This is a genomic window from Christensenella sp. MSJ-20 (genome assembly GCF_044357945.1).
Lineage (GTDB): Bacteria > Bacillota > Clostridia > Christensenellales > QAND01 > QAND01.
Map to the genome: position 1 here is coordinate 400,577 of NZ_CP076563.1, position 230,009 is coordinate 630,585.

General features: G+C 55.9%; 227 protein-coding genes, 13 tRNA genes, 1 other RNA gene, 2 pseudogenes, 1 riboswitch and 1 other annotated feature (2 of these 245 running past the window's edge). Of the genes and pseudogenes, 43 read left to right on the plus strand and 200 right to left on the minus strand.

Going from position 1 to position 230,009, the window contains the following annotated elements; all coding sequences use genetic code 11:
• From KP626_RS02030 to KP626_RS02075, 10 genes are all read left to right on the plus strand, one after another.
• Window positions 1-96, plus strand: the 3' portion of a protein-coding gene (locus KP626_RS02030; RefSeq protein ID WP_395977863.1) for a stage II sporulation protein M. It extends 510 nt beyond the left edge of the window; only the last 96 of its 606 coding nucleotides appear in the window; its start codon lies off the left edge, out of view; the stop codon is at window positions 94-96.
• Window positions 97-149: 53 nt separating this feature from the next.
• On the plus strand, window positions 150-1,337 hold the full coding sequence (locus KP626_RS02035; protein WP_395977865.1) for a phosphopentomutase: 1,188 nt from the start codon (window positions 150-152) through the stop codon (window positions 1,335-1,337).
• Window positions 1,324-2,160 (plus strand): purine-nucleoside phosphorylase, encoded by an 837-nt coding sequence (locus KP626_RS02040; RefSeq protein WP_395977867.1) that lies wholly within the window; start codon window positions 1,324-1,326, stop codon window positions 2,158-2,160. Before KP626_RS02035 ends, KP626_RS02040 begins: the two co-directional genes overlap by 14 nt.
• 71 nt (window positions 2,161-2,231) lie before the next feature.
• Window positions 2,232-3,398, plus strand: a complete 1,167-nt coding sequence (locus tag KP626_RS02045; RefSeq protein ID WP_395977869.1) for a D-alanyl-D-alanine carboxypeptidase family protein — start codon at window positions 2,232-2,234, stop codon at window positions 3,396-3,398.
• Between the two features lie 108 nt (window positions 3,399-3,506).
• The gene (locus tag KP626_RS02050) at window positions 3,507-4,172 is read left to right on the plus strand and encodes a site-2 protease family protein (RefSeq protein ID WP_395977871.1); all 666 of its coding nucleotides are present in this window, start codon (window positions 3,507-3,509) and stop codon (window positions 4,170-4,172) included.
• Window positions 4,173-4,175: 3 nt separating this feature from the next.
• Entirely contained in the window at window positions 4,176-4,910 is a 735-nt protein-coding gene (locus KP626_RS02055) for a segregation and condensation protein A (RefSeq protein ID WP_395977873.1), read from the plus strand.
• Entirely contained in the window at window positions 4,907-5,482 is a 576-nt protein-coding gene (gene scpB, locus KP626_RS02060; protein WP_395977874.1) for an SMC-Scp complex subunit ScpB, read from the plus strand. Before KP626_RS02055 ends, scpB begins: the two co-directional genes overlap by 4 nt.
• 76 nt (window positions 5,483-5,558) lie before the next feature.
• Window positions 5,559-6,101: a hypothetical protein gene (locus KP626_RS02065; protein ID WP_395977876.1), complete on the plus strand. Its 543-nt coding sequence runs from the start codon at window positions 5,559-5,561 to the stop codon at window positions 6,099-6,101.
• Between the two features lie 36 nt (window positions 6,102-6,137).
• Entirely contained in the window at window positions 6,138-6,581 is a 444-nt protein-coding gene (gene ytfJ / locus KP626_RS02070; protein ID WP_395977878.1) for a GerW family sporulation protein, read from the plus strand.
• 221 nt (window positions 6,582-6,802) lie between these two features.
• The gene (locus tag KP626_RS02075) at window positions 6,803-7,927 is read left to right on the plus strand and encodes a D-alanyl-D-alanine carboxypeptidase family protein (RefSeq protein WP_395977880.1); all 1,125 of its coding nucleotides are present in this window, start codon (window positions 6,803-6,805) and stop codon (window positions 7,925-7,927) included.
• Between the two features lie 95 nt (window positions 7,928-8,022).
• On the opposite strand, the gene KP626_RS02080 is transcribed toward KP626_RS02075, so the two are convergent.
• Both KP626_RS02080 and KP626_RS02085 read right to left on the minus strand, forming a co-directional pair.
• A complete protein-coding gene (locus tag KP626_RS02080) occupies window positions 8,023-8,646 on the minus strand; it encodes a DUF47 domain-containing protein (protein WP_395977882.1) in 624 nt (207 codons plus the stop codon).
• A 15-nt stretch (window positions 8,647-8,661) separates the two neighbouring features.
• On the minus strand, window positions 8,662-9,714 hold the full coding sequence (locus KP626_RS02085) for an anion permease (protein ID WP_395977884.1): 1,053 nt from the start codon (window positions 9,712-9,714) through the stop codon (window positions 8,662-8,664).
• Window positions 9,715-9,861: 147 nt separating this feature from the next.
• On the opposite strand from KP626_RS02085, the gene KP626_RS02090 reads away from it, so the two are divergent.
• From KP626_RS02090 to KP626_RS02140, 11 genes are all read left to right on the plus strand, one after another.
• Window positions 9,862-10,683 carry a hypothetical protein gene (locus KP626_RS02090; protein WP_395977886.1) on the plus strand — a complete coding sequence of 274 codons (822 nt, stop codon included), beginning with the start codon at window positions 9,862-9,864 and terminating at the stop codon, window positions 10,681-10,683.
• A 1-nt stretch (window position 10,684) separates the two neighbouring features.
• Complete coding sequence (locus KP626_RS02095) at window positions 10,685-11,278, plus strand: dipicolinate synthase subunit B (RefSeq protein ID WP_395977888.1); 594 nt, start codon at window positions 10,685-10,687, stop codon at window positions 11,276-11,278.
• Window positions 11,279-11,426: 148 nt separating this feature from the next.
• Window positions 11,427-13,817: a DNA translocase FtsK gene (locus KP626_RS02100; RefSeq protein ID WP_395977890.1), complete on the plus strand. Its 2,391-nt coding sequence runs from the start codon at window positions 11,427-11,429 to the stop codon at window positions 13,815-13,817.
• A gap of 15 nt (window positions 13,818-13,832) precedes the next feature.
• Window positions 13,833-15,149: a 30S ribosomal protein S12 methylthiotransferase RimO gene (gene rimO, locus KP626_RS02105; protein WP_395977892.1), complete on the plus strand. Its 1,317-nt coding sequence runs from the start codon at window positions 13,833-13,835 to the stop codon at window positions 15,147-15,149.
• On the plus strand, window positions 15,146-16,012 hold the full coding sequence (gene pgsA, locus KP626_RS02110) for a CDP-diacylglycerol--glycerol-3-phosphate 3-phosphatidyltransferase (RefSeq protein WP_395977894.1): 867 nt from the start codon (window positions 15,146-15,148) through the stop codon (window positions 16,010-16,012). Before rimO ends, pgsA begins: the two co-directional genes overlap by 4 nt.
• Window positions 16,013-16,030: 18 nt before the next feature.
• Complete coding sequence (locus KP626_RS02115; RefSeq protein WP_395977896.1) at window positions 16,031-17,275, plus strand: competence/damage-inducible protein A; 1,245 nt, start codon at window positions 16,031-16,033, stop codon at window positions 17,273-17,275.
• 15 nt (window positions 17,276-17,290) lie between these two features.
• Complete coding sequence (gene recA, locus KP626_RS02120; protein ID WP_395977898.1) at window positions 17,291-18,331, plus strand: recombinase RecA; 1,041 nt, start codon at window positions 17,291-17,293, stop codon at window positions 18,329-18,331.
• 196 nt (window positions 18,332-18,527) lie between these two features.
• Window positions 18,528-20,069: a ribonuclease Y gene (gene rny / locus KP626_RS02125; RefSeq protein ID WP_395978915.1), complete on the plus strand. Its 1,542-nt coding sequence runs from the start codon at window positions 18,528-18,530 to the stop codon at window positions 20,067-20,069.
• A gap of 131 nt (window positions 20,070-20,200) precedes the next feature.
• Window positions 20,201-21,340, plus strand: coding sequence for a glycosyltransferase family 4 protein (locus KP626_RS02130; protein WP_395977900.1), 1,140 nt, complete (start codon window positions 20,201-20,203; stop codon window positions 21,338-21,340).
• A 99-nt stretch (window positions 21,341-21,439) separates the two neighbouring features.
• A complete protein-coding gene (locus KP626_RS02135) occupies window positions 21,440-22,387 on the plus strand; it encodes a dipeptidase (protein ID WP_395977902.1) in 948 nt (315 codons plus the stop codon).
• Window positions 22,388-22,499: 112 nt separating this feature from the next.
• Window positions 22,500-23,462 carry an MraY family glycosyltransferase gene (locus tag KP626_RS02140; protein ID WP_395977904.1) on the plus strand — a complete coding sequence of 321 codons (963 nt, stop codon included), beginning with the start codon at window positions 22,500-22,502 and terminating at the stop codon, window positions 23,460-23,462.
• Between the two features lie 178 nt (window positions 23,463-23,640).
• Here KP626_RS02140 and KP626_RS02145 read toward each other — a convergent pair.
• A tRNA-Trp gene (locus KP626_RS02145) sits at window positions 23,641-23,715 on the minus strand.
• Window positions 23,716-23,785: 70 nt separating this feature from the next.
• Between KP626_RS02145 and proC the strand changes: the two genes are divergently transcribed.
• The 3 genes from proC to KP626_RS02160 all read left to right on the plus strand — a co-directional run bounded on the left by proC (window position 23,786) and on the right by KP626_RS02160 (window position 26,265).
• Window positions 23,786-24,595 carry a pyrroline-5-carboxylate reductase gene (gene proC / locus KP626_RS02150; RefSeq protein ID WP_395977906.1) on the plus strand — a complete coding sequence of 270 codons (810 nt, stop codon included), beginning with the start codon at window positions 23,786-23,788 and terminating at the stop codon, window positions 24,593-24,595.
• A complete protein-coding gene (rnhA, locus tag KP626_RS02155) occupies window positions 24,592-25,053 on the plus strand; it encodes a ribonuclease HI (protein ID WP_395977908.1) in 462 nt (153 codons plus the stop codon). The genes proC and rnhA overlap by 4 nt, the downstream gene beginning before the upstream one ends.
• Window positions 25,054-25,209: 156 nt before the next feature.
• Window positions 25,210-26,265 (plus strand): tyrosine-type recombinase/integrase, encoded by a 1,056-nt coding sequence (locus tag KP626_RS02160; RefSeq protein WP_395977910.1) that lies wholly within the window; start codon window positions 25,210-25,212, stop codon window positions 26,263-26,265.
• A gap of 114 nt (window positions 26,266-26,379) precedes the next feature.
• Here the strand turns inward: KP626_RS02160 and KP626_RS02165 are convergent, their stop codons facing one another.
• A complete protein-coding gene (locus KP626_RS02165) occupies window positions 26,380-26,541 on the minus strand; it encodes a hypothetical protein (RefSeq protein WP_395977912.1) in 162 nt (53 codons plus the stop codon).
• A 7-nt stretch (window positions 26,542-26,548) separates the two neighbouring features.
• Complete coding sequence (locus tag KP626_RS02170; protein ID WP_395977914.1) at window positions 26,549-26,755, minus strand: hypothetical protein; 207 nt, start codon at window positions 26,753-26,755, stop codon at window positions 26,549-26,551.
• 126 nt (window positions 26,756-26,881) lie between these two features.
• Here KP626_RS02170 and lexA point away from each other — a divergent pair, with 126 nt between their 5' ends.
• Window positions 26,882-27,493: a transcriptional repressor LexA gene (gene lexA / locus KP626_RS02175; protein WP_395977916.1), complete on the plus strand. Its 612-nt coding sequence runs from the start codon at window positions 26,882-26,884 to the stop codon at window positions 27,491-27,493.
• A 285-nt stretch (window positions 27,494-27,778) separates the two neighbouring features.
• Here lexA and KP626_RS02180 read toward each other — a convergent pair whose 3' ends face one another.
• The 15 genes from KP626_RS02180 to KP626_RS02250 form a co-directional block, all read right to left on the minus strand.
• Window positions 27,779-29,062, minus strand: coding sequence for an aminotransferase class I/II-fold pyridoxal phosphate-dependent enzyme (locus KP626_RS02180; RefSeq protein ID WP_395977918.1), 1,284 nt, complete (start codon window positions 29,060-29,062; stop codon window positions 27,779-27,781).
• A 36-nt stretch (window positions 29,063-29,098) separates the two neighbouring features.
• Window positions 29,099-29,335 (minus strand): RNA chaperone Hfq, encoded by a 237-nt coding sequence (hfq, locus tag KP626_RS02185; protein ID WP_395978917.1) that lies wholly within the window; start codon window positions 29,333-29,335, stop codon window positions 29,099-29,101.
• Window positions 29,256-30,287: a tRNA (adenosine(37)-N6)-dimethylallyltransferase MiaA gene (gene miaA, locus KP626_RS02190; RefSeq protein WP_395977920.1), complete on the minus strand. Its 1,032-nt coding sequence runs from the start codon at window positions 30,285-30,287 to the stop codon at window positions 29,256-29,258. Before miaA ends, hfq begins: the two co-directional genes overlap by 80 nt.
• A gap of 1 nt (window position 30,288) precedes the next feature.
• Window positions 30,289-32,211 carry a DNA mismatch repair endonuclease MutL gene (gene mutL / locus KP626_RS02195; protein ID WP_395977922.1) on the minus strand — a complete coding sequence of 641 codons (1,923 nt, stop codon included), beginning with the start codon at window positions 32,209-32,211 and terminating at the stop codon, window positions 30,289-30,291.
• Window positions 32,208-34,796 carry a DNA mismatch repair protein MutS gene (gene mutS / locus KP626_RS02200; protein ID WP_395977924.1) on the minus strand — a complete coding sequence of 863 codons (2,589 nt, stop codon included), beginning with the start codon at window positions 34,794-34,796 and terminating at the stop codon, window positions 32,208-32,210. The genes mutL and mutS overlap by 4 nt, the downstream gene beginning before the upstream one ends.
• A 9-nt stretch (window positions 34,797-34,805) precedes the next feature.
• On the minus strand, window positions 34,806-36,146 hold the full coding sequence (gene miaB, locus KP626_RS02205) for a tRNA (N6-isopentenyl adenosine(37)-C2)-methylthiotransferase MiaB (protein WP_395977926.1): 1,341 nt from the start codon (window positions 36,144-36,146) through the stop codon (window positions 34,806-34,808).
• A 138-nt stretch (window positions 36,147-36,284) separates the two neighbouring features.
• On the minus strand, window positions 36,285-37,571 hold the full coding sequence (locus tag KP626_RS02210) for a LysM peptidoglycan-binding domain-containing protein (RefSeq protein ID WP_395977928.1): 1,287 nt from the start codon (window positions 37,569-37,571) through the stop codon (window positions 36,285-36,287).
• Between the two features lie 375 nt (window positions 37,572-37,946).
• Window positions 37,947-38,033: transfer RNA gene (locus KP626_RS02215), tRNA-Leu, on the minus strand.
• A 4-nt stretch (window positions 38,034-38,037) separates the two neighbouring features.
• A tRNA-Tyr gene (locus KP626_RS02220) sits at window positions 38,038-38,122 on the minus strand.
• Window positions 38,123-38,147: 25 nt separating this feature from the next.
• Window positions 38,148-38,222: transfer RNA gene (locus tag KP626_RS02225), tRNA-Thr, on the minus strand.
• A gap of 13 nt (window positions 38,223-38,235) precedes the next feature.
• A tRNA-Asp gene (locus tag KP626_RS02230) sits at window positions 38,236-38,312 on the minus strand.
• 20 nt (window positions 38,313-38,332) lie between these two features.
• Window positions 38,333-38,409 (minus strand) — tRNA-Ile (locus KP626_RS02235).
• A 21-nt stretch (window positions 38,410-38,430) separates the two neighbouring features.
• Window positions 38,431-38,505, minus strand: a tRNA-Glu gene (locus tag KP626_RS02240).
• Between the two features lie 5 nt (window positions 38,506-38,510).
• A tRNA-Pro gene (locus KP626_RS02245) sits at window positions 38,511-38,587 on the minus strand.
• 224 nt (window positions 38,588-38,811) lie between these two features.
• Complete coding sequence (locus KP626_RS02250) at window positions 38,812-39,489, minus strand: ATP-binding protein (RefSeq protein ID WP_395977930.1); 678 nt, start codon at window positions 39,487-39,489, stop codon at window positions 38,812-38,814.
• 90 nt (window positions 39,490-39,579) lie between these two features.
• Here KP626_RS02250 and KP626_RS02255 point away from each other — a divergent pair, with 90 nt between their 5' ends.
• Complete coding sequence (locus tag KP626_RS02255) at window positions 39,580-40,248, plus strand: Crp/Fnr family transcriptional regulator (RefSeq protein WP_395977932.1); 669 nt, start codon at window positions 39,580-39,582, stop codon at window positions 40,246-40,248.
• A 57-nt stretch (window positions 40,249-40,305) separates the two neighbouring features.
• Here the strand turns inward: KP626_RS02255 and KP626_RS02260 are convergent.
• The 68 genes and pseudogenes from KP626_RS02260 to KP626_RS02595 form a co-directional block, all read right to left on the minus strand.
• Window positions 40,306-40,719, minus strand: a pseudogene (locus tag KP626_RS02260) (cupin domain-containing protein); the annotation flags it as partial.
• A gap of 150 nt (window positions 40,720-40,869) precedes the next feature.
• Window positions 40,870-42,003, minus strand: coding sequence for a M20/M25/M40 family metallo-hydrolase (locus tag KP626_RS02265; RefSeq protein ID WP_395977934.1), 1,134 nt, complete (start codon window positions 42,001-42,003; stop codon window positions 40,870-40,872).
• Window positions 42,004-42,024: 21 nt separating this feature from the next.
• A complete protein-coding gene (locus KP626_RS02270; RefSeq protein WP_395977936.1) occupies window positions 42,025-42,348 on the minus strand; it encodes a cyclic-di-AMP receptor in 324 nt (107 codons plus the stop codon).
• A 134-nt stretch (window positions 42,349-42,482) separates the two neighbouring features.
• Complete coding sequence (locus KP626_RS02275; protein WP_395977938.1) at window positions 42,483-43,841, minus strand: PFL family protein; 1,359 nt, start codon at window positions 43,839-43,841, stop codon at window positions 42,483-42,485.
• Between the two features lie 10 nt (window positions 43,842-43,851).
• Window positions 43,852-44,124 (minus strand): ACT domain-containing protein, encoded by a 273-nt coding sequence (locus KP626_RS02280; RefSeq protein WP_395977940.1) that lies wholly within the window; start codon window positions 44,122-44,124, stop codon window positions 43,852-43,854.
• A 94-nt stretch (window positions 44,125-44,218) separates the two neighbouring features.
• A complete protein-coding gene (locus KP626_RS02285) occupies window positions 44,219-45,493 on the minus strand; it encodes an adenylosuccinate synthase (protein ID WP_395977942.1) in 1,275 nt (424 codons plus the stop codon).
• Between the two features lie 440 nt (window positions 45,494-45,933).
• Window positions 45,934-46,938 carry a L,D-transpeptidase family protein gene (locus KP626_RS02290; RefSeq protein ID WP_395977944.1) on the minus strand — a complete coding sequence of 335 codons (1,005 nt, stop codon included), beginning with the start codon at window positions 46,936-46,938 and terminating at the stop codon, window positions 45,934-45,936.
• A 93-nt stretch (window positions 46,939-47,031) separates the two neighbouring features.
• Window positions 47,032-49,221, minus strand: coding sequence for a bifunctional 4-hydroxy-3-methylbut-2-enyl diphosphate reductase/30S ribosomal protein S1 (locus KP626_RS02295; RefSeq protein ID WP_395977946.1), 2,190 nt, complete (start codon window positions 49,219-49,221; stop codon window positions 47,032-47,034).
• The gene (locus tag KP626_RS02300) at window positions 49,214-49,825 is read right to left on the minus strand and encodes a lysophospholipid acyltransferase family protein (RefSeq protein ID WP_395977948.1); all 612 of its coding nucleotides are present in this window, start codon (window positions 49,823-49,825) and stop codon (window positions 49,214-49,216) included. The genes KP626_RS02295 and KP626_RS02300 overlap by 8 nt, the downstream gene beginning before the upstream one ends.
• Before the next feature lies 1 nt (window position 49,826).
• Complete coding sequence (gene cmk / locus KP626_RS02305) at window positions 49,827-50,498, minus strand: (d)CMP kinase (protein ID WP_395977950.1); 672 nt, start codon at window positions 50,496-50,498, stop codon at window positions 49,827-49,829.
• The gene (locus KP626_RS02310) at window positions 50,495-50,929 is read right to left on the minus strand and encodes a HutP family protein (protein ID WP_395977952.1); all 435 of its coding nucleotides are present in this window, start codon (window positions 50,927-50,929) and stop codon (window positions 50,495-50,497) included. Before KP626_RS02310 ends, cmk begins: the two co-directional genes overlap by 4 nt.
• Entirely contained in the window at window positions 50,926-52,173 is a 1,248-nt protein-coding gene (locus tag KP626_RS02315; RefSeq protein ID WP_395977954.1) for an NAD(P)/FAD-dependent oxidoreductase, read from the minus strand. Before KP626_RS02315 ends, KP626_RS02310 begins: the two co-directional genes overlap by 4 nt.
• A gap of 17 nt (window positions 52,174-52,190) precedes the next feature.
• Window positions 52,191-53,081 carry a MurR/RpiR family transcriptional regulator gene (locus tag KP626_RS02320; protein WP_395978919.1) on the minus strand — a complete coding sequence of 297 codons (891 nt, stop codon included), beginning with the start codon at window positions 53,079-53,081 and terminating at the stop codon, window positions 52,191-52,193.
• A 138-nt stretch (window positions 53,082-53,219) separates the two neighbouring features.
• Window positions 53,220-53,990: a pseudouridine synthase gene (locus KP626_RS02325; RefSeq protein WP_395977956.1), complete on the minus strand. Its 771-nt coding sequence runs from the start codon at window positions 53,988-53,990 to the stop codon at window positions 53,220-53,222.
• Between the two features lie 72 nt (window positions 53,991-54,062).
• Window positions 54,063-54,425, minus strand: a complete 363-nt coding sequence (locus tag KP626_RS02330; RefSeq protein ID WP_395977958.1) for a dUTPase — start codon at window positions 54,423-54,425, stop codon at window positions 54,063-54,065.
• Between the two features lie 37 nt (window positions 54,426-54,462).
• Window positions 54,463-55,719 carry a M16 family metallopeptidase gene (locus tag KP626_RS02335; protein WP_395977960.1) on the minus strand — a complete coding sequence of 419 codons (1,257 nt, stop codon included), beginning with the start codon at window positions 55,717-55,719 and terminating at the stop codon, window positions 54,463-54,465.
• 50 nt (window positions 55,720-55,769) lie between these two features.
• Window positions 55,770-56,468, minus strand: coding sequence for a polysaccharide deacetylase family protein (locus KP626_RS02340; protein ID WP_395977962.1), 699 nt, complete (start codon window positions 56,466-56,468; stop codon window positions 55,770-55,772).
• Between the two features lie 114 nt (window positions 56,469-56,582).
• Window positions 56,583-58,685: a polyribonucleotide nucleotidyltransferase gene (locus tag KP626_RS02345; RefSeq protein WP_395977964.1), complete on the minus strand. Its 2,103-nt coding sequence runs from the start codon at window positions 58,683-58,685 to the stop codon at window positions 56,583-56,585.
• 72 nt (window positions 58,686-58,757) lie between these two features.
• A complete protein-coding gene (gene rpsO, locus KP626_RS02350; protein ID WP_395977966.1) occupies window positions 58,758-59,021 on the minus strand; it encodes a 30S ribosomal protein S15 in 264 nt (87 codons plus the stop codon).
• Between the two features lie 125 nt (window positions 59,022-59,146).
• Window positions 59,147-59,944 (minus strand): hypothetical protein, encoded by a 798-nt coding sequence (locus KP626_RS02355; RefSeq protein ID WP_395977968.1) that lies wholly within the window; start codon window positions 59,942-59,944, stop codon window positions 59,147-59,149.
• Window positions 59,928-60,839: a tRNA pseudouridine(55) synthase TruB gene (truB, locus tag KP626_RS02360; RefSeq protein ID WP_395977970.1), complete on the minus strand. Its 912-nt coding sequence runs from the start codon at window positions 60,837-60,839 to the stop codon at window positions 59,928-59,930. The genes KP626_RS02355 and truB overlap by 17 nt, the downstream gene beginning before the upstream one ends.
• The gene (locus KP626_RS02365; protein WP_395977972.1) at window positions 60,836-61,792 is read right to left on the minus strand and encodes a bifunctional oligoribonuclease/PAP phosphatase NrnA; all 957 of its coding nucleotides are present in this window, start codon (window positions 61,790-61,792) and stop codon (window positions 60,836-60,838) included. The genes truB and KP626_RS02365 overlap by 4 nt, the downstream gene beginning before the upstream one ends.
• Window positions 61,779-62,147: a 30S ribosome-binding factor RbfA gene (rbfA, locus tag KP626_RS02370; protein WP_395977974.1), complete on the minus strand. Its 369-nt coding sequence runs from the start codon at window positions 62,145-62,147 to the stop codon at window positions 61,779-61,781. Before rbfA ends, KP626_RS02365 begins: the two co-directional genes overlap by 14 nt.
• Window positions 62,148-64,979: a translation initiation factor IF-2 gene (gene infB / locus KP626_RS02375; protein ID WP_395977976.1), complete on the minus strand. Its 2,832-nt coding sequence runs from the start codon at window positions 64,977-64,979 to the stop codon at window positions 62,148-62,150. It abuts the gene before it with no gap.
• On the minus strand, window positions 64,976-65,287 hold the full coding sequence (locus tag KP626_RS02380) for a L7Ae/L30e/S12e/Gadd45 family ribosomal protein (RefSeq protein WP_395977978.1): 312 nt from the start codon (window positions 65,285-65,287) through the stop codon (window positions 64,976-64,978). The genes infB and KP626_RS02380 overlap by 4 nt, the downstream gene beginning before the upstream one ends.
• Window positions 65,274-65,528 carry an RNase P modulator RnpM gene (gene rnpM / locus KP626_RS02385; protein WP_395977980.1) on the minus strand — a complete coding sequence of 85 codons (255 nt, stop codon included), beginning with the start codon at window positions 65,526-65,528 and terminating at the stop codon, window positions 65,274-65,276. Before rnpM ends, KP626_RS02380 begins: the two co-directional genes overlap by 14 nt.
• Window positions 65,529-65,561: 33 nt before the next feature.
• Window positions 65,562-66,746 carry a transcription termination factor NusA gene (gene nusA / locus KP626_RS02390; RefSeq protein WP_395977982.1) on the minus strand — a complete coding sequence of 395 codons (1,185 nt, stop codon included), beginning with the start codon at window positions 66,744-66,746 and terminating at the stop codon, window positions 65,562-65,564.
• Window positions 66,747-66,760: 14 nt separating this feature from the next.
• On the minus strand, window positions 66,761-67,225 hold the full coding sequence (gene rimP, locus KP626_RS02395; RefSeq protein ID WP_395977984.1) for a ribosome maturation factor RimP: 465 nt from the start codon (window positions 67,223-67,225) through the stop codon (window positions 66,761-66,763).
• A gap of 90 nt (window positions 67,226-67,315) precedes the next feature.
• Entirely contained in the window at window positions 67,316-68,908 is a 1,593-nt protein-coding gene (gene cimA, locus KP626_RS02400) for a citramalate synthase (protein ID WP_395977986.1), read from the minus strand.
• Between the two features lie 11 nt (window positions 68,909-68,919).
• A complete protein-coding gene (locus tag KP626_RS02405; RefSeq protein ID WP_395977988.1) occupies window positions 68,920-73,158 on the minus strand; it encodes a PolC-type DNA polymerase III in 4,239 nt (1,412 codons plus the stop codon).
• Between the two features lie 35 nt (window positions 73,159-73,193).
• Window positions 73,194-74,252: a flavodoxin-dependent (E)-4-hydroxy-3-methylbut-2-enyl-diphosphate synthase gene (ispG, locus tag KP626_RS02410; RefSeq protein ID WP_395977990.1), complete on the minus strand. Its 1,059-nt coding sequence runs from the start codon at window positions 74,250-74,252 to the stop codon at window positions 73,194-73,196.
• A gap of 6 nt (window positions 74,253-74,258) precedes the next feature.
• Window positions 74,259-75,269: an RIP metalloprotease RseP gene (gene rseP, locus KP626_RS02415; RefSeq protein ID WP_395978921.1), complete on the minus strand. Its 1,011-nt coding sequence runs from the start codon at window positions 75,267-75,269 to the stop codon at window positions 74,259-74,261.
• Window positions 75,270-75,290: 21 nt separating this feature from the next.
• The gene (gene dxr, locus KP626_RS02420; RefSeq protein ID WP_395977992.1) at window positions 75,291-76,436 is read right to left on the minus strand and encodes a 1-deoxy-D-xylulose-5-phosphate reductoisomerase; all 1,146 of its coding nucleotides are present in this window, start codon (window positions 76,434-76,436) and stop codon (window positions 75,291-75,293) included.
• Between the two features lie 9 nt (window positions 76,437-76,445).
• Window positions 76,446-77,243, minus strand: a complete 798-nt coding sequence (locus KP626_RS02425) for a phosphatidate cytidylyltransferase (protein WP_395977994.1) — start codon at window positions 77,241-77,243, stop codon at window positions 76,446-76,448.
• A 16-nt stretch (window positions 77,244-77,259) separates the two neighbouring features.
• The gene (locus KP626_RS02430) at window positions 77,260-77,988 is read right to left on the minus strand and encodes an isoprenyl transferase (RefSeq protein ID WP_395978923.1); all 729 of its coding nucleotides are present in this window, start codon (window positions 77,986-77,988) and stop codon (window positions 77,260-77,262) included.
• Between the two features lie 80 nt (window positions 77,989-78,068).
• Window positions 78,069-78,269: a hypothetical protein gene (locus tag KP626_RS02435; RefSeq protein ID WP_395977996.1), complete on the minus strand. Its 201-nt coding sequence runs from the start codon at window positions 78,267-78,269 to the stop codon at window positions 78,069-78,071.
• Window positions 78,266-78,823 carry a ribosome recycling factor gene (gene frr / locus KP626_RS02440; RefSeq protein WP_395977998.1) on the minus strand — a complete coding sequence of 186 codons (558 nt, stop codon included), beginning with the start codon at window positions 78,821-78,823 and terminating at the stop codon, window positions 78,266-78,268. Before frr ends, KP626_RS02435 begins: the two co-directional genes overlap by 4 nt.
• Before the next feature lie 111 nt (window positions 78,824-78,934).
• Window positions 78,935-79,642 carry a UMP kinase gene (pyrH, locus tag KP626_RS02445; protein ID WP_395978000.1) on the minus strand — a complete coding sequence of 236 codons (708 nt, stop codon included), beginning with the start codon at window positions 79,640-79,642 and terminating at the stop codon, window positions 78,935-78,937.
• 54 nt (window positions 79,643-79,696) lie between these two features.
• A complete protein-coding gene (gene tsf, locus KP626_RS02450; RefSeq protein ID WP_395978002.1) occupies window positions 79,697-80,347 on the minus strand; it encodes a translation elongation factor Ts in 651 nt (216 codons plus the stop codon).
• Window positions 80,348-80,365: 18 nt separating this feature from the next.
• Window positions 80,366-81,172 (minus strand): 30S ribosomal protein S2, encoded by an 807-nt coding sequence (gene rpsB / locus KP626_RS02455; protein WP_395978004.1) that lies wholly within the window; start codon window positions 81,170-81,172, stop codon window positions 80,366-80,368.
• Window positions 81,173-81,299: 127 nt separating this feature from the next.
• Entirely contained in the window at window positions 81,300-81,575 is a 276-nt protein-coding gene (locus KP626_RS02460) for a hypothetical protein (RefSeq protein ID WP_395978006.1), read from the minus strand.
• A 4-nt stretch (window positions 81,576-81,579) separates the two neighbouring features.
• Window positions 81,580-81,993, minus strand: a complete 414-nt coding sequence (ruvX, locus tag KP626_RS02465) for a Holliday junction resolvase RuvX (protein ID WP_395978008.1) — start codon at window positions 81,991-81,993, stop codon at window positions 81,580-81,582.
• A gap of 4 nt (window positions 81,994-81,997) precedes the next feature.
• Window positions 81,998-82,993 (minus strand): aldo/keto reductase, encoded by a 996-nt coding sequence (locus tag KP626_RS02470; RefSeq protein ID WP_395978010.1) that lies wholly within the window; start codon window positions 82,991-82,993, stop codon window positions 81,998-82,000.
• A complete protein-coding gene (locus KP626_RS02475; protein WP_395978012.1) occupies window positions 82,941-83,192 on the minus strand; it encodes an IreB family regulatory phosphoprotein in 252 nt (83 codons plus the stop codon). Before KP626_RS02475 ends, KP626_RS02470 begins: the two co-directional genes overlap by 53 nt.
• A gap of 192 nt (window positions 83,193-83,384) precedes the next feature.
• Complete coding sequence (locus KP626_RS02480; RefSeq protein ID WP_395978014.1) at window positions 83,385-83,537, minus strand: hypothetical protein; 153 nt, start codon at window positions 83,535-83,537, stop codon at window positions 83,385-83,387.
• Between the two features lie 104 nt (window positions 83,538-83,641).
• Window positions 83,642-84,004, minus strand: a pseudogene (gene nifU, locus KP626_RS02485) (Fe-S cluster assembly scaffold protein NifU); the annotation flags it as partial.
• A complete protein-coding gene (gene nifS / locus KP626_RS02490; RefSeq protein WP_395978016.1) occupies window positions 83,997-85,181 on the minus strand; it encodes a cysteine desulfurase NifS in 1,185 nt (394 codons plus the stop codon). The gene nifS and the pseudogene nifU, both read right to left, overlap by 8 nt.
• 2 nt (window positions 85,182-85,183) lie before the next feature.
• On the minus strand, window positions 85,184-85,618 hold the full coding sequence (locus KP626_RS02495) for an RrF2 family transcriptional regulator (protein ID WP_395978018.1): 435 nt from the start codon (window positions 85,616-85,618) through the stop codon (window positions 85,184-85,186).
• A gap of 128 nt (window positions 85,619-85,746) precedes the next feature.
• Window positions 85,747-86,265: a GNAT family N-acetyltransferase gene (locus tag KP626_RS02500; RefSeq protein ID WP_395978020.1), complete on the minus strand. Its 519-nt coding sequence runs from the start codon at window positions 86,263-86,265 to the stop codon at window positions 85,747-85,749.
• Window positions 86,266-86,276: 11 nt separating this feature from the next.
• Window positions 86,277-87,515 carry a serine hydroxymethyltransferase gene (gene glyA / locus KP626_RS02505; RefSeq protein WP_395978925.1) on the minus strand — a complete coding sequence of 413 codons (1,239 nt, stop codon included), beginning with the start codon at window positions 87,513-87,515 and terminating at the stop codon, window positions 86,277-86,279.
• Between the two features lie 87 nt (window positions 87,516-87,602).
• Window positions 87,603-88,115 (minus strand): GNAT family N-acetyltransferase, encoded by a 513-nt coding sequence (locus tag KP626_RS02510; RefSeq protein WP_395978022.1) that lies wholly within the window; start codon window positions 88,113-88,115, stop codon window positions 87,603-87,605.
• 85 nt (window positions 88,116-88,200) lie between these two features.
• Complete coding sequence (gene trxA, locus KP626_RS02515) at window positions 88,201-88,530, minus strand: thioredoxin (RefSeq protein WP_395978024.1); 330 nt, start codon at window positions 88,528-88,530, stop codon at window positions 88,201-88,203.
• Window positions 88,531-88,544: 14 nt separating this feature from the next.
• Complete coding sequence (locus KP626_RS02520) at window positions 88,545-88,961, minus strand: SoxR reducing system RseC family protein (RefSeq protein ID WP_395978927.1); 417 nt, start codon at window positions 88,959-88,961, stop codon at window positions 88,545-88,547.
• A gap of 5 nt (window positions 88,962-88,966) precedes the next feature.
• Window positions 88,967-89,671: a ThiF family adenylyltransferase gene (locus KP626_RS02525; RefSeq protein ID WP_395978026.1), complete on the minus strand. Its 705-nt coding sequence runs from the start codon at window positions 89,669-89,671 to the stop codon at window positions 88,967-88,969.
• On the minus strand, window positions 89,661-91,463 hold the full coding sequence (gene aspS, locus KP626_RS02530; protein ID WP_395978028.1) for an aspartate--tRNA ligase: 1,803 nt from the start codon (window positions 91,461-91,463) through the stop codon (window positions 89,661-89,663). The genes KP626_RS02525 and aspS overlap by 11 nt, the downstream gene beginning before the upstream one ends.
• On the minus strand, window positions 91,456-92,733 hold the full coding sequence (gene hisS, locus KP626_RS02535) for a histidine--tRNA ligase (RefSeq protein ID WP_395978030.1): 1,278 nt from the start codon (window positions 92,731-92,733) through the stop codon (window positions 91,456-91,458). Before hisS ends, aspS begins: the two co-directional genes overlap by 8 nt.
• A gap of 252 nt (window positions 92,734-92,985) precedes the next feature.
• A complete protein-coding gene (gene hemZ, locus KP626_RS02540) occupies window positions 92,986-94,377 on the minus strand; it encodes a coproporphyrinogen dehydrogenase HemZ (protein WP_395978032.1) in 1,392 nt (463 codons plus the stop codon).
• Window positions 94,378-95,010: an MBL fold metallo-hydrolase gene (locus KP626_RS02545; protein ID WP_395978034.1), complete on the minus strand. Its 633-nt coding sequence runs from the start codon at window positions 95,008-95,010 to the stop codon at window positions 94,378-94,380. It abuts the gene before it with no gap.
• A 3-nt stretch (window positions 95,011-95,013) separates the two neighbouring features.
• On the minus strand, window positions 95,014-95,463 hold the full coding sequence (gene dtd, locus KP626_RS02550) for a D-aminoacyl-tRNA deacylase (RefSeq protein ID WP_395978036.1): 450 nt from the start codon (window positions 95,461-95,463) through the stop codon (window positions 95,014-95,016).
• A 15-nt stretch (window positions 95,464-95,478) separates the two neighbouring features.
• Window positions 95,479-97,650: a RelA/SpoT family protein gene (locus KP626_RS02555; RefSeq protein WP_395978038.1), complete on the minus strand. Its 2,172-nt coding sequence runs from the start codon at window positions 97,648-97,650 to the stop codon at window positions 95,479-95,481.
• A gap of 4 nt (window positions 97,651-97,654) precedes the next feature.
• A complete protein-coding gene (recJ, locus tag KP626_RS02560) occupies window positions 97,655-100,042 on the minus strand; it encodes a single-stranded-DNA-specific exonuclease RecJ (protein WP_395978040.1) in 2,388 nt (795 codons plus the stop codon).
• A gap of 66 nt (window positions 100,043-100,108) precedes the next feature.
• On the minus strand, window positions 100,109-101,002 hold the full coding sequence (gene secF / locus KP626_RS02565; RefSeq protein WP_395978042.1) for a protein translocase subunit SecF: 894 nt from the start codon (window positions 101,000-101,002) through the stop codon (window positions 100,109-100,111).
• An 11-nt stretch (window positions 101,003-101,013) separates the two neighbouring features.
• Window positions 101,014-102,261 carry a protein translocase subunit SecD gene (secD, locus tag KP626_RS02570; RefSeq protein WP_395978044.1) on the minus strand — a complete coding sequence of 416 codons (1,248 nt, stop codon included), beginning with the start codon at window positions 102,259-102,261 and terminating at the stop codon, window positions 101,014-101,016.
• Window positions 102,262-102,462: 201 nt separating this feature from the next.
• Complete coding sequence (locus tag KP626_RS02575) at window positions 102,463-102,891, minus strand: TIGR04086 family membrane protein (RefSeq protein WP_395978046.1); 429 nt, start codon at window positions 102,889-102,891, stop codon at window positions 102,463-102,465.
• 137 nt (window positions 102,892-103,028) lie between these two features.
• A complete protein-coding gene (gene yajC, locus KP626_RS02580) occupies window positions 103,029-103,373 on the minus strand; it encodes a preprotein translocase subunit YajC (protein WP_395978048.1) in 345 nt (114 codons plus the stop codon).
• 63 nt (window positions 103,374-103,436) lie between these two features.
• Window positions 103,437-104,549 (minus strand): tRNA guanosine(34) transglycosylase Tgt, encoded by a 1,113-nt coding sequence (gene tgt, locus KP626_RS02585; RefSeq protein ID WP_395978050.1) that lies wholly within the window; start codon window positions 104,547-104,549, stop codon window positions 103,437-103,439.
• An 87-nt stretch (window positions 104,550-104,636) separates the two neighbouring features.
• Window positions 104,637-107,036 (minus strand): diguanylate cyclase, encoded by a 2,400-nt coding sequence (locus KP626_RS02590; RefSeq protein ID WP_395978052.1) that lies wholly within the window; start codon window positions 107,034-107,036, stop codon window positions 104,637-104,639.
• A 2-nt stretch (window positions 107,037-107,038) separates the two neighbouring features.
• Window positions 107,039-109,234 (minus strand): EAL domain-containing protein, encoded by a 2,196-nt coding sequence (locus tag KP626_RS02595; RefSeq protein ID WP_395978054.1) that lies wholly within the window; start codon window positions 109,232-109,234, stop codon window positions 107,039-107,041.
• Window positions 109,235-109,504: 270 nt separating this feature from the next.
• On the opposite strand from KP626_RS02595, the gene KP626_RS02600 reads away from it, so the two are divergent.
• Window positions 109,505-110,077: a recombinase family protein gene (locus tag KP626_RS02600; protein WP_395978056.1), complete on the plus strand. Its 573-nt coding sequence runs from the start codon at window positions 109,505-109,507 to the stop codon at window positions 110,075-110,077.
• A 121-nt stretch (window positions 110,078-110,198) separates the two neighbouring features.
• On the opposite strand, the gene queA is transcribed toward KP626_RS02600, so the two are convergent.
• The 26 genes from queA to mraZ all read right to left on the minus strand — a co-directional run bounded on the left by queA (window position 110,199) and on the right by mraZ (window position 135,927).
• Window positions 110,199-111,233, minus strand: coding sequence for a tRNA preQ1(34) S-adenosylmethionine ribosyltransferase-isomerase QueA (queA, locus tag KP626_RS02605; protein ID WP_395978058.1), 1,035 nt, complete (start codon window positions 111,231-111,233; stop codon window positions 110,199-110,201).
• Between the two features lie 5 nt (window positions 111,234-111,238).
• Entirely contained in the window at window positions 111,239-112,282 is a 1,044-nt protein-coding gene (gene ruvB, locus KP626_RS02610; RefSeq protein WP_395978060.1) for a Holliday junction branch migration DNA helicase RuvB, read from the minus strand.
• Window positions 112,283-112,297: 15 nt separating this feature from the next.
• Window positions 112,298-112,888: a Holliday junction branch migration protein RuvA gene (gene ruvA, locus KP626_RS02615; protein ID WP_395978062.1), complete on the minus strand. Its 591-nt coding sequence runs from the start codon at window positions 112,886-112,888 to the stop codon at window positions 112,298-112,300.
• An 8-nt stretch (window positions 112,889-112,896) separates the two neighbouring features.
• The gene (gene ruvC / locus KP626_RS02620) at window positions 112,897-113,391 is read right to left on the minus strand and encodes a crossover junction endodeoxyribonuclease RuvC (RefSeq protein ID WP_395978064.1); all 495 of its coding nucleotides are present in this window, start codon (window positions 113,389-113,391) and stop codon (window positions 112,897-112,899) included.
• 11 nt (window positions 113,392-113,402) lie between these two features.
• A complete protein-coding gene (locus KP626_RS02625) occupies window positions 113,403-114,644 on the minus strand; it encodes a glutamate-5-semialdehyde dehydrogenase (protein ID WP_395978066.1) in 1,242 nt (413 codons plus the stop codon).
• Between the two features lie 328 nt (window positions 114,645-114,972).
• On the minus strand, window positions 114,973-115,557 hold the full coding sequence (gene plsY, locus KP626_RS02630; protein ID WP_395978068.1) for a glycerol-3-phosphate 1-O-acyltransferase PlsY: 585 nt from the start codon (window positions 115,555-115,557) through the stop codon (window positions 114,973-114,975).
• A gap of 34 nt (window positions 115,558-115,591) precedes the next feature.
• Window positions 115,592-116,914, minus strand: coding sequence for a ribosome biogenesis GTPase Der (gene der / locus KP626_RS02635; protein ID WP_395978070.1), 1,323 nt, complete (start codon window positions 116,912-116,914; stop codon window positions 115,592-115,594).
• Window positions 116,911-118,209, minus strand: coding sequence for a DUF512 domain-containing protein (locus tag KP626_RS02640; RefSeq protein WP_395978072.1), 1,299 nt, complete (start codon window positions 118,207-118,209; stop codon window positions 116,911-116,913). The genes der and KP626_RS02640 overlap by 4 nt, the downstream gene beginning before the upstream one ends.
• 88 nt (window positions 118,210-118,297) lie before the next feature.
• Entirely contained in the window at window positions 118,298-118,912 is a 615-nt protein-coding gene (locus KP626_RS02645) for a hypothetical protein (protein ID WP_395978074.1), read from the minus strand.
• 86 nt (window positions 118,913-118,998) lie between these two features.
• Window positions 118,999-119,868, minus strand: coding sequence for a peptidoglycan editing factor PgeF (pgeF, locus tag KP626_RS02650; protein WP_395978076.1), 870 nt, complete (start codon window positions 119,866-119,868; stop codon window positions 118,999-119,001).
• 19 nt (window positions 119,869-119,887) lie between these two features.
• Window positions 119,888-120,349 (minus strand): transcriptional regulator NrdR, encoded by a 462-nt coding sequence (gene nrdR, locus KP626_RS02655; protein WP_395978078.1) that lies wholly within the window; start codon window positions 120,347-120,349, stop codon window positions 119,888-119,890.
• 117 nt (window positions 120,350-120,466) lie between these two features.
• Entirely contained in the window at window positions 120,467-120,721 is a 255-nt protein-coding gene (locus KP626_RS02660) for a YlmC/YmxH family sporulation protein (RefSeq protein ID WP_395978080.1), read from the minus strand.
• Window positions 120,722-120,949: 228 nt separating this feature from the next.
• A complete protein-coding gene (gene sigG / locus KP626_RS02665; RefSeq protein WP_395978082.1) occupies window positions 120,950-121,726 on the minus strand; it encodes an RNA polymerase sporulation sigma factor SigG in 777 nt (258 codons plus the stop codon).
• Between the two features lie 79 nt (window positions 121,727-121,805).
• On the minus strand, window positions 121,806-122,498 hold the full coding sequence (gene sigE / locus KP626_RS02670) for an RNA polymerase sporulation sigma factor SigE (RefSeq protein ID WP_395978929.1): 693 nt from the start codon (window positions 122,496-122,498) through the stop codon (window positions 121,806-121,808).
• A 27-nt stretch (window positions 122,499-122,525) separates the two neighbouring features.
• A complete protein-coding gene (locus KP626_RS02675) occupies window positions 122,526-123,323 on the minus strand; it encodes a sigma-E processing peptidase SpoIIGA (protein WP_395978084.1) in 798 nt (265 codons plus the stop codon).
• 330 nt (window positions 123,324-123,653) lie between these two features.
• A complete protein-coding gene (gene ftsZ, locus KP626_RS02680) occupies window positions 123,654-124,889 on the minus strand; it encodes a cell division protein FtsZ (RefSeq protein ID WP_395978086.1) in 1,236 nt (411 codons plus the stop codon).
• Between the two features lie 12 nt (window positions 124,890-124,901).
• Entirely contained in the window at window positions 124,902-125,987 is a 1,086-nt protein-coding gene (locus KP626_RS02685) for a hypothetical protein (RefSeq protein ID WP_395978088.1), read from the minus strand.
• A gap of 32 nt (window positions 125,988-126,019) precedes the next feature.
• Window positions 126,020-126,736, minus strand: coding sequence for a cell division protein FtsQ/DivIB (locus KP626_RS02690; RefSeq protein ID WP_395978090.1), 717 nt, complete (start codon window positions 126,734-126,736; stop codon window positions 126,020-126,022).
• Window positions 126,737-126,870: 134 nt separating this feature from the next.
• Window positions 126,871-127,971 (minus strand): putative lipid II flippase FtsW, encoded by a 1,101-nt coding sequence (gene ftsW / locus KP626_RS02695; protein WP_395978092.1) that lies wholly within the window; start codon window positions 127,969-127,971, stop codon window positions 126,871-126,873.
• 1 nt (window position 127,972) lies between these two features.
• Window positions 127,973-129,331 carry a UDP-N-acetylmuramoyl-L-alanine--D-glutamate ligase gene (gene murD / locus KP626_RS02700; RefSeq protein ID WP_395978094.1) on the minus strand — a complete coding sequence of 453 codons (1,359 nt, stop codon included), beginning with the start codon at window positions 129,329-129,331 and terminating at the stop codon, window positions 127,973-127,975.
• Between the two features lie 10 nt (window positions 129,332-129,341).
• Window positions 129,342-130,340: a phospho-N-acetylmuramoyl-pentapeptide-transferase gene (gene mraY / locus KP626_RS02705; RefSeq protein WP_395978096.1), complete on the minus strand. Its 999-nt coding sequence runs from the start codon at window positions 130,338-130,340 to the stop codon at window positions 129,342-129,344.
• A gap of 14 nt (window positions 130,341-130,354) precedes the next feature.
• Window positions 130,355-131,797 carry a UDP-N-acetylmuramoyl-L-alanyl-D-glutamate--2,6-diaminopimelate ligase gene (locus tag KP626_RS02710; protein ID WP_395978098.1) on the minus strand — a complete coding sequence of 481 codons (1,443 nt, stop codon included), beginning with the start codon at window positions 131,795-131,797 and terminating at the stop codon, window positions 130,355-130,357.
• A gap of 31 nt (window positions 131,798-131,828) precedes the next feature.
• Window positions 131,829-133,976 carry a penicillin-binding transpeptidase domain-containing protein gene (locus KP626_RS02715; RefSeq protein ID WP_395978931.1) on the minus strand — a complete coding sequence of 716 codons (2,148 nt, stop codon included), beginning with the start codon at window positions 133,974-133,976 and terminating at the stop codon, window positions 131,829-131,831.
• A gap of 19 nt (window positions 133,977-133,995) precedes the next feature.
• Window positions 133,996-134,529 (minus strand): hypothetical protein, encoded by a 534-nt coding sequence (locus KP626_RS02720; RefSeq protein ID WP_395978100.1) that lies wholly within the window; start codon window positions 134,527-134,529, stop codon window positions 133,996-133,998.
• Window positions 134,530-134,551: 22 nt separating this feature from the next.
• Entirely contained in the window at window positions 134,552-135,484 is a 933-nt protein-coding gene (gene rsmH, locus KP626_RS02725; protein WP_395978102.1) for a 16S rRNA (cytosine(1402)-N(4))-methyltransferase RsmH, read from the minus strand.
• On the minus strand, window positions 135,484-135,927 hold the full coding sequence (gene mraZ / locus KP626_RS02730) for a division/cell wall cluster transcriptional repressor MraZ (RefSeq protein ID WP_395978104.1): 444 nt from the start codon (window positions 135,925-135,927) through the stop codon (window positions 135,484-135,486). Before mraZ ends, rsmH begins: the two co-directional genes overlap by 1 nt.
• A 419-nt stretch (window positions 135,928-136,346) precedes the next feature.
• Here mraZ and KP626_RS02735 point away from each other — a divergent pair, with 419 nt between their 5' ends.
• Complete coding sequence (locus KP626_RS02735; protein ID WP_395978106.1) at window positions 136,347-136,958, plus strand: hypothetical protein; 612 nt, start codon at window positions 136,347-136,349, stop codon at window positions 136,956-136,958.
• 65 nt (window positions 136,959-137,023) lie between these two features.
• On the opposite strand, the gene KP626_RS02740 is transcribed toward KP626_RS02735, so the two are convergent.
• The gene (locus tag KP626_RS02740) at window positions 137,024-137,749 is read right to left on the minus strand and encodes a YebC/PmpR family DNA-binding transcriptional regulator (protein ID WP_395978108.1); all 726 of its coding nucleotides are present in this window, start codon (window positions 137,747-137,749) and stop codon (window positions 137,024-137,026) included.
• Window positions 137,750-137,822: 73 nt separating this feature from the next.
• Window positions 137,823-138,479 carry a sporulation protein YunB gene (gene yunB, locus KP626_RS02745; RefSeq protein WP_395978110.1) on the minus strand — a complete coding sequence of 219 codons (657 nt, stop codon included), beginning with the start codon at window positions 138,477-138,479 and terminating at the stop codon, window positions 137,823-137,825.
• Window positions 138,480-138,592: 113 nt separating this feature from the next.
• On the opposite strand from yunB, the gene KP626_RS02750 reads away from it, so the two are divergent.
• Window positions 138,593-141,418 carry a transglycosylase domain-containing protein gene (locus tag KP626_RS02750; protein WP_395978112.1) on the plus strand — a complete coding sequence of 942 codons (2,826 nt, stop codon included), beginning with the start codon at window positions 138,593-138,595 and terminating at the stop codon, window positions 141,416-141,418.
• 74 nt (window positions 141,419-141,492) lie between these two features.
• Here KP626_RS02750 and KP626_RS02755 read toward each other — a convergent pair whose 3' ends face one another.
• The 7 genes from KP626_RS02755 to KP626_RS02785 form a co-directional block, all read right to left on the minus strand.
• A complete protein-coding gene (locus tag KP626_RS02755) occupies window positions 141,493-141,861 on the minus strand; it encodes a SpoVA/SpoVAEb family sporulation membrane protein (RefSeq protein WP_395978114.1) in 369 nt (122 codons plus the stop codon).
• A gap of 2 nt (window positions 141,862-141,863) precedes the next feature.
• Window positions 141,864-142,874, minus strand: a complete 1,011-nt coding sequence (spoVAD, locus tag KP626_RS02760; protein ID WP_395978116.1) for a stage V sporulation protein AD — start codon at window positions 142,872-142,874, stop codon at window positions 141,864-141,866.
• Window positions 142,875-142,885: 11 nt separating this feature from the next.
• Complete coding sequence (gene spoVAC, locus KP626_RS02765) at window positions 142,886-143,368, minus strand: stage V sporulation protein AC (RefSeq protein WP_395978118.1); 483 nt, start codon at window positions 143,366-143,368, stop codon at window positions 142,886-142,888.
• A 3-nt stretch (window positions 143,369-143,371) separates the two neighbouring features.
• Window positions 143,372-143,635, minus strand: coding sequence for a hypothetical protein (locus KP626_RS02770; protein WP_395978120.1), 264 nt, complete (start codon window positions 143,633-143,635; stop codon window positions 143,372-143,374).
• Window positions 143,636-143,758: 123 nt separating this feature from the next.
• Complete coding sequence (locus KP626_RS02775) at window positions 143,759-144,550, minus strand: SigB/SigF/SigG family RNA polymerase sigma factor (protein WP_395978122.1); 792 nt, start codon at window positions 144,548-144,550, stop codon at window positions 143,759-143,761.
• A complete protein-coding gene (gene spoIIAB / locus KP626_RS02780; protein ID WP_395978124.1) occupies window positions 144,537-145,013 on the minus strand; it encodes an anti-sigma F factor in 477 nt (158 codons plus the stop codon). The genes KP626_RS02775 and spoIIAB overlap by 14 nt, the downstream gene beginning before the upstream one ends.
• A gap of 21 nt (window positions 145,014-145,034) precedes the next feature.
• Entirely contained in the window at window positions 145,035-145,343 is a 309-nt protein-coding gene (locus KP626_RS02785) for an anti-sigma factor antagonist (protein WP_395978126.1), read from the minus strand.
• Window positions 145,344-145,573: 230 nt separating this feature from the next.
• Between KP626_RS02785 and KP626_RS02790 the strand changes: the two genes are divergently transcribed.
• Window positions 145,574-147,964 (plus strand): transglycosylase domain-containing protein, encoded by a 2,391-nt coding sequence (locus tag KP626_RS02790; protein ID WP_395978128.1) that lies wholly within the window; start codon window positions 145,574-145,576, stop codon window positions 147,962-147,964.
• A gap of 90 nt (window positions 147,965-148,054) precedes the next feature.
• Here KP626_RS02790 and thiI read toward each other — a convergent pair whose 3' ends face one another.
• Entirely contained in the window at window positions 148,055-149,227 is a 1,173-nt protein-coding gene (gene thiI, locus KP626_RS02795) for a tRNA uracil 4-sulfurtransferase ThiI (RefSeq protein ID WP_395978130.1), read from the minus strand.
• 1 nt (window position 149,228) lies between these two features.
• Complete coding sequence (locus KP626_RS02800) at window positions 149,229-150,377, minus strand: cysteine desulfurase family protein (protein ID WP_395978132.1); 1,149 nt, start codon at window positions 150,375-150,377, stop codon at window positions 149,229-149,231.
• A 190-nt stretch (window positions 150,378-150,567) separates the two neighbouring features.
• Between KP626_RS02800 and KP626_RS02805 the strand changes: the two genes are divergently transcribed.
• Together KP626_RS02805 and KP626_RS02810 are read left to right on the plus strand one after the other, a co-directional pair.
• Window positions 150,568-152,400: a zinc ribbon domain-containing protein gene (locus tag KP626_RS02805; protein WP_395978134.1), complete on the plus strand. Its 1,833-nt coding sequence runs from the start codon at window positions 150,568-150,570 to the stop codon at window positions 152,398-152,400.
• 105 nt (window positions 152,401-152,505) lie between these two features.
• Window positions 152,506-153,234 carry a GNAT family N-acetyltransferase gene (locus KP626_RS02810; protein WP_395978136.1) on the plus strand — a complete coding sequence of 243 codons (729 nt, stop codon included), beginning with the start codon at window positions 152,506-152,508 and terminating at the stop codon, window positions 153,232-153,234.
• Between the two features lie 24 nt (window positions 153,235-153,258).
• Here KP626_RS02810 and KP626_RS02815 read toward each other — a convergent pair whose 3' ends face one another.
• From KP626_RS02815 to ytxC, 12 genes are all read right to left on the minus strand, one after another.
• Window positions 153,259-153,909 (minus strand): pentapeptide repeat-containing protein, encoded by a 651-nt coding sequence (locus KP626_RS02815; RefSeq protein WP_395978138.1) that lies wholly within the window; start codon window positions 153,907-153,909, stop codon window positions 153,259-153,261.
• Entirely contained in the window at window positions 153,906-154,613 is a 708-nt protein-coding gene (locus KP626_RS02820; RefSeq protein WP_395978140.1) for a DUF5714 domain-containing protein, read from the minus strand. The genes KP626_RS02815 and KP626_RS02820 overlap by 4 nt, the downstream gene beginning before the upstream one ends.
• 9 nt (window positions 154,614-154,622) lie before the next feature.
• Entirely contained in the window at window positions 154,623-156,974 is a 2,352-nt protein-coding gene (locus KP626_RS02825) for an endonuclease MutS2 (RefSeq protein ID WP_395978142.1), read from the minus strand.
• 138 nt (window positions 156,975-157,112) lie between these two features.
• Entirely contained in the window at window positions 157,113-157,856 is a 744-nt protein-coding gene (locus KP626_RS02830; RefSeq protein WP_395978144.1) for an SDR family NAD(P)-dependent oxidoreductase, read from the minus strand.
• A gap of 168 nt (window positions 157,857-158,024) precedes the next feature.
• A complete protein-coding gene (gene pheT, locus KP626_RS02835; protein WP_395978146.1) occupies window positions 158,025-160,406 on the minus strand; it encodes a phenylalanine--tRNA ligase subunit beta in 2,382 nt (793 codons plus the stop codon).
• 12 nt (window positions 160,407-160,418) lie between these two features.
• Complete coding sequence (gene pheS / locus KP626_RS02840; protein ID WP_395978148.1) at window positions 160,419-161,438, minus strand: phenylalanine--tRNA ligase subunit alpha; 1,020 nt, start codon at window positions 161,436-161,438, stop codon at window positions 160,419-160,421.
• 326 nt (window positions 161,439-161,764) lie between these two features.
• Complete coding sequence (locus KP626_RS02845) at window positions 161,765-162,529, minus strand: TrmH family RNA methyltransferase (RefSeq protein ID WP_395978150.1); 765 nt, start codon at window positions 162,527-162,529, stop codon at window positions 161,765-161,767.
• A gap of 50 nt (window positions 162,530-162,579) precedes the next feature.
• On the minus strand, window positions 162,580-162,939 hold the full coding sequence (gene rplT / locus KP626_RS02850; protein WP_395978152.1) for a 50S ribosomal protein L20: 360 nt from the start codon (window positions 162,937-162,939) through the stop codon (window positions 162,580-162,582).
• Between the two features lie 22 nt (window positions 162,940-162,961).
• Window positions 162,962-163,159, minus strand: coding sequence for a 50S ribosomal protein L35 (gene rpmI / locus KP626_RS02855; protein ID WP_395978154.1), 198 nt, complete (start codon window positions 163,157-163,159; stop codon window positions 162,962-162,964).
• 15 nt (window positions 163,160-163,174) lie between these two features.
• Window positions 163,175-163,669: a translation initiation factor IF-3 gene (gene infC / locus KP626_RS02860; protein WP_395978933.1), complete on the minus strand. Its 495-nt coding sequence runs from the start codon at window positions 163,667-163,669 to the stop codon at window positions 163,175-163,177.
• Window positions 163,670-163,699: 30 nt separating this feature from the next.
• Window positions 163,700-163,814 (minus strand) — a sequence feature (ribosomal protein L20 leader region).
• A 57-nt stretch (window positions 163,815-163,871) separates the two neighbouring features.
• Complete coding sequence (gene thrS, locus KP626_RS02865) at window positions 163,872-165,788, minus strand: threonine--tRNA ligase (RefSeq protein ID WP_395978156.1); 1,917 nt, start codon at window positions 165,786-165,788, stop codon at window positions 163,872-163,874.
• Between the two features lie 281 nt (window positions 165,789-166,069).
• The gene (ytxC, locus tag KP626_RS02870; protein ID WP_395978158.1) at window positions 166,070-166,873 is read right to left on the minus strand and encodes a sporulation protein YtxC; all 804 of its coding nucleotides are present in this window, start codon (window positions 166,871-166,873) and stop codon (window positions 166,070-166,072) included.
• 813 nt (window positions 166,874-167,686) lie between these two features.
• On the opposite strand from ytxC, the gene KP626_RS02875 reads away from it, so the two are divergent.
• The 6 genes from KP626_RS02875 to KP626_RS02900 all read left to right on the plus strand — a co-directional run bounded on the left by KP626_RS02875 (window position 167,687) and on the right by KP626_RS02900 (window position 169,559).
• A complete protein-coding gene (locus KP626_RS02875) occupies window positions 167,687-168,097 on the plus strand; it encodes a hypothetical protein (RefSeq protein WP_395978160.1) in 411 nt (136 codons plus the stop codon).
• 103 nt (window positions 168,098-168,200) lie between these two features.
• Window positions 168,201-168,623 (plus strand): hypothetical protein, encoded by a 423-nt coding sequence (locus tag KP626_RS02880; protein WP_395978162.1) that lies wholly within the window; start codon window positions 168,201-168,203, stop codon window positions 168,621-168,623.
• Between the two features lie 40 nt (window positions 168,624-168,663).
• Window positions 168,664-168,840, plus strand: a complete 177-nt coding sequence (locus KP626_RS02885; protein WP_395978164.1) for a hypothetical protein — start codon at window positions 168,664-168,666, stop codon at window positions 168,838-168,840.
• 18 nt (window positions 168,841-168,858) lie between these two features.
• Window positions 168,859-169,008, plus strand: a complete 150-nt coding sequence (locus KP626_RS02890; RefSeq protein ID WP_395978166.1) for a hypothetical protein — start codon at window positions 168,859-168,861, stop codon at window positions 169,006-169,008.
• Between the two features lie 22 nt (window positions 169,009-169,030).
• Window positions 169,031-169,207: a hypothetical protein gene (locus KP626_RS02895; RefSeq protein WP_395978168.1), complete on the plus strand. Its 177-nt coding sequence runs from the start codon at window positions 169,031-169,033 to the stop codon at window positions 169,205-169,207.
• Between the two features lie 97 nt (window positions 169,208-169,304).
• A complete protein-coding gene (locus KP626_RS02900; protein ID WP_395978170.1) occupies window positions 169,305-169,559 on the plus strand; it encodes a hypothetical protein in 255 nt (84 codons plus the stop codon).
• Here the strand turns inward: KP626_RS02900 and KP626_RS02905 are convergent.
• The 19 genes from KP626_RS02905 to KP626_RS02995 all read right to left on the minus strand — a co-directional run bounded on the left by KP626_RS02905 (window position 169,541) and on the right by KP626_RS02995 (window position 182,147).
• The gene (locus KP626_RS02905) at window positions 169,541-170,011 is read right to left on the minus strand and encodes a GNAT family N-acetyltransferase (RefSeq protein WP_395978172.1); all 471 of its coding nucleotides are present in this window, start codon (window positions 170,009-170,011) and stop codon (window positions 169,541-169,543) included. The two genes, KP626_RS02900 and KP626_RS02905, sit on opposite strands and share 19 nt — an antisense overlap.
• Before the next feature lie 115 nt (window positions 170,012-170,126).
• Complete coding sequence (locus tag KP626_RS02910) at window positions 170,127-170,906, minus strand: SDR family NAD(P)-dependent oxidoreductase (RefSeq protein WP_395978174.1); 780 nt, start codon at window positions 170,904-170,906, stop codon at window positions 170,127-170,129.
• A gap of 604 nt (window positions 170,907-171,510) precedes the next feature.
• Window positions 171,511-171,584: transfer RNA gene (locus tag KP626_RS02915), tRNA-Cys, on the minus strand.
• Between the two features lie 2 nt (window positions 171,585-171,586).
• Window positions 171,587-171,661: transfer RNA gene (locus KP626_RS02920), tRNA-Gly, on the minus strand.
• Between the two features lie 3 nt (window positions 171,662-171,664).
• A tRNA-Phe gene (locus tag KP626_RS02925) sits at window positions 171,665-171,740 on the minus strand.
• A gap of 4 nt (window positions 171,741-171,744) precedes the next feature.
• Window positions 171,745-171,821: transfer RNA gene (locus tag KP626_RS02930), tRNA-Asp, on the minus strand.
• Window positions 171,822-171,824: 3 nt separating this feature from the next.
• Window positions 171,825-171,900, minus strand: a tRNA-Val gene (locus tag KP626_RS02935).
• A gap of 57 nt (window positions 171,901-171,957) precedes the next feature.
• Window positions 171,958-172,578 carry a bifunctional phosphoribosyl-AMP cyclohydrolase/phosphoribosyl-ATP diphosphatase HisIE gene (gene hisIE, locus KP626_RS02940; RefSeq protein ID WP_395978175.1) on the minus strand — a complete coding sequence of 207 codons (621 nt, stop codon included), beginning with the start codon at window positions 172,576-172,578 and terminating at the stop codon, window positions 171,958-171,960.
• On the minus strand, window positions 172,578-173,312 hold the full coding sequence (gene hisA / locus KP626_RS02945) for a 1-(5-phosphoribosyl)-5-[(5-phosphoribosylamino)methylideneamino]imidazole-4-carboxamide isomerase (protein ID WP_395978177.1): 735 nt from the start codon (window positions 173,310-173,312) through the stop codon (window positions 172,578-172,580). The genes hisIE and hisA overlap by 1 nt, the downstream gene beginning before the upstream one ends.
• Window positions 173,309-173,896, minus strand: coding sequence for an imidazoleglycerol-phosphate dehydratase HisB (gene hisB, locus KP626_RS02950; protein ID WP_395978179.1), 588 nt, complete (start codon window positions 173,894-173,896; stop codon window positions 173,309-173,311). Before hisB ends, hisA begins: the two co-directional genes overlap by 4 nt.
• A gap of 2 nt (window positions 173,897-173,898) precedes the next feature.
• The gene (gene hisD / locus KP626_RS02955) at window positions 173,899-175,188 is read right to left on the minus strand and encodes a histidinol dehydrogenase (protein ID WP_395978935.1); all 1,290 of its coding nucleotides are present in this window, start codon (window positions 175,186-175,188) and stop codon (window positions 173,899-173,901) included.
• Entirely contained in the window at window positions 175,179-175,805 is a 627-nt protein-coding gene (gene hisG / locus KP626_RS02960) for an ATP phosphoribosyltransferase (protein WP_395978181.1), read from the minus strand. Before hisG ends, hisD begins: the two co-directional genes overlap by 10 nt.
• Before the next feature lie 3 nt (window positions 175,806-175,808).
• Window positions 175,809-177,005, minus strand: coding sequence for an ATP phosphoribosyltransferase regulatory subunit (gene hisZ / locus KP626_RS02965; RefSeq protein ID WP_395978183.1), 1,197 nt, complete (start codon window positions 177,003-177,005; stop codon window positions 175,809-175,811).
• A gap of 97 nt (window positions 177,006-177,102) precedes the next feature.
• Entirely contained in the window at window positions 177,103-177,282 is a 180-nt protein-coding gene (locus KP626_RS02970; RefSeq protein WP_395978185.1) for a DUF6774 domain-containing protein, read from the minus strand.
• Between the two features lie 104 nt (window positions 177,283-177,386).
• Window positions 177,387-177,587 (minus strand): alpha/beta-type small acid-soluble spore protein, encoded by a 201-nt coding sequence (locus KP626_RS02975; RefSeq protein ID WP_395978187.1) that lies wholly within the window; start codon window positions 177,585-177,587, stop codon window positions 177,387-177,389.
• A gap of 39 nt (window positions 177,588-177,626) precedes the next feature.
• Window positions 177,627-177,770: an alpha/beta-type small acid-soluble spore protein gene (locus tag KP626_RS02980; RefSeq protein WP_395978937.1), complete on the minus strand. Its 144-nt coding sequence runs from the start codon at window positions 177,768-177,770 to the stop codon at window positions 177,627-177,629.
• 263 nt (window positions 177,771-178,033) lie between these two features.
• Complete coding sequence (gene recG, locus KP626_RS02985; protein ID WP_395978189.1) at window positions 178,034-180,082, minus strand: ATP-dependent DNA helicase RecG; 2,049 nt, start codon at window positions 180,080-180,082, stop codon at window positions 178,034-178,036.
• Between the two features lie 57 nt (window positions 180,083-180,139).
• Window positions 180,140-181,774: a DAK2 domain-containing protein gene (locus KP626_RS02990; protein WP_395978191.1), complete on the minus strand. Its 1,635-nt coding sequence runs from the start codon at window positions 181,772-181,774 to the stop codon at window positions 180,140-180,142.
• Between the two features lie 28 nt (window positions 181,775-181,802).
• On the minus strand, window positions 181,803-182,147 hold the full coding sequence (locus KP626_RS02995; RefSeq protein WP_395978193.1) for an Asp23/Gls24 family envelope stress response protein: 345 nt from the start codon (window positions 182,145-182,147) through the stop codon (window positions 181,803-181,805).
• Between the two features lie 163 nt (window positions 182,148-182,310).
• Here KP626_RS02995 and rpmB point away from each other — a divergent pair, with 163 nt between their 5' ends.
• On the plus strand, window positions 182,311-182,502 hold the full coding sequence (rpmB, locus tag KP626_RS03000) for a 50S ribosomal protein L28 (RefSeq protein WP_395978195.1): 192 nt from the start codon (window positions 182,311-182,313) through the stop codon (window positions 182,500-182,502).
• 39 nt (window positions 182,503-182,541) lie between these two features.
• Here rpmB and KP626_RS03005 read toward each other — a convergent pair whose 3' ends face one another.
• The 21 genes from KP626_RS03005 to KP626_RS03105 all read right to left on the minus strand — a co-directional run bounded on the left by KP626_RS03005 (window position 182,542) and on the right by KP626_RS03105 (window position 203,028).
• Window positions 182,542-182,703, minus strand: coding sequence for a hypothetical protein (locus KP626_RS03005; RefSeq protein WP_395978197.1), 162 nt, complete (start codon window positions 182,701-182,703; stop codon window positions 182,542-182,544).
• A gap of 51 nt (window positions 182,704-182,754) precedes the next feature.
• Window positions 182,755-183,414 carry a thiamine diphosphokinase gene (locus KP626_RS03010; RefSeq protein ID WP_395978199.1) on the minus strand — a complete coding sequence of 220 codons (660 nt, stop codon included), beginning with the start codon at window positions 183,412-183,414 and terminating at the stop codon, window positions 182,755-182,757.
• A complete protein-coding gene (rpe, locus tag KP626_RS03015) occupies window positions 183,407-184,057 on the minus strand; it encodes a ribulose-phosphate 3-epimerase (protein ID WP_395978201.1) in 651 nt (216 codons plus the stop codon). Before rpe ends, KP626_RS03010 begins: the two co-directional genes overlap by 8 nt.
• On the minus strand, window positions 184,050-184,955 hold the full coding sequence (rsgA, locus tag KP626_RS03020; RefSeq protein ID WP_395978203.1) for a ribosome small subunit-dependent GTPase A: 906 nt from the start codon (window positions 184,953-184,955) through the stop codon (window positions 184,050-184,052). The genes rpe and rsgA overlap by 8 nt, the downstream gene beginning before the upstream one ends.
• A complete protein-coding gene (locus KP626_RS03025; protein WP_395978205.1) occupies window positions 184,945-186,780 on the minus strand; it encodes a protein kinase in 1,836 nt (611 codons plus the stop codon). The genes rsgA and KP626_RS03025 overlap by 11 nt, the downstream gene beginning before the upstream one ends.
• Window positions 186,773-187,534, minus strand: a complete 762-nt coding sequence (locus tag KP626_RS03030; RefSeq protein ID WP_395978207.1) for a PP2C family protein-serine/threonine phosphatase — start codon at window positions 187,532-187,534, stop codon at window positions 186,773-186,775. The genes KP626_RS03025 and KP626_RS03030 overlap by 8 nt, the downstream gene beginning before the upstream one ends.
• Window positions 187,535-187,539: 5 nt before the next feature.
• Window positions 187,540-188,559, minus strand: coding sequence for a 23S rRNA (adenine(2503)-C(2))-methyltransferase RlmN (rlmN, locus tag KP626_RS03035; protein WP_395978209.1), 1,020 nt, complete (start codon window positions 188,557-188,559; stop codon window positions 187,540-187,542).
• Window positions 188,556-189,863, minus strand: a complete 1,308-nt coding sequence (locus KP626_RS03040; protein WP_395978211.1) for a transcription antitermination factor NusB — start codon at window positions 189,861-189,863, stop codon at window positions 188,556-188,558. The genes rlmN and KP626_RS03040 overlap by 4 nt, the downstream gene beginning before the upstream one ends.
• Window positions 189,860-190,777: a methionyl-tRNA formyltransferase gene (gene fmt, locus KP626_RS03045; RefSeq protein WP_395978939.1), complete on the minus strand. Its 918-nt coding sequence runs from the start codon at window positions 190,775-190,777 to the stop codon at window positions 189,860-189,862. The genes KP626_RS03040 and fmt overlap by 4 nt, the downstream gene beginning before the upstream one ends.
• Window positions 190,778-190,786: 9 nt before the next feature.
• Complete coding sequence (def, locus tag KP626_RS03050; protein WP_395978213.1) at window positions 190,787-191,251, minus strand: peptide deformylase; 465 nt, start codon at window positions 191,249-191,251, stop codon at window positions 190,787-190,789.
• A gap of 90 nt (window positions 191,252-191,341) precedes the next feature.
• Complete coding sequence (priA, locus tag KP626_RS03055; RefSeq protein WP_395978215.1) at window positions 191,342-193,585, minus strand: primosomal protein N'; 2,244 nt, start codon at window positions 193,583-193,585, stop codon at window positions 191,342-191,344.
• 55 nt (window positions 193,586-193,640) lie between these two features.
• A complete protein-coding gene (gene coaBC / locus KP626_RS03060) occupies window positions 193,641-194,831 on the minus strand; it encodes a bifunctional phosphopantothenoylcysteine decarboxylase/phosphopantothenate--cysteine ligase CoaBC (protein ID WP_395978217.1) in 1,191 nt (396 codons plus the stop codon).
• A gap of 3 nt (window positions 194,832-194,834) precedes the next feature.
• Window positions 194,835-195,041, minus strand: coding sequence for a DNA-directed RNA polymerase subunit omega (rpoZ, locus tag KP626_RS03065; RefSeq protein WP_395978219.1), 207 nt, complete (start codon window positions 195,039-195,041; stop codon window positions 194,835-194,837).
• Entirely contained in the window at window positions 195,038-195,616 is a 579-nt protein-coding gene (gmk, locus tag KP626_RS03070) for a guanylate kinase (protein ID WP_395978221.1), read from the minus strand. Before gmk ends, rpoZ begins: the two co-directional genes overlap by 4 nt.
• A gap of 2 nt (window positions 195,617-195,618) precedes the next feature.
• Window positions 195,619-195,882 carry an extracellular matrix/biofilm regulator RemA gene (gene remA, locus KP626_RS03075; RefSeq protein ID WP_395978223.1) on the minus strand — a complete coding sequence of 88 codons (264 nt, stop codon included), beginning with the start codon at window positions 195,880-195,882 and terminating at the stop codon, window positions 195,619-195,621.
• A gap of 27 nt (window positions 195,883-195,909) precedes the next feature.
• A complete protein-coding gene (locus tag KP626_RS03080) occupies window positions 195,910-196,776 on the minus strand; it encodes a YicC/YloC family endoribonuclease (protein ID WP_395978941.1) in 867 nt (288 codons plus the stop codon).
• Between the two features lie 76 nt (window positions 196,777-196,852).
• Complete coding sequence (locus tag KP626_RS03085) at window positions 196,853-197,842, minus strand: AIR synthase family protein (RefSeq protein ID WP_395978225.1); 990 nt, start codon at window positions 197,840-197,842, stop codon at window positions 196,853-196,855.
• Window positions 197,839-199,794, minus strand: coding sequence for an NAD-dependent DNA ligase LigA (gene ligA, locus KP626_RS03090; RefSeq protein ID WP_395978227.1), 1,956 nt, complete (start codon window positions 199,792-199,794; stop codon window positions 197,839-197,841). The genes KP626_RS03085 and ligA overlap by 4 nt, the downstream gene beginning before the upstream one ends.
• A 1-nt stretch (window position 199,795) precedes the next feature.
• Window positions 199,796-201,967 carry an ATP-dependent helicase gene (locus tag KP626_RS03095; protein WP_395978229.1) on the minus strand — a complete coding sequence of 724 codons (2,172 nt, stop codon included), beginning with the start codon at window positions 201,965-201,967 and terminating at the stop codon, window positions 199,796-199,798.
• A gap of 71 nt (window positions 201,968-202,038) precedes the next feature.
• Window positions 202,039-202,338 carry a YerC/YecD family TrpR-related protein gene (locus KP626_RS03100; protein ID WP_395978231.1) on the minus strand — a complete coding sequence of 100 codons (300 nt, stop codon included), beginning with the start codon at window positions 202,336-202,338 and terminating at the stop codon, window positions 202,039-202,041.
• Window positions 202,339-202,398: 60 nt separating this feature from the next.
• Window positions 202,399-203,028, minus strand: a complete 630-nt coding sequence (locus tag KP626_RS03105) for a single-stranded DNA-binding protein (protein ID WP_395978233.1) — start codon at window positions 203,026-203,028, stop codon at window positions 202,399-202,401.
• A gap of 209 nt (window positions 203,029-203,237) precedes the next feature.
• Between KP626_RS03105 and KP626_RS03110 the strand changes: the two genes are divergently transcribed.
• Window positions 203,238-203,609 carry a lipocalin family protein gene (locus tag KP626_RS03110; protein WP_395978235.1) on the plus strand — a complete coding sequence of 124 codons (372 nt, stop codon included), beginning with the start codon at window positions 203,238-203,240 and terminating at the stop codon, window positions 203,607-203,609.
• Between the two features lie 186 nt (window positions 203,610-203,795).
• Complete coding sequence (locus KP626_RS03115) at window positions 203,796-204,164, plus strand: hypothetical protein (protein ID WP_395978237.1); 369 nt, start codon at window positions 203,796-203,798, stop codon at window positions 204,162-204,164.
• Between the two features lie 45 nt (window positions 204,165-204,209).
• On the opposite strand, the gene KP626_RS03120 is transcribed toward KP626_RS03115, so the two are convergent.
• Complete coding sequence (locus tag KP626_RS03120) at window positions 204,210-204,914, minus strand: YjjG family noncanonical pyrimidine nucleotidase (protein WP_395978239.1); 705 nt, start codon at window positions 204,912-204,914, stop codon at window positions 204,210-204,212.
• Between the two features lie 97 nt (window positions 204,915-205,011).
• Between KP626_RS03120 and KP626_RS03125 the strand changes: the two genes are divergently transcribed.
• Complete coding sequence (locus KP626_RS03125; protein ID WP_395978241.1) at window positions 205,012-205,680, plus strand: RsiV family protein; 669 nt, start codon at window positions 205,012-205,014, stop codon at window positions 205,678-205,680.
• 14 nt (window positions 205,681-205,694) lie between these two features.
• On the opposite strand, the gene KP626_RS03130 is transcribed toward KP626_RS03125, so the two are convergent.
• From KP626_RS03130 to KP626_RS03200, 15 genes are all read right to left on the minus strand, one after another.
• Complete coding sequence (locus KP626_RS03130; protein WP_395978243.1) at window positions 205,695-206,909, minus strand: MFS transporter; 1,215 nt, start codon at window positions 206,907-206,909, stop codon at window positions 205,695-205,697.
• 152 nt (window positions 206,910-207,061) lie between these two features.
• Window positions 207,062-208,261 (minus strand): MFS transporter, encoded by a 1,200-nt coding sequence (locus KP626_RS03135; protein ID WP_395978245.1) that lies wholly within the window; start codon window positions 208,259-208,261, stop codon window positions 207,062-207,064.
• Between the two features lie 236 nt (window positions 208,262-208,497).
• Window positions 208,498-209,253: a class I SAM-dependent methyltransferase gene (locus tag KP626_RS03140; RefSeq protein WP_395978247.1), complete on the minus strand. Its 756-nt coding sequence runs from the start codon at window positions 209,251-209,253 to the stop codon at window positions 208,498-208,500.
• A gap of 155 nt (window positions 209,254-209,408) precedes the next feature.
• Window positions 209,409-210,599: an MFS transporter gene (locus KP626_RS03145; protein ID WP_395978249.1), complete on the minus strand. Its 1,191-nt coding sequence runs from the start codon at window positions 210,597-210,599 to the stop codon at window positions 209,409-209,411.
• 199 nt (window positions 210,600-210,798) lie between these two features.
• Window positions 210,799-211,413 (minus strand): carbohydrate-binding family 9-like protein, encoded by a 615-nt coding sequence (locus tag KP626_RS03150; protein WP_395978251.1) that lies wholly within the window; start codon window positions 211,411-211,413, stop codon window positions 210,799-210,801.
• 50 nt (window positions 211,414-211,463) lie between these two features.
• On the minus strand, window positions 211,464-212,342 hold the full coding sequence (locus tag KP626_RS03155) for a mechanosensitive ion channel family protein (protein ID WP_395978253.1): 879 nt from the start codon (window positions 212,340-212,342) through the stop codon (window positions 211,464-211,466).
• A 213-nt stretch (window positions 212,343-212,555) separates the two neighbouring features.
• Window positions 212,556-212,675, minus strand: a riboswitch (molybdenum cofactor riboswitch).
• 682 nt (window positions 212,676-213,357) lie between these two features.
• Window positions 213,358-213,692: RNase P RNA component class A (rnpB, locus tag KP626_RS03160), an RNA gene on the minus strand.
• An 8-nt stretch (window positions 213,693-213,700) separates the two neighbouring features.
• A complete protein-coding gene (locus tag KP626_RS03165; RefSeq protein WP_395978255.1) occupies window positions 213,701-214,420 on the minus strand; it encodes a zinc ribbon domain-containing protein in 720 nt (239 codons plus the stop codon).
• A 44-nt stretch (window positions 214,421-214,464) separates the two neighbouring features.
• The gene (locus KP626_RS03170; RefSeq protein ID WP_395978257.1) at window positions 214,465-215,244 is read right to left on the minus strand and encodes a Nif3-like dinuclear metal center hexameric protein; all 780 of its coding nucleotides are present in this window, start codon (window positions 215,242-215,244) and stop codon (window positions 214,465-214,467) included.
• Window positions 215,231-215,896: a tRNA (adenine(22)-N(1))-methyltransferase gene (locus KP626_RS03175; RefSeq protein WP_395978259.1), complete on the minus strand. Its 666-nt coding sequence runs from the start codon at window positions 215,894-215,896 to the stop codon at window positions 215,231-215,233. Before KP626_RS03175 ends, KP626_RS03170 begins: the two co-directional genes overlap by 14 nt.
• An 89-nt stretch (window positions 215,897-215,985) precedes the next feature.
• A complete protein-coding gene (locus KP626_RS03180; RefSeq protein WP_395978261.1) occupies window positions 215,986-216,363 on the minus strand; it encodes a hypothetical protein in 378 nt (125 codons plus the stop codon).
• A gap of 39 nt (window positions 216,364-216,402) precedes the next feature.
• Window positions 216,403-217,464, minus strand: coding sequence for an RNA polymerase sigma factor RpoD (rpoD, locus tag KP626_RS03185; RefSeq protein WP_395978943.1), 1,062 nt, complete (start codon window positions 217,462-217,464; stop codon window positions 216,403-216,405).
• 28 nt (window positions 217,465-217,492) lie between these two features.
• The gene (gene dnaG, locus KP626_RS03190; protein ID WP_395978263.1) at window positions 217,493-219,286 is read right to left on the minus strand and encodes a DNA primase; all 1,794 of its coding nucleotides are present in this window, start codon (window positions 219,284-219,286) and stop codon (window positions 217,493-217,495) included.
• 69 nt (window positions 219,287-219,355) lie between these two features.
• The gene (locus KP626_RS03195) at window positions 219,356-220,333 is read right to left on the minus strand and encodes a deoxyguanosinetriphosphate triphosphohydrolase (RefSeq protein ID WP_395978265.1); all 978 of its coding nucleotides are present in this window, start codon (window positions 220,331-220,333) and stop codon (window positions 219,356-219,358) included.
• Between the two features lie 155 nt (window positions 220,334-220,488).
• Entirely contained in the window at window positions 220,489-220,878 is a 390-nt protein-coding gene (locus KP626_RS03200) for a hypothetical protein (protein ID WP_395978267.1), read from the minus strand.
• Between the two features lie 262 nt (window positions 220,879-221,140).
• Here KP626_RS03200 and KP626_RS03205 point away from each other — a divergent pair, with 262 nt between their 5' ends.
• Complete coding sequence (locus tag KP626_RS03205) at window positions 221,141-222,028, plus strand: MurR/RpiR family transcriptional regulator (protein WP_395978269.1); 888 nt, start codon at window positions 221,141-221,143, stop codon at window positions 222,026-222,028.
• Between the two features lie 55 nt (window positions 222,029-222,083).
• Here the strand turns inward: KP626_RS03205 and KP626_RS03210 are convergent, their stop codons facing one another.
• The 7 genes from KP626_RS03210 to KP626_RS03240 form a co-directional block, all read right to left on the minus strand.
• Entirely contained in the window at window positions 222,084-222,887 is an 804-nt protein-coding gene (locus tag KP626_RS03210) for a hypothetical protein (RefSeq protein WP_395978271.1), read from the minus strand.
• A 5-nt stretch (window positions 222,888-222,892) separates the two neighbouring features.
• Window positions 222,893-223,438 (minus strand): hypothetical protein, encoded by a 546-nt coding sequence (locus KP626_RS03215; protein ID WP_395978273.1) that lies wholly within the window; start codon window positions 223,436-223,438, stop codon window positions 222,893-222,895.
• An 80-nt stretch (window positions 223,439-223,518) separates the two neighbouring features.
• Window positions 223,519-226,152 carry a pyruvate, phosphate dikinase gene (gene ppdK, locus KP626_RS03220; RefSeq protein WP_395978275.1) on the minus strand — a complete coding sequence of 878 codons (2,634 nt, stop codon included), beginning with the start codon at window positions 226,150-226,152 and terminating at the stop codon, window positions 223,519-223,521.
• Window positions 226,153-226,196: 44 nt separating this feature from the next.
• Entirely contained in the window at window positions 226,197-226,955 is a 759-nt protein-coding gene (gene recO / locus KP626_RS03225) for a DNA repair protein RecO (RefSeq protein ID WP_395978277.1), read from the minus strand.
• A 213-nt stretch (window positions 226,956-227,168) separates the two neighbouring features.
• Window positions 227,169-228,041 (minus strand): GTPase Era, encoded by an 873-nt coding sequence (gene era / locus KP626_RS03230; protein ID WP_395978279.1) that lies wholly within the window; start codon window positions 228,039-228,041, stop codon window positions 227,169-227,171.
• 150 nt (window positions 228,042-228,191) lie between these two features.
• Complete coding sequence (gene ybeY, locus KP626_RS03235; RefSeq protein ID WP_395978281.1) at window positions 228,192-228,692, minus strand: rRNA maturation RNase YbeY; 501 nt, start codon at window positions 228,690-228,692, stop codon at window positions 228,192-228,194.
• Window positions 228,689-230,009, minus strand: the 3' portion of a protein-coding gene (locus KP626_RS03240; protein WP_395978283.1) for an HD family phosphohydrolase. 785 nt of this gene lie beyond the right edge of the window; the window shows 1,321 of its 2,106 coding nt (coding positions 786-2,106); its start codon lies off the right edge, out of view; the stop codon is at window positions 228,689-228,691. The genes ybeY and KP626_RS03240 overlap by 4 nt, the downstream gene beginning before the upstream one ends.

Below are 230,009 nucleotides of genomic sequence, written 5' to 3' on the forward strand. Positions count from 1 at the left end.
GAAATTCTTCCATGTCTTTGTGCGATTTTTGTCGGAATTATGGTAGAATGCTTCATATCGCCCCATCTGCTCAAGCTGCTGACTCCCCTTATGTAGAACGGATGGCGCGGCCCTTTGAGGGAATCCTAATAAAAAAGGGGTGGTACTGTATGGGTAAATTCGTCATACTGGTGATGGACAGCGTGGGCATCGGAGCGCTGCCCGACGCGGATCGGTTTGGGGACATGGGCTCCGACACCATGTGCAATCTTTACCGGGCAATGGGAGGCCTCACCATTCCCAATCTGCTGTCCCTGGGCCTCGGCAATATCGACGGTATCCAGCTTCCGGTAAAGTCGGACAACCCCAGAGGAGCCTACGGTCGCGCCATGGAACGGTTTTCCGGCAAGGATACCACCGGAGGACACTGGGAAATTGCCGGTCTGGTCTTGGACCGTCCCTTCGACACCTTCCCCAACGGATTTCCCCGGAATATTTTGGATCCCTTTGAAGCCGCCATCGGCGCCAAAACGCTGGGCAACAAAGCGGCCTCCGGCACCGAGATTATAGAGGAGCTGGGGGAGGAGCATCTCAAAACGGGATATCCCATCGTCTATACCTCAGCAGATAGTGTGTTTCAAATCGCCTGTCATGAGGAGGTTGTTCCCCGGGAACAGCTCTATGAGATGTGCCGCATCGCCCGGGAAATCCTTACCGATCCCTATTATGTCGGGCGGGTCATCGCCCGGCCCTTTATTGGGAAACCGGGGAGCTTTATCCGAACCCCAGGTCGAAGGGATTTTTCCCTGCTTCCGCCGGGGGATACCATCCTAGACGCCATCAGTCAAAAGGGATATGAAGTGGCGGCAGTGGGGAAGATCGAGGACATCTTCGCCAACCGGGGCATCACAAAAAGCAACCATACCACCGATAATATGGCCGGGGTAGACGCCACCATCCAGTACCTAAAGGAGGATTTCTCCGGTTTAATCTTTACCAATCTTGTGGACTTCGATTCCCTGTACGGCCACCGAAACAACGCGGCGGGCTATGCCAAGGCGCTGGAGGAGTTGGACGCCAGAATCCCCGAACTGCTCTCCGCTCTGCGCCCCGGCGACATCCTCCTCATCACGGCGGATCACGGCTGCGATCCTACCACCCTTGATAGCACCGACCACAGCAGGGAGTACATTCCCATCCTGGCAACCGGGCAGGGAATAGCCCCCGTGAATTTGGGGACCCGGGACACCTTCTCGGATATTGGCGCCACAGCGGCGGACTACTTTGGCATCAAATGGCCTACGGGCATGAGCTTTTATCATCAACTGAAGCGAGGTACAAAAGATGAGCTATTATGAGATCGCGCGGCGCGCAGCAGACGTCATTCTTGAGCGGGCTCCTGAGCCCCCCTACGCGGTTTTGGTCCTGGGAAGCGGCCTGGGGGATTACGCTCGGCGGATGGAAACCCCCATCGTCATCCCCTACGAAGAGATTCCCGGTTTTATGGTTTCCACCGTTCACGGTCACGCTGGCCGGCTGGTGATGGGACGCCTTTTTGGCCTTCCGGTGGCCATCATGCAGGGCCGGTTTCACTACTACGAGGGCTATACCCAGCAGGAAATCACCCTTCCCATCCGGGCGCTTCGGCTGTGTGGCGCCCAGGTGGTTCTCTTTACCAACGCCGCCGGAGGCATCAATCTGGATTTTTCTCCCGGGGACCTGATGCTCATCGACGACCACATCAACTTCTCTGGATCCAGCCCCCTGATCGGGCCCAATGAGGAGGGCTTCGGCACCCGGTTCCCCGATATGAGCCAAGCCTACGATAGAGAACTCAAGGAACTGCTTCTCTCCGCCGCCCGGCAGGCGGGCGTGTCCCTTCGCCGCGGGGTGTATATGATGTTCAACGGCCCCCAGTTCGAGACGGGGGCGGAAATCCGCTTTGCCCGAGTCATCGGCGCGGATGCCGCAGGCATGAGCACGGTGCCCGAGGTCATCGCAGCCCGCCACGCCGGGATGCGGATCGCCGGGGTAAGCTGTATCACCAACATGGCGGCGGGAATTCTAGACCAACCCCTTTCTCATCAGGAGGTTAATGAAACCGCTGACCGGGTCCAGGATCAATTCGCCGCCCTGGTGGATGCATTCCTCCGGCAATTAAAAAAGGATTGTGACGCCTAGGCGCATAAACCGTCATTTTTAAAGGCATCCAAGCATATCCCTCCTAGTAGTGATACTAGGGGGGATCGTTTATGAGGAGAGTTCTATCCGTATTTCTGGGATTGCTGCTGTTGGTCTATCCCTTTTGCTTCATCCGGGCTGAGGAGGGGGAGGAACAGGCCGCCGGCATAGCACTGCAATCGCCCATGGCGGTGCTGATGGATACCAGTACCGGCCAGGTGCTGGTGGAAAAAGCCGGGGATCAAAAAGCCCCCGCCGCCAGTGCCATCAAGGTCATGACCCTCCTCCTGCTCTACGATGGCATCGAGGAAGGACGCCTTCGGATGGAAGACACCGTGCAGGTGTCCGATAACGCCGCAAAAACAGGGGGAACCCGGGCCTTTTTGGATCGGGGCGCCAGCTATAAAGCAGAGGACCTCATCAAGGCCATCTCGGTGTGCAGCGCCAACGACGCCTCTGTGGCCATGGCCGAGGCCATGTACGGCAGCACCGACGCGTTTGTGGCCCAGATGAATGCCCGGGCTAAGGAGCTAGGCGCAAACAACAGCCTGTTTACCACCTGCACCGGGCTGGACGATGAAAACAGCTATACCACCGCGCGTGATCTTGCTATCATCGCCAGCGCCCTAAGCCGCCACCGAAATGCCAGCCAGTATACCGCCATCTATATGGATCAGATCAACCACGCCGAAGGCCGGGTCACAGAACTGACCAACCCCAACCGCTTGGTACGGTTCTATACCGGCTGCGACGGCTACGCCACCGGATCCTCCAATCTTGCAAAATACTGTGGCGTCATCACCGCAAAGAAAGGGGAGACCCGGCTGGTAGCCGTAATCCTAGGGGCCAACGATTCCAACATGCGGTTTGATGACGCGCGCACCCTTTTGGAGTACGGCTTTGCCAACTACACACAGCGAATGCTAGCCAAGAAAGGCGAGATTCTTCGAAAGAACGTGGAGATTCCCGGGGGAACCCCCAAATATGTAAACCTGGTGGCCAAGGACGACATCCGGGTGGTTCTAAAGCGGGGCGAGGAAAACCAGATCAAAAAGGAGATTGAGCTCTTGCCCGACGTCCAGGCTCCCGTAGAGATGGGGCAGAAGCTGGGCACCCTTAACGTCTATATTGGGGATACCCTCATCGGGCAGAGCGATGCCATCGCCGAAGCCCAGGTAAAGCGGGCAACTCTGTGGGAAGCGGTCAACACCATCCTGCGCTATTGGATCATGGGCTAAGGGGCCGCATTGACACCCCCAATCGGCCCGTGATAGAATATCCCGACAGCAATAAGCGTACAGGCAACCTGTCTGTACGCTGATTTCTATATCAAAAGGAGATTTCCCTTGAGTAGACTATCCCAGCTATTCACCGACCCCATGGGGTTCATCATGTCCCTTCTGCTGGTTTTACCCGGCGTTTTAATCGGACTATCCTTCCATGAATTCGCCCACGCTCTGGCTGCCACAAAGATGGGGGACGACACCCCCCGGCTTATGGGCCGGCTAACGTTAGACCCTTTTGCACATTTTGACCCCATCGGTCTTGGCATGCTACTCCTGTTGGGCTTTGGCTATGGCAAACCCGTTGTGGTCAACCCTGCCCGGTTTAAAAACCGGTTCTGGGGGGAGCTATTGGTGGCCATCAGCGGCGTTCTGATGAACTTTATCCTGGCTTTCCTGTTCACCTTCCTCTATCTGGCCCTGGTGTTCAAGTTTAACGTCACCAACTACTATGTCACCACCATCGTGCTCAATATCATCTCCATTAACATCGTCTTGATGGTGTTCAACCTGCTGCCGCTGCCCCCTCTGGATGGGTATCGGGTGGTCAAGCGCCTGTTCATCGGCAACGTCAATCCCCAGTTCTTCTGGAAGCTGGAGCAGTACGGCTTCTTCATCGTGCTGATTCTGCTGGCTACCGATCTGTTAACCCCCTTTCTCAGCTGGGCGGTAAATGGGGTTTACGGCTTTATGATTGACGTTTCCGGCGGGCTTCTGGGGATCTTCTAATCCATGTACCGGGTACAGACTTCCGCCTTTGAAGGCCCTCTGGATCTGCTCCTGCAGCTCATCAGCAAGGCCAAGATCGACATCAAAGACATCTTCATCTCCGAGATCACCGAACAATACCTGGCGGTGGTTTCCGCTATGGATCAGGTGGACCTGGACGCCGCGTCGGAGTTTCTCTCCATGGCGGCCACCCTCCTATACATCAAATCCCGCTCCCTCCTGCCCAAACAGGTGGTGGAGCCAGATGTTGAGGAGGAAAAGCAACGTCTGATCCAAAACCTATACGAGTACCGGCGGCTGAAGGAAGCGGCCGAGACCATGGCCGCCCTGGAAACCGGTGCCCTGGAACACTATTATAAGCTGCCGGATGAATACATGTACACCGAGAACGAGGTGGTCCTGGAGGGCCTGCGGGTGGAGGATCTCTACGCTGGTTTTCTGGAGATTCTAAGGGAACGGGAGCTGCGCACAGCAGCGCCTCAGCCCGTAGCGATGGTCCGTCACCGCGCTATGCCGGTGGTGCAGAAGGTAGGGGAGATTCGTCGCCGCCTCCGCAGGGAGGGAAATCTGCTCTTTACGGAGCTCTTTCCTCCTGAGGCGGAAAAGGATGAAATCATCGCCTCCTTCCTCGCCCTGTTGGAGCTCATCTCTGCAGGGGAGATTCGGGCCGTTCAAGAGGGTAGCTTTGGGCAAATCGTCATCGGTCTAAACAACAGGAAAAAGGGGAAATCTGCATGAACCGAGAGGAGCAGGCTGCCGCCATCGAAGCCATTTTGTTCGTAGCGGGAACCGGGGTAGAGCTGGAGGTCCTGGCCCAGGCCCTTGGAATCACCCAGCTGGAGATCAGCGCTCTTGCGGACGAGCTCATTCAGAAAAAGGACGATGCAAGGGGCCTGGAGTTCTCCCGCACCGATGATCTTTTGCAACTGCGCACCAAGAAAAAATACGCTGGCTATGTCCGGGATGCCCTGAAACCGGTGGCCAGGAAGACCCTCTCCCGGTCGGTGCTGGAAACCCTCAGCATCATCGCCTATAAGCAGCCCATCACCCGGGGAGAGATTGAAGCCATCAAGGGGGTCTCTGCCGATTATTCCCTTCAGACCCTGCTGCAGCGCAAACTGATTCAATCGGCGGGCCGGAAGCAAGCCCTGGGCCGTCCAACCCTGTACCGCACCACCGACGAGTTCCTCCGCCACTTCGGCCTATCCGATCTCTCCCAGCTTCCTCCGCTGCCGGAAGATGTGGACCTCTCTGACGTCCTCTCCGAGGAGGAAAGCAGCACTGGGAAAACACCTCCTCTCCAGCCATAAAACAGCCTGTGCTTCGGCCGTCTTTCGACGGCCTTTTTCAATTTTTGGGCATACTAGCAAAGAAAGGAGGGATTGGATGCTCTACTGGATATTGGCAGCACTGGCCAGTCTATCTCTTTTATTCCTGTTTGCTGATGTAAGCTTGGAATACCGGATCTTCTACCGCCATGAGCGGACAGAGCATTGGGTTTTCATCCGATTTCTCCTCTTCGGCCGGCGGATCGACCTTTTGGGCCGGGATCGGTTCTTCCATAAAAAATCCAAAAGCCGTACCTTTCAACGAAATCGGCCTCCGTTGGATTTCGGCAAATTCCTATACCAATTACTTCAAAAGGCAAAAATCCAGCAATCCTCCCTTCAGCTGAAGCTGGGCTGGGACGACGCCTTCTCTGTCGCCATGGCGGTCGGCGCCCTGGAGAGCCTTTTATATGCCGCCATTGCCATCGCTCCCTTCCGTCAGCGAGACATCCTGATAAAGGGTGTCTCCATCCAGCCTCAATTCAACAGGAAATGCCTGGAATGCTCCATTCATTGCATAGTAAAAATCACCTTGGCAGATATTATATCTGCGGCAAACTATGCCTTGACCAAGAAACAGTGCAACAAAAGGAGTGAGTGATCGTTGCATCCCATTGAAAACATGATGAAAACGGCCATGGAACAGATCAAAGAGATGGTGGATGTCAACACCATCGTGGGGGACGCGGTATTCTCCCAGGACGGCACCATAATATTGCCGGTGTCCAAGGTATGCTTTGGATTTGTGGCCGGCGGCGGGGAGTACGCCCCGGAAAACCGGGTCCGCTACGGCAAGGATGAGGAATCCCGCTCCGGCTATCCCTTTGCTGGAGGCGCCAGCGCGGGGATCTCCTTAAAACCCATGGGATTCATCGTGGTAACGGACGGCACCGTACGGCTGTTGCCCATGGAAAACCTTTGCGGAATGGACCGGCTGCTGGAGATCGTGCCCCAAGCCGTAACCCTCATCAAGGAACTGGCGGAAAAATGGATGGAACGGCAGGAAGCCCAGAGCGTCCAGGAGGAGGAAGACTGGGGCGGGGAGACCCCCTATACGGATTATTCCTCTTATACCGAATAACCCCAGATTTTTACGCATAAAAAAGAGAGTGAAACCACCATGCTTTGGAGCCAATTTCATGGGATCATGATTGGACGGACGAAAACCGGGAAAATCCGACACCGCCTTTCTCTCCAGTCCGACAATCTTTTCATCCCACGGCTGGTATAAGGTAGATAGAGAACTCTGCCAATCCAAAGGGCGGCCTGGGCCACTCTCTTTTTTTGTTAGGAGGAATCGCTTTGAGACGAAGCTATCGTAGGCTGATCTGTGGAATCCTAATCCTTTGCACACTATTGTTGTCCGGTACTGCTTTCGCGGGGGAAGTCGCCCCCTCCGCCAAGGGCGCCAGCCTAGTGGAGATCACGACCGGCCGAATCCTATATAGCAAAAATGGGGACGCCCCCATGCCCATGGCCAGTACCACCAAGGTGATGACCGCCCTTCTTGCGGTGGAAAGCGGCAAGCTCAACGAGGTGGTCACCGTACCCAAGGAGGCCGTTGGGGTAGAGGGCTCCTCTCTTTACTTGGAGGAAGGGGAGCAGTTTACCCTTTTAGACCTAACCTACGGCCTGATGATGCAGTCTGGAAACGACGCCGCCACCGTCATCGCCATCTATCTGGGCGGCAGCGTGGAGGGGTTTGCCGCCATGATGAATGAGAAGGCCCGGGAACTTGGGGCAAAGAACACCAACTTCGTCAATCCTCATGGTCTTCCGGCAAAAAACCACTATACGTCCGCCAACGATCTCGGGATCATCTCGGCCGCCGCCATGCGCAACCAGGACTTTTCCACCATCGTTTCCACCAAATACTATGAGATGATGCCCAAGGGAAGCGGAACCAAGCGCACCATCAAAAACAAAAATAAGCTTTTGTGGAACTACGAATCCGCTACCGGTGTAAAAACGGGCTATACCATCGAGGCGGGAAAGTGTCTGGTGGCCAGCTCCGCCCGGGACCGGCTGGAGGTGGTTTCGGTGGTGCTTTCCTGTCCCAACATGTGGGATGACGCCACCTCTCTCCTTGACTACGGCCACGAAAACTTCTGGCTAACCCAGATCGCTCAGGAAGGGGAGGAAATAGCCACGCTTCCGGTGGAAAACGGAGAACTGGATACCACCCCCGTATTGGTTGAGAAAAACGCCTATTACCCCCTAAGGGTAGATGACAGCGAGACGGTAAAAAAATCCATCGATCTTCCCAGCAGCGTCCCCGCTCCTGTGGAAGAGAACCAGGTTCTAGGCACCATCACCTATTCCCTGGGAGACACGGAAATCGCCAAGATCAACCTTCTGGCGGGTACCGCTGTCAACAAGCAAAGCTTTTTCTTCAAGATAAAGCGTTTCTTCCAAAACCTGTTCTAACCCCGCCAGTGGCCCCCTTTTTGACCATCGATCACCGGGATTCTGTCAACCTTCCAAAAACAAAAAACAGCGCTCTAGGCGCTGTTTTTTGTTTATTAGGAATTTTTCATAATGATGATCTGCATCAATTCTCCCACCTGCTCTGCGGCGTCACAGCAGTTTTCCATGCTCTCAAAGATCTGGGTCCAGCGAAGGACTTCCACGGGATTATCGCAATCTCCGTACAGCTGCCGGATGGCATCCCTGTGAAGGATATCTCCAGTTTCCTCCAACTCATTGAGTTTCACCATGTGCTCCTTCAAAGAAACAGAGCGCCGGAAATCCTTAAACTCCATAAGCGCCAGCTTCAGCACCTCACAGCACTGGCAGATCAGCCCCGCCAGCTGGGACGCTTCTGGACGCACGCTTCGGATCCGGTACATATATAGCTCCCGGGAAATCTCCTCAATATAGTCGGTCAAATCGTCGATCTTATCCAGCAGCGCCAGGATATCCTCCGATTCAATGGGTGGGAGGAACTCCCGGATCAGCTTTTCCACCACGGCATGGCGTTCCAGATCAGCGGCATGCTCGATCTCATGCATAGCCTCCATCTGTTCCTCCAAGGCGGCGGGAGTAAAATCCTCCACCATGCCCCGTAGATACCGAGCCGCCTCGCAGGCACGCTCCGCCAAGTTCACAAAGCAATCAAAATAATAACCGTTTTGTTTTTTTGCCATTTTCGTCGGCTCCTTTTAAAAGATCAAGTCGAATAGCTCCACCATCAAATACCCAATCACCCCACAGCAGGGGAAGGTAAGCACCCAGGCCAGGACCATTTCCCGGACCACCCCCCAGTTGACGGAGGAGAACCGCTTGGCGGCTCCCACCCCCATGATGGCGGTGGTCTTGGTATGGGTGGTGCTTACCGGAATTCCAAGCACCGAAGACAGCAGAAGGCACCCTGACGCCGCCACATCGGCAGAAAAGCCCTGATATTTATTGAGCTTCACCATATCCATGCCCACGGCCTTAATGATGCGCAGCCCTCCGATGGAGGTTCCCAGCGCCATCACGGCAGAGCAAAGGATCATCAGCCAGAGGGGGATCACAAAGGAGGTGACGCCGCTTTGCCCTCCCGCTAGGAACATCCCCAGCATGAAGACCCCCATGAACTTCTGCCCGTCCTGCGCTCCGTGCATGAAAGCCATAGTGGCTCCGCCGCCAATCTGCGCATACCGAAAAAAACGGTTTGCCTTCCGGCGGTCCACGTTCCTGCAGGCGAACTGGGTCGTCTTAGCAGAGAGAAAACCGGCGAAAAAGCCCAACAGGGTGGAGAGGCCCAAACCATATACCACCTTCAGCCACTCGGCGCCGTTAATGCCGGACAGCCCTCCGTGAAGCGCGATAGCCGCTCCCGAAAGCCCTGCGATGAGCGCATGGCTTTCGCTGGTGGGAATGCCAAAACGCCAGGCGGCGGTAGCCCATACTACAATGGCGAACATAGCCGCACAGAGGGCTTGGCTGGCCTCCTGGGCATTTCCGCCAAAGTCCACCATATTATAGATGGTTTGGGCAACGGTAGCGTTCAAAAGTGTCATCACCAGAACGCCAAGAAAGTTGAAAAAGGCAGCCATCAAAATAGCTGCGCGGGGGCTCATGGAGCGGGTGGAAACACAAGTGGCGATGGCATTGGGAGCATCCGTCCAGCCATTGACCAAGATCACACCCAAGGTGAGGATCACCGTTACCACAAGACCGGGGTTGGAAAGCATCTGGGACACAAAGTCCGGCAGCGATACCGTCATGGCTTGTTCTTCCTTCTCTAAATATGAAATTTTTGTATTTTATTTATTATATCCCAGACTGAGGCTCCCTGCAATCCATTTCTTTTCTTCCCACCGGCACCAAACTCCATGGCCTTCATAATATGGATAGTAAGGGAGGGAACGCCAATGGAAAAACGAGCCGTCATTCTTGGCTCCGATAGCCGAAACCGCTATATCAAGGAAATACTGCTGTCCCAGGATTGGGACGCCCATTGGATCCAGGGTCAGTTGGATCCCACGGCAATCGATGTCCTTTCCTCCTGCACCGCCGCCATTCTCCCCGCAAACTATCTGGGCGGTAGCCAAATTGAGGGAATCGCCGACCCCGCAGACGAGGTTCTGGCCAGCGTCAATCCCGGGGCCGCCGTCTTCGCAGGGCGGTTTTCCCCCCGGCAAAAAGCCTGGATGGTGGATGCCAAAACCGAGTATTTTGAGCTGTTAGAAGATCCCTGCTTTACCCTTGCCAACGCCCACTATACCGCCGAGGCGGCGGTAGCGCTGGCGATCACCACCATGAGCCGAAGCCTTATCGGCGCCACGGTGGTGGTAATCGGCTCAGGGCGAATCGCCAAGGCCCTTGTAGCCTACCTGGAGCCCTTTACCAAGATCGTTCGGGTGGTAGCGCGCCGGCCAGAGGAGCTGGAGCGGGCCAACCTATTGGGATACAGCCCCTATGAAATGGATGAGATGGGGTGGGCCCTATATGGAGCGGACTGTGTCTTCAACACGGTGCCCAGCCGGGTGATTTTAAAGCGCCATACCCACGAGGTGTCTAAGGGCTGCCTGTACCTGGAGCTGGCCTCAGCGCCCTATGGAAGCCAGCCGGAGGACTGGCCGGAGCATGTGGTTTACCTGCTGGCGGGCGGACTGCCGGGAAAAATCTCCCCCCGGTCTGCGGGCGGCGCTGCGGCGGAATACATCCTGGGAAAAATGGAGGAGATGGAATAACATGAAGGAAAAACGGATTGGATTCGGTCTCACCGGATCCTTTTGCACCATACCCATGATCTTTGGCGAAGTGGAGCGGCTGGTGGAGATGGGCGCTCAGGTAACGCCCATCCTATCCCATAATGTGGCCGCCATGGACACCCGCTTTGGAACGGCGGCAGAAACCCGTGAAAAGCTGTTTCAACTTACGGGACACCGCCCTCTTGCCACCATAGACGGGGTGGAACCCATCGGACCCCAGCGTCTGCTGGATCTGATGATCGTAGCTCCCTGTACCGGCAATACCATGGCAAAACTGGCAAACGGCATCGCTGACACGCCGGTCACCATGGCGGTAAAGTCCCATCTTCGAAACGGACGGCCGGTGCTGCTGGCCATTGCCAGCAACGATTCTCTGGGGGCCAACGCCCGGAACATAGGCACGCTGATGGCCCGGGAGCACATCTATTTTGTACCCTTTGGCCAGGACGGCGTGGAAGGAAAGCCCAATTCCATGCAATCCCGGTTCTCCCTAATACCCGAGGCTGCCCAATTGGCGCTTACAGGGAAACAGATGCAGCCCGTACTGTTGGGAGCCGGGGAATGCCTTAAATAAAGCGAGCCTATTTTTTCCTTGGGAAATCCAAGGTTTCCCAAGCCATAGAAAAAAAGAGGAGGTGCCTTCCTCCTCTTTTTTTGTTTGTGATTGTATACGGATTCGTGTATAATAAATAAGCGAACAAACATTTGTTGAAGGGGATCTTATGGCAAGAAAGCGCAGGAAAAAGAGCGCGAATATGGAGATCGCCGGCGTGATTCTCATGGCCTTTGGAGCCATTCTGGCGTTCGGCATCTACTTTGGCAGCGCCGGCATGCTGGGCGTTGCCTTTCAAAACGTCTGTTTGGGGCTGTTCGGCACCCTCAGCTATGCGTTGCCCCCGGCGATCATCGCCCTGGGGGTTTATGTCGCGTTCTACATGCGCCGGCCCAAGAAATCCGGGCCCTACGTCTGCGCTGGAGTCATCGCTCTTTGCGTCATCTGTCTTTGGCATCTGATCTTCACCGGGCGGCCCACCGAGCCCGGTTATTTTGCCAGCGTCGCCGCCGCCTATGGAGCGGGGGTAGCTGGGGCCTGGGGAGGCGGCGCCTTTGCCCAGGTGTTTGTCCATCCCCTGGTGGTGCTTTTGGGGGTAGCGGGTACCGCCGTCCTGCTGGTTACGGCAGGCCTCATCGCCGCCATGGTCCTTACCCGTATTTCCATCCGGTCCATCCGGGAACAGATGCGGGAGAATATCCATCTGCCAGAGCGTCCCCACCGGCAAAAGCGCCAGGGGAGGATTGATCCGCACCATCTGGAGGTGGACAACGATTCCATCCCCCCGATGGAGGAGGATGCCCCCGAGGAAAAGCCCCGGAAAAAGGGGCTGTTTAAATTCTTCTCAGTGGAAGAGGACGAGGCCCCCGAAGAGCCCCCCGTCCATCGGCTGGGGGAGTCCGACCGGGACATCGAATACCTGCCCTATGATTTGCAGAATAGGGGAGAGGACCCCAGCATCCATCGGATCGCTCCCGAAGAGGACGAGCATCTGGTCTTCCAACGGCCCGCCCCCCGGAAGGCGGGCCGTCCGCCGGAGCCAGACGACGTGCCAGTAGAAGCGCCAGAGGCCCCTGCGTATTCCTCCACCGCTCCGCAGGAGCAAAAAAGGGCTTACCGGAAACCGCCCATTTCCATGTTGGCCAAGCTGTCGCCCCTTAAGACCGCTCGCGCGGCCAAGAACGATATGAAAAACAACGCCAACCTTCTAGAACGCACCTTTGAGAACTTCCGCATCCAGGCCAAGGTGGTCAACGTGGTGGTGGGGCCCGCCGTTACCCGGTATGAGGTCCAGCCTGCCCCTGGGGTGAAGATCAGCCGTATCGTCAATTTGGCGGACGACATCGCCCTGTCCCTGGCGGCGGCTTCCGTCCGTATCGAGGCTCCCATCCCCGGAAAGAACGCCATCGGCATCGAGGTGCCCAACCGGGATCGAACCCCCGTCATGCTGCGGGATATTTTGGAAAGCCCCGAGTTTACCAAAAGCGCTTCCAAGCTGACGGTACCCATCGGCAAAAATTTAACGGGAGAGAGCATCGTTTTGGATCTGGCCGCCATGCCTCACCTGTTGGTAGCGGGCACCACTGGAAGCGGCAAGAGCGTATGCCTGCAAACCATGATCATGGGCCTTCTTTTCAACACCGTTCCGGATGACGTGCGGCTCATCATCGTGGATCCAAAAAAGGTGGATTTTGCCCGGTTCAACGGCCTGCCCAATATGATGATCCCCGTGGTTACCGAGCCTAAAAAGGCGGCAGGGGCACTTAACTGGGCCGCCACCGAGATGGATAAGCGTTATGATGATTTCGCCTCCCGGGGTGCACGGGACATTGAAAAGTACAACGAGATCATGACCATGACGGAGAATCCCCGGATTCCCTATATCGTCTTCATCATCGATGAGCTGGCCGATCTCATGATGACTGCCCCCAAGGATATCGAGGCCCTTCTGTGCCGGATCGCCCAGAAAGGCCGGGCTGCGGGTATCCACCTGGTGGTGGCCACTCAGAGCCCTCGGGTGGACGTCATCACCGGTCTCATCAAGGCCAACTTCCCATCCCGGATCGCCCTTACCGTCCAGTCTCAAACCGATTCCCGAATCATCCTGGACATGAACGGCGCCGAAAAGCTGTTGGGCCGGGGAGATATGCTCCTTATGACCAGCAGCATGCCCAAACCCATGCGGGTTCAGGGAGCCTATATTCCAGACCAGGAGATGGAAGCGGTGACGGAGTTCATCAAAAGCGCCGATGCCGCCCCCCAGTACGACACTGAGATCATCGACCAGATCGACAAAGCCTCCTTGAACGAGGGGGGAGGAAGCGGCTCCGCCGGCGGCGGGGATGACGATATGGACGAACTCATCCGGGACGCCGCCGATCTGTTCCTGGACGCCGGCCAGGCGTCCACCAGCATGCTCCAGCGCCGATTCCGGGTTGGGTACGCCCGCGCTGCCCGGATCATGGATCAGATGGAACGGATGGGCATCATCAGCCCGCCGGACGGCAGCAAACCCCGGAACGTCCTGATCAGCCGGGCGGAATTTGAAGAGATGTTTTAAGGAGAACCTGTTATCGTGAGAGAAGCCATTGGGATGATCTCCCTTGGATGCAATAAAAACCAGGTGGATACCGAGCAGATGCTCTATCCCCTGGTCCATAACGGATATACCATGGTGGAGGAGGCGGAGGATGCCGACCTCCTCATCATCAATACCTGCGGATTCATCGATGCCGCCAAGGAGGAATCCATCCAGGCCATTCTGGAGGCGGCGGAACTGAAGCAGCAGGGGAAGGTGCGGCGCGTTTTGGTGACGGGATGTCTTTCCCAGCGTTATGGGGAGGAACTGGCAAAGGAGCTGCCCGAGGTGGACGGTTTCATCGGCGTAAACCAATACGGCGACATCGCCCGGATTGTGGAGCGGGTGCTTTCAGGAGAGCGGGTTCAGGAGTTTTCCGCCTGCAGCCGGCCAAACGGCCGCCGGGTGCTGATCTCTCCCCGGCACAGCGTCTATATCCGCATCGCCGAGGGCTGCAGCACCGGCTGCAGCTACTGTGCCATTCCCCGAATCCGAGGAGGCTATGTGAGCCGGACCATGGAGGACATTCTGGCCGAGTGCCAGGAGTACGTCCAAAATGGCGCCCAGGAGCTGATCCTCATCGCCCAGGATACCTCCTATTATGGCAAAGACCTCTACGGCGAGTACCGCCTTTATGATCTGCTAACGGCCATTTCCCGGCTGGATGCCCCCTGGATCCGAGTCCTGTACACCTATCCCGAGCGCATCGATAGCCGCCTTCTGGCATTGATGGCCAATACCCCGAATATCGTAAACTATCTGGATATGCCCATCCAGCATATCGATGACGGCGTCCTATCCGCCATGGGGCGCCACGCCACCGAAGCGGGCATCCGGTCCCTCCTGGAGGAGATTGCCTCCTACGGCTGTTTCACCGTCCGCACCTCGCTGATCTGCGGATTCCCCGGAGAAACCGAATCCCAGCACCAAAAGCTCCTAAATTTTGTCCGAGAGGGGCACATTCATCGCCTGGGTGCTTTTGCTTATTCCCAGGAAGAGGGAACCCGGGCTGCTGCTTTTCCCTGCCAGCTTCCCGAGGAGGTCAAGGCCCGGCGCGCTGAGGAAGTGCTTCTAGCCCAGCAGCAGGTTTCCCTCCGCCGCAACCAACGCCGGGTAGGAACCATCGAACAGGTGCTGGTGGACGAATACGATGATACCCTTTGCCTCTACATCGGCCGGTCCCAATCCGAGGCCCCCGGCGTGGACGGCGAAATCTATCTCAGCTCGGAACGCCCTCTTGCCATCGGCCAGTTTGTGGACGCCCGGGTAATCCAGGCTGAGGAATATGATGTAATGAGTGAGGTCCTACCATGAATCTTCCCAATAAGCTAACGTTACTGCGCATCATCCTGGTTCCGGTGTTTATTGCCGTAGCCGCCATTGGGTTCCCCGGATGGAACTATGTGGCGGCGGTGGTGTTCTTTGCCGCCTCTTTGACCGACAGTCTGGACGGCAAAATCGCCCGAAAACGGAACATCGTCACCGATTTCGGCAAACTGGTGGATCCCATCGCCGATAAAATGCTGACCAGCGCCGCCATGGTGGTGCTGGTTACCTGGGGCAAGTTGCCGGCCTATATGGCCATCATCCTCATCGGCCGGGATCTTATGATCAACCCCCTCCGGAACCTGGCCGCTAAGGATGGCGTGGCCATCTCCGCCAAATGGAGCGGCAAGATCAAAACCCTTTTGCAGATCATCGCCTACATTGCCCTGCTCCTAAAGGTAGACCTCATTGGCAACATCGTGCTTTGGCTGGCCCTTGCCGTCACCCTATACAGCGTGTATGAATACCTGGTTCCCAACCTGTCCATCGTCAAACGGTACGGCTGGGTCAAATACCTGGCTCTGTTCCTGGACAAATTCCTAATCTATACGGCGCTGTTCATCCTGTGCCAGCTTCATATGGTGCCCATGGTGGTGGCCTTCTTGATCATCGCCAAGGACAACATCCTGTCGGGCTTCCGTACTATGGCAGAGCTATATTATGTAACGGTCCGGATCCGTCTGGTAGACGCCATCGCCCAGCTCCTAGTGGTGCTGGCCCTGGTGTTCGCCATCTTCTGGCCGGCAAATAGCGGGCTTCTCCTATGGATCGCCGGCTTGTTCTGCTGCCTTTCCATCGCCGATTACAGCGTACGCCACTGGGATACGCTGAAAAAGATATTCAACGCTTAAACAACTGGGGGTAATCGTATGATCGCAGAACTGATCTCGGTGGGAACCGAGCTTTTAATGGGCCAAATCGTGGATACCAATTCCCAATGGCTAAGCCAGCAGCTTTCCGCCATGGGCATCGACGTCTACTATAAGGAGACGGTGGGGGACAACCCCAAAAGAATGCGGGATACCATCGAGATGGCCATTCGCCGGAGCGATATCGTCATCACCACCGGCGGCCTGGGCCCCACCGAGGACGACATCACCAAGGAAACCGTAGCCGAGCTCATGGGAGAACCCCTAGCTCTGCACCAGGAGAGTCTGGATGCGCTGGAGCGTTATTTCGCGGGAAGGGGACGGCCAATGGCGGACATCAACCGTAAACAGGCCATGATGCCGGTAAACGGCATCACCTTGCCCAACCACCGGGGGACCGCTCCCGGCTGTATCATCGAGAAGGATGGCAAGCGGGCGGTGGTGCTGCCCGGCCCCCCCTCCGAGATGAAACACATGTTTACCACCAGCGTAGTGCCCTATCTGGAGAGCATCTCCGACAGCGTCCTCCGCTCCGCCTACGTCCGGGTGGCGGAGATCGGGGAAAGCACCGTGGCGGAAATGCTGGGAGAACTGATCCATAATCAAACCAACCCCACCCTGGCCACATACGCCTCCACTGGGGATGTAACGGTGCGGATCACCGCCAAATGCAAAAAGGGGGAGAATGCCTCCGCTATTCTAGACCCCATGGTGCAAAGGGTTCAGGAGATCCTGGGGGATAACGTCTATACCGTCAAGGGAGAGCCCCTTCCTACGGTCATCGCCCAGCTGCTAACCGAGCATCAGAAAACCCTGGCCTTGGCTGAAAGCTGCACCGGCGGCATGGTAACCTCCATGCTGGTGGATGTTCCTGGCTGTTCCGCGTTCTTAAAGGAGGGCCTGGTTACATACAGCAACGAGGCAAAAGCCCGGCTTCTGGGCGTTCCCATGGCCCTGATCGAGGAAAAAGGCGCCGTCAGCCAAGAGGTGGCTCAGGAGATGGCCAGCCGGGTACGGGAGAACGCCGGCGCTGACTTTGGCCTTGCTATCACCGGCATCGCGGGACCGGAGGGGGAAACCCCGGAAAAACCCGTTGGACTGGTGTACATCGGGGTCAGCAGCCCAAGCGGCACCCAGGTCTTTCAGGTAAATTTCTCCCGAAACAACCGTGCCAGCAACCGGCTGGGCGCCGCCCAGCGGGCCCTAAACCTGCTGCGCAAGAAGATTCTCGCGGACCTTACATAAGAAAGGATAACGGAAATGGAAAAACAAAAAGCCCTGGATATCGCCCTATTGAACATCGAAAAGAAGTTCGGCAAGGGGGCCGTCATGAAGCTGGGGGAATCCCCCGTAGCCGACATCTCCTATATTCCAACTGGATGTTTGGACCTGGACCTGGCTCTAGGGGTTGGCGGGCTTCCCCGCGGCCGTATCATTGAGATCTACGGACCGGAGTCCTCGGGCAAAACCACCGTGGCCCTCCACTGTGTGGCCCAGGCCCAGAAGATGGGCGGCATGGCCGCCTTTATCGATGCGGAGCATGCTCTGGATCCGGTCTATGCCCAGAAGCTGGGGGTAAATATCGATGAACTCTATGTCTCTCAGCCCGATACCGGGGAACAGGCTCTGGAGATCTGCGAGGCCCTGGTCCGCAGTGGTGCCATCGATATCGTGGTGGTGGACAGCGTGGCGGCTCTGGTGCCCCGCGCAGAAATCGAGGGGGATATGGGGGACTCCCATGTGGGTCTTCAGGCTAGGCTCATGTCCCAGGCCCTTCGAAAACTGGCGGGAGCCATCAGCAAATCCAACTCCGTGGTCATCTTCATCAACCAGCTTCGGGAGAAGGTAGGGGTTATGTTCGGCAACCCCGAAACCACCAGCGGTGGCCGCGCCCTCAAGTTCTACGCCAGCGTCCGGCTGGACATCCGCCGTGGCGAGCAGCTAAAGCAGGGGAGCGAGGCCATCGGCAACCGCACCCGTGCCAAGGTGGTCAAAAACAAGGTTGCTCCGCCCTTTAAAACGGCGGAATTCGATATGATCTACGGCGAGGGGATCTCCCGGGAAGGCAGCATTATAGATGTCGGCCTCAGCAAGGATATCCTCCAGCGTAGCGGCTCCTGGTTCTCCTATGAGGGCAACCGGATCGCCCAGGGACGGGAAAACGTCCGACAGTATCTGAAGGAAAATCCCCAGGTGGCCGATGAAATCGAAGCCAAGATCCGGGCCCTCCTGGCAGCGGAAAAGAAGCCCAATCAACCCGATGCGGATGAGCAGCCCGAGGATGCTCCCCAGGCGCCGTAACCAGCGAAAATCAAGGAAAGAAAGTGGCGCCCCCTCATGGGGGCGTCTTGCTTGACAAATGTTTTATCACTGACTAATATTGAATTATTGGCCTTTGTATCCCGGTATGTTGGGGTTATATATCCACCATGATTCCACCGGCCGGTATACGCGGGTTTCAGATAGATGGAGGTGGAATTGTAATTTGTTAGGACCAATGGAGATCGTCCTCATCGTTGTGGGCGTGCTTCTGGCCCTGGGCGTCGGCCTGTTCTGCGGGTATCTGTACCGCAAGCGGGTAGCGGAACGCAAAGTCGCCCAGGCAGAGGATGCCGTACACAGGATGATCGAGGAAGCGCAGAAGCGCGCCGAGGCCATCAAGAAGGAAAACCTTTTTGAAGCCAAGGAGGAAATTCTCCGTTTGCGGGACGAGCTGGATAAAGAGACCAGGGACCGGCGGAACGAGCTGCAGCGTTCGGAACGCCGCCTCTTCCAGAAGGAAGAGACCATGGACCGCAAGCTGGAAAGCATTGAGCAAAAGGAACAAAATCTCACCAATCGTCAAAAGGAGCTGCAGAAAAAATTTGACGACCTGGATGCCCTCATCCAGAAGCAGGTGGATGATCTGGAGCGCATCTCGGGGATGACCCGGGACGAAGCCAAGGATCTTCTGCTGAAGAACATCGAACGAACCGCCCGCCACGACGCGGCCCTTCTGATCCGGGAAATCGAGCAGGAGGCCAAGGACGAGGCCGAGAAAAGGGCAAACAACATCATCGGGCTGGCCATTCAGCGGTGCGCCGCGGATCACGTGGCCGAAACCACCGTGTCGGTGGTACAGTTGCCCAACGATGAAATGAAAGGCCGGATCATCGGCAGGGAAGGGCGCAATATCCGCGCCCTGGAGCAGGCTACTGGAATAGATTTAATCATTGATGATACTCCCGAAGCCGTGATCCTATCCGGGTTTGATCCCGTCCGTCGGGAGGTAGCCCGCATCGTGCTGGAGCGCCTCATCGCGGATGGCCGGATCCATCCCGCCCGCATCGAAGAGATGGTGGGCAAAGCACAGAAAGAAGTAGCCCAGATCATCCGGGAAGCCGGCGAACAAGCCGTGTTTGAAACCGGTATCCACGGGCTGCATCCCGAGCTGGTTCGCCTCTTGGGTCGGCTCCGTTACCGTACCAGCTACGGCCAGAACGTTTTAAAGCACAGCATCGAAGTTTCCCATGTTGCCGGCCTAATGGCGGCTGAAATGGGCTGCGACGTAGCGCTGTGCAAACGCGCCGGCCTGCTTCACGACATCGGCAAAGCGGTGGACCACGAGGTGGAGGGTCCCCACGTGCAGATTGGCGTGGATCTAGCCAAGAAATACCGGGAAAACGCCGATGTAATCCACTGCATCGCCGCCCACCACGGGGACATCGAGCCCACCACGGTGGAGGCCATGCTGGTTCAGGCAGCGGATGCCGTTTCGGCGGCTCGGCCCGGCGCTCGGCGGGAAAGCTTGGAACACTACATCAAACGTCTCACCATGCTGGAGGACATCGCCAACTCCTTTGATGGTGTGGAAAAATCCTTCGCCATCCAAGCCGGGCGGGAGATTCGCATCATGGTCAAGCCCGAGGACGTGTCGGATGACGGCGCTGTTCTCATTGCCAGGGACATCGTCAAGCGCATCGAGGATGAGCTGGACTATCCCGGCCAGATCAAGGTCAACGTCATTCGTGAAACCCGGATCGTGGACTACGCAAAGTAACCTCCAAACCGACTCCAAAACCCATCCGCATCAGCGGATGGGTTTTTCTTTTGCGCTTGCTCCACCAACAACTAGCTGATAGAATAAAATAATTAAGTATATAATGAAGAAATTAAGGTGTGAAAGATATCTTGAAGAACATCAGAATTATTGCATTGCATCTAGCATTTGGTGGTGTTGAAAAGGCAATTGTTAATATGGCTAACCTATTTATTGAGTTGGGTTATCCAGTGGAAATAATCTGTGTTTACCGCATGCCTAATAGTCCGGCTTTTCCGCTGAACGCGCAAGTACAGGTTACTTATTTATTAAAGAATACTCCCAATCGCCAGCAGTGGAAGGAATGCTTGAAAAAAAAGAGGCTTTTTCAATTAATAAAAGAAAGCATAAAAGCAATTCGCATTTTACTTCATAAAAAGTATTCTGTGTATCGAGCCATTCGAAATATCCAAGATGGAATTATTATTACTACCCGCCACGAGGATACGCTTGTCTTATCAAAATATGGCCGTTCCAACGTTTTTAAAATTGCCCAGCTCCATCACGACCATCAATTCAATCAAAAGCTGCTGAAAGCCTGTTCCTCTGGCTATACAAATATCGATGTATTTACACTTTTAACCCCTCAATTAGCAGATGAAATGCGGGAAATAATGAAAAAAAACCAGAATACTAGAGTAATATGTATTCCCAATTTTTTAGAACAGCTACCGGAAAAAGTTGCTTTTGCAAATCGAAAAAAAATAATAATAGCAGTGGGGCGCTTGAATCGCGTGAAAGGATTTTCTCGGTTAATAGAGATTTTTTCTCAAATTCATTCAGCAGTACCTGATTGGAAACTTCTAATCGTGGGTGAGGGAGAGGAACGCTCAAGTTTAGAAACGTTAATTCAATCATTTTCTCTGGAGAATCAGGTTATGCTCACAGGGCAGAAAAGCTCCACTGAAATAGAAGAACTCATGAATGACGCTTCTATTTACGCAATGACTTCCCATAGCGAAGGTCTTCCTTTTGTCTTATTGGAAGCCCTTAGTTGTGGTCTTCCTATCATTGCCTATGACGTGCGAGTTGGCCCCCGAGCTATTGTAGAAGATCGAGTAAATGGGTTCTTGATACCGGAGCATGATCAGCAGAAATTTATCATAGCGTTGTTAGATTTAATTCAAAATGATAATCTTCGTCAAACCATGTCAAATCATGCGTATGCCCGCGCAAAAGATTTCTCAAAAGATCGTATTAAAAATCAATGGAATAATATCCTTAAGAATTGAATTCTACGCCCCCTTCTTTTCACAATCCATTCCCCATAACAACGGCTTTTTTGATATAATCAAGTCATATGAGTTAGAACAGAAAGGGAGTTTTGCGTAGTGAACGTCTATCCCATTGCCGATGCCCATACCGACTATCTTTATAGCCTTTTTAATGGTATCTCCCCACTGATGGGCGGAATACCGGATCAAATTCATGTCAGCAGGGAATCCTTACAAAAGGGGAACGTGCGCCTGCAGTTCTTTGCCGCTTTTGTGGATTCCAAAGAACACCCCGATTCCGTTACCCGCTGCCTGGAGCTGATCGACCAATACCGCCTTATGCTGGACGCCTGGGGAGACGATATCGTGGAACTCACCCGGGATAACCTGGACGATGTGCTGGCAAACGGCCCCATTGGGGCGGTACTAGCCATAGAAGGCGGGGACGCTATCAACGGCAGCCTGGGCGTGCTGAGGACCATGTACCGCCTGGGGGTCCGTGCCATGACCCTGGTATGGAACCGGGAAAATGCCATTGCCACACCGGCCATTCTCAACGCCGAGGAAGGACTGAAGCCCTTCGGCTTCGAATGCGTCCGGGAGATGAACCGTCTGGGCATGGCCATCGACGTATCCCATCTGAATACCCGGGGCTTCTGGGACGTGATAGAAACCTCCACCCAGCCCATCTTGGCCACCCATAGCAACGCCAAGGCCATAACAGGCCATTTTCGTAATCTGGACGACGAGCAAATCAAGGCGGTCATCGCCCAGAAGGGATTTATCGGCATCAACTTCTGCGCCCCCTTCCTCAACGAAGACGAGGACGCCTGCTGTCTTGACGATATGATCCGCCATATCGACCATATTCTCAGCCTGGGTGGGGAAGAGGTGCTGGGCCTGGGCTCCGATTGGGATGGCATCGGCCGCTGTCCCCGGGAGCTCCACGGCGCGCAGGACTTCCAGCTAATCCTCAGCCGCCTCCGTGACGCGGGCTGCTCCGAAACGCTGATTGAGGGCATCGCCTACAAGAATCTAGCTCGGTATATGAGAGCGTTTTTATAGGAAAAAGTCCCGCAAAACCGGCGTTTTATTGACATTTAACCGACCGGTTGGTATAGTAATAAATCAGTGGTATATGGTTATTTAGGACATTCTTAGGATTGAAGGTACCGTCATGACATACGTTCTCGCCTTTGCGCTGGCCTTTGTAATCGTGGTGGCGCTGATGCCCGCGTTTATCAAACTGGCGCATAAGCTGGATTTTGTAGACCGCCCCAATCAGAGGAAGATGCATAAAACCCCCGTACCCCAACTGGGAAGCCTTCCCGTGTACGCTGGGTTTATTGTGACGTTCACCCTCTTTGGCGGCTATCAGCAGCCACGGCTGTTCATCGGCTACCTAGTAGGCAGCTTGATGATCCTCTCCATCGGCCTGGTGGATGACTACTATAAGACCCGGGGAAAGGATTTTCCTGCGTTCCCCAAGTTCGCGGTGCAGCTCTTAGCCGCGGTGGTGATGTTCCTTTCGGGCGCCGTGTTCCGCGGGTTTGGCAACCCCTTTAATGGCGAATACATCCTATTGCCATCCTATCTTCAGTTTATTCTGACGGTGGTTTGGATCTACGGCGTCACTACCGTTATCAACTTCATAGACGGCCTGGACGCCCTGTCTGGCAGCATCACCATCATCTCAGCCGTCACCCTTTTTGTGGTCTCCCTGAGTACCCCTTATAGCCTTGCCAGCATAATGGCCATCACCTTGGTAGGGGTCAGCTTGGGATACCTCATGTACAATAAGCCTCCGGCCAAAGTGTACTATGGCGATTCCGGCGCCTCCTTCCTGGGGTTTACCCTGTCCGTCATCGCACTGTTCGGAACCTTCAAACAGGCCACGCTGCTGTCCCTGTTCGTACCCATTCTGGCTCTAGGGGTTCCCATCTTCGACAATATCCTGGTGGTTTACCGCCGCATCAAAAACGGCAAGCCCCCTTATAAGGCCGATAAGACCCACCTCCACCACCGTCTGGTGGCCATGGGCATGAGTCCCAAACAGACGGTCGTGGTGATCTGTCTCATCAACGCCTGTTTCTCCCTGGTGGCCATTCTCCTGTTCTTCATCAATTCCAACGTCTGGTAGAGGGCAGGGGAGTCCCCGCAATACCTGAAACCGCCGCACGCGTCGCTGTGCGGCCTATATTTATCTTGGGTAAAAGAAATGAAAAAGCGTACGGCCATGGGCACTCAAAAAGGCCGTTATTGGGGAAAAGCGCTTTATAAAAAACGCCGCAAGCCATAACATACAGCTTGCGGCAACATGGCAGGGGAGACGCGACTCGAACACGCAACCAACGGTTTTGGAGACCGTGACTCTACCATTGAGCTACTCCCCTATCAATAGGACTTTGTCATTATAGCGAAATTTGCCACAATAGTCAACCAAAGAAAGGACGGGATCAATAGATGAAAATCGGTTTTATCGGAATGGGGAATATGGCCCAAGCCATTCTGGGCGGCATCATCGAAAAGGAGGTTTTCCCGCCGGAGGATCTGTTGGCTTTCGACCTGGACAGCGAAAAACTCAAGGATGCCAGCCTCAAATTTGGTTTTATGCTGGGGGATAGCAACGCAGAGCTGGTCAAAGCGTGCGATCTCATCTTCCTAGCCGTTAAACCGCAGTATTTTGCCGGCGTGGCAAAGGAGATCCGCGACCTGGTCACTCCCGAAAAAGCCTTTATCTCCATTATGGCTGGCCTTTCCAACGACAACATCAAAGCCCATCTGGGGGAGCATGCCCGTATCCTCCGGGTGATGCCAAATCTTCCTCTAACGGTGGGAGAGGGGATGACCTGCCTCTGTGCTGAACACGATCTCACCCTTACGGAATATGCCCTGGCGGTTTCCACCTTCTCCGCCGTCGGCAGGGTGGAGATTCTAAGTGAAAAGGACATCAGCGCTTTTGCGGCCATCGCCGGCTCCAGCCCGGCCTATGTGTTCCTATTTCTGGAGGCCATGGCCGACGCCGCCTGTATGGCCGGCATTCCCCGGAGCGTGGCCTATCCCGTTTGCGCCCAAGCGGTATTGGGAAGCGCCAAGCTAGCCCTTAGCTCACAACACCATGTGGCCGAGCTAAAGGATATGGTCTGTTCTCCCGGAGGCACCACCATAGAAGGGGTTTACGCCCTGGAACAGGGCGGATTCCGCAAAACGGTGATGGACAGCGTTTTAAAAGCCGTAGAGAAATTTGATCGCATGCAGGGGAGCGGCAAGTGAAGGCGGTCTCCATCTATTCTGACGGCGCCTGCAGCGGCAATCCAGGGCCGGGAGGATGGGGAACCATCCTCATCTATGGGAGCCAGGAAAAGGAGCTGTCCGGCCACGACCCGGACACCACCAACAACCGCATGGAGCTTCTGGGGGCCATCCGGGGATTGGAAGCCCTTAACCAACCCTGTCAGGTGACCCTTTATTCCGACAGCGCCTATCTCTGCAATGCCATCAATCAGGGATGGCTCGTCAACTGGCAGCGGAATGGCTTCCTCAAAAAGGACAAAAAACCGGTGGAAAACGTGGATCTGTGGAAAAGCCTCTTGATCCAGATGGAAAAGCATCGGATCTCCTTCGTCAAGGTAAAGGGCCATGCCGACAACGCCTATAACAACCGCTGTGATGCACTGGCCCGCGGCGCCATTGCCGCTTATCGCAAAGGTCTAGCGGAAAGCCGCTCATAAAATACGAGCCAGCGGGTAGCTTACACCGAATATGCATGGGGGACGTGTCCACACAACTATGCGCAAAACACAAGTTTTACGAAGAGTATTGACGGATTTTCCGGGGAATGGTATGCTGTACCCGGAAAATCCTTTTTTCTTGGGATGTGAAAACCAATGGCGGATCTGTCCTATCATACGGAAATACAGCGGGAGCGCACCCTCCGGCTGCGGGAACTGCAGCGAGAGCTACCATCCTATTGCGGCGAGTTCTTCCGAGGAATCGAGCCCACCACAACGGCATTGACCCGGCTTAACTACGCTTATGACCTGCGGCTGTTTTTCAGCTATCTTACGGAAGAAGTCCCCGGCTTTCAGGGGCGCGCCATTCCCGAGATCACCCTTGCCGATCTAGAAACCATTACGCCCACCATATTGGAGCGGTATCTGGAATACCTGGGCTATTATGTTAGCCAGGATGACCGGGAGCTGGAAAACCACAATCCCGGCAAAGCCCGAAAGCTCTCCACCCTCAAGTCCTTTTTCAAATACCTTTATAAACGGGAGCTGTTGTCCCAAAATGTGGCGGCCAAGGTGGATATGCCTAAGATCCCGGAAAAGCCCATCATCCGCCTGGAGCCCGATGAAGTGGCCAAGATGCTGGATGCTGTGGACTCTGGCGATGCCCTTACAGCCGCTCAGAAGCGCTATCACAAGTATACTCGCAGCCGAGACATTGCAATGTTCAGCGTACTGTTGGGCACCGGAATCCGCATCTCAGAGCTTGTGGGGCTAAACGTCGGCCATATCGACTTCTCCACGGACAGCTTTCTCATCACCCGGAAGGGCGGCGCCCAGGTGGTGCTGTATTTTGGCGAGGAGGTAGAGCGAGCCCTTACGGCCTATTTGGAGGACCGAAAGCGCCTACTCCCGCCAGACAGTGATGAAGAGGCTCTGTTCATTTCCCTGCAAAAGAGGCGTATGAGCCAGCGGGCTATCCAGCAGCTTGTCAAAAAGTACGCGGCCATCGTCACGCCGCTGAAGAAGATCTCTCCACACAAATTCCGAAGCACCTTCGGCACCATGCTAAACCATGAAACCGGCGACATCTACCTGGTGGCCGATGTCCTGGGCAATAAGGATGTCAACACCACACGCAAGCATTATGCGGCCATCGCCGACGACCGGCGCCGTCTGGCTGCCGGAGTGGTCAAACTCCGGGATGATGATTGATTCCCAAAGGGGAGCTTTCGCGCTTGGCGTAGGCCTAGGTCCTGCTTTCCCGCGGCATGGTGTTCCCCTTCCCTATCATCTTATTGTTTTCCATAATTTAGTATATTCGATAAATCAATGGTCATAGCCTGACCTAGACTTCACTTTCTCATGGCCAAAAAGGGCCAAGTCCGGCTCGCTGTGGCCAATTTCGGCCAAGGATTCCCGGCTATGAAAAAGGAGCCCCAGTATGGGGGGCTCCTTTTCAATGGCAAACCAAACGCATCTCATCTGCATTTTTGCCCTACTTCCCCTCCGGTTTCCTTTCAGAAGCCCCCTCCGGGGCAGGTTCGGTATTGGGATAGATGGCATCTATGAGAATCTCGTTATAATCGGTGGAGAAATCTAGACAGGAAAAGCAATTATCACAAAGCTTGTGTTCATATTCGCACATATCGCACTCCCCGCACATGGTGCAAAGACGATCGGGGTGAATCAAGCATCGTTCCATCAAAAAACGCTCCCTTCTGCCATTCATTATACATCAAATTCAAAAGAAATGTACATTTCCCCTTTACCGAATAGATGTTCGCATGTTATAATTCATTCAATAATATGCAATAGGGATGGGTGGAGCATGGCCAACATCAGTGCAAAACAACAGAAGGTCCTGGATTTTCTCCGGCAGTATACCAAGGAAAACGGGTACTCCCCTTCCGTGCGGGACATTTGCGAGGGCTTGGGGTTCAGCTCCACTTCCACAGTACACGGCTATCTTTGCCGCTTGGAGGAACGGGGGCTGATCCGCCGTTACTCCTTCCGGCCCCGCACCATTGAGATCGTGGACGACGCCAACATCCTGCGGGAAACGGTCTCTCTGCCCGTCATCGGCAGGGTTGCAGCCGGCCAGCCCATCTTTGCGGAGGAAAACATCGAGGATGTCTATCACCTTCCCTCTTGGTTTGTCCGGGCCCAGGAAGGGGATGCCTTTATCCTCAACGTAGTGGGAGAAAGCATGGTCGGCGCCGGTATTCTAAATGGCGACCAAATCGTGGTTCAGCGCGCCAACACCGCCGAAAATGGCGAAATTGTGGTAGCCATGATCGAAAACGAGGCCACCGTCAAGCGATTTTTTGCCGAAGACGGCTACTTCCGCCTTCACCCTGAGAACGATTTTATGGAGGATATCATCGCCAAAGACGTTACCGTTCTTGGCCGGGTCATCGGCCTCATGCGCCAATACCGTTAATCTCCTCTTATTATCCCTGTTTTTATAAAAAGCGCCCAAATCGTTTTGATGGGCGCTTTTTAATTCTTTTAAGATACATATCATTATTGTAGCCCTTCATGAAAGAACGAAGGATCCCTGTGAATCATGTCGAACAGAACAATGAATAGATGATGAATCCAATGGGTCTCTATAAAGGTCCTGTAGAGAATGCTGCACGGTACGGACGTCAAGAACCAGCGCATCCAAAGTGCAATATAATGGTTTTATCATATAGCTTACTTCGATAAATTCTCGCCAGAGTAGTTATAATGATTCCATTCGAAGAATGTCGTTTACAGCCGCGATACAAGCTATTTTTCCATGCTCAAACGTGATTGCGCCTTGAAAATAGCCGGTATAGGGTTCCCGCATGGGACCATCCGCCGACAACTCAATAGAGGCGCCGGAAACAAAGGTTCCAGCTGCCATAATCACTTGATCCTCATAGCCCGGCATTTCCCAGGGAGTGGGCGCCGCCATGGAATCGATGGGAGAACATCGCTGTATGGACTGGCAGAATGCGATCAATTTTTCCGGCGATTGAAACTGAATGGACTGAATAATATCCTCCCGAATATCATCGGGCTGAGGCGTAACTGCATAGCCCAGTTTTGCAAACACACGAGAAAAAAGGATAGCGGTCTTGAGCGCGTTTGCCGTTACGGAGGGCGCCAAAAACAGACCTTGATAATACGGCCGGTAGCTCGCCTCATAGGAGCCCACTTCCCTCCCAAGGCCTGGAACCGTCAATGAACCCTCAATGCGGGAGATTGCCGCTCGGGTTCCCACCACATAGCCACCGGTAGGAGCCAAGCCTCCTCCGGGGTTTTTGATCAGAGAGCCTGCCATCACATCGGCTCCAAAATCAGTAGGTTCTTGTATGGCGGTAAATTCTCCATAACAGTTGTCCACAAAGACCATCACATCCGGCCGGATCGCATGGATGTGCTCGATGGCCTTTTTCATATCATCCAGGGAGATAGGCCGCCGAAAGCTATAGCCCGAAGACCTCTGGATCGCAGCTACCCGGATACTCGTATCCTCCTCCAGGGTCTTCTGGATCCCCTCAAGATCCAAGATATCTCCCGCTAGCAGCGGCTGTTCCCGATAGCGAATGCCCTGCTCCATCAGCGATCCCGGCGTTTCCACCACCCCGATAGCAGCTTGAATGGTATCGTAAGGCGTGCCGCTGATTGCGTACAGGGTCTCACCCGGTCGAAGCAGGCCTCGAAGAGAAAGATAAATGGCATGGGTGCCGGACACGATCTGCGGACGCACCAGCGCATCCTCCCCTCCCATCGCCCTTGCAAACAGCTTTTCCAGGGTATCCCGTGCAACATCACCATAGCCATAGCCGGTGCTCCCAAATAGATGGCTAGCCATGACTCCGCAGGATGCAAAGGCGGACAACACCTTACCCTCGTTGTAGAGCGCGGTGTTGTCCACCCGTAAAAAAGCCTCTCGAGAGGCGTCAAACGCCTCCTGAACCATGACCACGGCTTCTGGCAGAAAGCCATACCCCATGGCGTTAAGTGTTTTGTAGTCCATTGCTTTCCCTCACAAATCAAACAATAAATTCATGCACTAAGCACGTTTTTCGAAGATTCCTCCACCCTGATGCACCACCGAGGCAATGGCATGCTTATAGATCATCTGGGAAGCGCCGCCATCGTCATCCAGGATAACGGTGAAGCTATCAAAGCCGCGAACGGTGCCCTTTAACTGCGCGCCGTCCAGCATTTTAACGCTGACGGGAATCCGCTCCCGGCGTGCCTGGTTCAAAAAAACATCCTGCAGTACGATGGGCCGATTGTTGGTAATCACACAAATCCCTCCATATAACTGATTTCTCCTTTATTATGGACAGGATTTGTTGGATTAAATCACCAGTTCTGGAAAAATCATCTACATTCAGCCAATGAATGCGTCGATCCCGCCGGAACCAAGTCATCTGGCGTTTGGCATAACGCCGGGTTTCCCGCTTCACCCGTTCTACCATCTCATCATATCCGTATTCTCCCATCAGATAGGGAAATACCTGACGATATCCAATACCCATCATGGAAGGATGATTCAGGGGGATTCCGCTGATAAGAAGAACCCGGCACTCCGCCACCAGCCCCTCTTGCAGCATTGCGTCCACACGCGCGTTGATCCGCCGATAGAGAAGTTCCCGCTCCATGGTAAGACCCAGAATGAGAAAATCATAGTTTTCCTGCTCCATGCGGGTAAACTCCTCTTCCCGCTCCGACATTGGAATCCCTGTAGCCTCATATACCTCCAAGGCCCGAAGTACCCGTTTTACATCGTTTGGATGAAGCCGAGCTCCCGTGGAGGGATCCACAATACACAGCCGCTGGTGAAGGGCTTCCGCTCCATTGGCTTCCAGCTCCTCCAGAAGGCGCATTCGCAACGCTGGATCTCCCTGAACACGGCCAAAATCCATGCGATAGGTCATGGCGTTGAGGTACAAACCTGTTCCGCCGCATAGGATGGGCAACTTCCCCCTTGCTTCAATCTCGGCCATGGTCTCCATGGCCGTGGATTTATACTCCGCGACGGAGAAATCCTTTCCCATAGGCACCATTCCGTAGAGGTGATGGGGCACGCCTTTCATCTCTTCATGGGTAGGCCGCGCTGATCCGATGCGCATACCGTCATAAATCTGCATGGAGTCCATGTTGATGATCTCACCATCCAGAGCCTGTGCGATCTCCACCGCCACCTTCGACTTGCCACAGGCAGTAGGCCCTACCAAGAATACAGCGCCCATACTACTGAATCCTCTTAAAGTTTTTTTCCAGATCCCCTTTGGCAATGATCATCACGATGGGACGGCCGTGGGGACAGGTGAGCTTTGGAGTGGTTTTCAGCATCTGCAAAATCTGGGCGATCTCCTCATGGCCCAGGGGCTGGCCCGCTTTGATGGACATCCGGCAGCAGGCCCGCACAATGCGGTCCCGAACCACCGCAAGCGGGCTCGCCTTCCCCAGAGAACGGAATTGCTCCACCATATCGAGGAATGCCGCGTGCAGGTCCAGTCCGCTGAATACACTGGGTACCGCACGGATGGCTATGGCGCCAAGGCCAAAGGTATCGAGATCGAAGCCCATGGAGAGAAAAATATCCTTATGATCCAATACCAGCTGTACCTCTTCTACCGCCATGGTAACCACGCAAGGCGCCAATAGCGGCTGGCTGATCACCTGCTGCCGCTCCATCTGAGCCAGATAGCGGTCATAATTCAGACGTTCATGAGCGGCATGCTGGTCAATGATCATCAGTGATTCCCCGGACTGAACCAGCAGATAAGTGGCAAAGGCCTGTCCGATGATCCGCAGATCTACCGGCAGCGAACCTGCCGCCCGGGGATGGTCGACGGGAAGAGATAGTTGGTCCGCGACCATTGGCACGCCTTGGGAGAAAGCGGGCTTTGCTTGGGACTCTTTGGGCTGCTCAACAGGCTCTTTCTCCATCCTTTCCTTTAAAGGTTGAGAAGGCATTTGGATGGGGGAGAAATCCAAGGAAGCGTCAGGCGCGTCCTTTACCCGGAAACCGCCCTTTTTCGGAAAGGCCGGCATGGCGATCTCCCCGGCAAAATCATCGGCCATACGCTTGTATTCCTCGGGGATTTCGGTTTTCTCAGAAACTGAGGCCAGCGAGTCCTGCTCCTTTGGCGTTTTCTGCGGGAGCGTCAGGCGCCGCAAATCCGATTTTGGGGACAGAGCAGACTCCACAGCCGAAACCAGCTCCGCTAAAATGGCATCCTCATCCAAAAGCTTGATCTCGGTTTTTTGGGGATGGACATTGGCATCCATCCGTTCCTGTTTAACCGTAAGGCTTAGCACATAAAAGGGGAATTTCCCGATCATCATGCGTTCAGAAAAGGCGGTAGAGACGGCATTGGAGATTTTTGCACTCCGCACCACACGCCCATTTACGATGGTGGTTTGAAAGCTCCGATTCCGGCGGGATATCGTGCCGTTGCCGATATATCCCGTTACCCGCAATCCCTTGCCGTCGTATTGAACGGGAATTAGGTTATCATAGATTTCCTTGCCGTACACCGCCAAAATAGCGTCGGCTAGACAGGTTCCCGGACTATGATAAAGAGGACTGCCATTGTTGCTATATCGAATGGAAATCTCCGGATAGGCTAGAATCAACCGCCCCACGCCATCGGCGCAGCTTGCGGACTCCGCTCCAATGCTTTTAATATACTTCAGCCGGGCCGGTGTATTATAAAAAAGGTCGTTGACGTAGATTCCCGTTCCCTCGGGGCATCCGATGGGATACTGACGAACCACCTCTCCCCCTTCCAACTCGATGCCCTGGCCGGTCTCCGCCCCCCGCATCCGGGATACCATCTTCACCCGGCTTACGGCGGCGATGGAGGAGAGCGCCTCTCCCCGGAAACCCAAGGAGGATAGGCCAAACATTTCGTCTCCCGGCCGAGTTTTCCCGGTAGCATGACGGCGAAAAGCCAGTGCCATATCGTCGGGGTGGATCCCCCCGCCGTTATCCGACACATAGATTTCCTTCATCCCTCCGTTTTTGATCTCCACGTAGATGGAAGTGGCGCCGGCATCGATGGCGTTTTCCACCAGCTCCTTGATGACGGAAGATGGACGGGTTACCACCTCCCCCGCCGCTATTTTATTGGCCGTTGCCTGATCCAGCAGCTGTATTCGGTTCAACTCATCGCCTCCGCTCGTTTTTTCAAGTCATATAGCGTATTGAGCGCCTGAATGGGAGTGAGGGTATCCACCTCCAGGGTACGGAGAAGTTCCGCCAGCTCTCCACCTCCGTCCGACGGCTTTTCCTCCAGCACGGGCTCCTCTCCGCGATCAATTCCCAGGATGTGCCCGTCCACATCCAGCTTGCGGAGCTCCTCCAAAATCACCTTGGAGCGCTCTATCACCGGGGTGGGAATTCCCGCCAACCGGGCCACTTGAATACCAAAGCTTTTATCGGTTCCACCGCGGATGATCCGGTGCAGGAATACGATATCCTCACCCAGCTCCCGTGCGGCGATACAGTAGTTCTTTACACCTGGAATCAAACCCTCCATCTCGCTCAGCTCGTGATAGTGGGTGGCAAACATGGCTTTACTGCCCATCTTCGTGATATGCTCCGCCACCGCCCAAGCGATGGAAAGGCCATCAAAGGTGCTGGTACCCCGGCCGATCTCATCCAAGATGATAAGGCTGTCCCGGGTCGCGTTGTTGAGAATATTGGCGGTCTCCACCATCTCCACCATGAAGGTGGATTTCCCCGATGCCAGATCATCGGAAGCGCCCACCCGGGTAAAGATGCGGTCAACAAGGCAGACGCTTCCTTCCTTGGCCGGGATAAAAGAGCCAATATGGGCCATGAGCACAATGATGGCCACCTGGCGCATGTAGGTTGATTTTCCCGACATATTGGGCCCGGTGATAATCAGAAAACGGTTATCCTCCCCATCCAGGGCGCAATCGTTTGGAACAAAGCCCCGAATGGATTTTTCCACCACGGGATGACGGCTCTCGGTCAGGCGGATCACCCCATCCTCGTTGATCTGGGGACGGACGTAGTTGTTATCATAGGCTACTTGTGCAAGGGATGCAATGGCATCCACTATGGCAAGGATCCGGGAATTCTCCTGCAAAACCGGCAATACGTCCCCAATCCGCTCTCGAATCTCACAGAACAGCTGGTATTCTAACCGCATACATCGCTCCTCTGCGCCCAGGATAGTATCCTCAATCTGCTTCAGTTCCTCGGTGATATATCGTTCCGCGTTGACCAGGGTCTGTTTGCGGGTATAGTGGTAGGGCACCATGCCGGTCTGGGATTTGCTCACCTCGATGAAATACCCAAATACCTTGTTGAACCCAATCTTCAGGTTTTTTATGCCGGTCTTTTCCTTTTCCCGGGCCTCCAGCTCTGAAAGCCAGGTTTTTCCGTTGACCGACGCTTCCCGCAACTGATCCACCTCGGGATGATATCCCGGCTTCAGTACCCCGCCCTCCTTGCTGGACAGGGGCGGCTCGTCGGCAATGGCAGATTGAATGAGCTCCGCAATCTCACAAAGCTCATCCAAGCCCTCGTATGCCTCTTGCAACAGGGGCGCCTCGCACAGGCTTAAAAGAGACTTTACCTCTGGTATCAACGCCAACGTATCCCCGATGGCCTTAACATCCCTTGGATTGATGGTACCATAGGATACCTTGGCGCAGAGCCGCTCCAGGTCATAGATATGATTCAGGCAATCGGCAAGGTTTACCCGGGCGATGTAGTTCCCGGTCAGCTCTTCCACCCCATCCAGACGGCGGGCAATACGGTCCCTATTGAGTAGGGGCTGCTCAATCCATCGCCGCAGCAGGCGGGCCCCCTGGGGGGATTTGGTCTTGTCTAACACCCAGAGAAGAGACCCCCGTTTCCCACCGCCCATGATGGTCTGGGTCAATTCCAAATTGCGTTTGGTACCGGCATCCAGCTGCATATAATCGCCCCCCATAGCGGGCTGGATGCGGTTGATATGGCTCAGGGGCACCTTCTGCGTTTCCAACAGGTATTGGAGCAGGCCGCCGGCGGCGGATACGCAGGGAGCGTGGTCCTGGATGCCGAATCCCGAGAGGGTTCCAACACTAAAGTGCTCTTTTAGCTGTTTTAACGCGGTGTCCGGATCAAAGAAACGGCTTTCCCTCTGGGTGATGAGGCATTTACAGGAGGCCAAAAACTCCTCCCCAAGATGCTTTTGTACCGTCTCCGTGATGATAAGCTCGCTGGGGGATACGGCGTATAGGAGGTTTTGAACCTCCCCCGGTTCCAAGGTAAAAAAATCCGCAGCGAAGAACTCGCCGGAGCTGACATCAGCATAGGCGTACCCGCCTTTCCCCCGTTGCATGGATAACGCAAGAATGTAGTTGTTCCGGTCCCGCTCCACCATGTTATCCTCGATGACGGTGCCAGGGGTCACGATGCGCACCACATCCCGCTCCACCAAGCCCTTGCCGGGCTCGGTAAGCTGCTCGCAGATGGCCACCTTATAGCCTTTATCGATGAGCTTTTTCACATAGTTGTCCACGGCGTGGTAGGGTACACCGCACATGGGCGCTCGCTCCTCCAGGCCACACTGTTTGCCAGTTAAGACGATTTCTAGCTCTCGGGAGGCGGTAAGCGCATCCTCAAAGAACATCTCGTAAAAGTCCCCCAAGCGAAAAAACAGGATGCAGTCCGGATACTGCTCCTTTAAATCCATATACTGCTGCATGGCAGGTGATAGATTGACGATTGCCATAGAACCCTCCTAACGCTCCTGACCGAACAGGGTATTGGCCTTGGCGTGGGTAATGGTGACGGGAACAAAATCCCCTACCACCCCATGTCCTTTGGGGAAATTGACGGTAATACCCCGATCGATTCGGCCGGTATAGCAGCTGCTATCCCGGCTGGATTCTCCTTCGATGAGAACCGTTTGCTCCGTTCCAACCAGGCCTTGATAGGTTTTTGTGGAGATGGATTTGATGGTATCGATGAGGGTGGTAATGCGCTGAGTCATGACTTCCTTGGCGACCTCCCCCTCCATATCAAAAGCGGCAGTTCCCTTCCGCTTGCTGAAATTAAAGGTAAAGGCGGCATCGAACCGTACTGTTTCACAAAGGGAAAGGGTGTCGGCAAAGTCCGTCTCGCTTTCCCCAGGGAAACCCACGATCAGATCCGTGGTGATGCCCACTTGGGGCATGGCAGCACGGAGCTTTTCCACAAGACAGAGATAATCCCCGCGGGTATATTTACGGTTCATTCGCCGTAGAACCCTGCTGCTACCGCTTTGAACCGGCAGATGGATCTGCTTTGCGACATGGGAGCATTCCGCCATAGCGGCAATCACCTCATCGCTCAGGTCCTTGGGATGGGAGGTCATAAATCGGATCCGCGGTACTCCTATGGCATCCAGCTCGCGAAGCAGCTTGGCAAATTGAGGCTTCCCCCAATCGTTGCCGTAGCTGTTGACATTCTGCCCCAGTAGAGTGATCTCGGAAAAGCCCTGATCCATCAGGGTGCGGGCCTCCTCTAAGATCAGCTCCATGGGCTTGCTGGTTTCCCTGCCGCGCACATAGGGCACGATGCAATAGGAACAGAAGTTGTTACAGCCATGGATGATGTTGGTATAGGCAAGGGGTGGCCTTCCATAGGCCGCAGGCAGATCAAAATCCAAAGCGGGGTTTCCCTCCTCTAAAAGAGTCGTCCTCCCCTTTTCCTGAGCGGCATGAATGAATTCCGGCAGCCGATGCAATTGATGGGTTCCAAAAGCGAAATCGATAAAGGGCATCCTGCGCATAAGCTCCTGGGCCGCGCCTGTCTGTTGGGTCATGCAGCCGAACACCCCCACCATGCCGCCGTTCTTTGCTTTGATCTCCCGGGCCATGCCAATGGCAGCATAGGCCTTTCGTTCCGCCAGATCCCGGATACAGCAGGTGTTATAAAGCAGCACCTTTGCCTCTTTGGGATCGGCAGCGGGAAGATATCCCATGGACTCCAGGATGCCCGCCGCAGTCTGGGTATCCCGTACATTCATCTGGCAACCAAAGGTGGTAATATAATAGGTATCGGTTCCAGGCCGTTCCGCCCGGTACTGATTCTTTCCCATAATGCCTCCAAAGTAATTCTTGATAGAATATTTTATCATATTTTGGTCGAGAAAACAGCGTTTTAAAAAGCAATCCACCCAAAGAAAAGACCTACAGGATGATCTCCTGCAGGTCCGATGCCTCTTCTCCATAGGTACTCATTTCTTTCCAATACGGAACCGGTCCCCCAGCAATAGCCAATTTTGAGGGAAATCCAATCCTAGCTTCCAATAGCTGATTCCCCGGAGATCGAGCTCTTTTAATAGATCAAATTTAGCGTTGATGGAGCGGGCGTCCTCAAACCAAACCACATGCTGCTTGGAGGACGCATCCCAGTAGTAGAAAAACGGCGCCTGTGCGTTGCTATCGTACTCTATTCTCGCATGGTATTGTCGTGCCAAATCGATAGCGGTTTGGGGACTGATCGCCCGGGCATAAGCGCCCCCTCTAATAAAGGGCAGCGTCCAGTCATAACCGTACAGGTTTTGCCCCATCATAATCTTCGTTGCTGGAATCTCCGTTTTCGCATATTCCAAGACTTGCCGCACCGGGCCAATGGGTGATACGGCCATGGGTGGTCCGGCGCTGTACCCCCATTCGTATGTCATGATCACCACGAAATCCGCCACCTCTCCATGTACCCGATAATCATGGGCTGTATACCATCTTCCAGACTGCGCGGCGCTTGTCTTGGGAGCAAGGGCGGTGGACATCAAAAGGCCGGCCCCGTGCAGCCGTTTAGATGCCTTGCGTAGAAAGGCGTTATATGGTTCCCGATCCTCCGGCCGCAGGTATTCAAAATCAAAGTGGATGTCCCGAAAACCATATCTTTGGGCTTCCAGTAAAATATTGGACAATAACCGATCCTGCACATCGGAATTATTTAGAATGCGCGCGCCCAGCGAGTCGCTAAAAGCTCCATTTTCAAGATTTGTAACCGCCATCATCAATGCCGACCCTCCGGAAGCGGCGGCAGTCCGAATGGGGGAAACATCGATCGTTTTAAGACTGCCGTCTGCCTGTGCCTCAAAACTGAAGGGCGCAACATAGGTAAGCTGCAGCGCGTGTTCATCCACAGAGGCGATCACTCGATCCGCAAATCTACCATTGTATGCTTCCGCATAGGCGTTTGATTCAATCGCCGTTTTGGGCATGGGCGGAATGTAGAGCCGAAGGCCTACCGGTAGCGTTGCCTCTGGATTAAACGCGTTGATTTGTGCCAGCGTAAGGTAAGGGACACCAAACCTTCTGCCAATTTTATAGAGGGAATCCCCCGGCTGTACAAAATAATATCTTCCTGTAATGGGAATCACCAAAGCCTGCCCAATTACAAGGGTTTTGGTGGGATCAATTTGATTTGCTTCTGCAATATCGGCGACGGTGGTCCCATAGATTTTTGCAATCCCATAAAGACTCTGGCCGGATTGAACGACATGAATTTGCATGGACTTCACACCTCCTTTTGCAGTATATTCAGGAGGCTAAAACAGAAAGTCCTTTTAGCGAAAAGAAAAAACAAAATAAAATGAAGCAAGCGATGCTTTGTTTTAGATTTGCGCCACAAAAAAGGTATCTGCTACAAATGAGAACAAAAAGCAAAATAAAAAAACTGAGCTGGTGTATTTAGGCAACAAAATGGATTCCGCAAATGACCGTAGCACCACCCCGCAAAAAATTGGCAGCAAGCCGAAGCGCTATGAGCTGTTTACAAGCGAACAGCGCAGGCACAGCGTGAGTTTTTGCGGAAAAGGAGGAACGGTGGAGTGGGTGAATGATTTTTATGAAATAAAAAATCGGAACGAGCGTAACTCGTTCCGACATGGTGCGAGAAACAGGACTTGAACCTGCATGAAATTGCTTTCACACGGACCTGAACCGTGCGCGTCTGCCAATTCCGCCATTCTCGCATATTGGTGGATGGGGATGGATTCGAACCATCGAAGTCTGTGACGGCAGATTTACAGTCTGCTCCCTTTGGCCGCTCGGGAACCCATCCATTTTATGATGGCCAGTGCATCCGGTGGAGCTGGTGATGGGAATCGAACCCGCAACCTTCTGATTACAAATCAGGCGCTCTACCGTTGAGCTACACCAGCATATCATGCATAGTGGCGACCCGGAAGGGGCTCGAACCCTCGACCTCCAGCGTGACAGGCTGGCATTCTAACCAACTGAACTACCGGGCCATGACCGTTTTGCATTAAAGTGGTGGGCCCTCAGGGACTCGAACCCCGGACCAATCGGTTATGAGCCGACCGCTCTGACCAACTGAGCTAAGGGCCCACAACAGCAGGGTGGGTAAGGTGGTGACCCCTAGGGGAATCGAACCCCTGTTACCGCCGTGAAAGGGCGATGTCTTAACCGCTTGACCAAGGGGCCATGCCTGGTCGGGGTGGAGGGATTCGAACCCGCGGCTTCATGCTCCCAAAGCATGCGCGCTACCAAACTGCGCCACACCCCGTGATGAATGCATCCTCCTTGGACGACGCAATTTAATATACCCTATTTGGGCTCGCTTGTCAACATGGCATTTAAAGTTTTTCCGGAAGAAATCCTCTCTTTTTCCGACAAAAAATTTATGGTGATCCTATGCAAAAAAGGGGGCAGCCCAAGGCAGCCCCCTTTTTTAGCTTTCAATGCTTTAATAAGAAAAGAGGTGCATTTCTCCAGGCATAATCGTGCGTCCTATTCCAGGATCCTGCCATCCGTTGTAACGGTTACAACCTGCCAAGGGAGAAACTTTCCGCTGGCCATCAGAGCCTGCTTTACGGCACGCTCGATTCCACCGCAGCAGGGCACCTCCATACGTATCGCCGTCACGCTTTTAATCTCGTTGCTGCGGATGATCTCCGTTAACTTTTCCGTATAGTCCCCTTCATCCAGCTTGGGGCAGCCAATCAGGGTTACGCGGTTGCGGATAAAATCCCGATGAAAATTTCCGTAGGCATAGGCGGTGCAGTCCGCCGCAATCAGAAGGTTGGCGTTTTCAAAATAAGGAGCATGCACCGGCACCAGCTTGATCTGCACCGGCCATTGATTAAGGGCGCTGGCAATACGAGCCGTTGCCATTAAATCATCCGGAGCCTCTCGCTCAATCCGCTTGGATTGGCTGCCAGGGCAGCCCCCCGGCGCCTGGTTGGCCTTAACTGCCGCCTCGTCAAAAGCTGCCGCTTCCCGCTCCGTAAAGCTGATCGCTCCAGTGGGACATACGGGAAGACAGTTGCCTAAGCCATCGCAATAATCATCCCGCAACAGCTTCGCCTTTCCATCCACCATACCAATGGCTCCCTCTTGGCAGGCCATAGCGCAAGCACCGCAGCCATTGCATTTTTCTTCATCGATATGAATGATCTTCCGAACCATCAGAAGTCCCTTCCTTTCTTGACTTTGTATTCAGATTATACTAGAGTGATGACAAATCTTCTGTTGTTTTTACAACAAAAGGAGCACGAAATGGAACAATATTTGGAATCCTTGCGCCGTTGTGCTCTATTTTACGGCATCCACGATGAAGAACTGCTCTCCATGCTACGCTGCCTCGAGGCTTCGGCTCACAGCTATGGGAAAAACCAATACATCCTCCAGAGCGGTCAACCCGTTACAGCCATTGGAGTCCTGGTGTCTGGGAGCGCTTACATCATTCAGGAGGATTTCTGGGGGAACCGAAATATCCTCGCGCAGGTGTCTCCGGGGCAGATGTTTGCTGAAACCTTTGCCTGCGTTCCCAATTCGGTTTGCGGGGTTGACGTCATAGCGGACTCCCCCGCCACGGTGCTTTTTCTTGATATTCAACAGGTGCTTACCACCTGCTCCTCCACCTGCATCTTTCATCAGCGTGCTGTCCGCAACCTGCTGTCCGATCTTGCCATGAAAAATCTGCGATTCCACGAAAAACTAACCCACCTGAGCCAGCGTTCCACCCGGGATAAACTGCTCTCTTATCTTTCGGCCGAATCCATCCGCCAGGGAAGCTCTCGCTTTGAGATCCCCTATAACCGCCAGCAGCTTGCCGACTATCTTTCGGTAGACCGCAGCGCCATGTCCAGTGAGCTTGGACGGCTGCGGGATGAGGGAATCCTAACCTTTTCCCGCAATCGCTTTACCCTTCTGATGGAGCAATAATCTTTAGCCGTATCAAAAAACGCCTTGTGCGTGGCGCACAAGGCGTTTTTTGGTCATTTAGACACAGGGCGTTGGATGTTCCCCCTCTTCCGCCATTTCCCGGGTTATATGAACCGTTCCCCTAGGATGCTGAGGCGGCGCATAGATGGAATAAAGCTTAAGAGGCTTTTTCCCTGAGTTGATTACATTGTGCCAGGTGCCAGCCGGAATCAGAATCGCGCAGTTTTCCCGCAGACAACTTCTACACGCCAGCCTCCGTTGATTGTTTCCCATGGCGACATAACCGCCGCCTTCCTGTACACAGAGAAATTGATCCACATCCGGATGCATTTCTAAACCGATCTCCTCCCCTGCCCCAATACACATTAAGGTTAGCTGAAGGTGATCGCCCGTCCAGAGCGCAGTGCGAAAGTTGGTATTCGCCCTGGTGATGGCGTTGATATTCACTACAAACGGTTCCGCTCCGCGATCCACATGACCAGGGAATCCCCTGGTACCGGCATTTTTTCCCATACCTTATCCCCCTTTTCGGGTTTTACGCCATCCTATGTCCGCAGTGGAAGAAAGGTGCAAAGCAAAAACAAAAGGCCCCGCCGTAAAACGGCAAAGGCCCCCTTTTCTTTAAAACCACTCCAGAATATAGCTCAGCATGGCCTTCATGCCTGGTAAAAGGGACTCCACCTCAATATACTCCTCCCGGGTATGGGCTCCATGGCCGCGGTAGCCTCCAAAGCAGATGGAAGGCACCCCCATGGACAGCGGAATATTGCAGTCGGTGGATCCAGAATGACCCATAGGAACGACGCCGGTATACTGGGAAACCGCATCCCGAACCCGCTGGCGCAACTGTTCCTCCGCCTTCTCCGGCACATCGCCCATGCAGGGCCGGTCCCCTACCAGCTCTGCCGTCACACCGATCCCCATAGCCTCATAGGCTTGAAGGGTCCGATGAAAAAAAGCATCCATGGCATTGAGACTGGCCCCCACGTCGGAACGGTACTCAAAGAGCATTTCACACCTTTGCGCAATGGTGTTGACGGAGGTCCCTCCTTGAATCACCCCCACGTTATAGGTGCTTTTCCCGCCCTGGGGCACCTTCAGGGTATAGAGGGTCTCGATGAGGGACGCCATGTGCTGGATCGCGTTCCGGTTGCCAAAGCTCCCATAGGAGTGGCCTCCCTCGGTGGTTACAACCACCCGGTACCGCTTGCTGCCCACCGCGTAGTCCACATAGCTTTCCAGCCCGCCGTCAAAGGAGGTAAGACAGGCAACCCGCCCCTTGTAATCCTCCATGATTTTGCGGCAGCCCTTGAGGTTTCCCAATCCCTCCTCGCAGGAGTTGGCCACAAACAGGGCCCCCTTAGGCGGCGTCCGGCCTTCCTCCAACAGCCGGCAGATGATCAGCAGCATCAGCGCCAGATTGGCGGTATCGTCCCCCACCCCTGGACAATGGATCTTCCCCTCCGCCATCACCGGCTCCATCGGCGTAAGATCGGGAAAAACGGTATCGGTATGGGCCATAAACACCGCAATCCGATCCTTCCCCTCGCAATTCATGGGGAACACCACGTTTTTCGCTTCATCAAGATAAACTCCCTTTGCGCCGGCATTCTCAAGCCAATCCCGCACAAAGGCTGCCCGCGCATCCTCCCGATGGGATGGCGCTGGAATTCTGCAAAGGGTTAGAATGAGGTCCACCAGTTCTTCCTGGTGGACCTTTGCATATCGTTCCTGTTCCTCTGTCAGCCGGATCATTTCACGGCCTCCTTTTTATGATTAGAAACGCTTGAACTGCTCCACATCCAGAACAAATACCGTAGCGCCGCCCACCGTCACCTCTACGGGCAGGGGGAAACCTACGTTCTCCGGGCCGGAACCAGGCAGGGCCACAAACTGCTTGCGGCTTTCGCAAACATCCTCGATGATGGCCATAGCACCCTCCAGCTTTTCCTCCTCCACGCCGATCATCAGGGTGCTGTTACCCACCCGCAAAAAGCCGCCGGTGGTGGAGAGCTTGGTTACCCGGTAGCCTGCATCCATCAGCTTAGAAATAACGCGTTTGGAGTCCTCGTCCTGCACAATGGCAATGATCATCTTCATAGCGTGCAAACCTCCTTCTTTGACGGTCTCGCCGTCACTTTTGTACAAACTTCTATTTTATTTCATGATACGGCAATTCCACTGGGAATGCAAATCATGATTTTATTAAGAACTGCGATGAAAAATGAATTTTCCTAATTCCGGAGGCTATGGATCGGCGCCGGGATGCGGCCCTTTCTGGCGATAAACGCTCCGCAATCATACCGGTTTACCGCCATCACCGGCGCGCGTCCAAACAGGCCGCCAAACTCCACGGTATCCCCCACCGTCTTGCCGATGGCCGGGATAATCCGCACTGCCGTAGTTTTTTGGTTGATCATCCCAATGGCCGCCTCGTCGGCGATGATGCCGGAGATGGTAGCCGCCGGGGTATCCCCCGGGATGGCGATCATGTCCAATCCCACCGAGCAGACACAGGTCATGGCCTCCAGCTTCTCCAAGGTTAGAGCCCCCTGAGCCGCCGCCTCGATCATCCCCGCGTCCTCGCTAACCGGTATAAAGGCGCCGGAAAGGCCTCCCACATGGCTGGATGCCATCACGCCCCCCTTTTTCACCGCATCGTTTAAGAGGGCAAGGGCTGCCGTAGTGCCCGGAGCTCCCGCCATCTCCAGTCCCATCTCGGTGAGGATATGGGCCACGGAATCCCCAATGGCCGGCGTAGGCGCCAAGGAGAGATCCACAATACCAAAGGGAACACCCAAGCGTGTACTGGCCTCTCGGGCCACCAGCTGCCCCATCCGAGTAATGCGGAATGCCGTCCTCTTGATGGTCTCTGCCACCACATCAAAGGATTCCCCTTGAACCTTTTCCAGAGCGGATTTCACAACCCCGGGGCCGGAGACCCCCACGTTGATGACGCATTCGGGTTCCCCCACCCCGTGGAAAGCTCCCGCCATGAAAGGGTTATCCTCCACAGCGTTGCAGAACACCACCAGTTTGGCAGCTCCCATGCCATCCCCCGACGCGGAAAGCTCCGCGCAGGACCGTACCACGCGGCCCATCTGCTCCACCGCATCCATGTTAATTCCCGCCTTGGTGGTGCCTACGTTAACGGAAGCGCACACCCGCTGTGTGGAGGAAAGGGCCTTTGGAATGCTGTTGATCAGCACCCGGTCCCCATCGCTGTACCCCTTATGGACCAGGGCGGAAAAGCCTCCGATGTAGTTGACTCCAACCGCCTGGGCGGCGGCGTCCATGGCCTTAGCCACCGGCACATAGCTATCCGCCCCAGTCCCCGCGGCAATCAGGGAAACGGGGGTCACGCTAATCCGTTTGTTGACGATAGGAATCCCAAATTCATCCTCAATATCCTGGCCCACCTGAACCAGGTTTCGAGCGCACCGGGTGATTTTCTCATAGACCTTTTCGCACAGCCGGTCCATATCCGCATCCACACAGTCCAACAGGCTAATACCCATGGTGATGGTACGAATATCCAGATTGTCGTTCTCGATCATGCGGATGGTCTCAAAGATTTCATATTGGTTGATCACAGCGGCCACCTCACAGCTGGTGCATGGACCGGAAGATGTCCTCATGCTGGATGCGGATGGAAAGGGCTAATTTCTCCCCCAGATCGGAGAGCGCTTCTTTGACGTCCGGGAAAGGAATGGACATCTGGCCCACATCCACCAGCATTACCATGGTAAAGTAGTCCTGCAGCAGGGTTTGACTGATATCCAGGATGTTGATGCCATAGCCCGCCAGCAGCACGCTGATCTCAGCGATGATCCCCACCCGGTCCTTTCCGATTACCGTCACAATTGCTTTGGTCATAACAGCCTCCAAGGATCGAATTCTTGTTTCATTTAGAATATAGGAAAAAACCTCCCATAGCAAGAGGGAGGTTTTTTGATTCAGATTCCGTATGTCATGTGCGGCGGATATAGGCTTCCCGCTCTGCCCCCACCGATACATAGCCCATAGGAACGGCCAAGCTTTCCTCTAAAAAGCGGACATACTCCCGAGCAGCACGGGGCAGTTCTTCCATGGTGCGGCATGAGCTGATATCGCATCCCCATCCCTCCAGGGACCGCAGAACCGGCTTTGCGCGATTCAAACGCTCCCCCATGGGAAATTCCTCCAGCCGCTCTCCATCGATCTCGTAGGCTGTACAGACTGGAATCTCATCCAGATAGGATAGAACGTCCAATTTGGTTAAAGCCAGCTCATGGGCGCCCTGGATTCGGGCGCCATACCGGGAGGCCACCACGTCAAAGGGGCCAACTCTGCGGGGGCGTCCAGTGGCGGCGCCATATTCCCCGCCCGCCTCCCGCAGACGGTCGGCGGCTTCATGAAATAGTTCCACTGTAAAGGGGCCTTCCCCCACACAGGTGGAATACGCCTTTGTGATACCGATGACATAATCCACATGGTGCTGGGGGATCCCCGCGCCAATGGGCCCATATGCGGCAATGGTAGAGGAAGAGGATGTATAGGGATAGATACCGAAATCGATGTCCCGCAAGGCGCCCAGCTGGGCCTCAAACATGATTCGTTTGCCTTCTCCCACAGCCGTATCCAGATACGTGCCGGTATCACAGATATAGGGCTTAATGGGATCACCATAGGTATGAAGCCATTCCAGCATGGCATCCAGGGAAATGGCCTTGGCTCCATAGCCGCCTTGGATGGTTAAATTCTTCCATTCCAGCACTTGGCGCAGATGTTCATCCAAATACTCCTCAGAGAACAGATCCCCCATACGGAGGGCTTTCTTCATATATTTGTCTCCATAGACCGGTCCAATTCCACGACGGGTGGATCCAAATTTCGCATCCCCTAGACGATCCTCTTCCAAGCCGTCCAAGAGCACATGATAGGGCATGCAGATTACCGCCCGGTCACTGATCTTCAGATGCTCCGGGGAAACCTCTATTCCTCCTTGGCGAAGCCGCTCCATCTCCTTGCAGAGATGCTCCAGGTCCACCACCATGCCATTCCCCATCACATTCACCACATCCCGGCGCAGAATGCCGGAGGGTAACAGGTTAAGAATAAATTTTCCCTGAGGATTGACAACGGTATGTCCGGCGTTGTTTCCTCCCTGGTACCGCACCACGATATCCTGATCCTGGGACAAAAGGTCCACCATCCGGCCCTTGCCTTCATCACCCCAGTTGACACCCACTACCGCTGTCAGCATTTCATCTTCCTCCTCATTGAAATTGGATCCTTCCCCTTTTTGCCTGGGACGGAATCGCTCCCTCCCCACAAAAAAAGCGTTCACCCAGAAGCCAAGGGTCTCGACAGGAGGCCTTGGATCCATGGTGAACGCCTTTGTTCCCATACAACAAGATCAGTATATGCAATTTTCCTCCATCCGTCAACTCGATTTTGCATCGTATTGTCCCCACTCCTGCAAATAAAATTACATTTGTTCCATTTGACCGTAATTTCTCCCCACAGATAGCGCTTAATTCAGAATTGGTGAAGCTCAGCATTTTTCTTCCTTCATGCCAATGCACTGCATTTAAAAAAAACGCCCCGCAATCATGCGGGGCAACTTTAAAGGGGGTTTAATTTGTGAGGTCAGTATCATTATGTCCCGGCTTTACCGTTTTATACATCCCAGCAAAAATTTTTTTATTCCGGCAGGGGGTGCGTTGGGATAGGCGTACTTGTTTCCTCGGGTGTAGCGGTGGGCGTCGAGGTGGGCACAGCAGTGGGCGTCGGAATAGCGGTGGGTTCTAGCGTAGTGCTGGGGGATGGAACAACCGTTTCTGTCGGCGTAGGAGCCGGGGTGGAGACCGGCGTTGGTGATAGGGTGGGTTCTGGCGTAACAGCACCGCCGCGATGGGGATTTCGAGGGTCAGGATCGGTAGGATCCCACCCCGTCTCTCCGATCTTTCCTACGCCTACTCCGCTAGACGCCCCAGGGTAGCTCCCGCCATTGACGATCTCCACCTGCGTTCCCACAGCACAGTTATCATAAATCCATTTGGCATCGATGCACCGAAGACGAATACAACCATCGGAAGCCGGAGAGCCTAATTTATTGTATTCCTGCCATTTCAAGCTGTCGGGAGATTGTCGAAGATAGGGTACTGAGTGAAAGAGGATGCTTCCCACCACCCGGCAGGCATACTGGCCATATACGCCGCCATTGAGGGACCGCCATCTATATTTCGCCGAAATTCGGAAAGTGCCTGTAGGCGTATAAGCGCTGCTTCGCCCAGTAGAACAGGCCATATTTCGTATCGCAACGGTATAATTCCCCTGGTCATCCTGGCCATAAACCGTTACCACCTGGGTTCCCTTATTCACTAGAATACGATATGGGTTGCCCTGCTTCCCGGGCCGGTTAGGCGTGGGCATCGCCTTTCCCGGATTCGCGGAGGGTGCGGGACTCGCGCCTCCTTGAGCGGGCGCAACCGTTGGCACCGCTTGGAAAGCCGTCTCCTCCGGCTGGACTTCGAGCATCTCCTCCGGTTCCTGGCCGATGAGCGGCGTAGGGGACTCTATGGCCTGGGACGGATCCTCTTTTGCCGTTCCCATAGCCATCATCACGTTCCCGCTTAAAAATCCTCCAACGGCAATAACCAGAATTAAAGATACGCTGATGATCAATTCCAAACGATTTAACTTCACAGGCGTCCTTCCCCACTTACTATTCTGCGTTTATTCTAGCATATTTTCGATAAAAAAGGCCCGTGCATCTGCACGGGCCTCCGAGAAAGCGGCTTATTTATCATCCTCGTCGTCGAACTTAGGGAAGAGATCGCCGATGGTAAAGGTGGTCTCCTCAACGGGAGGAATTACATAACGGCTGTTGTCATACCCCTGATCCTCATCGCGATGATAGGCGGGCTGCTGAGCAGCGCGGGCCTCCTGCAGCACGGCGCGGCGGGAAAGGCTGATCCGCTTGGTGTCGGGGTTAATATCCAACACCTTCACGGTGATGGTATCCCCAACCCGGAGCTCATCCTCCACTTTTTCGATACGGCGGGTAGCAACCTGGGAAATATGCACCAGGCCAAACAGACCGGGCTCAATCTCCACAAAAGCGCCAAAGGGAGCGATGCGATCCACGCGGCCCTCGATGATATCTCCAGCCATGTACTTCTCCATGGCGGTATCCCAGGGTTTGGGCTGTAGCTGCTTATAGCCAAGAGCAATGCGCTCGGTTTCGGGGTTTACGGAGAGGATCTCCACCTCAACCTCGTCGCCCACCTTGACGATGTCCTCGGGATGGCGCACCCGGCCCCAGGAGAGGTCGGTCACATGGATCAGGCCATCCACGCCGCCGATATCGGTAAACGCGCCGAAATCGGTAAGCCGCCGTACAATGCCCTTTACCCGCTGGCCGGGCTCAAAGGCCGCATATTTTTCCTTCCGCTTGGCGATGGCCTCCTCCTTAAGGATTTCCTTACGGCTGGCCACAATGCGGCGGCGGTTCTTATCCACTTCCAATGCCTTAACGGTCATCTTCTTGCCCACAAATTCCTCGATATTCTCCACATAGCGCTCAGCCACATGGGAAGCGGGGATAAAGACCCGGGCGTTCAAATACTCGGCAAGCAAGCCACCCTTGACAGCCTGCTTGATGGTTACTTCAAAGGGAGTCCCGTCCTCCAAAGCGGCAATGGCTTCCTTCTCCTTAGCGCGAATATCCACCTTCCGCTTGGAGAGAAGCACGTTGCCTTCGCCGTCGTTGACCTTCAAGATCTCAACGGAAACTTCATCACCTACCTGGAACAGCTCAGAAGCAACGGCTTTGGGATCCAAGGAAAGCTCGGCCTGGGGGATTATACCATCGGCTTTATAGCCTATATTGACATAAACATCGTCGCCAACGATCGACACCACGGTTCCCTTTTTCACCTGACCGGGACGGATGCGGATCATGGTCTTTTCCAGATCCCGCTCAAAGCTCTCCTGCTCGGACAGCTCAGGCTCGGCGGCTTCCTCGCTGGCGGCAGCGGGGGCTTCCTCTACGGCAGGGGCAGCGGTCTCCTCTTCAACCGCAACGACAACCTCTTCTGCCACAGGGGCTTCCACCGGGGCGGCGGTCTCTTCGATGTTCTGGGTGTTGTTCAAAGTCTCGTTCATTCTGGTAATAACCTCCCTAATTGACCGTTGGGGCGTTGATGCGCCCGCAACAATGCCTATTATACCATTTATCGGCAATTTTTCAACAGCGATCTCTTCCTTGGATTCCACGATTTGTACATTTTTGCATCCACTTTTGCAGATGGAAAATAATTTATTGGTGTTGCTGCTGTTTTTCCCTCCAATGACCACCATAGCGTCGCAGGTTTTGGCCAGCTCAGCCGCTTCTTTCTGCCGGTTTTCCGTGGAACTACAGATGGTATCCTCCACGATGAGTTCCCCGCACCGGGAAGCCAACGCTTGGGCAATTGCCTGAAAATCCGCTTTGATAAACGTGGTTTGAGAAAGGAGATAGCATCGCTCCATCCAGGGCAGCCTTTGTGCCTCCTCCCAATTGGATACGATCCGCGCTCGACCTCCGCAGTGGCCGGCGATGCCTACCACCTCAGGATGGTCCGCTTTCCCCGCCACTACTACGGTATAGCCCTTTTTCTGCATATCGGCTGCGAGGCGCTGCACCCGGGCGACAAAAGGACAGGTCATATCGATGACCCGCAGTTCCAGCTCTCGGCACTGTTCATAGACCTGAGGCGGCACGCCATGGCTTCGGATGATCACGGTATCCCCCGGTTTGAGTTGGGACAAATCCTCCACCGCAATGGCTCCCAGCCCCTCCAACTCCTCCACCACCGTTCGGTTGTGTATGATGGGACCATAGGTATAAACGCGGCCCAACTCCCGCGCTTTCCTCTCAACGGCATTTACCGCCGACTGTACCCCAGAACAGAATCCGTTATGGGTACCTTCCACAAACTTAACCATGCAGCATCCGCTCCGCTTTTTCCATCTCCCCCATCACCTTTTCCCGCAGTTCCTGGGTGAATCGTTCCGTCTGCTCCTGGGAGAGCCTTCTATCGTCACAGTCTATATAATAGGGCTCCCCAATCGATACACAGATCTTTCCCCATAGCCCTACCTTTTTTGTACGGCCAAAGGGTACGATGGGCACCTTCTGACGGTGGGCCAGGGTGACCGGCCCGTTATGAAAAGGCAACAACTCCTGGCTTTTAGAGCGGGTTCCCTCGGGGAAAATTCCCAAAACGTGACCATCCTTTAAAACCTTTAAAGCCGTTTTCACCGACTGAACATCGTTCCCCTCCCGGTCCACCGGAAAAAAGTAAGCAAACTCATAAAACCATCTTCCCGGGAAGATGGAGAACAGCTCTTTTTTGCACATGAGCCGTACAAGACGTTTTTTGGGCAGTAACAAAATAATAGCTCCGTCAAACCAGCTTAAATGATTTCCACAGAGAAGATACGCCCCTTGGCCCTGGGCGTGCTCCAACCCCTGTATCTTCACCCGGACAAAGAGCTTGCTGCCCCAGCGGACCAGCCATTTTGCGATACGATAAAGAAACGCGTGCATACTACACCTGCTTCATATGGACCAGCATCCGCTCTACCACCTGTTCCACGGTATCCTGGGTGGAATCAATGACGATGGCGTCGGGAGCTTGAATCAAAGGAGCAATCTCCCGGCCGGCATCCTGCCGGTCCCGGGCAATGATCTCGGACTCGATCTCGGATAGATCCGCTTCCTTTCCCATTTCACGGAGCTGGCGCATCCGCCGGAGCGCCCGTTCCTGGGGAGTAGCGGTCAAAAAGAACTTATAATCCGCCTCCGGTAGCATCACCGAACCGATATCCCGGCCATCCACAATTAAAGAGGTGCCCCGGGCGATTTCTCGTACCCGCCGGGTAACAAACTCCCGGACACAGCGAAGGGTCCCTACGTCGGAGGCTCCCTGCCCCACCTCTTGCGCACGAATCTCCGTGCTTACATCCACACCGTCCAAATAGGTGTGCTGCTGTCCCTCTTGGACGCGAATATCCAATTGGCATTTCTGAAGCAGCGCTGCAAGCCCTGTCTCGTCTTTGGTATCCACCCCCGCTTGAATGGCCTTAAGCGCCACCGCACGGAACAGCGCTCCGGAATCCAGATGGTGGATACCTAGTTGTTTGGCAATCCGCCCTGCAATGGTGCTTTTCCCCGCCCCTGCGGGTCCATCCAACGCTATGGTAATGCTTTTTCTGCTCATATCGCTCGATGCCCCAATCCAATGGCCACCTCGTTGAGGTGTACCAGGCCAACCCCAAAGTACACGCAAACCGACAGATGCGTGCCGTACCGGGCAATGCCGATCTTTCCTCCCACAGACAGTCCCATAGCCTTGGTGGACACCTGCTGAAGAGCCTCTCTGGTGGCGCCCGCTACGCCTCCCACCTCATTGTGCTGTTCAAGAATCACATTCTCTCTTTTGGCAGCCACAATGGCTCGCTCAATGATACGGATGGTGGAGGAAAGAAAATCCCCACCGAAATCCACACCGCAGGCACGAATACCCATCTCCGCCAAAAGGCGGCTCTTTTCCGCCCGTTCCTCCTCCATATTGGCGCTGATAGCCAATCGGATGGCTGCCCGGGCCACATCCGAACTCCCCACTTCCCGATGCTTCCGTTCCACCGTCATACCTCCTTCGATTGTAGGGATAAGCCGCAGGCGGTTCCGGCGGCAAAGCCCGTAGAAAACGCGATCTGTAGATTAAACCCGCCGGTATATCCGTCCAGGTCTAAAATCTCCCCGGCAAAATACAGGCCGGGTACCAATTTGCTCTCCATGGTTTTGGGATTGACCTGCCGAAGCTCCACGCCGCCCCGCGTAACGATGGCAGCCTCCCGGGGCCCGATGGACTTCACCGTCAGGGGCAATTCCTTTAACAGCCGGCAGAGCTCCCTCCGCTGGGGCTTGGTCACCTGGTTCACCACCTGATCGCCAATCCCCCATAGCGTTACCACCGGCTCGATTAAGGACCGCGGCAGCAAATCCCCCAGGGCGTTTTTTGCCGCCCGGCTGGAATACTTCTCAAAATCCCGCAAGATCCGCGCGTCCAATTGCTCCGGCGTTAAGGCGGGTTTTAGGTCGATCATTAGGTGGCAATCCATTTCCGATTTCAAATGACAGGAGGCCGATAATACCAGGGGACCGGATACCCCCGTATGGGTAAACAGCATCTCCCCCTGCTCATAGAACACCCGTTTGCCTCCTGCATATGCGCTAAGCCCTACGTTGCGAAGAGAAAGGCCGGCCGCTTCTCTGGGCCAAGTTTCCACCGTGTCCACAGGGGCAAGGGAGGGGTATCTTTGGGTGATCCCATGTCCCAACGCCCTGGCAAGAGTATAGCCGCTTCCATCGGAACCAGTACCGGGATAGCTCTCCCCACCGCAGGCAAGAACCACTCTAACGGGATGAACTACATGGCCGGAATCCAGTTCCAGAGTAAAGGATTCCCCATTCCAGTAGAGCTTTTTTGCCTTGGAGCGGAGCACCGCCCTGACACCAGCATGGCCAAGGGCGTCCACCAAGGCCTGGGCAACATCTCCTGCCCGGTCGCTAACTGGGAAGACCCTTCCCCCTCTCTCTACCTTCAAGGGAACGCCCAACCCCTCCACAAAGTTCATCAAAGCTTCATTGTCAAACCGGGTAAAAGCACTTCGAAAAAAGCGCTGGCCCCGGAGGACATTGCTCAGAAACTCTTCCCGATCACAGGCATTGGTCAGATTACAGCGGCCTTTTCCACTGATCCGCAGCTTATTGAGCAACCGCGGCGTTCCTTCATATAGCGTTACCTCTGCGCCCTGTTCTGCAGCCTGAATGGCCGCCATGATTCCGGCAGGACCCCCGCCGATGACGGCCACTCCGCCCTTAAAATTCATTTTTTGCTCCATAGATGTTATAGTTTTTTCTCCCCTCCGCCCATGGGGCCATCCCCATCCTTGACAGAATAAACATTGCTGTCCTCCCACATCCGCTCCAGCTCCTCAAAATAGGATGCCACTGATTCCTTTCGGTTGAGGCCACAGGCCACGATGATGGCGTTGATGAGGCTTAAGGGCGCCACCAAGGAATCCACAAAGGAAGCCATGTCGCTCCGGGCCATCAGGGCGTAATCGGCAGGCGGCGCAATGGGCGACAGCGTGCTGTCGGTAATCGCAATGACCTTCGCTCCCTTGGCTTTGGCCACCTGAACCGCCTCCACCGTCCGGGTGGAGTACCGGGGAAAGGTGATGGCAATGAGTACATCGTTCTCTCCGATGCGCATCAGCTGATCGATGGCGTCCAGCACGCCACCCCCTACCAGCTTCACATTGGGCAGCACGAAGTTCAGATAATATCCCAGGAACTGGGCCAGCATTTGAGCGCTGCGCAGTCCTACGATATAGACGTCTTTGGAGCCCAAAATACACTGGATAGCGTTTTTAAACACCTTGCTGTCTGTGTTCTCAATGGTGCTTCTCAGATTGGCCATATCGCTCTTCAGCACGCTGACTAGGGCGGACTCCTCCGTCAGGTTGCTGGCCAGATTGATCCGTTGCACATTGGTCAGCCGGTTGCGAATGATCTCCTGCAGGGATTTTTGCAAGCCTGGGTATCCATCATATCCCAGCGCCATGGCAAACCGCACCACGGTGGATTCGCTTACCTGAACCGTTTCTCCCAAAGCTGAGGCCGTCATAAAAGCGGCAGAATCATAATTGGTTACAATGTAATCGGCAATCCGCTTCTGGCCTTTGCTCATGCTGGCCCGGGTGGAAGCGATGCGCTGCATAACGTCCTTTTCCATGAATAACCGCTCTCCTTCTATTCCAGTGGTACCGCAGGGCGGCAGAATCATTTTCTCGGTCTTATGATAGGGCGCAGCGTCATCGATGTCAACAAAAAATGCAGGAATCACTGCATTTTTCCTGCATTTTCTTTCCCACTATTTTGAATGCTTCCGGCGGGATGCCCCTTGCGCTCCTTTTTCGGGCTGTGCCCCACGAAACGGCAATAGGGCACGTTCCACCTCTCCCGCAGATAGCCTGCGGTAAGTACCCGGCTTCATGTCCCCCATGCTGAGACCGCCGATGCATTCCCGCCGGAGCCGCAGGACCCGATATCCCTGAGCCTCCAGCATCCGGCGTATTTGGCGGTTTCTCCCCTCCAAAAGGACGATGGTAAGGAGTGCCCGGCCATCCTCTCGGTTCTGGAAAGTAACGTCCGCGGCTTTGGCGGGTGTCGGATCTCCGATATCCACTCCGTCCAGCATCTCACGGGCTTTTTCCTGGTTATAACCCCCATCGATGGTACAGCGATAGGTCTTTCCTACGCGGTATCGGGGATGAGTCGCGCGGAGAGCAAAATCCCCGTCGTCGGTAAGGATCATCAATCCTTCACTGTCATAATCCAACCGTCCCACCGGAAAGAGCCGGCGGTCCACGTTTTTAAAGTAATCCAGTACCGTTTTACGGTCTCGATCATCCTGACAGGTGGAGGCAACGCTCCGGGGCTTATAAAAAGCATAATAGCCATGGCTCTGAGGAGGGCGAATACGCTTTCCATCCACCGATACCACATCCCGGTCCGGATTCACCTGGACGCCCATCTCAGTCACCGTTCGGCCATTAACCTTAACACGTCCCTCTTTGATATAGGTTTCGCTGGCCCGGCGGCTGGCAACGCCACAATCGGCCATATATTTTTGCAGTCTCATGGTTCACCTCTTCCCCATTATACCGGGCAAAGACCAACTGTCAAACAAAAAAGGCCGGTTTCCCGGCCTTTCCTAATCCTCCAATGCATATCCTGGCTTCTGACTTCGGCCGTGCTGACGGTCAAAATTCTCCTTGTTTTTCTCCAAATACCTGCGGTGAAGTTCATCGGCGTCCATGCCGGTTTTCAGGCACATGCTGACGAAGAAATGGAGCACATCCACCATTTCCTCCTTCACAGCCTCCATGTCCACCTCTTTGGGATTTTTCCACCACTTATAGTTGACCTCACCCAGCATCTCCATAAGTTCGGCGATGAGTGCAATGGTCTCCTTCTGCATCCATTCCTCCATGGAGATACCGTTCAAATGCCGCCGTTCTACCAACTCGGTATCGAACGCTTGCTGCATCATAAAGATTTCACTTAGCTTGTCCATCCTTCTCCTCCCAAATCAACCCAGTCTATCTTGTCCCTTATTTTATGACCGATTCCAGCTCCTGGGGATTGATATTCCCCACGGCGCTGATGGCCATGGCACGCCGGTCCAGGATGCGATCCAGCACCCGGTGAACGTCGTCATAGGTCACGGCTTCGATTCCCCGAAGGGATTCCTCTGATGTCTTGACCCGTCCCTGGAGGGTAATGCTCTTACCTATGGCGTTCATCCGAGAAGTGGTGGATTCCAGCCCCAGAATGTAGTTGCCTCGAAGCTGGTTTTTCCCCCGACTAAACTCCTCCCGGGCGATGCCCTTTTTCCGCGCGAGATCAATCTGCTCCAAAATGGCGGCCAGAGCGTCCTTGGCTCTTTTGGGGTTCACACCGGTATAGATGTTATAGGCGCCGCAGAGGTAATAGCTGCTGGGATGGGCATACACATCGTAGGCCAGTCCCAGCTCCTCACGAATCACCTGGAACAGCCGGCTGGACATGCTGCCTCCAAACACGTTATTGAACACCGATACGGCGTAGATCTCATCCCGTTCCATGGAATATCCCGGCATAGCGATCGCAATATGCGCCTGTTCGATGGGCTTCTCCTTATAGACAAAGCCCGGGGTACCGAAATCAAAGGGGGAAAGGTCGTCCCCCGCGCCAGTTCCCGGTCGGCAATCAACGGTGTACTTGGCACAAAGATCGCAAAGCCGTTCAAAGTCAAAGCCTCCTGCCGCCGCAATGAAGATGCGGTCGCTGTCATATCGGCGATCCATATAGCGCAAAAGATCCTCTCGGGCAAAAGAGGATACCGTCTGAGCGGTGCCCAGGATAGGCTGTGCCAGGGTGTGTCCCTGGAAGTAGGCTGCGCTTAAAAGCTCGTGGACCAGATCCTCCGGGGAGTCCTCCACCATATTGATCTCCTCCAGCACCACGCCCTTTTCCTTTTCCAGTTCCACGGGATCCAGGGTGCTGTGAAACACCAGGTCGGAAAGCAGCTCAACCGCCTGTTCCAGATCATCCCCCACCACTTTGGCATGATAGCATGTACACTCCTTGGAGGTAAAGGCATTGAGGATGCCCCCCACGTCGTCCATCTCCGCGGCGATCTGCTGAGCCGAGCGCTTTTGGGTTCCCTTAAAGAGCATGTGCTCGATGAAGTGGGTAATCCCATTTTCCCCTCGCCCCTCGTTGACAGAGCCTGTCCGTACCCAAATTCCTACGGATACCGAGGGGAAAGCGGGGATGTACTGTCCCACCACCCGGATTCCGTTGTCTAGCTTGCGATCATAATACATAAGCTCTCCCGATTCATCTGTCTTTTTCAATGATTATACCGATCCTTTCCTCAATTGGCAATCCGAATCAAGCTGCTGGCCGGCAAGGTCTCCAGTTGCCGGGCTTTTAAATATTGGGCAATCTGTTCCGCAGAAGCCTCAAAGCGCAGATCCTGGGGAATCAAGATCAGTTCTCCGCTCTGGGACCGCTCCGCAATCTCCTGGGCGTATTCCTCATGGATGGCTTCGCTATCCCGCACGTCCATGCTCCAGAGGACAGGAACCATCCCCATTCTTTGCGCAGCAGCCATGGCGCCGCGGCTATATTCTCCCCGAAGCGGCAGAAACAAAACCGGTTCCCGCCCGGTAGCTTGCGCCACGTTATGCTTTCCTTGCTCAAGATAGGCCTCCATCTCCTCATAGGAAAGATTCCCGTTACCATATAGCTCCACGCTGTGGCCTTGGTTTCCCACGGTATATAGCGCTTCCTGGTTTCGTTCTGCAAATCCTGCGGAAACAAAGAAGGTAATGGTTAGCCCCCCTTCCTTGCAAGCGCTTCCGAAGGAAAGCAGCTCGTCAGCCTCCCCCTCAAACTGGCACATGAGGCCGACGCCAGGCAGGGGAACATCCCCTCGGAAGGTAGGAGAGGTGGAAATGCGAGCGATGATGCTCTGGGCGGAGGGATCGGTGGTGATGAAATAGATGGAAAGTATGATAAACGCCAGTGCCAAGTTTACGGCACACTGGCGCAAAAATGATTTTTTTCGCAAATGGCCCACCTCCTCCTGTGTTCTAGAATATGCATCTTCAGTAAAAATAATCATCCCCAGCCAAAACAAAAACAAGGCCGGGGAATTTCCCCAGCCCTGCAGCCAAAATGTTTTTTACTTCTCGTCCTTCTTCTCCTCAGGCAGTAGATCCTTCCGGGTCAAATTCACCCGGCCCTTGTCATCGATCTCGATGACCTTTACCAGGATCTCATCCCCGATGTTCACCACATCCTCCACTTTATTGACCCGTTCCCGGGCCAGCTTGCTGATGTGAACCATCCCGTCCTTGCCGGGAAGCAGTTCTACAAAGGCGCCGAAGGGCATGATGCGCACCACGGTTCCCAGGTATACCTCTCCTACCTCGATATCCTTCGCGATGGCCTCAATCATGGACTTGGCCTTCTGTGCCGCTTCTTCATCGGGCGTGGCGATATAAACCCGGCCATCGTCCTCGATATCCACCTTCACGCCGGTATCGGCGATGATCTTGTTGATCATCTTGCCCCGAGGACCGACTACCTCGCCAATCTTCTCAGGCTTGATGGAGAAGGTGATGATCTTGGGCGCATACTTGGACAGATGCTCCCGGGGAGCCGCAATGGTATCCAGCATTTTTCCGAGGATGAACATCCGGCCCTCTCTGGCCTGGGCCAGGGCCCGCTCCAGGATCTCACGGTCAATCCCCTTGATCTTAATATCCATCTGGATGGCGGTAATTCCCTTCTCGGTACCCGCCACCTTAAAGTCCATATCCCCCAGGAAATCCTCAAGACCCTGGATATCGGTCAAGACGGAAATATCGCCCTTTTCCACATCCTTAATGAGCCCCATGGCCACACCGGCTACAGGCGCCTTAATGGGCACACCGCCATCCATAAGGGCCATGGTGGAAGCACAGACGCTGGCCATGGAGGTGGAGCCGTTGCTACTGATGACCTCGGACACCAAGCGCATGGCGTAGGGGAATTCCTCCTCGGAGGGGATCATAGGCTCCAACGCGCGGCTGGCAAGAGCGCCATGGCCGATCTCCCGCCGCCCGGGGCCACGCATCATCCGCGCTTCGCCCACGGAATAGGGAGGCATATTGTATTGGTGCATATACCGCTTGCTGTCCTCCTCGGATAGGCCGTCCAGAATCTGCGCCTCTCCGATGGGACCAAGGGTCAGCACCGTCATCACCTGGGTCTGCCCCCGGGTAAACACAGCGCTGCCATGGGGATGGGCCAGGATGCCGGTCTCGCACCAGATGGGGCGCACCTCATTGAGCTTGCGGCCATCGGGCCGGACACCATCCTCCGTAATCTTCCGACGCACCACCTTTTTGGTCATGTCGTAGATAATGCCGTCGATCTCCTTGGCGCTGTCGGGATATTCCTCGCTAAAATGCGCGATAACATCGGCCTTAACCTGATCCTGACGGGCTTCCCGTTCATACCGGTCGAAGGTATCCAGGGACCACTCCACCCGATCCTGGGCATAGGCTTGAACCTTTTCCACCAGCTCCTCATTCACCTGGAGCTCTTCCACCGGGCGCTTGGGCTTGCCCACCTTTGCGGCAATATCCTCGATAAAGGCCACGATCCGCTTGATCTCCTCATGGCCAAACAGGATGGCGCCCAGCATCTCCTCCTCGGTGATCTCGTTGGCGCCTGCCTCCACCATCATAACGGCGTCCTTGGTGCCAGCTACCGTCAGATGCAGCAGGGATTTTGCCCGCTGCTCGGAGTCCGGATTGATGACGTACTCCCCGTCCACATAGCCCACGATGACCGCACCGATGGGGCCGGCAAAGGGCAGATCGCTGATGGACAGAGCTACAGAAGCGCCGATCATCCCATACACATCCGGGGGAATCTCGGTATCCACCGACAGCACAGTGGCCACTACCTGAACATCGTTCCGATAGGTTTTGGGGAACAGCGGCCGGATGGGCCGATCAATCAGGCGGGAGGTCAGGATGGCTTTTTCGGTAGGACGGCCTTCCCTCTTGATAAAACCGCCGGGAATCTTGCCCACAGAATAGAGCTTCTCCTCGAAATCGCAGCTCAGGGGAAAGAAATCGATCCCCTCACGGGGTTTGTCGTTGCCGGTGGCACAGACCAGCACGGCGGTATCCCCGCAGCGTACCAAGCAGGATCCGCTGGCCTGCTGCGCATATTTGCCGGTTTCTACCGTAAGCGTACGGCCTGCCAGCTCCATGGTAAATACTTGTTCCATTGTTTTTCTATCTCCTTTTTCTAACTCCGTCCACACACACTAAAGAAATAGAGCGGCAAGGCCGCTCTATGCCTATCTCCGAAGGTTCAGGGCACTGATAACCTGCCGATACCGTTCGATGTCCTTTTTCATCAAATAGTCCAGAAGTCCACGCCGCTTACCGACCATCTTCAAAAGGCCGCGCCGGCTGTGATGATCCCCCTTGTGGACCTTCAAATGCTCGTTGAGGTGATTGATGCGGTAGGTCAAAAGGGCAATCTGCACCTCAGGAGAGCCGGTATCGCCCTCGTGAGTCTTAAACTGTTCGATAATCTGCTTTTTGGTCTCGTTGTCCATGATCGTTCCTCCATATTGAGATTGTCGCCAGGAACAGCGCTGCCGCCGGAGGAGCGTACAGCCCAGTCCCAGGTCGCATACTTAATAAGAATAGCACAGGCAAAACTGCCTGTAAAGGGATTTTCCTATAACAGCTCCTCAAATTCCACGTAGTAGCGCTTTTTCTCATAGGGGATGGCATGCTCCGGATCCAAGATGGTGACGTTACGCCCATAAACCCCGGCTTCCAGCTCCAGCCGCTGGCCATCCAGATAAAGCGCGATGGCGTAATCCCCCGCTTTGGGAGCCACCTTATTTTCCATTAACCCATAGATGGTAGTGGATTGCCCGCTCTGCTCCCGGCCAAAATCCTTGACCGTCCCGCCATACCGGCGGCCCAGCAGAGCCTCTGCCCGATCCAGCTCCCCCTTGCGGATCGCTTCCCGGATCATGGTGCTGGAGATCACCTCTTCCCCTTCCAGCATGGCCGGCTGAACGTTGACCTCATAACCCAGCTCGTCCGCTAAAGACTCCAGGTAAGAAGCATCTCCCCGGCCCTCATGACCAAATCGGTAATCAAAGCCGCAGAACAGCATTCGTTTCCCGCCGGCTGCAGTCAGTCCCTCCAAAAACGCCCGGGGTTCCAATGTCGCATAGGTTTCGTCGAAGGGAACGGCGACCGCGTAATCAAAGCCCATCTCCTGAAACAGGTCCAGCTTTTCCCGTAGGGTGGTAATCACCTCTTCGGGATCATCAGGGCAAAACACCTCGGAGGGATGGTTTGCAAAGGTATAGACCAGGGATTTCCACCCCCGCTTCTTCGCTTCCGCAACGCAGGCGTCCAGAATGGCTCGATGGGCCACATGCACTCCATCAAAGGTTCCAAGCGCAATGCAGAAATCCAAAGGCTCCCGCAAAACCGATCCATCATTGTATACTTCCATGGCTTTCCTCCCAAATCAACTTATGAATCTTCACCTGTCCCTGGGTTAGATACCCCAGGCCAGCAAAATGCTCCTCCAAATAGATGCGAACCAAAGCGCCTTCTTCTGCGGCATCTCCTCCGCATAAACGGCTAGCCGGCACTCCGGCTCCATTTTTCACCTGGCCCCAGCATGTTCCGGGCAATACCAGGCGAGGCAGGTGGGAAACCGCGGCATCTGCAGGTCGAATCGCTTCAGAAAGCCGGTTTTCCTCCTTCCATCGCCGCAGCTCATCCAAGGTACAGCCCGTCTCCAGGCCAAAGATCCCTACCCGTGTTCTCAGCAAGAGGGATAGATGGGCCGGACAGCCTACCGCCTGTCCCACATCCTGACATAGAGTACGGATGTAGGTTCCCTTCCCGCATCGGACCCGAAACAGGAAGCGATTCTCCACCATCCTGCGAAGCACCTGGGTTTCGTAGACTACCGCCCGGCGGAGAGGGGTTTCCACCTCTTTGCCAGAATAAGCGATACGGTACAGCTTTTGTCCTCCCACCTTTACAGCGGAGTACATGGGAGCCCGTTGAAAAATCTCCCCGCGAAAGCGGCAGAAGGCATCCTCTACCTCACGGTGCGTTACCCGTTTGCTTCCATATTCCAGAGGATTCCCATAGGAATCCTGAGTATCGGTGGATACACCAAAGGAGATCTCCCCCAGGTATTCCTTATCCCCCTGTATGCTATAATCACACAGCCGGGTGGCCCGGCCAAGAAACACCGGCAATACACCGGCGGCGCCGGGATCCAGAGTCCCTCCATGGCCGATGCGCCGTTCCCCCAGCAGCCCCCGAAGATAGCTGACCACATCCTGGCTGGTCATGTTGGGAGGCTTAATTACATTGATGATGCCGTTCATAGCAGGGATTCCATCAAAAGAGCTACCGTCCGCTTGGCCTGGGATAGCGGCTGTGCCAGGCTAAAACCCGCTGCTCCCCGGTGTCCGCCTCCATGAAACCGGCCGGCCGCCTGGCTGGCGTCCACCCCACCATTGGAGCGAAGGCTCACCTTGCAGGTGCCGTCGGACAGCTCCTTGATGAGAGCGCAAAGCTCTACTCCTTCCATATCCCGAAGGAAGTCGATCAACCCTTCGGTCTCAAATCCAGCGGCTCCTGTCTCACGAAGATCCGCCTGGGATACCTCCATATAGGCGCCACGGCCCTGGCACACCGTTTCCATCCTGGATAGGCACCTGCCAATCAGCCGTGTGTTTCCTGGGCTCCGAAGGCGGTACAGTTGGCGGCAAAGCTCCGCGATATCCAGGTCGTATTCCATCAACTCCGCAGCCGCGCAGAAGGTCTCCTTGGTGGTGTTTGAAAAGGCAAAGTGCCCGGTATCCGTAGAAATGGCACAGAATAAACACTGGGCGATCTTATGATCCAGGGGGACATCCAGTCCCAGGATGAGATCCAGCATCAGCTGACCCACAGCGGCGGCAGTAGGCGCGCAGTAGGTTACGGCGGCATAGCCGGTATTGGAAATATGGTGGTCAATACACAAGCTATTGTCCAACATCAGCTCTCGGCTTTTGCGGAAAAGGCCCGTATCAGCGCAGTCCACAAAAATAACAGCATGATACTCCCGCCGGATCTCTCCAGGAAACCGAACCTTCTCCCACCCTGGCAAAACCCGGTATTTATCGGGAACCGGATCTCCACAGGCAATTTGGGCATCCTTCCCCAGCTTTTTTAACGCAAAAAAAAGCCCCAGTGCCGATCCCAAGGTGTCCCCATCGGGATTGTCATGGCAGATCAAGAGAAAACCGTGGTTCTCCCTCAAAAAAGCTAGGGCTTCTTCTTTATTCCTCTTCATGTTGGTCATCCTGTATCACATCGTCAATGAGCTTACTCATATGGATGGCGTACTCAATGGAGTCGTCCATCACGAAGATCAGAGCGGGCACCCGGCGCAAGGACAGCCGTTTTGCAAGCTCGCTTCTGATATACCCCCGGGCGGCGACCAACGCCTCCAGGGTATCCTTCCGAGCGGCCTCATCCCCGTAGACGGAGACATAAACCTTGGCAAAGGAAAGATCCCTTGTAACCTCGGCCCGGAGTACGCTGGTCATCTGGGAGATCCGGGGGTCCTTCATCCCATTCTTGACGATGTCGGATACCTCCCGCATGATCTCCTCATTGAGCCGGCCGCTTCTTAATGTTTTGGGCATCTATCGTTCCACCTCTTGTACCGTGTAGGCTTCCAATACGTCGTCCACCTTGATGTCATTGAAATTGTTCAAGCTTAGACCGCACTCAAACCCACTGAGTACCTCACGAACATCGTCCTTAAACCGCTTCAGGGAATCCAATTTTCCTTCATAGATCACAATGGAGTCCCGAATCAACCGCACGCTGCAGTTCCGGGTAAGTTTACCATCCTGGACATAGCAGCCGGCAATGGTGCCGATGGCCGACACCTTGAACGTCTCCCGCACCTGTGCATGGCCCAGAACCACTTCCTCATAGATGGGCTCCAGCATGCCCTTCATGGCCTTTTCCACGTCCTCGATGGCGTTATAGATAACCCGATACAAGCGGATATCCACCTTTTCCTGATCTGCCATAGAGCGGGCAGTGGCATCCGGCCGCACATTAAACCCGATGATGATGGCCGAAGACGCCGTAGCCAGCATCACGTCGGCCTGGGTAATACCGCCCACACCACCATGGATACACCGAACCCGCACTTCATCGTTGCTGAGCTTCTCCAAGGAGGCCTTGACCGCCTCCACGGATCCCTGAACATCGGCTTTCACGATGATGTTCAGATCCTTAATCTGGCCCTGGGAAATCTGGCTAAACAGATCATCCAAGGAGACCTTAGACATATTCTTAAGCTGCTCGTTCTTGATGCGGTTCTTCCGCTCCTCCACCACCTGACGGGAGAGCTTATCGGCCTCAACAGCGTACATGGTATCCCCGGCATCCGGCACGTCGCCAAAGCCCAGAACCTCCACCGGCTGGGAGGGCAACGCCTCCTCCACCTTTTCGCCCTTATCGTTGATCATCGCGCGAACCCGACCGAAACAGGTACCCGCAACGATGGTCTGCCCCACTTTCAAAGTACCGTTCTGTACCAGAACAGTGGCTACGGGGCCACGGCCCTTATCCAAACGGGCTTCCACGATGGTCCCCTTGGCCAGGCGGTTGGGATTGGCCTTCAGCTCCAGCACATCGGAAACCAGGATAACCATCTCAAGAAGGGTATCCAATCCCTGGTGTGTTACAGCGGATACCGGCACAATGACGGTATCTCCGCCCCACTCCTCCCAAACCAAGCCATGCTCGGTCAGTTCCTGCATAACACGGTCGGGATTGGCGTTGGGCCGGTCAATCTTATTGATGGCAACGATGATGGGCACACCAGCAGCTTTGCTATGGTTGATGGCCTCAATGGTCTGCGGCATGATACCGTCATCAGCCGCTACCACCAGGATAACCACATCGGTCACCTGAGCGCCCCGTGCCCGCATAGCGGTAAAGGCCTCATGGCCGGGAGTATCCAGGAAGGTGATGAGCTCGCCGTTCACTTCCACCTGATAAGCGCCAATATGCTGGGTGATGCCGCCCGCTTCGCCTTCCGTCACCCGGGTGCTCCGGATGGCGTCCAATAAGGAGGTTTTGCCGTGGTCCACGTGGCCCATGATGGTGACCACAGGAGGCCGCTTGGTAAGCTCGCTCTCGTCATCCTCGCGATCCTCGGCAATAAGAACATCCTCAGCGGTTTGATCCAGCTTCTGTTCCAGCTCGATATCGTAATCCGCCGCGATCAAAGCAGCGGTATCAAAATCGATTTCATTGTTGATGGTAGCAAGAACGCCCATATTGAGGAGCTTCTTAATGATCTCCGCTGCGGGTTTGCCGATCTTTTCGGCCAGGGTCTTGACCATCACCATTTCCGTGGTAATCACCGCATGATCGATGACGATGGCCTCAGGCCGTTTCTGCTCCACATTCTGCTTGCGGCGGTTCTTCCGGGTACGCACCACATCATCGTCGGTGATCATCATCTGAGCACGGCGCTCTTTATCCAGGGCTTTCTTATTTTTGCCCCGCTTATCGTTATCAAATACCCGAATATAGTTGGAACGGTTGGGGTCATAATTGCTGACCCTCCCCTTCTCGGGAGCCGCAGGCATGGGGGCACGGCCGCCGCCAAATCCACCGGAGCGCTGCTGACCGCCAAACCCGCCAGGGCGATTTCCGCCCTGAGGACGGCCTCCTTCCCGGTTAAATCCACCGGGACGATTTCCGCTCTGGGGACGGCCTCCTTCCCGATTGTATCCGCCGGGACGCTGATCTCGGTTATATCCGCCAGCTTGGCGCGGTCCACCTTGCCCCTGGGGACGGCCTCCAAAGGAGGAACGCTGCTGCTGACTGGGTACGCCAATCCGGGTACCGTTCCGCGCGGCCGCGTCATCTCGAATGGGCTTATTGAGCAAATCGGTTCGAGGCGCGCGGCGCGGCGGCACCTGGGCAGCAGGCTTAGGGCCTTCCGCTTTAGGCACCTGAGCAGCATCTCCTCCAGCGGCTTTAGGCGTCTGGACAGCAGCCTGCTGGGGCTGTTGCGGCCGAGGCGCTTCCACCTTAGGCTTCTCAGCCTTGGGCACCTCTTGCTTTTGCTCCGTTTGCGGAGCCTTGACCTCAGGGGCCTTCTCCTGAACCTCTATCTGTTTGGGCACGGGCGCCGCCTCTGCCGCCACTTCCACGGGAGCGGGCTTCGCTTCCGCCTGAGAGACCTTGGGGGGCGCCTCCTTCTCCACCTGAGGAGTGTTTTCCGACTGTACCGCAGCGGTTTGAGCCTCCGCTGCCTGGCTCTGGGCAAGCTCTTCCCGTTCCCGGGCTTTGCGAACCAATTCGGATTCCAGCTTTCTCGCGGTTTCCATCCGGGCAGCAATGCTGCTCTGGGCCTGGCGAATGGCCTCCATGCCCTCCTTGGTGGATCCGGCCAGTTGTTTGGCCATCTCGTTGATTTTTGCCCTTCCGGTCTTTTCCGTCATTCTTTACCCCCTAAATCTCCTGCAGCTTCTAGAATTGCTCTGGCCAGCTCCTCATCGGTAATGGCCAGGCACATGTTGTTATGCTTTCCGGCGGCTTCGCCGGGATGATCGATGTATAGAACCGGAATGCCGCTTTGCGCGCACATCCTGTCCAGTTTTTCACGGGTGTTTTCCCCCAGGCCCGTATCCCCCAGAACCAGCTTGGCTTTACGGGACCGGACGGCCCCCTCTACGCCTTGAAATCCTCCGAGGCATTTTCGGGCTCGAGCCGCAAATCCAATGTATGCATACACCTTAGGATTGGCCACCCATGATCTCCTCTCTCAGTTCTTCCACCAGCTGGGCGGGCAAACGCACCGCTTTCTGCTTGGCCGCCTTTTCCAGGCAATCCAGGTTCCGGCACACATAGGCGCCGCGGCCATGGGCCTTACCGGTGGGATCCGCGCTTAGCTCCCCTTCCTTAGGCAGCACAATGCGGATCAAATCCTTCTTTGGGAGCATCTGCCTGCATCCCAGACACATCCGCATGGGTACCTTTTTTGCTTTCATGGCAGCCCGCTCCTTTCAAATGGATTGGTCTTGTTACTCCTGTTCCTCCAAAGAGGTCTCTTCAGAGGGGATCTCCTCCCCTTCCGCGTCATACTGTTCTTCGTAATCCTGGGCTTCCTGGGCGGCCAAGGCCTCCTCTTCCTGCTGCTTTGCGAGCTCTTCAAAGATTTCCTGGGCCTGGGATTGATTCTTTATGTCGATCTTCCAACCAGTCAGACGGGCCGCTAGTTTAGCGTTGATGCCCCGCACGCCGATGGCAAGAGATAGCTGGTTGTCCGGTACAATAACCTTGGCGATCTTCTCCGCCTCGTTGACCTGGACCATAATCACCTTTGCCGCTGACAGGCTGTTGGCGATAAACTCAATGGGATCCGTGGAATAAGGGATGATATCGATCTTTTCCCCCTGTAGTTCCGAAACGATGCGTTCCACCCGGCTTCCCTTTTGGCCCACGCAGCTCCCCACGGGGTCCACCTGAGGATCGGTGGAAAACACTGCCACCTTGCTCCGCACGCCGGGCTCCCGGGACACAGCCTTAATCTGCACCACACCGTCCATAATCTCGGGTACCTCCAGCTCAAAAAGCCGCTTGATGATCTCCCGGTTCTTACGGCTGACAATGACGCTGGTATCCCGGTTTCGCGCATCCCGATCCACCTTTAGAACGTAGACCTTCAGCCGGTCTCCAGGCGTATAAACCTCGCCGGGCACCTGCTCGGATACCGGCAACAGGCATTCGCTGCGGCCCAGCTCCAGAAATACGTTGCCGTTTTCCACCCGGCGCACCACGCCGGTCACGACCTCCTGTAATTTCCCGGAAAATTCATCATACAGTATCTGCCGCTCCGCGTCTTTTATTCTCTGCAACACCACCTGTTTGGCGGTCTGCGCAGCAATCCGTCCAAAGCTCTTGGGGGTAGCGAGGGTTTCCACCTCGTCTCCCAGCTCCCCGGGATGGCCCAGGGCCCGGGCGTCCTTCTGATAAATGTGCAGCAGCGGATCATATTCCTCGAAATCATCGGGAACCACTTCCCGCACGGAATAGACGTTAAAAACGCCCGTCTCCTTGTCGATTTCAGCCCGGACATTGCCCTCCGTGCTGTAATGGTTCCGGTAAGCTTTCTTCAAGGCCTCCTCGATGGCCTCAAACAAGATCTCCCGGTCGATTCCCCGTTCCCGCTCGATGGCTATAATCGCTTCGATAAGCCCTTCGTTCATGCTGTTCCTCCCACTTAAAACCGAATATACGGCCGAATCCTGGCGATATCCTTTTGTTGCAACAATAGGGTCCCGCCCTCCTCCAGCATGAGGGTGACGGTCCCCGCCTCTTCATCATAGGCAGCCAGCGTACCAATCACGTGTTTGGTTCCCTCCACAGCCCGGTAAAGGCTGGCCTCCACCTCGGTATCCATAGCCCGCCGGAAATCCGCCGGCGTCTTCAGAGGGCGATCCGCCCCAGGGGAGGAAACACAGAGAAAATAGGCGTCAGAAATGGGGTCCAGTTCTTCAATAATGGGGTCGATCTCCTGGGATACCCGCTCACAGTCGGCGATAAACACGCCGCCCTCCTTGTAGATATAAACGTAAAGGGTCTGGCTGGGCCCCTCCCGTTTGATTTCTACGTCCACCAGTTCAAACCCCAGGCCCTCAATGGCTGGCTGAACCGCCTGCCGGATCAAATCCGTCTTCTTGGACAATCTCATTCCGCCTTTCAATCAGAAAGAGCGGGCACGCCCACTCTTTTCTTTGCTCAGTTTAGCACATCCTGGAAAGCATTGCAATAGCCTTTATAAAGCCGTTTGCGGAAGGTTCCCGCACCCTTCCCGCTCGTCCTTGAGAAGCTTGTACTCGATGGAATCCATCAAGGCGATCCAACTGGCGTTGATCACATCGGCAGAAACACCCACGGTACTCCACGCGGAGGTCCCGTCCCGGGTCTCAATCACCACCCGGACTTCGGAAGCGGTGGCGTTTTGAGAATCCAACACCCGCACCTTAAAGTCGGTAAGATACATCTCCCTCAGCCGAGGGTAAAACCGCTCCAAAGCCTTCCGGGCAGCATTATCTAGAGCGTTAACAGGGCCATTCCCTTGGGCTGCGGTGATCTCCACCTCCCCCTTTACCCCAATTTCCATGGTGGCCAGGCATACGCCCTTATGCAGATTTGGTTCCTCCACCAACACTTTAAAGGCGATCAAGTCAAAGTGCGGGCAGAACAACCCCAGGTTCCGGCGGATCAGCAGCTCCAACGAGGCGTCCGCCCCTTCGAACTGATATCCGTCCAACTCCATCTCCTTGATGCGCCCCAGCACCTGGGCCACAGCCGGATCTTCCCTCTGGATACCTGGCACCGCCCGTCGCATCCGCTCCCACATGGCTTTACTTCCGGCGATATCGCTGATGGCGGTCTCCCGATGAGCTCCAACCAGCTCCGGATTGATGTGTTCCATGGCCTCAGGAGCCTTTAAGATGGCATCCACATGCATCCCTGCCTTGTGATAAAAGGCATGCTTGCCCACATAGGGAACTGTAGGCAGCTCTTTAAGATTTGCGGTTTCAAAAAAAACGGCATTAGCCCGGTATAGATCCCCGATCCGCTCCTTTGGGATGGTATCGTACCCAAGCTTAAGGGTTAGATCGGCGATCATGGTAAATAGATTGGCATTGCCACACCTTTCCCCACTGCCTCCGATGGTCGCCTGAAACCCCATGGCGCCCGCCCGGATGGCGGAAATAGTATTGGCATCCGCCATACCGGTATCATTGTGGGTGTGTATACCGATGGGAGACCGGCATACCAGTGCGGCCTCCACCATCTCCTGAATCTCATGGGGAAAACAGCCTCCATTGGTATCGCAAAGATACACGGCGTCCGCTCCGCTGCCGGCGGCCGCATGAATGCAGGCCATGGCATACTCGGGGTTATGCTTATATCCGTCAAAGAAATGCTCTCCATCGAAGACCACCTCTTTACCCATCCCCTTTAAGTATCCCACCGTATCGGCAATAAGTCCCAGGTTTTCCAAGAGATCCGCTCCCAGAATGCGTTCCACATGATAATCCCAACACTTGCCAAAAACGCAGACCACAGGGGTATCGGCAGCCAAAAGCGCTTTGATGTTCTCGTCCTCATAAGGAGGCACTCCTTTGCGGCAGGTGGAGCCAAACGCAGCCAGCTTTGCGTGATGAAGCTCCAATCCACGGGCCCGCTGAAAAAACATCGCGTCCTTTTGATTGGCGGCAGGATTGCCCGCCTCAATATAATGGACTCCCAGCCGATCCAGCAGCCGGACGATTTTCAGCTTGTCCTCCACCGTCAGCCAAAGGCCGCTGCTCTGGATTCCTTCCCGCAGAGTCGTGTCGTATACCGTAATAGCCATGGTATTCCTCCTTATAGGTCAAACAAAGAAATCTGATCGGATTGAGGCATCCCCACAAGTGTGCCCAATTCCGCCAATTTTTCCAGCAGCGTGCCGTTGAGCCGGGTTCGCTCGGTCAGGTCATCGATGGTACGGAAGGGAGCTTCCTTCCGGGCCTCCACGATGCTTTCCGCGGCGGATAGTCCCAGCCCCGCAACACTGGTAAATGGCAAGCGCAAATTATCGCCCTCGGGAAGGAATTTTGTGGCGTCTGATTTATAGAGATCGGGCGCCAGGAAGCCATATCCCCGGAGTACCATTTCATAGGCCACCTCCAGGTGGGTGTACTCCTTTTCAAACCGGGTGGTCACGTCCGGCCGCTGGGACAGCTCTTTCATCTTATTGACGATGCCTTCCTCCCCTTTTACCAGAGGAGCGGCATCCAACTCCTCCGCGCGAACGGAGAAGTGAGCGGCGTAATAAGCAAGGGGATAATAAACCTTAAAATAGCCGATCCGGAGAGCAGCCGTCACGTAAGCGGCGGCGTGAGCCTTGGGGAACATATATTTGATCTTCTTACAGCTATCGATGAACCACTGCGGCACCTGGTTCTGAACCATGGCCGCCTCCATCTCTGGGCTGAGCCCCTTCCCCTTCCGCACCCGTTCCATAATGGTAAATGACATCAGCGGCTCCACCCCCATTCCAATGAGAGCGATCATAATATCGTCCCGGCAGCAGATACATTCCCGCAGCGTGGCAACATCATTGCGAATGAGATCCTGGGCGTTGTTGATCCAAACGTCGGTGCCATGGGACAATCCGCTGATACGAATCAGCTCGCTGACGGTGGTGGGCTGGGTTTCCTCCAGCATACTCCGAACAAAGCTGGTGCCGAATTCCGGTAGGCCAATGGCTCCGGTCTTGCTCTTGTATTTCTCCGGATCCACCCCCAAAGCCGTGTTTTCGCGAAAAACGGACAAGACCTTTTCATCGTTAAGCGGCACGGTGATGGGATCCACCCCCGTAAATTCATACAGCCGCTTGATAATAGTCGGGTTATCATGGCCCAGAATATCCAATTTCAACAGCCGGTCATGAAGGGAGCTGAACGCAAAGTGAGTGGTTACGATTCCTCCCTCGGTCTTATCTGCGGGATGCTGGATAGGGGTAAACAGGTGTACGTCGATATCTTTTGGCACAATGACCATCCCCCCCGGATGGCAACCAGTGGTCTTCTTTACCCCAGTGATACCCCGGGCAAGGCGCTCCACCTCAGCGCGGCTGGCCTGGATTCCGTGTTTCTCCATATAGTTGAGGACATACCCATAGGCTGTTTTGTCCTTGATTCCAATGATGGTCCCCGCGCGAAACACGTTTTCAGAACCGAATAGCTCCTCCACCTTGGCAAAGGCAGCAGCCTGATTCTCCCCCGAGAAGTTCAAATCGATATCGGGAACCTTATCCCCTTCGAACCCCAGAAATACCTCAAAGGGGATCTCAAAGCCATCCCGTACAAGGGGTTTCCCACACACGGGGCATTCCCTTTCCGGTAGATCCACACCGCAATCGCAGCCGAACCGAGCGGTATCGAAATCGCTGTACTGACAGGAAGGGCACCGGTAATGGCTGGGCAGCGGATTCACCTCGCTGATGCCCATGCAAAAGGCCACAAAGGAACTCCCAACGCTGCCTCGGCTCCCCACGGTATAGCCGGCGTCATTACTGGCTTTCACCAGATGGTAAGCGCTGGTATAAAGGGTGGAAAAACGGTGTTTGGTAATGGAATGAAGCTCTCGGTCCAGGCGGGCCTGGACCACCTCCGGCAGGGTTTCCCCATAAACCCGGTGGGCCCCCTCATAGGACACCCGCTCCATGAGCTCGTCAGCCCCCTCCTCCACCGGAAACATTTCCTCATTCGGGAAAGGGCGGAACGTATCCTCTATTTCAGCTGCAATGCGGTGCGGATTCTCCACCACCACCGCCCGCCTGGTCTCCTCGTCCAGATACCAGAACTCGTCCAGCATTTCCTGGGTGGTATGCAGATAGAGGGGAGGCTGGACGTCGGCGTCGGAAAACCCCTGGATATCCATTAGAATCCGGCGATAGTATTCATCCTCTGGCTCAATGAAATGGCAGTCGCTGGTGGCCACACAGGGAAGCTCCAACTCCTCAGCCAAACGGATGATGGCCTGGTTGATGGCAATCAGATCCTCCTCGCCGTTCACCCAGGTGGATTCCCGGCGGTTCCCCACCAAAAAGCGGTTGTTCCCCAGAGGCTGTACCTCCAGATAGTCGTAAAAGGAGGCGATATGCCGCGTATAGGCGTCGTCATACCGCTCCAGAATGCAGCGGAATACCTCTCCCTGCTCACAGGCAGAACCAATGAGCAATCCTTCCCGGTGTGCCTGTATAAAGCTCTTTTTAATCAGCGGCCGTCGATGGAATCCCTTCAGATGGGATTCCGTCACCACCCGGTATAGGTTCATCAGGCCAGTTGGATTCTGGGCCAGTAGGATCACATGATGGCTTGGCATTCCATTGGCGCCGTCCAAACCATTGAGGGCAAAACGGGTTTTTGCGCCGTATTCCTCTTGGGCAATGTTCAAAAGCCGGTCCAGTACCCGCGCAGTGGCCATGGCGTCATGTACGGCCCGGTGCGCCTGCTCCAAGCGGATATCGAAGTGCTTGCACAGGGCTGATAGATTATATCGGCCCTGTCCTGGAACCAGCATACGGGCCAAAGCCAGAGTATCCAGCATACCAGTGTCAAAGGTAAGGCCGTATTCCTTCCCAAGATTCCGTAAAAAAGACACATCGAAGGTGGCGTTATGCGCGCACAACGGCCGCCCCTTGATGAATCCATCCAGCATCCGGAGGGCCTCCCGCGTATCGGGCGCATCCTTCACCATATCATCGGTGATCCCGGTGATCTCTACCGAACTCCGGGAGATGGGCCGTCCAGGGTTGACAAAGGTATTGAACTCCTCCACGATTTCCCCATTCCGAAGAACGCAGGCGCCGATTTCAATGAGCCGATCCTCCCGCTTGTCCAACCCCGTTGTCTCCACATCAAAGACCACAAACTCCGATAGGGGACCATCCTCCCCCACATAGCAGAAATCATTGACCATATAGGCCTCAAGACCATAGATCAGCTTGGTATTGCTGCCGTATTTTTTGTTGGCGCTATCCAGCGCCTCATAGGCATCGGGGTAGGCCTGTACCACTCCATGGTCGGTAATGGCGATGGCCTCATGGCCAAAACTTGCCGCTCGGGTCACCAGCATAGCCGCGTCGGCCAAACCATCCTGGCTGCTCATCTTGGTATGAGCATGCAGCTCTACCCGTTTGATGGGCGCGTCATCCACCCGTCCCGGATCCTCCTCCAAGAGGATATCCCGGGCCATGAGACAGATTTCCTTGCTGCGGGAATCGTAATCAATGCTCCCGCGGACAAGGGCCTTCCCCTCTCCCGATAGCAGCCGGTTGCACTTGTTCTGAAGTTTGCCATCCACGAATGCCTTGACCACCACCGTCCCCTTGTTATCGGTCACATTGGCAAGCAGCAGCATTCTGCCGGAATTAAAGGTCTTAATCTCCCCTCCGATCACCTTTCCCTGGATGGTCACCGAGCCGGATTCCAAGCTTAGGCTGTCGATGGAAGCAATCTGCTTGGGCACAAAGGATTTGCCCAAGATCACACGTCCCTTCTCCTCCTTCTTTGCCCTGCTCTTCGTGGAAGGCTTTTTATCCACTTTGATACCCGCCGCCGACTGGGGCTTCGAGACTGGCGCCGCAAGCCGGTAACGCGCCGCGTCGATGGAAAAAAGCGGCAGGTCCCCCTCTTCGGCCACCAGCATCAGCTCCCGGCCCACCGCCGCCGCAAGATGCTGTAGCAGCATAAGGTTGGTCTTGGATTGCAGCACCGGATTATCCTCCCGGTTTAGCAATAGAATATGGGAATCCGATACCCCCATCTTCCCCTGCTCCAGTCCCAGAATTAGACCGCCATTTTCCATGGAAACCAGGGTGCAGAACAGATCCAATACCGTATCGTAGCTGTACGCGGACACGTCAAAATGGACCTGGAGCCCCGGGTCCCGGTCCAATTTGTCCTCCACCATCCGCTTAACCGCCGCAATATGGGCGGGCAAAACGGGGCACAGAAGCTCAACGGTTACCGTCAAAATTCCTTGAGACCGGCTATACCGCATCTCAACGATTCTTGCTCTAGCCTCTCCAGCCTCGATGTGCAATTCCTGGTTCACGCCCTCTCCCCTATTCCCAAAACGATCACAACACCCTACCGTTCTTCGGCCAGCTTTTCAATTTCCTCCGCCAAAAGATCCACCGCCCGCTCCGCCGGCAGGCGCTGGGGTTTCTCCTCTCCCTTGCGGAACAGCAAAATATCTCCAGCAGCTCCCGCGATGCCGATATCCGCATCCCGTGCCTCTCCAGGGCCGTTAACGATGCACCCCATCACGGCCGCTCGGATGGGCGCGGACACGTGGGCAACCCGCTCCTCCAAAGCCAAGGCCATAGCTTCTACATCGATGGAACATCTGCCGCAGGTGGGGCAGGATACGATCTCCACTCCGGTATCCAGGAGCCCGCAGGATCGAAGGATATCCTTGCACGCCACGATCTCCCGGGCTGGATCCCCCGACAGGGAAACCCGGATGGTATCCCCGATGCCATCTAGCAAAAGGGACCCGATGCCCACAGCGGATTTTACCGTGCCCATCCGCACCGTTCCCGCTTCGGTTACTCCCAGATGCAGCGGGTAATCGGTTCGCTCCGCCAGCATCCGATAGGCTCGAACCATGGTGGGAACATTGCTGCTCTTAACGGCAATAGCAATATCATAAAACGCGCAATCCTCCAGGATGCGCACATGCCCCAAAGCGCTTTCCACTAGCGCCTCAGCGGTGGGACCACCGTATTTTCTCAATAGATCGGGCTCCAGGGAGCCCCCGTTGACCCCGATACGGATGGGAACCCCATGCTCCTTGGCGCATGCCACCAGGCTCCGAACCCGGTCAGCGCCGCCGATGTTCCCGGGGTTGATCCGCAGCTTCTGAATGCCGTTTTCTACGCTCTGAATGGCTAACCGATGGTCAAAATGGATGTCCGCTACCAAAGGGATGGGACTCCTGTCCACCAACTCTCGTACTGCCTGGGCGCAACGGGTATCGTAGACGGATACCCGGGCAAGCTGGCAGCCCGCCTCATATAGACGCCGGATCTGCGCCGAGGTAGCCTCCACATCCCGGGTATCGGTATTGGTCATGCTTTGAATTACCACCGGGGCCCCGCCACCGATGATCAAATCCCCCACTCGGATAGACCGTTTGGATGCCATAGGGCATCAACCTCCTAACGAACCAGTAAATAGACCGACGATATCCTGATAGGTCAAAAATACGATGAGCACCATTAGTGCCGCCATCCCAATGAGGTGCACCATCCCCTCTTTTTCAGGAGGCACGGGTTTGCCGCGGATGGCCTCTATTAAAACAAACACAAGACGGCCGCCGTCCAAGGCGGGCAGGGGCAACAGGTTCACTACGCCCAAATTGATGCTCAGCATGGATACCAGACTGACAAGGGATCGGAATCCCACTTGGGCCACGCTGCCGATGACGCTGATGGTTCCTACCGGTCCCACAACGCCTCCGGCCACCCCACGGCCGGTGATAAGGCCAACGAAGAAAAGGAAGATTTCAACCACCAGGGCCCAGCACCATGCCACCGCCCGGCCAATGCTTTCAAAAAAACCAAATCGGTGTACGGTATAGGAGGATTGAACCCCGATCAGCTTCACCCCATCCTGGACAATAGGTTCGACCTCCATCCCGACCTTCTGCCCGTTCCGGAGCACCACCACATCCACGGTTCCATCCTGGTTCTCCTGAACGTATTTGTTCAAGTCTCCCGGCAGCAACAGGGTATGCCCATCGATGGAATAGACAATGTCCCCCTCCTGTATTCCCGCGGCGGCGCTGTTGGAGTCAGGAAGAAGTCCCGCTACCGTAGGCACATTGTCCCCCAGGCCGAACATCAGAAAAAAGGCCAGCAAAAAAGCAAGGATGATGTTGAAAAACGCCCCGGCAAAGATGGTCATAAACCGTTTCCCCAGAGGCGCGGCGGTTAGGGACCTGGGATCGGAGTTGTTTTCATCCTCCCCCAAAAAGCGGCAAAACCCACCTAGGGGAATTAACCGGATGGAATACTGGGTCTCTCCCCGTTGCCAGGAGACTACCTTTGGGCCCATACCCACGGCGAATTCCAACACCGCAATACCAGATTTTTTTCCTACGATATAATGGCCAAACTCATGGGCTAGGATCAACAGCCCCAGCACCAAAATGGCGATCACAATATACAATCAACCGTCTCCTTAGGATAAACTCTTTCTAATGTATTCCCGAACCGCTTCATCCATACGGGAAATCTCCGCGAGCGCTGGTTCTGGCCCGCCATGAAAACGGGATAGCGTCCGCTCCACCAAATCAGAAATGCCATAGAATCCAATTCGGCCGGCCAGATACGCTTCCACGGCCAAATCATTGGCAGCATTAAAGGCAATGGGCGAAGCTCCTCCCTGACGGCCAGCTTCCATGGCCAGTCCGAGACAAGGAAATCGCTCCATATCCGGCCGGAAAAACTCCAGGCTTCCCATGGAAAACAGATCCAGCGGTTCTAGGATTCCCGCCTCCCGCCGGGGATATGTAAGGGCAAATTGGATGGCCAGTCGCATATCAGTAGGCCCTAGCTGTGCTAGAATAGACCGATCCTCATATTCCACCATGCTGTGGACAATGCTCTGGGGATGAACCACCACCTGGATCTGGTCCAACTCCACCGCAAACAGCCATTTTGCTTCCAATACCTCCAGCCCTTTGTTGGCAAGGGTGGCGGAATCGATGGAGATCTTACGCCCCATATTCCATTTAGGATGCTTTAACGCCTGTTCCCAGGTAGCGGTTGTCATCTCCCGCCGGCTCCACCGCAAAAACGGTCCACCAGAACAGGTCAGATGGATTTTCGCGATGTTCTTATCCCGGTTTCCCATAAGGCACTGGTAGATGGCGTTGTGCTCGCTGTCCACCGGTAAAATCTCCACTCCATGGATCTGGGCCAGCTCTCGAATGGCTGCCCCTCCACAGACGATGCTCTCCTTGTTGGCTACACAGGTCTGCTTATGAAGGCGGATGGAAGCCGCAAGGGGCGCCAGTCCGGCAAACCCCACCACCGAAATAAGCGTAATATGAGCATCGCTCTCCTCCACACAACCGCTATGGGCTTCCGAGCCGCCAAGCAACTTTACCCGCTCTCCCAGATATGCCTTTGCCTCCCGATAGGCGGCTTCATCGGAAATCCCCACCACATGGGGATGGAACTCCTCAATCTGCTGATAGAGCAAGGGAAGATTTCCATGGCAGGACAAAGCCGCCACCTGGAATTCCTTCCTTCGATGGCGGATTACATCCAACGCCTGGGTCCCAATAGACCCGGTAGAGCCGATAACGGCAACCGTCTTCAATCCTTCACCTCACGCAATTAGGAAAAAGTACAGACAGATAACGGGCGCTACAAACAATACGCTGTCCAACCGGTCCATCAGTCCGCCATGATCCATAAAGATGCGGCTGTAATCCTTGATATCGATGGTGCGTTTCACCAAGGACGCCGCAAGATCCCCTATCATTCCGGCAATGGCGCAGATGCCGCCCAGCAGCACAAAGTCCAACAACGGAATGGCCATACCAAAGATGTTCTGGATAAAATACAGCGCCACCCCGGTAACCAGTCCGCCCAAAACACCGCCCAGGGCGCCCTCCCAGGATTTTTTTGGGCTGATAACAGGCGCCATCTTATGCTTTCCAAAGGCCATTCCGGTGAAATACGCAAACATATCGGGCATAGAGGCCATAAAAATAGCCATTAAGACTCCCATTCGGCAGATGGGGTCGGGCATCAGCGCCAGGCTATATAGCAATGAAGCAAATAGGCCAGGGTATAGCAACACAAAGACGGAAAAGAGGATCCCCTCAAAATCCAGCTTTCCTTCCAGAATCTTCTGTGCAAAGACCACCATCACCGCCACCAAAAAGGCGGCTACCACTCCAAGAATGCCCCAGAATCTAGCACCAACCGAGGAGATTATCACATAAAAAACCATGGGCCAGAGCTGAATGGTAGGCGCCAAACGCTTTACCGCCCGGTACATCTCATACATGGTTCCTGCCATGCATAAGAGGGCTGCAGCCATCAAGACCACTCCGCCCAGGGCCACCACCAGGCCCACCACGGCAGCTAGGATGATTCCAACTATAATTCTATTTATCATGGATGCACTCATGCGTTTAACCCAATCCGCCAAACCGGCGGTCCCGCCCGGCATACTGCCGAATGGCGTCAAAGTATACATCCACCGAAAAATCCGGCCAATGCTGCTCCACAAAGACCAGCTCGGTATAGGCTAGCTGGTACAATAGAAAGTTGCTGATCCGCTGTTCCCCGCTGGTGCGAATCAAAAGATCTGGGTCGGGCTGTCCAGCGGTATACAGGTGTTCTCCAACAAGGCCCTCATCGATGTCCTCCACCCGAAGCATCCCGCCAGCAACCTCTTCAGCCATGCGGCGCACTGCAGAAGTAATTTCCTGCCGGCTACCATAATTAAAGGCAATGTTTAAAGTCAGGTTTGGGTTATTCCGGGTTAGATCCTCCGCCCGCCGCAGCACCCGCAGGATATTGTCTGGAACATTGGTATCCACACCTAAAATCCTGATCCGCACCCCATTTTTATGGAGCTCGTCAATCTCCCGGTGGAAGTACTCCACCAGCAGGGAAAACAGCGCTTGAATCTCCGGTCGGGGCCGCCTCCAGTTCTCGCTGGAAAAGGCAAATAGCGTTAAATGCTCCACTCCCACGTCCTGGCTGGCCTGAACGATATCATGGATGCGTTCCATCCCTGCCCGGTGTCCATCGGCACGGCTTTTGCCCCTGGCTTTTGCCCAGCGGCCATTGCCGTCCATGATGATAGCAATATGCCGTGGCACCCGTTCCCGCTTAATACCCAGACGCCCTAGCATCTGAGGCTTTAATACAGTATCATTCAAAGGTTCTACCCCTTAATATGACCATTTCCCAAGACGGAATGCCTTGGGAAAAGTCAGAGTTCTGTTCTGAAGTCACAGTAGGTTAAAATCACCCTGCCCCAATCCAACTGTGCCCGCACCACGCGGGCATCATCCCCTGGAGCATTGCCCCTGGGATCCCGATAGGAAAGGGAGCAAGCCTCCACCCCTTGGCGGCAGAGCAAATCGGCAGCGGTTTGGAGCCGAAGTCCCAAATACTCTGGAAGCAAAATCAAACGGACATGATCTCCTTTTCCTTAACGGTAAGGATGCCGTCGATCTCCCGGATGGTATCGTCGGTAAGCTTTTGGACGTCCTTCTCATAAAGCCGACGATCATCCTCGGTCATGAGGTTGTTCTTTTCCTCTTTGGCCATGGCGTCATTGGCATCCCGGCGAATGGAGCGAACGGCCACCTTGGCCTCCTCGCCCAGCTTTTTCACCTGCTTCACCAGATCCCGGCGCCGCTCTTCGGTCAGCTCAGGAAATTGCAAACGGATGATCTTTCCATCGTTGCTGGGGGTGATGCCCAAATCACTCTTCATAATTGCCTTTTCTACGTCCTTCAGCGTGGAAGGATCCCATAAGGTGATGGCCAGCAGCCGGGGCTCCGGCGTGGACACATTGGCCATTTGGGGGATGGGCGTGGGCGTTCCATAGTAATCCACCATAATGCGGTCTAAAATCTGGGGATTAGCCCGGCCGGCCTTCATGCCGGAGAGCTCCCGCTTCAAAGCCTCGATGGTCTTATTCATACGTTCCCTGGAACGATCCAAAATATCAACGTCCATACCATAACCTCCTTTTTCTACATTTTACTGAAAAACCAGGATAAGATCAAGTAAACCGGATGATTTCCCGGTGAAGGACATGGGAAAATCATCCGGCCTCGTTAAAACGGCTTATCCGTGTACCAACGTCCCAATCTCCTCCCCGCGCGCCGCGCGTACAATAGAGCCTTCCTCCTTCAACGGGAACACCACGATGGGGATGTTGTTCTCCATGCAAAGGGCCACTGCAGGAGAATCCATCACCGTCAGCCCCTGGGCCAGAATATCCTTGTAGCTAATATCGCTGAATTTCTTGGCATCCGGGTTGGTCTTGGGATCACTGTCATATACCCCATCCACGTTCTTAGCCAAAAGGATCACATCGGCTCCCATCTCCGCTGCCCGCAGCGCGGCGGTGGTATCGGTGGAGAAAAACGGGTTCCCGGTCCCGCAGGCAAAGATCACAACCCGTCCCTTTTCCAGGTGCCTCGTTGCCCGGCGCCGGATATAGGGTTCAGCGATCTGCCGCATCTCAATGGCGGTCTGTACCCGGACATCCGCTCCCTTCTGCTCGATGGCATCCTGAAGGGCCAAGGAATTGATGGTAGTAGCAAGCATGCCCATATAGTCGGCGGTGCTTCGATCCATTCCCACACCGCTGCGGCCCCGCCAGATGTTTCCCGCTCCCACCACGATGCATACCTCGCAGCCCAGCCCGGCCAACTCGATGATCTGATCCCCGATGCCATTGAGAATCTCAAAATCGATGCCAAACCCCTGGGGACCGGCAAGAGCCTCCCCACTGATCTTGAGGATCACCCGTTTGTACGCAATTGCCATTATGATACACCTCCTGAGCATAAAAAAAGGGGGCCGAAACCGGCCCCCTCAGGGTTACTTACCAGCCTGCTTCATCACTTCATCCACGAAGTTGTCTTCCCGTTTCTCTAGGCCTTCGCCCATCTCATAACGGACAAAGCGGCGAACGGAAATATTCTCCCCAATAGAAGCGATGGCCTCCATAATCATGCCCTTCACGGTCTTATCGCTATCCTTTACAAAGGGCTGCTCCAGGAGACAGACCTCCTTGTAGTACTTCTCAATGCGGCCCTCTACCATGCGATCCACAATCTTCTCGGGTTTGCCCTCGTTGAGCGCCTGGGCCCGAAGGATCTCCTTCTCCTTCTCAATGACGTCGGCGGGAACCTCTTCCTTGCTGACGTACTGCGGATTGGTCGCGGCAATCTGCATAGCCACATCGTGAACCAGATCCTTGAAGTTATCGGTCTTGGCTACGAAATCGGTTTCGCAGTTGACCTCCACCAGGACGCCAATGCGGCCGCCCATGTGGATATAGCTGGCCACCAAGCCCTCAGCGGCAATGCGGCCAGACTTCTTGGCAGCGGCAGCCAAACCCTTTTCCCGCAGGATTTCGATGGCTTTGTCCATATTTCCATCGGCTTCGGTCAGGGCCCGCTTGCAGTCCATCATACCGGCGCCAGTGCGCTCTCTCAGTTCTTTTACGTCATTGGCGGTAATAGCCATACTCCATCTCCTCCTCAATTATTCAGCAGGGGCCGCTTCGGCCTCAGCAGGCGCAACCTCGGCACTGTCAATTTCCGCAATAGCCGTTTCCTCAGCCTGTTCCTCAGTCAACTCGGCAGGAGCGGGCTCCTCCTCCATCTGCTCGCCCTGGCGGCCTTCGATAACAGCATCAGCCATCTTGCCGGCGATGAGCTTTACCGCACGGATGGCGTCGTCATTGCCAGGAATGGGATAATCGATCTCGTCGGGATCACAGTTGGTATCCACGATAGCGATGATCGGGATCCCCAGGTTCCGGGCCTCAGCCACGGCAATACGCTCCTTCTTGGGATCCACCACAAAAAGAGCGGAAGGCAGGTTGCGCATCTCCTTGATGCCGCCCAGGTTCTTCTCCAACTTTTCCCGCTCCAGATTCAGCTTGATGACTTCCTTCTTGGTCATGAGGTCAAAGTCGCCGTTTTTCTCCATGGCATTGATGCGGTTCAAACGGTTGATGCTGCCCCGGATGGTCTTAAAGTTGGTAAGCATGCCGCCCAGCCAGCGGTTGTTTACATAGAACATGCCGCAGCGCTTGGCTTCCATTTCCACGCTTTCACGAGCCTGCTTCTTGGTGCCCACAAACAGGATGGAGCCGCCCTTTTCCGCCACATCACGGGCAAAGAGATAGGCTTCCTCCACCTTCTTGACGGTCTTCTGGAGATCAATGATATAGATCCCATTCCGCTCGGCAAAGATATAGCGTGCCATTTTGGGGTTCCAACGACGGGTCTGGTGCCCAAAATGCACGCCAGCTTCTAACAGTTGTTTCATGGAAATAACAGACATAACAAAACTCCTCCTTGTTTTTCCTCCCCGTGGACGCTCATACCAATGGCACAAGGATTTTATCCATGGGTGTGTTTTTCCGAATATGGATTATACCATAGGATGCCTTTCCACGCAAGGGAAAATCCTACTGGATCAAACCATAGCTCAAGCCCAGTCCCTGAAGAATCAGTTCCTGTAACTTAGGCGTGGTCTGAGCCAGGGAAAACATGCGCTGGCCTTGCGCGTCCTCCTGGCTTTCCAGCACCAGCACCTCTTCGCCAATACCAGGCTCCGAGGAACGCAGCACTAGATATTCCACCCCCTCCAGGGCAAACGCGGCATAGGGGAAGTATTCCGTTCGGTTTCCCTCTCCATCGATGATGGTAGCCATCAGTTCGTTTCTATCGTTGATCCCAAACATAGCGTCAACACCTCGCGTCGATATAGGCCTGTAGGATCAGTTGGGCAGCCAGCATATCCACCACATTTTTTCGTTTTTTCCGGGATACATCTGCCGAAATCAAAACCCGGTTGGCCTGGGCGCTGGTGAGGCGCTCATCGAAGTAGTCCTGTTCCACAGGGCACCGAATGGATAACGCTTCCCCAAATGCCCGAACCTTCTCGCAGGCGGGTCCCTGGGTGCCGTTCATATTGATGGGAAGCCCCAGAACCACCCGCTCCGCCGAGAGTTCTCTCACCCGGTCCGCGATATATGCGCAATCCTGGTCCAAGTCTCCGGTCCGGCGGTATGTCTCCACCCCCGAAGCGATGATCTCCCGCTCATCGCAAACCGCAATTCCGATGCGCACATCTCCAATATCCAATCCAACCATTCTCATATCGTCAATACACCTTTATGCAAAATTCCGGACATTCTTTGGCGCAGTAGCCGCAAAGAACACAACGTTCCTGATCCACCTTGGCCCGTCCATCCTCCACCCGGATAGCCCTCTGCTTACACCGGGCAGCACAGGCCCCGCATCCCACACACCAATCGGCGATGTGAAGCCTTCGCGCCTGTCCATGGGTTTTAATGAACAGATCCTCCTGGGGGTTTCCGTTAAAATAAGCCAGGTTGCAGTCCACCTCCAGAGCATTCTGCATTCCAAGAGGGATGCAATCCACATCCTCCAGTCCCGCCACATAGTCAAGCGCTTCTCGGGCACCGCCCGAGAGGTGCCCGCCCCCCAGAGGCTTCATGGCGGTAATCCCCTTTCCCGCCTGCTTCGCCTCCCGGATCACGGAAAGCATGTCCAGCAAAGACCCATCCATAATGCCGTATCCCTTCCAATTCAGGGGAACGCTGAGCACATCCACCTGGGGCATCTTTGCAACAGCGGCGGCACAGCCCACAAAATGGGTGGAAACTCCTACCGCCTTGATAACGCCCTTTTCCTTCAGAGCCAGATAATAGTCCAGCGCCTCCCGATGTCCCCGCAGCGTATGAACGCTTTCCTGCTCATGAAGCATCATCACATCGATTTGATTTCTGCCCAATGCATTCATGGCTCGGCCAACGCTTTCAGCCGCCCAAGCCCGGTCGTAGGCATAGGACTTGGTCATCACCACAACGTCGGGAAAAAAGCGAATCCCCTCCCGGATATGGCCATAATTCTCGTAATACTCCGCGGTATCCAAGCAAGTTACCCCGCCCGAAAAAGCCTGTGCCATGAGCCTTCCCCCCTGGAGATAGGAAAGGCCCTTTTGCAAAGGGCCTACGGTAAGCGTACCAAAACATAGACGGGATACTAAAATACCGCTCTTTCCCAGCTTCCGGTATTCCATCTTACATATGTTTGTTCTGAATATAGTAGGTAATGATTTCCTCCAAAAGCTCATCCCGCTCCAAGCGGCAGATGAGGGAACGCGCGTCCCCATAGCTGGTGATATAGGTGGGATCGCCCGAGATGATATAACCCACCAGTTGGTTGATGGGATCATAGCCCTTGGCCTGAAGGGCGCTATACACCCGCGCAATGATGGAAGCGGGCGTATCCGTCTGTTCCTTAATGGGAGAGAAAGCCACGGTTTTATCCATATCGGTCACCTCTTGCACATATTATACCTTACACACGGGGGTTTGACAAACGCATTTCCCATAAGAATCCGTGATGTATTTCTTAAGAAAAAGAAAAGCGCACCGTCCCTAGAAAACTATATGGTTTTCACCGCCCATCCATGCCAAAAGGAAAAGGACGGAAGTGAAACGTCCACCCCCGTCCTTTGGCCTTTAGAGATCGATCCCCATGCGATGCGCCTGGCGTTTCATCTTGCGGCCCATACGCTTCATGTTTCGCGAGGAAAGATCGCCGTGCATGGCCATGGTTGCCACAGCACCGATGACGCTGCCGGCGGCAACGCCAATCAACATCGAAGTCTTCATATGTACATTCGCCCCTTTCGACACAGATTCGTTATTATTCTGTCCCGATTCCGCGGTTTCATGGGGATGGAAGCCTGGAAACCCTGGAGCGATTTTCCAATTTATCGGGATTTATAATCCTCAATAGCGGCTTTGATGGCCTCTTCAGCCAGGACGCTGCAGTGTACCTTGGCGGGGGGCAAGCCGCCCAGCGCATCCATAACTGCGGCATTGCTCAGGGAAAGCGCCTCCTCCACCGTGCGGCCTTTTACCAGCTCCGTGGCCATGCTGCTGGTAGCGATAGCCGCGCCGCAGCCGTAGGTCATAAATTTAGCGTCCTCCACCACCTCATCGTCATTGATCTTCAGATAGATGCGCATGATATCACCGCATTTGGCGTTGCCCACCTCCCCTACGCCGCTGGCGTCTGGGATTTCCCCTACGTTCCTGGGATTCATAAAATGGTCCATTACTTTTTCGCTATACATGACGCAATCCGTCCTTTCTTTGATTGAATAGAGGAGACATCATCCGAAGCCGCTCCACAATGGGCGGAAGAACCTCCAAAACGGTGTCGATCTCTTGCTGGGTTGTATCGGTGCCCAAAGTCAGCCGCAGGGAGCCATGGGCGATCTCATGGGATAGTCCCAGCGCCAGCAGCACGTGGGATGGATCCAGGGATCCCGATGTGCAGGCACTGCCGCTGGCGCCTGCAATTCCCTTCATATCCAGCATCAGAAGGAGGCCCTCTCCCTCCACGAACTCAAAGCAAAAACTGGCGTTGTTGGGCAGCCGGTTCTCCCGAGGACCGTTGAGCCGGGTAAAGGGAATCCGCTCCAGCACTCCATCGATGAGCCGATCCCGGAGCGCTGAAATCCGCGCGGCATTTTCCTCCATATGGGCCACCGCCAATTCCGCGGCGGCGCCCAATCCCACAGCTCCCGGGATGTTCTCGGTGCCAGGGCGCCGGTTTCTCTCCTGTGCGCCCCCAAAGAGGATGGGCGCAAGGCGAACACCCTTTCGTATATACATGGCACCGATGCCTTTAGGTCCATAGAGCTTGTGCCCCGATAGGGAAAGAAGATCAATGCCCATCTCCGCAACATCTATGGGCACACTACCAAAGGCCTGTACCGCATCGGTATGGAACAGCACCCCATGGTCGCGGCATACCCGCGCGATCTCTGAAACGGGCTCAATGGTGCCAATCTCATTGTTGGCAAACATAACGGACACCAAGCTGGTATCCGGGCGGATGGCCGCTTCCACCTGCTGGGGAGTAACAAATCCCTCACTGTCCACCGGAAGATAGGTCACCTGATAGCCCTCTTTCTCCAGAGCTTCCATGGTATGGAGCACCGCATGATGCTCAATGGCGGTGGTGATCAAGTGTTTCCCTTTATCCCGATAGGCCTTTGCCGCCCCCCGAATCAGCAGGTTATCGCTCTCGCTTCCGCCGCCGGTAAAGTATATCTCATCCCGCTGTGCATGCAACGCCCTTGCAAGCTGCTCTCTGGCTTCATCCAGCGCCGCCTTGGCCTCCCGGGAGTAACTGTGTACCCCTCCTGGATTGCCGAATTTCTCAGTAAAATAGGGCAGCATGGCCTCCAATACCGCGGGCTTTACATAGGTGGTTGCCGCATGGTCTAAATAGATTCTATTCATAATTACTGCCTCCCAAGCTCCTCTTGGATTCTCCTTTGTTCCATCAGCATGGACGATAGGGTCAGGTTGTCCACCACCCGGTCGATTCCTTCCCGAATTTGGCGGTAGACGTAGTTTTCCACGCACTGCCTGGCATATGCGCAGGATACCTCCGTCTCGGCACAGGATACCGGGGCCACGGTGCCCTCCAAAGCACGCAGAATCTCTCCTATGGTGATCTCCTCCGGCGGCCTGGCAAGAGCATAGCCGCCCTGGGCGCCTCGAATGGATTGCACCACCCCGGCTTTGCGCAGCTTTTTAAAAAGCTGTTCCAAATAATGCTCTGAAATCCCCTGGGCCTCGGCAATGGCGCGGATGGATACCGGCGTTTCTCCATAGCGACAGGCCAGCTCAAACATGGCTTTCAAACCATATCGTCCTTTGGTGGAAATCTTCACCCGGGATCCCCCCATTTCCTAGTATTTTACTCTGAAATCATTTTATTATATCCGATTATTTTTGTCAACAATAAATCCAAAAAAATGATCCCTCTCAACCATTCCAGGAGAGGGATCATTTTTTAATCTCAGACGTATTCCTCTGCGAGGATTCCATATACATAGGTATCCTGCCAGATCGGTTGGCCTTGGTCATCGCGAGAGAAGTAGATACTCTTAACCAGGTGTCCCTCTCTACGCATCCCCAAGCGTTCCATTAAGCGCCACGATGCGCTGTTCATCGGATTACAGCTGGCCGTTACGAGATGGGCTTTCTTCTCCTCAAAAGCGTATCGAAGCAAAGCGGAGGCCGCTTCAGTAGCATACCCTTTCCCCCAGAAATCCAGATGAAAAACATAGCCCAGCTCCCAAGCGGCATAGTCCTGTTCTTCCAGATACAGATTTCCTATCAGATGGCCATTCTTCTTTAGGCATACCGCCCAAAAACGATCGTCCTTGGAACGGCGAAGGGCCTCCTGCTTACTCTTCTCCCTAGAAAAGACACCATATGGTTCATATTTTACAACCTCTTCCAGGGAAAGATAGGCATGCAAAGGCTCCCAATCCTGGGGCCGAAAATGACGAAGGCATAACCGGGCGGTCTCCATCCCCCTTTTCCTTATCCTCGATACAGGGGAAACCGCTCACAGAGCGCGATGACCTGTTCCTTCACCTGGGGCACGGCGCTCTCCCCTTCCTGAACCAGACGGGCGATAAAACCAGCGATCAAATCCATCTCGGCTTCCTTCATTCCCCGAGTGGTCATAGCCGGAGAACCAATCCGTAGCCCGCTGGTAACGGTGGGTTTTTCGGGGTCAAAGGGCACTGCATTCTTGTTGGTGGTAATGTTGGCGCTATGGAGCAGGGTCTCCATTTCATTGCCCTTCCGTCCGCTTCCCCGCAGATCAATGAGCATCAGATGGTTATCGGTGCCGCCGGATACCAGATTCACACCCCGATCCATGAGGCCTTTGGCAAGTGCCTTGGCGTTCTTCACCACCTGGGCCATGTATTCGTTGTATTCGGAGGTCAGCGCTTCCTTGAAACAGATGGCCTTTCCAGCGATCACATGCATCAGAGGCCCTCCCTGGATCCCCGGAAAGATGGCCTTATCGATCTTCTTAGCGTACTCCTTTTTGCAGAGAATCATGCCGCCGCGGGGACCCCGCAGGGTCTTGTGGGTGGTGGTGGTCACAAAATCCGCATAGGGTACCGGGCTGGGATGAAGCCCCGCGGCAACCATCCCCGCGAAATGCGCCATGTCCACCATGAGAAGCGCTCCCACCTCATCGGCAATCTCCCGGAACCGCTTGAAATCCAGCTCCCTGGGATAGGCGGAATATCCGGCGATGATCAGCTTGGGCCGGCATTCCAAGGCGATCTCCCGCACCTTATCGTAGTCCACCATGCCGGTCTCAGGATCCACGCCATAGGAATGAAACTCATAGGTCTTGCCGGAATAGTTCACAGGGCTTCCGTGGGTCAGATGCCCTCCTTGGTCCAAGCTCATGCCCAGCACGCGGTCTCCCGGCTTCAGCATGGCGAAAAATACAGCGGTATTGGCCTGGCTGCCGGAATGGGGCTGAACGTTGGCGTGCTCCGCCTGGAACAGCTGGCAGGCCCGCTCCCGTGCCAGGTTCTCCACCACATCCACATACTCGCAGCCGCCATAGTAGCGATGGCCGGGATAGCCCTCTGCATACTTGTTGGTCAGATGGGAGCCGCAGGCTTCCAGCACCGCTTTCGATACAAAATTTTCACTGGCGATGAGCTCAATGTGCTCCTGCTGACGCTTCAGCTCCAAATCAAAGGCTTCCGCAACGGCCGGGTCCTCCCGGCGAACCGCGTCGTATTCGATCATCCCGATCCCTCCGCTTTATTACGTTAATATGTCGTTTATTATAGAGGAGCCCTCCCCAGAATGCAAGGCCGGAAGCAGAAAATTTCATGAGCGATGGATTCCGAATAAATAGTGGAGCATATCCCCCGCAAAATACCGGATAATAAACTCCTTTTCCTTGGTCATACCAATGGCCTCCGCCACCCGAATTGAGGCCCGATTGTCCGCCTTGATGATGGCGCACACCCAAGGGGCATCCAACGGCCCAAAAGCGTAGTCCCTGCATCCGGCCGCAGCTTCTCTGGCATATCCCCGATGCCAAAACCGCTTCTTTAGCTGATAGCCAATCTCCAACACCTCCTGGCCCTCGCAATCCTGGATGGTAAGGCCAGCCTCCCCCACCATCCTATCGGATCCCTTCTCCACAAGGGCCCATAAACCAAACCCGTCCTTTTGATACCGGTTCAATTGCCGGTCCAGCCAGATCTGTACGTCCTCATCGGTAAAATCGTGCTCGTAGGCATACATCACTTCCGGATCCTTCAGGATCTCAGCCAAATCCATAAAGTCCCCCTGACTCAACTGTCTCAGATAGAGTCGATCCGTTTCCAAAACCACTTCAATCCATCCCCCAAAGCGAAAAGAAAGGAATGGGCAATCCTTGCCCATTCCCAGCTTTTCCGTCTATCGTTTCTTGCCAGTCCTAAAAGGCCCCGCCCAGCATGGCCGAAAAGTCCTCCTTGGACTTGGCGCCGATGGACTTGTCCACAATCTCCCCGTTTTTGAATACACAAACGGTAGGAATGGTCATAACACGAAATTGTGCCGCCAGATCCTGTTCCTCGTCCACGTTAATCTTGCAAACCTTGGCTTTTCCGGCAAAATCCGCGGCCAATTCCTCCATAATGGGGCCAACCATGCGGCAGGGGCCGCACCAGGGGGCCCAAAAATCCACCATCACGGGAATCTCACTTTTGAGCACCTCATGATCAAAGGTGTCCTTGGTCACATTGATGATCTGATCAGAAGCCATATCCATCACTCCTTTCATAGCTCGTCTCTTATTATATCACGAATCTCGGGGGAAAATCTTCCTTTCCGGGAAAAGACCGGATTCAGCAGACGCAGGATTCCGTACCCCATCGCCGCACTGCCAATGGCGATGAGGGCTGTATAAATTTCCGATATCCCATAACGGCCCCGAAGCCATTCCCCCAAGACTGCCCCCAGAATCAGCATCAAAAGGGGAATCCCGTAGGCGATGGCGGTGGCCGATAGCATGGTGCCCCCCCGCAGTTCCACCGTTACCCGGTCTCCTACCCTGGCACCCGGCGTATTTTTCAGTACCACCGACATCTTTTTCTCCCCCTCCAGGGGGGTGCAGGCCCGACAGGAACCGCAGGCCTCGTGGCGGTTAAACACCACGGTAGCCATACCGTTTTCCACTAATTCTACTGTTCCCACTTCTCTCAAAACAATTCCTCCCAAGAGACCAGTCCGGCGGCAGAAAGCGCTACCGCATTGGCCAACAAGAGTCCCATGGCGTTTGGCACAAAAGCCATGGAGGCAACGACCCCTTTCTCCGCCTGGCGCGGCGGTTCCAGGCTTACCACCACAGGATGGCGCTCCACTGTTCCCCGCAGCTCCCGTCGCAGAACGCGGCAGACCGGGTCCTGCGCGGTAGCGAATAGATCAGCGTAGCAAAGCCGATCCGCCCAAAGCCGGTTTCCCGCCCCTGTAGCCGAAATGATCCGAATCCCTCGAGCATGGCAGTTTTTGATCAAAGCCACCTTATCCCTCAGGCTGTCGATGGCGTCGACAACATACCCCACATCCGCGGGAATCAGCTCCTCCAGATTTTCCTCCCGGAGAAATCTCCCGTGGATGGTGGTTCGTACTTCCGGCGCAACGGACGCGATCTCCTCCGCCATGGCGTCGGCCTTGTTCCGGCCCATATTTTCCGCCCTGGCTACTCGTTGCCGATTCAAATTACTGGGTACGACTTGATCCCCATCGATGAGAATCAGCTCCCCCAATCCGCTTCTTGCCAGGGAAACGGCTGCAGCGCCGCCCACTCCTCCCAGGCCTACCACAGCGGCGCGTGTCTCTCGGAGCCGATCCAACCCATCCTGGCCGATAAGCGCCCGTGTCCGGGCGTAGAGGTTATCTTCCATCTTCCGCAACACGAATGGCAATGGAAAGTTCGTCCAGCTGCTTTTGTTCCACATAATCCGGCGCCCCAGTCATCAGGCAGCTGCTGGTCTGAACCTTGGGGAACGCAATCACATCTCGGATGCTGCTGCTCTTTGTCAGGATCATGCATAGCCGGTCAAAGCCAAAGGCAAGCCCTCCATGGGGAGGTACCCCATAACGGAAGGCGTTCAAAAGGAATCCAAACCGCTCCTGGGCCTCCTCACGGCTATGGCCCAAGAGTGCAAACATCCGCTCCTGTACCTCTTGGCTATGGATGCGGATGCTTCCGCCACCGGCCTCCATGCCGTTGATTACCAGATCATAAGCTTTGGCCCGAACCCGGCCGGGATCGCTCTCCAGATAGGGCAAATCCTCATCCATGGGGCTGGTAAAGGGATGGTGCATAGCGGTCCACCGCCCTTCCTCCTCGTCATACTCCAAAAGGGGGAACTCCGTCACCCATAGGATGCCCAGCTTGGTTTCATCGATGAGCCCCCGCTCCCGGCCGATCTTCAGCCTCAGCTGGCCCAGCACATCAAACACGACGCGGTTCCTCTCATCGGCGATGAACAACATCATATCCCCGGCCTTAGCGGCCATCCGCTCTGCAATGGCTTCAACAACGCCATCCTTTAAAAATTTCGCGATAGGTGCCTTTAAACTTCCGTCCGGCACCAGGCCAATATAGGCCATACCCTTTGCGCCAAACTCCTTGCAGAATGCGGTAAGGGCATCCAGCTGCTTCCGGCTAAAGGCCTCCGCGCCTCCCGGCACGCAGATGCCCCGGACGCTGCCCCCCGCCGCCACCGGTCCCTCAAAGGCGGCAAAACCGCAGTCCCGCACGATATCGCTTACATCAGAAAACTCCAGGCCAAAGCGTACGTCCGGCTTATCGCTGCCAAACCGTTCCATGGCTTCCCGATAGGTCAGGCGCGGAAAAGGCGGTGTAAGCTTCACTCCCCAAGCCACATCGAACAATTTGGCAATGAGCCCCTCGTTGACGGACATCACGTCCTCAGGCTCCACAAAGGACATCTCCAGATCGATCTGGGTAAACTCAGGCTGGCGATCCGCCCGTAGATCCTCATCCCGAAAACATTTGGCAATCTGAAAATATCTATCAAATCCCGCCACCATGCATAGCTGCTTGAACATCTGAGGGGACTGGGGCAGGGCAAAGAACTTCCCCGGTTGTACCCGGCTGGGCACCAGATAGTCCCGGGCGCCCTCGGGGGTGCTCTTATTTAGGATAGGGGTTTCGATCTCCAAAAACCCCGCTCCGCAGAGATACTCTCGGGTGGCCTGGGCCAGCTTGTGACGCAGCAAAAACCGTTCCTGCATCTCGGGACGCCGCAAATCCAGATAGCGGTATTGGAGCCGTAGCTCCTCCCGGGTGTTGATGCCGTCCTGGATATAAAAGGGCGGGGTCTCAGCTTCCGAAAGAATCTTCACATCCTCCGCCTTGACCTCGATCTCCCCGGTCTTCATATTGGGGTTTATATTCCGCTCTTCTCGCAGGGCCACCGTGCCGGTCAAGGCCAGCACATATTCTCCCCGGATGGATTCCACCTTCCGGTAATCCCCCTTAAAATCGCTCTCATCAAAGACGCATTGGACGATCCCCGTCCGGTCCCGGAGGGTAATGAACACCAATGCTCCCAGATCCCGGCGGCTATGAACCCATCCCATGAGGGTCACCTTTTCTCCCGTCAGCCTCTTATCCACCTCACCGCACATAACGGTGCGGTGCATGGTCCCCATCAATTCAGCCATTTGTTTCTCCCCCTTTGAGCATTTCCAGGACTCGATCTACAAGCCCGGCCCGGCCAACCTCCGTCTGTTCCCGGGTGGACATGTTGCGAACTATCACCACGCCCTTTTGGCGTTCCTCATCCCCCTGGATTACCACCAGCCGGGCTCCCAGCTTTTCAGCATAGCGCATCTGCGCCTTCATACTGCGGACCAGGGGATCAAAATCCGCCCGGATGCCAGCCCTCCGAAGATCATCAGCCAGCTGGAGGGACTCTTTTCCGTCCCCCATGGCAATGCAGAAAGCGTCACAGCGGCCGGTCTCCTGCGGCAGCTTCCCATAGGACTCCAGCAAAATCATGAGACGCTCCATGCCCATGCCAAATCCAATTCCCGGCATGCTGGGCCCACCAACGGTCTCCACCAGCCGGTCATACCGTCCGCCGCCGCATACAGTTCCCTGGGCGCCGATGCGGTTGCTGATGATCTCAAACACCGTCTTGGTATAATAATCCAGACCCCGAACGATACCGCTGTCAATGGCATAGGGGATGTTCAGGGCGGCGAGGCTCTCCTGCAATGCGGAAAAATGCTCGCTGCACTCAGGACAGAGATGATCGATCATCCGGGGCGCGTCCTTGGCGATTGCATGACAACGCTCCTCTTTGCAATCCAGAAGGCGGAGCGGATTCCGCTCATAGCGATCCCTGCACAGGGCGCACATCTCCTGAAGATGGGGCGCAAAATAGTCCTTCAGCGTCTGATTATAGGCCGGACGGCATTTCTCACAGCCGATGCTGTTGATATTTACGCTCAGATCGTCGATGCCCACCTCCCGCAAAACCGTCAGAGCTAGGCTAATGGCCTCGGCATCGGTATAGGCGCTGGGAGATCCAAAGATCTCCACTCCAAACTGATGGTGCTCCCGAAGCCGGCCCGCCTGGGGCCGCTCATAGCGAAACACTGGGCAGTAGAGATAATACATTTTAATGGGGAGGGGTTCGTTAAAAAGGGCATGCTCCGTAAACGCCCGAACAGCGCCGCCGGTCCCCTCGGGTTTAAGGGTGATACTGCGTCCGCCCTTATCAAGAAACGTGTACATCTCTTTCTGAACGATATCGGTGGTATCCCCAACCCCCCGCAAAAAGAGCTCGGTCTGCTCGATCACCGGGGTGCGGATCTCTCGGAAGCCATACCTTGCAGTAACGGCCCGCATGGTATCCTCCAGGTGATGCCACAAATGGGCTTCGCCGGGCAAAACGTCTTTGGTTCCCTTCAGCGCGCGGTACGCCATCGTGTTTTCCTCCATTTCAACGGCAATATAAGAAAAAGAGCCTCTCCCAAGGGGACGGAAAGCCTCCGCGGTGCCACCCCTTTTGAGCAAAGCTCCACTCTTTTTGATCCATGGCTCCCGGGTGTCTTCCCCCTATTCCCCATCCGCCAACGCTTTCAGTCACGGCGTTCGGCTCCCTTGGGCGGGAATACGGCTACTCCTCCCGTTCATAGCCCATATTGTGATTAGATTATAGCATAGGCTCGTCCCTTGTCAACGCAGAATCTCCCGGTATTTCCCCCGGATGGCGTCGATGCGCTCCAGATACAGCTTCACGTCCTTGGGATTGGGGTAACGCTGAATACGGCTCCCGGTGAGAATCTTTGTAATGGCCCCAGCTCCTAGGGCCAGCACCGAGGATAGATCGTCCATCATGCATACGTTATAAAGACACTCCTTATGTGGAAGGGCATAGCCCACATTTTCCAGGTTGCCCGCCATATACTTCTGACGGTAGAGATAGTAAGGGCGATACCCTCGATCCATGAGGGTTTCCCGCCCGTAATCCACCATACGGGCAACTTCCTCCTCCCGCTGATGCTGATAGCCCGCATCCGCCAGTTTGCTGCCCCGCTTTAACGCCAGGGTATGGATGGTAATGGATTCCGGCGCCAGCTTTAGCACCTCGGAAACGGTATAGCAAAACGCCTCGTATCCCTCCCCCGTAAGCCCTGCAATGAGATCGGCGTTGATGTGGTCAAATCCAAGCTCCCGGGCCAGGGCATAGGCAGCCACAATATCCTCCGGCTGGTGGCTGCGGGTAATGGTAGCCAGGGTAGCCCCATTCATGGTCTGGGGATTGATGCAAAGCCGTGTAACCCCATGGGTTCGGGCGGAAAGCAGCTTTTCGCGGGTGATGGTGTCTGGCCGCCCCGCCTCCATGGTAAACTCCACCCTGGAAAACAGCTCGGACGCACGGGATAACAGCCGTTCCAGCAAAGCGGGATTCAGGCTAGTGGGGGTTCCGCCCCCGATATATAGGGAGTTGACCGCCAGCCCCCGCTCTTGAATGGCCTCCGCAGCCGCCTCCATTTCCAGGATCATGGCGTCCACATAGGCTTCATGGACCGACTCCTTGGCAATTACCCCGGGAAAGCTGCAATAGTTGCAGCGGCTTACACAGAAGGGGATGCCAAGATACACTCCGATAGAGTGTTCCGGCACAGCCATATCCTCCTGAACCGCTAAAATCATCCGGCTCAGGGCCGCCCGGCATTGGGATACCCCAAAGGTCTCCTGCAGTACCCGTTCTCCCGGAAGCCCCATCTCCATGAGCTGGGCCAGCATCTTCACGGGACGAACCCCAGTGAGGCTTCCCCAGGGCTGCTCCCGGCCAGTTTTTTTAACAAGGGCCCAATACAGACCGAGCTTGGCGGTATACTTCACCAAGCGTTTTCCCGTAATTTCCCCAATGGGTGTCTCCGGATACTCCACCAAAAGGGCATCATCCATCCAAATCCGATGGTATTGCCCCTCCCGGAGATGACGGACCACATGATCCGTCTCCACCCTCTCCTCATAGACCACCTGGTCGTGGTAAAAAAGCCGGATGATCTCTCCCAGCTCGTTCTCAATTCCTGTTACATTGGTGATAACCGCTATCATCTATCGCTCCCGCAAATAACCGTTGTGCGCCGCCTCCATCTCCACGGTGGTATGTTCCCCGTGGCCGGGCAGCAAAAGGGTCTCCCCTGGCAATGTCAACAACCGCTGCCGGATGGAGGCGATCTCCTGTACCGTATCCCCAAAGAAATGATCGGTCCTGCCAATGGTCCCCCGGAATAGGGTATCCCCCGAGAACACCCGCTCCCCATCATAAAAACAACTGCTGCCCAGGCTATGTCCGGGCGTGTGAATCACCCGGAAACCCACCTGATCAAAACAAAGCTCCTCCCCGTCAAAGTAAGGGGTCGCCGGCACGTCATATCCCTCCCGCACCTGAAACAAGGTGGATAAATTCAAATCAGGATGCCGCAAGAAGTTTCGTTCACTATAGTGGACGTAGACCGGCAGCCCCTCTGTCCGAGAGAGAAGCTCCGGTAGCCCGCAGATATGATCGTAGTGAGAGTGGGTCAAAAGAACGGCATGGATCCGAATCCCCCGCCTTCCCGCTTCTTCCCACAGTTCATGGCAACCCAAGCCAGCATCGATGAGAACCCCGTCTCGGCCCTTGGCATATAGATAGGCCATGGACGCCGCCTTAGCGGTGTGCATGGCCAGGATGCTCACATCCTCCATGGATTAAAACCCCTTTCTGCTATCCAATAAAATGGTTACCGGCCCATCGTTTATAAGGGATACCTTCATGTCGGCCATAAAGATGCCGCCCTTTACCGGCACTCCCTCCTCCCGGATAGCCTCCATGGCCTGCTCGTAGTATTCCCGAGCCACGTCGGGATGGGCCGCCGTAATGTAGCTGGGCCGGCGCCCCTTGCGTGCGTCCCCCAGAAGGGTAAATTGGGACACCATCAAGACCTCCCCGCCCACGTCCAGAACCGAGCGATTCATTTTCCCATCATCATCTTCAAAAATGCGCAGAGTGGGAATTTTTTTCACCACATAGTCTAAATCGGGCTGGCCGTCCCCTTCCTCTACGCCCAAAAGAACCAGAAGCCCTGGTCCAATGGAGGAGACCAGCTTCCCCTCCACCGTAACGCTGGCTTCCAGCACCCGCTGTATCACACAACGCATGGCAATACGTCCTCCTTAAGTAGTGCTGCGGTACACCTCAACCACGTCTGGAATGCTCCGGAACACCCGGATGATCTCCTCCAGCTGTCCGATATCCTTGATCTGTACCGTGAAGTCAATCATAAAGGTATCGTTCTTGCCGGTCTTGGCGTTGACCCCAAGGATGGATACCCCCATATTGGACAGGATCCGGGACAGCTCCGCAAAAATGCCCATCTTGTTGACGGTAATGATCCGGATATCAGCGCTGTATCCCTGCTTTTCCGCCACAGCCCAGTCCACGTCGATCAGCCGCTCCCGGTCCAGCTCCGGTAGATTCAGGATGTTCAAGCAATCCCGGCGGTGGACGCTAACCCCCCGTCCCCGGGTGATAAATCCGATGATATCATCCCCCGGCACCGGGTTACAGCAGTGGGCCACCCGAACCAGCATATCATCATAGCCCTTTACCACGATTCCGCTCTCGGATTTCTTCTCCTGGGATTTCTTCTCCTCCGGCCGGGGGGAGGGCTCGTGAACGATTTCCTCCTTGTGCTCCCGCTTATACTCCTCGATGAGCCGGGCCAAAATCTGGTTGGTGGTAACCCCGCCATAGCCCACGGCGGAATACATATCTTCCTCATTGCCAAAGGTGTATTTGCGGTAGATCTTCTCCAGCCACTCGGGCTTTAATAGCTGGGTATAGAAGTCATATCCCAGGCGCTTTGCGGCCTTTTCCAGCATATCCCGTCCTTTAGCGATGTTCTCCTCCCGAAGGGCTCGCTTGAACCACTGCCGGATACGGCTTTTAGCCTGAGAGGTCTTTGCCACGTTGAGCCAATCCCGGCTAGGCCCCTTGGATCCGCTGGTAAGGATCTCCACCACATCCCCGGTTTGAAGCTGATAATCAAGGGGCGCGATACGGCCATTGGCTTTGCAGCCCACGCAGCTATCCCCCACCTTACTGTGGATACGATAGGCAAAGTCGATGGGCGTTGCTCCCCGCACCAGGGTAATAACCTCTCCCTTTGGGGTAAAGACAAATACATCGTCCGAGAACATATCCCCCCGGACGGTATCCAAAAACTCATGGGGATCCACGGTATCGGCCTGGAGCTCCTGCAGCTCCCGAATCAGGGAAAACTTCTTGTCAAAGTCGTCATCCTGCTTTCTGCCCTCTTTATACTTCCAGTGGGCAGCCACGCCGTATTCGGCGGTACGATGCATCTCAAAGGTACGGATCTGCACCTCGAACACCCCGCCGTCCCGGGAGATCAGGCTGGTATGAAGGCTCTGATACATGTTGCTTTTGGGAACGGCAATATAGTCCTTAAACCGGCCGGGAATGGGTTTATACATGGTATGGACGATGCCCAAAGCAGCATAGCAGTCGTTGACGCTGTCCACCAGAATGCGAAGCGCCATGATGTCGTACATTTCCCCTGGCTTTCGTCCCTGGCGCTGCATCTTTCGATAGATGCTATATGGCTGTTTCTCCCGCCCGGTGATCTCATGATGGATCTGTACCTCGTCCAGCCGATCGCTGATCTCCTGGATTCGCCGCTTTAAGAATCCGCGTTTTCCCTCTTTGAGGTGTTCCACCTCATCCAGGATATACTGGTATTGTTCCGGTTCCAAATACTTTAAAGAAAGGGTTTCCAGTTCACTCTTGATGGCGAAAATACCTAAGCGCGCAGCGATAGGTGCATAGATTTCGATGGTCTCCTGCGCATTTTTGATCTGTGCTTCGGGAGAAAGGGACTGGAGCGTTCGCATGTTATGAAGCCGGTCGCAGAGCTTAATTAGGATCACCCGTACATCCTTGGCCATCGCGACCAGCATCTTCCGCATGCTTTCAACCTGCGCTTCGGACTTGCTGAAAAAATTGAGGCGGTCCAGCTTGGTAACGCTGTCCACCAGCATGGCCACCTCCTCCCCAAAGTCCTCGCGGATGCTGTCCAGGGAAACGGAGGTATCCTCCACCACATCGTGGAGCAGGGCGGCACAGACGGTCTCGCTGTCCATACCCATATCGGCCACCAGCTGAGCCACTGCGATGGGATGGATCAAATAGGGCTCTCCGGACTTCCTTTTCTGTCCAGCATGGGCCAGACGGGCGGTGGACAACGCCTGCCTTATGAGGGCTTGCTCTTTCTCGTCCATGTACTGGGCTATGGTTCGCAGAAGCTTCCGTTCCATCTCTTCCATTCCATCACCTCCCCGCCAGTTTTGTGAGATGCCGGTATAGCTCGGTAGCGGTAATGTCCAGCTTTCCCTTCTGAGGGACAGCCTGCAGCCGGACGCCTTTCCCAGACCGGATTAGCCGGAAAAATCCAAGCTGCAGGAACTGGTATACCGCAAAGCTTACTGTTATTATATTTTCCCCCTGGATTTTTGCAAGAGCGCCGCAGAGCTGGTTCAGATCCCTGTGGGTGCGCTGCCCCGTCCCCATCGCCTCTCGGTAGATGGCGGCAAAGCGCTCCCGGGTCAAGAGCATCTCCCGGGCAAACCGTTGGACAAACTGTCCGCCGCCGCAATCGTAGACCTCCTGCTCACTATCGATCTCCGGCCGGATCCAGATCCCATCCAAATACACGATCCGCCCAAACCGCTCCATTCCGGATACAGGCTGCTGCGGCGCCAGCAAAAGGGTGTTCCGGCTATGCTGGCCATTGGAAAGGGCTCCAATGGCAATCTCCGGCATCAGATCCTCTCCCCCCTCCTGGCTTGTAAGCCAGGCGCAGAAATCCATAGCCGCCATAGGAGTCGCCGATCGTATCAATGTTCCAAATGGATTCTCCTCCAAAAGGAAGCCGATGTCCTCATAGGTCACCTCTTCCCCTTCGATCTCCTCCATGGGAAGGGCGGTTCCCGTCAAAAACGCCTTGACGCAATCATATCCCCGTTCCCGAAAACGGGACGTCAGATCCCGCTCATAGGGCTCGGCAGATTTAATGATAAAATTGGCGGATACATTTCCTCGAAAGTGCTCCAGTTCCAGGTTCCCCAGCATCCGATACCGCTGGCCTCCGTAAATTGGCCCTTTGCTCTCCGCCTTAAAGAGAATGCCTTCGGCGCTGTGTCCATTTTGGCACAGCCCCATTTTTAGATGGATGGCGGTCTTGCCAAACTCCCGGATATTCTCCACTTGGGCACCCTCCAACAAGAAGACCGGCACAGGGTTTCCACAGCCAAAGGGCTCCAATAGGGCCAAATCCCCGGAAAGGGCCAGCCCAATATCCTCCACCCCAATGGAGGCGTCATAGTCCTCCTGCACCATAAAATCCTCTCGCCCATAGTCGGAAAACAGAACATCCTCAAACCGCTGGATAAACGCGGGAATGTTCTCCTCATCCATGGTAAAGCCGCCCGCTTGGGCATGGCCGCCATAGCGGGAAAAGAGATCGCTGCACGCGGTCAGCACATGGTGGATATCCACCCCGCCAACGCTTCTTAAGGACGCGGTACACTTACCCTCCGCGTCGATACTGCCTACTACAGCGGGCATCCCAAACCGCTCGGTAAGGCGGGAAGCCACGATGCCTACCACGCCCTGGTGCCAGCCTCGGCCAAAGGCATATACTCCCCGGCGATCCCGGGGGGGATGCTCCGCCAGCTGGCGAAGCGCCTCCTTAAGTATTTCCTCCTCCATAGCCTGGCGTTTCGTGTTATAGCCGCAGAGGGTTCTGGCATATTCCTGTGCCTTGGAAGGCGTTTTCTCCAATAGAAGCCGATAGGCCAACATAGCGTCGTCCATGCGTCCGGCAGCGTTGATCCGGGGCACCAGCATAAACGCCACCTGGGTCGCCGTGATGGTCTCGTAATGAAGGCGAGCCTCCTCCAAAAGGGCGGATACGAACACAGGAGGATGCTGATTCATCAGCCGTAGGCCCCGTTTAACGATACTGCGGTTTTCCCCGGTGAGGGGGACGATGTCTCCGATGGTAGCGATGGCCGCCGTAGGCAGATAGGCGTCCGGATCGGCCCCCAGGGCCCTAGCAAGCTGGAAGGCCATACCGCATCCGCACAGCTCCCCAGCCCCTGCCGGACTCTGTACCTTGGGATTCAGCACCACGTTGGCGGGAGGCAACACCTCTCCAGGGGTATGGTGGTCGGTCAACACCACATCCACTCCCCGGTCCCGCAGGTATTGGATCTCCTCCATGGACCCGATTCCACAATCCACGGTAACAACAAGGCCAGTTCCCTCGCAAATCTGCTCCATGGCGGTAAGGTTTAAGCCGTATCCCTCCTGTGCCCGGCTGGGGATATAAGGTTCTACCCGGGCACCCATGGAGAAAAGACAGTCCACCAAGATGGCGCAGGCACTGATGCCGTCGCAATCGTAGTCCCCATACACCACGATGCGTTTTCCTTCCTCCACTGCACAGCGGATCAGCGCAACCGCCTCCTCCATGCCATGAAAGCCAAAGGGGTCGCAGAGATCCTCATAGTACAAAAATGTTCTGGCGGCCTCAGGGGTATCTATCCCCCGCGAGCAAAGGATGGAGGCGGCCATGGGACCGATTGACAGCTCCCGCTCAATGATAGCAGCCCGGGCCGGGTCTTCTTGGCCTGCGCCTCGTTTTCTCACTCTCATGGTTCCACCTCCCAGTCAACTTTTCGGTTAACAAAAAGCCCTTCATATGAAAGGCTTTCCGCAGATTTAGCTGGCCTTTTTGGCCTTGGGTTTCCGTTTGCCCAGAAGGAGGGTCCACATGGGGCCCGCGATTACCAGGCTGGAGTAGGTGCCGGCCAACAGGCCGACAATAATGGGCATAGCAAAGTTCTTGATGGAATCCGCCCCTAGGACGTAGAGCAGAACAATGGTCACCAGGGTGGTCAAGGAGGTATACATGCTCCGCGTAAAGGTCTGTTTGATGCTTTCATTGACCAACTGGGCCATGTCCTCCTTATACCCGGCCCGCTGGTTATCCCGGATGCGGTCAAATACCACGATGGTGTTGTTGATGCTGTATCCCACGATGGTCAGCACCCCGGCGATGAAAGTGCTGTTGACCTCCATCCGGGTGATGGCCACAAAGGCCAGCATGATAAATACATCGTGAAGCAGGCATAGGATGGCGGAAATCGCCGAATAGAATTCAAATCGGATGGAGATGTAGATCAAAATCAACACCCCAGCGATCCCCAAGGCCAACAGCGCATCCTTGACCAAAGCCATCACCGCTTCCGAACCCACCCGGTCCACCGTCTCCACGGAGGCGTCGGGATAGATGGCCTGAATCTCGGCCAACAGGGTATCCCGCAGAGCCACGTCGGCCTCCTCGCTTTCCAAAGGCTTGATGCGCACCACGGCAAAATTCTTTACTTCTCCTGCTCCGCTCTGCTGAACAGGCGCGTCAAAGACCCCGTTGTCCGATAAGATCCGTTCCAGGTCAGATACCTGATATTCCCCGCCCATATCATAGGTAATGATGGAGCCGCCGGAAAAATCGATGCCAAGGTTCAGTCCCATGGTCACAATGACGATGATGCCCACCAGAATGATGGCGGCAGAGATGCCCATAAACAACTTGGATTTTTCAACAATTTTCATCTCTCCACCCCCTATTTGGCGTAAAAACGCTTATCGGTAATGCCGATCTTCACCACCTGCTTCATCAAAAAGCGGGTGATGACCACGGCGGTAAGCATGGATACGCAGATGCCGATTGCCAGAGTATAGCCAAATCCCTTGATGGATCCAGTGCCGAAGATAATCAGCGTGCCGGCGGCGATCAGAGTGGTAACATTGCTGTCCAAAATGGCTCGGAAGGCCTTCTGGAACCCATTCTCCACGCTGGTACGGAGGCTTTTTCCACTCCGCATCTCCTCCCGAATACGCTCAAAGATGATCACGTTGGCATCCACCGCCATACCGATGGAGAGGATCACGCCCGCCACACCGGGCAGGGTCAGCTGTACTCCCGGCAGGGTCAAGATACAGAAGAAGGTAATGAGGATATAGAACATCAAAGCGATGCTGGCGATAAGCCCTGGCAGCCGATAGATGCACAGCATAAACAGGACGATCAGACCCACGCCAATGGCGCCGGCCAACACCCCCTTGCTGAGGGCATCCGCTCCCAAGGTCGCGCTCACGCTACGCACCTCGGATTCCGAAATCTCCAACGGCAGCGCGCCGCTTTCGATCTGCATTGCCAAAGTGGTGGCGGATTCCTGGGTAAATCCCCCCTGGATGATCCCCTCTCCGCTGGCGATGGTGTTGCTTACCGTAGCAGTAGAGATGACGCTGCCGTCCAGCTCGATGGTAATGGTCTTACTGGTTCCAGCATACTCGGCGGTAAGGGAGGCAAATGTCTTCTTTCCCTCGTCGTCCAGTTTGAAGGACACCACGTACTGGCCATCGCTGTATCCCGCCTGAGCGGATACGACATTGGCCCCTTCCATGATGACATTGCCGTCGTTGTCCTTCCACTCCAATTTGGCCGGGGTGGACAGAAACTGGCTTAGGGCCTGGGGATCGGTCTCGGTGGAGGGAATCTCCACCCGAATCTTATCGCTGCCCTGGCGCTGGACGGTGGCCTCGGTCATGCCCTTGGCGTCCAAGCGGTTGCGGTATACCAATACCGCCCCGTCCATCTTGGCTTCAAAATCCTCGATGGTAGGATCGACTGCCTGGTATACGGCATAAAAACCGCCCGTTAGATCCAGGCCCAGCTTCTGTTCTTTGATCAAAGTTGCCATGGGGCGTATCTCCCGGAGGCCAAAGGACACTCCAAACAGGGCGAGATACAATAGCACGGCAAGCAAGATAATTGTCACCGAAAGGGTGACAATGCCTTGCTTCTTCATAGGCGTAACCCTCCAACTCCTTCGCACCATGGGAATACAATGCGCATATTAACAATTATTATATGCCTTGCGCCCCCCTCCGTCAATCGCCCGGCACAACTTGTCCAGTAGCCATTCAGCCAAAAAATACCCTTCGTTTTTTAATATGCTTGAAGCCTATACAAAAGAAAAAGCCGGGCAAAGCCCGGCTTCCTTAAAACGCTATTTCTTTCCTTTGGGGCGTAATAATCCCAGCAGCAGTGCGTAGATCGCTCCCGCTACGCCACCCATAGCGATATCGGAGAGCAGCACGGGAATCATGCCCATCTCGCCGCCAATCAGGGACATCAGAAGGAAACCAAACGCCACATAGGCAATCCCGGCCACAATGCCCTTGATGATGCCTGGTTTTTTGTCCTTTTTGGTGGCCACCCAAACGGCTATAAATACCCCAACCATCTTTACCACCTGGTTTACCACGGGAATGGGCCCGCTCTCCATGGAAAAGGCCTTGATGGCAAATGCAAACGCCAGGATCGCAAAAATCGTAAACACGCCGGCAAAAACAACGCCTTTTACGATATCCCCGGCAGTGGTTCTTAGGATGGACCGGTCCTTCTTTTTATTCTTCTGGTTTTTATTCCGTTTCATAATTCGCCACCTCACCCTTCGCAACATAAGCATATGCGGGAAAAGGACGGCTTATGATAGAAAAAGAATCCGTCCCCTGTATAGGGGCACGGATCCCTTTCCCTCCGATCAAAAAGGAGCCCAAAAGGGCTCCCTATTTATTTCTTGGACTCTTTTAGGGCCGCATTGGTATCGGATTCCGCAATGGCGTCCGCCTCCACCTCGGCATCGCCCACGGTAGCGATCGCTCCTTTGGCAAAGGTGATCTGGCTCTTTACGGTGCCGCCGGTCTCCACCACAACGATATTATCCTTCACGGAAACCACCCGGCCGTGAATGCCTCCGATGGTTTTGACGTAATCCCCCTTCTTAAGGGCATCCATCATGGCCTTCAGTTCCTTCTGCTTTTTCCGGTTGGGGATGACGGTCATACAGATCATCACCACCAGGAGAATCAGAATCGGCCCCATGGAAGCCAACATATTCCCAAAATCCGCTGGCATGCTACAATTCCTCCTAAGTTACAAACTACCTGTTATTATATCAGAAACCCCCGGCCCGTCAACTCATTTTACAAGGCCGTCCAGATAGGCCCCGGCAAACTCCGGAAACCGATCCATGAGGATGGCCTCCCGAGCCCGCTGCATCAGCCGGATGGAATATCGCAGATTATGGGCGGTCACCAAGCGGGCGCCCAGGATCTCCTTGGCCACAAACAGATGGCGGATATAAGCCTTGGTAAATCCATTCTTGCAGGCATAGCAATCGCAGTTTTCATCGATGACGGTAAAGTCCCGCTTATACTTCTCGTTACGCAGGTTGATGCGCCCCTCATCCGTCAACGCGGCAGCGGTACGGCCCATGCGGGTCTGCATCACGCAGTCAAACATATCCACCCCTCGAAGCACGCCTTCCATAAGGCAGTCAGGGCTCCCCACCCCCATGAGATACCGGGGCTTGTTGGAATTCAGCAGGGGAATCGTAGCCTCCAGCATCCGATACATCACCGGCTTGGGCTCGCCCACCGATAGCCCGCCGATGGCGTTTCCGATGAACTCCATGGAGTCAATTTCCCTGGCGCTCCAGATCCGCAGATTTTCATGGATGCCCCCCTGGCAGATACCAAACAGAGCTTGACGGGGATTCTTGTGATGCTCCTGACACCGGGTAGCCCAGCGATGGGTTCGCTCCGTAGACCTGCGGGCGTATTCCTCTCCCGCTTCAGGAGGAATGCATTCATCAAACGCCATGATGATATCGGATCCTAGGTTGTTCTGAATATCGATGGACCGTTCAGGGGAGAAAAACTGAGGGCTTCCATCGATATGACTGCGGAAATGAACCCCCTCCTCCTCGATGCGCCGGGCATCCGAAAGGCTGAAAACCTGAAACCCACCGCTATCGGTGAGGATGGGCTTGGGCCAACGCATAAACTCATGCAGTCCTCCCGCCTCCCGGATCAGTTCACTGCCGGGGCGCAGGTTCAAATGATAGGTATTGGAGAGAATGATCTCCGCCCCCATGTCCAGAACCTCATGGGGAGACATGGCCTTAACGGTGGCCTGCGTGCCTACCGGCATATAGATGGGGGTATGAATCTCTCCATGGGGAGTATGTAAAATGCCGGCCCGAGCGCCGGACCGCTGGCAGCGATGAACAACTTCAAAAGAAAATTCCATGGTTCCTCCCAAATCCGTTTTATATTTCCCAGGCGTAACGACGGCATTAATCCGGACAAAACCGCCGCCCGTGCTACTTACTTGGCCTTATTTGATCGCGCAGCATAGCTCCATGCGGCTCTGTGCCCGATCCTTTAGCAAGAAGACGCTGAGCAAGCTCGCCAAAAAGGATAGGGTCTCCATCTGATCCTGGGTCCAATACCGGTTGTTTCTGCATTCGTCAAACCCGATAAACCCCCGGTTTTTCCCTCTGTCCCGGATGGCGCATTGGAGTACCGACTTCATCCTCTGGTCCTCCAAGATCCGCTTTAGCTTTTGGTCGTTCAAACGGGCCACGTTCTGACAACAGAATATCCCGCGCTCATCAAAGTTTTGGTAATAATCCCCCAATTCCTCGTATAAAACCCGCTGTAAGCTCTCCTTCTGCGGCACAATGCCGGCAGCGCACCATTCAAAGGTATTATCACAGGATAGTCCATCGGGTGAATCCTCAAAAATATAGACCCTGCTCACGTCAAATCTCCGGCCAATGATCTCCAGAAGCCGAGGAATGGCCACCTCGATATCGGTGGCATGGTAGAGGGAATTGAACACATAATCTGCCAGGGGCCTGCCAAAGGCGCCGGTCGCCCGGTCGGAATCAATGGCAGCCTGGGGCGGCGATGCGGCCAAATCCAGATTTGGACCGCCAAAGGTATAAAGGTCGGAAGAATAAAAGGCCATCTTATTCTTGCCCATAATCTTTGCCCGGTAAAGAGCCAGGTCGGCGTTATGGTACAGGGCCTGAAACGTCTCTCCGTCCTGGGGCGCCAGAGCGATGCCAACGCTGCAAGAGAGCCGTTTCCCTTCCCCAACGCCTCCGGGTAGCAATCGGCCAAAGGCGTTCAAAATATCCTGGGCTTTTTGCTGAGCAGCGTATGGATCGGCGGACCCCGTCATCAGGATGGCAAACTCGTCCCCGCCAATCCTGCCCACAATGTCCTCCTGGCGGAACAGTCCCTGGAGCATAGAAGCAATCTCCGAGAGTATGGCGTCCCCGCTCAGATGTCCAAACCGGTCGTTGACCAGCTTAAAATTATCCACATCCACCATTAGAAACGTACATCCACTGGCTTTCTCTATCTGCGTCAGCCGCTGTTCCATCAGGGACTCCGTGGTTCCTTTGTTGTAAAGCCCGGTCAGGGTATCCCGCTCTGCCTTGGCCAAAAGACGCTGGGTTTGGCGCTTTTCCTGGTCGATATCGATGACCACCCCGACCACCTTATAGGGCCTTCCCTGTCCATCGGTCAAAAGGGTAGCCCGAATCCGGTTCCAAAGATACCGGCCAGCCTGGTTGACAATGCGGAACTCCGCCTCCCCATAGGCCTCTCCGCTGGCCATGCGATGCATGATGTCCAAAAATACGTCCAAGTCATCGGGATGGATATGCTGGGAGTGGGGGATGCCCTCTTGAATCCCCTGGCTAACCGGCAGATAGCCAAAACGCTTCTCCCAGTTACTGGAATAGACCAGGGTATCGGCGGCAATATCCCACTCAAAGATCACATCGGTCGCCTGGTCCATGATGATCTGATACTGCTCCAGCCGCAGGCGCAGCTCCTCCCTCGCCTTCTTGGATCGATCGATATCCAACAGAATACAGCTTAAATACCGCTGGCCATCGGTTTTATGAACCAGCGTCCCACGGTCTAAAACCCATAGCGGGCGCCCATCCTTGCGAATGATTCTGTATTCCAGCTCCTGCCGGTCCTCTCGGGCAAGCTGGGCTTGCGCCGTCTTCCAACTGGTCTCCCGATCCTCTGGATGAACCATCTCCATGAACCGTCCCTGAAACAGCTCCTCCACCTCCTGGGCGGTATACCCAAACAGATCCAAAAAGCCCTGGCTGTATTGGATCAGCTGCAACTCCGGAGTAACCGAGCAGCTCATCACACCGCCAGGAAGGCTATCGGTGATGCTGCTCAACTGCCGGTCCCGTTCCTCCAACTGGCTGGCCCGCTCGTTCAGCAAACGACGCAGGGACTCCACATTTTCAGCGGATAGGCCCCGAGGAAAAAAGTCCCCGTCCAGCTGGTCGCTGCTGGGAGTAGACATATGGATCTGCCGCAGAAGGATCGCTCCCCCCTTCCGGACGCACAGCAGGGAAACCCGTACCATCAGGTTCAAGCTCTGATCGTTTTCCCGTTCTTGAAGGGCGATAGAACCCTGTACCAAACACAGGTCGGGCGCAAGCTCTTGGACGTCATATTTATAGCCCAGCACATCAAACGTGCCCTGATACCCCTGTGCCTCCGCGGAAAGCAGACGGATGGCGTCCTCCCGTCCCCGGCAGATCTCCTTCTCACCCGTGCCGATCCAGCAGATTTCCGGATCCATTAGCTGGAGAACGCCCAATAGATCCCGCTTGTTAAAATAGAGCCCCTGAACTTTCAGAATAAACTCCATACATTCCCGTTCCAAACGGGTCATTTCCCTCTTTTCCCCCATGGTTAGTCCTCCCAACCAAAATAACGCCGTTCAAATTCCTCAAGGGAGATGGGCTTTGAAAAAACGTACCCTTGAACCAAATCGCAGCCCGCCTCGCGCAAAAACGCCATCTGTTCCATACGCTCTACACCTTCGGCCACCGTTCGCATCTTCAGGTTTCTGGCCAGACCGATGATGCCCTCTACCACACGCCGGCTCCGCGCATCCTGTTCTCCCACAAAAAACTCCCGATCCAATTTCAGCACATCCGCCGATACATCCTTTAACACATTCAAAGAGGAATAACCGCTCCCAAAATCGTCCATAGCAAAGCGAAATCCCATATCGTGGATCTGCCCAACCACCTTTTTCAATGCTTCCAAGTTCTCAAATACCAGGGTTTCCGTTAATTCCAGTTCAATCAAATCCCCCGGCACTCCGTACCGTCTTTGAATCTCCTGGTACTTTTTTAAAAACTCCGAATCGCGCAGATGCGCTCTGGATAGATTCACCGATACGGGTATCCCCTCAATTCCCCGCTCCAACCAGCGCCTCAATATCCCGCAAACCTGCTCAAACACATATAGATCCATCCGTACGATAAAGCCATTCCGCTCCATCACCGGTATAAAATCGTTTGGCGGCACCAGCCCTCTTTCTGGATCTCGCCAGCGTACCAGGGCCTCAGCTCCCGCTACACGTTCCTCCTTTAACGCAACCTTAGGCTGGAGATAAACCTCGAACTCCCCCTCCGCAAGCGCCGTCTCCATCCGGTTTGCAATTTCCTTTTCCCGCAACAGCCGCTCCTGCTCCACTCCCGAATAAAAAGCGCACCGGCACAGCCCTTGCTCCTGCTCCTCCGCCTTCCGCTTTCGGGCCACGTTGGCGCGATCCTGGATCGCGATCATACTCAGCTTCGGCTCATCGATCACATATACGCCCACCGATATCGGCAAAAAATACTTTTGCTTTTGTTCCCTGTTAAACGCGTTAAAGGCCTCCGCCATCTCCGTCAAACGGCTTCGCAGTTCCGTCAGGTTCCCGCCTTTCAGCAGCAGATAAAAGGTATCTGCCGCAATCCGGGATACCAGTTCTCCCTGTTTTAGGCGCGTGCGTATCACATCATGGAGGTGCCGTAGCACCCGATCCCCCGCCTGACTGCCAAAGAGATCATTCATCAGCTTAAACTGACGGATATCCAAGGACGCAAGCGCATAGGTTCCTGGCGTAGCGTTCCGGATCAGAGCCTCGGCCTTCCCGTTGAACCAGGCCTGGCTCATTCCGCCCGTCACCGGATCCACATAGGCGATTTCCCATAAGCGCCTCTGGTTCCTGCGCTGGATGGACATCAGCGCTAAAATCAGCGCAAGGAACGCCAGCACAACGCATATCGTAATAAAAATTGCTTGCTGGATGATCTTCTGCTCGCTGACTCCCGCGGCATTGATGGGTACCACCGAAAGCAAATACCATTGGTTCATCTCAAGGGGAACATAGGCCATGGCCTTATGGATGCCGTCCTCCAAGGAAAAATACAGGATTCCCGTAAGGCCCGCGGCAATATCCTCCTTGACGGCCGGAATGGAATAGCCGGAGTCCAAAACCCCCTGTTGCTCCAACACAGCAAAATAATTATCGCCCCCAATGGGTTCAACGATCGGATTGGGAGAGCGTACCACAAAATCCCCATTGATGTCGATGATATGGCAAAAGCCCGCGCCGCCAAAGCTCTCCACATTAAGGGTGTTGCGCAGAGTCTCGGTGGTGTTGCTGGCGGCAACTACCCCCGCAAGTTCTCCATCCAGATACAGTGGAACCGCAAAGATGATGACCTCTTGTCCATCGTCGGTGGAAATCATGGGGCCGGAGGCGCCCCTTCCCTTTTCCAGCGCAGCTTTCAAAAACGGCTGACCGCCAAGATCTAAACGGGTCCCGCGCAGAGTCTCTCCCCGGCCGGTTTCATCTAAAACCAACAGCCGCAAAAAGCCGTAATCCTTTTCCATCTCCCGGAAATATTCAGGCCGTTTTTCCTCCGAAAGCCGAGGATAGGTATCTGCAATGGCTTCCAATGCAGTAAAGGTCGATTCAATTCGGTCGTTTACCATGGAGCTGACATGATGCGCAATTTCCTGCAGATATCGGTTGGTTTCCTCTTTCATAGAGTCGCGAAGCGTATCGATATAATAGGCTCCAATGGAGACAAGAAGAAGTCCAACCAAAGCAAACACACATAAAACGGCGCGAAAACTTCGTTTTGGGCCCGGGGTATTCTGCGTGATGTTCACCTCTTCTCCCTTTGGCGCCTGTCAATTAGATTAACGTACAGCTGTTTCATTTTACAGGAATACCGGGGCGTTTACAAGTTGGCAAAAGTTTTGCAATCATTTCTACATATTGTCAAATTTGGAAAAAATTAACCTTCTTTCCAAATGGAGGAGCTGCGTTACAATAGAATAGTGGCAAGCGCCCCTAGTTCGGAGGTAACGTATATGGAATATGGATATGTGCGGGTTAGCGCAAAGGACCAAAATGAGAGCCGGCAGCTTGTGGCAATGGAAGAGCTGTCCATCCCCAAACGCCGGATCTACGCGGACAAGCAAAGCGGAAAGGACTTTAACCGACCCGCCTATCAGCGACTGATGAAAAAGCTACGGCCGGGGGATGTACTCTATATCCACAGCATCGACCGTCTCGGCCGCAATTATGACGAGATCATAGACCAGTGGCGGTATATCACCAAGGAAAGGCGGGCGGATATCGTAATCCTGGATATGCCTCTTTTGGATACCCGAAAAAAGGATCAGGACCTGACTGGCGCTTTTATTGCCGACCTCGTCCTCCAGATTCTGTCTTATGTGGCTCAAACCGAGCGGGAAAACATCCGCAAGCGCCAAGCCGAGGGTATCGCCGCCGCAAAACAGAAGGGCGTCCGGTTTGGCCGACCGGAAAAAATCCCCCCCGAACATTTTGATGAGGTTTGCAGCGCCTGGCGAAAGGGGGAAATCAGCGGGAGAATAGCCGCCCAGAGGTTGTCGGTATCCCCTCGAACCTTCTACAAATGAGCGGACGCTCTGATCTCCAACCCCAAGCGAAAAAAAGCCGCCCAGCAAAAGCAGGCATCTGCGCAGTCCAAAGTTTCGTTGCAATAATCAAAAAGGAAAGCATCCGCTTTCCTTTTCTTAATTAATCCTTCAAACAGAGGGTGGCGTCCCCGTAGGAGAAAAACCGGTATCTCTCCTTTACCGCTTCCCGATAGGCAAAAAGAGTCCGTTCCCTGCCTAAAAACGCGCTGACCAGCATGATAAGAGTGGATTGCGGCAGATGGAAATTGGTTACCATACCATCCACCACCTTCCAGCGATAGCCGGGATAAATAAAAATCCCCGTGTCCCCCTCCATGCCCCGGAGTGTTCCATTCTCCTCCGCCGCGCTCTCCAGCACCCGGATGGAGGTGGTGCCCACAGCGATCACACGACCGCCCTTCGCCCGAGCAGCGTTGATCCGCTCCGCCGTATCTGCGGGCAGGATAAAATGTTCCGTATGCATATGATGCTCTCGGATATCCTCTGCCGACACCGGCCGAAAGGTGCCCAGCCCCACGTGAAGGGTCACCAGTTCCACCAATATTCCCTTCTCTCCAATGCGCTCCAGTAGCTCTGGGGTAAAATGAAGCCCCGCCGTGGGAGCGGCAGCACTTCCCGGATCCTTGGCATACACCGTCTGGTACCGCTTCGGATCGTTGTCCTGCTTCTTGATATAGGGGGGCAAGGGCATTCTTCCCACCCGGTCCAACACCTCGTAGATGTTTCCCTCATGGATCAGCCGGAGGATCCGTCCGCCCGATTCGGTCTTGTCCAAAACCTCCGCCCGCAGCTCCGGGCCAAAGGACAGTACATGACCCGGCCGGATCTTATTCCCCGGACGCACCAGCGCTTCCCAGCAAGCGCCGTCCAAAGGGCGAAGCAGAAGCGCCTCACACTTGGCGCCAGTACCCTCCTTCTCCCCCAGGAGGCGGGCGGGGATCACCTTGCTCTGATTGAGTACCAGTACATCCCCGGGATTAAGATAATCGACCACATCGGAAAACATCCTATGCTCGATCTCCCCTTCCCGGTGGATTACCATAAGCCGGCTATGGTCTCGCTGCTCCGCCGGGGACTGGGCAATCAGCTCCTCTGGAAGCTCGTAATCATAACTTTCCGTTTTATATCGATCCATTATCACTACTCCAATAGGCTAAGCTGATCCGGCGTGCCGTTTTGGTCCCCCTTATGATAGGGCAAGCCCAAATGTCGATAGGCGAGGGGGGTAGCCACCCGTCCCCGTGGAGTCCGCATTAAAAATCCAAGCTGTAAAAGAAAGGGCTCGTACACATCCTCAATGGTAACGGCTTCCTCGCCGGTGGCGGCGGCCAGGGTATCCAGTCCCACCGGACCGCCTCCAAATTTATGGATCATGGAAAGCAGAATATCCCGGTCGGTGCGGTCCAGGCCCAAATCGTCCACCTCCAGCATGGAAAGGGCGCTTTGGGCTACCGATAGAGTGACAATGCCATCATGAATAATCTGGGCATAGTCCCGAACCCGGCGTAAAAGCCGGTTGGCGATGCGCGGCGTCCCCCGGCTGCGGCGGGCGATTTCCTGGGCTCCCGCCTCCTCGATATCAATCTGGAGGATCCTGGCGGACCGGGTGACGATCTGCGTTAATTGATCCACCGTATACATCTCCAGCCGGTTTAAGATACCAAACCGATCCCGCATGGGAGAGGTCAGCATTCCAGCTCTGGTGGTGGCTCCCACCAGGGTAAAGGGATTTAGGGTCAGCCGCATGGTCTTGGCGCTAGGGCCCTTGCCAATGACGATATCCAGGGCGAAATCCTCCATAGCGGTGTAGAGCTTCTCCTCCACGTTGTGATTCAGGCGATGGATTTCATCGATGAACAGCACGTCATGGGGCTGAAGGTTGGATAGGATCGCCGCCAAATCCCCATGGTGCTCAATGGCGGGGCCGGTGGTCACGCGAAGACTCACCCCCATCTCGTTGGCGATGATGTTGGCAAGGGTGGTCTTACCCAGGCCGGGAGGGCCATACAGCAAAACGTGGTCCAGAGCCTCTCCCCTTTGTTTTGCAGCCTGGATGTAGATGCTCATGCTCTCCTTCACCTTGTCCTGTCCAATATATTCCGACAGGGACATGGGCCGGAGGCTCTGTTCAATATCGGTATCCTCCATCCGCATGGAGGAGGTGATCAGCCTATCGTCGTCCATATTCTATGCTCCTCCCTATTTGCGGTCCAGGGCACGGAGGGCCCGCATCGCCATTTGCTCGCTGGTCCCCCCATCGGCTTTGACCAAGGCCACAGCGGAAGCCGCGTCCGGAGTGGCGAATCCCATAGCCTCCAGGATGGCCACCGCCTCGGCAATGGCGCCGCCGTCTGCGGCTCCAGCAGGAGCGGCGTCCGCTCCCAATGCCGCCGGATCCACCTTGCCCTTCAGTTCCAGAATAATCCTCTGCGCCGTCTTTTTCCCAATACCGGATACCCGAGAAAAGGCGGAATCATCCCCGGTGGCGATGGCAAGAGTAGCCTCGGCGGGGCTTAGCACACTTAAAACCCCCAGGCCCATTCGGGGTCCTACCCCGGACACCGAGATCAGCCGCCGAAACATGGCCTTCTCCTCCTGGGAAAGGAACCCAAAGAGGCTCATCTCATCCTCCTTTACCACCAAATGGGTATATAGAACCGCTTCCTTTCCCTCGGAAAGGCGGCTTAGGGTGCCGGTGGGAGCAAAAATTTCATATCCCACTCCGCCCACATCCAGGGCAAGGCTATCGTCAAAAAGCTGGGCGACGGTTCCCTTCATAAACGCGTACATAGGGCCTCCTATATCTTAAAGGACTCAGGCATATCGCTGGTATTGGCATGACAAATGGCTACCGCCAAAGCGTCGGCGGCATCGTCTGGCTTGGGAATCTCCCGCAGGTTTAAAATGGTTTTCACCATGGTCTGCACCTGGTGCTTGTCCGCCCGGCCATAGCCAACCACCGCCTGCTTTACCTGAAGGGGAGTATACTCGTACAGCTCCTCGGTGTTGAGAGCGGCGGATACCAAGGCCGTTCCCCTGGCCTGGCCCACCAGCAGGGCGGTTTTCACATTTTTGTTAAAAAACAGCTCCTCCATGGCGATGGCATCGGGGCAAAACCGTTTGTAAAGGGCCTGAACTCCGTCATAGATGCGCAACAGCCTCTGGGGCAAGCGCAGGTCAGCTTCGGTAAAAATGCAGCCATAATCGATGGGTTTCATGGCGCCGCCGCGCTGATATTCTATAACCCCATAGCCCATGATCGCAAGGCCAGGGTCGATTCCCATGATGATCATCATTCCACTCCCTAGCGGATCTGTCCTTGGCCGTAGATCACATATTTATAGGTGGTCAGCTCCTTAAGACCCATAGGCCCCCGGGCATGGAGCTTTTGGGTACTGATACCGATCTCCGCCCCCAGGCCAAACTCTCCACCATCGGTAAACCGAGTGCTGGCATTCACGTAGACCGCAGCGGCATCCACAGCCGCCAAAAAGGTCTGGGCGCTGTCATAATCCCGCGTCACAATGGCCTCGCTGTGCCGGGTACCGTGGGCGTTGATATGCTCCACCGCCTCCGGCAAACCATCTACAACTTTGACGTTGAGAATCAAATCATTGTACTCGGTATCGTAGTTTTCCGGGATCGCGGCCACGCCTTTTTGAGCATACGGGAGGGACCGGGCGCAGCAGCGCAGTTCCACATTACGCTCCTCCAGCATGGGGAATACCATGGGCAGGAAGACATCGGCAACATCCCGATGCACCAAGAGGGTCTCCATGGAGTTGCATACAGAAGGCCGGGACACCTTGGCGTTGACGGCGATCTCTGCTGCCATCGGAAGGTCCGCGCTGGCGTCTACAAAGGTATGGCAAACCCCAACGCCAGTTTCAATGACGGGAACGGTGGCGTTCTGCACCACACTTTGGATGAGGCCTGCGCCGCCCCGAGGGATCAGCACATCGATATAACCGTTCATCCGCATCATCTCTTGAGCCGCTTCCCGGCTGGTATCGGAAAGAATTTGAATCCCTCCCTCGGGATACCCCGCAGCCTGGGCCGCCCGGTCCATAACGCCAGCGATGGCGAGATTGCTGTGGATGGCCTCCTTGCCTCCCCGCAGAATACAGGCATTGCCGCTTTTCACGCATAATCCAATGGCGTCGGCAGTCACGTTAGGCCGGGCTTCAAAGATGATGCCGATGACCCCCAGCGGTACCCGCCGCTTGCCGATGTTAAGGCCATTGGGCCGCTCCACCATGTAATCGGTCTCGCTGGTAGGATCAGGAAGGGCAATCACGTCCCGCAGTCCCTGGGCCATAGCTGCCACCCGCGCTTCGTCCAGCCGAAGCCGATCCAGCATCACGGGGGGAACACCGTTTTCCCCGGCTGCCTCCATATCCAGGGCGTTGGCGGCCAAAATCTCCTCCATATGGTCCATCAGCGCCTGGGCCATAGCCGAAAGCACCCGGTCCTTCGCCTGGGTTCCAAGGGTATTCAAGCGCAGGGCCGCCGCCTTAGCGGCCTTTCCCATGGCGGTCAATTCCATATCCATCACTCCCCATTTTGTTTATTATAGGGGAATCCCTTCCCACAATCAAGGGAGCAGAACAAGGAATCCAAACGATTGTTCTCCTTCCTATTTCCCCTCGCCCATCCTTCAATCCTTCTTCATGAGCGCCCTCTTTCCATCAACTAGAATTCCTAGAGAACCATCGTCTTTCAATCGAGTCGTTGCCCCTGACCGATTGTCCGCCATTGGCCCAGTTTGTCCCTACTTGGCCAAAAATGGCCCGATTGCGCCTATAAGAGTACGGAAAAAAACAAAAAACTCCAGCAGCGCAAAAAGCTGCCGGAGTTTTTGAATTTTCAGCGCGCTATAGGTTGATCTTGTTTTCCGTCCCGTTAGCCAGCCGCTTGATGTTGGGCCAATGACGCCAAATGCTCATCCAAACCAAGAAGGTGGTAGTAAGGAAAAGCGGCACATCCCCGAACCTGGTAACGATGACCACCACCCAGAAGAGCAGCAGCGCCACAATGGAGGCCAAGGAAAAGTACCGTGTGAGCAGCGCCACCAAAATGAACACCACAAAACATCCCGAAGCCAGCCAGGGCATGATGGCCAGCATCACTCCGAAGGAGGTGGCCACCCCCTTCCCTCCCTTGAACTTCAGGAAGATGGGCCAGTTATGGCCCAGGACGGCGGCAATGGCGCAGTAGTACATGCCGGGCTCCCCGCACAGCCACAGGCCGATGAGGGTACCCAGAAGGCCCTTGCCAGCGTCTCCAATGAGGGTAAGAGCGCCGGACTTTAGGCCAAAGGTTCGGGTCATATTGCTGGCGCCGGGATTCCCGCTGCCATGACGCCGGATATCGTCCTTATGAATCAGTTTGCTCACAAGAACCGAAACGGGAATGCTTCCCAGCAGATAAGCGATGAGAATCGCCAGCACCTTAATCATAATCGCGTAATCTCCATTCCTGTCATGCTTTCGCTTATTTATCGTCCCGTTTTCTTATTATAAACCGAATGGGCGTTCCTTCAAAGCCAAAAGTTTTGCGGAAGTAGTTTTCCAAATAGCGCTGATAGGAAAAATGCATCAGGCTGGGTTCGTTGACGAACAGCACAAAGGTAGGGGGCTGGATGGCAACCTGGGTCCCATAGAGGATCTTCAGCCGCCGGCCCTTGTCGCTGGGGGGCTCCACCGCGGCGATGGCCTCGTTTAAGACCTCGTTGAGCATGCCGGTGGAGATCCGCATGACGCTCTGGCCATATACATGGGTGATGAGGTCGAAAATGCGGTTTACCCGAAGGCCGGTCTTGGCGGAGATGAACACCATGGGCACATAGGACATGAAGGCCAGATCCGTATAGATGGCTTTACGGAAGGCATCCATGGTGTAGGTGTCCTTTTCCACCAGATCCCATTTATTGATTACCAAAACGCAGGCCTTTCCCTCCTCATGAGCCAGCGCCGCCACTTTTACATCCTGCTCGGTCAGCCCCGCGGCGCCGTCGATGACGATAAGGGTCACGTCGCTGCGCTTTACTGCGGCGATGGCGCGAATCACGGCGAACCGCTCCACGCTGCCTTCCTCCACGCTGCGCTTCCTGCGCATGCCGGCGGTGTCGATGATGGTGTACTCCTGGCCGTCCCGAGTGAAATCGGTATCGATCGCATCCCGGGTGGTGCCCGGCACATCGCTGACGATGGTGCGGTACTGCCCTAAAATGGCGTTGGTGAGGCTACTCTTTCCAGCGTTGGGCTTGCCCACTACGGCGATGGCAAGACGATGCTCCTTTTCCTCCGCCTGCTGGGGCTCGGGCAGCCGTTGGGTGATCTCATCCAGAAGATCCCCGATGCCCAGGCCAAGGGTGGCGCTCACCGGCATGACGCATTCCAGGCCCAGCTCATAAAACTCGTAGATCATATCCTCCCGCTGGGGGTTGTCCACCTTATTGACGCAGAGGATCACCGGTTTTTTGCTGCGCCGGAGAAGGTCGGCCACCATATGGTCATCCACGGTAACGCCCGTCTTTCCATCGGTCATCATCACCACAACATCGGCCATGGAGATGGCGAGTTGGGCCTGCTCCCGCATATACGCCATCATAGCGTTATCGGTATCCGGCTCGATTCCCCCGGTATCCACCAGGGAAAACACGTGGCGGTTCCACTCCCCATCGGCAATGATTCGGTCCCGGGTTACTCCCGGCGTATCCTCCACGATGGAGATGCGCTTTCCCACGATTCGGTTAAATAGGGTGGATTTTCCCACATTGGGCCGCCCCACAATGGCCACCATCGGCTGACTCATCTTTCGTTCCTCCAACTGCCGCACAAAATCCGTTCCACAAACTTGGCTCCATGGTCCTCGATGGGCACCACGGGAAGGCCCAGCCTAGCTTCCAGTTCCGCAAGGGTCATATCGTCCAAAAAGACGTGGTCCTCCCGCAATGCCGTTCCCGGGATAAAGAGGCATTCTCCCACATCCCGGTCCGAAACGGCGGTAAGAATATCCCCGCCCGTTAAGAGGCCGCTGACGGTGATCCGCCCTCCAAAAAAGCGGTTTTCTCCCGGGATCACGGTCAGTTCCATGCCGTATTCCCGAAAAAAGCGCCGGCTAAGCTCCGCCATATAGCCATAGACCGCCTTTCCCGTAACCAGGGTTGCCCGGTAGGGACGGCAGGCCACAGGCTCCCGGAGCCGTTCCTCCACCTCATCCAAAAACATCCGCACCATGCCCACGCCGTCCTCGATCTGGAGAAAGTCCCCGTAATAGGAAGCAGCGGGCATCTCCTGCCCAGCGGTGATAAAAAACTCGTCGGCGCAGAAGGCGAAGGGACATCCCGCCTTGGCGTTGATCTCCTCCACAATGGCGATGGTCTCCCGGGCGGTAGCCCCGTCGATGGGCTCCAAAGCATAGAGCCCATCCCGATGATCGCTGAGACCCACCGGCACGATGGCTACGCTTTGAGCTGCCGGCCGGTAACCAAGAAGGGTGGTAAGGGTATCCCGCAAAACCGCGCCGTCGTTGATGCCTTTCATCATGACGACCTGACAGTGAAACTCCACTCGATGGGCGCGGAGGTCATCCAGCCGTTCCCGGATCCGCGCGGCGTCTGGGTTTCCCATGATCCGCCGGCGCAGCTCGCCGTCGGTGGTATGGACGCTGATGTACATGGGCGAGATCCGCTGGGTTAGGATGCGGTTCCATTCCCCTTCGGAGACGTTGGTCAGGGTGATATAGTTCCCCATCAAAAAGGACAAGCGGAAATCGTCATCCTTAAACCGGAGGGACGGCCGGGCATTGGGGGGCAGCTGATCCACAAAGCAGAAAATGCACTTGTTCCGGCAGAAGCGCTTCTGGTCCATAAGCTCATTTTCAAAGGCAAGGCCCAGGTCCTCGTCCTCCGCCCGCTCCACCTCAAAAAGGATCTCCTCATCCCCGTTTTTCATAAGCAGCTCAAAATAGGGCCGGGTGGTCTTCTCCCGGTAATCCAGCACATCTTCCACGGGGGCGCCGTCCACCGAAAGCAGAACATCCCCCGGCCGAATGCCGAGTTCTTCCCCAATGCTGTTTTTCATCACGCTGCTGACCCGGTGCTCCATACCCTTCGTCCTTTCAAATGATCCTTTACATGATAGCCCATTCGACCCGAAAAGAAAACCCCCTGTCCTTGGGAGCAGGGGGCGGCGTTTAGGCATTTGCCCGGGCTTTTCTCCGGCGGAGAGCCGCCAGCGCCTTGGGCCACAGGATCAAAATCCCCAGTACCAAATAGGCCCCGGCTATCAGCACCGTATGGTTTACATCCACCCCCAATGAAGCGTAGGCGGTTTCCATAAACAGCGCCTGGTCGGCGTAGCCTATGAGCCCCGACAGGGAAAAGCCCAGCACATAAGCGCACAGGCCCTGCATGGGAACGCGGCAAAAGGCCAGGGCGTAGACGGCCATCACCATGCCCCGCAGCACTTCACTGCTGTAAAGATAGGTATCCGCCCAGCCCGACAGAGCGGACTCCGCCATGTGCGCTCCCAGCCCGCCCAGCAGAGCACACCAGAGACAGACCTTACGTTCCTCTTTGGGCATGAAAAACAGCAGGCAGCCGAAGTAGGCCACCGGCAGAAGAAAGCCGCCGTAATTGAGGTACAGGGTGGAAAAGAGCTGGATCTGCTCATGAAACCCGAACAGGGCCATCATGGGCAGAAGCAGCATAAGGTGCCACCGTTTGGCGCCGAAAACCAGGTACTGATTCAGCCCGCCGGGGGCCAGAAAAAAGAATCCGCAAAACAGAAGATTAAACCAGATGGGCATCGCCGCGTCACCGCCTTTTGATCTTGGTGGCACTAGTATGCCCAACTTTTCAAAAAAAGCGGCGGGCCATAATAGCCGCCGTTTTTTCATTGGATCAGCTGTAAAAAGGAGTTCATCGCCCCACGATTGGGGCCGCCCCGCCGATAGGAATAGAAGAGATCTTCCCGGCAGCAGGTGCAGAGATCCGCGATGGTGATGTTTTCCCGCCGGACCCTTTTTTGATAGAGGTCGTAGGCGGTCAGTTTCAAAAGATCGGCATGGTATTTGCCCGCTATCCCTGCGTCCGGGGTGTAGAATTGGATGTGGCGGGGATATGCCGCCTGGATGGCGTCCACCACATCCTGGCTTACCTGGAAGCAGCATTTTCCGATGTTGGGCCCTACCGCCACGATAAGATCCTCCGGACGGGTGCCGTAGGCTTGTTCCATGGCGGCAATGGTGTTGCGGGCCATCCCTCTGACGGTTCCCCGCCAGCCGGAATGGCAGAGGCCAATGGCTCTTTTTACCGGATCCAGCAGAAACACTGGCGTGCAGTCGGCATGGACGGTATTGAGGCAGACCGCGGGATCGTTGGTCACAAGCCCGTCAAAGGTGGGCTGCCCGCTGCCCTGATACAGATAGTGGTAGCCCCAGCCCCGGTCGGCAGCGTTTACCACGTGGACGTTCACCCCATGTACCCCGTTGACCACCACCAGGTCGTCGGGGTCGATCTCCATGGCCTCACAGGCAATGGCCACGTTCCGCCGGGTTTCCTCCACGCTGTTGGTCCGGTTCCATGATAGATTCAAGCCTTCGTAAGGCGCCTGGGAGATGCCTCCAATCCGACTGGTAAAGCCATGCCGGACCATTCCGGTATCCGCCAGCTGCGCCGCCTGAACATAGATCACCCCATTTTGCGCTTCCACCTGGCGGAATCCCCGCCGGATGGCTTCAAAATAATCCTCAAAATTCCTCATTTTAATCCTTTCCCAGGGCTCATGAGCTTCTCTCTTTTACCAGATCCCGAAGCTCGTCCATGAATTCATCGATGTCCTTGAACTGTTTATACACCGACGCAAACCGCACATAGGCTACGTCGTCCTTCCCCCGAAGCTTTTCCATTACCAGATCTCCGATCCGGGCGCTGGAGATCTCCTTGATGAGGGAATTGTAGACCTCCCGCTCGATGTCCGAAACCATGGCGTCGATCTCATCCATGCTGACGGGCCGCTTCTCGCAGGCCTTGATGATCCCCCCACGGATCTTCTCGCTGTCAAAGGACTCCCTACGGCCGTCCCGCTTTACCACCAGAATGGCCACATGCTCCACCTTCTCATAGGTGGTAAACCGGCGGCCGCAGCCCTCGCATTCCCGACGGCGGCGGATCACCGTACCCTCATCGGTGGGGCGGGTATCGATGACCTTGCTCTCCATACAATCGCAATACATGCACTTCATAGGAATCCCTCCATGGAATTTATTGTATCACAAAAGGGCCGGCAAGAAAACACCGGCCCCCTGTACTTAGTACCCGCTCGTCCATTTCCGGCTCCTGTGCCACAGGATAGGCGGGCCCTATCGGATGGACCGGCCGCCCTCCATCTCCACCAGGATGACGTCCTCCCCGATCTTCACGATCTTGTTCCAGGGGATAATGATATCGTCTCCGCCGCCGAAAAAACAGCTCCTCAGCTTGGAACACCCCGGTACGATGATCGCACAGATGGTTCCACACCGGCAATCGATGACCAGATCGAACACATGGCCGATGCATCGTCCATCGAAGATGTTCACCACCTCTTTTTGTTTGATGTCACAAAACCGCTCCATGGAGTTCCCCCCTCGTTCCTTTACTATATGCCAAGAAACGCCCAGGCTTTCCTCTACCGTTCTCTGCGGCTTCATCTTACGGTACCGCTTAAAAGATCGTTCAAATCCTCACATGCTCAAACCCTCGATGGCAGATGATATTGATTTCCCGGGTCATGCACAGTTGACCCACCGGCATCCCCATATTGACCACAAATAAAAAAGGCCGCGTAAGCGGCCGTATCCGTGTCAAAAATGTTTTCGCATATTGCCCAGGGCAGTCTTTTCGATCCGGCTTACCTGAGCCTGGGAAATGCCAATCTCCTCCGCCACTTCCATCTGGGTCCGGCCCCGAAAAAAACGCAGATACAGGATGTTCTTTTCCCGGTCGCTGAGGCGTTCCATCGCCTCTCCCAGAGCGATGTTCTCCAGCCAATTACCGTCGTCGATACGGGTATCGCTGATCTGATCCATGACGTAGATCATGGTATCTCCTCCGGTGTTGTATACCGGCTCAAACAGGGAGATGGGATCCTGAATGGATTCCAGGGCAAAGACCACATCCTGGACCGGAAGCTCCATCCGGGCGGCAATCTCCTCCACCGTGGGCTCCTTGCCGTTTTGCTCAATGAGCTGGGTTCGGGCGGTCAGCGCCTTATAGGCCAGATCCCGCTGGGATCGGGAGATGCGGATGGGGTTGTTATCCCGAAGATACCGCCGGATTTCCCCGATGATCATGGGCACCGCGTAGGTGGAAAATTTAACGTTTTGATTCAGGTCAAAGTTGTCGATGGCCTTGATGAGTCCGATACACCCCACCTGGAACAGGTCGTCCACGTTTTCCTTCCGGTTGGAAAATCGCTGGATCACGCTGAGCACCAGCCGCAGGTTCCCCTTGATGAAGGTTTCTCGGGCCGGCTCGTCCCCAGATTGAATCCTGAGCAGCAGGGACTTCATTTCCTCATTGCTCAGGACCTTCAGGGTGGATGTATTGACTCCGCAAATCTCGACTTTATTCAAAACCATGGGCGACCTCCGGCTCATTCACTTTTCATGAATATGTTTGCCTTGGGTCGCCCGGATTATTCCCGATTTGCCACTCCCATTAAATGGTTTTTAGCATATCCTTTTGCAGGCGTTTGATGATGCGCTTTTCCAGCCTGGAAATATAGCTCTGGGAAATGCCCATCATATCGGCCACCTCTTTTTGGGTTTTTTCCTCCAAACCAAATAGGCCGTAGCGCAGTTCCACGATGCGCTTTTCCCGTTCGGTGAGCTTGGTGATGGCCGACAGAAGCTGCTTGCGGTCCCCGGCGTCCTCCATGGTTCGGGTGATCAGATCGGGCTCGGTACCCAGGATATCGGAGAGCAGCAGCTCGTTGCCGTCCCAGTCGATGTTCAGCGGTTCATCGATGCTCACCTCGTACCGGATTTTAGAGTTTTTCCGCAGGTGCATGAGAATTTCATTTTCGATACAGCGGGAAGCGTAGGTGGCCAGCTTGATCTTCTTTTCCCCGTCAAAGGTATTCACCGCCTTGATGAGGCCGATAGTACCGGTGGAGATCAGGTCCTCGATGCCGATGCCGGTGTTCTCAAACTTCCGAGCGATGTACACCACCAGCCGCAGGTTCCGCTCGATGAGCTGCCCCTTTGCTTCCTGATCCCCCTGGGCCAGCCGGGCCAGCAGCGCCGCTTCCTCCTCTCGAGACAGGGGCGGCGGCAGGCTTTCACTGCCTCCAACATAATAGACGCTCCGCCGGGGAAACAGCCGGTAGAGCAGCCTTACCAACCAATCAATCAACCGCACGCCTTTTCACCCCACAATTTATAATAACGAAACCGGTACCAGCGCCCGGATATCCCGGGCCAGCTCCTGGCTGACGGCTACGGCGGCCGTCACCTCCTTGGTATCTTTCCCACACAACTGGATCCCATCGGGCCGAAAAGCCTGAAGGCTTTGCTCCCCTCCGATGGAATGGACGGGCAGCTCCAGCATCCGGGACTGGAGCTGGGGCCATAGGGCCATGAGTTCCGGTTCCCTGCCGCAGACGATCACGGGTACTCCCGTCCCTGGCATGGTCAAAAGGTTGCCGCTATCCACCATCCCGGGAAGGGAGATCTCCGTATCACCGATTCGGATACGCACCGTCAGCACCGCGTCTTCACGGGAGATGGCATCCTTGATCCGCCGCACCAGGGTTTCGCAGCCTTTGACCGACAGGAGGGACACTGGGATCAACAGCCACAGGGGAATACCGGTGACAATGTATCCTCTTCCCGCCGCCGTAGGACTGCCGAAGAGAAATCCTCCCGCTATGACCAGCCCGCCCAAAAGGGCGCCCAAACCAAAAAAGGCCAGCGCCCGTTTGCCGTAGGTCCGCCAATCCCCAAACCCGAAAGCCGCAAACACCAGAAGCAGCCCTACTCCCATTTTGATGGCCGGATGGGCCAGAAAGCGGAATTGGCGCAGGGGGGTCAATACCGCGTACAGGGTTCCCAAGCCCGCAGCAAGACACCTCCGACCCAGAGAGGCCCGGGGCGGCAAAAGGGCGGACAGGGCCGAGAGCAGCAATAGGTCGATAAAAAAATTATCCAGTATCACAACCTCTAGATAGACGCGCACAAAGACCCCACCTTTTGGTGCTATTATAGGATAGTCTAGAGCGGAAAATTGTAGAACGGCGCCGGCGTCTTTTTCCTTCCTTTCCCCATTCTTCCCCATGATTTTTCCTGCCCGCCGCGTATTCCCCAATTTTCACGGAAAAAGGGGATGCCGTTGGTTTTGCCCAGCCGACTTTTTTCACACATCCTGGGGGCGTAAAAAAGATTTTTCCTTTGCGGGGATTATCCTAAGATTCGGCGTATTCAGACGGATTTTTGCCGTCGATCCCCCTACAAATGGGCAGCAAAAAAGCCCCGGCCATCGCCGGGGCTTTGAATGATCTTGCTTTGGTTAGCGGTTCCGCCGCAGCCAGGTGGGGATCTCCAGATCATCGTCGTCATCGTTGCGGGAGAAGGGCTGGCGGTCGCGAGGACGGGGACGGGGCTCCGGCCGCGCTTGGGTGAACCCAATATCCTCTTCCTCCACCACGACCTCGTCATGGTATTCCTGGGCTTCCTCCACACGCTCTTCCCGGCGGCCCAGGACATTGGGGCGCTGGCCAAAGAGGGTGGGCTGCGCATCGGACTGAGCCTGGCGGCTCACGGAAGGCTGGCGGGGATTCTGCTGCTCGGGAGCTCCTACGAACCCGGTGGCAATCACGGTAATCCGCATGGTCTCTCCCAGGGTTTCATCGATGCCGGCGCCGAAGATGATGTTGGCATCGGGGTCGGCGCTGGTCTGTACCAATTCAGCGGCCTCGGTCACCTCAATGATACCCATGGAGGGACCGCCGGTGATGTTCAAAAGCACGCCGCGGGCGCCATCGATGGAGGTCTCAAGGAGGGGACTCTGGATGGCCATTTTAGCGGCGGTCACAGCCCGGTCCTCCCCGGTACCGATGCCGATGCCCATATGGGCGATCCCGCTGTTTTCCATAATGGCCTTTACATCCGCGAAGTCCAGGTTGATGAGGCTGGGCACCGCGATGAGATCACTGATGCCCTGGATGCCTTGGCGCAGCACATCGTCCGCCACCTTAAAGGCGTCCACAATGCTTGTCCCCTTGCCCACCACCAGAAGCAGCCGGTCGTTGGGGATGATGACCAGGGTGTCCACGTTTTGCCGCAAGGCCTCGATGCCCTTTTCGGCGTTGAGCGCCCGCTTTTTCCCCTCAAAGGAGAAGGGACGGGTGACCACGCCCACGGTAAGGATCCCCAGCTCTTTTGCGATATTGGCGATGACAGGAGCGGCGCCCGTGCCGGTACCGCCGCCCATGCCTGCGGTGATGAACACCATATCGGAATCTTTGATGACGTTGGCAATCTCATCCCGGCTCTCCTCGGCGGCCTGCTGGCCTACCTCGGGGTTGGCGCCGGCGCCCAGGCCCTTGGTCAGCTTTTCACCGATCTGCACCCGCTGGGTGGCCTGGGACATATAGAGGGCTTGGCGGTCGGTATTCACCGCGATGAACTCCACGCCTTGAAGGCCATGCTGCACCATGCGGTTGACCGCGTTGTTGCCGGCGCCGCCAACGCCGATGACCTTTATGGAAGCGAACTGCCCAACATCTACATCAAATTCAAGCATGAGATATCCTCCTTACTTTTTCCGGAAAATCCCCAGAATGCGCTGGAGCCCATCGGCCCCGGTTTCCTGGGTCAGGTTTGTCATTGCATAGTCCAGCGCCGCCATGGCGGAGATGGAGTAGCGGGAGCTGCCGTCCACCATAAACAGGGGAAGGTTCTCAAACCGCAATCCCACCTTGGCGCCGATATACTCCTTGGCGCCCCGCATATCCGATACGCCCGAACCCACGAAATAGGCCTTGCTGGAGTCGTAGGTGATTTCCGCAACGTCCTCCATGGCCTGCCGCATCAGGGAGATGATCTCATCCAGCCGGGAGACGATGACCTCGTCCACCAGGCCGTGCTCGAACCCCCACAGGCGGCCGTCTGCCATCCGGATATAATCGATGGCCTCCGGGTCGTACTCGATGCCAAACACAAACTGACGCTTTAGCTGCTCCGCATATTCGAGGTCGATCTCCAAAACCATGGAGAGATCCCGAACCAAATGCAGACCGCCCACCATAAGCGTCCCTTGATACACCTGCGCGTCCCCTACGAACACGCAAGTATCGGTATAATAATACCCTAGATTGATCATTATGGCAACATTATCTCGCTCAATCTCGGGAATGATAAACATTCCTTCCGCATAGTTTTGAGAAATATATGAAGTAACGCCGATGTTCAGGCCGGCAAGGGCGCGATCCACCTCATCCACGAAGTCCAGATCCGCCCAAATACGGCTGACGCCGCGGCTATTGTCCACTACGCTCTGATACTCCATCTTATGGAGCAGCAGGTTTTCATTGCTCTTCTGGCTCTCGTCCTCCATGAGCCCCGCGTCCTCACCATAGGGGGTCTCCCGGGCCTCTACATAGGTATACTTTCCCGGCACGCCCACGTAAACCTCCCGGAGGCGCCGAATGGAAGCGCCGCAGGCCGAGGTAACCGCTTCCTCCACCGCCCGGCCCAGGCCGCTCTGGGAGAGGGATTCTCCCCGCAAAAACCCGTTAAATGGGCTGGAAGCCTCGGCTACCGTGGTATAGGTGCCGTCCTTCTTGGGCTCCGCGGTAACGCAAACCACCTTATTTTTATCCACTACAATCGCTGCAACCATGGCTTATCTGACCTCCCGCCGTTCCATCAAATTTAATCCGGAATATAGCTGGCACCGTATTTGCTGCTGGCGTCCAGGGTGCCAAACCGCTTGCCCTCCTCCACCAGACGGGGATAGAGGGTATCGATCCACGCCAGCTTCTGCTCCATATTGTCTACATCCCCAATCCGAATCTTCAGTCCGTTTTTTACGCCCATGGTGATCATGGTGGGGATGCTGATATCGATATAGCTGAGCTCCTCGCCGATGACCGATTCCTCAAAGGTGGCAAGGATGGTATCGATGAGGTAGACGTCGTAGTCGTCAAGGCCCTGGATCCGGCTGCCAATGGCCGCCGCCTCCACGGTAACGCCCCGCAGTTCGATGAGGCCCTGGGCCGATGGCGCCATCTCCACCGCCGTACCCGCTTCATCGGTGAGCACGAAGGTATCGCCGTATTTTACCGCAAGCTTCAACGTCCGTTCCCGAAGCCGGATCAACAGTTTACTGGGGTATACCCGCTTGACCTCCAGCACCTCGATGTATGGAATGGTGCCAAGCTCACGGCGGATGGCGTCCAGATCGATGGTAAAGATGTTCTGGCCCATCTCCACATCCACATAGGCGAGGATCTGCTCGTTGCTGAAGCTCTCGTTTCCCTGGATTTCAATATCGGTCAGCTGAAACAGGTAGTAGCCCAGAAACCCGGCTGCCGCTAGGGTAAACAGGGTAAATAGGGTTACCAGGGCGCGCTTCACACCCGTTCTCATGGGTCGGCGCCGCTTTGGCTTCTTTTGTTTTTTTCCGTTGGCCTTGTCCAATTCGTCTCTTGTCCTTTTGGGAACGAACCGCCGTTCCCTATGATGATACCCAGTCCTAATAGGATCCAGACGGCGCACCGTCCTCAGGTCTTAACACAGTTTTTTGAGACGTTCATCAGCACCCCGATGGAGGCCATGAACATCAAAAGGGAGCTGCTTCCCGCACTGATAAAGGGCAGGGTCTGGCCAGTGGGGGGAATGCTCCCCGTGACCACCGCCACATTGATGGCCACCTGTACCGCAATGAGAGCCGTAACGCCGGTAGCCATAAGGCTGCCCAGTTTATCCCGGCAGGTCATGGCGATGCGGACGCCCCGGTAGATCAGGAACAGGTAGACGCTCAGAAGCACCAATACCCCGAAGAATCCAAATTCCTCGGCAAACACCGAGAAGATAAAATCGCTCTCCCCATAGGGCAGAAACAGAAGCTTCTGCTGGCTCATGCCCAGGCCCTTGCCGAAAAATCCACCGCTTGCTAAAGCATAGAAGGATTGGATCAGCTGATAGCCCGAGTCGCTGGGATCGGACCAAGGATCCAAGAAGGCGGTGAACCGCTCCATCCGATAGGGTTCCAGCACAATGAGGGCTCCTACCGCCACCACGCCCAACAGGCACATGCCGATGAGGTGCCATTTGTTGGCGCCCCCCACAAACAGCATGACAAAGGTGATGATGGCAATGCACATGACCATGGAAAAGTTGGGCTGTGCCAGGATAAGACCGCAGACCGCGCCCACCACCAAGAACAGAGGGATCAAACCATTTTTCCATTTAGTGATATCGTTTCGCTTGTCGGATAGGAATACGGCAAGGTAGACCACCACGCTGAATTTTGCCACCTCGGAGGGCTGAATGGTAATGAAGCCCAGGTTCAGCCAGCGGGAGCTTCCGTTGAGGGTAACGGCAAGGGCCGGTACAAAGCGTACCAAAAGCAGCATCACCACAGGTACCCCCAGGATGATCCACTTTAGCTTGGGGTACAGGTGATAGTCGAAGCGGGAAAGGAACCACATACAGACGGCTCCCCCCACCGCGCCGATGATCTGCTTTTTAAAATAATAGTAAGGATCCCCGATCTTGATGGTGGCCATATACGAACTGGCGCTGAAGACCACAACAATGCCCGTCAGCACCAGCATCAGCGTTACCACCAGAACGGAGAAGTCCATCTCCCGCTTCGGCAAATTATTTCAGCTCCATCACAAGTTCTTTGAAACGCCGGCCCCGTTCCTCGTAATCCGAGAACATATCCCAGCTGGCACAGGCCGGGGACAGCAGCACGTTCATCCCAGGGGACGCCAGCGCCCGGCACTTTTGAACCGCGTCCGCCAGGGAATCCGCCAGAGTGATGTTTTGATATCCTACCTGCTTTGCCGTATCCACAATCTGTTCCTGGGTTTGGCCTAATACGACTATATGCGCGATGTATTGGTTAAATTCACGGAACATGGGCAGGAAGTCCCCATGCTTATCGTATCCGCCCAGGATCAAAACCGTAGGCCGATCCATGGCCCGGATGGCCATGATGGTGGCGTCTGGGTTGGTTCCCTTGCTGTCGTTGATATAGGTGACCCCATCCACCGTAGCCACCGTCTCGATGCGATGCTCCACCCCTGCAAAGGTGCGGAGGGTTTTTGCGATCACGGAATCCGCAACCCCCATGAGGGAAGTCATCAGCGCCGCCGCCAGGGCGTTCTCCAGGTTGTGGTTGCCGGGAATGCGCACGTCTTTTATGGGCATCAAGGTTCGGGTATTGCCATCCACCGAAAGAACGATCTGCCCATCCTTTACATAGGCGCCCTCGGGCAGGATATGGCTGACGGAAAAGAACAGCACCCGGGCTTTGGGTTCATCGCGAAGCCCCCGGGTGATCTCGTTGTCGTAATTGAGTACGCAGTAATCCGCCGGGGTCTGGTTCTGGAACACGATGCATTTGCCCCGGATGTAGTTTTCCATGGTCTGGAACCAATCCAGGTGGTCCTCGGTGATGTTGAGGATGGCGCTGACCCTGGGATGGAATTTCAAGGTGCTGACCAGCTGGAAGGGTGCCACCTCGGCTACCGCCACATCCCCTTCCTGCAGCTCATAGGCGTAGGTGCAGGCCGGATCCCCGATGTTGCCCACGGGATGGCTCACCTTCCCCGCTGCGCGGAAGATCTCGGAAACGAGGGTGGTGGTGGTGGTCTTGCCGTTGGTGCCGGTGATGGCCACAAAATCGGCTTTGGTCACCCAATAGGCCAGCTCCAGCTCGTTGACGCAGGGAATTCCCGCCGCGCGGGCGTTTTTGATCCACTCCCGCCAAAAGGGCACGCCGCTGCTGAACACGATGAGGTCCACCCCATGGATGAGGGAATCGGGCTCCATGCCAAGGCGGTCCGTCATGCCCAGTGCCAAGAGGTCGTCCAATTTGCCGGAAAACGCCTCCCGATCCCGCATATCGTTGAGGATGATCTCCTTGGTTCCCAATTTGTAAAGCAGCTGGGCGGCGGCGATACCGCTGCGGGCCATGCCCACCACCAGGACGCGCATTTTGGAATAATCCATAGCCTACCTCCTAAAGGACCAGGGCCAGCGTCAGAGCGCATAGCCCTACGCTGATCATGATATAGGACGCCACAATTTTGGTTTCGTTGACGCCGCACAGTTCAAAGTGATGGTGCAAAGGCGCCATCTTTAGAATCCGTTTATGGAAAAACTTATAGCTGATCACCTGGGCGATGCTGGAGATGGTGCTGGCCATAAACATGCCGGCGCAGATGGGCAATAACAGCACCATCCGGGACAGGATGGCCAGAATCACCACGACCCCACCCAGGGCCAGGGAGCCGGTATCCCCCATGAACACCTTGGCCGGAAAGCTGTTAAACCGCAGGAAGGCCAGACAGCCGCCCGCCATGGCGCTGGCAAATACCGCCAGGTTTTTGTAGTTGATGGCGCGAAGGGTTTCCCCCGCCCCCTCGGCCTCAAGGGCCAGAGAATAGGCAATGATGGCAAAGGTGGCGCAGACGATGACGCTGACCCCTGAGGCCAGGCCGTCCAAGCCGTCGGTCAGGTTGACGCTATTGACCACCCCCACCACCACAAAGACGGTAAAGGGATAGTAGAACCAGCCCAGATCCCAGTAGAAGTTCGCAAAAGGCACATATATCTTCGTGCCCACCTCGGGACTGGAGGCCGCAAACATGGCGATCACCACGGCCAAGCCAAGCTGTCCGATCATTTTCTGATAGGGTTTTAGGCCTAAGGAGCGATGCTTATGTACCTTGATAAAATCATCAAGAAAGCCTACTGCGCCATAGCCCAGGGTGGTGAGCACACAGAAGATCACCCATTTTAGATTGCCTCTTGCGAAGAGAACGGTGGCGACAATTCCTCCCAGGATGAAGATAATGCCCCCCATGCTGGGGGTACCCGCCTTGGCCAGATGGGACGCAGGGCCGTCGTCCCGGACGTTCTGTCCCAGCTTCAGCTTACGAAGCAGCGTGAGGATCATGGGGCCCAGTGCCACCGACGCCGCAAAGGCCGCCACCAGGGGCCAGATCAACTGTTCCATATCGTGTCCTCCCGTTAGGAGCGGAGCTCCGCCAAAAGCTCCGCTACCACGATCTTTTCATCGAATGGATGGCGCACATGCCCGATCTCCTGATAGGGCTCGTGGCCTTTTCCCGCCAATAGTATCACATCATCCTGCTTCGCGCAAATCATGGCGTGCCGGATGGCTTCCCTTCGGTTTTCGACCACGGCATGGGGGCATCCGGTCTCCTCCACTCCCGGTAAAATGGCCCGGATGATGGCCATGGGGTCCTCGGTCCTGGGGTTATCGCTGGTGACCACGCAGTAATCGGACAGTTCTCCCGCCACCCGTCCCATCATGGGCCGTTTCTGGGGATCCCGGTCTCCGCCGCAGCCGAACACCGTAATGATCCGGCCGCGGGTAAACTCCCGGGCCGTTTCCAGGATGTTCTTTAAACTGTCGGGGGTGTGAGAATAGTCCAGAAGGACGGTATAGCCCGTGCCGGGGGTGGGAACCACCTCGGCCCGACCCGGCACCCCTTGGATGGCGCTAGCCCCCTCCGCCACCTCGTCCAACCCCAGGCCATGGCACAAGCAAGCTCCGATGGCCGCAAGGGAATTGTACACCGTAAACCGGCCGGGGATCCCCACCCGGATATGGCGGGTCTTCTCCCCCACATGAAGGGTGTATTCCACTCCATCGGCATGGGTGATCACATCGGTAGCGTAGACATCACAGGGCTCCCCGATGCCATAATAGGTCACCGGGACGTCAAGGCCCTTTGCCATATAGGCGCCGTAGGGATCGTCTCGGTTGATCACCGCATGACGGCACTGGCGGAAAAGCTTTTTCTTTTCAGAAGCATAGGTTTCCATATCCCCGTGGTAATCCAGGTGATCCTGGGTCAGGTTGCTGAATACGGCGACGTCGAACTCCACCCCGTAGACCCGCCCCTGGCTGAGGGCGTGGGAGGATACCTCCATGACGATGTTCTCACACCGGCGATCGGCCATCCGCCGAAACAACCCTTGCAGCTCCTTGGGCTCGGGGGTGGTCATAGAAGCGCCCAGGTTCTCCTCTCCCGCAAGATGGGCCACCGTACCGATCAGCCCCGTCTTTTGGTTCTCCCGGGTGAGGATCGCCTTAATCATATAGGTGGTGGTGGTTTTGCCGTTGGTGCCGGTCACCCCGATCATGGAAATCCCATCGGCCGGGTCCCCGTAGTAGTGCTCCGCCATCACCGACATGGCCTTTCGGGTATCGGCCACCACAGCCTGAGGCAGATGGGACTCCACCGGATGCTCCACAATCAGCGCCGCAGCGCCCGCCTGTTCCGCCTGGCGAATATACCGGTGTCCGTCGGTAGCGGTTCCCACCAGACAGATAAATCCTTCCCCCGGTTGAATCCTCCGGGAATCGTATTGAAAATCACTGAGGTCCACATCGGGCCCTGTGAGAGTATACTCCAAACCCGCCAGCAGCGCGGATAGCTTCATGGCCGTCGCCTCCCGTCCTATCTCTTCTGTGCTATTCTTTTAATTCTACCCGTATCTGACTTCCCTTTTCAACCTCGGTATCGGCCTTGGGGAATTGCCAGGTCACCTTTCCCGAAGCGCCCTGGGCACCGATGGTCAATCCCTTTTCCTCCAGGGCCGCGGTGGCCTCGCTTAGGGTCATGCCGATGAGATAGGGTACCTGAACCATTTCCTTGGACGCAATCTGTTCCTCGGTACGAAGGTATACCATGACCTCGGTATTTTTGGGCACTACGGTGCCCATGGCGGGCATCTGATCCACCACAATGCCCTCCCCGCTGAATTCACCCGTAAGGCCAGCGGAACGCAGTTTCTTCTGGGCCTCCTCCTGGGTCAAATCCTTCAAATCAGGCACGGTGGCCTTCTGGCCCAGAGACTGCTGCTCCTCCTCGTTATATTGGGGTTCCACCTTCATATACTGCATGGCCTGCTCGATGACATCCTTCACATAGGGGCCGGCGATGACGCTGCCGAAATCCACATAGGCATCGGGCTCATCCACGATGAACAGCACTACGATCTTGGGGTCGTTTGCAGGCGCAAACCCCATGAAGGAGGAAATGTGCTTGTTTTCCATAATCTTGCCGTTTTCATCGTACTTCTGGGCGGTACCGGACTTGGTCCCCACCCGGTAGCCCGGCACATAGGCCACCTTGGTACCGGATTTCCCCACGCCTTCCAGTAAATCCCGCAAGGTGGCGCTGGTCTCCTCGCTGATGATTTGGGCCTTGGGCTCGGACGCAAAATCCTTCACCACCTCGCCATCTTTGGTCAGGATGCGGTTGGCGATGCGCGGGGTATAGAGGTAGCCGCCGTTGATCATGGCGGAGACGCTGGTGATCATCTGAATGGGGGTCACGGACACGCTCTGTCCAAACCCCTCGCGGGCAAGGTCGGCGTCACGGACCCGGTCCTGGCTCATCAGGATACCCCCTGCCTCGCCGGCGATGTCCACGCCGGTGATCTTGCCGAAGCCGAATTTATCCAGGTAGGAATAGAATTTATCCACTCCGAGCTCAAGGGCCAAATCCATAAAGCAGGGGTTACAGCTTTTTTCCAGGGCGTTTAGCAGGGTCAAGGTTCCGGTGTGGGCCTGGCTCCAACATTTGATCCGTTCCCCGTTGATGGTTCTGCCACCGCCGCAAACGAAGGTTCTGGAAGGGGTGGCGATCCCCTCCTCCAGGGACATGGCGGTGGTAAAGATTTTGAAGACCGATCCGGGCTCATAGTTGTCGGCCACGATGCGGTTCCGGCTCATGGATGTTAAGGCGTCGGCATCATCCCGGGGAACGTTGTTAAGATCATAGCTGGGTTTTACCGTCAGCCCCAGAATCTCCCCGGTGTTGGGATCCATCGCCACAGCCTGGACCGACTTGGCGTTGTAGCGCTCCGCAGCGTCCATTGCGGACTTCTCCAAAAAGCTCTGGATGGAATAGTCGATGGTCAATTCCACCGTATAGCCATCCACCGCGGGAATATAGTATTCGCTGCCAAAGGCGATGGAGTTTCCGCGGGAGTCGGACTCGGTGGAGATCTTTCCTTGCTCTCCGGTCAGGTATTTGTCATAGTAGGCTTCCACGCCCTCCAGGCCCGTGCCGTCCACCGAGGTGAACCCCAGCACCTGGGTCAGAAAATCTCCCTTGGGATAGTAGCGCTTGGCGTCCACGGTAAACGCTACGCCGGGCAGATTATAGGTATCGATGGCCTCGCGGATTTGGTTGGATACGTCCTTATCGATCTGGCGAGCCAGCCAGATCTCCGATTTGCTGGTATCGGTAGCCTTTTGGTAGATATTCTCCCGGTCCATGCCCAAAATGGAAGCGAGCTTGTCTGCGACAAGCTCGGCTGCATAGTTGGGGTTCTCCTCCGTATTGAGTTTGGAGGATGCAATCTGCTTGGGCCGCAACAAAACCGTATCCGCGGTGCCGCTTTGGGCTAGAATCTCCCCGTTTCGATCGGTGATGGAGCCCCGAAGGGCCGCCACCGGTTTATTGGTTACCCACTGGGAAGAGGCTTTGTTCTGAAGCTCTGCCGCCTGGATCACCTGAAGGGTGAAAACCCGGACGGCCAACAGCATAAACACCAGGACAACGCCGCCCAGCATATAGAGGATTCGTTTCCGCCGCTGCGGTTCCGGCATGCTCAATGGTCCATTCCTCCTATTGCCCCTTAACCGAGGCGTAGATATCTTTTACTCCAAAATCCGACTGACCGCCGTTAAGGGCGGTGACCGCATCGGGACTGGCGCTTACCGCCACGGTCTGATAGTCCTTGGGAAAGCCCATGCCCAGGGCAGCGGCCTTCTCTTGGATGCTGCTGATGTCGGTGGCCACGGCCACGTCGATCTCCAGGTCCACGATCTGGGCTTCTAGATTCTGAAGCTCCTTAGCGCCGCTATTATACGCCACCTTGGCGGCGGCCACCATGGAATATCCTGCCACCGTCATAGCCAGCATCCCAAATGCCAGCACTACGAAAGAAACCAACTTCAACCGTTGCAGCATCCGCTTGCGAGCCAGGCGCTTTTGCCGGATCAGAGCGTTGCGCTTCTGCTGTTCCCGCTTTTCCTGCTCCATCAGCCGGGCGGCCTTGCTGGCAACCCTGCGGCGGCGTTCCTCCTCGGAAACCCGGCGCCGGGGCTGGGGATTGGGCTGTGCGTATTGCTGATATTGATACTTCTGTGCTGCTACCAAGGGTATTCATCCTTTCAACCGGTTAGAACCGGATGCGCCGCAATGCTCTTACCTTGGCGCTTCGGGACCGGGGGTTTTCTTCTAGCTCGTCCGCATGTGGGACAAGGGGTTTTTTTGTCAAAATTTCAAACCGCTGGATGCGGTCGCAGGTACATCGAATGGCCTCGGGAGGACAGGTGCAGGCCCGGGCCAGGGACTGAAATCCCTGCTTTACGATCCGATCCTCCAGGGAATGGAAGGTGATGACGCAGAGTACGCCGCCTTCTCCTAAGCGCTGGGCACCGTCCCGGATGGCGTCCGGCAGGCCGGAAAGCTCGCCGTTGACCTCGATACGAATGGCTTGAAACGTGCGTTTGGCGGGATGAGGGCCGTCCCGGCGGGCTCCTTTCGGAATGGCCGCTTTGATGGCCTCCACCAGTTGAAAACTGGTGTCGATGGGACGCCGTTCCACGATGAACTGGGCAATCCGGCGGCTCCACCGCTCCTCTCCATAGGTGTGGATGACGCGGTCCAGCTCCTTTTCGCTGTAGCCGTTGACCACATCCCAGGCGCTGATCTTTTGGGTGGAATCCATCCGCATATCCAGGGGGCCGTCCGCCATATAGGAGAAGCCCCGTGTGGGATCATCCAGCTGGTAGGAGCTGACGCCCAGGTCCAAAAGGATTCCATCCACATGATCCACCCCAAGGGAGTCCAGCACCCGCGGGATGTGAAAGAAGCTCTCGTGAACCAGGGTAATCCGGTCATCCTTGGGCAGCCGTTCCCCCGCCATGGCGATGGCGTTTAAATCCTGGTCGATGCCGATAAGCCGTCCATCCTCAGGCAACCGGGACAGGATCATGCCGCTGTGGCCGCCCAGCCCCAGGGTGCCGTCCACCATGGTTTTTCCGGGGCCCTGGAAGAGAAGGTCCATACACTCCCGGGCCATCACGGGGATGTGGGTAAAGGCGCCCATCAGATGCCAAACTGCTGGAGGCTGCGGAGCATCTCAACGTATTGCTCGCTAGCAGCATCCCGGTACTCGGACTTGTAGCGGTCCCAAGCCTCGGCGCTCCAGATCTCCACACGGGTGATAAGGCCGGTGATGACGGCGTCTTTGATGAGGCCGGCGTACTCGCGGAGGTTGGGAGGCAGAAGAAACCTTCCCTGCTTGTCCACCTCGCACTCAGAAGCGCCCGCCACGAACAGGCGGACAAAGGCCTGGGCGCCGGGGTCGCTCATGGGGAGGCTCCGAAGCTTGTTGGCAAAGTTTGTCCACTCCTCAAAGGAAAAAACAAAAAGCTGGCCGTCTATGCCCTGGGTCGCGATGAACTTGTCTCCAAGATCCTCCCGCAGTTTCGCCGGCATGAACAGCCTGCCTTTGGCGTCCATTGCGTGCCGGTATTCGCCCATGAGCATAGTCCTCACCACCTTTTGCCGTTATTATAGAGGTTATTTCCCCCACTTTCAACCACTTTACCCCACTTTTTATGGTTTTTTGGGGCTTTTTTTATGAAACCTTTGTGATTTGGCCTCTAGCTCCCATTTTCTCTGTTTTTTTACAAACATATGTTCGCAAGAACAAATGTTTGTATTGTACTTCTTTTGGTACATTGCGAAACTGTAAATCCGTTTGATGGGCGAAAAAAAGCACACCAAAGGCGTGTTTTTCATCGGGGCTTCTTCGCTTTTAGGTGGAAATGCCATCACCCCCCTTTGCTCTGTCATCGTTCACTCGCTGGGCGGTTCCCCGCGGCGGGCGCGTCTGGCTCCCGTATAAATTCCCATGAATAGGAAACAATGATCCCAAGGAACCAATCAGAACCGGAGGGATCATTTTGTTTCTAGAAAACGATAACCGGAGAAGAACGGGCGCATGGATTTACATCATCGTAGGCGTTCTCCTGATCGTTGGGGCGGGCGTACTCGCCTTCTCCATGACCCAGGATCGAGAGGGTGGCGAGGCCAAGAGCACGCCGGCCCCCACAGCCCCGCCGGCGGTGGGACCCACCATCCAACTGCCCGAGGACGACCCCGCAAGCCTGGTGGTGCCCTCCGAGGTGCTGGAGGAAGGCGCCCAGGTGGTGATCCGCTATCACCATACCGCCTGCAACCATATCTATGAGGAAAAGCTGGATCCTGCCGAAACCCGGGGCATGAGCAAATCGGATCTGATCATCCGGTACTCCAACATGGAGCTTCAGGAGTTCAGCACCAGTGGAGCAGTCCTCACCTGCACCCTCTCCTCCTACTGCCCAGAGCACTATCTTGTAAAGCTCAACGGTACCAAGCTGTGCATCTACCGCACCCGGGTGGGAACGGAGGAACAGATACTGGTAAAGGAGCTGAACGTCGATACCTCCGGCATGGACACCACCGATTTTCAGGAAGGCGTGCTGTTTGACAGCATGGAGGACATCGAATCCTTCCTGGAAAACCTGGAGAGCTAGCCGCAGCAACAAAAAAAGCATCCCGATGGGATGCTTTTTCTATACCTATTTAATAGGAGAGGGATTTACGCCTCTTCGCCGTTATGGTAGACGTTCTGCACGTCGTCCAGATCCTCCAGGTTTTCGATGAGCTTATCCAGGGCTTCCTGGGTCTCGGGATCCATGGCCACGGTGTTCTGCGGCAGGTACTCCAGCTCGCTGCTGACAAAGGTATAGCCCTGACCTTCCAGAGCCTCCCGAACCGCTCCCAGATCGGCGGGTGCGGTGAGAATCTCGTAGTTTTCCTCGTAGGCGGTGAAATCCTCCGCCCCGGCCTCAATGGCCGCCATCATCACATCGTCTTCGCTGCGCTCTTGGGTGCGCTCCAGGATCAGCACGCCCTTTCGATCGAACATCCAGGCCACACAGCCGGTGGCGCCCAGGGAGTTGCCAAATTTGTCGAACAGGTGCCGCACATCGCTGGCGGTGCGGTTGCGGTTATCGGTCAAGGTTTCCACAAACACGGCCACGCCGCCCTTGCCGTAGCCCTCATAGGTGATCTCCTCATAGGAAACGCCGCTGCCCTCGCCGCTGGCTTTCTTGATGCTGCGCTGGATGTTGTCGTTGGGCATGTTATTGGCTTTTGCTTTGGCGATGACGTCCCGCAGGCGGGAGTTGTTGTTGGGATCCGCTCCGCCCTCACGGACGGCGATGGCGATTTCCCTGCCGATCTTGGTGAAAATCTTTCCCCGAACGGCGTCGGACTTTTCCTTTTTATGTTTGATATTGCTCCATTTGCTATGGCCGGACATGCGAAAACTCCCTCATTTCTTGACTTCTTTCGGTGTTTTATCATAGCAAAATCCAGGCCGTCTGTAAAGGGAACTAGGGCACCAGGTTTAGGATGTCGTCCTCGTGGATGCCGGAGATGTAGGTATCCGGCACCTGACCCACGATGATGCCTTCGTAGACCATGACCATGGTTTCCACCTCGATGACCTTGCTGCCGGAGGGAAACATCACCCGGATCCACATATTCATCCTGGCGTAAATGCGGTGACGGGTCTGGTTGATGCCCGCGGCGTCAAAGCTGCTCTCAAACTGGGTGGTGACGCTGCTTACCGGCTTGCTGTGGATGGTTACCTTGGGGCCGGTACTGCCGAAGATCTGGCCGCCGAACAGGGCCCCCAGGGGCACACCGATGCCCAACTCCCCCGACTCCTGCACCCGCTGCTGCGCCCGGTTGGCGATGAGGGCGGAGAAGATGTTCATCAAGGCGGGATTGGTGGTCACCATGGTGATCTCCCCCGCTTCGTCTTTGTGTATCTGTACAATATCCGAAAAATCCGCGCTCTGGCATTCCTGGATGGCCGCCTCGTTGAGGCACCGTACGGCAATGCTGCGCATGTAGGCCTCTGCCATGTTGCCCAGGATAGGACGAATGCCAAGCTCTAGCGCTGCCAGCCCCAGAACCGCCAAAGCCGTCAGAAGGATCAAAATACGCACCCATTTGGGCCGCCGTTTGCGCGAAAATCCCTCCACCATGCCACCTCCCTCATCTGACAATTATATGAATGGGAGGGCAAAATGGTTACAAAACCATGGCCTTATGGTATAATTGCAACGAATCTTTTGGATTGAGGTGTACGCTACTCATGAGTATTCGGGATAAATTCGTGAAAAAGGACGGGAACGGCAGGGATGGACACACCCGCAAGATCAAGGCCGTTACCCGGGGAGGAGGCGGTGGCGGAAGCTGGAGCAGACAGTTTTTGCGCCGGTTCTTAAACCGCTACCGGGGCGCGTTTACCCGGCGGACCAAGCCCCCCCACATGGCCCTGGGCATTGCGACCACCAGCTTTAAGATCGCCCTGAGCTTCATCGTGATCCTGGGCTTTGTGGCCGGCGGTTCCCTGCTTGGCATCGCCAACGCCTACATCAATACCGCGCCTGACTTGGACATCGCCCGGCTGACGGATACCAACCTCTCCTCCTATATCTACGATGGGGATGGAGAGCTTATTACCATGTACAGCGGCATTGAAAACCGTTCCTGGGCCTCCATCGACGAGATCCCCGAGATGCTGCAAAACGCCTTTATCGCAACCGAGGACGCCCGCTTCTATTCCCACCCCGGCGTGGACATCAAGCGCATCGTGGGCGCCTTTGTGGGCAACTTCACCAGCGGCGGCAGCCAAGGCGCATCCACCATCACCCAGCAGCTCATCAAGAACAGGATGCTGACCCCGGAGCGCTCTTACAAGCGGAAGATACAGGAGGCCTACCTGGCCCTTGTTCTAGAAAAGAATTACGAGAAGCCCCTGATCCTGGAGGCCTATCTCAACGACATCAACTTGGCTCAGTCCAACTACGGCGTAAAATCCGCTGCCAAGGATTACTTTGGCAAGGAGCTATCCGAGCTCACCATCCGGGAATGCGCCATGCTGGCCGGCATCACCCAGAATCCCAGCAAGTATGATCCCCGGCGGAATTTCTACGTCCGCAATACCCCCGAGGTTACCAACAACCGTACCGACACGGTGCTGAGCCGGATGCGGGACAACGGATACATCTCAAACGAGGAATACGAGGCCGCTCTGGCGGAGCCCCTCAACATCCGGGAAAACGCCACCGGCTCCGGCATGTATGAGATGCCCTATTTTGTGGAATACGGCGTGTATGATGTGGTGACCAAGATGCTCCAGTCCAGAAATCTGGAGGACACCACCGCCAACCGGGCCAAGATGGACGAGGAGCTGCGGACCGGCGGATATCACATCTACCTTACGGTGGATCGGGAAGTCCAGAAAGCCATGGAGGAAACCATCTACAACTGGAACCGGTATCCCGCCATGATGAACAGCGCCGACAAGGTCATCAAGACCATGAACGCCGACGGCTCCTATACCGAGCTGGTTCAGCCCCAGATCTCCGCCACCACCCTGGACTGGCGCACCGGTGAGCTTCGGGGGATCGTGGGAGGACGCCAGGAGCCTACCGGCAAAAAGCAGCTAAACCGGGCCTATATGTCCAGCCAGCCCATCGGCTCCTCCATGAAGCCCCTTGCGGTGTACGGCCCCGCCATTGACGTGATGAATTACGGCGCGGGTTCCATCGTATGGAACATGCAGGGCCCCGTGGACGGCTGGATCAGCGATAAGGGCTATCCCGCCAGCGATCCGCCCTACGCTCCTGTTACCTTCCGGCGATCCATTCAGAACTCCCTCAACATCTCCTCCGCGCGAACCCTGATGGAGCTGTCCGGCCCCGACGCCATCAATAACTCCATCAGTTACCTGGAGAAGATGGGCGTCAGCCTTGATAATCTGAATCCCACCGGTGCCGGCCTTGCCCTGGGCACCTCCGGCATGACCACCATCGAGATGGCGGTGGCCTTCGGTTCCATCGCCAACAAGGGAACTTACATCACCCCCATCGCTTTCACCCAGGTGAAGGACAGCGACGGCAACGTGGTGCTGGACGCAAAGGCCATGCAGGAGACCCGCCAGGTCTTTAAGCCCGGTACCGCCTGGCTTCTCATCGATATGATGAAAAACGTCATCAACTCCGGCACCGGTACTTCCGGCCGGATCCCGGGTTATACCATCGCCGGCAAAACCGGTACCAACGACAACTACCGGGGTGTTACCTTCTGCGGTATCAACGCCTACTATACCTCGGCCATCTGGGTGGGACACGATAACTACAAGCCCCTGCGGTATGCCTACGGCGGCTCCACCTGCGCTCCCATCTACAAGGAGTACATGACCAACATCTTGAATACCAAGGAGCTTCCCAACGCGGATATCATCACCGATTCCCCGGAATCCCTGGGGCTGAAGAAGATCACCGTATGCGGGGTTTCCGGAAAGCTCCCCACCGACGCCTGTTCCCATGACGCCAGCGGCATCGGCACGGTAACCGACTGGTTCCCCGTGGAGTTCAACCCCGGCACCTGCGATATGCACCAGGACATCACCGTCTGTAAAGAGAGCGGAAAGGTTGCGGGCCAATACTGCCCCGAGACCGAAACCCGATCCTATGTGGTCATCGACCCCGATTCCTCCTACGCCAAGATCACCAACCTTGGGTCGGTCTTTAAGGTGTACTCCATCGGCAACAGCGGCATCGCTACCCAGGCCTGCGATGTCCATACCTCCGATTGGAACAATCAGAACCTCAATCGCCAGGCGGCGGTGAACAACGCTAACAGCACCATCAGCTGGTGCCAAAGCCAGATGAACAGCCTGGGCAATCGGCTGACAGCTGCCCAACGGAGCGAGCTGAACAACCTGATCGCCAGCCTGCAGGCGCTGATCAACGACAGCGGTTCCACAGCGGACGCCATCAACGCTTCCAATACCGCTCTAAGGAACCGGGCCACCTCCATCTTCAACAATGCGCCGCAGCCCACGCCTACGCCATCCGCCACGCCTATGCCAACGCCTACTCCCTCCCCATCCCCCGATCCGGAGGATTGATCAAATCACAAAAAGCGCCGCGTTTGCGGCGCTTTTTCTATGGGGAAATGCCTGTCCAGAACGGACGTTTTCTTTTATTTCTTGGTCTTGGGATTGAAGATCAAGGCATTGAGATAGCCAAAGAAGATGGCCGCAGCGATCCCCGCAGCTGTGGCTACCGTACCACCGGACAGAGCGCCCAAGAGGCCGTACTGTCCCACCGCCCGTTCCACACCCTTGGCCAGGGAGTAGCCAAATCCGGTGAGGGGGACCGTAGCGCCCGCCTCGGCGAATTCCACCAGGGGTTCATAGAGTCCTACCGCCGTCAGCACCACCCCGGCCACCACAAAGATCGCCAGGATACGGCCGGTGGTCAGCATGGTCTTGGCCAGCAGCAGCTGGCCTACCACGCAGAATAAGCCGCCCACCACGAACACCTTGACAAAGGTCAAAAATATCTCCATTGTTAATCCTCCATTTCGATGCATACGGCGTGGGCCACGCTGGGGATGCTCTCCCCCTGAAGGGTGGATACCGGGGACAACAGCGCCCCTGTGGCTACGAACAAAATGCGGCGCAGTTCTCGTGCACGCAGCTTCTTCAGCAAAAACCCGTTGAGCACCGTGGCGCCGCAGGCACAGCCGCTGCCTCCCATATGGGGATCCTGATCCTGACTGAAAATCTCGATGCCGCAGTCCCGGGCAACGCCCCGCAGATCGTACCCCTTTTCCGCCAGCATCTCCTTCATGAGGTTGGTTCCGTAGATGCCCAGATCCCCGGTAACAATAGCGTCAAAGGAATCGGGGGCCACATCGAAATCCGTCAAGTAGTTGTATATGGTATCCGCCGCCGCGGGGGCCATGGCCGCTCCCATGTTGTTGGCATCCTTCACGCCGTAGTCGATGACCTTGCCAATGGTACAGGACTTGATCCGGGGGCCGATTCCCTCCCCCGCCAAAACGCTGGCCCCGGCGCCCGTCACCGTACGCTGAGCGGTGGGGGTTCGCTGGGTTCCCAGCTCCAAAGGCGTCCGGTACTGGCGCTCCGCCGTACTAAAATGACTGGTGACACAGCAGGCTACCCGCTGGGCAAATCCCGCGTCAATGGCCATGGAACCCACAATGAGGCTTTCAGCCATGGTACTGCACGCGCCGTACAGCCCCAGAAAGGGAAAATCCATCTGCCGGGCGGCAAACCCCGCAGCGATGAGCTGATTGAGAAGATCTCCTCCCATCATCAGCTGGATATCCTCCGCCATAAGGCCGCTGTTCTTCACCGCCATGCGGGTGGCTTCGTAGAACATCTTGGTCTCCGCTTTCTCCCAGCTATCCTCATTCCAAAGGTCGTCCTCCAGGGCGTAATCAAAATACTCTCCCAAAGGGCCTTCCTTCTCCAGCTTCCCTACGATGGCGGCGCCGCCCACCATATTGATCTGCTTTTCCAACTGTACGCTGTACTTTCCTACTCTCTTTGCCATTGTTCTTCACCTCACAGCAATTTGATGATGTACAGGATCACGCCATAGACCACCGACGCCGAAATGCCGTTGACCAGCACCGGGCCGGCGATCTTAAACAGGTTGGCCCCCACCCCCAGGATGAGGCCCTCCCGCTTATGCTCCATGGCCGGGGACACGATGCTGTTGGCGAATCCGGTGATGGGTATGATGGAGCCGCCGCCGGCCCACTTGCCGATGTCGTCGTATACCCCAATGCCAGTGAGGGTGGCGCCCAGAAACACCAGCACCACCGAGGTGAACATGGAGGCGCTCTCCTTGTCCATCTGAAGGGTACCCAGAGCAAACAAGCTGATGGCCTGGCCGACGCAGCAGATCAGCCCTCCCACCAAAAAGGCCCTGATACAGCCGATACCCGTCTTGCTTTTGGGCATGGTTTCCTTGATGTGTTCCTGGTATTCCTGATTTCGGTTCTGAATCTCTTTTCTGGATTTTCTTGCGTCAAAGGGTTCCATGGGCTAGCGTCCCTCCTTCTCCACAAAGGGCCGCATACGCTGTTCCTTTTCCTCCAGGTTGCGGCAATCCACCGGGTTCATCTCGGGGATTTTGTGAACCTTTATCCTCTGCTGTTCCATCCTTGTTTCCACCTTTCTTGCCATGATGTGAACTGCGCCTTCCATGGTATCATTCCCCAAACGCTGCAATAAAAATACCGTCAGAAACGCCAGGGTGATGATCACAAATATGGTAATGACGTGTTTCCGGCTGGAATTGGTCTCCATACTCTCCCATCCTTTCCTTCTTTGTGGATAGTGTGCGCAGTTGCAAGAAAATTATCGCCAGCAAAAGAAAAGCGCCGGAGCGTTCCGGCGCAATGGAGTTTCTGTTTGATTTCGATTACGGTGCTATCCATGCTGTGTCAGTCGCTTGGACGGGGGCGGCTCCTCCTGGCCCGCGGCCAGCCGCATTTTTTTGATGATACGGGATTCCATCCGGGAAACCTGCACCTGGCTGATGCCCATCATCTTTGCCACCTCGCTCTGGGTCTTTTCCATGAGATAGCGCATGACGATGATCTGGCGTTCGCTTGCCGGCAATCCTGACAGCATCTCCCGGAGCACCACCTTGTTGACCACTCCGGCGGTGTTGTCCCCGGTGGTGATGCTATCCCCCACCGTTAATTCCTTCCCCCCTTCCCCCGCCACCGGCGTGCTGATGCTGATGGGCATACGCGCCGCGTCCATGGCAAAAGCGATTTCCTCCGGGGTAACGGATAGCTCCGCCGCCAGCTCGCCAAGGGTGGGCTCTCGACCCAGGGTATAGTACATGGACTGAGAAAGGTTCATGCATTTGGCGTACAGATCCTTGACCGGCCGCGCCACTCGGATCATTCCATCATCCCGGAGAAACCGGCGAATCTCCCCCATAATGAGGGGCACCGCATAGGTGGAAAAACGCACCCCATAGGTCTCATCGTAGTTGTTGATGGCCTTGACCAGGCCGATGCATCCCAGCTGGTATAGATCATCGTAATCATAGCCATGCCCAAGATACCGCTTAACGATGCTCCGCACCAGCGCCACGTTGCATAAAAAGATCCGCTCCTTGGCTTCCTCATCCCCTGCTTTTGCCCGGCGCAAAAGGGGCAGAATCTCCTCATGGCTTAGGATTGCATGGGTTTCCTTATCCTGCTGCATTTTCCCTCTCATCGGCAGCTTCGTCCGCTGCCGGGGCCGCCGCGGACGCCACCTTCTTTACCATGGACACCGTTGTGCCCCGGCCTAATTGGCTCTTTACTGTGAGTCCATCCATAAAGGACTGCATCACCGTAAAGCCCATCCCGGAACGCTCCTCTCCCGGCTGGCTGGTATAGAAAGGCCGCATGGCCTTCTCCACATCGGCGATGCCTACGCCATAGTCAACGATCCTGATCTCCATGGTGTCCCCATCCATGGCGCATTCAATGCGGATCACGCCGCCCTGCTCTCCATAGGCATGGACGATACAGTTGGTCACAGCCTCGCTGACGGCGGTTTTCACATCGGCCAGCTCCTCCAGGGTTGGATTGAGCTGCACAAAAAACGAGCCCACCGCCACCCGGGCAAAGCTTTCGTTCTGCGACAGAGCAGAAAACTCCAAACTCATCTGATTCTTTTCCATAGCAATTTGACCTCCCAAATTTTAGCCGACCCGTTTGATCACCGTGGATAGGCCGCTCATCTCAAAGATCCTGCCCACGGTACGGTTCATATTCTTTACCGTGAGCTTCCCTTTTTTCCCGGCCAGTTTCTTGTACCGGCCCAGCAGCGCGCCAATCCCGCTGCTATCCATAAAGGTCAGGCCCTTGAAGTCCAACTGCAGCTCCCTCACCGTCTCGTCGGAAAGCTGCTTGTCCATCTCCTTTACAAACTGTTTGGCGGAATGATGGTCCAACTCTCCCGTAACCTTGGCGATCAAAACCGGGCCCTTTCTCTGGGTTTTTATCTGCATCGGTCATACCTCCTTTTCCATGGCGCTCCGCCGGCCCAGGCCGGACGCCATAAAAACGCCTATATAGTATTCCATATCGGGAAAAGCTTGTCCTTTGAGGGATATGGTCTATTCCTTGGATATTATGTCCAATTTTGTTTCATCCATACGATGACAGCTAAAAATCCACGGCCCGAAATAAATTTGCCCAAAATGGGAATATTGAAAGGGACGGAAAGGAGGACAATTCTATGGAACTCACCACCACCCGCAAGGTGCTGCGCATCGTGGCGCTGATCCTCCTTCTTCTGGTGCTTTGCGCCATCACCTTTACCACGGTATTTTTTTTGAATATTCAGGATTTCGCCCAGTTGGACATGAACAAGATCCTGGGCGCGGACCAGAGCACCCTCATCTACGACTATAAGGGCGAGGTGATTCGGACGGTATACAGCGGAGAAAATCGGGTTTGGGTGGATATCGAGGAAATCCCCCGGGAGGTGCAGCTTGCCTTTGTCGCCGCCGAGGACGCCCGGTTTTACCAACACAGCGGAGTAGACGTCCGCCGCATCTTTGGCGCGCTGTGGGCCGATATCAAGGCAGGCAAGCTGGTCCAGGGCGCATCCACCATCACCCAGCAGCTCATCAAAAACAGCCATCTTACTCGCACCAAGACCTTTGTACGGAAAATCGAGGAAGCCCTGATGGCCATCAAGCTGGAGCAAGCCTACGACAAGGACGAAATTCTGGAGATGTACCTCAACTACATCTACTTTGGCGGCGGAGCCTACGGCATTCAGGCGGCCGCCCAGCGCTATTTCAGCAAGGACGCCCGGGATCTAACGGTGGAGGAGGGTGCCTCTCTTGCCGCTGCCATCAAATCCCCCAGCAACTACGCTCCCCACATCGAGCCGGAAAACAACAAGGGGCGTCGGGACGTGATCCTGGGACTGATGGAGGAGTACGGGTTCCTTGACGCCCAAGCGGCGGCCGACGCCAAGGCCAAACCCCTGGTACTGCAGGAAAACGAAAAAACCGGTCAATTTGGGTGGTATGTGGACGCTGCCCTTATGGAGGCTGCCTCCACCCTAGGCATGTCCTTTGAATCCCTTTTAACCGGGGGGTACCGTATCTATACCGAAATGGACCCTGTAGTACAAAGCGCAGCGGAGGAAGCCTACAAAAATCCCGAGCTGTTTCCCGAAAACGCCGCCGACGGAACCAAGGTGGAAAGCGCCATGGTGGTGATGGACCCCGCCAGCGGAGGCGTCCGGGCCATGATCGGCGGACGGGACTATTCCGTACAGTTGGGCCTTAACCGGGCCACCAGCGTCCGGCGTTCCCCCGGTTCCTCCATCAAACCCATTCTGGTGTATCTGCCCGCCCTTATGAGCGGCCGGTATACCGGTGCCTCCCTGTTCCTGGATGAGCCCACGGATTTCAACGGCTATTCCCCCAGGAATTTTGGAGACAAATACGAGGGAACGATCACCCTGCGTCATGCGATGGAGCAATCCTCCAACGTGCCGGCGGTAACCGCCATGGACGCTCTGGGGGTGGAATACTGCAAGGCCTTTGCGCAGGAGGCGGGCATCCCCTTCACCAGCCAGGATACCGGACTTTCCCTGGCGCTAGGGGGCTTTTCCACCGGCGTATCCCCACTGGAGCTGTGCGGCGCTTACGCCATGATGGCCAACGACGGTGTCTATACCCAGCCCAAGGTGGTGACCCGCATCGAAGATCGAGAGGGTAATGTGCTGTACGCTGCCGGTTTCACCAGCAAACGGTTGATCAAATCCAGCGTCAACTTCATGATGACGGATATCCTCCGATCCACGGTGGAAGAGGGCAACTGCGGCCGTCTGGCCCTTTCTAACGTCCCCTTGGCGGGAAAATCCGGCACCCACGGCCACACCGTGGGCAACCGGGATATCTGGATGGCTTCCTATAATAAGGAGTATGCCATGGTAACCTGGATGGGTTTTGACGTTACCGATGAGGATCACCATCTGCCGGGCAATGTCACCGGCGGCACCTACCCCGCCCAGCTCAGCCGGGCGGTCTATCAGGGCATCTACGGGGAAAAAGCCGGTCCGGAATTTTCCGTGCCAGAGGGCGTAACCCGGGTATCCCTGGATGCGGCTTCCCTCATGGACGGCATCTTAAAGCTGGCCACCGATACCGGGGAAAACGCGGTATCGGAGTATTTTGAGACCGCCTCCCTAGCCACACTGCTCTCCAACCAAGGCGGGCCTGGGGAAAGCGGCGCGGTGTCCGGGTTCGATGTAACCACGGATGACGCCACAAAAAAGCCCATCATCAGCTTTTCCACCAACGAGGCGGCCCTGCGTTACCAGTTGATGCGGCGGGCGGAAGGGGCCTCCTCCTATGAGGTGGTCAAGGAATTTTCCCATAGCGGCAGCCCCATCGTCTATGTGGACAGCTCCGCTCAGGATGGGATAGGCTACACCTATTACCTGGCCGCCGTGGACTCAGCCGCTCCCCAGGAACCGGTCTATGAAACCAGCAAAATCTTCTTTTTGCCGGCAGCCGCGCCCAGTTGGACCCCTCCCGATTGGGAAGCCACTCCAAGCCCATCTCTGGAACCCAGCCCCACGCCGGCAGAAAGTCCGGCGGCATAAAAAAACGAGGTGTGTACACACCTCGTTTTCATTTCATCTCGTCGGTTTGAAAAAAGTATCGTGCTCCTGCGGCCAAGATCGCTTTTCGCATCAGGTGGGCAACAGGGTGATAACCTCGGTCTTTTGAAGGGCCGCGGCAATCAGTTCCTCCACCTGAAGCCGCTCCTCCTCCCGGACAGCCCGCTTAAGATTGGGCTTGGTGGCGGGATGCTTTGGCACAAACACCGTACAGCAATCCTCCCCCGGCAGGGTGGAGATATCAAAGGTGCCGATGGCCCGGGCAATGTCGATGATCTCCACCTTATCCATGCCGATGAGGGGGCGGAGGATGGTCATCTCCACGCTGCTGTCCGTCACGTGGAGGGCGCCGATGGTCTGGCTGGCCACCTGGCCCAGGCTCTCTCCAGTGATGAGGGCCTGTCCCCCCTCCTTGTTGGCGATAGCCTCGCTGATCTTACACATCAGCCGGCGCATCAGCACGGTAAGATAGGACTCCTCGCACCGTTCATAAAGCTGTTCCTGAATCTCGGTGAAATGGACCAGGTGCAGCTTGATGGGGCCGCAGTACTCCGTCAACCGCCGGGCCAGGGCAATCACCTTCTCCTTGGCTGGTTCCCCCGTATAAGGCGGGCTTAGAAAGTGTACCGCTTCCACCTCTAGACCCCGCTTTGCCATCATATAGGCGGCTACCGGGCTGTCGATGCCGCCGGAAAGCATCACCACGCCCCGGCCGCTGACCCCTACCGGCAGACCTCCCACGCCCTTTTCCTCATGGGAATAGACATAAGCGCGATCCCGCACCTCGATCTCCACGGTATACTGCGGTTTTTTTACATCCACTTTGGCGGTGGGCATCCGATCCAGGATATATCCGCCGGCATCGGCACAGATTTCAAAGCTGTTTTGGGGATAGGACTTGTCCTGCCGGCGGGCCTTCACCTTAAAGGTGAAGTCTCCCTGCCCGGATCCCGCCCGCTCCAGCATGGAGAGCGCCGCCGCGTACATGGCCTCCGGCTCCTTTTCCACCGCCAAGGCCGGGCACACCCCTACGATGCCAAAGGTATGCTTGGCCCGCTCCAGCACCCGATCCTCGTCCAAGGGGTCATAGCCGGTGACGTAGATTCGCCCGTCCTGTTCATGGACATAGCACCCAAGGGGCTTCAGCCCCTGGATCAGCCGGTTTTTCAAAGCCCGCTTGAAGAAGGGGCGGTTCTGCCCCTTTAAGTGAATCTCTCCATACTTGATGAGCAATAGCCGTTCCATATTACCTCCGTCTGAACCGCCGCAGCCGCATGAGGATCTCGCCCATGGCCGCCGCTACGGTATCCGCTTCCTCCAATGTATTGTTGTAGCAAAAGCTAAAGCGCAGGGTTCCCGGTAGATACTGAGCAGGCACCCCCATGGCCGTAAGGGTGCGGTTTTTCCCCACCGCACGGGAGGAGCAGGCGCTGCCCGTTCCGCAGTAAATGCCCCGCTCGGCCAGGGCGTTTACCAGGGTTTCGGCGTTGGCTCCCGCAAACCCCATGGATAGGATCTGCGGGGCTCCCTGGCTCAGCTCTGGGCCATTGAGGCGCACCCCGGGGATCCGGGAAAGATTGCCGTAAAGCCGGTGTTTTACCGCCCACATGCTATCCAGATACTCCTGATGGTGACCCAGGTACCGGTCAAGGGCTGCCCCCATGCCCAAAATGGCGGGACCGTTCTCGGTGCCGGGCCGCATGTGGCCCTCCTGAGAACCGCCGTAGAGGATCTGCTGGACAAAGGCTCCCTTTTTTAAATAGCAAACGCCGGAACCCCTGGGGCCATGGAACTTATGGCCGCTGATGCAATAGGCGTCGATCTCCCGGAAACTGGGGACCGGCACCTTCAAAAAAGCCTGTACACCGTCGCTGTGAAACATGCATCCGGGGTTGATCCGTTTGGCCAAAGCCGCCAAAGTCTCCACATCGTTGACCGCGCCCGATTCATTGTTGACATGCATCACGCTGACAAGGGCGGTATCCGGCCGCATATGCCGTTCTAGAATCTCCGGGGTAACGCGCCCAGATGCGTCGTTCTCAAGGAACTCCACCTGATGCCCCCGACGGTTCAGCTCCAAGAACACCTCATGGACGCTGCTATGCTCCGATGGATTCACCAGCATATGGGCCTTTCCCCTCAGGTGGTGGGCGTACCCTAACAGGGCAAGGTTATTGGACTCCGTCCCACCCGACGTAAAGTAGATCTCCTCTGGGCGTACCCGCAGCGCAGAGGCGAACGCCTCCCTTACCCGGGCGATCTCCCGGCTGGCCTCCACCGCCGGCCCGTATAGGGCGGATGGATTATAATAGCCCTCCTCCATGGCGTGCTCCATGGCCCGGATGGTTTCGGGAAAGGGCTGTGTTGTAGCACTGTTATCAAAATAGATGGACATATCTTCATCTCCAATAATCCGGAATCATTCTACCATGGCCCAGCCGCCGTCGCAAGATAAGGCTGCCTGGTTTCCCCAGGGCACCGCCGGGAAGGAGGGGCGGTTGCATACCAGCCCTTCCGCCCATGGTTTGAAAATACCAAGGTATCTGGTATAATATATGTCAAATTTGAAGGTGGTGTTAGATCATATGATATGTCCCAACTGCGGTGCCTCCCTGGAGGAGGGCCAGAAGGTCTGTCCCGATTGCGGCCAGACCATAGTAGAAGGGGATAATTGGAGAAAGGATTACCTTTCCTCTACCATAGAATACACGCCCGGGGAGCCCCTTTCCCGCAGACGGGGAAAATCCGCTTCCCAGCCGGTGGCGGAAGTCCCCAGAAAGCGTCGGGGCCGCAAGGGCCGCGGTGCGGCGGAAGCTTCCATGGTGGAATTCGCCGCGGAGGAAGCGCCTGGGACGGAGCAGCCGGCCGAAGAAGTCTCGATTCCCCAGGAAAGCGCCCCTAAAAAACCTCAGGAGGAAACGTCTGTGGACAAGCCCCAGCCGGCCGCTCCACAGGCTGCTCAGCCGGAGGAGCCTGCCCCCGTCGTGGACGATCCAGCGGAGCCGGAACGGCAGGAGCAGGATGCGGAACCGGCCCACAGCTCCGAAGAAGCAGTTCAGGAGCCCCGTGAGGCCGCTCCGGAGAATCCCCCTTCCCGCCGGCAAAAGAGCGAAAACCAGCTGGTGGAGGACGAGCATATCGACCTTTCCTCCACTCTGAAAAAGCCCAAGCGGGAAAAGGAGGATCGCGGGCCCTTCCGTACCTTTGTAAAATGGCTCTGCATCTTCGTAACCCTGGCGGTACTGGGCGTAGGCGCCCATCTTCTGGTTACCCACTACTTCGTTACCTGGCCCCGGTTCTTCAACACCGTGTTTGGCAAGGAGGTGGAGCCTCCCTTCGTGCCCGCTGCCGTGGTGGAGATCACCGAGGAGGACGGCAAGTATATCCGCACCTTCTCAGTCCATGGGGAGGATACCTACACCCTGATCGTGGATTCCCTGGGCGGCAAGGAGATCAAGTTCCAGGACGGCGTCGCCAAAATCTCCATCGAGGACTCCGTTTGGATCTCCGAAGTGCCAGACCCCAATTTGGAATATCTGGAAGTCAACCTTAAGATGCGGGTTATGGATGAGCTGGGCTACACCTCCGACGTGGAGGTGGACCCCTTCCTGGTCTATGTTCCTCAGACCCCGGTGGAATTTGAGTTCCCCAACGCCGATCTGAGCCGGGTCTATGAGGACACCGCCACCTTGGTCTTTACGCCTCCCTCCGGCAGCACCGTTACCATCAACGGGGAGAATGTAACCAATAAGACCGATGAGTCCGGCACGGTGCGATACAGCATCCCCGTGCAGATGGGCGACAACACCGTATCCTTTGAGGCTACCATGCCCTTTGCCCGGCCGCTGACCAAGGAATTCATCCTCAAGCGGACCCTCCACGATGTGGTCATTTCCCTCAGCCAAGAGGTTCCCTCCCGCACCGAGGCCGAAACCTATGACATCAGCGGTACGGTGGAAACCGGCGCCAGCCTGACCACCGATTTCCCAGGCGGCGGCATCCAACTGGATTCTGCTACCGGAAGCTTTACCTTCCAGGCCAACCTGGGAAGCTATGGGCTCCATCAGATCGTCTTCCACGCCACTAAGGAGGGCAAGGAGCCCACGGACCTTACGGTGACCATCGAGCGGATTCCCAATCCCAGGACCTTTGCTTCCTCGGCGGTTTCCCCTGCGGTGGGCGATTTCATCGCTTCCCCAGGCAACTACAAGGATCAAGCGCTGTATTTCAACGGCATGGTGCAAACCACCGATCAAGAAAACCAGTATGATCTGGATATCGGCGGCCAGCTCATCGGCTTTACCTATAACGGCAGCACCAAGCTTCATTCCGGAGACGAGGTCCGCATCTACGGCAGCTATGACTCCGTGGATGGGGACGGTAAACCCTATCTGATGGTTTGGTTCATCACAAAGTAGATGGAAAACAAAACGCCCGGAGCTTTCCGGGCGTTTTTATTTTCAATCCCCACGAGGGATGCTATAATGGCTCCGTCAAAAGATTGCTTGAATGAGGTAGATCACATGGATGTCAAAACCGCAGAGCGCACCCTTGTTTTGGATGCGCCACAAAATGTTGCGCTGTTACAGATGCTGCGCCAGAAGAGCTATGAGGCCATCTATACCGTCAAGAGCGCGGTGGGGCTTCGCGTTGCAAATGGAGAAACCATGGTTTCCGCCGCCAACGCCGAGGACCTGGACGCCCTCATCACCCTGATGGGCCCGGACACGTTAAAGAACACCATTTATCTGGCCCGCTACTCTCTGTATCCCGTACTGGAACGCCGCCTTGGAACGCTGAAGCCCCACTGCTTTCTGCAATATTTCGCCCAGCAGGACGCCCTTACTCCTATGACCTGCAGTCTGGATATTCGCCCCGTAACCTTGGCGGACGCGCCCTTTGTCCAGGCTCATTACGGCCATGGGCACGGAGCCCGTCTGGAATACGTTGAGGAGCGCATTCAAAAGGGGCCGGGCTATCTTGCCCTGGCAGAGAATGGCTCCATTGCCGGGTTCATCCTCACCCATACCGAGGGATCCATGGGCATGCTGGAGGTCCTGCCCCCGTACCGGGGCATGGGCATTGGCCCCGCCCTGGAATATCGGCTGGCTCAAGAGCTGGATCGCCGGGGTCTTTATATCTATTCCAACGTGCTGCCCGACAACACAAACTCCATTCGCATCCACGCCAAACTGGGGTTCACGAGATGCCCGGATCTGGTATCCTGGCTGGATCCCATGGCCCAAGAATAAAAAAAGCCGCTTATGCGGCTTTTTTTATTGGTTCTTGACGAGGACTCCCAATAGCTTAGCCAGTTCCGCCGCCTGGAATAGATCCACCACAGCGCCCTTCAGCTCCGGCCCTTCCAGAAGGATCCCCTCTATCCGGCAGGTGGACAGATCCAGCCCCTTTAAAGGCGTATGAAAGAAATTAGCCCTTTTCAGATCCACACCTGTAAAGGCGCTCTTTACCAGCTTGCAGAGGGAAAAGTCCGCTTGGGCGAAGGTTCCGTCCAAGAAGGCGGTATTTTGGAAGGCAGCGGAGTCAAAATTGGCGTATCCCAGATTGCAGTCGGAAAACAGCATATCCCGAAAGGTGCTGCTGCGCAGATCCGCTCCCACCCCTTTGCAGGAGGTCATGGCACACCGGTTCCAATAGCTCCGCAACAGCTTGCTGCCAGAAAAATCACAGGAGGTAAAGGCAACATCCCGGAAATCCGCCTCCTCTAAATCGCAGTTCAAAAAACGACAGCCCTCTAAAACGCATCCCCGGAGCCCCAGGGTGGAAAGATCCAAATCCACAAAGACGCCGTTTTTGATGCGGACGCCCCTTAGGAGCTCTCCGGAAAAAAGGGCTTCCTGAAAGCAATCCGGTTCGCCAGAGGTCTCCCGAAGGAGCTCCGGCAAATTGGGGGGTAGGCGCTTCATCGCAGTTCCTCCTTTGAATAGAATGGGCAGCCGGCCTGAATGCACTCCGCATTTTGGGAAAAGTATCCGCATTGCACCCTTTGGGGCACCGCCATAGCGACGCCAAGGTGCTCCTTGGTAAAGATCACGGCGGTCTGGATGGCTAAAAAGCTGTCCCGTTTGCAGCACCTGGGGCCGCCCACCCCGCCGATTTCCTCTAAACAGGCGGCTACCAGGCGGTTGGCCAGTCCCCAGTTCTTTTGATCCAAGGGGGTGGTATCCGTCGCGATGCTCCAATAGATGCCCGCGCTGATGGCCGCTCCACAACAACCCCAGAACCCACAGGCGCCGCCCGGAACCTCCCTTCCCCTTCGTGCCATTTCCTCCAGAGCGGCGGTCTTATCCAACCTCCCTCCGGCGTTATGATACGCCGTTAGGAGAGCGCTGCCCACCAGCACATGGTGTTCCGGCCCATGCAGGTGCACGGCGGGAAGCGCCATCATGCGCTGTGCCAAACGGATGGGATCCATCTCGGTTTCCCTTTGGCACAGGTCCCGGATGGCCTGGATTCCCAGTTCGCCATGGCAAACATCGCAGATAAAGTGTCCGTTCTCACAGCTCGCGTTGCTGATAAATCGCTTATGGCAGGATGCGCACTCCATCTCCGCTCCCTGCTCCAAATAGAAAAGGGGGGCGCCGCAAATTAGGCATGCTTCCGTGGCCATATCTTCCTCCTATTTTAGGGTAAGGACGGTCACCCCATCCTCGCCCTCTCCATAACCGCCGGGGCGTTGGGACTTTACATGGGGGTGATGGAGCAAATACTGCCGCAACCCCTGGCGCAGGGCGCCCGTTCCCTTCCCGTGGATGATGTTCACCTCATGAAGCCCGGACAAAACGGCGTTATCGATGTACTGATCCACCTCCAGCATGGCCTCCTCCACCGTCCTACCCCGGACATCCAGCTCCATTTTAACGGCGGCTACACCCCTTTGCACCCGGCTGCCTCCCTTTTTTGGCTTCTTCTTGGGCTGAACCGGAATATCCATCCGCAGGTCCGATAGATTGGCGCCGATCTTCATGATCCCCGCCTGCAGGGTCAGATCTCCCCTGGCGTCCGGAAGGGTCAGCACCACGGCGCTGATGCCGGTGGATTTCAGCCGCACCTGCTGTCCCACCTGGACGGTTTTAGGATCCAAGGGCCTATCGGGATCGGCCTGTTCCACAATGGCCTCCCGGGTCTCCTGTATCTCCCGGACGGCGGAGCGGGCATGGTGAAGGGCCTGTTCCCGCTCGCGGCTCCGCTCCGCTCGAGCGGCGGTCTGGGCGGCCTCAATGGCTTCTCGGGCCACCTGCCGGGCCTGCTCCAGCTCCGAAAGCGCCTTGTCCAGCATCCCTTTTGCCCGCTTCAATTCCTCGTCGGCCTGCCGCTGAATCTTCTCCCGTTCCCGCTTGGCCTCCTGGCGGGTACGCTCGCCGTCAATGAGCGCCTGGTCCCGTTCTCGTTCCGCTTCCACCCACAGCTCCTCCGCCTTTCGGATGGCGTTCTCAAAAGCCATGGCCTCCTTGGCCACATGGCTTCGGGCCAAATCGATGACCGACTGCTCCATCCCCAGCCGCTGGGAGATCTCAAAGGCGTTGCTGCTTCCCACATGGCCCACGATAAGCCGGTAAGTGGGGCGCAGGGAGGCCAAATCAAACTCCATGCCGGCATTGAGGAATCCCGGATGGGTCATGGCAAAGGATTTTACCTCGCTGTAATGGGTGGTACAGATGCACAGCCCGCCCCGGGCCACCAGGGTTTCCATCACAGCGATGGCCAGGGCCGCTCCCTCCACAGGGTCGGTACCAGCGCCCAATTCGTCCAAAAGGGTTAGGGTACCGGGGCCGGCCTGCTCCAGAATCCCAATGATATTCACCATATGGGAGGAGAAGGTGGAAAGGGACTGCTCGATACTCTGCTCGTCCCCAATGTCCGCGAAGATGTTGGAAAACACCGGCAGTTTGGCGGCGGTACAGGGCAGAAACATGCCGGACTGGGCCATCATGGCAAACAGGCCGGTGGTCTTTAGGGATACCGTTTTTCCGCCGGTATTGGGGCCGGTGATCACCATACAGGGATTGCTCCCTCCAAACCGGACATGGATGGGAACCACCGCCTTGGGATCGATAAGGGGATGGCGGGCCGCTTGAATCTCCACCTCATCGGATTCGGAGCGAAGGGGCCGTACCCCGTCGGTCACCTGGGCGTAGCGGGCCCGGGCAAAGATGGCATCCAGCCGCGTTAAAATATCCAGGTTTCCCTGGATCTCCCCCTGGCTATTGGATACCAGCCCTCCCAGGTAGAACAGCACCCGTTCCATCTCGTTCTTTTCCATGAGCTGCAGCTCCCGCAGCTCGTTGTTGGCCTCCAGGATGGCCACCGGCTCCACAAAGGCCGTAGCCCCTGTGTTGCTGCGGTCATGGACAAACCCTCGTACCGACGCCATATGCTCCACCCGGACGGGTACCACATAGCGCCCGTTCCGCATGGTGACGATGGCGTCCTGCAGATAGGTTTTATTGTTGGCGATCATATCGGTGAGACGGGAACGGATGCGTTCGTTAGCGCTGCGGATACGCCGGCGAATGGAGGCCAGCTCTGCGCTGGCGGTATCCGCCATCTCCTCCTCGCTGAGGATACACCGGCCGATCTCCTCCTCCAGATGGCGTAGCGGCCGAATGGACAGGCTCAGATTCCGCACCGTGCCCTGGGGATCCGCCGCGCCGATTCTCCCCTGGCTGATGCGAGCGCTCTCCAGAAGACGGCGGATGGCAAGCAGATCGGCAAAAGAGGGCAATCCCCCTGAGGCGCATAGAAATAGGGAGTCTGTTGCATCCTGAAATCCCTCAAGGGGATTGCCTCCATGGTTAACGCACACATCGTAGGCCTCCTGGGTCTCGGACAGCAGCTGTTCCACCCCATAGGGCTCGCTGAGGGGCCGGGTAGACAGCACCGCCTCACGACCCGGACCGCTCACGGTATGGGCCGCCAACCGGGTTAAAATCTTATCGTATTCCAGGGTTTGCAGCACGCGTTGTTCCAACCCATCCTCCTTCTTCCAAGGGAATTTCCCCGGGATCGTTCTTACAGCCCTTCTATTTTCCTACATCAGCGATAAAAACGCAATGGGCAAAGAAAAAACCGCCCTTGGGCGGCTTTTTCCGGCGCAAATTGGCCAAAATCAGGTCATGGCAGCCCCGTCCACCGAAAGGACGGCGCCCGTCACATAGGACGCCATATCGCTTGCCAGATACAGGAAGGCGTTGGCGACATCCTCCGGTTCCCCTACCCTGCCCAGAGGTATTGTAGCGATCAGGGGCTTGATCATCTCCTCGGGAAGCGCGGCTACCATATCGGTGCGGGTTATGCCGGGCGCTACGGCATTGACCCGGATATTGTCCCGTCCCAACTCCCGAGCCAGGGATTTGGTCAATCCGTTCACCGCGAACTTGGAGGCGGGATAGGCGCTGCCGGCGGCCTGGCCATAGATGCTGACCATGGAGCTGGTGTTTAGAATCACACCGCCGCCCTGTTTCTTCATGATCTGAGCAGCCTTTTTCGAGGAGATGAACACGGCGTTAACATTGAGATCTATGGTGCGCTGGAAGTTCTCTACGCTATAATTATAGATGGAGTCCCGGGCGGAAACCCCAGCGTTGTTCACAAGAATATCCAAGCGGCCCCATTTGGCTACCACCTCGTCTATCGCCTTGTCCACTTCCTGTTCGATCAGAAGATCGGGATAATACCCCTCCACCTCAAAGGCGGTGTTCTCCGCTCTAAGGCTTGCAATGGCCCGATCCACGGTCTCCTTCTTGGATCCGAAGATGGCGACTTTAGCGCCATTCTCCAGATACTTCTTAGCGGTAGCATATCCGATTCCCCGGGTTCCTCCCGTGATAACGGCAACTTTTCCATTCAGCATTGCTTTGCTCCTCCTTAATGAGAATAAATATCATTATCAATATTTTATTTCATTTCTGCGGGTTGTCAAGACAAGTCCCCCACATAGCTTGATTCAAAAATAGAAAAATAATCCGGCCCATAAGAAAAAACCGCAGGATATCATCCCGCGGTTTTTTCTATCGTTCTTTTATCCCCGCAACATCGCTTGGTATTTCTCTTTCAAGCAGGCCAGGATACTCTCCATCAAGCTTTGCACCTCGTCCCCCGTCAGGGTACGGTCAGGCGCCTGGAAGGACAGGGAGAAGGCCACGCTCTTTTTGCCGGCTTCCACCTGGTCCCCCTCATAGATGTCAAAGATGGATAGGCCGGAGAGCAATGCTCCCGCCTGCTCCTGGATGGATTCCATCATGGCGCCCACAGGAGCGCCGCGATCCACCATCACCGCCAAATCCCGCTCCACCACCGGGAACCGGTTCAGAGGCTGATACCGCTTATCGGCAATGGCATTCTCATAGATGGCATCCATAGCGATTTCCGCCACCACTGCCCGCCGATCCATGGCAAAGTTCTCCAACACCTGGGGATGGAGTTCTCCTATCTCTCCAACTCGGCTGCCGTGGAGGAAAATTTCCGCCTTGCGGCCAGGATGCAGATAGTCGCCGCCGCCCGCGGCAAAATGGAGGTCGGATATACCAAAGATGCGGAACAGCTCCTCCAGATATCCCTTGACTTCATAAAAGCTCTCCCCAATGGCGCCCAGGCACAGCATAGGCTTTTCCACCGGCAGGGAGCCGTCTGCAGTCTCCAAATGCACGTTGCTCATCTCAAACAGCGGCCTGTTATAGATCTTATTCCGCATATTGACCCCCAGGGACTGGATCATACCGGGGATCAGGCTGCGGCGCATGATGGAGTATTCTTCGCTGAGGGGGTTCTGCAGACGAACGCAGCCCGTCGCATCCATTCCCACCTGCTCCAGCACCTTGTTGCCCAGGAAGGAAAGACTCATGGTTTCATAGAGGCCCATGGCGGCCAGACCGCTTCGGGTTCGCTCCCGCATGGATTGAACGGGGGTTAGGCCGCCCTGAGCGAATCCCTCCAAAAGCCGGGTGGGGATGGATTCATACCCTGCCACCCGCGCCACCTCTTCAATGAGGTCTTCCTCAATGGCAAGATCCATCCGATGGGACGGAATGGTGCAGATAAGAGCCCCTTCCTCATCCATCTCCTGGATGGCGATGCCTTCCCGGGTAAGGCATTCCATAATGATCTCTTCGGGGAAATCGGTGCCCAGCACATGGTTGACCCGGTCGGGCCGAACCCGGACGGTGCGGAGGGCAGGAGCCTCCTTTTGGGTATCCACCCGGCCCCGCAGCACCTTACCGCAGCCAATCTCGACCATCAGCTGAGCGGCCCGGTCAGAGGCCATCTGAATGCCCTGGTCGTCCAGGCCCTTGGTAAACCGAGAGGCCGCCTCGGATAGAATTCCCAGGCCCCGGCTGGTCTTGCGGTTGTTGAACCCGTCGAACTTGGCGCTCTCCAGCAGCACCATGGTGGTCTCGGGGGTGATCTCACTGTTCTCTCCCCCCATAACCCCGGCAAGGCCGATGGCCCGCTCCCGGTCGGCGATGACCAAGACGCTATCGTCCAGGGTATATTCCTTACCATCCAGGGTGGTAAGCCGCTCGCCGTTTTGAGCGGTACGCACCACAATGTGGCCATCCTTTACACAGGAGTAATCAAAGGCGTGCATGGGATAGCCCAGTTCCAGCATCACATAGTTGGTGATATCCACCATGTTGGAAATGGGCCGGACCCCGGCTCCCATCAGCCGCCGCTGCATCCACAGGGGGGATTCCCCCACGTGGATGTCGGTCAGTACCCGGGCGATATACCGGGGGCATAAATCAGGCGCTTGAATCTCCACGGTAGCGTATTTGGCAGCGGGCTCGTCGATCTCCTCCACGTGAATTTCAGGCTCTCGCAGGGGTACACCCAGCGCTGCGGAAACCTCCCGGGCGATGCCCAGAACGCTCATACAGTCCCCCCGATTGGCACTGATCTCAAACTCCACCACCGGGGAATCCAGGCCGATAGCGGTAAAAAAGGGCATACCAATTTTGTCCTCGTAGGCTTTCCCCATATCCAAAATGCCGTCCACCGAAGCGTTTTTAATGTCGGACTCCTCCACCCGGAGTTCGCCGCCGCTGCACAGCATACCGTAGGAGGTCAATCCCCGCATCTCCCCCGCGGTGATGTGTTTCCCCGTGGGAAGGGTCGCCCCATCCAGAGCCACAGGACAGACCATTCCCTCATAGACATTGGGCGCGGCGGTAAGGATGGTCACCGGCTCCTTTTCCCCCGCCAAAACGGTGCAAACCTGAAGTTTATCGGCGTTGGGGTGTTTTTCAATCTTGGTGATCTTCCCCACCACCACCCGCTGGGAATCGGCAAAGATGGAGGAGACCCCCTCGACCCCCAGGCCGTGCATGATCATGGCGCTAACGAACTCCTCCATGGGAAGGGTTACATCTACATATTCATTCAGCCAACTCATTGGCACTTTCATCGCGATACCTCCTTAGAACTGGGACAGGAACCGGGTATCCCCCTCGAAAAGCAGGCGGATATCGGTAATGCCATATTTGATGGTGGTGAGCCGATCCAGGCCAAGGCCAAAGGCAAAACCGGTATAGACCTCCGGATCGATGCCACAGCCCTCCAGGATGCTGGGATGAACCATGCCGCAGCCCAGGATCTCGATCCAGCCGGTGCCCTTACACACGCCGCAGCCCTTTCCGTGGCAGATGGCGCAGGTGGCGTCCACCTCGGCGCTGGGCTCCGTAAAGGGGAAGTAGCCGGGCCGAAACCTGGTTTTGGTGCTGCTCCCATAGAATTTCTTGATAAACTCATCCAGCACGCCTTTTAGGTCAGAGAAGCAGATGCCCCTATCCACCACCAGACCCTCCACCTGATGGAACATGGGGGAATGGGTGGCGTCCACGTCATCGCTGCGATATACCCGGCCAGGGCAGATCATTCGGATGGGCAGGCTTTCGCTGAGCATGGTCCGGACCTGTACCGGGGAGGTATGGGTTCGGAGTACGATGCCGTCCCGCACATAGAAGGTGTCCTGCATATCTCGGGCAGGATGGTTTTCGGGGATGTTCAGCATCTCAAAGTTATACCGCTCATACTCCACCTCGGGGCCTTCCTTTACATCAAACCCCATACCGATGAAAATATCCCGGATCTCCCCTTGGACAATGCTGAGGGGATGGAGCCGGCCTCGCTTTACCGCTTGGCCGGGGAGGGATACGTCCAAGGCTTCGGCGGCAAACCGAGCCTCCTGCTCCAATTTGGCCATGGCGGCTTCCCGGGTCTCCAGGGCGGCGGTCAGATGTTCCCGCACCTGGTTGACCTTCTGGCCCATGACGGGACGCTGGTCCTTATCCAGCTTGCCCAGCTCCCGCAGGATGGCGGTCAGTTCTCCCTTCCGTCCCAATACCCGTACCCGGATCTGGTTTAGCTCTTCACTTCCTCCGGCCGATTCAATGGCCTGAAGGGTGGTGGTCAAAATCTCCTGTAACGTTTGTTCCATGGTCGACACCCTTTCTAGCGATGGATCGCAAATAAAAAAGCCCCGCCCCCAAGGGGCGAAGCCATGCTCCGCGGTACCACCCGAATTTACAGAGAAGCCGTCCTTTAGCTCCCCTGCCTCCTATGGGATTAACGCTCCCAAACGCGCACGCCTAGGCGGTAATGACCGCTTCAGCGGCGAGCTCCAAAGTGAATTCCCGGATGGTCCCCGTGGCGGGCTTTCAGCCTCTGGCGCCGCCATCTCTTATCCGTTCCCATGCCTCCGGTACTGGTCTTCTTCTCAGCCTTTCAGATTACGATGGATTATAGCAGAAAGACCTTGGATTTTCAAGTATGAAAGACGCGGTCCATCATAATGCCTGCTGCCACCGCCGCATTGAGGCTCTCAGCAGCCCCCTCCATGGGGATTCGGTACAGATGCGTACAGGCGGCGGCAGTCTCCTCCGACATGCCCCTAGCCTCGCTTCCGATGACCACGCATCGGAGGCCGTTTAGGGGAAGGTTTCCACTCTTCCCCTTTAGATGGGCGCCGATCACCTGATACCCCTGTGCCTTGACCTCCTCCAGCAGCGGTCCGAGGGAACCGCAGGAGACCAACTGCAAAACAAAATGAGCGCCCATTCCGGAGCGAACCACCTTTGGAGCATAAACATCGGCGCATCCCTCTCCCAAGTACACCCGGGATACCCCAAAGGCCCAGGCCGTCCGCAGGATGGTACCCAGATTCCCGGGATCTGAGATGCCGTCCAACGCCAAAAGGTTTCCCCTGGGCTCATCCTCTACCCGTCCCGGCAGGTGGATGGCGCAAACCACCCCCTGACTGTTTTGGCTATCCGTGGCCTTCTTCATACAATGGGGCGTACAGCAACGCAGGGGCACTCCCGCCAAACGGGCGGCCTCCACCACGGGATGCTCCTCTAATTCCTGGGTATACAGCAGCATTGAAATCCTCTTTGGGATTCGTGCTACGCACTCCCCTACCAATCGGGTTCCCTCTGCCGAAAACAGGCCGTGGATCCGGCGACCCTTTTTTTCTAAAAGGCTGTGAAACAGCGCAATGGTATCGTTTTTTACCGAGGTGATGGGCTCCATAGCTCTCCTTCTCAAATAAAAAAGGCGGCTTAAGCCGCCTTTTTTATGGTTTATGCGCCGATCTTGCTCTTGGCCAGCTCAGCCAGATTGCTGAACGCAGCGGCGTCGTTGACGGCCAGCTCGGCCAGCATCTTCCGGTTGATCTCCACGCCGGCCTTCTTGAGGCCGTCCATCATCCTGGAGTAGCTGAGGCCATTGAGCCGCGCAGCAGCGTTGATGCGGGTAATCCACAGGCGGCGGAAATCCCGCTTCCGGAGGCGGCGTCCCTTATAGCTGTAGGACAGGGACTTCATTACGGCCTCCCGGGCCACGCGGTAGTTGGTGCTCTTCTGGCCAAAGTAGCCCTTGGCCAGCTTCAGAATTTTTCTACGCTTTTTAATGGCGGAAACGCCTCTTTTTACACGAGCCATATCTATCTACACTCCTTTGACCTTACTTATAGGGAATCAGCTTTTTGATCTTCTTCTCCTCCACCGCGGCAATGAGGGTGGATTTGCGAAGATTGCGCTTCCGCTTGGGGCTCTTCTTGTTCAGAATATGGCTCTTATAAGCCTTACCCCGCTTGATCTTCCCGCTTTTGGTCAGGGAAAAACGTTTGGCTGCACCCCTATGGGTTTTCATCTTGGGCATAACGGTATCCTCCTATTAATTGTTGGCAGGGGCCAGAATCATCACCATATTCCGGCCTTCCATCAAGGGTTTTCGCTCCACGGTGGCATGATCCTTCACCATCTCGTAAAAACCGTTCATGATCTCAACGCCGCGGTTTGTAAAGCTAAGCTGACGCCCCCGGAAACGGATGGTCACCTTTACCTTATCGCCGTTCTGGAGGAAACGGGTACAGGCCTTGGCCTTAACCTCCACATCATGGGTATCGATGGTGGGGGAAAGGCGAACCTCCTTTAGCTGGGTGGTCTTTTGATTCTTCCTGGCTTCCTTTTCCTTCTTCTGGGAATCAAAACGGAATTTACTGTAGTCCATCAACTTACAGACAGGGGGCTTAGCCGTGGGGGCGATCTTCACCAGATCCAGCTGGCGGTCGTCCGCCAAACTCTGTGCCTGGGCGGCAGACATGATGCCAAGCTGCTCGCCGTTTTCATCCACTAGACGTACTTCCCGGTCCCGGATGTCCTCGTTGATTTGATAATCGATGCTAATCCTTGCACACCTCCAAATAAAAATGAGCGGGCGAAAACCGCCCGCTCAAAAAGAACGTTTCAAATCCTTTGCAACCGCGCCTGGGAAATCCCGGCGGGTGAGAAGCGGGCAGCTCCTGCTTTTTGCCTATTCAATATAGCAGAAGCCAGGCCCAATGTCAAAGGTTTTCTCTCGCTCCCTGGGGTCAATCCATGGTTTTATCGGCGATCTCCTGGGTCAGCCGAGCGATGACATCCTCCACCGACAGCACCCCAAGGTTCCCCTTTTCTCCCCGTTTACGGAGGGATACGGTTCCCTCCTCCGCCTCCCGGTCTCCCAGCACCAGCATATAGGGAATCTTCTCCATCTGGGCCTGGCGGATCTTGTAGTTGATCTTCTCGTTGCGTTCATCCAGCTCCACCCGGATACCAGCGTCCAGCAGACGGTCACGAACCGCCTTGGCAGCGGGGATGCTGCGGTCGGTGATGGTCATAACCCGCGCCTGGACAGGCGCCAGCCACAGTGGAAAGGCCCCCGCGAAATGCTCCGTCAAAATGCCGATGAACCGCTCAATGCTGCCCAGCACCACACGATGGATCATGATGGGCCGATGCTCCTTGCCGTCGCTGCCGTCGTAGGTGAGCTCAAACCGCTCGGGCATCTGGAAATCCAGCTGCACGGTACCGCACTGCCAGGTCCGGCCCAGGCAATCCTCCAGGTGAATGTCGATCTTGGGGCCATAGAAGGCGCCGTCGCCCTCGTTGATCTTATACTCCCAGCCCTTGGCGGCGAGGGCCTCCTTTAAGGCCTCGGTCGCCCGCTCCCAGTCCTCATCGCTGCCCATGCTGTTTTCAGGACGGGTGGAAAGCTCCACAAAGTATTTGAACCCAAAGACGCTATAAAAATATTCCGTCAGATCCAGAACTCCCAAAATCTCGTCCTTGATCTGCTCCGGAGTCATAAAGATATGGGCGTCGTCCTGGGTAAACTTCCGCACGCGCATAAGGCCGTGAAGGGCCCCGGACAGCTCATGGCGGTGTACCACCCCCAGTTCCGCCATGCGAATGGGCAGATCTCGGTAGCTAACGGGTTTCCGCTTGTACATGAGGATACCGCCGGGACAGTTCATGGGCTTGATGGCGTAATCTTCATCGTCGATCTTGAGGAAGTACATATTCTCCTCATAGTGATCATAATGGCCGCTCCGCTTCCACAGCTCGGTGGACAGGATAATAGGAGTGCTGACCTCCTCGTAGCCCCGGCGGGTATGCTCCCGTCGCCAGAACTCCAATAGGCTGTTCATGATCACCATTCCCTTGGGATGGAAGAAGGGAAAGCCGGGGCCCTCCTCCTGGATGCTAAACAGATCCAGCTCCCGGCCCAGCCGCCGGTGATCACGCTTCGCCGCCTCCTCCAGACGGTGAAGATGCTCCGCCAATGCCTCCTTGCTGGCAAAAGCGGTGGCATAGATGCGCTGCATCATGGGGTTATGCTCGTCTCCCCGCCAGTAGGCACCAGCTACGTTCATGAGCTGAAAAAACTTGAGCTTACCGGTGCTGGGCAGATGGGGGCCGGCGCATAGGTCGGTAAAATCCCCCTGGGTATAGAAGGAGATCTCCTCCCCTTCTGGAATGGCCTCCACCAGCTCCTCCTTATAGGGATCCTTCTTTTCCCGGGCCCAGCGGAGGGCCTCTTCCCGGGTCTTCACCGAGCGGACAATGGGCAGATCCTCCTTGATGATCCGTTCCATTTCCGCCGTAATGGCAGGAAAGTCGTCGGCAGAGATGGAGCGGTTTAGATCAAAATCATAGTAGAAGCCGTTCTGATAGGCAGGGCCGATGCCCAGCTTTACATCGGCATCGGGAAACAGGTGCATAACCGCCTGGGCCATGATATGGGAGGCAGTATGGCGGAGCACCCGGAGCCCATCCTCTTCCTGGCCGGTGACGATCTCAACGGCAGCGCCGTCATAGAGAGGATCGCTCAAAGAGCGAAGCTCCCCGTCCACGCGAATGGCCACGGCGGCCTTGGCCAGCCCCCGGCCAATGGCCTGGGCGGCATCCAGTCCTAAAGCTCCGTTTTCCAGTTCCAGTTGTTTTCCATCGGGCAGTGTTACACGCATCTATGCTCATCCTTTCCATGGTACAAATCCAGAGAAACAAAAAAGCAACCATCCAAAGGGACGGGCGCATTGCCCGCGGTTCCACCCTTTTTGCAGTTGCCGCTCCATTATACCCATAACGCCAGGCCGCGCCGTATTCCCCAGGTGGTACGTAGGTACCGGACCCGGCGCACTTTCAGCCATGATGCGCCTCTCTTTGAGCCCTACCGTACCCCGCCTGTCCTCGATCCACATACGGTTATTTTCTCTTTTTGGACATTATAGCACAGAACGGAATGCTGTCAACTCTTGGGAGCGCACTCCTTGATCCGCTCCTCGAAAAGCGCGCAGATAGTGGAATAGAATCCGGAGGAAATGGCGTTGGGATAATTGAGCAGATGAACCTCTCTGGGGTTCAATGCCATAAGACAGCACAGAGCGATATCCTCATCGGACAGTCCATAGGAGCGGGCCTTCTGCTCCTCTCCCTCTTCCATTACGATCTTTCGCCCCTCCCCATCCAACATCAACACCCCGCCGTCAGCCTGAAACTGGAGGAAGACGGGAAATCCCAGTTCCCGCTTCTCTCCCAACAGCTCCTTCAGATTGCCGATGTATATCTCGGATTCATACTGGCGCACCATATGATCCACCGCGTCGCCCAGGCACTGGCTGATGTTCTCCAAATAATCCTGCATGCGAAACCGTACAAATCCGTCGATGTTCAGCACCTCTCCCATCTCCAAGCATTCCAATATCCGGGCCTGAAGTTCCTCCTGATATTGCTGTGGATCCCCCTGGGAAAACTCTAAAAGGTAGTTTTTTACCACCTGGCTTAGATAGGCCGTCTCTTCCTTTTTGAGATAGGGCATCTCCTTTCGGATCAGCTCCTCAGAGATGGCAAACAGGCCTCGATCCACCAGCATAGCCGCAACCCGACCGGCAAATTCCTCCTTCTGTTCCAAACTGCCCCCCATATAGCAGGCGCCTCCCAGGGAAACATAACACCGAGCCTTTCCCCACTTTCCACGGTTGTATTGATCTACCTCTATCTTGAATAGCCGGGCCAGTTCACTGGGACCGGCATACACGCGATTTTTTTCCATCATTCCGCTCTCCAAACGTCAGTTCTAATCGGTCCGTTTCCGTCACGTCAGGGCAAAGCACGCCTTGCTCTGACTTAGTTTCTCCTGCGGGATAAAAGCAAGTCGTTCTCCCGCTCCCTTACCTCGCCCATCCCGCAATAGTGTCCGTTTGTCGCAGCCATCTGTGAAATCCCGCTCACAGCGCTTTTTATGCGCAACGAGCATCCAAATTCATTTGCTGAACCGCAAAATCATCTCTTGTCATATGGGGTGGGTATTTTCCGTGGTAGTTTGCCCTAAAAACGAAAAAAATGCCGGCAGCTTTTGGAAAACCACGTCGACAATACGGAGGAATTATGAGAGCGCCGCCGGTGCTGGTCTTACGAGTATTGCCCATCCTTCCTCCACATGACCACTCCAGATAGCGTCCCGTTTCATTGGCGCTCCCCTTCAATCACAGAATTTTCTCCTGTCCATATACTGTAATTGGGGAGCTTCCCCAATCAGAATAAAGGATGATGTCCGATGCATACGAACAATCCATTTGCGCCTGGGATGAGATGTTCCTGCCGCTGTACGTGCGGCCGGACAATCTGCTGCTGTCCTGGACCACCAGGACCTCCCGGGCCTCCCGGTGAAACCGGCGAACAGGGACCCCCTGGGCCCCCCGGCGAAACCGGCGAACAGGGGCCTCCCGGACCTCCCGGCGAAACCGGTGAACAGGGACCTCCCGGGCCTGCGGGAGACGCGGCGCAATGTGCCTGCGTTGCCCAGATGCGCAATCTATTGTTGCAAATCATTGCTCTCTATCCAACCGACAATATTATCGTGAGCATGGAGAGTGGAAATACCGCCAGCGGGCGACCCGGCGCTCTTTTTCCGGGTCCCGCCACCAATCCCAATTCCGGATTGCTTCAGTTGGTCAATACCCAAGGCGTTCCCCAGGAGGCAGTCTCCCTCTGCCGCATTGCGGCAGTGCGAATTACCAGCGCCACCTATAATAACGCCATCACCTACCTGCCCGTTCCTACGCCCGCTCCAACCGGCTGCGGTACGGACTGCGAAAGCGCCATCCGCTCCTATCTGCCCGTTGGCACCACGGGTGCGGCCATCAAGGCCGGTGGCCAAACCGTGGCCCAGGGATCGGTCATTAAAAATGAATTCGGCGTCTTGGTGCTGGTGGGGCCCAACAACAGCGACCCTATCTTTGTGTCCTCCTGCAAGGCGGAAATCCTAACCAAATAGCAAAAAAAAACCATCAAAGCGGCGGACCATCTGGCTTCGCCGCTTTTTGATTCAATACATAGAATACGCCTTCTTACTGCATCCTAAACCAGAGGTGAAAACTATGGATCATGACGCAGAACTACTGACCTTCATCCATCAGAACGCCCGCATGGGCGTGGAAACCACCGCTCATCTGGCGGAGCTGGTAGCGGATGGGCCCTTTCGGGATACCCTTTTGGAGCAACATCGTTCCTACCGGGATATCGCCGGCCGGGCGGAATCCCTTTCCCCCAAGCCTTTGAAAGACGTCCCCCTGCCTGGGAAGGCTATGTCCAGCCTGATGATCGATCTCAAAACTCTGGGGGACAAAAGCTCCAGCCACATCGCACAGATGATGGTAAAGGGCAGCGCCAACGGTATTATTGAGATCACAAAGCGCATTCGCCAATATGAGGGCACCGTCCAGGAAGCGGAGCAGCTGGCCCAAGAGTTGCTTGCTTTGGAAGAAAAACACGTGGAAGACCTGAAAGGATTCATCTGTTAAGGCAATACTAACCATAGCAAATCCCAAGGAGGTGAATTGGATGGGTCAGAAATACGCCAGCCTGGACACCCTTTTAGCGGAGGACAGCCAGGCAAAGAGCTTCTACTCCTCCCTGCCAGACTATGTCAGGGAAAGCATCAGCCAGCGGGGCGGAAACGTCAATTCCTTTGAGAGCCTCAAGGACTATGCCGAAAATCTGCTGCGCGGAGACAACTAACCTAAGGAGGAAAGCAATATGAGCAAATTTAACGAATCCCTGCCCAATAACCAGTATTTTATGTCCCTACCCCTTAATATCCAGGAGACCATCATGCAGTCCAGCGTGGAGTTTGCTTCCGAGGAGGAGCTGCGGGTTTGCGCTGAAAATCTAATGAAGGGCAACTGACCTTTTAGTAGGCACACCTTTTATGATAACCTTTGGCGATCGGGAAAGCCGGACTTACTTTGAAGCGCTTCCCGTATGTTTGCAGGAGGAGCTGAAAAAAAGCCCTCTTCCCTTTGACAATCGGGAAACCATGGAGCGCTATCTATCCGCCTATTTTGAGGAACGGCTCGCCGCGTGCTGCTCCATGGAAGAGGAATAACGAACGGCCTGGACGAGCCCAGGCCGTTTTCTTTTCCTCACTGGAATGCTATAATGGGACAAATCCCGCCCAACAGCGCTGAAAGGAGATTCGCGGTATGATCACGGTGTTTAACCGCAGGGAGCTTATCAGCACCTGCTCTATGGCCGATCGTGTTGAGATCGTGCATGACCTCAACGCCGCCGGCATCGATTACCGGCTGCTGGTGGAAAACCGCTATACCCGGGCCCGTATCTTTACCGGCGGACGCCAAAACTCCGACTCCGCTTACCAATACACCATCTTTGTCCATAAGGATGACTTGGACCGGGCGCGGGGCTGCCTTTCCCAGGATTATCGCTCCATCCCCTGATCCTCCTCCATCCTTAGGGGACGCTTCAGATAGATCATATCCACGCACCGCATGCCATTGTCCCAGATGGGCTCTGGGTAATGCTCCACAAAAAAATCCTTGACCACATGGGATACCACAAACCCCAACCGCTGGTAGTAGGCCACTCCTGCGTCCGCTGTGCCCACATACATGGTGTGGTAATCCGGCGCAAACAGCGCGAAAAGCGCCTCCATCAGCCTGGTTCCATATCCTCGCCGTTGGCAATCCTCTCGAACCGCCAGGTTTTTTACCTCACATGCACCCTTCCCCAGATCCGTAACCACCGCCTCGGCAACGGCTTCTCCGTGATCCTCCAGAAGGAACATTCGTCCGCTATCCAGATACCGCCGTACCATGCCAATATCCGGATCCGCCAGCAAAAGCAGATCCCAGTGGCGTTCCTTGTCCGCCGTGATTTCGCGAATCACCATGGCTTCCCTCCTTTTATTGCCAGAATAGCATGGCGAAGGAATTGTTGTCATCCTGAAAAAAGGAAAGGCTTCCGGCAACCTTGCCGAAAACCTTTCCTCAAAGACAACATGCTGCTTAAGGACGCTGGCCCATGCCGCCCTCTAAGGTAAGGGTCTCGCCGGACATGTATTTGAAATCCGGGGAGCCCAACAGGACGCATACCCGGCCGATGTCCTTTTCCGGATCGCCAAACCGGCCCATGGGAACCGCTTTCAAGTTTTTCTCGTAGGCTTCGGGATAGGCCTCCTTGAAATTTTCCAGCTGGGAGGTCATAGCAAGCGGGCATACGATGTTTACATTGATGTTATCCTTCCCCCACTCGGTAGCCGCAACCCGAGAAAGACCGCGGATCCCCTCCTTCGCCGCGGCATAGGAACACTGGCCCACGTTTCCAAACAGGCCGGCGCCGGAGGCAAAGTTGATCACCGAGCCCTGGGTCTCCTTCAGATAGGGATAGCACTCCCGCATATAATAGAAGGTGGCGTATAATCCGGAGTAGATGCCAAGGTCAAAATGATCCTTGGTCTGAATGGCAAGGGGAACCCCGGAAGCGGACGCCTGGGCATTGTTGATCAGCACGTCAATTCGCCCAAAGGTCTCAATGGTTTTTGCCACTACGTTCTTCACGATGTCCTCCGCATCGTCATCGGGCGTTACATCGGCCTGCATAGGCAGAACCCGAATGCCATACAGCTGCTCCAGCTCCTCCTTAGCATCCAAAAGCTTCTGCATGTTCCTGCCGGTTAGAACCAAGTTGGCTCCTTCCTTGGCATAGGCAACGGCGATCCCGTAGCCGATGGATTTGGCTTTCCCGCCGCCGGTGATGATGGCGACCTTTCCGTCAAAGATATCCATTTTACACATCTCCCTTATGTTGTTTGTTGCATTGAAACAGAAATCGTTTGTTGTAACACAGAGCATTGTAGTCCCTCCATAAATTGCCGTCAATTAAATGGTTCTGTGTTTTTCTTATTTTTTCCTCGATTCCCTTTGTTATCCTCCCGAAGTCTCTTGATCCCAGAAAAAAACTGATATCCTAGGGGAATTGGAAAGATCTTTTACAGCCATAAAAACAATCTTGCATTTATAAAAAGCCCGCAAACCACATGATCAGTTTGCGAACTTGGGCGCGGCAGCTTGCCGCTGGCGGTGTCCTGCGATATGGATATTTGCTTGCGGGTACAAAAATACCGCAAACCACCAAAGTGAATTGCGATATCGGGTACGGCAACTTGCCGTTGTGAGGGTCACGCAAAAAAATTTGGCGGCGTTTGCAGATGGATTTGAACTCTCGTGCATCCCGCAAAAAGTTGATGGTGCAGCTGAGGTGTCATGCCCGCGCTTACAAGGGCATAGCCGCAGCAAGCGTGACTTTTTGCGGAAAAGGAGCATCAGCGGCATAAAACAATGACCCCATCGCTTTTGCGATGAGGTCATGTCAATGCCGCTTAATGCGACGTGGAGGCGCCACCCAGACTCGAACTGGGGATAAAGGTTTTGCAGACCTCTGCCTTACCACTTGGCTATGGCGCCATTGGAGCGGTAGACGAGATTCGAACTCGCGACATCCACCTTGGCAAGGTGGCACTCTACCACTGAGCTACTACCGCAAATGGTGCCTTGGGGCGGAATCGAACCACCGACACGTAGATTTTCAGTCTACTGCTCTACCGACTGAGCTACCAAGGCATGCTGGCGACCCGGAAGGGGCTCGAACCCTCGACCTCCAGCGTGACAGGCTGGCATTCTAACCAACTGAACTACCGGGCCACGTGGTGGGAACAACTGGGCTCGAACCAGTGACCCCTTGCTTGTAAGGCAAGTGCTCTCCCAACTGAGCTATGCTCCCAGCTCCTTATGACGACTTGGATATTTTACCCTACCCGCCACTGTGGTGTCAAGCAGATTATCGCCTTTTTTGCAATTGTGTGAAAATATCCGAAAGAGGCACGCCCCGATCCACCAACATCACGATGAGATGGTAAAACAAATCGGCGGTTTCATAGGAGATTTCCTCCCGGCTGGCGTTCTTGGCGGCGATGATGGTTTCAGCGGATTCCTCTCCCACCTTCTTGAGGATCTTATCGATGCCCTCCCGGAATAGATAGCAGGTATAGCTCCCCTCCTGAGGATTGGCCTTGCGGTCGGCGACCACCCGCTCCAGCTCATAGAGGATCTCGGCGTTGGCGGACTCCTCCCGCCGGTCGATCTCCCGGAAATAGCAGCTATATGCTCCTGTATGGCAGGCTCCCCCGGTTTGAATCACGCGGGCCAAGAGACTATCCCCATCACAGTCCAAAGCCAAGGACACCAGCTTTTGGGTGTTGCCGCTGGTGGCTCCCTTCTCCCAAAGTTCCTGGCGGGAACGGCTCCAGTACACCATAACGCCTTTTTCCAGCGTCAGGGCCAGGGATTCCCGGCTCATATAGGCCTGCATCAACACGGAACCCGTCAGGGCATCCTGGGTTACCACCGGCACCAGGCCGCGCTCATCGTATTTAACCTCCATCAGCAATTCCTGCTTCATCATGCTATGCTCCCATTCTGAAAGCGCCCCACGGAGAGCGCCTGTTTTAGATCGATTTCTCCATCATAGAGGGCTTTCCCCAAAATGATGCCGTACAGTCCTTGGCTCTGTGCTTCCTCAACGTCCCGGATGGAGGAAACCCCGCCGGATACCACCACCTGAAGGCCGGATGCATCCATCAGCGCGCGGCTTTTCTCTACGTTGGGTCCCGTCTTCATGCCATCCCGGGAGATGTCGGTATGGATTACCGTATCCACACCAACCTCCGCCATCCTTTTTGCCAGGTCCGCAACCCGTACCTGAGAAGTGGTTTCCCAGCCCCGCGTAGCCACCAGCCCATCCCGTTCGTCGATGCCCACGGCAATTCGTCCAGGATACCGCTTTGCCGCCTCCTCTACCATCTGAGGATGCTCCACAGCAGCAGTGCCAATGATGCACCGGGATACGCCCAACTCCATACGGCGGATTACGTCGTCAATGGTACGAATGCCGCCACCGGTCTGGATAAAAACGCCCAGCTTGGCGATGGCGCCAATCATCTCGAGGTTTTTTCCCTGGCCGTCCCGGGCCCCGTCCAGGTCCACCACATGAATATGGCTGGCGCCCTTTGATAGAAACCCCCTGGCCGTATCCACAGGGTCATGCCCGTAGACCGTCTCCTGGCCGTAATCCCCTCGAAGAAGCCGGACACACTTTCCGCCCCGGATATCGATAGCGGGAAACACCGTAATCATGCCAGGGTCCCCTTTGTACTGGGGATCTCCATGGTGCGGCCATCCATCCGGGTGGCTGCGTCCAAAGCGCGGGCAAACGCCTTGAAAACCCCCTCAATTTTATGGTGGTCATTCTTTCCATAGGGCACCTGGATATGAAGGGTAACCCCCGCGGCAAAGGCCAGGCCCCGAAAAAATTCCTCGGTAAGCTGCACGTCGAATTCTCCGCAGGCCGGGCCGGTGTAATCGCACTGGAACACCAAATAGGGCCGGCCTGAAAGGTCCAAATGCACCACCGCCAGACTCTCATCCATAGGAACGGTAAAGGATCCATAGCGGCAGATGCCGGCCTTGTTTCCCAGAGCCTCTCCAATGGCAGTGCCAAGGACAATCCCTGCATCCTCCACAGTGTGGTGGCCATCCACATCCAAGTCCCCTTTGCAGGCTATTTCAAGATCAAAATATCCATGTTTAGCAAATAGGGTCAACATATGATTGAAAAAACCAATGCCGGTATCGGCATGGCATTTACCAGTACCGTCCAAATTGATGGATACGGCAATATTCGTCTCCCCGGTCTTTCTCTGATAAACGCTTTGACGCATCGTTATTCCTCCTCAAACCGAACGGCTACCGCCCGGCCGTGGGCCTGGAGCCCTTCCGCTTGCGCAAATGCAAGGATATCGTCCTTTACCTCCCGCAGCCGCTCTTTATTATAGCACAAAACGCTGCTGCGCTTGACAAAATCATACACCCCTAATGGCGAGGAAAACCGGCTGGTGCCGCAGGTGGGCAGCACATGGTTGGTTCCCGCCAGATAGTCTCCTAAGGGCTCTGGGGTATATCCTCCCAAGAAAATTCCCCCAGCATTCTCGATCATTTCCAAGGCCTCCTGGGGATTGTCCAGTACCAGTTCCAAATGCTCGGGACCCATCCGGTTGCAGAATTCACAGCATTCCAGAAGGGAGTTTAACACCACCACTCCGCCATACTCCGCCAGAGAGGCCGCGGCCATCTCCTGGCGCTCCAGTTCCCCCGCCTGGCGCTCCAGCTCCCGATGAACACGCTCAGCCAAGCCATCGTCCCAGGTAAGGCAAACGGCGGCAGCCAGCCGATCATGTTCCGCCTGGCTGTAAAGGTCGGCGGCCACGTGTCGGGGATTGGCCGACCCATCGGCAATCACCATGATCTCACTGGGCCCAGCGATGGAATCAATGCCAACGGCGCCAAATACCAGCCGCTTCGCCATGGCCACATAGGCGTTGCCCGGTCCTGTGATCTTGTCCACCCGTGGTACCGACGCCGTCCCGTACGCAAAGGCCGCGATGGCCTGGGCGCCACCCATCCGAAAGATCCCGTTTACTCCCGCTTCCTGTGCTGCCACAAGGGTAAGCGGGTTCATCCGTCCCCCTTTTGCAGGGGTCGCCATATAGAGCTCTTTTACCCCGGCAATTTTAGCGGGAATTGCGTTCATCAATACGCTGCTGGGATAGCTTGCGGTGCCGCCCGGCACATAGATGCCCACCCGGCGGATGGGCAGTACCCGCTGAGCCAAAAGGACGCCGTCCTTTTCCACTCGGTATCCCGTCTCCCGCTGGTTGATATGGTACTCCTTCAGGTTAACAATGGCTTTGCGGATGGCGGCAAGCTGCTCCGGCGTCACCGCCTCGTAAGCCCGCTCAAGCTCCTCCTCCCCCACGCGAATGGGGAAGCGCTCATAGTCGGTGCCGTCAAACTCCAGGGTATATTGGGATAGAGCCTCATCCCCCTGGATCCGCACCCGGTTCACCATCTCCCGGACGGCCTCGTAGACGGCGCCCTCCTCCATCACCGCCCGCTGTTCCAACCGGCGGAAAAGGGCCTCCGCCTCGGCCACGCCCCGATAGATCATCTCGATTCCTCCAAATTCCGGCGAATCCCCTGAATGGCCGGCGCAATGATGTCCGATTTGGTCTTCAAGGACACCCGGTTGACGCAAAGGCGGCTGCTGACGGGACAAATGTCCTCCAACACCACCAACCCGTTTTCATCCAGGGTGCGGCCGCTCTCCACGATGTCCAAAATCACATCGCTGAGCTTCAAAATGGGACCCAGCTCCACGGATCCCGAAAGCTTGATGATCTCCGCGCTGCATCCTCGGTCCCGATACAGCTTCCGGGCAAAGGCGGGATATTTCGTGGCCACTCGGATGCCGCTCCGGAAGGGATCGGTATCCGCATACCCTGCGATGGACAGCCTGCATTTCCCAAACCCCAGATCCAACATCTCCAGGATATTGGCCCCGCTCTCTAGGAGGGTATCTTTTCCGCAGATACCCATATCCGCCACGCCGTGCTCCACATATACCGGTACGTCCACCGGCTTTACGATGAGAAAGTCAGCGATTTCCCCAGGAATCACCAGCAGCCGGCTATTCTCCTCTAGATCGGGAGCGGTGATGCCCACCTTCCGAAACACATCCATGGACTTTTGAAACAGGCGCCCCTTCGCCAGGGCGATGGTAATCCGGCCCATCTATCACACCTCCCACCGGGCGGTCAACTTGCCGTCCCGGTAATACAAGCCGCAAGCGGGTTGTAACCGCCGGGCTTCCTCCAAAAAGGCCTCCTGGGTTTTTGCGTAACTGAGAGCAACGGTCTTTCCCTCCTGCTGCAGCTGGGAAGCCTGCAAAAAGAGTTCCTCTCCTCCCTCCTGACAGCCTATAAGGCAATCCAGCCTAGGCCGCTTGGGAAGGACTTCCATACGCTCCAGCACATAGAGAGCGTTGCCCACCCCCATGGCAAAACCCACTGCCGCCATGGGACGCGCAAACTGTGCCATCAGGGTATCATAGCGACCGCCAGATAAAAGGCTAAAGCCCAGCAGAGGACTCATCCCCCGAAAGACCATTCCGGTATAGTAATCCAAATTGGGAGCCATGCCCAGATCCACCGACACCGTAAAGGGAAGTTCCATGGCCTTTACAATGGCGCAGACCCGCTCCAAATACTCCACGATTGCAGTGCATCCAGGAATAGGAAAACGCTTCCGCGCCCGATCCAGCACCGACTCATCCCCAAACAGGTAGACCAACTCCGTAAAATGTCCAATAGCAGCCTCATCCAGCCCTTGAACCTCCAAATAGGCCGCAAGCTCCGTTTCGTTTTTTTCATCCAACAAGGCGCCCACGATCGCCGTTTGCTCGGGACTTAAGCCCACATCTTGGCAAACCGCTTGGAGAAAACCGACATGTCCCAGATCCAGGACGAAATCCTGGATTCCTAAGGATAGCAGCGCCTGCGCCGCGGTTAAGAGGATCTCCGCGTCGGCCTCCGGGCCTTCTGCGCCCAGCAGTTCACAGCCGGCCTGGGTAAACTCCCGGCGTTTCATGCCGTATTCCTGCTCCATGCCATAGGCATTGCCGATATAACAATAGCGCTGTACTCCCGTCCGTCCCGGGCGAACGGCTGCCATCCGGGCCACAGGCATGGTAAGATCCGGCCGCAGGGCCAACATCCGACCGTCTTGATCAAAAAACCGCACGGTGGATTCCTCTCGAATTCCCCCCATCTCTCCTTTAAAGGTGTCAAAATATTCTAAAGACGGGGTTTCCACCTCCTCGAATCCTCTCTTGAGAAAACATCCTCTTAGGGTATCCTCAATCCTCCGTTTGCCGTACGCCGTATCGCCATAAAAATCCGAAACCCCTTGGGGAATCTGCAACCGATTTTCCATTTTACGCCTCGCATTCGTATAGCATCGTAGTAAATCGTAAAACTAATTTGATGGTAGTATACCCTGGGCTACCGGTCCTGTCAAGGGAGGATTTCCCCTAGTCATCCCAAAGGTTCGGCGGTGCTTGACAGAGGGCCTGCTGCGCGGCGATGGTGGCAAGCGTGTCCCCCAGCTGCGCAAAAATGGAGGCCAAAAGCGCTATTTCGTCCGCATCCCGTCCCTCGGCAAGGGTCGCGGCCAGAGCGGTGATGGATAGTATCAACTCATTGCAATGCATGGAATCACCTCTCTGTACAATATGCCGGTTTCACCGTAGGGGCCAGGCCAAAACTAAAAGAAGCCCAGAATCGTTCCTGGGCCTCTTTCTATTTCATAGCTGCCTTACCGGCCGCTCATCTGGCTTTCCATTTCCTCGATAACCCGACGGGTGATGTTGCCACCGATCCGGCCGGCCTCACGGGAAGTGATATCGCCGTTGTAGCCCTGCTTCAGGGTGATGCCCAGCTCGCTGGCCACCTCGTTCTTCAGCTGACTGAGGGCCTGCTTGTTGGCTTTGGAACTGCTGGAAGAATTCTGCATCATGTGTCACTCCTTTCCCAAGTATTTTCTATCTTTCGTTGCTTATTTGCCGTGCTTGGCATAATACTCATCGAACATCCGCTTTACCATATATCCACCGACGGAACCGTTCTCCTTAGCGGTGTTATCGCCGTTATAACCGTCCTTCAGGGTCACACCAATCTCGTTGGCCACTTCGTACTTCATCTTATCCAAAGCGCCCTGAGCCTGTCCTTTGCTCTTGCTAGTCAACGTGAGTCACCTCCTTTTTTCTTTGCCTGCACTCTGTTTACGTGCAGTATTAATTTGTCCATTTTCTTGCGCAATACCCATGTAACTAATTCCAGTTTTCTCGCATTGTTCCATCGTTTTTTTCAGCTGTTTCCGCAAAAAAAATGAGCGTCGATCCATAGGATCGACGCTAGTTTCTGCCGCTTATCCCGCCCTTATTCCGTTAAAATTTACCGGTTTTAATTTAGTATCACTTGATCCAATAGGCTTTGATATTTTTCCTTTGCTCGGGCCAACAGCCTATAGGCAAAGGCATCGCCGTATTGCCGGGATACAAAGACTTCCTCATAGGCGGACATAACCCGGTCCAGTATCCGGCCATCGATGGCAAAGTTCATGAAGAACAGATCGCTGCGTCCATGCTGCCATTGCCCCAATAGGGCGCCGGGGCCTCGGTTTTCCAAATCCATTCGGGCGATCTCAAATCCATCGTTGGTGGAACAAAAATCCACCAGCCGCTGGTTTTCCTCCCGTCCGCGGTTTAAAAGAAAGCAATAGGACTGCCGGTCTCCCCGGCCCACCCGTCCGCGGAGCTGATGGAGCTGCGCCAGGCCAAACCGATCCGCCCCGTCGATGACCATACAGGTGGCCTCTTTTACGTCCACTCCCACCTCGATGACGGTGGTGGATACCAACACGTCCAGCCGCCCTTGGGCAAAATCATCCATGGCGCTTTCCTTTTCCTTCTGCCGCATCCGGCCATGGAGATAGCCGATCCGCAGATCGGGCAGCTGATGGGAAAGCCGCTCATAGGCCTCCTTCACGGAGGTGGCCTCGCTCTCCCCTTCCCCCTCCTCGATGAGGGGACATACATAATAGGTGCGGTTGCCCGCGGCAGCCTCCTTGCGAATGAACTCCAAAAGTCCTTTTTCCTTGTGAGGCGGCACCAGATGAGTACGGACCGGCCGTCTGCCGCCCGGCAGCTCATCCATGACGATAACATCCAGATCCCCATAGATAATCAACGCCAGTGTTCGGGGAATGGGTGTGGCACTCATCACGATAAAATGGGGCGATACCCCTTTCTGCTGCAGAACCGCCCGTTGGCGTACCCCAAACCGGTGCTGCTCATCCGCCACCGCCAAAGCCAGCTCGGAGAACTCCACATCCTTTTGAATCATGGCATGGGTACCGATAAGAATCTGGATTTCTCCAGAGCGGACCTCCTTCAGCAGCTGGTCTCGCTCCGCCTTTTTCATTCCGCTGGTGAGCAGCCCCACACGAATACCCAGCGGAGAGAAAAAAGCCTTGGCGTTCTCATAATGCTGACGGCACAGGATTTCCGTTGGAGCCAGCAGAGCTCCTTGAACCCCGCTCAAAGCGGCGGCATAGAGGGCATAAAAGGCCACCACCGTTTTTCCGCTTCCCACATCTCCCTGTAAAAGCGCCTGGTAGCTGGCCTCTCCTGCGATTCCCCGCCGGATGTCCGCCATGGCCCGGGATTGAGCGCCGGTGGGCACAAAGGAAAGATTGTCCAAAAATCGTCGTTCCGCCTCCTCCCCCATCCGAAGGGGAATGGATCTTTCCCTTTGGCTTTCCTTATTCCGCGTCATAAAGGCTTTGAGCAGAAGAATTTCATAGAAGGAGATGGTGGAGACGCTGCGATCCCTTTCCTCCTGATCCGCCGGGAAATGAGCGGAATAATAAGCCTGTTCCAGGGGCATCAGCTGGTATTTCTGCACAAAATCCTCTGGCGCCATAAGCCGCAGCTGGTCCCCATATTTTTTGAATGTGGATTTCAGCAGCTTTCGCAATACCCCCTGGGATAGTCCTTTGGTGCTGCGGTATACCGGCAGAAGCCGGGCACCCTCTCCTTCAGACAGCTTTTCCACCATGGGAGTATTGATGCGAATCTCTCCCCGGTAGTATTCCGGCTTTCCATAGATATAATAGCTTTCCCCCTCCTGGATGTTTCCGGCCATATAGGGCTGGTTGTACCAGCAGAGGTAGATGCTGCCGGTATGATCCCCAGCTTTAACCCGAATCATGGAGAAATTCCGGCGAATGTATTGAACCTTGGGAGCGGTTATGATGGTAAGTACGCCAAACCAGGGCACGGATACCTCCATGCCCTCCACGGTGCGCAAGTCGGTCAGGTCCCGGTAGGTTCGGGGCATGTAGCACAACAGTTCCTCCACTGTGGTGATGCCCAGCTTACTTAGCTGTTCCCGCCTGGCCGCTCCGATGCCTTTGATGCTCTCAATGCCGTCCGTCAGCAAACCACTCACCCTTTGCTCCATAAGGAAAAAGAGGGGCAACGCCCCCCTTTTTCCATCCATATTTGTTTACTCCACACTAAAAATATAGTAGTAGACCGGCTGCCCGCCAAAGTAGACCTGGACCTCGCAGTCCGGAAACCGCTCCTCAAGGGCCTCGCAAAGGGCATTGGCGTCCTCCTCCTGGACCCCTTCTCCATAGAAGATGCTGATAACCTCTCGGTCCTCGTTCATCATCTGCTCCAAAAGCTGCAGAGAAACCTCCTGGGTTTCCTGGCCTTTGACCACCATATCCCCATTGAACAGGCCGATGATGTCCCCTTCCTCCACAGTCAAGCCGTTCATGGAGGAGTTGCGCACCGCAAAGGTGATCTGGCCGCAATCCACATCGAGAATGGCGCTGTTCATGGCCGCCACATTCTCCTCGAAGGACATCTCGGGATTAAAAGCCAGCGCGCCGCTGATGCCCTGAGGCAGAGAACGGGTGGCGATAACGGCCACATTTTTCTCGGAAGCCTCCGCGGCCTGCTGGGCCGCCATGATGATATTTTTATTGTTGGGGAAAACAAAGATGTTTTCCGAGGGCGCTTCCTCAATGGCGGTGAGAATATCCTCAATGCTGGGGTTCATGCTCTGACCCCCGGTAACCACCCGATCCACCCCCAAGTCGGCAAACACAGTACTAAAGCCCTCCCCCGCCGATACCGAGATCATAGCAAAGGGCTTGGGCGGCTCGGCCGGTTCCTCCTCCCAGGAAGGGGTCTCGGACAAATTGGCGTTCTGCTCCCGCATATTGTCGATCTTGATGGCGGACAAATACCCTAGGGACAGGCCGTGCTGAAGGGCCTTTCCGGGATCATTGGTATGGACATGAACCTTAAGAAGATCGCCGCCGCCTACAACCAATACGCAGTCGCCCAGCTTCTCCAGCGCTTTCCGGAGCTGTTCCACCTGGGCCTCCCCCAGATTCCCCTTGGGCTGCTTGACAAAGAACTCGGTGCAGTAACCGAATTCAATGTCGGTATTGAGCTCCTCTGCCACCAGGCTGGGCCCGGTGATCTGAACCTCCTCTTCGGGCACGGGCTCCCCCATGAGGGCCATCTTAAACCCCCGGATGATCACCAGCAGGCCCATGCCACCGGCGTCCACCACGCCCGCCTCCTTTAAAACAGGAAGCATCTCGGGGGTCTTCTTCAGGGTTTCCTCCCCCATCTCAATCATGGCGTCGATGACGTACATCACATCGTTGTTCCGGGCAGAAGCGGCCTCCGCGGCCTCAGCCATGGAGCGGACCACCGTCAAAACGGTGCCCTCCTTGGGTTTCATCACCGCTTTATAGGCAGCCTCCACGCCGCCCCGCATGGCTTTTGCCAAAAGGACGCCGTCCATTTCGCCGGAAGCGCCGTCCACGCCTCTGGCAAAACCTCGAAAAATCTGGCTGAGAATCACGCCGCTGTTGCCTCGGGCTCCCTTGAGAGAACCCATGCTCATGGCGTTGGCCACATCTCCGATGGAATCGCTGGCACAGGCCCGCGCCTCCCGGGACGCGGTAGCAAGGGTAAGCGACATATTGACGCCGGTATCACCGTCCGGCACGGGGAAAACATTGAGGGCATCGATGGCCTTCTTGTTTTTTTCCAGATATGCGGAGGCCACGCCCAGCATATCCTTGAGCTGATGGCCTCCAATCGTATTCACAGACACCTTAAAATCCTCCTAAACCGTGATACCGTTAAACCCGGATACCGCGGATGATAACATTGATATCGGCTACCGTTAGGCCCGTCATGTTTTCCACATGATAGCGGATATTGTTGATCACGGTTTCGGCCACCGCTTTGATGGATACTCCGTACTGGACCACGAGGCTGATCTCAATCCGAACCTTTGCGTCCTCCATCGCTTGGACCCGGACCCCTTTGTCCACAGAATCCTTTTTCAGAAGATCGCTCCATCCGTCGGAGGCGGCCAAACCAAGCACGCCAAAGCACTCGGTGGCGTTTACCCCGGCAATCTTCGCGATGACGCCCTCGGAAATATCTATGGTTCCCAGCTGACTGGGCAATCTAGCTGCCATGGTTTCTCCTCCTTTTCCATTGGATGCACTCCATTGGTCTCATTATTTTACCCCAAATATGCAATGTTTGCAATTTTATATTTTTATTGTGGAAAATTCCTTGCAAATTATAGGGCGAAATGCTAAAATTAGCAACAGTCATGCGTATAGGGAGGTGTTTTGCATGCCGAGAGTTTGTGCAGTTTGCGGTAAAGGTACCGTAGCAGGAAATAGGATCAGCCATTCCCACCGGAAGACCCGCCGCACTTGGTCTCCCAACCTTCAGCGGGCCCGCGTGATGATCAACGGCAGCCCCAAGACGGTAAACGTATGCACCCGTTGCTTGCGTTCCGGCAAAGTACAGCGGGTTGTGTGACCCTATGAGTAAAAGCGCACCAAGGTGCGCTTTTTTTATTTATCCCCAGATGCAAAGAATGCCAGCGATCAAAAGCCCTCCGCCCAGGAGAGCGATCCAGCACCAGAACGGGATGAAACAGAGCAGTACAATCACCCCGACTGCCATCAATAGAATGCCCAAAGCATTTTTAAATCCCTGGCCGCCGCACCGTCCCCGCATTGCACTCTCCCCTTTCATCCCATCATATGGGCAGCAAAGGGGAGATATTCTTTATCCTTGTGGATCGGGAATCCGAACGCGGTTTACAAACACAAAGGCGCTCCCTTGGTGAATCTCCACCATCGCCCGGTTTTCCAGCGCTACATTGCTGACGCCGATGGTCCTGCCGCATCGGTAGTCGTAATGATCCAAAGGGTAGCGAAATCCATGAAGGCTCACCTGACAATCTTCAAACAGGGGCAAAACCGAAATGGTATGGCCTTCCATACCCAAAAGGGGCAGCAAGCTTCTGGTGCAAAAAACCCGTTCTTCCCTGCCTTCCAGTACGCAAGGAACATCTTTTTTCAAAAGACGGTACATCACATGGAGATTGCCCAAGCTATGATCCAGGCGCTTGCCCGTTCCCCCGATGAGTGCAATCTCCTCCGCTCCCAGGTGAAGGGCCAGCGCCACCCCTTCCTCGGTATCGGTCTCATCCTTATAGGGAGAAAGGCGCTCGGTTTGAGCGCCTTGATGCACAAAATAAGCCAAGGTTTCCCCATCCACGGAATCCATATCCCCCACCAAATATTGGGGAAAGACATCGTTTTGACGAGCCCATAGCATGCCGCTGTCACAGGCGATGATGGCCTCTGCCCGGGCTAGTACCTCCTCAACGGCCTCCCGCTCCGGCCATTCTCCGCCGGAGATCACCGCAAACAGCCTACCCACGAAGCTCGCCAATGGCGGCGGCCATATCCTCCGCCGAAAACACGGCGCTGCCTGCCACCAAGCAGTTGGCCCCGGCGTCCCGAGCCGCCGCTGCCGTCTCCCCGTTGATGCCTCCATCCACCTGAATGATCAGATTCGGATGACTAGCCCGGGCGGCCTTTTCCACCACCCGCACCTTATCCAAGCAGGCCGAAATCATGGACTGTCCTCCAAAGCCAGGGTACACCGTCATAATGAGCACCATATCAACCTGGCCAAGGTGGGGCAGCACCGTCTCCACCGGGGTATCGGGGCTGATGGCAATTCCCACCCGCTTGCCCAAACTCCGGATCTCCTGGATGGCGGCTTCCGGATCCTCCACCGTTTCCAGGTGAATGGTGATGATGTCCGCCCCCGCCTGGGCAAACTCTTTGGCATACTTCATGGGATCGCTGATCATCAGATGAACATCAAAGGGGATCTCCGCATAGGGCCGTACCGCCTTTACCACCGGCATGCCAAAGGAGATATTGGGCACAAACTGGCCGTCCATCACGTCCACATGAATCCAGTCGGCGCCGGCCTCCTGAAGCCGGCGGACGTCCTGTCCCAGCTGGGCAAAATCCGCCGAAAGGATGGACGGGCTTACCAATACGTTACTCATAGCGTTTCCTCCATTTTTCCTGGGCCTCCGCCAATAGGGCCCCATATCGTTCCCACCGGGCACGGGGAATGCTCCCCACCTCCACAGCGGCTTTTACCGCGCAATCGGGTTCCCGATGATGCAGGCACCCGGCAAACCGGCATTTCCCTTCATAGGGCAGAAACTCCGGATAGTAGTCCTTCAGACGCTCGGGCTCCATCAAAGGCAGCTCCATAAGGCTGAAGCCTGGGGTATCCACCAGGTATCCGCCTCCCTCCTCCATGGGAAGCAGCTCCGCATGGCGGGTAGTATGCCGTCCCCGCCTGGTTTTCTGGGACAGGCCGGATACCTTGATCTCCTCCCGCTCTGGCAGAAACGCCCGGGTTATGCTGCTCTTTCCCACGCCGGACTGTCCCGCAAAACAGGAAACCCGCCCCCGCGCCAATGCCCGAAGCCGCCCCATTCCCTCTCCGGTAAGGTGGCTGGCACACAGAGGGGTAAACGCCCTATAGGTATCCAAGAACGTCGCCTTGGCCGCCTCATCCGTAAGGTCGCATTTATTGAGCACTGCCACCACCTGAATATCCATCATGGCAGCGGAAATGCAAAGCTTATCCAACAACAGATAGTCGGGGGCGGGATCCCGGGCGCTGACCAAAGCAAACACCAAATCGACGTTGGCCACACGGGGGCGGATCAACTGATTTCTCCGGGGGCGAATGGCATCAAAGGCGCCATCGTCTCCTTCTTGGGGATCAAATTCCACAAAGTCCCCGGGCAGCGGTGTTTTTACATCATTGCGGAACTTCCCCGCCGCTTTAAGGGTATAAAGCGCCCCCTGGGATTCCACGGTATAGAACCCTCCGATGCCCTTTATAATCCGACCCACCGACCGGTTGTTTCCCAGATTAGATTTCAACTTCCGTCTGCCCCAACAATACCCCATTGCAATAGATACGCAGGGTTTTCCTGCCCGCCGATGTGGATCGAACCGTCACATCCATACTGTGACCGCCTGCTCCATAGGTACCCTCCGCCATCACGAACTCGCTCTCCTCCTCCACCAGGGTGATGACCACCTTACTATCCGCTTCCGAAACCTCCGCCGTCACCTTCACCCTGCCGGAGACGGGGCGGGTACGATAAGCGCCCACGTAAAGAATACAGAGATTCTCCTTCACCCCATAGGTGCCGCCTCCCGGATTCTGCCGCAGCACCAATCCTCGGTTCTCAGCGGAGCTTTCCTCCTCACACACCACGATATTGGTGTACCCGTCGGCACGCAGCAGATTCCTGGCTTCCTCCAGGGTTTTGCCCAGCACCGGCGTGGTATGGGCAACTTTGTCGGGGTTGTATCCATCCACCGCCAGGTTTACAAAGGTTCCTGTCTGGACCTGCTGTTCCCCCGTAGGCGACTGGGAGATCACCTTGCCGGTGGGCTCGTTGGACTGAGGCCGGTACTCCACCGTTCCCACCTCCAGATCATTCCGCTCCAACTCCACCAGCGCTTCCTCCAGGGACAACCCCACCACATGGGGCACCTGTACTTTTTCAGGGCCGTCGCAAACCGTAAGGATTACCTTGGTTTTGGACTCCACCATTTCCCCTTCCCGGGGACTGGAATCCAGGACGGTGCCTTCAGAGGCCTCCCCATGAACCCGCTGAATCTCATACCCCAAGCCTGCTTTTGTAAGGGCGCTGGTGGCCAGATCCACATATAGCCCCACCACCTGAGGTACCGCCACCTGGGTCCCCCGGCCCGATTCGATGAGGGCTTTTCCCAGCAGAAAAAAGGCCACCAGGGCCGCCATCACGATGGCGCAGATTTTGCTGATATCCTTAATGCTCTTGCGGGGATCCACCGGCTTATCGTCCAGCACCTCGATGCTGTGATCCACGGTGTCGGCAAAGGTACCGTCGGGCTCCAGGGTCGAGCGATAAAGATCCTGATAGAACAACCGCATGCTAGCATACCGGTTGGCGGGATTCTTTGCTAACGCCTTGACCACCACGCTGGAGAGGCTATATGGCACCGCAGGCTCCAGGTTTATGGGAGGGACCACCACCGAGCGGATGTGCTTCATAGCGATGGCCACCGAGGTATCCCCTGTAAAGGGAACCTGCCCAGTCAACATCTCATAGAGGGTTGCTCCCAGGCTGTAAATATCGGTCTTTTCATCGGTGTCCTCACCGCGGGCCTGTTCCGGCGCGATGTACTGGACGCTGCCCAACACGTCTCCGTCCATCTTGGTAACGGAAACCCCGTCCAACACCTTGGCGATGCCAAAATCGGTGATTTTCGCTACTCCATTCCGATCCACCAGGATATTCTCCGGCTTGATATCCCGGTGAATGATCCGTTTTTCATGGGCGTAGCGAAGCGCATCGCAGATATCCATCCCCCATTGAACAGCGTCAGAAACCGGGATGCGGCCCCATTTTTGGATCAACTCCTTTAGAGTGCTTCCACGAACCAGTTCCATGGCAATATAATGAATACCCCGGTCCACATCCACCCCGTATACCCGCACGATATGGGGATGATTCAGCTCCATCATGGCCCGGGCCTCGTTGATAAACCGGCCCACCATCTCGGCGTCGGTGGCATATTCCTCCTTCAGGATCTTCAGTGCCACCTCCTCGTTGCGTATGAGATCGACGCCGCGATGGATGGTGGCCATCCCGCCATAGCCGATGATCTCTCCCACCTGATAGCGGCTTGATAAAATCCAACGGTTATCCATGGAGCGCCACCTCCTCGCTCCACCGGCAGATGCACAGGGTAATATTATCGGTACCGCCGCGGTTGAGCGCCAAATCCCGCATGGCTTCACAGGCAGACTGCAGTTCCATCCGGCTACAGATCTCCAGCATTTCCTGCGGGGAAACGTTTTCAGACAGGCCATCGGAGCAGATTAAAAGCAGGTCTCCCGCTTGTGCGGGCACCTGGTAGACCTCCCCGGGCTCATCCCTTTGAACTCCCAAGGCTCGGGTCAGGATATGCCGCTGCATGATGTATTCCGGGCTATCCTTTTCCATGACGCCCTGTTCCACCAGATCCTCCACCATGGAATGATCCCGAGTCACCTGAAGGATCTGCTCCCCACGAATATGATAGGCTCGAGTGTCCCCTACATGGGCCACCACCCAGCGGCCGGGCAGACACAGGGCACAGGTTAGCGTGGTGCCCATGTTGGCGCATTTTTCTGAAAAGCTTCCCAGCATCCAGATCTTTTTATTGGTGGAATCCACCCCATCCATCAGCGTGGATTCCGGACGTTCCATGGCGTCCTGCAGTTTGCCGGGCTTTCCCAGGAAATTCAGCATCCCCCGGATGGCAAGGGCGCTGGCGATCTCGCCGGCATTGTGGCCGCCCATCCCATCGGCAACGGCAAAAAAGCACTGGCAGTAATTCTCTCCATCCGGCGTGGGAATATAGTAATTATCCTCGTTGGCCTTCCGAATCTTTCCGACGTGGGTACAAGCCGCAAATTCCATGGTCCTCACCCCTCTTCCTGCAATACCCTGCGGCGCAGCTGGCCGCAGGCTCCCTCGATGTCCTCCGCCAAAGTCCGCCGGATGGTGGCCGACGCACCACATTCCCGCAAAACCTCTAAAAAGCGCTGACACCGCTCCCGGCTGGGAGCACGGAGGCCGCCCACGTTTCCGTTTAGAGGAATCAAATTGATGTGCTTTCGCATGCCCCGCGTCAGCCTGGCCAACTCCCGAGCCTGAACTGGGCTATCGTTGATCCCCTCTACCAAAGCGTATTCAAAGATCACCCGTCGGCCGGTAGCGGCGTCATATGCCCGAGCCGCCTCCACCACCGCATCGATGGAATACCGATGGGAGATCGGCATAATCCTGTGGCGCACTTCATCATTGGGCGCATGAAGGGAAATACACAATACCACAGGCAGTCGCTCCTGGATAAATGCATAAATGCGGTCTACTAAGCCGCAGGTGGAGAGGGAGATATTCCGGCAAGAAAAATGGAACCCCTTTTCCTGGGTCACCAGGCGGAGAAAACGCACCACGTTGTCATAATTGTCAAAGGGCTCCCCACAGCCCATGAGCACCATATGGTTAAGAGCGTCCGGCCCTTTTTCCCCAATGACCCCATGAACCTGGCCCACCAGTTCGTCCACCGTCAGGTTGCGCACCAGCCCGTTCTCGCCGCTGGCGCAAAAAGCGCAGCCCATACGGCAGCCTGCCTGGGTGGAAAGGCACAGGGAACCGCCATGGCGGTACTCCATGAGCACCCCCTCCACAGCGTTGCCGTCCTCACAGCGAAAGAGATATTTTTCACTTCCATCCCGGGATGCCTGGGCCAGTTCCAGGCGCACCCCTCCAAATCCCCGCTCTTCCATAGCCGATACCAGGGATTTGGGCAGATTCCCCATCTCCTCCGGCCGTTTGCCCTTGGCAATCCAGCCCATGATCTGATTCGCCCGATAGGCCGGCTGTCCCGTCTGGGCCACAAAGGCTTTGATTTGGCTGTAATCCATTTCCAGTATCTTCATAAGCGCTCCATGGTAGCAAGATAAAAACAATCGGTGCCATCCAGATGACTCCAGAGGCGAAGCTGTCCTTCCCGGTACCGCTGCCCCATGGCATCGGTAAGGTAGGAGTTTGGAAATTGCCGCAAAGCAAACCCTGGATTGACCTCTAAAAAGCCCTTCACCACGGCTTCGTTTTCATCCCGAGTAAAGGTACAGGTGCAGTAGAGAAGCCGTCCGCCCGGTTTTACATACGCTGCGGACGCTTCCAGGATGCGCCGCTGGATATAATGGAGCTCCCGCACATCCCCCCTAGGTTTTTGGAACTTCACCTCAGGACGGTTGTGAAAGGTGCCAAGCCCGCTGCAAGGAGCGTCCACCAGGACAAAGTCAGCCCTCTTTACCAAAGTTTCATCCCGTTCCTGGCCATCATGAATCCGCGTCTCGATGTTGCCCAGACCCAGCCTTCGTATCTGCCCTGCCATCTCCTCCACCCGGTTGGGGCTGACATCCATAGCCAGGATGGACGCCTCAGGATGATCCTCCCCCATCGAGCAGGACTTTCCTCCCGGCGCGGCGCATACGTCGATGATTCTCCGGCTTCCCCGTGGCGCAAATCCAGTGGCAATTCGGCTGGCTAAGCCCATGAGGCTCATGCGCCCCTCCCGATAGGCGCCGATTTCCGCAAGACGGCTAGCGCCTTGAACGCGCAGCATACCGGGCACCATGGAAGACTCTGCCGCCATCCCCAAAGCGGACAGCTCCTCCAAAAGCGCCGCAGAACCGGTTTTCATGGGATTCACCCGCACATAGGTATCGGTATCCCGGGAGGCCGCCAACGCCAGCGCCCCCTCTAAACCCAAAAGCTCCACCATCTGATTGGCGGCATACACCGGCCAGGAGTACCGCAGGGCAAGGGATTCGGCATCCCCCACCTGAAACGCAAGAATCCGATCACGATCCCGGAGCACCGCCCGCAGCACCCCGTTGATGAACCCGGGCTGTCCCTTTTTTCCCAGCTCCTTGGCCAGCTCCACGCTGCCATTAACGGCGGCGGAGTCCTCCCGGCCAAAGAGACACCGAGCCGTACCCAGCCGCAAAATATTGAGGAGATAAGGCCGGGTCTTCTTCCTCTGGATGTAGCTTTCCAATACATGGTCAATCCAGCTTAGGTTTTCCAGAGCCATACGGGAATAAGCCGTAGCCGCACGACAGGCGGCAGGCTCCAATCCGGCAAACGCCTTCCGCTGGGCTTCCCCATAGTGGATCCCGAACAGCACCTGTTCCAAGATAAAAAGAGCCGCCTTCTCCCCCTGACGAGCGCTCATAGATCGAATCCCCGAGGCGCTTCCTTCCGCCCCCGGATGAAATCCACGTCCGCCATGGGCTTCTTTCCATCGGGCTGGACCCGTAGAAACCGCAGCGCGCCGGAACCGCAAGCCACTATCATCCCCTCCTTGGGGGAAAACGACAGCACCTGCCCTGGAGCACCGTCCCCCTCCATCACACGGGGGTCAAAGAGCTTCAGCCGCTGGCCGTCCAGATGGCCGTAAGCTCCCGGCCAGGGGTCCACGCCCCGACACCGATCGGCAACCCGCTGGGCAGCCTGCGTGAAATCCAAGCGACCATCCTCCTTTTTGAGCATGGGATAGTAGGAGGCCAACGCCTCGTTCTGCGGGATTCGAGGGCAATTCCCTCGTTCCAAAGCCTCCAGGGTTTTGAGCATTACCCTGGCGCCCACCGGGGCCAGGCGCATCAACAGCTCCCCCGCCGTCTCATAGGGTAGGATCTCCACCTTCTCCGAGAAGATCATATCCCCGGTATCCACCCCGCGGGCGGTAAACATGGTGGTGATCCCCGTCTCACGTTCCCCTTCCATGATGCACCAATTGACGGGAGCAGAGCCCCGGTATTTGGGCAGCAGGGAGGCATGGGCGTTGACCACCCCATATTTGGCGGCAGAAAGATTCCGCTGGCTTAAAATCTGTCCATAGGCAGCGGTTACCATCACATCGGGTTGAAGCGCCTCCAGCGTCTCCGCCGCCTGGGGGGCGCGCACCTTTTCAAAGGTATGGACGGAAATCCCCAGCTCCTCCGCCCGCCGTTTTACAGGGGATGGGATCAGCCGGCGGCTCCGGCCTTGAGGCGCGTCTGGCTGGGTTACCACGGCCGCAACCTCATGGGCTCCCGCCACAGCGTCTAAAATGGGGACGGCAAATTCCGGCGTCCCCATAAATACCACCTTCAAAGACTATTCCTCCCCATCCAGGCTGGCTTCCCGGATCATCTTATCGGTAAACAGGATGCCGTCCAGATGGTCGATCTCATGGCAGAAGGCCCGGGCAATGAGCCCCTCGCCAGTGTACTCATAGAGGTCGCCCTTGCGGTCGTAGGCCCGAACCACCACCTTTTGGGGGCGGGCCACATAACCGGCAATACCAGGATTGCTGAGGCAGCCCTCCACCTCCTCCTGGGTACCCTCGGTGGATACGATCTCGGGATTGATAAGCTCAAACAGCTCATCCTCCACCTCAATGACCACCACCCGGCGAAGCACTCCCACTTGGTTGGCAGCCAGGCCGCAGCCGTCGGCGGCGCGCATGGTCTCCAGCATATCGTCTAAAAGGGTGATGATCCGGTCATCGATTTCAGTTACCAGCTTGGCTTTTTTCCGCAGGACGGGATTCCCCGCCTGTAAAATCTCACGAATGGCCATTCTAATCCTCCAAATACTATGGTTTCGCCGGGGATTCCCCGAACGCTTCTCTTCCCGTTTATTATAGCATATTCCAAAGGGTCCATCACCCTAAAACATGCTCAGGGGATCGACCTCCACCACCGGACGACGGCTCCCTCCGTCCTGCTCCTCCAGAATGCGGTACAGCTCGTCAAGAACCGTCTCCAATCCTGGAAGGCGCATGAGCTTGATCAGCACATGGCTCCGGTACTCCCCGCCCCGCTTCGCCATAGGCGCCGGCCCCTGTTTTACGTCCAAGGGTTCGATTCCCCTCTGCTCCAGCAGGGAAAGGCAGGCTTCTCCCGCCCGCCGGGCGGCCTCCAGCACCTCCCGTTCCTCTCCGGTATACAATCCCCGAATAAAGACGGAAAAAGGCGGAAACTGCGCGATCTTTCTATTGAGAATCTCCTCCCGGTAGAACGCGGCGTAATCCTGATTGGCGGCGTGCTGGATGGCAAAGTGGTCGGGATTATAGGTCTGTACCACCACATCTCCCGGCGCCTGGGCTCTGCCCGCCCGACCCGCCACCTGGGTGATGAGCTGGAAGGTCCGCTCAGGACTTCGGTAATCGGGGAAGTATAGGGCGGAATCCGCTGCCATCACCCCCACCAGGGTGACGTTGGCAAAATCCAGGCCCTTGGCGATCATCTGGGTGCCCACCAGGATGTCCGCCTCCCCTCGCTGAAAGCGTCCCAATATCTTTTCATGGGCATTCTTGCCCCGGGTGGTGTCGTAGTCCATCCGAAGGACCCTGGCCTCTGGAAAGCGCTCCTTGACCTGCTCCTCCACCTGCTGGGTCCCGATGCCAAAATGCTTTAGATACGCCTTGCCGCATTCCGGACACACCGAGGGAATGGGGATGGTCTCCCCGCAATAGTGACACCGAAGGTAATCCCCGTTCCTCCCCCTGTGATAGGTATAGGATACCTCACAGTGGGGGCATTTGATCACATGGCCGCAGCCCCGGCACATGACAAACTTAGCATAACCCCGAAGGTTGATGAACAGCATCATCTGCTCCCTACGATCCAGCCGGTCCCGGATCAACTCGCTGAGCTTTCCCGAAAAGACGCTGCGGTTGCCCGCCATCAATTCCTCCCGCATGTCGCAGGTGTACACCCGGGGGAGGGTGCTCTCCCCAATGCGGCTGGGCAGAGTCAAAAGCTCCATCTCCCCCCGGTTGACACAGCGGTAATAGGCATCCACCGAGGGGGTGGCGCTGCCCAGGATGAGGGGCGCCCCCGCCGCGCGGCACCGCCACCGGGCCACCTCCCGGGCGTCATATCGGGGCCTGATCTCGCTGCGATAGCTCTGTTCATGCTCCTCATCGATGACCATGAGCCCGATGTCCTCCACCGGGGCAAATACCGCCGATCGGGCGCCGATCACCACCCGGGCCTCCCCCCGGCGGATGCGGGCCCATTCATCATACCGCTCCCCCACCGAAAGCTGAGAGTGGATTACCGCCACCGTATCCCCAAAACGACTCCGAAACCGGGATACCATCTGGGGCGTCAAAGAAATCTCCGGAACCAGGACAATGGCCCCCTTGCCTCGATTGAGCGTCCTTCCAATGGCGTCCAGATACACCTCGGTCTTGCCGCTGCCGGTAATACCGTGAAGCAGGAACACCCGGCCACTTTCCTCCTCCATAGCAACAGCAATCCGACCGGCAGCGGCTCGTTGCTGCTCCGTCAAGGGGGGCGCGCTGTCCCGAACCACGCGCCCCGCTCCGAAGGGCAGGCGGCGAACCGCCTTCTCCTCCATAACCACGGCGCCCCGCTTCACCAGGGGCGCCAACCCGCTTTTCGCTTTGGGACAGACGGCATAAAGATCCCCAGAAGGGATCTCCTGCACCTGGGCCAGCATCTCCAGGGTGGCGTACTGGCTGGGAGCACGGCGCTGGGTGTATGCCAAAAGGGTCTCCAGCTCTTCCCCTTCCATGACCAGTCTAGCCACCGGAATGCGCTTTTCCCGAACCCGCTGCCCCCGCATCTGTGCGGGGATCATCAGCCGCAGAGCCTCGCTCATGGTACAGTGATAGACTTCCGCCACCTGCTTTGCCAAATCCATCTGCTCAGCGGTAAAGGCCGGAAAGGGATCTTCCTTCCGGAGGATCTCCTTGACCCGTTGGGGATCATAGGTGCAGTCAAGGCTCAGGGTCACCACATATCCCTCGGTGACACCGTTACCCCTGCCAAAGGGCGCCAGCACCCGCTGGCCCAGGGTCAGCTCCATCCCTTCCGGCACCCGGTATTCAAAAACGCGATCCACGCTGCTGTGGGCTATATCAACAATCACATGGGCATACAAATACGATCCTCCCTTTCTCCATAAAATAGAAGCACCCGAGGGTGCTTCTCACCAGCTAGATCAGCGTCGCGATCTCGTCCAGCACCGCGGCGGCCACATCCTCTTTTTGAGCCAGCGGCACCTCTCGGCGTCCCCCGCCCCGTTTTAGAATGGTCACGATGTTGGTATCGCTGTCAAAGCCCGCACCCGCCTGGGTCACATCGTTGGCAACGATCATATCCAGCTTTTTTCGCTGCAGCTTTTCCTCCGCATAATCCACCACCTGGTTGGTCTCGGCGGCGAATCCGACCACAACCTGATCCTTCTTCCGCTCCGCCACCTGGGAAAGGATATCCGGGTTCTCAACCAGCTGAATGGTATCCAGATCATGTTGGGTTTTCTTTACCTTGAAATCAAAAACCTCCTTGGCCCGGAAATCCCCAGGGGCCGCCGCCTTGATGAGCACATCGCAGCCATCGAACTCCCGCAGAACCGCGTCCCGCATCTGGGCTGTGGTCTCCACCAGAATAGACTCAACCCACAAAGGCGGCTCCACCGCCATGGGGCCGTGAATCAATACCACTTGCGCCCCCCGCCGGCGGGCCTCCCGGGCGATGGCGACTCCCATCTTCCCACTGCTGCGGTTGCTGATGTACCGCACGGGATCGATGGGCTCCCGGGTAGGGCCGGCGGTAACCACCACCCGCTTCCCGGCAAAGTCCTTCTTCTCATAGAGCAAGTCCAACACCCGCTCCACGATAACCTGTGGCTCCTCCATACGGCCGTATCCAACGTCCCCGCAGGCTAAGAAGCCCTTGCCCGGGCCCACCACATCCGCGCCCCGGTCCACGAGAATCCTCATGTTGTCCTGAACAGCAGGATGCTCCCACATCTTTTCGTTCATAGCAGGAGCCACGCAGATGGTGGCCTCGGTGGCCATCACGGTGGTGGAGAGCATATCATCGGCGATGCCATGGGCCATCTTTCCGATGATATTGGCAGTGGCCGGCGCGATCAAGAACACATCGGCCCGCTTGGCCAGGGAGATGTGCTCCACCTCAAACCGCACCTTTTCCGCAAACATGTCCACAGCCACGGCGTGTCCCGTCAGGGTTTCGAAGGTCAGGGGCGCGATGAACTCCGTGGCGTGTTCCGTCATAATAACGTATACCTCCACCCCGGCTTTCCGCAGACGGGACGCGATCTCCGCCGACTTATAGGCGGCAATTCCTCCCGTTACCCCCAATACCACGGTCTTTTTTTCCATGGATTATTTCAGTCCTTCCCTACGCTCGCAGGTCACTTTCCCCTCATAGATCTCCTGAATCGCGATGCTGACCGGCTTGATAAACTGCTCTTCCGTCAGCTGCGGATCCCCCGACACCAACTGGCGGGCCCGCTTCGCGGTTTCCACCACCAGGGTATAGCGGCAATCCACGGTCTTCAGCAGCTCGTTGATGGGCGGATAGATCATCATATGGCATTCCTCCTAGAACCTTTGTATTCTTCAATGATATGCAAAATCTCTTGGACGCAATCGTCCAAGTTGTCGTTGATCACGGTATAGTCGTACCATGGAGCCAGCTCCATCTCCCGAACGGCGGTAGCAAGACGCTTTTGAATCTGCTCCTCGGTCTCGGTGTTTCGGCCCCGGAGCCGCCGCTCCAACTCCTCCCGGTCGGGCGGCATCACGAAGATCATCAAAGCCTCGTCCATGGCCTTTTTGACGTTCATCGCTCCCACCACATCGATATCCAGGAAGACATCCCGGCCCTCGTCCATCATCCGCTCCACGAATTTCCGGGGCGTGCCGTATTTGTTCATACCAAATACATCGGCATATTCCAGAAACTCCTGGTTTTCAATCATCCGCACAAACTCCTCCTCGGAGATGAAGAAATAGTCCTTCCCCTCCACCTCTCCGGGGCGCATGGCCCGGGTGGTGCAGGAAACCGATAAGATCCCTCTGGGAAGCTTCTCCAGCAGTGCTTTTATAATGGTCCCTTTGCCGGTACCCGAAGGCCCGGATATCACAACCAGCGCGCCCCGCATGGCTAATCCTCCTGCAGATCCGCGGATTTATCATCCATGCGGTTGGCCACGGTTTCGGGCTGGATGGCGGACAGCACCACATGGTCGCTGTCCATGATGACCACGGCTCGGGTACGGCGGCCGTAGGTTGCGTCTACCAGCATGCCCCGGTCCCGGGCGTCCGAAATGATCCGCTTGATGGGAGCGGATTCCGGACTCACAATGGCAATAACCCGCCCCGCGGACACGATATTGCCAAATCCAATGTTGATCAATCGAATACTCATATGACCTCCAAATCATTCCCCTCGGGGCTATTCGATGTTCTGTACCTGTTCCCGAATCTTCTCAAGCTCACTCTTTAAAAGAATCACCGCCCGAGCGATCTCCCCGTCGTTGCACTTGCTGCCGATGGTGTTGACCTCCCGATTCATCTCCTGGACGATGAAATCCAATTTACGGCCTACCGGCCCCGCAAGAAGCAGCGTCTCCCGAAACTGGGCCAGGTGACTTCCCAAACGCACCAGCTCCTCGTCGATGTTCCGCTTCTCGGCCACAATGGCCGCCTCCATCAGCACCCGCTGCCGGAGGGTCTCGTCAGCCTGGATGAACTCCTGTAGCTTATCCAATAGACGCTGCCGGTTGGCCTCATCCACCACAGGGGCATTTTGGCGCACAACCTCCACCGCCTCTGCCACGGTATCCAGCTTTTGTAGCATATCCTCCTGGATGCGCCCGCCCTCAGCGCTTCGCATTTCCACCAGCTGAATAAGGGCGGCCCCGGCTGCCTCCTGGATCAGTGCCTCCACCGCGCCAAGGTCCTCCTCCCGCTCGGTGGTGGTCAATACGCCGTGAAATCCGGCAATATCCATAAGGCCGGGTTGGTATCCCACCCCCAGATCCCGGGAAAGCGACCGCAGGGCCGACAAATAGGCTCCCGCCAAAGCGGCGTCGCATTGAACATCGGTGCGATCCTCCCGGTTGTTGCGGTAACTTACCGAAAGATCCACCTTACCCCGGTCGCAATGGGCGGATACCAGCCGTCGGAGGGACTCCTCCAAAACGGAGATACGGCCGGGCATCCGGATGTTTAAATCCAGAAACCGGCTGTTGACGCTCTTTACTTCAATGGTGGCCTCCCGGCCCTCCCGGCTGGCATAGCCTCTGCCGTACCCCGTCATACTCTTCAAATCAGCCCAACTCCATGATCGGTTTTATGAGTAAAACATTATACCATATTTATAATTCAGGACAAAGTTATTTGAACAATTTATAGATTTCATCGGGCCGAGGCGGGCCAAAGGTGCGTTCTACTCCATCCTTACACTGGATGGTAAAGCCCGCCTCCGCGGCTTCCGCCCGTCCGATCTGGGCCGCGGGAATTCCCGCGGCCATCAAAGCGTCCATAACCTCCTGGGGCCGCGGGCTGGCAATGAGCATGCTCCCCGAGCTGATGAGCCGCAGCGGATCGATTGCAAATTCCCGGCAAAGATCCAGGGTCAGATCCAGAACCGGAATCTGGCTCTCATCCAAGGCCGCACCGCAGCCCGCTGCGGAACAGACCTCGTGCACCGCTCCCAGCACGCCCCCTTCGGTAATATCGTGCATGGCGCAGGCGCCCGCCCGGGCTGCGATCATGCCGTCGGGCACCACGCTGAGCATGGCCTTAAGCTGATCCACCTGCCCCAAACGCTGGAAGGTAACGGCGGACACCGCCCGATCATAGAACTCGCTGCACATCATGATGGTACCTTCAATACCAGCATATTTGGTGATAATGAGGCCGTCCCCCGGCCGTACATCCCTGCTTTGAACCAAGCCATGGCGGGGACATTTCCCAAAAGCGGTTCCCGAAACCACGATGCGGTTTACGGCGTCTGTAATCTCGGTATGTCCTCCGATAACCTCGATGTTCACCTCGCTGGCAGCCTCGGACACCTGCTCCATAATATCGGCAATGGCGTGCTCAGGGGTATTTTCCGGTGCTAAAATGGTGATCACCATGGCAACCGGTTCCCCGCCGCAGGCAGCGATATCATTGCAGTTGATGTGAACGGCGATCCGTCCCACGTCGCTGTTGGGCACCGTTACGGGATCGGTACTGACCACGCATAGATCCCCCATCAAATCCAGAGCGCCACAGTCCTCACCTACCCCAGGACGGAGAACCACCTCCTCCCGGCGGGGCTGCAGCTTGCTCAAAACATCGGCAACCAGCCGGTCGCTGTCCATCTTCCCAATTCTCATAAAGCCGTCTCATCCCCCAACATGGATAAAAACTCGTCCTCGGTCAAGACCTCAATGCCCAGCTCCTGGGCCTTTCTTAGCTTGCTGCCGGCCCGTTCCCCGGCCACCAGTAAATCGGTCCCCTTGCCCACAGCGCTTTGGACGTTGGCGCCATGGCCCTCGGCCAGCGCCTGAATCTCAGAACGGGTATATCGGGAAAGGGAACCGGTAAACACCACGTTACGCCCACTCAAAAGCCCCGTTTTCTTTTTATCATACACCGGAGCGATCCCCTGATCCAAGAGTTTTTGCAGATTCTCCCGTTTGCCTTCGTCGGCAAAATACCCAGCGATGCTGCGGGCCACTACGTCTCCCACGTCCCGAATGGCAAGAAGCTCCTCCTCTGAAGCCGCCATCAGAGCCGTAAGGCTGCCATAATGATCCGCCAGATCCCGGGCGGTTTTTCTGCCCACGTTGGGGATCCCCAGCGCCGAGAGAAACGCTCCCAGCTCGGGATGTTTGCTGGCCTCAAGGGCCGCAAGCAGGTTATCCGCCTTTTTATCCTTAAATCCCGGCAGCCCTAAGAGCTCCTCCCGGGTCACTCGGTAGAGCTCATAGGGAGCGGTAACCCCCAAATAATCCATCAGCAGCGCGATGGTTTTCTCGCTGAGGCCTTCGATATCCATGCCGTGCTTGCTGGCAAAATGAGACAACTCATAGAGTTTCTGCTGACGGCAGGAATCGGTATTGGTGCAAAAGACGTTGGCTCCCCGCTCCTCCACCGGGCTACCGCAGAAGGGGCAGGTCTCGGGGGTCAAGATGGGCTCTCCCCCATCGTCCACCGTACCCATGATCTCGGGGATCACATCGTTGCTGCGGCGGACCCATACGGTACTGCCCAGCTTAACTCCCTTCCGCTGGATATCTCCGGGATTGTTCAGTGTGGCGTGGGATACCGTGATCCCCCCAATATCCACCGGCGTCAGATGCGCCAGCGGAGTCAGTTTTCCGGTTCTGCCCACGTCCCAGCTCACCCCAATCACCTGGGTAGTGGCTTCCTCAGCCTCAAACTTGATCGCCATGGCCCAACGCGGGAATCGGTCCGTGTGCCCCAGGGCCTCCCGCTGGGCATAGTCCACCACCTTGGCCACTACACCATCGATGAGAAAGTCCAATTGATGGCGGCGCTCCCCCACCTCCATGGCCGCCTGAAACAGCGCTTTCGGGTCATGATACACCCCCAGGTCGGGCGGAGTCTTGAAATGGTTCTCCCGTAAAAAGGCCTCCATCTCCTCCTGGGATTGAAAGCTTTTGTCCTCGATATAGCCCACGTTATAGAAAAAAGCGTCTAAGTTCCGTCGGGCCGTCTCCTTCGGATCCAGATTCCTAAGGGCTCCTGCCGCACCGTTGCGGGGGTTCTTCAGGGGCTCCTGGGCCTCCTGGTTATACCGTTCAAAGGCAGAAATGGGCATAAATCCCTCCCCTTGAACCTCAAAAATCCCCTTGTATTCCACCGAAAGCGGCACCGATTTGATGGTCCGTACCTGGCTTAGGATGCCCTCCCCCACAAGGCCGTTGCCCCGGGTTGCAGCCTGAACCAGCCGGCCATCCTCGTAGGTCAGATTGATGGTCAACCCGTCGAACTTGTGCTGCAGGGCATAGGCCACATCCGCCCCATCGGGCAGCAGACGGCGAATCCGTGCGTCCCACTCCAAAAAATCCTCCTGGGTCTTCACCTTATCCAGGCTCCAGAGCCTAGCCCGGTGGGGATAGGGCTCAAACCGGGCCAAAGGCTGTCCTCCCACCCGGGTGGTGGGGGAGTTTGGCAGGACCGTTCCAGTCTTCCGTTCCAGCTCGATCAGCTCGTCAAAAGCGGCGTCGTATTCCCCATCGGTAACCGACGGGTCGTCCAGCACATAATATTGATAGGCATACCGGTTCAGCCGGTCCACCAGCTCCTGCATTCGTTCCATATCAAACCTTCTTTACCACAGCGAACTTGGTATCGATCTTTTTCACACCCGCTCCCGGAAAAGCGATCTCCAGCACCCCGTCCTTTTCGGTGATGACGGTGCCCTGCTTAAACAGGGGATGAACCACCTTATCTCCCGGAGCGAAGCTCCCGGCGGGAGCTTTGGCCGCCGCCCGTTTTTGGAATACCTGGGGCCGGACCGGCACAGGCCGCCGGGGCTCCGGGGCGTCTTCCTCATACCAGCTATTCCTGTTTTGCCCAATTCCGCGGCGGATGATGCCCTCCTCCGGCAATTCTGCCAGAAAGCGGGAAGGCTCGTTAAAGACGGTATTGTTGAACATATTCCGCGCCACGCAATAGGAGAGATACAGCCGTTCCATGGCCCGGGTAATGCCCACATAGCATAGCCGCCGCTCCTCCTCCACCTGGCTATCGTCCACAAGGGAACGGGAATGGGGACAAAGCCCCTCCTCCATGCCGATCAAAAATACCACCGGAAACTCCAGGCCCTTGGCGCTGTGGAGGGTCATCAGGGTAACAGAACTATCGTAGCCGCCCTCCTCATCGGTGTCCATCACCAAGGCCAGTCCCTGCAAGAACTCCGCCAGATCCGCCTCGGGGTTGTTTTCAAAGTATTCCTTTGCCGCCTGGACAAACTCCTTGATATTCTCCGCCCGGGAGAGGGCCTCGTCGCTGCCGTCATCCAGGTATTGGGACAGCATCCCCGATTGGTCGATGGCATCCAGGATCAGCTCATAGGGCTCCCGCTTTTCAGTCAGAGAAAACAGGTTCTCCGCCAGATCCCGGAAGGAAAGCAGATTCTTTACCATCCGCTTCTGGGTAAAGTGCTGATCCGCCTCCCCGACGATCTCATAGGCCGGGACCCCGTACCGGTCCGCAGCCTCCTGAACCGCGGCGATGGCGGCGTCTCCGATGCCCCGCTTGGGTACATTGATGATGCTAAACAACGAGAGGTCGTCCCGGGGGTTCTGCAAAAACCGCAATAAGGAGACGATGTCCTTCACCTCCCGGCGGTCGTAAAACTTCATTCCCCCGTAAACCCGGTAATGGATGCCGCTGCGCATAAGGGCCTCCTCCACCGCCCGGCTCTGAGCATTGATCCGGTAGAGAATAGCCATATCCTCATAGCGATACTCCGCCGCCAGGTTGTCGATCTCGTTCACCACGTAGTCGGCTTCGCCCTTTTCATTAGCGGCCCGGTATACCACGATGGGATACCCCTCCCCTTTATCGGTAAAGAGATTCTTGCCCTTGCGCTGGAGGTTGTGAGAAATCACCGTGTTGGCGGCATTTAGAATGTTGCCGTAGGAGCGGTAGTTCTGCTCCAAGCGGATGGTCGCCGCCCCGGGGAAATCCTGCTCAAATTCCAGGATGTTGCGGATATCCGCCCCCCGCCAGCCGTAGATGCTCTGATCGTCGTCCCCCACCACGCAGATATTTCCGTGAACGGAGCACAGCAGCCGGATCAGCTTATACTGAGCCGGGTTGGTATCCTGGTACTCGTCCACCATCACATAACGGAATTTGTTTCCGTAATATAGGCGCACATCCTCATGCTTCTCCAAAAGCTCGATGGTCTTTAGCAGCAGATTATCAAAGTCCATGGCGTTGGCGTCCCGCTGCTCCTTCTCATAGAGGGCGTAGACATCATAGGCCCGGCGCCGGACATAGTCCTCGGTCTCCCGGAAGAACTCCGCCGGTTTTTCATAATGGTTCTTAGCCCGGCTGATGAAATCCAGCATGGTCTTGGGCGGAAAGTACTTTTCATCCATATCCAAGGCCCCTAGGCACCGTTTGATGAGCCGCAGGGAATCGCTGGTATCATAGATGGTAAAATCCCGGGTATACCCCAGCGCGTCCCCATGGCTTCGCAAAATCCGAACACACATGCCATGGAAGGTATGGATCCACATGGATTCCGCCCCGGGCCCCACCGCCGCGTGAATGCGCTCCTTCATCTCCCGGGCCGCTTTATTGGTAAAGGTGATGCACAGGATGTTGCCAGGCCACACGTCAAGGCTGTCCACAATGTTGGCAGCCCGGGCGGTAAGGGTTTTGGTCTTGCCGCTGCCGGCTCCCGCCAATACAACAAGAGCGCCCTCTGTGCGCTCCGCCGCTTCTCTTTGTCTTGGGTTCAATTCATCAAGTATCATAGCATTCCTAATATACCATAAAAGCGCAGGGATTTATAGTTCCACTGCGCTTCTACAAAGAGAATTTCTCGCTATTTTTTCATACGGTTCAATGCGATGTCATAGCCCCCGGTGCCGTATACCACACAGCGGTTGACCCGGCTGATGGTAGCGGTGCTGGCGCCGGTTTGGCGGCTGATCTGCTGGTAGGTCACCTTCTCCCGCAAAAGCCTTGCCACCTCCAGCCGTTGGGCAATGGCCTGCAATTCGCTGATGGTGCAGATATCCTCAAAAAAACGGTAGCATTCATCCAGGCTCTCCATGCTCAAAATAGCCTCAAACAGCCTGTCCAGCTCCTCGGAACGGATTTTGCTCGTGGCGTCCATGATCATTCCCATCCCTTCTATGGTTATGATAGGAATTATACCACAAGCTATCATCATATTACAGCACTAAACTGTAACTTCCTGATTTTTTTCCAAGGAACCGATGGATACCTCATAGGCGGTTTTTTCCACCACCGACCCATCGGGCAGCGTCTTTTCGTAGATGCGGCTCTGCATCCGGCCGGAGATGCTGATCATATCCCCCATACTCAGATTCTGGGCGTACCGGGCCAGACGTCCCCAGGCGATGCAGGGGATATAGTCACTCTTCCGGAAGGCTCGGTTGACCGCCAGCAAAATGTCGGCAATCTCCCGTCCAAAAGGGGTGGTGCGGTAGATGGGCGGCTTGCAAATGTGCCCCTTTAAAGCAATGAAGTTGAGAAACCCCTCCTGGGTATCCGCAAAGATGATGTCCTTGGCAAATACCGTAAGGATCAAACGGCTCGCTCCATCGATATACTGGTTATAGCTTCTGAGCTGGCCAATAATGGTAACGATGCTATCCACCTGGGGCATGTATCCCGATAGCAGCCGTTCGGATATGGTAATGGGCAACAGATCACAGGCATGGGAAAGACGAGGCACCCGCAACCGAGTGGCATAAAAGCGCTCTCCATAGGTCACGTGGGATTCCTTCAGGGGCTCCGCTACCATTCCCCGAAGTTTTACGGTATTGTGAAAACCTCCCTGCTGCACGGAACCCCCTCCTTCTGCCCATAAATCAATACATATCGCTCTACCATGTTATGCAGGCAGACGGCCGATCATACCGGAAATCCCAGCAGCTTCTCCTTAGAGCCCCATTTGCCCGAAAGAAAAAAAGCTTCCGTTTGCAGCGCGTTCCCCGTATAATGGGAATGCACATTCCAACTGCGTTGCACCATTCATTTAAGGAGGACGGTATGATGAAAAAGGCCCTTAGAACCACCCTTGCCGTGCTGATGTGCGCGGCCCTGCTCCTTGCCCTGGTCGCCTGCGGCGGCGGTGCCCCCGCAAGCATGAAGGGTACCAGCTGGAGCGTTTCCAAGGTTTCCGCCAACGGCATGGAGATCGAAGGCGAGATGTTGGCCTCCATGGGATTTGAGATCACCATCAATTTCACCAGCGACAGCGAATACACCATGGAAGCCCTGGGCGAATCCATTGACGGTACCTATACCCTTTCCGGCAATACCCTAACCCTGACGGTGGGCAGCGATTCTCAGGACTGCACCCTCTCCGGCAATTCCTTCACCATGGAGGAGGATGGCTCCAAGGTGGTTTTCACCAAGAAATAAGCATATCAATAAAAAAAGCGCCTGCAGGCGCTTTTTTTATTGATGCCGAAACTCCACGCCTTCCACCGGCGTTCTTCCCGCATTGGGTGAACGACAAATGAAAAAAAGGCTTCCCCTTCTGCCAGCTAGCGAGTATACTATATTTATTATTTGCTTGCGTAGCATGCTTTCAAGGAGGACGATACCATGAAAAAGACCCTTAAAACCACCCTCGCGGTACTGATGTGTGCCGCCCTGCTGCTGGGCCTGTGCGCTTGCGGCGGTTCCGCGTCCAGCCTCAAAGGCACCAACTGGAGCGTTTCCAAGGTTTCCGCCAACGGCATGGAGATCCAGGGCGAAATGCTCGCCTCCATGGGGTTTGAGATGACCCTGGAGTTCACCAGCGACAGCGACTTCAAGATGGGCGCAATGGGTGAATATGTAGAGGGTACCTATACCCTTTCCGGCGGCACCGTTACCATGACGGTGGATGGAGAAGCGGTAGACGCCGCTCTTTCCGGCAATACCATCACCATGGAGGAAGATGGCGCCAAAATCGTTTTTTCTAAGAAATAAGCAGAGGCAGTCAAAAAGCCTGTGGCAAATAGCCACAGGCTTTTTTTATAGGTCTTCCCCCAGGATCAAATCCGCAAAGGCGTCAAGGGTTCTGATCTCGTAGGTGGGGCGGATGTCCGGATCCCCCGGCAGCCCCTTGGGATTATACCAGCAGGTATCCACCCCGGCGTTCCGGCCTCCCAGGATATCGGCCGTGAGGGAATCCCCTAAAATGATTGCGTCCTCCCGCCGGACCCCCTCGCCCAGGAGCGCAAATACCTGGTCAAAGTACTCCGCCGTAGGCTTCTGGGATCCCAGCGCTTCGGAAACAAATAGATGCGGGATGTACTTTTTCAAAAAGGATCGCTCATAGCGGCTGGTCTGCACCCGCTCAACCCCGTTGGTAATCATGGCCAAGGTGCATTTCCCATAGAGCCGCTGGAGGAGTTCCTCCGCTCCCGGCTCGGAGAAGGTACACAGCGCAAGCTGATCGGCATAGGCTTCGTTCATCTCCCGTGGGGTCAGATGCTCCACCCCCAAATGCTGGGCCAACAGCCGGAACCGCTTATCCTGGAGCTGGGGCTTGGTCAATTCTCCCCGCTCAAACTCCTCCCATACCATGGTATTGATTTTATCGTAAACCTTCAGAATATCGGGTCCGCCTGGAAGCCCCAGGGCCTTAAGCATTTCGCTTAGAGCATGGTTCTGGGCCCGTTTGAAATCCATCAGCGTGCCGTCGTTGTCCAGCAGCACCAGGGAATATCTCGCCATATTGCGCCTCCTTTATCTTTCTTTTATTTTGCATGACTTCCAGAAAAAACGCAACCCTGCACGGATGCTCCCCCTTAGGCATAGGATAGATGGGGTGATGACCATGAAACACGTCCTGCCGCGGATTCGCAGCCGTAAACTAAGCTACCAGCCCAGCCGGGATGGCGTTCTCCTGTTGGACGGAGAGATTCGCTATCCCCGCATCGCCGCCGCGCAAGCGCCCAACGCCGGCAATCAGATGAGCGCCCGGTGCCATCTGGATGCGGTGGAATATCTATTGTTTCTCCAGTCTCAGGGTTACGACGCCGCACAAACCGTTTGGAAACAAAAGGGCCCTCTGCCCCTCTCGGCCCGACAGGGCTTTTCCGTCACCTACCTGGGTCTGGAACGAATGAGCCTGGTATTCCAGCGGACGGAATCCTGGCAATCGGGGCCACAGCAACTTGGTCGAACCTTTTGCCTGCGCACCGGACGATTGCTGGCCCTTCACGACCTCTACGCCGGCCGGTATGCCGACGCCATCTATGAATACATTCTGGATGAAATCCAGCGGGAGGAGTCCTCCTATTACGAAAATTATAAGGTGAACGCCCGAAAACACCTCCAGGAAGAAAACTACTTCTTAACGCCCCAGGGGGTCGCGCTATTCTATCCGCCCGATACCATCGCGCCGGAGGAAAAAGGCGTTTTGCACTTCACCATCCCCTATTCCCTGCTAGAGGAATACCAAATCCCCCGCCAAACGGAAGAGGAGCCAGCCCCATAGCCGGCTCCTCTTTTCTACTGTTCATCGGGCGAGGGAATGCCCAGTCGTTTTCCTAACACCAAGGTCCCCAGGTACACCGCGGTAGCAACCAAAATCAGAACCCCCATCAGCACATAGAAGGAACGGATGCCCACGGTATCCGCCATCACGCCTCCCAAAAAATTTCCGCCGATGCCGCTCATGGCCATGATAGCGGCGTTGGCTGTCATAGCGGTGGCGGATAAATTCTTGGGCGCCAAGCTGTAAACATAGCGTACAATAGCAAAGAGATAGAATCCGTAGGCCACACCGCTGGTCAGCATCATAGTGATGAGCACCGTGCCGCTGTAAGCCGAAGCGTAAATAAGCTGTTCGATGCCGTAATAGGCAAATACCGCAAGGGTGATGGTCCGAAGTTTCATCCTTCGGCAGAGGACCGCCGCCAGCAGCATGCCGGGCACCTCCATAAACGCCCGGATGCCGGTAAAGGTGCCAATGACCGATGGATCCCCCATCACCTCGGTAAACAGGTAGGGTAGATAGGTACCGTTGGAATACTGGGGTAGGTAAGTAAAGAGGGCGCAAACAAAAAACGTCATGAGATAGTAATTATGAAACAGCTTCCCAAGTCCCAGTTTGTTTCGCTTCACCTCCCGCACAGCGTGCTCCATCAGAGGCGCCGTAGGCTGCGCGTCCCCCACCTTCCGGCAGATGAAATATACCGGGAGCGCGCAGATGGGTACCAGAAAAAACACCGACGCCGTTCCCAGGTTGGGCACCAGGAACAAGCCGGAGCAGACGGCCGCCACAGCGTAGCCTAGGGAACCGTACCGCCGGGCGGTGGCGTATTTCACCCGCCCGTCCGCATCCTGGATCTGCAACATCCAGCTATCCAGGATGGAAGCGGCGGAAAGCCGGAATGCAGAGCCCCCAACCATGACGATAACCGCCAGGGAGAGTCCCCCCAGCATCGTGCTTCCCGTCAAGGGAACCCACAGCCAAGCGGCGGCGGTAACAAACCAACAAAGGATAAAAACCCTACGGCTGGAACCGATCTTATCGGATATGATCCCAAAAACAGGCGGCGCGGCCATCCCCACAAAGGCGATGGCCGCCATAGCGCTTCCCACTGCCACGCCGCTCATGCCGGTTTCCCGGAGAAACTGGGATAAATAGGAATTAGAACAAAGGCTGGCCCAATAGAGAAATTCCAACAGGCACATGAAACGCTGACGAACCCGATAATCCATGATAGCCCCCATCGCAAAAAGGATAAGCGGACCCCCGCTAACACTGGCGCACAACGCCCATCTTACTAAAAGGGGACGGGCCTTGCAAGGGAAACTTGCCTGCGCGTCCAATAAAACGGGCCCTCATAGAGGGCCCGTTTCAGGATCGCGGCTTAAGCGGCAATCTGCTTTTTCTTTCCAAACAGGAGGAACAATACCATCATTCCTGCGGCAAAGGCCGTCATTGCGCCGATGATGGTATAGCACATCCGAATGCCCACCCCGGAGATCAGAGCGCCCACAAGAAGATGGCCCAGGATGCTGGATAGGTTCATCACCGCTCCGTTCATGGTAACCACCGTGGCGTTCAGTCCTGGAGGCGCCATACTGTGGACATAGCTGATGGAATTGCTGAGCATGATGGCGTATACCATGCCGCTGATCATCAGGAGTCCGGTGAGGAGCCATACCCCGCCGATGAGGGCGCAGAGGATCTGCTCTATGGCGTAATAAGCAAAGCAAAGGGGCAGGACCACCTTGGAGGAGTATCTCCGGCCGATGATGGGCACCAGCATAAAAGCGGGCACCTCCATCAAAGCGCGTAGGCCGATGACGATACCCATCATGCTGTTGTCCGCCCCCATGTCGGTGATCAAATAGGGCAGCATGGTATAGCTGCACATAAAGGGCATCCATACGATGATGGCGCAGGCAAAATAGGTCATGATGTAATACTTTTTAAAAACCCGGCCCACCTGGAGCTTCTGCTTGGGCTCATCGCGCTTGGGCGCAGCGGCAGGAGCGGCCGTCGCCTCGGTCTGGCCAATCCGACGGCACAAAAGCAGCACGGGAATGGCGCAGATGGGCAGAAAATAGAAGATGTACTGGGGCGCGATCCAGGCCACCACTAAAGAGGATATCAGAGAAAAGAAGGCATATCCTAGGGAACCGTACTTCCGGGCATGGGCATAAACAATGCGCGGCTCCGCTTCCTGGACCTCCATCAGCCAGCTGTCCATCAAAGACCCCACCGGCAGGCGGCTCCAAGCGTCTACAAACAGGAGAAACACCATCAGGGGAATCCCCGCGATTTTGATGGAAGCCGAGATGGGAATGATGAGCCAAAAGATGGCGGTGATGGTAAAGGCCACGGTAAAGGTCTTGCGCACCGACCCAATCTTATCGGCGATCATCCCCGCGATGGGAGGCGCGATCATGCCGATGCAGGCCAAGGCGCTCTGGATGCTGCCCACCGTAACGCTGTCCATTCCGCTGTTCTTGAGGATCATGGCGATGTAGCTGCTCCCGATCATGGACCCCATGTAAAGGAATTCAACCAGGTTCAGCCTGCGCTGTGTAACTTTGTACTCCACGGAATCAACTCCCTGTAAAAAATAAGTATGGAAAGGCAGCCAAACGGCTCCTTCGTCATCTGCGGACACAAAACACAGTAAACCGGCGAAACCACAAAAAAGCGGCGCTGCCGCTCTCTCTACAAATCCCCTCCCAATTTCATCACGATTAACACTCTATCCCATTACGGCGGCAAAGTAAATACATCATTTGACGTTTTTTCACGGCATTTCTTTGTTTGAAAGACGGCTAAAGCTCATACCCTCCGGCCCAAATATAGATCCACGGTATCATAGATAGTAATGCTTTTGCCAAAAGCCTCGATGGCCTCCCGGATCTCCCGCAAAAGGCCAGTCCGTGCGTCCGCCTCCATGGAGCGGTGGTCGGAATAGGTGTTCAAAAGGGCGAGATAGGATGCCCCGTCCATCACCCGCGTTCTATGGTATAGCCGGTATTGGACCTCTGCAAACCCGTATTCCTCCAGTAAATCCCTGTATCGGCTGCAATCCGGCTCGGCAAACTCGCGGGGTGCCGCTGTTCCAGGCCGATAGCGCCGGTAAGCCCGTTGGATTTCCCGATGCAAGGGGTCCTCTGCCCGGCCCACAAAGGGATGATTCCAAAACAGCGCGATGGTTCCGCCTGGCCGCAGCAGACGATAGGCTTTGGGAAACCCCACCTCCGGCGGAACCCAATGAAACGCTGTGGCGGAATACAGCAAGTCATAGGTTTCCTGGGTATCAAAATCCTCAAAGGATACGCATTCCGCCTGAAAACCAGGCATGCCGGAAAATCGTTTTTGGCAATATGCTATCATACGATCCCCCAAATCCAGTCCGGTCACACGGCATCCTGTGGCTAGAATAGGCCCGGTAGCCTGGCCGGTGCCAATTCCCACCTCAAGGGCAGACCGCTCCCCTTCCAGGCCAGCGTATGCGATTAGATCGGAAAAAAGCGCCCCGGGATAATCCGGCCGGCTTCTGTGGTAGTTTTCCGGATCCTCATCAAATTTCATCCGCAGCTCTTCAGCCTCCTGATGGCCTTCTATCCCGCTTTTCACTTTCCTCTCCCTCTTCCTCTATTAGGATGCTTTTTCATCTTACCACAAAAAGACGGGCCGTGGGACTTGCCCCACGGCCCGTAGTGAATCCACCCTGCCCCGCTGCTTTTCTAAGCCGTTTTGCGGAGCCTCTTCCCCAGGACTTGGAACAGGATAAACAGGCCCACGGCACAGATGCCCACGGTACCCACCACAAGATACCCGGTACGTACACCGGCGGCGTCCCGCAGGATGCCGCACACGTTGTTGGCAATGATTCCCGCCACCCCCATAATGGCACCGTTAACGGTGACCACCGTGGAAGACAGCCCTTCCGGTGCCTTGGAGTGGATGTAGTTGATGACGGTGGAAATCATAAAAGCAAAGGCAACGCCGCTGGACAACATCAGGGCGATGACCACCCAAATACTATGGGCGGTGGACAGCAAAAAGGCCTCACAGGCATAATATCCAAATACCAGGCAAATCAAAACGCTGGGCTTTACCCGTTTCTGAACCTTGGGCACCAATAGGAAGCAAAAGAACTCCGCCCCAGCCTTGATGCCGGCCAATAGCCCCACCATGGACTTATCCCCCATAATATCGCCTACCAGGTATTGCAGCTGAATGCCAGAACCGCTGAAAGGCATCAGCATAAAAATAGCGCAGGCGAAATAGGTCATCAGGTCGTAGCTGTGGAACAGACGCCCCAGTTGCAATTTTTCCCCCTTGGCTTTTGAGGGAGCTGTTTTCCCCACCGCGGGGCCGGGATCCCCAATCCGGCTGGCTAGAAACAGAATGGGAATCAAAAACAGCGGCATCAACCAGAACACCGCGCCGGTGCCCAGCAAGGCCGCCAAAGGAGTGGATAGCGCCGCCATGGCGGCGTATCCCAAAGAACCGTATTTTCTGGTGTTGGAATAGTTAAAGGAAGGCTCGCTGTCCTGGATCTTCATCAGCCAGCTATCCATCAGGGATTCATGGGATGCCCGGAAGAAGGTGCCGGATAGCAGCAGAACCACCGTAAGGGGAAGGGTCCCCAGCTTTACGCCCACCGAAAGGGGGACAAAAAACCAAACGATGGACGCGCCGGTCAACGCGATACAAAAGGTTTTCCGTACGCCGATCTTATCTGCCAGCATGCCAAACAGCGGAGGCGTCAACATGGAAACCACGGAGATCCCGCTCATGGCGGCGCCCACAGCGGTGCCGTCCATTCCCGTCTCCCCCAGGATCACCGCGATAAACGAAAGGGAAACCATCCCCGCGTAGAACAGCAGTTCCTGGACGTTGATCAGCAGCAGCTTTTTCTTAAATTCCATCACAACAACCCCTTTAAAATGATTTAACGCCGGAGAACTGCGGCGCCCACAGATTGCAGTTCGGTGGAATCGTTCCCTAATATTCAGATAAAATCCCCTCTGGATAATCCAAGATTATCCTTTTTTCAGAGGGTTGACAATAGGCAAATATAGGAAACGGAGGGGAAATCCCCTCCGTTTCAATTTCAGAATCCTGTAACTACTCTAAAATCAAATCCCCAAAGCCCGAACGCTCGTGGAAGCCGGGCGTGGGGTTCCAGGTCCCTGCGTGGCGCAGGTCGCCCTGGGCGCACACCGTAAAGAAATTCCCCTTGATCCTGCTGCCAGAGCCCAAGCCGGTACAGCCGTATACCTGGTTCAAGATGGCAAATGGAATCTCATAGGTCAGCTCCCAATACTCCCCATTGTAATCCGCAGGATCCGCCACCGTGCTTTGGATATGGAACTCCTCCGGCAGGATATGCCACAAACGCCCCCGGGGCTTGATGTACCCAAAGCCCAGGAGCAGTGCCCCCAAGACGTTGGTTTCAAAATTCATGTAGTCCTCCCGAACATCGGGATAGGGGTTCAAGAAAAACTCCACGCAGCTGTTCTCCGATACGGGATCGTTGTAATTCCGCAGGGTACCCAGGATAGCGGGCTCCTCGGCATGGAATTTTACATAAAACCGTTCCCCATCATGGCACACCTTGGCATAGGCCTTGGGATAATATTCCTTCTCATTGGGGGAATAGTTGGTAATATCCGCCTGGGGGATATCCTCCCAGGGGACGTTCGCTCCAGCGGGAATCTTTTTGATAACATAGGTATTCACAAGCTCCACTCCCTTACGGTTTCATTCCGATTTTCACTGCCCTTATCCTATCACATTTTGGAGGAATCTTCCACAGGCTCCTGGGATACCACCACATACTGCCGGGGCAACTGGATACCCGCCCGGTCAAAGGCCAGTTTCACATCCCGGCGGATCTCACAAAGAGCAGTATAGCCCAAGGCTGGGCTTTCCGTCCAAATGGAGGCCCGAAGCTTCAGGGCGTTTCCATCGATATCCACCAGCCGGACCGGCACCTTGGGCTTGCCCTCGGCCAGTTCTTCCTCCGTCCGCTGATCCAGACAGAGGGGATGGCGCTCCGCGATGTCCCTTACGGTTTCCATGGCCAGCAGCAAATCGGATTGGCCCGATATGGCAATGTCAAAGAAGTTGCAGAATCGGTCCCCCACCACATCGGTGTTCTCGATGACCATCTTATCCAAAACGCTGTTGGGCACTACGATCAGGGAATTGTCAAAGGTTCTGAATTTGCTGTACAGGATGGTCACGCTCTCGGCAATGGCCGTTACCCCAATATCCCGCAGCTTCACCCGATCCCCTTCCGCAAAGGGCTTCGCGGTGGAGATCAAAAGCCCGCTGACGAAGTTGCTGAGGCTCTGCTGGGACGCAAGGCCAATAAAGACCGCCACCACGCCGGACCCGGCCAAAAGGGAGGTCAGGAATCCCCTAAGGGGCTTGATCTGGTATAGGATGCCCAGAAGGGCAAAGAGGATGATCAGCGTCCGAACGATGGACTGCAAAAAACGCAGGTTGGTGCGGCGGGATCCCATACGCTTTTGAATCCCCCGGAAAATCCGCCGGCTGATCCATAGACAGATCACCGCCAAGAGGGCGATGAGCAGGGTGTCGATCAATGCTTGCAGGGCGCCGCCCTCAAACCACCCATTGAGGGATTCCCAAAACTGTTCCATTTGTTTCACTCCATCAAAAAATGCCTCTGCCATAGTAGAGAGTATGCCAGTATAGTAACATGATTCCCCAAAAAAGGGAAAGGACCATGTCCACCATACACGGTCCTCGCATGCCCCTTACAACGGAATATAATATACGCAGATGCATATATCCAATCTCAGTACCGCGCCGAACAAAAAAGGCTTTACGATGTGTAAAGCCAATAAACCCCTACTTGGGTTTCTCGCACTCTTTTCCACACCGGGAGGCATAGGTGTTTCCCCCTATACCCTAACGACTTTTGGCCATAAACGCGAGGTTCTTAGGCGTTCAGTTCAGAGCAGTATTTAATTTGCTCTTATCATAGCATCCCCCTCGGTTTTTTGTCAACCAATCCCACGATATTTTCAGCAATCGATTTAATCAATACAAAAATTATCTAATTTTTGTATTTCCTTATCGCATAGGGCTTTTGCCCCATTGGATTATTTCAATGACGGAGATCCGTGTCCTCTTTCCAAATACCAGTCCTTGCTCAGAGATGCCGTCCTAATCAGCCCATGGCTTCTGAAAATCCCCAAGAAAATGCCGTCCATTTTAGAACCCAATATCAAGCGGTTCCGGTCTCTACAAAATAGACAGCAATGTAATATCATCGGCCGTATGAATGATCTGCCGAAACAGCACTGCACCTATCAGATATAAAAAAGAGCGTCCCACAGCATCCCGCCCGTGTTCGCAAAACGGCTGAACCAAACCATTGTGGAGTTTCTTTCATCCATACCCTAAAACGTCCATTTTAGCTTTTCACGAGGCGATTCCCCTGGATCGAAGTTTCTTCTCTCCGTGAAAACCTCAGACGCATCCATCACAATTCCAACTTCCTGCATCCCGGTCAATCCGCTCAAAAGAGCGTCTTTCATCCCAGAACAATATAGAGTCCCTCCATATTCTGGCATAGAGAATCCGACACGCGTAAGCCCCAGCCTATTCCGTTCAAATTAGAAAAAGAGGCCCGCATAAGCGGGCCTCCATGAAGCGAGCAAGCCTATAAGCCGAGTTCTGTCGTGAATGACCATCTATCTAGGCCCTGCGTCACCGCGGGGCTCAAGCAGTTACCCGGAGCGTGACGGGCCGCCACAATTGCTCCCTATCAACCTTGCACCGGATGGGGTTTACATAGCGGACAAGTCGCCAGGCCGCTGGTGAGCTCTTACCTCACCTTTCCACCCTTGCGTCCCAAACGGGATTCGCGGTATCTCTCTGTTGCACTTTCCTTGAAGTCGCCTTCACCGGACGTTATCCGGCATCCTGCCCTATGGTGCTCGGACTTTCCTCGAGCAAACGCTCGCGGTCATTCAGCCTACTCGCGTCATACCTATTCCATGAAGAGAATCCTGCCGCAGCTCTCGCACTCGATGATCCCCTCCCCCTCCTTGATCTTCCGAAGGGTCAAGCTGGGAATGGTCATATTGCAGCCGCTGCATCGATCCTCGTTGACCTTGGCCAACGGGTTCAGCCGGTTTTTCTTGATCTTCTTATACTCCGCCAAAAGCGCGGGATCGGTGATAAATTTCTCCTTTTCCGCCACAGCAGCCTGCAGGGCGTTAAGCTCTCCCTTGGCCTCGTCCAGTTCCTTGTCATGGAGGGCCTTGAGCGCGTCAAAATCGGTCTTGGCCTTCTGCATCTTCACATAGGCGTCCTTTAGGACCCCTTCCGCCCCATAGGCCAGCTTGCTGATGTCATTGAGCTCCTTATTCAGCCCGTTTAACTGTTTGCTGAGGGCGTCCATTTCCCTGGAAATCCGGCGAAGTTCCTCCAGATCCTCATCGTCCCCCAGGTCGGTGAGGTCCTGATCCAGCATGGCAAATTCCTCCATGGCCTTCCGAATATCCTCTTGAATAGAGGCGGCATTCCGCTGCCCCTTTAAGAGATCCTCCTCCAGCTGCTTTATCTTTTTCTGCTGCTCCAGCAGATAATTCCGCATGGCCAAAAGCTTCTTCCGGGTCTGGGACTCCCGAAGCTTCCGTTCAAAGCGGCTCAGATTGATGTCGGCTGCCTGGTATTCCCATAGCGCCTGATAAATTTCATTACCCATTCGCATCGCCTCCCAATATAGAAAGGAGCCTCCATAGGCTTTGCCTATACCGCTCCAGAATAAACATCTTTACTCACCTTAGAAATGTGTATTCGCACATTATATTGTAGCCTACCCAGCTCATTTTGTAAACGGCTGGCCATGGAATCCATAAACCATTTCTCGGTATCAAAGTGCCCCGCCTCCAGGATGGACAGGCCCATTCGCCCAAAGGTCAGAGCAGAATCATAGCTGGCCTCTCCAGTGATAACGGCCTGAGCTCCCGCCGCCAAGGCCGACGGAAAGGCGGTGCGGCCGCTGCCACAGGCCACCGCCAGCCGGCGGATGATCCCCTCCGGCTCTCCCGCATATTTGACGCAGGTGGCGTCCAACCGCTCCTTGGTATGCTGGGCAAGGACGGACAGCGTCATAGGAGGGATATCCCCCACCAGCCCGTATCCGTCTTCCATAAGCACCTGTGGATCCCGAAGGCCCATCCGGCAGGCCAGCTCCCAGCATAGCCCCCGGGGAGCCACGTCAAAGTTGGTATGCGCCGCGATGAGGGAAATTCCTCCTTCGATCAAACGCCGTAGGATGGCCCCATCCCCCTCCTGCTCCAGGATATGCTTTGTGGGGGAAAATAACAGCGGATGATGGCTCACGATAACCTCCGCCCCCAGCCGGCGGGCCTCCTCCACCACGGAAAGGGTGGCGTCCAGAGCAACCAACACGCTGGTCACCTCCCCCTCCCGATCCCCCAGGATCAGGCCGGGATTGTCAAAGTCCATGGCAAGAGCAAAGGGCGCGATGCCGTCCACAATCTCCACCAGTTCAGATACCTTCATCTTCTGCCTCCTCCAAATAGTGCCGGATGGACCGAACCATCCCCTGTGAGAATCCATAGGCTTCCCCCCGGATCTCTCCCCTCTCCATGGTGTATAGGATACTCTCGTGAACCTTCAGTCGATGCCGGGCGTAGCTTGCCAAAAGCGACGGTCTTTTTTGAAGGTTTACCGGCCCCAGCTCCTGTTCCAGTGCCGAAAGACGGGGGCTCTCTCCCGCCTCCGCCCGGATTATGGCATAATGCCGTCCGTTTTCAAAACAAAGGGCCTCATCCCGAATCACAAATCCGTGCTCCGCTAGATACCCCCGTACCAGCCCTATGCTGTTGTTGGGCTGCAGCACCAGATATTCCTTTGTTCGGGCCTGAGCCCAGGCGTTCTCCAACAACCGGACGATGAGTTTTCCCCCCATCCCGGCAATGACCACCCCTTGCGCTTCCCCAGCAGGCAACAACCCATCCCCCACCAGGAAATGGGCTTGGTCCTCATAGCCCTCTTCGCGAAACAACCGCCGGGCCTTGTTGAGGGACGGCTCGCTGATGTCGATCATCAAGGCTTTCTTACACAAGCCCTCTTTCAAGAACCCAAGGCCAATCTGACCATGATCGCACCCCACATCGGCCAGCACATCGCAGGGGGATGCCAGTGCCAGCATACAAGCGATTCGCTCCGTCATAATAAAACCGGCGGACGCAGCCGCCGGTATCCCTCCTGTCCCCATCCGGTCATCTTTGATCTCTCGCCCTATTCCTTAAAATTCTTGTAGGCGTTATGCAGGTAATAATACGGGACCGCCAGCAAAACCGCATTCACAAGAATCAAAGCGATATCATTTTTCACATGGAGGAAGGCAATCAGCTGTGGCACAAACAACAACACGCCTAGGATCACGGTCAAAAGGGATTTTTTCTTGGACAACAAGAGCCCAAGCAACCCCGCCAACACCTGAAAGGCTTGTCCACCATAGGTCAAAACTAGAATCCCCAGCGCCTTTTCAGGATCCAGGCCGGCAACGGTAACATCCCCCGCGCCAATCAAAAAATAAGTGGCGACAGCGGATCCCGCCCCCAGAAGGATCTGGATCACGCTGGCAATCCGCAGGTGCTTTGTCCCGCTTCTCATCCCACAATTCCTCCTGAATCAACCGTTAAATGATGCGCCCTACTCCAGAAAATCCCGCAGCTTCTTGCTGCGGCTGGGGTGACGAAGCTTTCTTAAGGCTTTGGCCTCGATCTGACGGATGCGCTCCCGGGTAACGTTGAACTCCTTGCCAACCTCCTCCAGGGTTCGGGCCCGGCCGTCGTCCAGGCCAAACCGCAGGCGCAGCACCTTTTCCTCCCTGGGGGTCAGGGTATCCAGTACCTCCACCAACTGCTCCTTTAAAAGGGTAAAGGCGGCGGATTCCTCGGGCACCGAAGCCTCGTCGTCCGGAATAAAATCCCCCAGATGGCTGTCCTCCTCCTCGCCGATAGGGGTTTCCAAGGAGACGGGCTCCTGGGCGATCTTAATGATCTCCCGAACTTTCTCCTCCGGAATGCCCATGACGGCCGCAATCTCGTCGGGCATGGGATCCCGCCCGTATTCCTGCAAAAGCTGCCGGGTAACCCGTATCAGCTTGTTGATGGTCTCCACCATGTGAACGGGAATGCGGATGGTCCGGGCCTGGTCCGCGATGGCCCGGGTGATGGCCTGGCGAATCCACCAGGTGGCATAGGTGGAAAATTTGTAACCCTTTTGATAATCGAACTTCTCCACCGCCTTAATGAGCCCCAGATTTCCTTCCTGGATCAGATCCAAAAACAGCATTCCTCGGCCCACATACCGTTTGGCGATGGACACCACCAATCGGAGGTTGGCTTCGGTCAACTCCTGCTTGGCCTCCTCATCCCCCTCCGCCATGCGCTTGGCGATGGACACCTCCTGCTCGGCGGTCAAAAGGGGCACCCTGCCAATCTCCTTTAAGTACATCTTGACGGGGTCGTCGATGTTGATTCCCTCCGGGATGTAATTGGCCAGCTCCTCCTCGGTAACCTCTTCCTCCTCCAGGATCTCCTCTACCGGTGGTTCCGCGGTCTCCTGGGCAATGCGGATGCTGCTGGCCTCCAGCTTGTCCAGGATCTCCTCGATCCCCTTGCTGGCGGGTTGGGTATCCCCAGCGGCGGCGATGACCTCGTCAGGGGTCACAGAGCCGCTTTCCTTTCCCTTCTCCACCAAATCCTCCATAACGGCGGCATTCTTGGCGTTCTTTTTTTTAGTCTTGGTTTCGCTCACTTGACGACCTCCTGGCGGGAAGAATCCCATTTTTCAACTGGTCCATTTCCTTGTTCCATTCCATATAGAGGGAGAGCAGACGCCTGCGCTCCTCTCCCTGAAGCGTCTTCATCCGGCCGGTCAGGGCGTCCGCCTCCCGCTCGGCCCGGGCTAGCCGAACCCGGATGCAAAAGTCCTGTAAACTCTTCTGATTCTGAATCCCGTCCAGGCTTTGATTCAAAATCTCCGAGGCGGCAGCAGCCGATTCCCCGTCCGTTAGACGCATCAGCACCTCGGCGGGGCCAGCACGGTCCCCCAACTCCTCGATGATGGTCCAAAGCGTCCGATGCAACGGTTCGGAAAAGTCCTCCGCCTCCACCCGTTCCATGGCCCACTTGGCAAAGGACGGATTCGCGGCGCATAGCCCCAGCAAAAGCCGTTCCGGCCCGGTATCCCGGGATTCTTCCCTAATCATAGTATTGTGAAAACGCTGGTTTGTATTCCCTTTGGGGGCGGTTTCAAAGGTCTGGCGCTGTAAAGAGGCCATGGAAAACCCGGTCATCTGTCCGATGCGCTTCAAATACCGCTCGGCTTCCACCGGTTCCAGTCCCCGCACCATGGCGGTTCCCCGCTTGGCAAACTCCATCCGGCCGTTTTCGCTTTCCATATCCAGCTCCCGGCGCAGCATTTCCAGCTTGAACTCCATCAGGGTATAGGCCTTCTCCATGGCGTCCCGCATGCCCACCGGACCGTATTTTTTGACGAAGTCATCGGGATCCAGGCCATCAGGCAGGGATACCACCCGCACATCCAAGCCTTCTCCATCCAAAATTTCCAGTCCCCGCAGGGTAGCGGCCTGGCCGGCAAAATCCCCGTCGTAACAGATGTACACCCGATCGGCAAATCGCCGCATGAGCCGCGCCTGCTCCTTGGTCAAGGAAGTCCCCAGACTGGCTACCACATTGGGGATGCCAATGCCGCTTACCGAGATCAAATCCATATACCCTTCCACCACGATAAGCTCTCGGTTGGACGGGAATTTCTTGTGAAAGTTCAACCCGTAGAGCATCTGACGCTTGTTATAAACCGGCGTATCGGGGGAGTTGATGTACTTGGGGCCATCCCCCTGGATCACACGGCCCCCAAAGCCCAAAACCTTTCCGTACTGGTCAATAATGGGAAAGATCACCCGATCCCTGAAAAAGTCGAATTTCTTGCCGCCCCGGACGATACACAGCCCCGAAGCCTCGATCTCCTCCAAAGCGTAGCCCTTTTTCAACAGATAGCCCGTCATGCCGTCCCAGGAGGGATCGGCATACCCCAAACCAAACCGGGTAATCACCGCCGGGGTGATGCCCCGCTTTGTCAGGTACTCTCGGGCCCGCTGGCCTCCCTCTGTCATCAGCGCCAGGTTGTACGCTTTGGCGGCATCCCGGCAGAGATCATAAAGGCGCTGCTTTTCCCGCCGCCGGCGATCCGCCTCCTCGCTGTTTTCCATCTCGGGAGGCTGCATCCCCACCCGCTCCGCTAAAAACAGCACGGCGTCCCGGAATCCCAACTTCTCCAAATTCATCACGAAATGAACCAGGTTTCCTCCCGCCTTGCACCCAAAACAGTAGTAAAGCTGCTTGTCCTCATCCACGGAAAAGGAAGGGGTTTTTTCGCTATGAAAGGGACAGAGGCCCCAATGTTTTTTCCCCTTTTTGGTCAGAGGCACATAGGAGGACACCACATCCACGATGTTGTTTCGCTCCATCACCTCGTCCAACCACTCCTGTGGAAACAGACCGGCCATAACTCAACTCCTTGGTAAAGCTAAATTCGACACGTTTCCCCATAATCCTTCTTTTTTCAGAAGAATTTTTCAGGGCAAATACAACCTGTGAAACGCCCGGATGGCATAGTTGTCGGTCATCCCGGCGATGTAGTCGCAGACCGCCCGGTCTCGTCCAAACCGTTCCGCCAGGGCCTCGTAGTCCTCCGGCATCGGGCCTCGATCCATATAGTGCTCAAACAGAAGTCCAATGAGGGCCTCCGCCCGCGCCTCCCGCTGCCGCTTTTCCCCGGTGACGTAGACCGTCTCAAAAAGGAACCGCCGAAGGGTAGCCGTTACCTCCTCCACCGGCCCGTCCATGGCGATCTCGCCCGCCCGGCTGGCATGGATGACGTTTTTCACCATGGCGTCGATCCGCTGCGCCCGGGTACTGCCCAACACCCGGATGCAATCCGGCGGGAGATCCTCCGCCGCCAGATCCCCCCGCCCCAGAGCATCGTCGATGTCGTGGTTGATGTACGCGATTTTATCGGACAGGCGGACTACGTTGCCCTCGGGGGTCGCCGCCCGGGTAGAGGTTCGGTGGTTTTCAATGCCGTCCAATACCTCAAAGGTAAGATTCAATCCAGCGCCGTCCTTTTCAATGTACTTCACCACCCGGATGCTCTGGCGGTTATGGGAAAAACCGCAGTCCGCCAGTCGGTTAAGGGCGCGTTCTCCAGCATGGCCGAAGGGCGTATGCCCCAGGTCATGCCCCAAGGCGATGGCCTCGGTGAGATCCTCGTTTAATGACAGGGCCCGGGCGATGGTCCGGGCAATCTGCATCACCTCAAGGGTATGGGTAAGCCGAACGCGGTAATGATCCTCCGCCCCAATAAACACCTGGGTCTTATCCTTGAGCCTGCGAAAGGCCTTTGAGTGCACAATCCGATCCCTGTCCCGCTGGAAGGCGGTGCGGATCTCACAGGGCTCTTCCGGGCGTTCCCGGCCCCGGCTGGCGGCGGATTGGGTGGCGTAAGGGCTCAGGATCAATTTTTCATCCCGCTCCCGTTTTTCCCGCAGTGTCATCCTGTATCCCCCCTTTTGCGACGTATCTAGACGTATATGTATGTTATTCTATGTAAATATCACAAACCCTTTTTTCCCACGATCCAATCGACAGAATTTCCATCCCCTCCCAAAAATAACCGGGAAAAAGGGCGCCAAACTGGCGCCCTTTCCGGTCAAGTCTTTTTGATAAAGGAGGTTTTGCAGCTCGGACAGGTGATCTTGATCTTCCCCTTGCCCTTGGGCACCCGGACCCGCAGCTTGCATTTAGGACACTTATAGTAGCGGTGGGTTTTGTCCTTGCCCCTCGCCCGAATCCCCAGGAACCAGTTGCGAATGGGATTCCAAAACTTCATGAATTTCATGTTTTCCCCATACCGGCGGCTGGTATTTCGGGAAAACATCCGGGCATAGCAAAGAACCAGGAGGATCACCGCCACCCATACCAAGGGGGAAAAACGGAGGACCTGCCCCAGGATCAAAATCAAGAGGGAGAAGATCATCAGCGCCACGTTTAGTTGGTCGTTGCCGTATCGGCCCATCATAAAGCGTCTCAGCCAGTTCATGCAATCGGCTCCTTTGCCATCCTAATTGGTTACATATTATAAACTATTCTGCAGGGAAATGATAGCCGTGCCGCGCATTTTTAATCCCTTTTTCAGGATTTTTATTTTTTCTAAATAAATGGAAAAAACCGTAGTTTTCTTGGTTGTCACTTCGGTAAGGTTCCATTATAATGAGAGTAAGATTTACAACTGCATAGAGGTTTTAGCGCGGATCATTTTTTCACGTCTTTGTGTTTCTATAACAGCTAAGGGGGGTACTTCTATGCATTTTGAAAACGATTTGTTTCAAAAACTACCTGTAAACTTCCTTCTCAAGCTTCAGTCCATCTATGGAACCCTAAAGACGGCGGAGCGGAAAGCGGCGGATTATATTCTCGATCATCCGGATTCCGTAGCCATGGCTTCCATCTCGGAGACCGCCAGCCTGGCCGGCTGCAGTGAGCCCACCCTCATCCGGTTTACCCGGAAGCTAGGCTATACCGGCTTTGCGGATTTCAAATCCCAGCTGCAAAATGTGTTGCTGCAGCAGCCCACCAGCGCTGTGGAGTATCAATACATCACCCAAAACGATACGCCCTTTCAGGTGATCAACAAGCTCATCGCCATCACCATTCAAGATCTTCAGAACACCCTGGACGTGTTCGATGGGGAACAATACGATAAGGCCGTTTCCGTGCTGCTGAACGCAGGAAAAATCGCCTTCTTTGGTACGGGAGACGCCTACCTCGTAGCCCAGTCGGCTTACAACCGATGCCTTCGCGCGGGGATGGACGTCTTCTGCTCCTCGGACCCGGATCCGATGCTGACCGTCGCCAACCGGATGGATTCCGGGGATGCCGTGGTCATCATCTCCCACTCCGGCCGAAACCGCTATATGTACGAAATCGCCCGTCAGTTAAAGAGCGAAAACATTCCGGTGATCCTTATCACCAACTATCCCCTGTCCCCAGTGGCTAAAACATCGGACATCGTCCTGGTGGAATATGCCTTTATGGAGGCCCCCGAAAGCGACTCCATCTCCTGCCGCGTGGTGGAAATGTGCATCGTGGAATCCCTCTTGATCAGTGTTCTTTTGAAGAAACCGGAAAACAGCAAAGCCCAGCTGGCGGTGATGAAACGTCTAGGACAGTACAACCGCATCAAAGCATAGCAAAATAGTTCGGTATGAATAAGGACGGCTTTCAAAGCCGTCCTTTTATTTACCTTTAATTTTCCCCCATCCTGCGGCGAAACTCCAGATCTGCCGCCCTGGCAAAGGATGCCGGCGTCCAATCTTGCCGGTTGGGATCCACATCCTGGGCAGTCAAAGCCATGAGGAAATACGGCCCCAGCTCCAACTCCCGCTTCACCTTAATGGGGTGGAGCCCATCCCGCACCGCCAATCCATTTCGAATCATCCGATGCGCATTAAAATACAGCCGCACCTCCGGACGATATGGTTCCTGTGGGTTCCGGCAGATGCGCCCCGTCTGCCGGGAACAGACCGTCATCTCCCCACAGCCCTCCGGTATGTCCAGCATCACATAGCGGGAGTACTCTGGCGGCTCCAGCATGGGAAGAAACCCCACCTCCTTCACCTCCAGGCCCTGACGCCGCTGTTGTACGGCGGACAGTAGCACGCCCATGGTACGGATGCTGTGCCACGCGGCATGGGTGGTGCTGTGGACCACATATTTAGGATCGCTCCTTCGAACCAGCCGTTCCCGGCAGTCCCACCGGCCCTCCAGCGCTTCTCCCGCCGGCTCCAATAGTTCCCCCGGAGCGGATAGGATCACCGTCCGACAAAAGCTGTTCTCATACTGCACATAGTCCCGCAGTCGAATAAACTCCGGATCCCCCTCCGGCCGGACTACAAGAGTGTGGATTTTCGCCCCGGGATAGGTATGGCTGTACCCAAACCCCTGGTTATGATACAAAAACGCCGCCCAGTCAGTGGTCTTGCCGTCCCGCTCAAAGGGATTCTTCTGTTCTGGTGTCCAACCAGGCCGTGCAAATCGATACCATGCCATATGATTCACCTGTGTTTCTTTATAAAAAGTGTTTGAATCTCCTCCCCTGGATTCGTCCATTGGAGGATGCATTGAGCGGTATCCCGCTCTTCGGACAAATAGAAGTTTGCCCGTAGAATGTATTCCTCCTTTTCACCATCCTTGTTTTCCCCTTGGGTCCGGCGGATAAAAAAAGCATCTGGCTCCGGGTTGATGGTTGCCTCGCTGGGATTGACCGTCTCAAATCCCTCCATGGCTTTTAGCATGGCGTCCACCTGTTCCCGGCTGTCCAAGCTCAAGGTCAGTGTAAACCGGTAAACCTCATCCAGGTTCCCCCTCAGCTCCGCGCTGATAAAGGTCCCCTTCAAAATCTCGGGTAGCTCAAGATCTCTAGCAAACATCGCCATTTCCTCGGAAGAAGCCTCGCTTCGCACAATGCCCTGGCTCAGCTCCCTTCCCTGAGAAATCTGGATATAATAGAACACCACCAGGGCAAAAAGAATCAAAATCCCCGTGGCGACCGCGCGCAGGATCAACTGCTTTTTGATGGCGTTTTGCATCTCCGGGTCCATGGCACTCCCTCCGTTTATCCCTAGTATAGCACAAAAGGGCGTTCCCATCGGAACGCCCTTGCGCCTTTCAAAAAATGCGTTTATTTCCTCCGATCCGCTCGCACCTTAGCCTGGGCGGCCGCCAGCTTGGCGATGGGAATGCGGAAGGGGGAGCAGGAGACATAATCAAGGCCCACGTTATGGCAGAACTCCACGCTGCTGGGCTCGCCTCCGTGCTCGCCGCAGATGCCCATGTGGATGTCCGGATTGGTGCTCCGGCCCAGCTCCACCGCCATCTTAATAAGCTTACCCACGCCCTTTTGGTCGATCTTGGCAAAGGGATCGTTCTCAAAGATCTTGAAGGTGTAGTAGTCGGGCAGGAACTTGCCGGAGTCATCCCGGGAAAAGCCAAAGGTCATCTGGGAAAGATCGTTGGTACCAAAGGAGAAGAACTGGGCCTCCTTGGCGATCTCGTCGGCGGTGAGTGCGGCCCGAGGCAGCTCAATCATGGTGCCCACCTTATAGTCCACCTTTCGCCCCCGCTCCTCCATAATGCGCTGAGCGGTCTCATCGATGATGTTTTTCACAAACCGCAGCTCCGCGGCGTCCCCTACAAGGGGTACCATGATCTCAGGATGGATCACAAAGCCTCCCTCCTCCATGGCGTCGATGGCGGCGCCGATGATGGCGGCGGTCTGCATCCGGGCAATCTCCGGGAAGGTAACGGCCAAACGGCATCCCCGATGGCCCATCATGGGGTTCACCTCATGGAGGGAGCGGACGATCTCGTCCAAGCTCTCATAGGAGATGCCCATCTGCCGGGCCAACTCCTCGATTTCCTCCTTCTCCTTGGGGATAAACTCATGGAGCGGCGGATCCAGCAACCGGATGGTCACCTGCCGGCCCTCCATGGCCAAATATAGCTGACGGAAATCCTCCTGCTGGATGGGCAAAAGCTCCTCCAGGGCCGCCTTCCGCTGGCGCTCGGTGGTGGATACGATCATCCGCCGCACCGCCATGATGCGATCCTCATTGAAGAACATATGCTCGGTGCGGCAGAGGCCGATGCCCTCCGCGCCGAACTCCAATGCCTGTTTGGCGTCCCGAGGGGTATCCGCGTTGGTCAAAACCCCCAGGGTGCGGATCTCATCGGCCCATTTCATGATGACGGCGAAATCCCCGGATACGTTGGCGGGTATGGTGGGCAGCTGTCCCAAAAAGACCCGGCCCAGATTGCCATCCAGGGAAATCCAATCCCCCTCGCGGACCACCCGATCCTCGGTGGTGCGGAAATAGCCTTCCTCCTCGTCTATGAATACATCCTTGCAGCCCGCCACGCAGCAGCGCCCCATGCCCCGGGCCACCACAGCGGCGTGGGAGGTCATGCCGCCCCGGGCGGTCATAATGCCCTGGGCGATGTTCATGCCCTGAATATCCTCTGGAGAGGTCTCGGTGCGAACCAGGATGACCTTCTCTCCCCGGGCGGCGGCTTCGGCCGCCTTTTCGGGATCAAAATAGGCTCGGCCGCTGGCGGCGCCGGGAGAAGCCGGTAGGCCGGTGGCGATGGGCGCAGTCTCGGCAAGAGCCTTGGGCTCAAAGGTGGGATGCAGCAAGCTGTCCAGCTGCTTGGGATCCACCATCAGCATGGCTTGGTTCTTGTCGATGCTTCCCTCCTTTTCCATCTCCACGGCGATGCGGAGCGCCGCGGCGGCGGTACGCTTGCCATTTCGAGTCTGGAGCATAAAGAGCTTCCCCTTTTCGATGGTAAACTCCAGGTCCTGCATATCCCGGTAATGGGCTTCCAGTTTGTTGGCGATCTCCACCAACGCGTCATAGCAATGGGGCATATCCGCCTTAAGCTCGTCGATGTGCTTAGGGGTCCGAATTCCCGCCACCACGTCCTCGCCCTGGGCGTTCATGAGGAACTCCCCAAAGAGTTTGTTTTCACCGGTGGAAGGGCTTCGGGTAAAGGCCACACCGGTGCCGCAGTCATCCCCCATGTTGCCAAAGACCATGGACTGAACGTTGACAGCGGTTCCCAGGGAGGAGGGAATGTCGTTCATCAAGCGGTAAAAATGGGCTCTGGGATTTTCCCAGCTGCGGAATACCGCCTCAATAGCGCCGATGAGCTGCTCCTTGGGATCCTGGGGAAACTCCATTCCCTTGCCGTCCACAAACAGCTGCTTATAGGTGGCGATCAGCGCCTTCAAATCCTCGGCGGAAAGATCGCTGTCCGCCTGGGCGCCCGCCTTCTCCTTGGCGGCCTCCAGCGCCTTCTCAAACTGGCTCATATCCATTTCCATCACTACGTTGCTGAACATCTGGATAAACCGCCGGTAGCTGTCATAAGCAAACCGGGGATTCTCGGTGGCGGCGGCCAGCCCTTCCACGGTCTCATCGTTGAGACCCAGGTTCAGGATGGTGTCCATCATGCCAGGCATGGAAACGGCGGCGCCGCTGCGGACGGACACCAAAAGGGGATTTTTTACATCCCCAAACCGTTTGCCGGTACGGCGCTCCAGATCGGCGAGAGCCGTCAGCGTTTCCACGATGATGGCGGAATCGATCTTCTTTCCATCGGCGTAATACCTATTGCAGGCCTCGGTGGTAATGGTAAAGCCCGACGGAACAGGGAGGCCCAGGCCGGTCATTTCAGCCAGATTAGCGCCCTTTCCGCCAAGCAGGTCCCGCATGGCCGCGTTGCCCTCTGTAAAGGCATATACATACTTACTCATACAATCTTCCCCCTTTGAAACAAAAAGAATAATAGGATGATCCTTTACTGCGGAAGCTCCGCATGAAAATTGTACGCTACCTTAGACGGCGGAAGCCGCCGGGGGACGATGCCCCGCACATAGGCCTCCAAAAGGGGCTCCAGATCCTTCCCGTATTCCGCCAAGAGCTCCCCGGCTCCATCGTAGGCGGAGGAGGGCATCTGGGGCAATACTGCCAGAAGGCGCATGGCCCGCTCCGGCAGTGGGAACAGCTCCATCCGTCCGAAACCACAGGTTCCGCAGACGGCTCCTCCCCGCTCCAAATCCATATATTTGAGATTGTCGGTCCTGCCGCAAATCCCACAGCGCTCGGTCACAAGCCGGTATCCCTCAAAATCCAGCATCTTGGCCAGGTAAAAGGCCAGCGCCCCCTCCACAGGGATCTCCTCCCTGGAAAGAAGGGATAGGCCGTGGAGCAATAGAGAAAACTGCTTCAAATAGGGCTCCTCAGGGTTTGCAAACTCCTCGGCAACCCCGCAAACAAAGGTGGCGGCATAAAGGGCCTCGGGCCGCAGCCGGAGGTTATAAAAGGTCTCCCGGACGGTGCACTGGCTCACATAAAACCGACCGTTCCGCTCGTTTAAAACGTACTCCCCATAGCAAAAGGGGGAGGCGGCCGTCAGCAGCTTGCTCTGAGGCTTCCGGCAGCCCCTGGCGGTGGCGGTCAGCTTGCCCCGCTCCCGGGTCACCAGGGTCAAAATCCGGTCATGATCCCGGTAATTCACCGCCCGGGTCACCACGCCCAGCACCTTATGGGACGCCATACAAACCACCCAACCTCACACTTACCGGGGCGTGAATTTCTCCTTCCGATCCCGACGGAACCGTAGATAATCCTCCACCTTCCCCGACTTTTTAAACGTATTCCAAAGCGGATTCTTCCCTTCCATCAAACACCCTCCTTTTTCTATTAGGTAGGGTCCCCAGGCCAGAAGCGAGAATCCCAGGCAATATTATCCGCCTTATGTAAAATCAGACTATTGATACCCCAGCTCCCGGAGGGCGGTGGGGCTGTTGCGCCAATCCTCACGAACCTTTACAAACACCCGGAGAAAGACCTTGGTCAAGAAGATGGACTCCAGATCCTCCCGAGCCATGATGCTGATCCGCTTCAGCATCGCGCCGTTTTTCCCAATGATGATCCCCTTATGGCTTTTCTTCTCGCAGTACAAAACAGCGTTGATCTCCACCACGCCGTCCTCCCGCTCCAAAAAGCGTTCCAACTCCACGCCGATGCCATGGGGAATCTCATCGGAAAGGCACAGGAGCGCCTTTTCCCGGATGATTTCACAGGTCAAGAACTCCTCGGGCATATCGGTGACCTCGTCAGGCGGGAAGTACATAGGGCCGGGCTTTAGGCAATCCGCCAGTATGGAAAGCAGCTCCGGCATGTTTTCCCCCGTTTTAGCGCTGACAAAAAAAGGCTCCCTGCCACACCATTCCCTGACAGCGGCAGACAGCGCCTCCCGGCCGTCCCGATCCAGTAAATCCACCTTATTTACGCATAACAGGGGCTCCCGCACCCCGCTGATCCGCTCCAAGATGGCCCGGTCTCCTTCCATAAGGCCCCGCTTGCCGTCCAGGACGAACAACACCCCATCCACGTCGTCCAGGGCGCCGGATACCGCGGTATCCATAAACTGTCCCAGCTTGGTGCGCGGCGTATGGACGCCGGGGGTATCCAGAAGCACCATCTGGAACTCCGGGCGGTTCACAACCCCCATGATGCGGTTTCGGGTGGTCTGGGGCTTGTCGGATACAATAGCCACCTTCTCTCCCACCAGGGCGTTTACGATGGTGGACTTGCCCACGTTGGGCCGTCCCACAATGGAAATAAAACCTGATCTCATGGGGATCCTTTCAAAAAACCGGGTTCGCCAAAGCAAAGAAAAATCGGCGTCCCCGTATCTACTTTACGAAACTACACAAAAAGTTTAACACTGGGTTACCGATCTTATCAACACAAAATTGTTGTTTTTCATATTTAGGATATGTTGGATTTACACCTCTCGGGTGATATTTGCACGGTTTAGAACAGCATTTTGGATGGAAAACATGGGCTCCTCCCCCTCTACGTGGTCATAGCCCAAGAGATGCAGAAGGCCGTGCGCGCACAAAAAGGCCACCTCCCGCAGGGGCCCATGGCCATAGGCCTGGGCCTGCTCATAGGCGCGTTCCAGGGAAATGATGATGTCCCCCAGCATGATCCTACCAGTTTCGGGATTCCGGTCCCAGTCCGCCGCCTGGCCAAGATCCCCTTCCCGTCCCGCCGGAAACTCCAGATTGGGAAAGGACAGCACATCGGTGGGCGCGTCCACCCCCCGCTCCTGGCGGTTCAATGCCCGAATGGGGCCGTCGGATACAAAGCTGACGCTGGCTTCCGCCGCCTCCTCCATCCCCAGCTCCTGGCAAAGGGCTTTCGCCACGGCGTCAAGGGCGTTTCGCATTTCCCGGGTCAACGTACGTTTCCGCTGGCGGTTGACCACCTCCAACGCGATCATGGGCGTTCCCCCTTTCCATCCTCCATCAGCTCCGATGCCTGGACGTTCGGGTAGGCCACGCGGGTGTGGTAGACCCCCTTCAGCACTCCCAGGAAGGCGTCGGTGATCTCCGCCAGATCCTGGAAGGTCAGGGGCGCCAGAGAGAGCTGTCCTTCCGAAAGCTTTCCCTTGATGATGCCGTTGATCACCTTCTCCAGATTGGCAGGATTGGACCGGGTGGCAGCCTCCACGCCATCGGCCAGCATCACCACCGCCTCCTCCTTGGTACGGGGCTTTTTGCCGGTATGGCAATATTTCTTCATGTTGATATCGGGCCCGTAGAGCTCTTTGGCTTTGTTGGCAAAAAACAGCATTAGGCTATCCCCGTGATGGCTTAAGGCGATGTCCACCATCACCTTGGGCAGCCCATGCTCCCGGAGGATCCGAGCGCCGTCGTGGGTATGCCGCGCAATGATGGCGCAGCTTTCCTCAGGGGTCAGCTCGTCATGGGGATTGACCCCGCCCAGCTGGTTCTCGGAAAAATAAGCGGGGTTCATCAGTTTGCCCACATCGTGATAGTACGCTCCCGCCCAGGCGATGAACGGATCGGCCCCCACCGCGTCGGCCGCGGCCTCGGCAAGATTGGCCACCATAACGCTATGGTGATAGGTGCCCGGCGCCTCCAAGGACAGGCGCTTTAAAAGGGGCGAGCTGGGATTGCACAGCTCCATCAGCTTCATGGGGGTGATAAGGCCAAAAAGGCTCTCCCAGATGGGCATGGTGCCAAGGCAGATTACGCCGGAGATGAGGGCGCCGCCCAACGCCCAGCCCATGGCGGTGGCGATCCGCTGGAAGGAATCCGAGGCCGCGAGGCCCACCACCAGATAGACGCTGGCGCAGGCCAGCCCTCCAAACAGAGCGGCCAGCACCGTCCCAGACCGCATTCGGAACCGGGCCACGGCGATGGAACTCACAAAGGCGCAAAACAGATTCCCCACAAAGAACGGCAGAAGGATCTGGGTCTCCACCCCCGCTCCATAGCCCAGAGCGGTAACCAACGCCCCAAAGAGGGAGCCCAATACAATACCGCTCTTGGGGGAATAGGTCAGCGTTACGGTAAGGGAAACAAGGGCCACCGAAAGAATCCGCATCTCCGTCCGGCAGACCAGGGCACAGAGAAGCAGGTACACCAGGACGATGACCAGTACAATGAGGTCCTTCCGGTCGGGCCGGACCAGGTCGCGCTCAAAATTATAGCCGAAAAACAGATAGATCCCGGCACAGAGAAGCAGGGCAAACAGGATGGAAAGATAGGGGCCGATGTTGATGCTGCCCTCC

What these genes read in the sequence shown, in the direction of transcription:
- KP626_RS02035 (WP_395977865.1), top strand. Translation starts at nt 150, where the DNA reads ATGGGTAAATTCGTCATACTGGTGATGGACAGCGTGGGCATCGGAGCG.
- KP626_RS02040 (WP_395977867.1), top strand. Translation starts at nt 1,324, where the DNA reads ATGAGCTATTATGAGATCGCGCGGCGCGCAGCAGACGTCATTCTTGAG.
- KP626_RS02045 (WP_395977869.1), top strand. Translation starts at nt 2,232, where the DNA reads ATGAGGAGAGTTCTATCCGTATTTCTGGGATTGCTGCTGTTGGTCTAT.
- KP626_RS02055 (WP_395977873.1), top strand. Translation starts at nt 4,176, where the DNA reads ATGTACCGGGTACAGACTTCCGCCTTTGAAGGCCCTCTGGATCTGCTC.
- scpB (WP_395977874.1), top strand. Translation starts at nt 4,907, where the DNA reads ATGAACCGAGAGGAGCAGGCTGCCGCCATCGAAGCCATTTTGTTCGTA.
- KP626_RS02065 (WP_395977876.1), top strand. Translation starts at nt 5,559, where the DNA reads ATGCTCTACTGGATATTGGCAGCACTGGCCAGTCTATCTCTTTTATTC.
- ytfJ (WP_395977878.1), top strand. Translation starts at nt 6,138, where the DNA reads ATGGAACAGATCAAAGAGATGGTGGATGTCAACACCATCGTGGGGGAC.
- KP626_RS02080 (WP_395977882.1), bottom strand. Translation starts at nt 8,646, where the DNA reads ATGGCAAAAAAACAAAACGGTTATTATTTTGATTGCTTTGTGAACTTG.
- KP626_RS02085 (WP_395977884.1), bottom strand. Translation starts at nt 9,714, where the DNA reads ATGACGGTATCGCTGCCGGACTTTGTGTCCCAGATGCTTTCCAACCCC.
- KP626_RS02090 (WP_395977886.1), top strand. Translation starts at nt 9,862, where the DNA reads ATGGAAAAACGAGCCGTCATTCTTGGCTCCGATAGCCGAAACCGCTAT.
- KP626_RS02095 (WP_395977888.1), top strand. Translation starts at nt 10,685, where the DNA reads ATGAAGGAAAAACGGATTGGATTCGGTCTCACCGGATCCTTTTGCACC.
- KP626_RS02100 (WP_395977890.1), top strand. Translation starts at nt 11,427, where the DNA reads ATGGCAAGAAAGCGCAGGAAAAAGAGCGCGAATATGGAGATCGCCGGC.
- pgsA (WP_395977894.1), top strand. Translation starts at nt 15,146, where the DNA reads ATGAATCTTCCCAATAAGCTAACGTTACTGCGCATCATCCTGGTTCCG.
- KP626_RS02115 (WP_395977896.1), top strand. Translation starts at nt 16,031, where the DNA reads ATGATCGCAGAACTGATCTCGGTGGGAACCGAGCTTTTAATGGGCCAA.
- recA (WP_395977898.1), top strand. Translation starts at nt 17,291, where the DNA reads ATGGAAAAACAAAAAGCCCTGGATATCGCCCTATTGAACATCGAAAAG.
- rny (WP_395978915.1), top strand. Translation starts at nt 18,528, where the DNA reads ATGGAGATCGTCCTCATCGTTGTGGGCGTGCTTCTGGCCCTGGGCGTC.
- KP626_RS02140 (WP_395977904.1), top strand. Translation starts at nt 22,500, where the DNA reads ATGACATACGTTCTCGCCTTTGCGCTGGCCTTTGTAATCGTGGTGGCG.
- proC (WP_395977906.1), top strand. Translation starts at nt 23,786, where the DNA reads ATGAAAATCGGTTTTATCGGAATGGGGAATATGGCCCAAGCCATTCTG.
- KP626_RS02160 (WP_395977910.1), top strand. Translation starts at nt 25,210, where the DNA reads ATGGCGGATCTGTCCTATCATACGGAAATACAGCGGGAGCGCACCCTC.
- KP626_RS02165 (WP_395977912.1), bottom strand. Translation starts at nt 26,541, where the DNA reads ATGCAGATGAGATGCGTTTGGTTTGCCATTGAAAAGGAGCCCCCCATA.
- KP626_RS02170 (WP_395977914.1), bottom strand. Translation starts at nt 26,755, where the DNA reads ATGGAACGATGCTTGATTCACCCCGATCGTCTTTGCACCATGTGCGGG.
- lexA (WP_395977916.1), top strand. Translation starts at nt 26,882, where the DNA reads ATGGCCAACATCAGTGCAAAACAACAGAAGGTCCTGGATTTTCTCCGG.
- KP626_RS02180 (WP_395977918.1), bottom strand. Translation starts at nt 29,062, where the DNA reads ATGGACTACAAAACACTTAACGCCATGGGGTATGGCTTTCTGCCAGAA.
- miaA (WP_395977920.1), bottom strand. Translation starts at nt 30,287, where the DNA reads ATGGGCGCTGTATTCTTGGTAGGGCCTACTGCCTGTGGCAAGTCGAAG.
- mutS (WP_395977924.1), bottom strand. Translation starts at nt 34,796, where the DNA reads ATGGCAATCGTCAATCTATCACCTGCCATGCAGCAGTATATGGATTTA.
- miaB (WP_395977926.1), bottom strand. Translation starts at nt 36,146, where the DNA reads ATGGGAAAGAATCAGTACCGGGCGGAACGGCCTGGAACCGATACCTAT.
- KP626_RS02210 (WP_395977928.1), bottom strand. Translation starts at nt 37,571, where the DNA reads ATGCAAATTCATGTCGTTCAATCCGGCCAGAGTCTTTATGGGATTGCA.
- KP626_RS02250 (WP_395977930.1), bottom strand. Translation starts at nt 39,489, where the DNA reads ATGGTTCGGAAGATCATTCATATCGATGAAGAAAAATGCAATGGCTGC.
- KP626_RS02255 (WP_395977932.1), top strand. Translation starts at nt 39,580, where the DNA reads ATGGAACAATATTTGGAATCCTTGCGCCGTTGTGCTCTATTTTACGGC.
- KP626_RS02265 (WP_395977934.1), bottom strand. Translation starts at nt 42,003, where the DNA reads ATGATCCGGCTGACAGAGGAACAGGAACGATATGCAAAGGTCCACCAG.
- KP626_RS02270 (WP_395977936.1), bottom strand. Translation starts at nt 42,348, where the DNA reads ATGAAGATGATCATTGCCATTGTGCAGGACGAGGACTCCAAACGCGTT.
- KP626_RS02280 (WP_395977940.1), bottom strand. Translation starts at nt 44,124, where the DNA reads ATGACCAAAGCAATTGTGACGGTAATCGGAAAGGACCGGGTGGGGATC.
- KP626_RS02285 (WP_395977942.1), bottom strand. Translation starts at nt 45,493, where the DNA reads ATGCTGACAGCGGTAGTGGGTGTCAACTGGGGTGATGAAGGCAAGGGC.
- KP626_RS02295 (WP_395977946.1), bottom strand. Translation starts at nt 49,221, where the DNA reads ATGGTTAAGTTTGTGGAAGGTACCCATAACGGATTCTGTTCTGGGGTA.
- KP626_RS02300 (WP_395977948.1), bottom strand. Translation starts at nt 49,825, where the DNA reads ATGCACGCGTTTCTTTATCGTATCGCAAAATGGCTGGTCCGCTGGGGC.
- cmk (WP_395977950.1), bottom strand. Translation starts at nt 50,498, where the DNA reads ATGAGCAGAAAAAGCATTACCATAGCGTTGGATGGACCCGCAGGGGCG.
- KP626_RS02310 (WP_395977952.1), bottom strand. Translation starts at nt 50,929, where the DNA reads ATGACGGTGGAACGGAAGCATCGGGAAGTGGGGAGTTCGGATGTGGCC.
- KP626_RS02315 (WP_395977954.1), bottom strand. Translation starts at nt 52,173, where the DNA reads ATGAATTTTAAGGGCGGAGTGGCCGTCATCGGCGGGGGTCCTGCCGGA.
- KP626_RS02320 (WP_395978919.1), bottom strand. Translation starts at nt 53,081, where the DNA reads ATGGAAAAGGACGTTATGCAGCGCATCGCTTCCACCCGGGCCAGCATG.
- KP626_RS02325 (WP_395977956.1), bottom strand. Translation starts at nt 53,990, where the DNA reads ATGAGACTGCAAAAATATATGGCCGATTGTGGCGTTGCCAGCCGCCGG.
- KP626_RS02330 (WP_395977958.1), bottom strand. Translation starts at nt 54,425, where the DNA reads ATGGACAAGCTAAGTGAAATCTTTATGATGCAGCAAGCGTTCGATACC.
- KP626_RS02335 (WP_395977960.1), bottom strand. Translation starts at nt 55,719, where the DNA reads ATGTATTATGATCGCAAGCTAGACAACGGAATCCGGGTGGTGGGACAG.
- KP626_RS02345 (WP_395977964.1), bottom strand. Translation starts at nt 58,685, where the DNA reads ATGGAACAAGTATTTACCATGGAGCTGGCAGGCCGTACGCTTACGGTA.
- rpsO (WP_395977966.1), bottom strand. Translation starts at nt 59,021, where the DNA reads ATGGACAACGAGACCAAAAAGCAGATTATCGAACAGTTTAAGACTCAC.
- KP626_RS02355 (WP_395977968.1), bottom strand. Translation starts at nt 59,944, where the DNA reads ATGGAAGTATACAATGATGGATCGGTTTTGCGGGAGCCTTTGGATTTC.
- truB (WP_395977970.1), bottom strand. Translation starts at nt 60,839, where the DNA reads ATGAACGGCATCATCAATGTAATTAAGCCTCCCAACATGACCAGCCAG.
- KP626_RS02365 (WP_395977972.1), bottom strand. Translation starts at nt 61,792, where the DNA reads ATGAAGAGGAATAAAGAAGAAGCCCTAGCTTTTTTGAGGGAGAACCAC.
- rbfA (WP_395977974.1), bottom strand. Translation starts at nt 62,147, where the DNA reads ATGCCCAAAACATTAAGAAGCGGCCGGCTCAATGAGGAGATCATGCGG.
- infB (WP_395977976.1), bottom strand. Translation starts at nt 64,979, where the DNA reads ATGACGGAAAAGACCGGAAGGGCAAAAATCAACGAGATGGCCAAACAA.
- rnpM (WP_395977980.1), bottom strand. Translation starts at nt 65,528, where the DNA reads ATGAAAGCAAAAAAGGTACCCATGCGGATGTGTCTGGGATGCAGGCAG.
- nusA (WP_395977982.1), bottom strand. Translation starts at nt 66,746, where the DNA reads ATGAACGAAGGGCTTATCGAAGCGATTATAGCCATCGAGCGGGAACGG.
- cimA (WP_395977986.1), bottom strand. Translation starts at nt 68,908, where the DNA reads ATGGCTATTACGGTATACGACACGACTCTGCGGGAAGGAATCCAGAGC.
- ispG (WP_395977990.1), bottom strand. Translation starts at nt 74,252, where the DNA reads ATGGCATCCAAACGGTCTATCCGAGTGGGGGATTTGATCATCGGTGGC.
- KP626_RS02425 (WP_395977994.1), bottom strand. Translation starts at nt 77,243, where the DNA reads ATGATAAATAGAATTATAGTTGGAATCATCCTAGCTGCCGTGGTGGGC.
- KP626_RS02430 (WP_395978923.1), bottom strand. Translation starts at nt 77,988, where the DNA reads ATGCTAGGGCGTCTGGGTATTAAGCGGGAACGGGTGCCACGGCATATT.
- frr (WP_395977998.1), bottom strand. Translation starts at nt 78,823, where the DNA reads ATGGACGTTGATATTTTGGATCGTTCCAGGGAACGTATGAATAAGACC.
- pyrH (WP_395978000.1), bottom strand. Translation starts at nt 79,642, where the DNA reads ATGGCAATTGCGTACAAACGGGTGATCCTCAAGATCAGTGGGGAGGCT.
- tsf (WP_395978002.1), bottom strand. Translation starts at nt 80,347, where the DNA reads ATGGCTATTACCGCCAATGACGTAAAAGAACTGAGAGAGCGCACTGGC.
- rpsB (WP_395978004.1), bottom strand. Translation starts at nt 81,172, where the DNA reads ATGTCTGTTATTTCCATGAAACAACTGTTAGAAGCTGGCGTGCATTTT.
- KP626_RS02460 (WP_395978006.1), bottom strand. Translation starts at nt 81,575, where the DNA reads ATGTTTGGGATCAACGATAGAAACGAACTGATGGCTACCATCATCGAT.
- ruvX (WP_395978008.1), bottom strand. Translation starts at nt 81,993, where the DNA reads ATGAGAATGGTTGGATTGGATATTGGAGATGTGCGCATCGGAATTGCG.
- KP626_RS02470 (WP_395978010.1), bottom strand. Translation starts at nt 82,993, where the DNA reads ATGAGCTTTTGGAGGAAATCATTACCTACTATATTCAGAACAAACATA.
- KP626_RS02475 (WP_395978012.1), bottom strand. Translation starts at nt 83,192, where the DNA reads ATGGATAAAACCGTGGCTTTCTCTCCCATTAAGGAACAGACGGATACG.
- KP626_RS02480 (WP_395978014.1), bottom strand. Translation starts at nt 83,537, where the DNA reads ATGAAGACTTCGATGTTGATTGGCGTTGCCGCCGGCAGCGTCATCGGT.
- nifS (WP_395978016.1), bottom strand. Translation starts at nt 85,181, where the DNA reads ATGAATAGAATCTATTTAGACCATGCGGCAACCACCTATGTAAAGCCC.
- KP626_RS02500 (WP_395978020.1), bottom strand. Translation starts at nt 86,265, where the DNA reads ATGGAGACCGCCCGGTTATGCCTTCGTCATTTTCGGCCCCAGGATTGG.
- trxA (WP_395978024.1), bottom strand. Translation starts at nt 88,530, where the DNA reads ATGGCTTCTGATCAGATCATCAATGTGACCAAGGACACCTTTGATCAT.
- KP626_RS02525 (WP_395978026.1), bottom strand. Translation starts at nt 89,671, where the DNA reads ATGGAAGATAACCTCTACGCCCGGACACGGGCGCTTATCGGCCAGGAT.
- aspS (WP_395978028.1), bottom strand. Translation starts at nt 91,463, where the DNA reads ATGGCTGAATTGATGGGGACCATGCACCGCACCGTTATGTGCGGTGAG.
- hisS (WP_395978030.1), bottom strand. Translation starts at nt 92,733, where the DNA reads ATGGCGTACCGCGCGCTGAAGGGAACCAAAGACGTTTTGCCCGGCGAA.
- hemZ (WP_395978032.1), bottom strand. Translation starts at nt 94,377, where the DNA reads ATGATAGCGGTTATCACCAATGTAACAGGAATTGAGAACGAGCTGGGA.
- KP626_RS02545 (WP_395978034.1), bottom strand. Translation starts at nt 95,010, where the DNA reads ATGGAGGATGTGAGCATCCTGGCCATGCACACCGCTAAGGCGGCGTCC.
- dtd (WP_395978036.1), bottom strand. Translation starts at nt 95,463, where the DNA reads ATGCGTTGTGTGATACAGCGGGTGCTGGAAGCCAGCGTTACGGTGGAG.
- KP626_RS02555 (WP_395978038.1), bottom strand. Translation starts at nt 97,650, where the DNA reads ATGGAAGAGATGGAACGGAAGCTTCTGCGAACCATAGCCCAGTACATG.
- recJ (WP_395978040.1), bottom strand. Translation starts at nt 100,042, where the DNA reads ATGAGAGTGAGAAAACGAGGCGCAGGCCAAGAAGACCCGGCCCGGGCT.
- secF (WP_395978042.1), bottom strand. Translation starts at nt 101,002, where the DNA reads ATGAAAATTGTTGAAAAATCCAAGTTGTTTATGGGCATCTCTGCCGCC.
- secD (WP_395978044.1), bottom strand. Translation starts at nt 102,261, where the DNA reads ATGAAGAAGCAAGGCATTGTCACCCTTTCGGTGACAATTATCTTGCTT.
- KP626_RS02575 (WP_395978046.1), bottom strand. Translation starts at nt 102,891, where the DNA reads ATGAAACGGAATAAAAACCAGAAGAATAAAAAGAAGGACCGGTCCATC.
- yajC (WP_395978048.1), bottom strand. Translation starts at nt 103,373, where the DNA reads ATGCCAGCGGATTTTGGGAATATGTTGGCTTCCATGGGGCCGATTCTG.
- tgt (WP_395978050.1), bottom strand. Translation starts at nt 104,549, where the DNA reads ATGGAATTTTCTTTTGAAGTTGTTCATCGCTGCCAGCGGTCCGGCGCT.
- KP626_RS02590 (WP_395978052.1), bottom strand. Translation starts at nt 107,036, where the DNA reads ATGGGGGAAAAGAGGGAAATGACCCGTTTGGAACGGGAATGTATGGAG.
- KP626_RS02600 (WP_395978056.1), top strand. Translation starts at nt 109,505, where the DNA reads ATGGAATATGGATATGTGCGGGTTAGCGCAAAGGACCAAAATGAGAGC.
- queA (WP_395978058.1), bottom strand. Translation starts at nt 111,233, where the DNA reads ATGGATCGATATAAAACGGAAAGTTATGATTACGAGCTTCCAGAGGAG.
- ruvB (WP_395978060.1), bottom strand. Translation starts at nt 112,282, where the DNA reads ATGGACGACGATAGGCTGATCACCTCCTCCATGCGGATGGAGGATACC.
- ruvA (WP_395978062.1), bottom strand. Translation starts at nt 112,888, where the DNA reads ATGTACGCGTTTATGAAGGGAACCGTCGCCCAGCTTTTTGACGATAGC.
- ruvC (WP_395978064.1), bottom strand. Translation starts at nt 113,391, where the DNA reads ATGATCATCATGGGAATCGACCCTGGCCTTGCGATCATGGGCTATGGG.
- KP626_RS02625 (WP_395978066.1), bottom strand. Translation starts at nt 114,644, where the DNA reads ATGGAATTGACCGCCATGGGAAAGGCCGCTAAGGCGGCGGCCCTGCGC.
- plsY (WP_395978068.1), bottom strand. Translation starts at nt 115,557, where the DNA reads ATGATTAAGGTGCTGGCGATTCTCATCGCTTATCTGCTGGGAAGCATT.
- der (WP_395978070.1), bottom strand. Translation starts at nt 116,914, where the DNA reads ATGAGTCAGCCGATGGTGGCCATTGTGGGGCGGCCCAATGTGGGAAAA.
- KP626_RS02640 (WP_395978072.1), bottom strand. Translation starts at nt 118,209, where the DNA reads ATGGAGCACCGGGTCAGCAGCGTGATGAAAAACAGCATTGGGGAAGAA.
- KP626_RS02645 (WP_395978074.1), bottom strand. Translation starts at nt 118,912, where the DNA reads ATGCCCATCTGGTTTAATCTTCTGTTTTGCGGATTCTTTTTTCTGGCC.
- pgeF (WP_395978076.1), bottom strand. Translation starts at nt 119,868, where the DNA reads ATGAGGAATTTTGAGGATTATTTTGAAGCCATCCGGCGGGGATTCCGC.
- nrdR (WP_395978078.1), bottom strand. Translation starts at nt 120,349, where the DNA reads ATGAAGTGCATGTATTGCGATTGTATGGAGAGCAAGGTCATCGATACC.
- KP626_RS02660 (WP_395978080.1), bottom strand. Translation starts at nt 120,721, where the DNA reads ATGGAGCGGTTTTGTGACATCAAACAAAAAGAGGTGGTGAACATCTTC.
- sigG (WP_395978082.1), bottom strand. Translation starts at nt 121,726, where the DNA reads ATGGTTTTGAATAAAGTCGAGATTTGCGGAGTCAATACATCCACCCTG.
- ftsZ (WP_395978086.1), bottom strand. Translation starts at nt 124,889, where the DNA reads ATGCTTGAATTTGATGTAGATGTTGGGCAGTTCGCTTCCATAAAGGTC.
- KP626_RS02685 (WP_395978088.1), bottom strand. Translation starts at nt 125,987, where the DNA reads ATGGTTGCAGCGATTGTAGTGGATAAAAATAAGGTGGTTTGCGTTACC.
- KP626_RS02690 (WP_395978090.1), bottom strand. Translation starts at nt 126,736, where the DNA reads ATGAGAACGGGTGTGAAGCGCGCCCTGGTAACCCTATTTACCCTGTTT.
- murD (WP_395978094.1), bottom strand. Translation starts at nt 129,331, where the DNA reads ATGGATTATTCCAAAATGCGCGTCCTGGTGGTGGGCATGGCCCGCAGC.
- mraY (WP_395978096.1), bottom strand. Translation starts at nt 130,340, where the DNA reads ATGGAACAGTTGATCTGGCCCCTGGTGGCGGCCTTTGCGGCGTCGGTG.
- KP626_RS02710 (WP_395978098.1), bottom strand. Translation starts at nt 131,797, where the DNA reads ATGAAGCTATCCGCGCTGCTGGCGGGTTTGGAGTATACTCTCACAGGG.
- KP626_RS02715 (WP_395978931.1), bottom strand. Translation starts at nt 133,976, where the DNA reads ATGCCGGAACCGCAGCGGCGGAAACGAATCCTCTATATGCTGGGCGGC.
- rsmH (WP_395978102.1), bottom strand. Translation starts at nt 135,484, where the DNA reads ATGGGCGCCTTTACCCACATCCCCGTGATGGCCCGGGAGTGTATGGAC.
- mraZ (WP_395978104.1), bottom strand. Translation starts at nt 135,927, where the DNA reads ATGCTCATGGGCGAATACCGGCACGCAATGGACGCCAAAGGCAGGCTG.
- KP626_RS02740 (WP_395978108.1), bottom strand. Translation starts at nt 137,749, where the DNA reads ATGTCCGGCCATAGCAAATGGAGCAATATCAAACATAAAAAGGAAAAG.
- KP626_RS02750 (WP_395978112.1), top strand. Translation starts at nt 138,593, where the DNA reads ATGAGTATTCGGGATAAATTCGTGAAAAAGGACGGGAACGGCAGGGAT.
- KP626_RS02755 (WP_395978114.1), bottom strand. Translation starts at nt 141,861, where the DNA reads ATGGAGATATTTTTGACCTTTGTCAAGGTGTTCGTGGTGGGCGGCTTA.
- spoVAD (WP_395978116.1), bottom strand. Translation starts at nt 142,874, where the DNA reads ATGGCAAAGAGAGTAGGAAAGTACAGCGTACAGTTGGAAAAGCAGATC.
- spoVAC (WP_395978118.1), bottom strand. Translation starts at nt 143,368, where the DNA reads ATGGAACCCTTTGACGCAAGAAAATCCAGAAAAGAGATTCAGAACCGA.
- KP626_RS02770 (WP_395978120.1), bottom strand. Translation starts at nt 143,635, where the DNA reads ATGGAGACCAATTCCAGCCGGAAACACGTCATTACCATATTTGTGATC.
- KP626_RS02775 (WP_395978122.1), bottom strand. Translation starts at nt 144,550, where the DNA reads ATGCAGCAGGATAAGGAAACCCATGCAATCCTAAGCCATGAGGAGATT.
- spoIIAB (WP_395978124.1), bottom strand. Translation starts at nt 145,013, where the DNA reads ATGGAAAAGAATCAGATGAGTTTGGAGTTTTCTGCTCTGTCGCAGAAC.
- KP626_RS02785 (WP_395978126.1), bottom strand. Translation starts at nt 145,343, where the DNA reads ATGCAGATAAAAACCCAGAGAAAGGGCCCGGTTTTGATCGCCAAGGTT.
- KP626_RS02790 (WP_395978128.1), top strand. Translation starts at nt 145,574, where the DNA reads ATGGAACTCACCACCACCCGCAAGGTGCTGCGCATCGTGGCGCTGATC.
- thiI (WP_395978130.1), bottom strand. Translation starts at nt 149,227, where the DNA reads ATGGAACGGCTATTGCTCATCAAGTATGGAGAGATTCACTTAAAGGGG.
- KP626_RS02800 (WP_395978132.1), bottom strand. Translation starts at nt 150,377, where the DNA reads ATGTCCATCTATTTTGATAACAGTGCTACAACACAGCCCTTTCCCGAA.
- KP626_RS02805 (WP_395978134.1), top strand. Translation starts at nt 150,568, where the DNA reads ATGATATGTCCCAACTGCGGTGCCTCCCTGGAGGAGGGCCAGAAGGTC.
- KP626_RS02810 (WP_395978136.1), top strand. Translation starts at nt 152,506, where the DNA reads ATGGATGTCAAAACCGCAGAGCGCACCCTTGTTTTGGATGCGCCACAA.
- KP626_RS02815 (WP_395978138.1), bottom strand. Translation starts at nt 153,909, where the DNA reads ATGAAGCGCCTACCCCCCAATTTGCCGGAGCTCCTTCGGGAGACCTCT.
- KP626_RS02820 (WP_395978140.1), bottom strand. Translation starts at nt 154,613, where the DNA reads ATGGCCACGGAAGCATGCCTAATTTGCGGCGCCCCCCTTTTCTATTTG.
- KP626_RS02830 (WP_395978144.1), bottom strand. Translation starts at nt 157,856, where the DNA reads ATGCTGAATGGAAAAGTTGCCGTTATCACGGGAGGAACCCGGGGAATC.
- pheT (WP_395978146.1), bottom strand. Translation starts at nt 160,406, where the DNA reads ATGAAAGTGCCAATGAGTTGGCTGAATGAATATGTAGATGTAACCCTT.
- pheS (WP_395978148.1), bottom strand. Translation starts at nt 161,438, where the DNA reads ATGGAACAAACGTTACAGGAGATTTTGACCACCACCCTTCAGGCCATT.
- KP626_RS02845 (WP_395978150.1), bottom strand. Translation starts at nt 162,529, where the DNA reads ATGGAGCCCATCACCTCGGTAAAAAACGATACCATTGCGCTGTTTCAC.
- rplT (WP_395978152.1), bottom strand. Translation starts at nt 162,939, where the DNA reads ATGGCTCGTGTAAAAAGAGGCGTTTCCGCCATTAAAAAGCGTAGAAAA.
- rpmI (WP_395978154.1), bottom strand. Translation starts at nt 163,159, where the DNA reads ATGCCCAAGATGAAAACCCATAGGGGTGCAGCCAAACGTTTTTCCCTG.
- thrS (WP_395978156.1), bottom strand. Translation starts at nt 165,788, where the DNA reads ATGCGTGTAACACTGCCCGATGGAAAACAACTGGAACTGGAAAACGGA.
- ytxC (WP_395978158.1), bottom strand. Translation starts at nt 166,873, where the DNA reads ATGGAAAAAAATCGCGTGTATGCCGGTCCCAGTGAACTGGCCCGGCTA.
- KP626_RS02875 (WP_395978160.1), top strand. Translation starts at nt 167,687, where the DNA reads ATGGAGAGTGGAAATACCGCCAGCGGGCGACCCGGCGCTCTTTTTCCG.
- KP626_RS02880 (WP_395978162.1), top strand. Translation starts at nt 168,201, where the DNA reads ATGGATCATGACGCAGAACTACTGACCTTCATCCATCAGAACGCCCGC.
- KP626_RS02885 (WP_395978164.1), top strand. Translation starts at nt 168,664, where the DNA reads ATGGGTCAGAAATACGCCAGCCTGGACACCCTTTTAGCGGAGGACAGC.
- KP626_RS02890 (WP_395978166.1), top strand. Translation starts at nt 168,859, where the DNA reads ATGAGCAAATTTAACGAATCCCTGCCCAATAACCAGTATTTTATGTCC.
- KP626_RS02895 (WP_395978168.1), top strand. Translation starts at nt 169,031, where the DNA reads ATGATAACCTTTGGCGATCGGGAAAGCCGGACTTACTTTGAAGCGCTT.
- KP626_RS02900 (WP_395978170.1), top strand. Translation starts at nt 169,305, where the DNA reads ATGATCACGGTGTTTAACCGCAGGGAGCTTATCAGCACCTGCTCTATG.
- KP626_RS02905 (WP_395978172.1), bottom strand. Translation starts at nt 170,011, where the DNA reads ATGGTGATTCGCGAAATCACGGCGGACAAGGAACGCCACTGGGATCTG.
- KP626_RS02910 (WP_395978174.1), bottom strand. Translation starts at nt 170,906, where the DNA reads ATGGATATCTTTGACGGAAAGGTCGCCATCATCACCGGCGGCGGGAAA.
- hisIE (WP_395978175.1), bottom strand. Translation starts at nt 172,578, where the DNA reads ATGAAGCAGGAATTGCTGATGGAGGTTAAATACGATGAGCGCGGCCTG.
- hisA (WP_395978177.1), bottom strand. Translation starts at nt 173,312, where the DNA reads ATGATTACGGTGTTTCCCGCTATCGATATCCGGGGCGGAAAGTGTGTC.
- hisB (WP_395978179.1), bottom strand. Translation starts at nt 173,896, where the DNA reads ATGCGTCAAAGCGTTTATCAGAGAAAGACCGGGGAGACGAATATTGCC.
- hisG (WP_395978181.1), bottom strand. Translation starts at nt 175,805, where the DNA reads ATGGGCCGGATTACCATCGCCCTGGCGAAGGGGCGCCTGTTTCAAAAG.
- hisZ (WP_395978183.1), bottom strand. Translation starts at nt 177,005, where the DNA reads ATGGAAAATCGGTTGCAGATTCCCCAAGGGGTTTCGGATTTTTATGGC.
- KP626_RS02970 (WP_395978185.1), bottom strand. Translation starts at nt 177,282, where the DNA reads ATGCATTGCAATGAGTTGATACTATCCATCACCGCTCTGGCCGCGACC.
- KP626_RS02975 (WP_395978187.1), bottom strand. Translation starts at nt 177,587, where the DNA reads ATGATGCAGAATTCTTCCAGCAGTTCCAAAGCCAACAAGCAGGCCCTC.
- KP626_RS02980 (WP_395978937.1), bottom strand. Translation starts at nt 177,770, where the DNA reads ATGAAGTACGAAGTGGCCAACGAGATTGGTGTGACCCTGAAGGACGGT.
- KP626_RS02995 (WP_395978193.1), bottom strand. Translation starts at nt 182,147, where the DNA reads ATGGCAGCTAGATTGCCCAGTCAGCTGGGAACCATAGATATTTCCGAG.
- rpmB (WP_395978195.1), top strand. Translation starts at nt 182,311, where the DNA reads ATGCCGAGAGTTTGTGCAGTTTGCGGTAAAGGTACCGTAGCAGGAAAT.
- KP626_RS03005 (WP_395978197.1), bottom strand. Translation starts at nt 182,703, where the DNA reads ATGCGGGGACGGTGCGGCGGCCAGGGATTTAAAAATGCTTTGGGCATT.
- rpe (WP_395978201.1), bottom strand. Translation starts at nt 184,057, where the DNA reads ATGAGTAACGTATTGGTAAGCCCGTCCATCCTTTCGGCGGATTTTGCC.
- KP626_RS03025 (WP_395978205.1), bottom strand. Translation starts at nt 186,780, where the DNA reads ATGGATAACCGTTGGATTTTATCAAGCCGCTATCAGGTGGGAGAGATC.
- KP626_RS03030 (WP_395978207.1), bottom strand. Translation starts at nt 187,534, where the DNA reads ATGGAATTTGCGGCTTGTACCCACGTCGGAAAGATTCGGAAGGCCAAC.
- rlmN (WP_395978209.1), bottom strand. Translation starts at nt 188,559, where the DNA reads ATGAAGATACTGGAAATGGATTACAGCCAAATCAAAGCCTTTGTGGCC.
- KP626_RS03040 (WP_395978211.1), bottom strand. Translation starts at nt 189,863, where the DNA reads ATGAGCGCTCGTCAGGGGGAGAAGGCGGCTCTTTTTATCTTGGAACAG.
- def (WP_395978213.1), bottom strand. Translation starts at nt 191,251, where the DNA reads ATGGCCATTCGTGAGATTTTACAGGCGGGGAATCCCGTCCTGCGGAAA.
- coaBC (WP_395978217.1), bottom strand. Translation starts at nt 194,831, where the DNA reads ATGGAAAAAAAGACCGTGGTATTGGGGGTAACGGGAGGAATTGCCGCC.
- rpoZ (WP_395978219.1), bottom strand. Translation starts at nt 195,041, where the DNA reads ATGATGATCTATCCGCCCATCAACGAGCTGCTGAAGACCGTGGATTGC.
- gmk (WP_395978221.1), bottom strand. Translation starts at nt 195,616, where the DNA reads ATGCGGGGCGCGCTGGTTGTGATATCCGGGCCTTCGGGTACCGGCAAA.
- remA (WP_395978223.1), bottom strand. Translation starts at nt 195,882, where the DNA reads ATGAGTATTCGATTGATCAACATTGGATTTGGCAATATCGTGTCCGCG.
- KP626_RS03080 (WP_395978941.1), bottom strand. Translation starts at nt 196,776, where the DNA reads ATGACGGGGTACGGCAGAGGCTATGCCAGCCGGGAGGGCCGGGAGGCC.
- KP626_RS03085 (WP_395978225.1), bottom strand. Translation starts at nt 197,842, where the DNA reads ATGAGAATTGGGAAGATGGACAGCGACCGGCTGGTTGCCGATGTTTTG.
- ligA (WP_395978227.1), bottom strand. Translation starts at nt 199,794, where the DNA reads ATGGAACGAATGCAGGAGCTGGTGGACCGGCTGAACCGGTATGCCTAT.
- KP626_RS03095 (WP_395978229.1), bottom strand. Translation starts at nt 201,967, where the DNA reads ATGATACTTGATGAATTGAACCCAAGACAAAGAGAAGCGGCGGAGCGC.
- KP626_RS03100 (WP_395978231.1), bottom strand. Translation starts at nt 202,338, where the DNA reads ATGATCATGGACGCCACGAGCAAAATCCGTTCCGAGGAGCTGGACAGG.
- KP626_RS03110 (WP_395978235.1), top strand. Translation starts at nt 203,238, where the DNA reads ATGAAAAAGGCCCTTAGAACCACCCTTGCCGTGCTGATGTGCGCGGCC.
- KP626_RS03115 (WP_395978237.1), top strand. Translation starts at nt 203,796, where the DNA reads ATGAAAAAGACCCTTAAAACCACCCTCGCGGTACTGATGTGTGCCGCC.
- KP626_RS03120 (WP_395978239.1), bottom strand. Translation starts at nt 204,914, where the DNA reads ATGGCGAGATATTCCCTGGTGCTGCTGGACAACGACGGCACGCTGATG.
- KP626_RS03125 (WP_395978241.1), top strand. Translation starts at nt 205,012, where the DNA reads ATGACCATGAAACACGTCCTGCCGCGGATTCGCAGCCGTAAACTAAGC.
- KP626_RS03130 (WP_395978243.1), bottom strand. Translation starts at nt 206,909, where the DNA reads ATGGATTATCGGGTTCGTCAGCGTTTCATGTGCCTGTTGGAATTTCTC.
- KP626_RS03140 (WP_395978247.1), bottom strand. Translation starts at nt 209,253, where the DNA reads ATGAAATTTGATGAGGATCCGGAAAACTACCACAGAAGCCGGCCGGAT.
- KP626_RS03145 (WP_395978249.1), bottom strand. Translation starts at nt 210,599, where the DNA reads ATGGAATTTAAGAAAAAGCTGCTGCTGATCAACGTCCAGGAACTGCTG.
- KP626_RS03155 (WP_395978253.1), bottom strand. Translation starts at nt 212,342, where the DNA reads ATGGAACAGTTTTGGGAATCCCTCAATGGGTGGTTTGAGGGCGGCGCC.
- KP626_RS03165 (WP_395978255.1), bottom strand. Translation starts at nt 214,420, where the DNA reads ATGGGTAATGAAATTTATCAGGCGCTATGGGAATACCAGGCAGCCGAC.
- KP626_RS03170 (WP_395978257.1), bottom strand. Translation starts at nt 215,244, where the DNA reads ATGAAGGTATCTGAACTGGTGGAGATTGTGGACGGCATCGCGCCCTTT.
- KP626_RS03175 (WP_395978259.1), bottom strand. Translation starts at nt 215,896, where the DNA reads ATGCTGGCACTGGCATCCCCCTGCGATGTGCTGGCCGATGTGGGGTGC.
- KP626_RS03180 (WP_395978261.1), bottom strand. Translation starts at nt 216,363, where the DNA reads ATGAGAAGCGGGACAAAGCACCTGCGGATTGCCAGCGTGATCCAGATC.
- rpoD (WP_395978943.1), bottom strand. Translation starts at nt 217,464, where the DNA reads ATGGAGGATTTGGTGGAGAAGGGAAAGGAAAGCGGCTCTGTGACCCCT.
- dnaG (WP_395978263.1), bottom strand. Translation starts at nt 219,286, where the DNA reads ATGGCCGGTCTGTTTCCACAGGAGTGGTTGGACGAGGTGATGGAGCGA.
- KP626_RS03195 (WP_395978265.1), bottom strand. Translation starts at nt 220,333, where the DNA reads ATGACACTGCGGGAAAAACGGGAGCGGGATGAAAAATTGATCCTGAGC.
- KP626_RS03200 (WP_395978267.1), bottom strand. Translation starts at nt 220,878, where the DNA reads ATGAACTGGCTGAGACGCTTTATGATGGGCCGATACGGCAACGACCAA.
- KP626_RS03205 (WP_395978269.1), top strand. Translation starts at nt 221,141, where the DNA reads ATGCATTTTGAAAACGATTTGTTTCAAAAACTACCTGTAAACTTCCTT.
- KP626_RS03210 (WP_395978271.1), bottom strand. Translation starts at nt 222,887, where the DNA reads ATGGCATGGTATCGATTTGCACGGCCTGGTTGGACACCAGAACAGAAG.
- KP626_RS03215 (WP_395978273.1), bottom strand. Translation starts at nt 223,438, where the DNA reads ATGGACCCGGAGATGCAAAACGCCATCAAAAAGCAGTTGATCCTGCGC.
- ppdK (WP_395978275.1), bottom strand. Translation starts at nt 226,152, where the DNA reads ATGAGTAAGTATGTATATGCCTTTACAGAGGGCAACGCGGCCATGCGG.
- recO (WP_395978277.1), bottom strand. Translation starts at nt 226,955, where the DNA reads ATGGCGTCCCATAAGGTGCTGGGCGTGGTGACCCGGGCGGTGAATTAC.
- era (WP_395978279.1), bottom strand. Translation starts at nt 228,041, where the DNA reads ATGAGATCAGGTTTTATTTCCATTGTGGGACGGCCCAACGTGGGCAAG.
- ybeY (WP_395978281.1), bottom strand. Translation starts at nt 228,692, where the DNA reads ATGATCGCGTTGGAGGTGGTCAACCGCCAGCGGAAACGTACGTTGACC.